Genomic DNA, 165,710 nt, shown 5'->3' on the forward strand with positions numbered 1-165,710 from the left:
CGAGAACGCCGAGATCACCCTCACCGACGTGCGCGTGCCGGAGGCGAACCGCCTGCAGGGCATCGACTCCTTCCGCGACGTCGCGGAGATCCTGCGCGCCACCCGCGGTGGCGTCGCGTGGCAGGCGCTGGGCGTGATGATCGGCGCCTACGAGCTCGCGCTGGACTACGCGAAGGAGCGCAAGCAGTTCGGCCGTCCGATCGCGCGGTTCCAGCTGGTGCAGGACCTGCTGGTGAAGAGCCTCGGCAACATCACCGCGTCGTGGGGCATGCTCGTGCAGCTGGCCCGCCTGCAGGACGCCGGGATCTTCAAGGACGAGCACTCCTCGCTCGCCAAGGCGTTCGTCACCTCGCGGATGCGTGAGGTCGTAGCCTGGGGCCGGGAGATCTTCGGCGGCAACGGCATCGTGCTCGACCACGACATCGCGCGGTTCTTCGCCGACGCGGAGGCCATCTACTCCTTCGAGGGCACCCGCGAGATGAACACGCTCATCGTGGGCAAGGCGATCACGGGGCAGAGCGCCTTTGTCTGATGGCGCAAGGTGATCTCCGGTCAGTTCACGCAGCCGGTGGCGTTCGTCGCCACCGGCTGTTGTGGCGTTCCGCCGGCAGGCGTGTCCGAAGGCGGGTTCACGGACTTCGTGACGGCGATCGGCTTCACCCCGCCGCCGTGCGTGCCAGGCGGTGAGCTGGTCTCGCCGGATCCGCCGGAGGCCGACACCGACGACGAGCTCAGCTGGTGCTGCACGAACGTCTTGACCTGCTGCGGGCTGACCTTCACCGCGTCACCGTCGGCCGGCGTGGCCAGTGACAGGCTCTGCACGGGGATCGTGACGAACGCGATGGCGCCGGAGCTGATGCCGTGCAGCTGCTGCGCGAAGCTCAGCACGTCCCAGCCCTTGTCGAGCACGACCGAACCCTGCAGTGCGTCGATGAGGGCCGACAGCTTGTCCGGGCTGGTCAGCGTGCCCGCGCCGAGCACGTTCTTCGCCATGCCGGCCAGGAACGCCTGCTGGCGCGCGATGCGGTCGAGGTCGCCGTTGGGCAGGCCGTGGCGCTGCCGCACGAACGCGAGTGCCTGAGCACCGGACAGTGTCTGCGGGCCGGCCGGGAAGTTCGCGCCGGAGTAGGAGTCGTGCACCGGGTTGTTCAGGCACACCTGCACGCCGCCGACGGCCTGGCTCAGCGCCGCGAACCCGGCGAGGTTCACCGCCGCGTAGTGGTTGATCGTGAGCCCGGTGAGCTCCTCGACGGTGGCGATCGCGGATTTCGCGCCCTCGGCGTCGGCGGTCACCTCGAGCTGCGGACCGCTGAGGCCCTGACTCGACAGGTGCGAACGCGCGGACGCCCGCGCCCGGCTGTAGGCCGAGTTGATCTTGTGTTTGCCGTACCCCGGGACGTCCACATAGGAGTCACGCGGGATGGAGATCGCCGTGGCGGCCGCGCCGCCCGCCGGCACGTGGACCACGATCATGGTGTCGGTGGTGCTGCCGCCGTCGTCGCCGCTGCCGGCGTGCAACGAGTCGAGCACGTTCTGTGGCAACGGGTTCCCGTTGGCGTCGGTGCGCGAGTCGAGTCCGACCAGGAGGATGTTCTGCGCCACCTGCAGCGGTTGTCCGGTCGGTGTCTCGGGAACCTGCGCGGCAGGCGGGATGACGTCGGCCGTGACGATCCCGGTGTCGAGCCGGTGCAGCTGCGACCACGCGTACCCGGTGGCACCCAGCACCAGCGTCGACACCACCCCCAGCACGAGACGGCCGCCGATCCGGCGGCCCCGGGACGTGAGCAGCACGACAGAATCCCCTTGCTTCCCCGAAAGAGCCCGAGCGGGCCTGTGTTCGAGGATCACCGCGTTAGCTGGGAATAGCCTGAGAATCCTGTCGCAAAGATGTGATGATGCCCGTTCGGCCGACCCGCGCTGGGCCGAAAGTGAGCCACGCCACGGGGTTCCGCGACACCGCGTGGCGCGACGGACACGAGGAGTCCGCTCAGCGCGGCATGCGCCGCCACAGCGCGCGCGGCAACAGGCGCATCACCGCGAAGACCGGACGGAGCACCCCCGGCACCCAGACGACCGCGCGCCTGCGCCGCAGCGCCGCGACGGTCGCGTCGGCCACCTGGTCGGGCGTGCTGGAGAACGGCGCCGGCGACATGCCCTCGGTCATCCGGCCGATCACGAAACCGGGCCGCACGAGAAGCAGGTGCACGCCGGTGCCGTGCAGCGCGTCGGCCAGCCCGCAGGCGAAGCCGTCGAGCCCGGCCTTGGCCGAGCCGTAGACGTAGTTGGCGCGCCGCACGCGGACGCCGGCGACGGAGGAGAACACCACGAGGCTGCCCGATCCTTGCGCGCGTAGCAGTTCCGCCGTGTGAGTGAGGACGGCGACCTGGGCGACGTAGTCGGTGTGCACGATCGCCGTGGCGTGCTCGGCGTCGGTTTCCGCGCGGGCCTGGTCGCCGAGGATGCCGAAGGCGAGCACAACAACGTCGAGTGGACCGTGCTCGGCGACGACGCGGTCGAGGAACGGGCGGTGCCCGGCCAGGTCGTCGGCGTCGAAGCCGGCGGTCTCGACCAACTCGGCGCCGGCCGCGCGCAGCGTCGTGACCTGCTCCGCCAGGTCGGCGCCCGGGCGCGCGGCCAGCACGAACCGCTTCGCCCCGCCCGCGGCCAGCCGCTGCGCGACCGCCGTCCCGATCTCGCTGCGTCCGCCCAGCACCAGCACTGTTCCGCTCACGCGCGGCAGTCTGCCAGCCCCGCTCAAGGCCCGCCCGAGGTGGCCTGTTTCACAAACTGCAACTTTGCAGATTGTGAAAGTTTCGCGCTACGCTCGTCGGCGTGTCCTCCCCCGGCCTGCGCGAGCGCAAGAAGCTCGAAACCCACCGCACGCTCTCGACCGTCGCCGTGCGGCTCGTCGGCGAACGCGGTCTGGACCACGTGACGGTGGAGGACATCGCGGCGGAAGCGGGGGTTTCCGCGCGTACCTTCTTCAACTACTTCGCGTCCAAAGAGGACGCCGTGGTGATCGCGCACGCCGACCGGGCCGAGCGCAGCCGGCGCCTCATCGACCGGCTCGCCGAGCTGCCGCCGGAGCTGAGCACTCTCGAGGCCGTGGTCGCCGCCGCGCGCGAAGACCTCGCGGAGATCGACGAGAACCGCGACGAGTGGCTCACGCGGATCCGGATCATCAAGGAGAACCCGGGCCTGACGCTACGGGCGCTGTCCCTGAGCACCGACGTCGTCGAGCCCGCGATCGCCGCGGTCGCCCGGCGCAGCGGCACGGACCCGGCGAAGGACCTCTTCCCGTCGCTGTTGTTCTCCGCCGTCGGCGCCGCGATCAACGCCTCGCTCATGCTCTGGCGCGACCTCGGGGGTTCGCGCCCGCTGCTCGACCTCGTCGACGAGGCGGTGGCCGCGCTGGCCGCCGGGCTCGCCGATCCGCGCTGAACCGCCACGACCGCGACCGGAAGCACCCGACACACCACTGCACTCCGCTCCTGGTGCACTGCACGGCATGCCACCACACGCCCGCACCACCACTTCCCACGCCACACCCGACACCGCGCACCGCGCCTCACGACCCCGCTACACCGCACGCCCCCACCGCGCCTCACCACCGCACACCACTCCGCCGCACCCGCGCGACCTGCCACCGCACGCCCCACCCGACACCGCACGCCCCACCCGACACCGCCGCCCGCGCTTCACCACCCGCACGCCCAGCGACCCAGCCTGCTGAACCCGGACCGACCCGACCCGCGCTGAACCGCACTCCGCCGTTTCCACCGAACCCGCGCGCGGATCGAACCGGGCCGAGCCGAAGTCCCACCCCGCCCACCCGAGCACTCTCCGAGGGGATCTCTCCATGACCGTGTCCGAAACCGAGGCGCCCGCCGCCTCGGGCGCGATGGGCCGGCAGCAGGTGCTGCAGGCGATGTCGGGGCTGATGATGGGCATCTTCGTCGCCATCCTCGCCTCCACCGTGGTGGCCAACGCGCTGCCGCGGATCGTGTCCGAGCTGGGCGGCCCTACACCTGGGTGGTGACCACGGAGCTGCTCGCGATGACGGCGACGGTTCCGCCGCTGTAGGGCAAGCTTTCCGACCTCTACAACAAGAAGCTGCTGATCCAGCTGTCGCTCGGGCTGTTCGTGGTCGGCTCGCTGGTGGCCGGCTTCGCGCCGAACATCGAGCTGCTCATCGTGAGCCGCGTGGCGCAGGGCATCGGCGGCGGTGGCCTCACGGCGCTGGCGCAGGTGATCATGGCGGCGATCGTGTCGCCGCGTGAGCTCGGCAAGTTCTCCGGCATCCTCGGCGCCGTCTTCGCCGTGGGCACCGTGGCCGGGCCGCTGATCAGCGGCGTGCTCGTGGACACCTCGTGGCTCGGCTGGCGCTGGTGCTTCTTCCTCGGCGTGCCGTTCGCTCTCGCCGCGATCCTGCTGCTGCAGCGCACGCTGAAGCTGCCGACGATCCGCCGCGAGGCGCATGTGGACTGGCTCGGGGCGTTTCTGATCATGCTCGGGGTGTCCACTTTGCTCGTGTGGTCGTCGCTCGCCGGCTCGTCGTTCGCTTGGGGCTCCTGGCAGACGGGCGTGCTCGTGCCGGTCGGCGTCGTGGTGCTGGCGGTCGCGGTGTTCGTGGAGACCAAGGTGCGCGAGCCGATCATACCGCTGCGGCTGTTCCGCAACCGGACGGTTTCGCTGACCACGATCGCGAGCTTCTTCGTGGGTGTCGCGATGTTCGGTGGCACGGTGTTCCTGTCGCAGTACTTCCAGCTCTCGCTCGGCAAGTCGCCGACGGTCGCCGGCCTGATGAGCCTGCCGATGATCTTCGGGCTGCTGGTGTCCTCGACCGTGTCGGGCCAGCTGATCAGCCGCGCCGGGCGGTGGAAGGGCCACCTGGTCCTGGGTGCCGTGCTGCTGACCGCGGGCCTCGGGCTGCTCGGGCTCATCGACGCGCACACCAGCGTGCTGGAACTGAGCCTGTTCATGCTCGTGCTGGGCGTCGGGGTCGGCATGCTGATGCAGAACCTCGTTCTGGTGACGAGAACGACGTGCCCGCCCACGACCTCGGCGCGGCGACCTCCACGCTGTCGTTCTTCCGCAGCCTCGGCGGCTCGATCGGGGTGAGCGCGCTGGGCGCGGTGCTGGCCAATCGGGTCACGACGCTGATCACCGAGGGCCTCGGCCCGATGCCGGGGATGAGCAGCGGCGGCAGCGAAAAGGTGCCGAACCTGGCCGACCTGCCCGCGCCGATCGCGAACATGATCCGCGAGGCCTACGGCACCGCGACGAGCGACCTGTTCCTCATCGCCGCGCCGATCGCGCTGCTCGTGGTGGTGGCGGTGGCGTTCCTCAAGCATCTGCCGCTGAAGACCCAGAGCGGTCTCGAGCGGCTCGCGGAGGAAGCCGCCTGAGCTACCGTTCTCCGCGTGGACGACGACTTCGGCACGCTCCTCGAACGGCACCGCCGGGAGATCCGGGTGCACTGCTACCGGATGAGCGGTTCGTTCGAGGAAGCCGAGGACCTCACGCAGGAGGCGTTCCTGCGGGCGTGGAAGGGCCGGGGCGGGTTCGAGGGCCGGGCGAGCGTGCGGACGTGGCTGTACCGCATCGCCACCAACGTGTGCCTCGACGCCCTGGCCCGCCGGCCCCGCCGCGTCCTGCCGGACGAACTGGGCGCGGCCGCCGACCCGGCCGGCACCCCGGCCGCGCTCGACGTGCCGTGGCTCGGCCCGATCCCCGACGCGGCTTTGATCGACACCGCTTCGATCGACACCGCGGCCCCGGACGACACCGGCGCCGCGGTGGTCGAGCGCGAGACGATCGAGCTCGCGTTCCTCGCCGCCGTCCAGCACCTGCCGCCTCGGCAGCGCGCGGCCCTGGTCCTGCGCGACGTCCTGGACTGGTCCGCCAAGGACACGGCGGCGGTGCTGGAGACGTCGGTGGCGTCGGCCAACAGCGCGTTGCAGCGCGCTCGCGAAACCCTGCGTACGCACTTGCCCGCGCGGCGTGCCGACTGGGCTTCCGCCGGGGCGACCACCGCGGAGGAGGCCGAGTTGCTGCGCCGGTTCATCGCCGCGTACGAAGCGGGCGATCCGAACGCGGTCGCGGAATTGCTGCGCGAGGACGCACGGGCCGTGATGCCGCCGTACTCGCTCTGGTTCGACAGCCGGGAGCGGATCATCGCCGCGCTGCGCACGAGTATGGACGCGGAGTCACCGTATTTCACGGGCTGGTTCCGGATGGTCGCGGTGCGTGCGAATCGGCAACCCGCTGTGGCCACCTGGGTGCGCCGACCCGGGGAGAGCGGCTTCCGCCGGTTCGGCATCAGCGTGCTCACGGTGGAGCACGGATTGGTCACGGCGATGGCAGCGTTCGAAACGGCGTCGTTCGCACCGTACGGATTACCGGAGACGCTCTCGGAATGAGCCACACCGGGCAATAAAGAGCCCGGGTGGGTGACCTTGATCAGGTCCCCCACCCGGGCAAGCCGGTCCCCGAGGGGATTTCCGGGAAAGTCTCGCCTTCGCCTCCGGGAATGGTCACCGGCACGCGGTCAGGCGGCTTGATGCCGTTCGGCGGCGGAGCGGGTGCGGACCAGCTTGCGGCGCTCCAGCTCGGTGGTTCCGCCGAAGATGCCGTTGTCCAGCCCGTTGTCCAGGGCGTAGGAAAGGCACGCTTCGCGAACCGGGCAGCGCGCGCAGACCGCCTTGGCCTCGCCGACCTGACGGGCTCCGGGGCCGACGTCCGAAATCGGGAAGAACAGTTCCGGATCCTCGTCCTGGCAGGCTGCGCGGGACAGCCAGCCGGTGCTCGTGAGTTCCATTGTTGCGTTTCACCTCCTGTCGAACATTGTCTTTTCTCGGTCAACCGACTTCTCCGGGCGCACGGCGCAGCACAACTCACAAGGAGCTGTACAGCTCGGTGACGCTCGGTGGGCTTTCGGCCGACCCCGCTAGACCACTGTGCCCCAGGTAAGGACAGCGGCCCGCGGACGACCGAAGTTCCAACTTACCACCGATGGCGGTTGTTCCTAAGAGTTACGGGCCCAGCTCACACTGATCTTCTGTTGTTCCAGGAGAGGTACCCGCGCGATCGCGTCGTCACACGTGGTGCCGAAATCGAATCGTTACACCTGGCGCCGCCGTCACCGCACCTGTTCCTACGGAAGAGCGGACAGGACGGGGGTGGGCGTGGACGGATTCGACGGGTTCTTCCGCGCCGAGTTCCCGCCCCTGGTGGCCTTCGGCTGCAAGCTGGGCCTGGACCCGGCGGCGGCGCGCGAGGCCGCCGCCGACGCGCTGCTGCAGGAGGCGCAGGTGTGGCCGCCGCCGGACGATCCGCGCGCGCGGGTGCGCCTGGGCGTGCGGGGGTTCGCCGGGGAGCACGTCCCGGCGGACGACGGTCTGAACGCGCTCGTCGAGCGGAACGCCCTGGGGGTCGAGCTGCTCGCGACGCTGCCGGACACGCAGCGCACTGTGCTGGCGTGGTCGCTCGACGGCTTCGCCCCGGCCGTCATCGGGACTGCCCTCGGGATGCCGGCCAGCACGGTGCGCTCGAACCTGCGCCACGCGCGGGAACGGCTCAACCGCCGGGTGTCGCCCTTGCCTGGCGTGCTGGATTTGCCTGTCTTGCCGGATGGGGAGGACGCCCTCGTGACCCTGCTGCTGGAAGCCGACGCGACGCTGACCGGAGCCCTTCGCCGGGGCCTCGATGTCGAAGCGACGCTCCGGCACGTGAAGTCCCGCACCGCACCGCGCTTCCCCGACCACTGGCACCACCTCGACGGCCCCGTCGCCGCCGCCACGGCCGGCGACCGCCTCGCGGCCGCGCAGCTGCTGGAAGCCGTCCGCCCCCTGGTCGTCCGCTACTGCCGCGGCCGCCTCGGCGGACCCGACCGCGCCTACGCCTCCGCCGACGACGTGGCCCAGGAGGTGTGCGTCGCGCTGCTCGCCGCCCTGCCGACCTACCGCGACCGGGGCCGCCCCTTCCTGGCCTTCGTGTACGGCATCGCGCAACACAAGGTCGCCGACGCCCACCGCGCGGCCGCCCGCAACCGCACCGACCCGGTCGCCGACCTTCCCGACCGCACCGACACCGCGGACGGCCCCGAGCAACTCGCCCTGCTCACCGAGCTCACCACCCGCTTGACGCGCCTGCTGGACGTCCTGCCGGACCGCCAGCGGGAGATCGTCCTGCTGCGCGTGGTGGTCGGCCTGACGGCGGAGGAGACGGCGGAAGCGGTGGGCTCCTCGCCGGGCGCGGTGCGGGTGTCACAGCACCGCGCCTTGCTGCGGTTGCGGAACCTGCTGAACGGCGGGCAGGAGTGACCTGCCCGCCGCAGCGGTGAACTACAGCGGTGAACTACTTGGGGACGACCTGGAACTCCCACGGGCCCAACCCGTACGGCGGCGCGACCACCGAGATCTCGCCGTATTCCGGTGCGATCCGCCAGGCACCGAGTGCGGAGACCCGGTACGTCCCGGCCGGCAGCGCGGCGAAGGTGACCTTGCCGGCGGTGTCGGTCGTCGCGAGGCGCAGCAGGGTCGTGCCCGGCTGGGTCAACGCGATCTGGACGTGCCCGACCTCTTCGCCGGTGTCGCGGTACCCGTTGTGGTTGCGATCGAAATAGGCGGTCCCCGGCCAGTCGGTGCTGCGGCCGGGCACCGAGCTCACGGCAAAGGCGGTCGGCGTCTGCCCGCCCTTGAGCGTGTAGAGGTAGCAGGACAGGCTGGTGGACCCGTAGTAGGAGGCCTCTTCCGGCACCGTTCCGGTGACCGTGATCGTCCTGGTCTCGCCGGGCGCGACGGTCGCGCCCGGGCCGCCGAACGCGAAATCACCCCACTGCGAATCCGGGATCGGCACGTCGTTGGCACCGCCGAACGGGTCGCAGTCGATCAGGAGACCGGTGGACGCGTACTGGCCGCGGTTGTGCACCGTCACGGTCGCCTTCGCCTGAGCACCGATCTGGTAGTCCGGCTTGTCGAAGGCGATCCGCAAGTCCAGCGATTCCTCGAGCGGACGGGCGCCGCCGAGCATCAGCGCGCCAGTCGCCCCGGTGCCGTCGACTCGCAGATCGCCCACCGGCAGCACCCAGCCGCCGGGCACGTTCGCGAACTCCAGCCGGTACAGGTGGGCCGGCACGGCAGGGATCCGGAACGTCCCGTCGGAACCGGTCGTCGCGCTGAAGACCGGGTCGAAGTGTTCCGAGTCGCGCAGCTCCACCACCACCCCGGAGAGCGCGTCGCCGGTACCGGGGTGCCCATCGCCATCAGGGTCCGCGAACACCTGGCCGCCGACCACATCGGTCACGTCCGGGGAGATCAGGTTCACCGCGGTCGTCACGGAGTTGTCGTCCTGGTTCGCGTCGGCGTCGTTGCGCACGCCGATCCGGTAGACCGGAGGACCGTTCCAGGTGAAGGTCGTCGCGTCGAACGTGAGATGGCGGCTTTCGCCGGGCGCGATCGTGGCGCCCTCGGGGCGCGTCGGGTCGAGGTCGCCCCATTGCGTCAGTGGCAGCGCGAGGTCAGTCCCGCTGACCCCACCCATGTCGCCGCGGGCTCCGACGGCGGGTGCGTCACCCACATTCGTGACCTCGACGGTGACTTTGAACTGCTCCCCGAGCACGAGGGGTCCCGCCGGGACCTGCACGCTCACGCGCAGATCCGAGCCGGTGGCGGCCGAGGCGGGCGTGGTGGCCGCCAGGCCGAGGAAAGCGAGCAGTGCGGTCAGCACGCAGGCAGCGCGAGCCGACCGGGCTCTGGAGCCCGTTGACATGGAAGTTCTCCCCTTGATCCGGTGCCCCGACGTGTGGTCGGCCCCCGACACCGCTCATCCGCCCGGCGGGCGTGAAAGTACAGCTCCCGAAATCTAGAGCGCGGCGGGATCGATCATCAGGCCCGTTCGGCCGAATCGATCACTCCTCCCCGAGCTTCGCCACCACGAAATCCGCCAGCGCCGCCGCGGGGCCTTCGGTCGCGTCGCGCAGCAGGAGCATGAACTCCACGTCGCCCGGGTCGGGGAGGCCGAGGTGGGCCGGGAGCTCGAGGAGGCCGTCCGGGACGAGGCTGCGGGCGTGGACCGTGATGCCGAGCCCGGCGGCTGCCGCGGCGCGCAGGCCGGTGAGGCTGGAGGTGAGGCACGCGGCGCGCCATTCGAGGCCCGCGCGTTCGAGCGCCTCGACGGCGAGCTGACGCGTGACCGACGGCATGGGGTACTGCACGAGCGGTACGGGCTGACCGGCCTCCAGCACGGTGGCCGTCGAGCCGATCCACACCAGGGGTTCGCGCCGCAGGACGCGGGCGGGGCCGGGGGCGCCGGGGCGGCGTTTGCCGAGCACCAGGTCGAGGCGACCCTCGGCGAGGCGGCGGGCGAGCACATCGGACAGTTCGACGTGGAGTTCCACGTCGACGAGCGGGTGGCTGCGCCGCAGCCGGCGCAGGATCTCGGGTACCTCTTCGAGCACGAAGTCCTCGGACACTCCGAAGCGGACGCGCCCCCGCACCTGGGTGCCGCGGAAGTGACGGGCGGCACGTTCTTCGGTGTCCACAATGGTCTGGGCGAAGCCCAGCATGGCCTGACCGCGCGCGGTGAGGTCGACCGCGTGGGTGTCGCGTTGGAACAGCAGCCCGCCGGCTTCCCTTTCGAGGCGCCGGATGTGCTGGCTGACTGTGGGCTGGCCCACACCCAGCCGCCGAGCCGCAGCCGTGAAGCTGCGGGTTTCGGCCACCGCGAGGAAGGAGCGGCACAGGCGGGAATCCAGCATGCGTCACATCTTATCGGCGGCCACAATGACAGTGAGTACGGTGATCGGGGTTCCGAATGACCGTGCCGCACCGGAGAATCGGGTGGGAAAGGAGTTCCATGACGACCGTGTTCGCCCCGCTGACCCGCCCCGTTTCCGCGCTGCTGGCCAAGCTGCGGATCGACCCCTTCATCGCCGCCATCCTGCTGACGGTGGGTGTCGCGTCGCTCCTGCCTGCCTCCGGCGGCACTGCCACCGGCTTCGGGATCGCGGCGAACATCGCGGTGGGACTGCTGTTCTTCCTCTACGGCGCAAGGCTTTCGAGCAAGGAAGCCGTCGACGGCCTGAAGCACTGGCGCCTGCACGTCACTGTGCTGTCGGCCACATTCGTGCTGTTCCCCTTGCTGGGCCTCGCCGCGTCGTTCCTCTCCCCCGGGCTGCTCACGTCGCCGCTCTACACCGGCGTGCTGTTCCTGTGCCTGCTGCCCTCCACGGTGCAGTCGTCGATCGCGTTCACGTCGATCGCCAAGGGCAACGTCGCGGCCGCCATCTGCAGCGCGTCGGTGTCGAACCTGCTCGGCATCGTGCTGACGCCGCTGCTCGTCGCGCTGCTGCTCTCGACCGACGGCCCGGGCGTGAGCGGTCAGGCGGTGCTGGACATCGTGCTGCAGCTGCTAGTGCCGTTCGTGGCCGGCCAGCTCGCGCGCCGCTGGATCGGCGGCTGGGTCAGCCGCCACTCGGCACCGCTGAAGCTCGTGGACCGCGGCTCGATCCTGCTCGTGGTCTACACCGCCTTCAGCGAGGGCATGACCGAAGGCATCTGGCACAAGCTCGACATCGGCCCGCTGTTCGTGCTGCTGGGCGTGTGCGTGGTGCTGCTCGCCGCCGTGCTCACCACCACGAGCATCGGCGCGCGGCTGCTCGGCTTCGACCGCGCCGACCGCATCACGATCGTGTTCTGCGGCTCCAAGAAGAGCTTGGCCAGCGGTCTGCCGATGGCCACCGTGCTCTTCGGCCACGGGCAGGTGGGCCTGATCGTGCTGCCGCTGATGCTGTTCCACCAGATCCAGCTGATCGTGTGCGCCGCGATGGCCCGCCGCTACGCCCGCGAGGCCCCGGCCGACGAGCCGGGTGAGCTGGTCCCGGCGAGCTGACCTTTCAGCCCGGAACGGTTCACCCGGCCGGGTCTTTTCGGACGATGTGCACGCTTGGTCCGGCCACACGGGACTATCAGGCAACGCCGCAGCTCGGGAGCACGAGGACGGCTCGCCGCTGCTAGCGTGCCAGGGTGAGCAATCCGTTGATCGCGCCGACGCAGGATTCGACGAAGGCCTACTCGGGTATTTCGCTGCTCGAATCCGCGAACGACCTGTCGACGGCCATCGAGTCGGGCGATTGGGCGTCGGTGGCGATGGGCGCGGTCGGGACGGCGCTGGACGCGTTGTCGATGGCGATGGATCCGTTCGGGGCGATCCTGGCGGCGGGCGTGTCGTGGTTGATGGAGCACGTCGGGCCGCTCAAGGACGCGCTCAACGGGTTGACCGGCAACGCGGATCAGATCAAGGCGCAGTCCGAGACCTGGGCGAACGTCGCCAAGGAACTCGGCAGCGTCTCCTCGGACCTGCCGACGCGATCAACGCGGACTTGCAGTCGTGGTCGGGTTCGGCCTCGGATGCCTACCGGCAGCGGGGGCAAGATCTGGCGACGTCGTTGCAGGCGGCGCAGAAGGGCTGCGAAGGCGCCTCCTCCGGCGTTAAGACCGCGGGTGAGGTCGTGGCCGCGGTCCGCACTTTGGTGCGCGACATCATCTCCGAGCTGATTGGTCACCTGATCAGCTGGGCGTTGCAGGTCGTGTTCACCCTGGGCATCGGGTTGGCCTGGGTGGTGCCGGAGGTCGTGAGCGCGGTGGCGAAGACGGCCTCGCAGATCACCGGTCTGGTGACCAAGCTCGTCAAGGCGCTCAAGGCCTTGGTGCCGTTGCTGAAGAAGGCCGGGACGCTGTTCGAGGACGCCGGGAAGGCGTTCAAGGGCCTCAAGGGCGGCAAGGTCACCCCGCCGCCGAAGACCAAGGACCTGAGCGGTACTCCGAAGGCGCCGCCGGTGAAGACCCCGGGTGGCGATGGCGGCGGGACTCCGAAGGGCGGCGGTTATGAGGGCACGCCCAAGGATTACACGCCGCCGCCGGGCAAGTCCGGTGCGGATGACTCCACGAAAAGCTCCGGTTACGAGGGCACCCCGAAGGACTACACCCCGCCGCCGGGTAAATCGAGCGGTGACGACAGCACCTCGGCCTCGGGCTACAGCGGCGACGCCAAGGACTACACCCCGCCGCCGGCGTCGAAGGGCGGCGACGATTCCACTCACGCGTCGAGTTCCGGCGGTGGTGGCTCCAGCGGTGGCGGTGGCACTCCGCCGCCGGTGAAGAGCGACCCGCCCCCGCTCAAGACCGACCCCGAACCGCCGCCGACCCAGACCCCGAAGGGGCTGGGGGACGACAAGACGGTCACTTCGAGCTCCGGTGGTTCCGGCAGCGGCGGCAAGAGTGTCAAGGACAGCAACGCGAATCCGCACGAGAACGGCACGCCGCCGCCGGATCGGTCGGTGTGTGGTGACCCGATCGACGTGGCGACCGGGTGGATGTTGCTGACGCAGACGGATCTCGAGATCCCTGGCGCGTTGCCGCTGGAGGTGTCGCGCACGCATATCTCGTCGTACCGTGCGGGCCGCTTCTTCGGCACGTCGTGGGCGTCCACTGTGGACCAGCGGCTGGAGGTCGAGGAGGACGGACTGCACGTCGCGCTGGCCGACGGCAGCCTGCAGAGCTACCCGGTGCCGGTGAGTTCGCCGGTGTTGCCGGTGGCGGGCCCGGCGCGGCCGCTGCGCCGCGTCGAAGACGGTTACCTGATCGAGGATCCCGAGCAGCAGCACACGCTGTTCTTCGAGGCGTCCGCCGACGGTGTGTACCCGCTGCGGACGATGATCGACGGCGACGGCAACCGCGTCGACGTGGTGTCCGGTGTGGACGGAGTACCGACGGAACTGGTCCACTCCTCGGGCGCTCGGGTGCTGTTCGACAGCGCGGACGGCCGGATCACCGCCCTGCGCGCTTCCGACGGCACCGTGGTCGCGAGCTACTCCTACGACGCTCGCGGCCGGCTCGCCGAGGTCGTCGACGCCGCCGGCACACCCACCCGCTTCACCTACGACGCCGACGGCCGGATCGTGCGCTGGGAGGACGTCAACGGCCGCTGGTACGGCTACGGCTTCGACGCGGCGGGCCGGGTCGTGCAGGCCCGCGGCACCGACGGTTACCTCGACTGCACGATCGACTACGACCGCGACAACCTCGTCACGAGCGTCACCGACTCACTCGGCGCGGTGCGCCGCTTCCACCTCGACGACCGGCTCAGGGTGATCGCCGAGACCGACGCTTTGGGCCACACCACCAGCCTCGCCTATGACGAGCACGGCCGGCTGCTCACGCGCACGGATCCGCTCGGCCGCCAGGTCCGCTACGAACGCGACGAAGCCGGCCGCGTCGTCGCGATCACCGCGCCCGACGGGACGCGGTCACTGACCGAGTACAACGAGCTGGGTCGCCCGGTCGCCGCGATCGGCCCGGACGGCGCGACGTGGCGTTACGAGTACGACGCGCGCGGCAAGGTCATCGGGGTCGTAGACCCGCTGGGCGCGCGGACGTCTTATGCCTACGACGAGCGCGGGAACGTCTCCGTGGTCACCGACGCTCTCGGTGGTACCACCCGGATCCAGTCGGACGCTGCGGGGCGGACGCTGACCGTCGAGGACGAGGACGGCGCCGTCACCCGCTACACCTACGACCAGCTCGGCCGCACCACGTCGATGACCGACGAACTGGGCGCGGTCACCCGCCTCACCTGGGCGGCGAGTGACCAGCTCGCCGAGCGGGTCGAACCGGACGGTGCGACGTGGCGGTGGCAGGACTCCGCCGTCGGCAACACCGACGAGAGCACCGACGCGCGCGGCAACACCACGCGCACCGAGTACGCGCAGTTCGACCTGCCGGTGGCCGAGATCGGCCCGGACGGCGACCGGCTGGTGTACGCGTACGACACCGAGCTGCGCCTGGTGGCGGTTACCAACGAGCAGGGCCTGGTCTGGCACTACCGCTACGACCCCGCCGGGAACCTGATCGGTGAGACCGACTTCAACGGCCGCGCGCTGCACTACCGCTACGACGCGGCGGGTCAGCTGGTCGGCCGCACCAACGGCGCCGGCGAGACAACGACGTTCGAGCGCGACGTGATGGGCCAGGTGGTCCGCCGCGTCACCGGCGAAGACGTTGCGACCTTCGCCTACGACGAGGCCGGCCGCATGGTGGCCGCGCGCAACGCAGACGCCGAAGTCACCTTCACCTATGACGCACTCGGCCGCGTCCTCGCCGAGACCGTGGACGGCCGCGTCGTGCGGTCGGAATACGACGAGCTCGGCCGGCGTCGCGTCCGCCACACGCCCTCGGGCGCCGCGTCCCAGTTCGACTACGGGCCGGCCGGCACGCTCGCCGCGCTGCACGTCGGGAACCGCTCGCTGCGCATCGAGCACGACTTGGCTGGCCACGAACGGGTCCGCCGCTTCGGCGCCGCCGAACTGCGCCAGAGCTGGGCCCCCGGCGACAGGCTGGTGGCCCAGACGGTCGTCGCCGGCACCCGAACCACCCAGCACCGCGAATACGGCTACCTCGCCGACGGTTACCTCGCGTCAGTGACCGACGCGATCACCGGCCCCCGCAGCCTCGACGTGGACCGCGCGGGCCGCGTCCGGGCCGTGGTCGGGCAGGGCTGGCAGGAGAGCTACGCCTACCATCAGACCGGCGTCATCGCCCAAGCCCAGACCCCCGGTGCGCCCACGGCGGGGTCGCGCGAGTACCGCGGCACCCTGCTCACCGCCGCGGGCGTGGTCCGCTACGCCCACGACCCCGAAGGCCGCACCACCCTGCGCGGTGGCGGCCCGGCGGGGCCGCAGTGGCAGTTCCGGTGGAACGCCGAAAGCCGCCTGACCTCGGTGCTCACTCCGAACGGCGAGCACTGGCGCTACCGCTACGACGCCCTGGGCCGCCGCGTCGCCAAGCAGCGGCTCACCCCGCACGGGCGCGTGGCCGAACAGGTCCAGTTCGCCTGGGACGGCGACACCCTCGCCGAACAGGTGCGCACCGGGCCGGGACAGCCACAGGTCGCCACCGTGTGGGAGTGGGAGCCGGGCACCGGCCGCGCCCTCACCCAGACCGAACACGTCCTCGGCACACCCGACGAACGGTTCCACACCATCGTCACCGACCTCGTCGGCACACCCAGCGAACTGCTGGACGAATCCGGCGACATCGCCTGGCACCGCCAGGCCACGCTGTGGGGCAAAGTCCTCGACGGACCGGGCCGCACGACCACACCATTGCGGTTCCCCGGCCAGTACCACGACGCCGAGACCGGGCTGCACTACAACCTCAACCGCTACTACGACCCCGAAATCGGCCGTTACCTCTCCCACGACCCACTGGGCCTCGACCCCGGCCCGGACTCCCAGGCCTACGTGCTCAACCCGACCGCCCTGGCCGACCCGCTCGGCCTCGCCCCCACCGTCACCCCGTGCGCGGCCAAGAAGAAGCAGCAAGCGGCGGCGGCCGGGTCGTCGAAGTCCAAGGTGAGCAAGGCGAAGCAGCAGCTGACCGGTAACACTGCCGGGCCGAGCAAGAAGGCGCCCAAGGTGAAGACCAAGCCGGACGGCAACGCGGCCAAGTCCGACGGCAGCTACGGCACCACGAACCACGAGCAAGCCCGCACCTGGGACAAGTTCCAGAACGAGATCAAGAACGACTCGACCTGGAAAGACCCCAACAAGCTCGTCAGCGGCAAAACGCACGAATCGGAGCACCCGATCGGGTACAAGGCGATCGGCGGGGACGAGTTCCAGCGCGCCAACGCCCACGAAACGGATATCCGGAACCGCGTCAAGGCCGACCCGACCCAGCCGAAGACGCAGGATGAAGCGGACAACATCAAGGTGGCCAGGCGAATGGAGGACGACGCGCCCGCCTACCAGGAGTCGGCGCAGGCGCACCGTGACAACATCGGCACCGGCGTGCGAGGTGAGAAGGACGGCTCGGGGTTCAACGCCGACACCTACCGCGAATCCCTCGGCAACACCTTGAAGGAGGGCCGGCCGAGCGACGGTGTCCAGCTCAACCAGCTCACCTACGCCCACCAGCACACGAAGCCGACGATGGTGGACAACCCCGACTTCGTCAGCAAGGGCATGACCCCGGACGAGCCGAAGAAGATCAACGCCTGGGAGCCCAACCCGCACTACAAGAACGACATCGAGACGCCGAACGAGCCGAAACAGACCCACGCGATCCAGGCGGCTCCCGAGCGGGACAGCTTCCGACCGACCGCGGGCACGGTCCAGGGCAAGGTCGCCGACGATTCCTACCACCACATGGTGGACAAGATGGAGGGCAAGTCGGTCGAGTACAGCGACGGCACCGGCGGTATCGGCAGGCCGGGCGGCACCGCGCACACCCCGCCGGTCTCGCACGACGACGTCATCGAGATGCACACGGCGCGCGACGTCGTGCGGGACGGCGCGGGTGTGTCCAAAGAGGACATGGAGATGTTCATCCACGACAAGGAGATGGGCCACCGCGTCAAGCCGCCGACCGACGAGCAGCTCAAGGAGGCGGCCGACTACGTCAAGGACGACCCCAAGGTCGACATGTCCGACCAGGCGATCAAGGACCGGATCCGGGAGCAGCAGGAACGCATGCAGCAGATGATCAACCGGCAGCGCGCCAACCGCGACTGGGCCGACGACCCGGACGCCATGGACGTGGACGGGTGACCGGCGTGCCGACGAGGGTGGTGTACTGAGCACTTGCTCGGACCGGGCCGCACGGCTCGGTCCGAGCGCGGCTCACAGCCGGCGCGAGATCACCAGCCGCATGATGTCGGACGTGCCTTCTTCGAGCTTCGCGTCGCGCATCCACTGCTCGACGGGGAACTCGCGGGAGTAGCCCAGCCGCCGAGGGTTTGCACGGCGGCCCAGGTGCAGAACATCGCGGTCTCCGGCGCCTGGAGCTTCGCCATGGCCGCACTCCAACACCGTGGGCGGCACGGCGACCACGACGCGGGCCGCACGCAGAACGGTGCGGCCGGTGGTCACTTCGACCCCGTCCGGGGTCTGCCGGATCGAGAGCACGGGTTCGCCGAGCCGGACGCGGTCACCGAGCGACCCGGCCATCGCTGCGTGCCGGTTTGGCGCCGTCGTAAACCGCCGCCCCGGCGACGCCGGTCACCACCACACCGACCGCTTTCGCGGCGAACCGGCTCAGCAACACCAAGCCTCCTCAGACATCCGGCCCGTCGCCACCCGCCCGAGCTGCGACGGCACCGCATCGGCGACGAGAAAGGCGCGAGCTTAACCCCGCCGACGATCACTGTCCTGCCCAGACATAGTATCCGATAACGATTTTCGTTGTCGCTAAGGTCGAAACGTTCTCACGGGAGAGACAAGGCGCCCGCGCAAGGGGCAGCGCTCGCCACAGCCTGAGCCTTGTGGCGAGGCTCCCAACGAAGTACCGTCGCCTCATTCGAGTTTAAGAAAGATCTTTCGGTATTTCGAATCGAAGGGACTCGGGGGTCAATGGCGACAACGATGAGGACCACCACGGCGATGGGCAGACGGCGGGTCGCCGTCGCGTGCATCATCGGGAACTTCCTGGAGTACTTCGACTTCGGCGTGTACGGGTTCCTCGCCGTGGCCATCGGGCACGAGTTCTTCCCCGGCGGGTCCAGCGCGGTGGGGCTGCTGAAGTCCCTGGCGGTGTTCGGGGTGGCGTTCGCGGTGCGGCCGCTGGGTGGCGTCGTGTTCGGGCTCATCGGGGACCGGGCCGGGCGGAAGGTGTCGTTGTCGGCGAGTGTGGCGCTGATGGGCGTCGCGACGACGTTGATCGGGGTGCTGCCGTCGTACGCGACGATCGGGATCGCGGCGCCGGTGCTGCTGGTGTTGCTGCGGTGCCTGCAGGGGCTGGCCGTGGGCGGCGAGTGGGGTGCGAGCTCGGCTTACCTGATCGAGACGGCGCCGGCCGACCGGCGCGGGATCCCGGGCAGCTTCCCGTCCATGGCGGCGGCGCTGGGGCTCATCTTCGGCGCCCTGCTGTCGCTCACCTTCCAGCTCTCTCTCAGCGCCGCTGCCCTCGACAGCTGGGGCTGGCGCGTGCCGTTCTTCGTCGCGGCGCCGCTGGCCGCCGTCGGCCTCTACGTCCGCCAGCGGCTGGAGGACACGCCGGTCTTCGAAGAGCTCGCGAAGAGCGACGCGCCGCGGGCCCGGCTGAAGGACGCGCTGCGCCGCGACCAGGCGAAGGCGATCTTCGTGACCTTCGGGTTCTCCTGGATCTGCGGGGTGGGCCTGTACTTCCTCGGCACCTACGTCGTGAACTACCTGACCGCGACCGCGCACGTCGGCAGCACCCGCGCGACCGTGCTGACCTCGATCGGACTCGCCGTCTACTGCGCGCTGTGCCCGCTCGCGGGCCGGCTGTCCGACCGGCTGGGCCGGCGCCGCACGCTGCTGTTCGGCTGCCTCGGCCACGTCGTGTTCGGCATCCCGGTGTTCATGGCGCTCGGGACCGGGTCGACACCGGTCGTGATCGTCGCGCTGATCGTGTTCGCGATCTTCCAGGCACCGATCAACGCCAACACCTCGCTGGTGCTCATCGAGATGTTCCCGGCCTCGACGCGGCTCACCAGCGGGGCGCTCGGCTTCAACCTCGGCGTCGGCGCGCCGTCGGGCTTCGCGCCGCTGGTCGCCGCGGCGCTGGTGGTGTCGACCGGGCTGAGCTACGCACCCGGCATCCTGCTGGTCGGCGTCGCGCTGATCTGCGGGCTGATCCTGCTGTTCTGGCTGCCGGAGACGGCCGGGCGCGACCTCACGCTCGACGTCGACGCGACCAAGTCCGGCCCCGCCCCGACGATCGCGGGCAAGGTGACCGAGGTCGTGTCGCCGTGATGCGAGCCGCGGTGCTGACGGCGCCGGACCGCTTCGAGGCGCACGACCGCCCGGTCCCCGAACCCACGGCCGACCAGCTGCTCGTGCGGGTGGCCGCGTGCGGGATCTGCGGCCACGACGTGCTGGCGCGCAAGGGTTTGCTGGCCGCCAAACCCGGCCAGGTGCTCGGGCACGAGATCGCCGGACGCGTCGAGGCCGTCGGTCCCGCCGGCGACACGTCGTGGCTGGGCCGCCGGGTCGCGCTCGTGCAGCGGTTCCCGTGCGGCACGTGCGCCGAGTGCGTGGCCGGGCACACCAACACCTGCCGCAGCGGCCCGGGCTTCTACGGGGAGGACCTTTCCGGCGGTTACGCCGAGTACGTCCTCGCCGGGCCGGTCAACGCGGTCGGCCTTCCCGACACCATCGACGACGTCTCAGGCGCGATCCTCTCCTGCGCGCTGGGCACCGGACTGCATGCGCTGCGCCGCACCCGGGCCGCGGCAGGCGACGTCGTGCTCGTGACCGGCGCGAGCGGCGGCGTCGGTGTCCACACGGTACGGATCGCCGCCGCACTCGGCGCCACCGTGATCGCCCTGACGAGCAGTGACAGCAAAAGGCAAGCGCTACTGGATTCCGGCGCCCAAGCCGTGGTGACCGTCGCGGAAGGCGCATCGGCCGTGCGCGCGGCCGCCGCGGACCTCGGCCGCCCGCGCGGAGCCGACGTCGCGATCGAGACCACCGGCACCCCGACCTTCGCGCTGTCGCTGAAATCCCTGGCGCCACACGGAAGGCTGGCCGTCGTCGGCAACACCGACCCCGGGGCCGTCGAAGTCCACTTGGGACTCATGATCCTCAAGGAGCTCGAGATCGTCGGCTCGGCCCACGCGAACCGCCGGGAGCTGCTCGACGTCGTCGACCTCGTCTCCAGCGGCAAGGTGGCCCCGGTGCCACCGCGGGTCTGGTCGCTCGGCGACATCGCCGCCGCTCACGCCGCCGTCGACTCCGGCGTGCTCGTCGGCCGGGCGGTGGTCCGGCCGTGACCGCCCCGCTGCACGGCATGACCGTGCTCGATCTGAGCCAGCAGCTGCCGGGACCGTACGCGACCTTTTTGCTGGCGTCACTCGGCGCTGACGTCCTCAAGGTCGAGCCGCCCGCCGGCGACCCGGCCCGCCGCTTCGATCCGCCGATGTTCGAGCGCGTCAACGCCGGCAAGCGCGGCGTTTTCCTCGATTTGAAGTCGCCGGCCGACCGCGAACGGCTGCTGGAGCTGGCAGCCGGCTGCGCGGTGTTCGTCGAGGGCTTCCGCCCCGGCGTCACCGCCCGCCTCGGCTGCGACGAGAAGGCCGTGCGCGAGGCGCGCCCGGACGTCGTCTATTGCTCGATCAGCGGAATGGGCCAGACCGGACCGCTGGCGGGCCATCCCACGCACGACCTGTCGCTGCAGGCCATGGCCGGAATCCTCGGCGACGCGGGAGAGTCCGACCGCATCGGCGTGCCGTGGGTCGACCTCGGCACCGCCACCACGGCCGCGCTCGCGATCACCGCGGCGTGGCACGCGGGCGGCGGCGCCTTCCTCGACCTGGCGATGCTCGACGTCGCGACGGCCTGGAACTCCGTCAAACCCCTCGCCGTCACCGAGCCGGAGGCGACCTACGGCGTCGTCGCGGCCAAGGACGGCTCCGTCGCCCTCGCGCTGCTCGAAGACCACATGTGGCTCCGCCTGTGTACGGCGCTGGCCTGGCCCGCCGACCCGGCCCTGGCCACCTACGCCGACCGGCGCGGCCACGCGGCGGAGATCCGCGCCCGGCTGGAAACCGCGTTCGCGCAGTACACCGTCGCGGAGCTGATCGCGCTGGCCCACGAGCACGACCTGCCGCTCGGGCCCACCGACGCCACGGGCGATCCGGACACCGTCGCCCAGCTGCGCGCCCGGGGCCGCGACGACAGCCCGGCCGCGCGCCACACCCCGTTGCCGCTCAACCTGATCGCCCCGCAGGAGTCCTGACATGTCCCTCTCGCGCTTCCGCGGACCGGACGCGACGCCGTGGCGCATCGGCGTGATCGACGGCCCGAACATGCCCAACCTCGGCCACCGCTCCGAAACCATCTACGGCCCGATCAAGTCCCTGGCCGACCTCCAAACGCTCGTGGCCGAGATGGCCGACGAGCTCGGCGTGTCCGTCGTCCCGTTCGCCTCCAACCACGAGGGCGAGATCCTCGACTTCATCCACCGCACCGCGCGCGAGGTCGACGGCTACGTCATCAACCCCGCCGGCCTCACCACCTACGGCGAAGCCACGCGCCACGCCCTCGACGACACGACCAAACCCGTCGTCGAATGCCATTTCGCCAACACCGCCCGGCACTTCGCCGAGGTGACGCCGCCACAGCTCGTGCAGCAGTCGCGGTTCACCTACACCGCGACCGGCCTGGTCATGGGCCTGCGCCAGTACAGCTACCTCGGCGCGCTGCTGGCCCTGACCCTGGCGCTGGACGACGCGGACTTCCTCGCCGGCGGGACCCGCCGGCACTGATCACCCTTGCCGTCTCGCCACCGGGGACGGCCGGGGATCGGCTAGGCTTTTTGGCGGATGACCAGCGACGAAAGGCAGGGGTGCGTGGCAGCCGACGCAGGAGCGGAACGGTTCTCGCGGGTGTTCGACACGCTCGAACTGCTCGTCGGGCACCCGGAGGGCATGACGCTCACCGAGATCGTGAAGCGGCTCGGGATGCCGGCGAGCAGCGCCCACAACCTGCTGCAGCGGATGGCCGCAACCGACGTCATCGTGGTCTCCGACGACCTGCGCTACTCGCTCGGCTCGCGCGCGGTGCGCCTGGGCATCCGCATCGTCGACGGGCTGGAGGTGCGCGACGTCGCCCGCCGCCCCCTGCAGGAGCTGACCCGCGCGACCGGCGAGGACGTCTACCTCGCGGTGCGCCTGGGCACGCGGGTGTCCTACATCGACCGGTTCCCCGGCACGCGCCCGATCGCGGTCGACATCCGGCTGGGCCAGTCGCTGTTCCTGCACGCCACGGCCGTCGGCAAGCTGTTCGCCGCGTTCCACCCGCCGCTGCACCGGCGGCTGATGGGCGAACCGCGGCCGCAGCTGACCGAGCACACGCTCACCGAAGACGCCGATCTCGAGCGCGAGCTCGAGACGATCCGGCGCGCCGGCTACTCCGTGAGCCGCGAGGAAGCCATCCCCGGCGTCGTCGGCTACGGGTTCCCGATCCGCGACGCGTACGGCGAGATCACGGCCGCCATCCACATCTCGGTACCGCTCGCGCAGATCGACGAGACGCACGAGAAGCTGTTGCTGGACAAGGCTTTCGAGGCGGCCGCCGCGATCGAAGCCGACCTGGGCCGCAGCGGTGCGGACCTGTCGCGGCGCGGGCGCCGGGCCTAGCACCGCCTCAGTCGAGGCAGAACTCGTTGCCTTCGACGTCCTGCATCACCAGGCACGACTCGTTCTCCTCGTCGGCGACGAGGAGCTGCTGGCGAACCGCGCCGAGCGCGACCAAGCGGGCGCACTCGGCTTCGAGGACGGCGACACGCTCCGCACCCACGAGCCCGGTGCCGACCCGCACGTCGAGGTGCACCCGGTTCTTGACGACCTTGCCCTCGGGCACGCGCTGGAAGTACATCCGCGGGCCGGCGCCGGTGGGGTCGCTGCAGACGAACCCCGCGTCCTGCTTCTCCGGCGGCAGAGAGCGGGTGAACTCGTCCCAGGTCGCGAACCCGTCCGGTGGCGGCGGGACGACGTAGCCGAGCACCTCGCACCAGAACCGCGCGACGCGCTCCGGCGACGCGCAGTCGAAGGTGATCTGGACCTGCCTGACTGACCCCATCGGCCCACCCTAGCCCGACGTCGTCTTCTCCCGCACGCGAAAACCGGTGGAGCGATGCCACGTGCGCCATTACCGTGCTGTCGAACCACGTTGCCCAGGAAAGGGCGTGCCGTTGTACACGCTGTGAGACCTCCCGAGAGCTGATTCGTCGCGCGTCGCGCCTGTGCGCCGCGCTGACTTTGCTGCGGACTTCTCACAGAAACCGGTGTACTTCTGTGCTCACCCATTGGGTGGTCGAACCCACCCGTTTTCCCGTCCTTTTCCGTCGCTGCACGGCCTGCGGTCACGACCGTTTCCGGGCCAGCGGCAAATTCCGCGTCAACGCCCATCACAAGCTCCTCGAAGCCTGGCTCCTCGTGCTCTGCACCTCGTGCGGGGACACGGTGAAGCTTTCGGTCCTGGAGCGGGTGAACGTGCGGTCCATTCGTCCCGATGTGCTGGAACGCTTGCACACCAACGACCTTGGCCTGGTCGCAGAGCTGCTCCAGGACCCTCTTGTGCTGCACCGCAACCGGGTCGCTCTCGGCTGGGACGGTGCGTGGCGGCTCGACACCGGCGGCTCGGATCATCTCGACCAGGAGGTGCTCGACGTTTCAGTGCACTTCGCCGCCCGCATTCCGGTGCGTCCGGTGCGCCTGATCGCCGAAGGCTGCGCACTTTCCCGCGCCGAAGTCGAAAGACTGCTCACCGAAGGAAAACTCGTTTCGGCGACCCGGCTGAGCACCAAGCTCTCCGGCGACTTCACCTTCACGCTCAAACGCTGAACACTGCGGCGGCCGGGGCCTGCCCCGGCCGCCGTCAGAGAAAGTCCCAGCCTGGGCGGCCGGACTTGCAGGTCTCGTAGGCCACGGGGTCGATGGTCTGGTAGATGCCGATCACCGTCTCGCCTTCGCAGGTGACGCGGCACAGGTGTTCGTCCAGACCACGCAGGCTGATGCGGGTGCGGGGGTTCGTCAGGTCGTAGGTCTCGCCCTCGGTCAGCTCCGGGCCGTCGTAGGAGCCCTGGTGGATGCTGCTTTCCGGGGTACCGCCGTACATGCCGCAGCGCAGGAAAGCCGTCTGCAGGCCGAGGTGCTCGTAGTGCAGCTGCTTGACCTCGCCGGTGCCGAGGCGGTAGTCGACGATGCCCTCGGCGAAGATGTCGGTGTCGGGGTCGAAGCGCAGCCGCCGCGTCGGCTTGGCCACGCGCGTCGCGCCAGGACGGCTGTCGCCGAACGGGTAGTACACGCGGTCGCCCCACAGCGTCCAGTCGGAGAACGGCACGAACGCGTTGCCCGACACGCCCACGTGGAGCCGTCCGCCGAGCGACATCGCGGGCCCGCCCACGCCGCGGCCCGTGCCCCAGTGCCGATCGCGGGTGCCCGCGGAGCCGGGGCCGAGTTCGACGCGGGTGCCGTCGGCCTCGACCCAGCCCTCGACCGTACCGAAGCCCTCGAACCCGGCGGTGACGTCGTTGCGCCGGCCCGGCGGCGTGCCGTGGGCCGAGTCGGACAGCGGCTCGCGGAACACCTGCCGGGTGGTGTCCCGGAACGTCAGGTCGTAGCTGATGCCCTGCTCGTTGGGCTCGAGCACGTAGCGCCATTCCCGCAGGCCGCGGATGATCTCCGGGGCGATCGGGCCGATGCGCAGATCGGCGCGGTCCACGCCGAGCGCGCGGAAGCTGCGCACGGAGGTGTGCCGGCCGCGGAAGTTGACGATGGCGTAGGCCTCGGCGCGGTCGAGGTTCGGGTAGAAGCTGCCGCCGGTCGCGACCATGACCTCGCCGGTCGGGTCGTGGCAGATCATCCAGTACCGCTCGTAGGCGCGCGGGTCGCCGGTCGCCATCACCCGGATCGGGTCCGGCGTCTGGTGGATGAGGTAATCGTCCAACGGGGACAGGGGGAACTGCTCGGCGAAGTGCTCGTCGCCGACGGTCAGGTCGCTCATCGCCACCTCCTCAGCTCGGGTCGGCTTCGATCCGACGGACCAGGTACTCGGTGATCTCCCGCCGGGCGGCGGTGCCGTCCGTGGTGGCGGGCAGGTTCGTGATGACGCGCGACAGCAGGGCTCGCAGCTCGGCGTTGCGCTGTGCGGCTTGAGCGACGTCGTAGCCGGCGGGTTCGGCCGCCGCCGGGATCCCGAGGTCGTGCGCGTGGCGGGTCAGCAACTGCGCCATGGTGGCGTTGTCGTTGATGTAGAAGGGAAGCAGCTCGGACCACGAACGGCCGATCTGCTTCAGCAGCCGCCGCACGTTGGCCAGGTTCTCGTGGGAGTCCCGGCTCAGCTCGGGGTCGCCTGCGACGTCGTCCAGCAGGCGCTGCGCACCGTGCAGCTGGTCTTCGATGGTCGGGCGCACGTCAGCTCCTTTCGGCGATCGCGGTCAGGAGGGTCCGCAGCACGCGTTGGGTCGGGCGGTACGGTTCGTCGCTGCGCTCGTCGAGGAAGGCCCGGAGCCCGCTGACCTGCATGACCACGGTTTTGAAGGTCGAGAAGACCACCCACCACTCCAGCGCCGTCTCGTCGACGTTGAGGCCGGTGGTCTCGCGGTAGTGGCGGACGAGATCGGCGCGTTCCCACACGCCCTCGATGAGGTGCTCGCGGCGACGCAGGGGCTGCACGACCCAGCCGAGATCTTCCAGCGGGTCGCCCAGGTGCGCGAGCTCCCAGTCGAGCAGCGCGGAAATGCTGTTGCCTTGCAGCAGGATGTTGCCGGGCTTGAAATCCGCGTGCACGAGCACGGTTCGCGACGACGCGGGAGCGTGCTCGCGCAGCCACGCGAGAGCAAGGTCCACTTCGGGCAGTGCTTCGAGCTGGTCCTGGCGCAGCACGGCCTCCCAGCGGTTCACCTCGGCCAGCGCCGCATGCTCGCCGGGATCTTCGAGCACGGCGCCGAGGCCGGTCGAGCGCCAGTCGACGGAGTGGACCTGGGCCAGCAGTTCGCAGAACCGTCGCGCCAGGTCGGTGCGTTCGGCGAGCGGGCGGTCACCGTTGACCACGCGGTAGTCGCAGTCGCCGGGCTCGCGGCGCATGATCAGCGACGGTTTGCCGAGCCACCGGCCGTCCGAGTCCAGCCAGCGGGCCCGCGGCGCCGGGAGCCCACTCGGTTCCAGGGCGCGCAGGACGGCGAACTCCGTGCTGCGGTCGGTGTCGACCAGGCCGCCTTCGGGGTCGCGGCGCAGGATCAGCGGCTCGCGTTCGTCCGTGGCGGGATCGACGAGGTCGAACACCCAGTTCTCCCGCGAGCGGCCGAGCCCGGCGCGGGTCAGGTCGACGATCTTCGGGGCCGAGCCGAGCTGCGCCGAGAGGAACTCGTGCAGCTGCTCGTCGAGCGTGCTGGTCATGGCGTCTCCCGCAGTGAGGAACGGTGGCCGGGGGCTGCGATGGCGATGAGGGCGTCGGCTCGCTCGGTGAGGCTTTTGCCGCGCAGATCGGCGATCCCGTGTTCGGTGACGACGACGTCGACATGGGACCGTGGTGTGGTGACGGCGCCGGCGTGCAAGCCACGCACGATGCGGGACCGGGTGCCGTCGCCCGTCGTGGCGGGGAGCATCACGACCGAACAGCCGTCCCGCGACTGCTGGGCCGCGCGCAGGTAGTCGGGCTGGCCGCCGATCCCGCCGACGTAGCCGGAGCCGAGCTCCTCCGCGTTGACCTGACCGGTGAGATCCACCTGCAGCGCGGAGTTCATCGCCACGAAGTGGTCGACGTCGGCGAACGCGCCCGGCCGTGACAGGTCCGAGACGGGTCGCACGAGCACCCCGGATTCGACCACCCACTCGTAGAGTTCCGCGGAGCCGGCGGCCTCGCAGATCGTCACGGTGCCCGGCTCGTCGCTCAGCGCGCCGGAGCGGGCGAGATCGAGCAGCCAGGAGCCGGCGAGCGTCGAGTGCACGCGCAGGTCGCGACGGGACTCCAGCGCCCGGCCGATCGCCGACGGCAGCGTGCCGACGCCGAGCTGGATCGTCGCGCCGTCGGGCACCAGGCCGGCGACGTGCCGCGCGATCGTTTCGTGCACCGGCCCGGTCGTGCCGGCTGTGATCGTCGGCATCGGCCGGGAGCTGGGCACGGTCGCCGTCAGCTGCGAGGAGTGCACGCGGGGCGCGCTCGTGTGCGGCAGGCGGTCGTTGACCTCGGCGACGACGGCGCGGGCGCGGCCGAGCAGGTCGTAGGTGTAGTCGACGGACAGACCGAGGCTGTGGTGCCCGGTTTCGTCGGCGCTCGACACCTGCAGCGCCACCACGATCTGCTCGGGGTTGCGGCTCGCGAGGGCGCGCGGGACGTCGCGGAAGTGACACGGGATCACGGAGACGGTGCCGTTCGCGGCGAGCCGGCCGAGCGGGCCCAGCGCGCCGAACGACACCAGCGGCAGCTCACGGGCGGCCGGGCCGGTGAGCGCGCTGCTGTGGCTGAGCCCGACGAACACCTCGACGTCGGGCGGGGCCGCCCGCACCAGCTGTTCGAGCAGGGGTGTCGGCTCGCCGGTGCCCTGCGCGACCACGACGAGATCGCCGGGTTTCAGGACGCCGGTGAGCCAGCTGTCGTCCGCGGTCACAGGACGACCACCGGCGTGACCGGGGTGGCCGTCGAGCCGACGAGCGGGATCGGGGCGAAGACGAACAGGAACGTCGACCGCGAATCGGCCGCCAGCGCGTCACCGAGCCCGGCCAGCTCGAGGTTTTCCAGCAGCGGCACGCCGTGCTGGTGCAGGAGCAGCAGGTGCGCGGGGAACCCGCTGGTCGCCGACTGCTGCTCCACGGCGTAGTTGTCCGCACCGACGAGCGCGACGTCGCGGTCGGCCAGCCAGCGCGCGGCTTCCTCGGTGATCCCAGGCTCGTCCGCGAAGTAGTCACCGCCGCGGTCCTGTGTTTCCAGCCAGCCGGTGCGGATCAGCACGGCGTCGCCGGTTTCGGGCGTGACACCGGTTTCCGCGATGCCCCGGCGCAGCTCGTCGACCCCGACGGGGGCGCTCGGCTCCAGCGGGCCGCCGGTCGCGGCCACCAGGTCCACGAGCACCCCGCGCGTCACGACCGGGAGCAGCTTTTCGGCACCGCAGCGCTGGGCGCCGCGCGTGGTCCGCGTCGAGGCCTGCGAGTGTCCATTGTAGATCTCCTCGCCCGTCCACGCGTGGGACAGCGAGTCGACGTGGGTGCCGCTGTGCGTCGGGAACTGCACGGTGTCCTCGGCGAACCGGAAGCCGCCCGGCGTGCGCGCACCCAGGGCGTAGTCGCCGGCGTCGCGGTTCATGAACCGCATCGGCCCCGGCCGGTGACGCGGCGACGCGGTGGCCGGGCCGAGCGGCTGAGCGAGGCCGATCGTGCGGCCCGACCGAACGAGCCCGGCCGCGCGGAGGGTGACGTCGGGGGTGACGAGGTTGAGCGCGCCGGCCTCGTCGCCGGTGCCCCAGCGGCCCCAGTTGCCCGTCATGGCGTGCCTGCTTTCAGCTTGTCCTGCACGAGTTTCTCCGCCTCATCGCGCAACGTCCGGCGGACGAGCTTGCCGGTGCCGGTCTTCGGCAGCCGGTCGACGATCGCCACCGCCCACGGCACCTTGTAGCCCGCGATGCGCTCCTTGCAGTGGGCGATCACCTCCTGCGCGGTGAGCTTTCCGCCGCGCGCCACGACGAACGCCACCACGACCTCGTCGCGGCTCGGGTGCGGCGCACCGAGCACCACGGCCTCGGCCACGTCCGGATGGCCCGACAGGAAGCTCTCGACCTCGGCCGGGGAGACGTTGATGCCCGAGGTCTTGATCATGTCGGTGATCCGGCCGATGAACGAGACCGTGCCCTCGGCGTTGACCACTCCGCGGTCGCCGGTGCGAAACCAGCCGTCGCCGGTGAAGGCGTCCGCGTTGGCCTCGTCGTCGTTGAGGTAGCCCGGCGTCAGGCGGCCGCGCACCTGAAGTTCCCCCGGCTGGCCCGCGGGCAGCAGCGCGCCGGTTTCCTGGTCGGCCACCCGGATCTCGACGCCGGTCAGCGGCTCGCCCTGCGTGCTCAGGCGCGTCCCGAGCGGCATGCGGTGGTCGGTGACGCAGCAGTTGCCGTAGGTCTCGGTCGAGCCGTAGACGTTGCACATCTCGCTGATGCCCAGCTGCGTGATCGCGCGCTCGACTTCTTCGGGGCGGCCGATGGTCAGCCCGGTGCGCAGCGACTCCACCGCCCGCACGTGCTCCGCCGGTCCGTTGGCGAGCGCGTCGACCATGGCGGGCAACAGGTACGCGGCCGTCACACGCTCCGCCGCCATCAGCTCGGCCGCGGTTCGGGGTTCGAACTGCTCCTGCAGCACGAAGCACGCCTGGTGCGTCATCGTGGCCATGAGCGCGTTGGCGCAGCCGAAACTCCAGAACAGCGGGGAGCCGAACCACACGCGGTCGTCGGCGGACAGACCCATGCGCTCGCCGATGTGGAAGCCGTTGAGGATCAGGTCGCGGTGGCACAGCGGGACGGCCTTGGGGTTCTTCGTCGAACCCGAGGTGTAGAGCACGAACGCGGGTTCACCGGGCTCGGGTTTCGCCGGGGTGGCCGGCGGCTTCGGCAGATCGGCCCACGCCAGCGCCCCGTCCGGCACGTCGTCGCCGAGCACGACGACGTGCCTCAGCTCCGGGAACACCTCCCCCGGCTTCCCCAGGTCCGGTACCAGTTTCCGCAGCTCGCCGACGAGGTCGTTGCCCCGTACCCGGTCCACCATCACCAGCACCGACGCTTTCGAGCTGGTCAGCAGGTACTCGATGTCGTAGGCCTTGACCCACGTGTTGAACGCGTCGACCCGTGCCCCGGCCGCCATCGCCCCGAACGCCACCGGCACCCACGCGGCATCGTTCGGCGCCAGCAGCGCGACGACGTCCCCTTCGCCGACGCCGATCCCCTGCAACGCCCTGCGCGCGTAGTCCATTCGCTCGTTCAGCTGCGCGTACGTCAGCCGCACGCCGCCGACCACGAACGCCTCCCGCCCCGGCACGGCCGCGGCACCCGCGCGCAGCAGGTCGGGCAGGGTCTCGGCAGCAGGCGTCGTGGTCATCGGCGACATCATCGTCACTTTCGTAATCTCGAATCGAAATTCGTATATCCGTAAGCTACCGGCCGCGCGCCGAGAGAGTCAAGACGATCGGCAGCTGCGGCGAGAGCCCGCTGCGGGCACGACAACGCCGGCCCCGGAACCACCGCTGGGTACCAACGGGTTCGCAGGGCCACGACGAAGTCCGGCGACAGCCGGTATCTCACGCCCGGGGCGGGCCTGCGATTCCGCGGGCGATGACGTCGTCGGCGTCCACACCGGACTCCGCGAGCAGGGCGCGCGTGTGCTGGCCCAGCGCGGGAACGTCGCCCATGCGGGCTTCGACGTCGGCGAAGGTCGCGGGTGGCAGCAGGGCGTCGATCTCGGCGAACTCGGTGCCGACCTTGCGCCAGCGGTCGCGGGCGCGCAGCTGGGGGTGGTCGACGACCTGGCCGACTTCCTTGAGCTGGGCGGCGGGAACGCCGGCCGCGGCGAGGCGCTCGTCGAGCTCGGCGTTGGTCCAGCGGGCGGTGTGAGCGGCGACTGCGGCGTCGCAGGCGGTGCGGTGGGCGACGCGGTCGACGTTGGTGGTGAACCGCGGGTCGTCGGCGAGTTCGGGCGCGTCGAGTACCGCGGTGACCAGGGTGCGCCAGCCGCTGTCGTTCTGGACGCCGATCAGCATCTGGCCGTCGCTGGTCGGGAAAGCGTCGTACGGGGCGATCGAGCTGTGGCTCAGCCCCATGCGGGCGGGCTGGGTGCCGGCGTACATCTGCGTGTACAGCGCGTAACCCATCCACTCGACGGTGGCCTCCAGCATCGAGACCTCGATGGTGGCGCCCTCGCCGGTGCGCCAGCGGCGCAGCAGCGCGGCCAGCACGGCCTGCGAGCAGTACATGCCCGACGCGATGTCGGCGGTCGGGATGCCGGTCTTCGCCGGCGTCTCGGGCGTGCCGGTGATGGCGATGAGCCCGGCCTCGGCCTGGATGAGCATGTCGTAGGCCTTGCGCTGCTCCATCGGCCCGCCGGCGCCGAAGCCGGACACGTTCACCACGACCAGTTCCGGGTGCTCGGCGCGCAGATCACCGAACCCGAGGCGGTCGGCGGCACCAGGAGCGAGGTTCTGCACGAACACGTCCGCGCCGGCGACGAGCCGGCGCGCGATGTCGCGGCCCTCCGGCACTTTCAGGTCGAGAGCGATCGACTCCTTGCCCCGGTTGAGCCACACGAAATGCGCCCCGGTGCCGTGGACGACGTGGTCGTAGCCGCGCGCGAAGTCGCCACCGTCGATGCGCTCGATCTTGATCACGCGGGCACCGAGGTCGGCGAGGTTGCGGGTGGCCAGAGGAGCGGCGACGGCCTGCTCGACGGCGACGACGGTGACCCCTTCGAGCGGGCGCGTCACGACTGCTTCTTCTTCTCGGCGCGCACGAGCCCGCCGCCGACGATGAGCCGCTGGATTTCGCTGGTCCCCTCGTAGAGCCGCATGAGCCGCACGTCGCGGTAGATGCGCTCGACCGGGATCTCGCGCAGGTAGCCGCTGCCGCCGTGGATCTGCACCGCCAGGTCGGCGGTCTTGCCGGCCATCTCGGTGCAGAACAGCTTCGCCGCCGACGGCGCGATCCGGCGGTCCTCCCCCGTCACGTACAGGCGCGCGGCCTCACGGGCCAGCGCCCGGCCGGCGAGCACGCCCGTCTGCTGGTCGGCGATCATCGCCTGCACCAGCTGGAAGTCCCCGATCACCGTGCCGCCCTGGGTCGCGGTGGCGGCATAGGAGACCGACTCGTCGAGCGCCCGTTGCGCGGCCCCGACGGCCAGCCCGGCCATGTGGACGCGGCCGCGGGCCAGCGACGTCATCGCGGCCTTGTACCCGACCTCGCCGTCTCCGCCGACCAGGGCCTCAGGGCCGACGCGGACCCCCGTGAAGGTGACTTCCGCGGTGCGCGAGCCCTCCTGCCCCATCTTGGCGTCCTTCGGGCCGACCGTGATTCCCGGCGCGTCGGCCGGCACGAGGAAGACGGCGATGCCCGTGCCGGACTCCGACGCCGGCCGCGTGCGGGCGAACACGACGAACAGGCCGGCCTCGGTGGCGTTGGTGATGAACTGCTTGCCGCCGTCGATGACCCACCCGTCGCCGTCCGGCTCGGCGGCGGTGCGCAGGCCCGCCGGGTTCGACCCGGCGCCGGGTTCGGTGAGCGCGAACGAGGCGACGATCTCGCCGGAGGCGATGCCCGGCAACCACCGCGCGCGCTGCTCCTCGGTGCCGAACCCGACCAGGACCTGGCCCGCGATGCCGTTGTTCGTGCCGAACATCGAGCGCAGGGACAGCGACGTGTACCCCAGCGCCATGGCGACCTCGACGTCCTGCACGAGATCGAGGCCGAGCCCGCCCCACTCCTGCGGGATCGCGTACCCGAACAACCCCATCTCGGCGGCTTGGGCCCGAAGATCGGCGGGAATGGCGTCCGTGGTCATGATCTCGGCCTCGCGGGGCATCACGCGGGTGCGCACGAAGTCGTTGATCTGACCGAGGACGGCCGCGAACACGTCGTCGGGGACGTCGGGGTTGCCCAGGTACATGGCGATCAGTATCCGCCGAGCGGCCGCACATCGCCCAGCCCCGCCCAGCCGCACGATTCCGTTTCACCGATCGTCCACATGACGAGAACGGCGTCCCGCTCACTGAGAAGCTGAGCTAAGCTCACGATGTGACGTCCTACACCCATGGTCACCAGGAATCCGTGCTCCGCTCACACCGTTGGCGGACCGCCGAAAACTCGTGCGCGTACCTCCTGCCCCGGCTCGCGCCCGGGCAGGCGCTGCTCGACATCGGCAGCGGACCCGGGACGATCACCGCCGACCTCGCCGCACTGGTCGCTCCGGGCCGGGTCACCGGCGTCGAGATCACCGAGGCGGCCCGCCGGCTCGGCGAAGCAGAGGCCACCCGGCGCGGCCTGGGCAACGTCGAGTTCGTGGTCGGCGACGTCCACGCGCTCGACTTCCCCGACGACAGCTTCGACGTCGTCCACGCCCACCAGGTGCTGCAGCACGTCGCCGACCCGGTGCGGGCCCTGCGCGAAATGCGCCGCGTGTGCCGCCCCGGCGGTCTCGTCGCCGCGCGCGACGCCGACTACCAGGCCTTCACCTGGCACCCCGCGGACGCGGCGCTCGACCGCTGGCTCGAGCTCTACCGCCGAGCCTTCCGCGCCAACGGCAGCGAGCCCGACGCCGGCCGGCGGCTGCTCACCTGGGCCCACGCCGCGGGCTTCACCGACGTTGTCCCGTCGTCCGCCACGTGGTGCTTCGCCACACCCGAAGACCGCGCCTACTGGGGCGGCATGTGGGCCGACCGCGTCCTGAACTCCGACACCACCACCCAGATCCTCCGCGACGGCCTCGCGCAGCCGGCCGAACTGGAGGAGATCTCCACGGCGTGGCGCCGCTGGGTCGACGACCCCGACGGCTGGTTTTCCGCGCTGCACGGCGAAATCGTGGCCGTCGCGTAAAGTCCGCGCGAGAAATCAGATTTCGTCGACCTGATACGCGACCACACTCGCGGGCACGAGCAGCGCGCCGTTGCATTCCGCGGTCGCCGGGCCGAATCCATACGGGACGAAATCACCCGCCGCTAACCAGAACGCGTTTCCGCTCGCACAGTGGGCGATCACGCGGTAACCGTGACCTTCACCGGGCAGGCACGAGACACTGATGCCCTGTCCGAAAAAAATGCTGTACCGCTCCCCGAAACAGCTCGCCGGCGCGAACTGGTCACCGCTCGCCGCCGCGGGAACGGCGGACAGACCGAGCAAAGAAAACAACACCGCGGCAAGAACAAGCAACTTCCGACGCACAATTCCTCCCAGGCACGAGGATCTCGACCTTTTCCAGCGTAGAAGCGCGGGAGAATTACCGGCAATTCATCGGGCGAGTGAGCGAAAGCCAGCGGAACGTCACAGCGCTGCTCCATTGGAGCCGGCCCGGGCACCCACCGGACACGTCCGCGCGACGGCCCGACACACCGCGCAGAACTCAGGACCGCTTCGCCGCCGGCGCCCGGGGAGGCTCAGGACGTGGCCCTGCTCCCGGCGTTCGCCGCCTTGACACTGACGACGGCGTCGAGGTAATCGGCGATCGCGTCCCGGTTGCGGGTCAGGAACTCGATGCGTTCGGTCAGCCGGTCCTGCTCGCGATGCAGGGTGGTGATCATCTCGGGGGTCACGTCGGGGACGTAGATGGTCTGCGGCTTGTCCAGGCACGGCAGGAGCTGTTCGATGATGCGGGTCGGCAGCCCCGCGTCGAGCAGCCCCTTGATCTGCCGGACGACGTCGACGTGCGACTCGGTGTACTCGCGGTACCCGTTGTCGCCGCGGCTGGGCGCGAGCAGGCCCTATTCCTCGTAGTAGCGCAGCAGCCGGGTGGAGACGCCCGTGCGCTCCGCGAGCTCACCGATCCTCATGTGTCCGAGACTACATTGACCTTCACACCGATGTGAATGTTCAGACTCGGTCCTGTCCGGACAATCACGACTCGCTCGGAGAACTGCCATGAAGCTCGGACTCCGCCTGCCCCAACGACTGGGTGTGGACCTGCGGCACGACGTGGTCGAAGCGGCCCGCACGGCGGAAGCGGCCGGTTACGCCGGCTTGTGGACCTACGAACGGCTGCTCTTCCCGGAGAAGCCCCTCGAACCGTACGCGGTGCCGAACACGCCGTGGCCCGCCGCGTCGCGGCAGGCCGCCGACCCCCTGGCCGTGCTCACCGCCGCCGCGGTGGTGACCAGCACGGTGCGCCTCGGCACGTCCGTCCTGGTCGCCCCGCTCCACCTGCCCATCCAGCTGGCGAAGGAGCTGGCCACGGTCGACCAGCTCAGCGGCGGCCGCGTGATCGCGGGCCTGAGCACCGGCTGGTCCACCGACGAGCTCCAGGCCGCCGGCACCACCCGCGCCGACCGCGGCCGCATCCTCGACGAGACCCTCGACGTCTTCGACGCCGCGTGGGGCCCCGACCCGGTGACTTTCCGCGGCGCTCGCACGGTCATCGACAACGCGGCGGTCCTGCCCAAGCCCGTGTCGAAGATCCCCGTCATGCTGGGCGGCGGTGGCGACTCCCGCGCCCTGCGGCGCATCGCCGAGCGCGCCGACGGCTGGCTGCCGCTGCTCACCACTCCCGGCCCGGCCGGCGCCGCCGAACTGCGCACCGGCTGGGACCGCATCCGGGAACTGGCCACCGACCACGGCCGCGACGCGAGCCGGATGGAGATGGTCGTGGTCGGCAACGTCACCTTCACCGACCGCCCGGCCGGCCCCGACCGCACCGCGTTCGTCGGCACCCTCGACCAGATCCTGGAAGACGTCCACACGGCCGCCGAGGCGGGCGCGGACGAGCTCATCGTGGACCTGAACCTGCAGGACTGGTTCACCAGCACCCGGCAGATGCTCGAGACCGCCGTGGAAATCCGCGACCGGGCCGACGTCTGACCGACGTCTGACCGGCGTCGCAACCGGTTCCGCCGCCAACGCCTGACCAGCGCCGGAGCCCTCAGTTCACGTTGTACAGCCGCGCGAGCGTCGCCATGTCCTCCTGTCCGAGTCCGGCCGACTGGGCCCGGTGCACGACCTCGACGGCGGTCCGCACCGTCGGGCTCTGCCGCGCCGGGTCGGGAACCGCGTCGAGGAACAGCTCGAGGTCCTTGCGCACCAGGTCCACCGCGAAGGCCACCGGGGGGTTGGTCTCGGACAGGAAGGCGTCGCGCTTGTAGCGCACGAACGGGGCGGCGATGGCGGACTCGCCGATCGTGTCGTAGGCCGTGCGCAGGTCGATGCCCGCGCGCGTCGCGGTGCCGAGGACCTCGCCGAGGGTGGCGTTGAAGGTGTGCAGCAGGGCGTTGACGCACAGCTTCAACGTCGAGGCGGTGCCGACCGGTCCGATGTGGATGGTCCGCCCGCCCAGGAACCGCAGCACCGGTGCGGCCGCGGACAAGTCCTCTGCCGCACCGCCGAACATGATCGTCAACGACCCGGCGCGGGCCGCGCCGACCGACCCGGAAACCGGGGCCTCGGCGAACCGGATCCCGTGTCCGGCCAGGGTTTCCGCCACTTCGCGCGCGATCGTCGGCCCGGAGGTGCCCATGTCCAGCACCAGCGCGTTCTCGGCGAGCGCGTCGACGACTCCGGTGAGCACGGCCCGCAAGGCCGGCCCGTCGGCGAGCATGGCGATCACCACGTCGGCCCCGGTCACGGCGTCGGCCGCGGAGGGCGCGACCCGGTCCGGCGCGATCCCGGCTCGCCGCGCGCGTTCCGGATGGCGGTTCCAGCCGACGACGTCGACGCCGCTGTCGACCAGCCGCAGGAGCAGCTGCGAGCCCATCGCGCCCAGGCCCAGCACCGCGACCTTCACGAGCGCCTCCCCGGGTCGATGAGGACCTTTCCGTCCACGCCCCCGGCGGCCAGCCGCTTGAGGCCGCGATCGGTGAGGTCGTCGAGCCCGATCACCGAGTCGAGCAGCTCGGCGCCGAGCACGCCGGCGGAAAGGATCTCCAACGCCGGCACCAGATCCGCTCCGCACACGTGCGCCACCGTCGACTCGACGGTGATCTCGCGCAGCACCAGGCCGAACAGGTCCACCGCGGGCGCCTGCTTGGGCAGGCCGACGGCGAGGATCCGCCCGCCGTCGGTGACCATCCGCAGCGCGTTCTCGAACTGCCCCGGCGCGCCGCTGGCCTCGATGACCACGTCGGCGCCACGCCCACCGGTCAGCTCCCGCACCGCCTCGACGACGTCGCCCGCCGCGTCCACGGTCCGGGTGGCGCCGAGCCGCGCGGCCCGCTCCAGCTTGTCGCCGGCGAAGTCGACGACGGTGACGTCGGCGTCGTCCAGGTGCCGCAGCCCGGCCAGGACGAAGGAGCCGATGGCACCGGCCCCGATGATCACCACGGAGTCACCCGGGCGGACGCCCGCCCGCCGCGCGGCGTGCAGGCCGACGGCCAGCGGCTGCGCCAGCCCGGCGTGGTCGAGGGGAACCCCGGCCGGGATCGGCCGGAGCATGCCGGCGGGAGCGGCGACGTACTCCGCGAGCCCGCCGGGGGCGTTGAGCCCGAGCGTGTAATACCGGCGGCACAGGTTGGTGCGGCCCTCACCGCAGCGATCGCACTGTCCACAAGAGACACCGGCGCCGGCGGCCACCAGATCGCCCGCGGCGAACCCCTCGCCGGCGTCCACGACCTCGCCGACGAACTCGTGGCCGATGATCATCGGACCGAGGTGCCCGCTGCCGGGGTGGCGCCGGGTGAGCGGCACCATCTTCGGGCCGGCCGCCCACTCCGTGGCGTCCGAACCGCAGATCCCGCTGCGCCGCACGGCGACGAGCACCTCGCCGTCGCGAAGCCGGGGCAACGGCACCTCTTCGATCCGGACGTCCTGGCGGCCGTGGTAGACGGCTGCCCGCATGGTCGGAGTCACCGCGCGGCCCTGAACTCGAGGTGCACCTTGATGTTCTTCGCCGTGTCGCGCGAGGCGGCGATCGCCGCCGCGGCCCGCTCCATGGGGAACCGGCCGGTCACCAGGTCGGACAGGTCGAGCCCGGCGCGGGCGAGGAACCGCAGCGTCTCCGGCCACACCCCCGGCGAACCGATGATGCCGCGGATGCTCAGCTCCTTCGACTGGATGAGACCCAGCGCGGCCGGCGCGCTGCCGCCCACGTCGATGCCGACGTACACGACCCGCGCGCCGTGCGCGGCGACCTCCAGCACGTCGGCCATCACCGACGGCCGCCCCGTCGCCTCGATCACCACGGTGCCACCGACGCCGCCGGTCGCCTCGGCCACCTGCTCCGCGATCGGCCCGGCCGTCGGGTCGAGCACGACCTCGGCGCCGAGCTTGCGCGCCGCCTCCGCGCGCCCGGGCGCGGGCTCGACGGTGATGGTGCGAGCGCCCAGCGCCGCGGCACCGGCGGTGACGCCGAGCCCGATCGGACCGGCGCCGAACACCACCACCGTGTCGCTGGCGTTGACATTGCCCGCCTTCATCAGCGCGTGGTAACCGCAGCTGAACGGCTCCACGAGCGCGCCGTCGGTGAACGACAGCGAATCCGGCAGCCGGTGCAGCCACGCGGGCTTGGCGACGAAGAACTCCGCCGCCGCGCCGCTGATCGAGAAGCCGAAGTGGTCGTCGCCGATCACGCACTCGCCCACCACGCGGTCACCGGGCGCGAACTCCGTGACGTCGGCGCCGGTTTCGACGATCTCGCCGGACCACTCGTGGCCCGGGATCACCGGGTAGGAGAACGGGATGATGTACCGGCCTTCGAGCAGCTCGATGTCGGAGTGGCAGATGCCGACCGAGCGGGCCGCGACGAGCACCTCGTCGGCGGCGATCCGCGGCACCTCCAACTCGTCGACGGACACCGTGTCCGCCGCGGTGAACCTCAGGGCTTTCATGATCTCGCTCCTTCTCAGGCGGTGGCTTCGCCGCGGCCGGCGGGGGTGTTGAGGTGCGACTGGGACTCGCGCGCGGTCGACAGCGGGCCGTTCACGGCGATGTACCGGGGTCCGGCGACCAGCAGATCCTCGGCCGGGAACTTGGTGATCACCTCGCAGCCCTCGGGCGTCACCACGAGTTCCTCCTCGATCCGGGCCGCACCGATGCCGTCGGCCGAGGGCCAGTAGGTCTCGAGCGCGAACACGTTGCCGACCTCCAGCACCTCGGGGTGATCGAGCGAGACCAGGCGCGAGAAGATCGGCTTCTCCCAGATGGACAGCCCGACGCCGTGCCCGTACTGCAGCGCGAACGCGGCTTCCTCGTCGGCGAACCCGAATTCCTGCGCGGTGGGCCACACCGACACGATGTCCGCCGTCGTGGCACCCGGGCGCACCAGCGCGATGGCGTGGTCCATGTACTCGCGGGCCCGCACGTAGGCGTCACGCTGCGCGCGGCTGGCCGAACCGACCGCGAACGTGCGGTAATAGCAGGTGCGGTACCCCTGGTGGCTGTGCAGGATGTCGAAGAACGCGGGGTCACCGGGCCGGATCAGCCGGTCGGAGAACACGTGCGGGTGCGGCGAGCAGCGCTCGCCGGAGATCGCGTTGACGCCCTCCACATACTCCGAACCGAGGTCGTAGAGCGACTTCGAGACTAGCCCCACGCACTCGTTCTCCCGCACGCCCGGGCGCAGGAACTGGTACAGGTCGTCGTAGGCCGCGTCGACCATCGAGGCCGCCTGGGTCAGCAACGAGATCTCGTCGGCGGTCTTCACGCGCCGGGCCTCCATGAAGACCTGCTGCCCGTCGGTGACCGTGACACCCGCTCGCTGCAGGGCGGCGAGGATCGGCAGCTCGATCACGTCGACGCCGAGCGGTTCGCCGAGCAGCCCGAACTTCTCCAGCTCGCGCTTGATCTTCGCGGCGACTTCGTCGGCGATGCCCGCGTCCGGGTGGAACGCGCCGCGCAGCGTGGAGATCCCGGCGCGGGCCCCGGACTCGGCGCGCGGCCGGACCGCGCCGTGGTGTGGCGCGTGCGGGTCGGCGTCGGCCTCGGCGGTCGTGGTGGCGAGCCACGGGTTGTAGAGCTCGTGATGCTTGGCCGCGGACCCGAAGTCCCACACGATCGGGTCAGTGGTGCGGGTCAGCAGGGAGAACCGGATGAGCTTGTCCATGGCCCAAGTGCCGATGTGGGTGGCGGACATGTAGCGGATGTTGGCGAAGTCGAACGCGAGGACGGCGCCGAGGCTCGACTTGTCCAGCTGCTCGCGCAGGCGCTGCAGGCGTTGCGTGCGCAGGCGTTCGTGGTCGATCCGGGTCTCCCAGTCGACGGCGTTGGGCCCGAACGTGGCGATCGGCATGAGTTTTCCTTTCCCCCGCGGCGGTGGACCGCCGGGAACGTGTGACGAGCGGAGCGGCCTCAGACGAGGACCATCCCGCCCTCGATCGGGATCACCTGCCCGGTGATGTAGTCGGAGTCGGGGCCGGCGAGGAACACGGCCGTGGGCACGAGGTCCTCGGGTTCGGCCGGGCGGCCGAGGAGGATGTCCCCGGCCATCGCGGCGAACCCCGAGTCGCCCTCCCCGATGCGCTCGAGGTCGCGGTCGAGCTTGTCCCACAACGGGGTCCGCACCACGCCGGGCGCGAACGCGTTGACGGTGATGCCGTGGCCGGCCAGCGCCCGCGCGCCGGACTGGGTCAGCGAGATCACGGCGGCCTTGCTCGCGCAGTAGGGCGCGAAGCTCGCGAAGCCCTGGCGCCCGGCGATCGAGGCGGTGTTCACGATCTTGCCGCCACCGCCCTGCCGGATGAACTGGCGGGCCGCCTCCTGGCTGCCGAGCACGACGCCGAACGCGTTGACGCGGAAGATGCGCTCCCACACGGCTTCGGTGATGTCGAGGAACTTCTCGGGCTCGTTGAACCCCGCGTTGTTGAAGTACGCGTCGAGCCGGCCGAACTCGCTCACGGCGAGGTCGATCGCGGCGCGGACGTCTTCGCGGTCGACGACGTCGACGCGCCGGTGCACGGCGCGCCCGCCACTGTCCCGAATGGACTGCGCCACCGCGGCGGCTTCGGGCTCGTCGCGGTCGGTGACGACCAGCGCCGCACCCTCGGCCGCCATCCCCCGGGCGAGGGCGGCTCCGATCCCCCGGCCCGCGCCGGTCACCACCACGGTCCTGTCGGTCAGCCGAGCCGGCATGGCCACGCTCCTCTCGTCGAGACGCTCGACGTTCGCTCCCGCTGAACGAAACGCCGCCGATCTGGGATGTTGCGCAGGTCGCACCCAGGCGTGTGTACAGCCACAACGCACGAACGTATGATCGAGTGAACAGTCGGCGATGGCGCCGTGAACGGAACGGGAGCGGCACCGTGGACGACCGGATCGGCCCTGCCCTGCGCGAAGCGCGGATCAGGCAGAAGCGCACCCTGCGCGGGGTGGCCCTGGCCACGGGGCTCTCGGCGAGCCTGCTGTCGCAGGTCGAGACCGGCAAGTCGCAACCGTCCGTGAGCACCCTTTACACGCTGGTCAGCCACCTGGGCCTGTCGCTGGACGAAGTGCTCGGCCTCGAGGTCGCCGGCCGCCGCACGACGACGGGGCCCGGTAGCCGCCCGGTCGTCCTCGAGCCCGGCGAGGCCGGCACCACCATCCAGCGCGCGGCCGACAACCCGGTGCTGGACATGGACAACGGCGTGCGCTGGGAACGCCTGGCGATCGACGGCTCGCGGTCGGTCGAACCGCTGCTGGTGGCTTACGAGCCCGGCGCGAGCAGCTCCGTCGACGGCGGGCTGATGCGCCACCCGGGCAGGGAGCACGCTTACCTCCTCGACGGCGAGCTCACGCTGCGGTTCGAGTCCGACGAGCACGTGCTGCGCGCCGGCGACTCGTTCTCCTTCCACTCCGAGCGCCCGCACCTCTACGTCAACCACACCGGCGCGCTCGCGCGGGGGCTGTGGTTCGTCGTCGGCCGCACCGGCTCCGGCCGCCCGCGTGACTGGCTCGCCGAGCCGTCGGCCGAACTGTTCGAGCTGCTCGGCCACCCGCTCCCGGCGACGAGCGACGAGCGCTGACCGAGCGCCCGGAGCGCGTGTCCCGCGCATTGCGTCCACTGTGGTCATTCCGCTGTGCTCATTCCGCGGCGTTTGATTCCGCTGTGCTTGATTCGACTGTGCTTGATTCGGGCGTGGCGGGCGGGATGATCCGCTCCGCGCGCAAGGTCTCGAAGAGCCGGGCGAAGGAGTCCAGTGTGCTGGTGTAGCCCGTGAACCCGGCCTTGCGGCTCTTGCTCATGTCGGTGAGGCATTCGATGGGCCGGCCCAGGTCGCTGTCGGTGTGCCACCACGAGGCGACGCGGGTGAGGTCCGCTTCGCGCAGCCCGTGGCGCTCGGCGATCCGGCGCCAGACTCCGGCGGCGTCGGCCATCTGCTCCTCCAGCGGAGCGGGCTTGCCGTCGAACCCGGCCGGCGTGACGCCGAGCAGCTTCGCGAGGCGCGGCCACATCCAGCGCCAGCGGAACACGTCGCCGTTGGCGATGTTGAACGCCTCGTCGCGCCCGTTCTCGTCGGTGGCCGCCCACACCATCTGGTCGGCCAGCAGCCCGGCGTCGGTCATGTCGGTGACGCCGTTCCACTGGACCTCCGAGCCGGGGAAGCGGAAGTCCCGCCCGGTCTCGCGGCAGACGGCCGCGTAGACCGCCAGCGTCATCCCCATGTTCATGGCGTTGCCGACGGCGTGGCCGATGACGGTGTGCGCCCGGTGCACGCTCCAGGTGAAGCCGTGGCGCTCGGCGGCCGCGAAGAGCTCGTCCTCTTGCGCGTAGTAGAAGTTCGGCACGTCGAGCCGAGCCTCGTCCTCGTGGAACGGCGTGTCGGGCGTGACCCCGGCGGCGTACGCCTCGAACGGCCCGAGATAGTGCTTCAGTCCCGTCATCAGGGCGACGTGGCGCACGGCGCCGCCCGCGCTGGCCGCCGCGAGCACGTTGCGCACGATGCCCGCGTTGACGTCGATGTTCTCCGCTTCGGTCGGCTGGCGCGACCACGCGGTGAGGAAGACGTGCGTCGGTTTCGTGTCCGCGAGCGCGGCGCTCAGCGCGGCCGCGTCCTCCAGGTCGGCACGGACCGAGCGGACTCCGGCGATGCCGCATTCGCTGCGGCGGGACACCCCGGTCACCGCCCAGCCGCGTTCGACCAGCCGGGTGGCCACCGCGGCCCCGGCGATGCCGGTGACCCCGACGACAAGTGCTGTTTCGGTCACTGTCTCCTCTTTCTGCTGAGGGTGGTGCGAGTTCAGACCAGGGCCGGGGTCCGGCGGCGCACCCGGGTGTAGATCGCCGCCGCGACGAGGATCAGGATTCCCTGGAAGAAGTACTGCCAGCTCTGGCTCAGGTTCAGGAACGTCGTCGCGTTGAGCACTTCCTGGATCAGCGCGGCACCCAGCAGGGTCCCGATGAACGACCCGCGCCCGCCGGCGAGGCTCGCGCCGCCCAGCACGACCGCGGTGATGCTGGAGAGCGTGTAGCTCACGCCCTGGGTCGGGTCGCCGACGCCGATCTGGGCCATCAGCAGCAGCGCGCCGAAGAACGTCAGGACGGCGCAGCCGATGTAGGCCAGCACGTGGACCCGGTTCACCTTCACACCCAGGCGCCGCGCGGACCCCTCGTTCGAGCCGGCCGCCCGCAGGCCGCGGCCCCAGGCGGTGAACCGCAGCGCCAGCTCCAGCCCGACGGCGACGAGGACCGCCACGAGAAACGCGATCGGCACGAACCCGACCGTCGCGGTGATCGCGTCGGTGACCGACGTGCTGATGAACCCGCCCTGGAACGGCCGCAGCAGCAGGGAGACGCCCTGCAGTCCGATGTAGAGGGTCAGGGTCGCGGCCACCGCGGTGAACCCGCCGAAGCGGATCAGCACCCCGTTGAGCACCCCGGACCCGACGGCCACCACGAGCATGATCACGAACGCGAGCGCCACGAGGAGTGGCGAGTGGCCGTCGGTGACGAAGAACGACGCGATCACCACGAGCAGCCCGGCGAGTGGACCGACCGACAGGTCGATCCCGCCGGTCATGATCACGATCGTCTGGCCCAGGCTGATGAACGCGAGCGCGGTGAGCAGGGTCAGCAGGGAGGTGACGTTGAACGGCGCGAGGAACCGCACGTTGTGGGCGAAGGTGTAGCCGCCGAGCGCGACGATGACCAGCGCGAGCACGAGGCTCGGTGCGTAGTCGCCCTTGGCCAGGTCGCGCAGGCGCTCGGCCATCGGGGTCCGCCCGGTCGACGGAGCCGGTTTGGCCGGCGCGGCCTTCTTCGCCGAGGGCTCGTCCCTGCGCAGCGTGGTGGCGTTGACGACCGAGCCGGTGATCTTCTCCTCGGTCACGTCCTCGCCGGTGAGCTCGGCGACCACGTGGCCACGGGAGAACACCACGACCCGGTCGCAGAGCCCTTCCAGCTCCTTGGCGTCGGACGACACCACGACCACCGGCACCCCGGACGCGGCGATGTCGCGCATGATCGTGTAGATCTCCGACCGGGCGCCGACGTCGACGCCCTGGGTCGGCTCGTCGGCCAGCAGCAGCCGCGGGGCGGCGAGCAGGGCGCGCGCCATCACCACCTTCTGCTGGTTGCCGCCCGAGAGCGCCATCACGTTCGTCTCGCGCGAGGCGGTCTTGACCGAGAGCTTGGCCAGCTCGGCGTCCACTCCTGCTCGTTCGCGCTCGCCGGAGACCACTCCCCCGCCCGCGAACGAGGGCAACGCGCTCACGGCCGCGTTCTCCCGCACCGACATCGCCGGCAGCAGGCTTTCCCGGTGGCGGTCGGCCGGCATGTACGCGGTCGAGCTCACGAGGGCCCGGCCCCGCAGAGGTACGCCGTCGAGCACGATCCGCCCAGTCGACGCGCGCAGCCCGGCCAGCGCGCGCAGGAACTCGCTCTGGCCGTTGCCGACGATGCCGGCGAGCCCGACGATCTCCCCGTGGTGCGCGACGAGCCGCGCGTCGTGGAAACCCTCGCCGGACAGGCCTTCGACCTCCAGCGCGATCTTCGCGCCGGCCAGATCCGTGCCCTTCTCCGGGAACGCCGAGGCGAGCTCGCGCCCGACGATCAACCGCAGCATCTCGTCGTCGGTGAGGTCGGCCACGGCCGAGTGCCCGCGCGCCCTGCCGTCGCGCAGCACCGTGACCTCGTCGGCGATCTCGCGCACCTCGGCGAGCCGGTGGGTGATGTAGACGACCGCCGTGCCTCGGGCGGTGGCCTGACGCACCTGGTCGAAGAGGATCTCGGTCTGCTCCGCGCCCAGCGGCGCGGTCGGCTCGTCGAGGATCAGCACCTTCGGCTCCAGCGCGATGGCCTTCGCCAGCTCCAGCAGCTGCTTCTGCGCGACGCCGAGGTCGGCCACCCGGTCCTGCAGCCGCAGGTCCGAACCGACCCGGCGCAGCAGTTCCACCATCCACACGCGCGGGGTACCGGCCGGCATCCGCTCGGCGGGCACGGCGAGGCGGATGTTCTCCGCGACCGTCATGTCGGCCAGCACCGCGGGGTGCTGGTGCACGATCGCGATACCGAGCCGGCTCGCCCGATCGGTGGTCAGGGCCGCGATCGGCTCGCCGGCCACCGTGATCGTGCCCTCGTCGGGCCGGGTCGAGCCCGACGCGACGCCCATCAGCGTGGACTTGCCCGCGCCGTTCTCACCCAGCAGCGCGTGCACCCGGCCGCCGAAGACGTCGAGCGATACCTCCGACAGTGCCCGCACGGGTCCGTAGCTCTTCGACACCCCGGAGAGGCTCAGTGCCGCAACTTCGGTCATGGTTCCTCTCCTACTTCAGGGCCGCGGTCTGGTCCGCTTTGGACAGCGAGCTGGACACGAACGCGTCGCTCGGGAGCTCCTTGTCGCACGTGACGGGGTGCGGCTGCCCGGAGATCGAGTCCTCGAACGCGGACTGCGGGTACACCAGGTCCTTCGGCACCACACCGCCGGTCGCCTTGGCCACCGCGACGTCGATCGCGAGGCGCGACATCGCGTTCTGCGAGGAGACGGTGAACAGCTTGAACGGGTTGCCGGCGTCCTTCTGCTGCTGCCAGTTGCAGGCGAGCTGGTTGGCGTCCTCGGTCGCGATCGCCGGGATCTTGCGCCCGGCCGAGGTGAACGCGGAGAACGAACTCGCCAGCGCGGCACCGAAGTCGGTGGTGATCGCGTCGATCTCCGGGTTCTTGGCCAGCGCCGCGGTGATCACGCGCTGGGTCTGCGCGGCGTCCCAGTTGGTCACCTCGTACGGCGTGGTGCCGACGAACTGGATCCCCGGGTGGTCCTTGAGCACGCTCTGCATGCCCTTGTACTCGTCGAGGCTCTGCGAGTTCGCGGCCGGGCCGCCGAGGTTGAGGACCTTGCCCTTGCCGTTGAGCGCTTTCACGAGCCACTGGCCCCACAGCACCCCGGCCTGCTCGAAGTTCGTGCTCACGAACGCGTCGTAGTCCTGGCCGGGCGTCCCGCCCGGGTTGACCCGGTAGGGCACGGTGACCACGCCCGCCTTGTACGCGCTGCGCAGGGCGGGCAGCACCGCCTGGCCCGCGTCCGGGAAGACCACGATCGCCTGCGTGCCCTTGGCGACGAGACCCTGGATGTCCGAAATGGCCTTCTGGGTGTTGCCTTGCCCGTCGGTGTAGGTGAACGACGTGACGCTGGGGCACTTCGCGACCTCGGCCTTGGCTTCCGCCGTGGTGACCTTGCGCCAGTTGTTGTCGCCGAAGCCGTCGGCCAGGCCGAGGGTGACCTGCTTCGAACCGCACCAGGCCGGCGCGTTCGCGTTGGCGGGTTTGCCGCCCTCGGCGCTGGTCGAACCGCCGTCGTCCACCGTGCAGGCGGTGGTGACGAGGGCGAGGGAGGCCAAGCCGGCGAGCAACGACCGGCGAAGGGGCTGGGGAGACATGGGAAACCCTTCCTACTGCTGGGTCCGGGGAGCGGGGACACGGCGGAACCAGCCGCGCACGGCGGCCCAGTTCACGGTGTAGACGGCGACACCCGCGGCGAGCGCGAGCGCCTGGACGATGTTGTTCGTCGCCGCGCTGACGCCGAGCGTCAGCACGAACTGGTCGAGCTGGGACAGGAACAAGGCGGCGATGGCACTGGCGACCGGGCTGCCCTTGCCGCCGAGCAGGGACGTGCCGCCCAGCACGACGGCCGCGACCGATGGCAGCAGCAGCGTGTCGCCCTGGAACGCGCCCGGCGTGGTGACGATGCCGGCCAGGAGGATGCCCGCGGTGCCGTAGAGCAGCGACGCCCAGACGTAGGCGGCGAGTTGGTGGCGTCGCACGCGCAGGCCCGCCAGCCCCGCTGCCTCCGGGTTGTCACCCACGGCCTCGAACCGGCGGCCCGGCACGGTGCGCTTCATCGCGAAGCCGGTCACCGCGACGAGGACGACGGCGATGTAGACCGCGTAGGGCAGGCCGAGGAAGCGGCCGGTGACGAGCGAGTGCAGCGTGTCCGTGGTCGTCACCGGCGAGCCGCCCGAGATCCCGAGCACCACCGCGTACAGCAACGCGTTGGTGCCCAGGGACGTGACGATCGCCGACATCCCCAGCCGGCTCACGACGAGGCCGTTGAGCAGCCCCGCCGCCAGCGCCGCGCCGTAGGCGAGCAGCACCGCGGGGAGCAGCTTCCCGTTGTCACCGGCGGGGTAGTGCGTCACGATGATCACACTCAAGGACACGGTGCCAGGCACCGACAGGTCGATTCCCGCCTGCTGCACGACCAGCGTCTGCCCGAGCGCGACCACGGCGAGCACCGCGGCGAAGGGCAGCATCCCCTGCAGCGAGCTGCGACCCAGGCTCTCGGGCTGCAGCAGCAGGCTCACGAGGAACAGCAGCGCGGTCGCGACGAGGATCGTCACGAGGCCACGCGAGGCACGCTGCGCCGTCGTCTGCCGCCAGAGGCTCGGCCGGCCGGGCGGGCGGTCGGTCCCCGAAGCCGGGGCGGGCGACGGGGCCGACTGTGTGACGACCACGGAACCCCTTGTCGTGTCGCTCATCGGATCGCTCCTCGGGTGCAGCGCACCGGGTCGCAGGGCAGGACGAAGTGTGTCCACAAAGGTCTTGCGGACAGTGGGAAACGGTTGTGGTGCACAGGTGGTCCGAGTCAGCCGACCTGGACGAGCAGCTTCTGCGCGTCGCCTTCGGGGTCGAGCAGGCGGTCGAACCCGCCGGCGACGACGTCGTCGACCGCGATCACCTCGGTGAGCACGCGCTCCACCGGGAAGCGGCCGGTCGCGACGAGCGAGATGATGCGCGGGAAGTCGAACACGGGGTAGCACCACGTGCCGACCAGGCTCAGATCGCGCTGCGACAGCGCCATCGGGTCGATCGTGGCGGGCCGGACGTGCAGGCCCACCTGCGTCGCGGTGCCGTGGGAGCGCAGGCTGCCCAGCGCCGTGGCGAGACCGGCCTCCGAGCCGGAGCACTCGGCGGCGACGTCGGCCCCGATCCCGCCGGTGAGCGCGCGGACCACCTCCGGCACGTCCTCGGCCAGCGGGTCGAGCACGGTCGCGACCCCGAGCGCTTCGAGCAGGGCCCGGCGGCGCGCGTTCGGCTCGCTCACGAAGATCTGTGCCGCTCCGGACGCGTGGGCGTACAGCGCGGCGAGTGCGCCGATCGGCCCGGCGCCGGTGATCAGGACGCTGTCGCCGGAGGTGAAGCCGGTGCGGTCGACGCCGTACGCGGCGACCGCGGCAGGCTCGACGAGCGCGCCCTGCACGTCCGACACCGATTCCGGTAGCACCGAGATCTGGTGCTCCGGAACCACCACCTGCTCGCTGATCCCGCCGCCGTCCCAGCTCAGTCCCGTGCAGGCCATCCTCGGGCACAGATGGTTGAGCCCGCGGCGGCAGTAGTAGCAGTGTCCACAGTAGATCAGCGGCATCACCGAAACCCGGTCGCCGACGCGGACGCCGGTGACCTCGGTACCGATTTCCAGCACCTGCCCGGAGAACTCGTGCCCGAGCACCTGCGGCGCCGCGGCGTGCGAGAGCGGGTGCGGGCTGGTCGGGATGACGATCGGCCCGGCGGCGTACTCGTGCAGGTCGGTGCCACAGATCCCGCACAGGTAGGGACGGACGCGCACTTGCCGCGCGCCGACCCCGGCCGGTTCCGGGATGTCCTCGACCCGGATGTCGTGCTTGTCGTGGAAGACCGCGGCGCGCATGCTGAACTCCTCGTAGGTTCTCCGGAAACCCGCGCAGCCGGGATCCGGGCGTGGACACGGCGTCGATACTCGCCGGGTTCACTCCCGTTCGACGACGCTGTACAGCGGTAGTGAACAATGAACCGGCCAGTGAGTCAAGAGTCAACTAACAACTTTGGCAGATACGCAGGTCAAAGGCAGCAGTCCTTGACAGCACTGGGTTTCGGACTGTTCACTTCGAGCAAACGTCTGCTGCAGCGCGTCACCGCAGCACTTCCGGCACTCCCTCTGCCGCCTTCCCCGGAGGAACCTCATGGACCTCGGCACGCGTCTGGGCCACCTGTCCTATTCGACCCTCGTGCACCCGGGTGACACCTGGGACGAGATGAGCGCCAGCCTCGAGACCTACGTCCCCGAAGTGAAGCGCCGGGTCTCCCCCGACGCGCCGTTCGGGGTGTCACTGCGGATCTCGGGCGCGTCGGCCGACCGACTCGCAGGTGACGGCCCCGAGCGTGACCGGCTGAAGAAGTACCTGGCCGACAACGATCTCTACGTCTACACCGTCAACGCGTTTCCGCACGGGCCGTTCAAGGGCCGTTCGGTGATGGAGAACGTGTACGAACCGGACTGGAGCACCGAAGAGCGCGTCGCCTACACCACGCGCGTGGCCGACGTGCTCGCCGACATCGCCGCGGCCGGGGTCGAGCCGACCATCCAGACCGTGCCGCTCGCCTACCGGCCCAAGGTCACCGGCGAGGCGTACGTGGAGCTGTTCACCCGCAACGTCCTGCGCGTCGTCGCCCACCTCGTTGCCCTCGAACGCCGTACCGGCCGGCGGGTGAAGCTCGCGATCGAGCCGGAACCGTTCTGCTACCTGGAAACCATCGAGGAGACCGTCCGCTACTTCAGTTCACGGCTGTACTCCCGGGCCGCGGCCGAAACCCTTTCGGGCCTCGCCGACCTGCCGCTCGCGGAAGCCTTCGGCGCCCTGCGCCGCCACGTCGGGATCGTGTTCGACATCGGGCACCAGGCCGTGGAGTTCGACGACATCCCCGCCTCGCTCGACCTGCTCGCCGGCGCCGGCGTGCCCGTGTTCAAGCTGCAGCAGGCCGCCGCGCTGTGGGTGCCCGAGGTGACCGACGAGGTGGTGCGCGAGCTGGAGCGGTTCACCCGCACCATCTACCTGAGCCAGACATCCGAGCTGCGCGAGGGCACCGTCACCCGCCACCTCAACCTCTCCGACGCGATCGCCGCCTGGCGCCGCGACCCCGGCGGCGCGCGCGAATGGCGCACCCACTTCCACGTGCCGGTCTTCCTCGACGACCTCGGCCCGTTCCGCACCACCCGGTTCGCCTTGGAACAGGCCCTGGACCGCCATCGCGCGCAGCCGCAGTCGTCGCACCTGGAGATCGAGACTTACACCTGGGACGTCCTGCCCGAGCACCTCAAGAGCGGCGACATCACCGACTACGTCGTGCGGGAGCTGGAGTTCGTGCGCGACCGGCTCACCGCTTGAGCCGCTCTCGCGGCGAGAGCGTCAAGCTATAGTGAACACTGACAAACGACGGCGCGAGGAGCGAGACGTGGCAGCGAAGCACGAGCCGGCGGCGGAGCACTCCGAGGCCGCGAACCTCGGCGAGCAGCTGCGGGCGCGCCGGCAGGCGTCCGGGCTGTCGCTGCGCCAGTTCGCGCGCGATCTCGGGTACTCGGCCGCGTTCGTGTCGCAGATCGAGAACAACAAGTCCCAGCCCTCGGTCGCGACCCTGTACGCGATCTGCAGCGCCCTCAACGTCTCCATCGACGAGTTGTTCAGCAGCGCCGCCGGTGCGGGGGCGGAGGAACCGCCCGCGCCCGCACCGGAGGCGGGCGTCGAGAAGCACAGCTTCCACGGCGCGCTGGCGAAGCTCAACGAAAGTCCCGAGGAGCAGCAGAGCCCCCTGCTCCGCCCCGGCGAACGGCGCCAGCTCGTCCTCGACTCCGGCGTCACGTGGGAGCAGCTGTCGTCCATCCACGACAGCACGGTGGACTTCCTGCACGTCCGCTACGAAGTCAACGGCAGCTCCGTCCCCGACGACAAGCTCACCCGCCACTCGGGCATCGAATACGGCTACATCATCAGCGGCACGCTGGAAGTCGCCCTGGCCTTCGACACCTACCAGCTCCACGCCGGCGACTCCATCGCCTTCGACTCGACGACCCCCCACCGCCTCACCAACCGCGGCGACGGCCCGGCCGAGGCGATCTGGTTCGTCCACGGCCGGAAACCGGCTCGCTGAACCCACCCGCAAGCGCCGGACCCGGCAGCGTCACGAAGCGCCGCCGCGGTCGTCGCTGCGGACGACACCCGGGGTCGCCGAGCCCTCGAGCCAGCCCAAGCCCTCGGCGTAGAGCACCTCGACCGCCGGTCCGCGCAGCCCGGGGAGGTCACGCATGACCCGGTAGCCGTTGTCCTCCTGCAGGTAGCCGAGGTGGCGGTAGCCGGCCGGGAAACTCGCCAGCGCGGCCGAGTCGAGGTCGAGAGTCGTGGCCGGGTCGACGACGTCCATCCGGTCGGACTCGTAGATCGGCTGTCGGCGAACGATTCCCCAGCGCCCGTCACGGCGTTCGAAGAAGTCGAAGAACCGCCCGGTGCACGTCACATCGACGAGCGTCTCGTGGACCCGCGCCCGCTGCTCGATCTTCATCTTCGTCTGGGCGATCGCCCGGTCACCGGCGACCTCGCACGTGAAGCCGCCGAGGAAGTGCAGGATCTGGCCGCCCCGGTCGAAGGCCGCTCGGCTCACCTCGATGAACTCGGTGAACGGGCCTTGGAACCACGTCGCGGTCATCCAGCCGTCGGTGTGCCAGACCGTCGCGAACTTGTCCCACTGCGCGGAGTCGCGGTACAGGGCCCAGTCCTCGACGACCTTCCGGATCTGTTCGTTCGCCGAACCGTCGGTGTCGTGCTCGTTGTGGAGAGGCATGCGCCCCACCATTTCCCGCCCTGCGCGGAATGTCGACGGCCGGTTTCCACCGACCGGAAACCGTGACGAAATCATCCCGCGGCGGGCACGGAATCGAGCACGACGCCGAAGTGCTCGCGATAGGCCGCGAGGACCGCGTCGTCGTCTTCGAGCACGCTCTCGGTGCGCGTCTCCCCCACGGTTTCGATCAGCCGGGCGCCCGCGATCGTCACCCGGCCGCCAGGCCGCACGAGCGAACACGTCGGCCCGTGCGCGAAGGGCGAAGCCGGCGAGTTCGCGTGCCACCAGGCCATCGCCTGGAAGTCTTCGAGCTCTCGTGGCCTCGCTTCGAGGCGGTAGACCACGTTTCCGTCGCACAGCACGTCGACATCCCCGTGCGGCGCGGGCAGCACGGCGAACCCGCCCGCGGGATCCGGCTGCTCCTCGGTGGTCGCGAGCCGCAGCGGCCGGATGCTGAACCGGCCGAACCCGACGTCGACCAGCCACGGCTCATCGAGGTCCACCCGCAGCGCCAGGTGGTCGAGCGGCGGGCCGAACCCGCCGCCCCGCCGCATCACGCGGCCGGCCAGCAGCCGCACGTCGAACCCGACGCCGCGCAGCAGCAAGCCGAACGCCCCGTTGAGCTCGTAGCAAAGGCCGCCACGACGCCGCCGCACCACTTTGTCGAGCAATGCGTTCTCGTCGAGGTCGACCTGCTCGCCCAGGTAGCGGCCGAGGTTCTCGAACGGCACCCGCTCCAAGTGCCGCCGTTGCAGCTCGCACAGTGCTTCGAGGCCGGGCACCCCGGGGTGAACCATTTCGAGTCTGCGCAGGTAGTCCTCGACGTCCACGATCGCGTTCCTCCGGTGGCGGCTAGTTACGTTACAGCTATAGTGTGTAACTTCGAGGTTAACAGAGGATCCGTACTGTGGATCGACTTTCCCAGCGAGGTGGAACCGTGGCGCGAGCACGCCGAGCGACGGCGATCGAACCCGCCGGCACCGAAGACGGTCCGCGTCCGGTCGGCCGGCCCCGCGATGCCGCGCTCGACGAGGCGATCATCCTCGCCACCCGGCGACGCCTCGTCCTGGACGGCTACTCCCGGATGACGATCCGCGACATCGCCGCCGACGCCGAGGTCGGCCGCCCGACGTTGTACCGGCGCTGGGCCACCAAGTTCGAGCTCGTCGTCGACGCCCTCGACTACGGCTTCCGCAAGCAGCACGACATGTTCGAGATGGACCTCGACGAACTCGCCCCGAGGGAAGCGCTCGTGGAGGTCGTCCGGCGCCTCGATCCCACGTACTTCAACCCGGACGCGATGGTCCTGATGGGCACGTTCGCCGGGGAGGCGGTCCACACCCCCGAATTGCTCGGAATTCTCCGTGAGCACGCGGTCGAACCCCGCGTGCGCCTGGTCGAAAGCGTGCTGACCCGGCTGCAGGACCGCGGGGCCGTGCGCGACGACATCGACAAGCACACGATCGCGACCATGTGCTTCGGCAGTTATCTGGCCGCCTTCTTCCGCGGCGAGTCCGACCTGGACATCGCCGAGGCGGTCGTCTCCGTACTGTGGCCCGCCATCGGGAAAAAGCCCGCCCGACGGCGGGCCACAGTGGACCGTCAGCACTGAACGGCGATCCCCGGCCACAGGACGGCGACGACCTGCTCGGCGAGCCCCTTGCGGTCGGGTTCCGCACGAAGGAATGCGGCGAAGTAGCTGCCGAAGCACAAGGTGGCGATCGTGTGCCGATCGATGTCCGGCCGCACCTCGCCGCGCTCCTGCAGTTCGGCCAGCACGCCTTCGAACTGCCGTAACCGGGGCTCGACGGCGTGCTCCAGGACGATCGCGAGCAGCTCCGGCGTCCGCATCGTCTCGCTCATGAAGTTGCCCATGAGCACCATCGCGTCCGGGTTGAAGTAACACGGATCCAGCCGCCGGACGGCCTCGGTCAGCGCCTCGAGAGCGGGAAGTTCCTCCAGCCTCAGATCGGGATAGGTGTCTCGTTGTGCCCGGAGCCCGTAGTCGATCGCCTCGATGGTGAGCTGGAGCTTGCCCGGCCAGCGCCGGTAGATCGTCGGCCGGGACACACCGGCGTCGGAGGCGATGTCCCCGATGGTCATCTTCGAATAGCCGTCGAGAACCAGCCTCCGGCGCGCGGCCGTGATGATCGCTTCGTCGCGCCCGGGATCCAGTGGCCGGCCACCGCGTGACACGGCCACCGCTTCGCCCGCAACCGAATCCGCCTTGCGTGAGTCCGTCATGGCCTGATTATCGGGTACACCGCGGGCGGCCTTCACCGACCTCGAACGTTACAGCTATTGACTGTAACGTTCGGAGTGTCTTACCTTCGTTGAGCGCGGGGCACCCCGCTCCGGCAACGACGCCAGGAGAAGACAGCGCATGAGCGCGACACCCGAAGATCTAATCGAGCGCAGCATCCCGTTCATCAACGAGATCAAGAACCGCACAGCCGGAGTCGAGCTGGAAACCTGGCTCAACGAGAACCGGGGGCCGGGCTCCGAACTGTGGGACGACCTCGCCCGGATGATCAAGGAAGGCGTGACCGAGGGCTGGGCCGCCAACATCGAGGTGGACGGCCCCCACTACCGCCGCAGCAGGATCATCGAGCCGTCCGAGCGGTTGAACTGGTTCAGCATCACCGCGGTCTACCTCAACAGCGTCCCGCTGTTCTGCGGTGAATACCACCAGCACCCCTACGGCGAGATCAACATGGTCATCCCCCTGGATCCCGGTGCCCTGCTGCGCGGGCCGCGCGGCTGGCAGGGACCGGGATGGACCTCGCCCGAGCCGGGCAGCCACCACTACCCCGAGGTCGTGGGCGGCGGCCTGATCGCCTTGTTCTACCTGCCCGCGGGGCGGATCTCCTACGACATCACGGTGCCCGACGACTACGAGGTCACCGTGCCCGAGGGTTACGAGATCTCCGCGTCCGACGGGCGCTGACCCGAGGCCGACCAGCTGATGAACGACACCACCACCACTAAACTCGCTGCGCCGGCCGGCCCGGCGAAGAGCGCGGCGACCGTCGTCGAGGCGCTGCTGACCCGGCGCAGCGTGCGTGCGTTCCTGCCCACCCCCGTCCCGAGAGCGGAAGTGGAGCGCCTGCTGGCGCTCGCCTCCCGCTCGGCCAGCAATTCCAACAGTCAGCCGTGGCACGTCCACGTCCTGACCGGCGAACCGAAGCTACGCCTGACCGAGGCGCTCTGGCAGGCGCTGGACGGCGAGGGCCGCGTCGCCGAGACCGAGTACCCGTTCCAGCCTCCGCCGGAGGAGTGGGAAGAACCGTTCCGGAGCCGGCGACAGACCTTCGGCGAAGGCCTCTACCGGGACACTCTCGGCATCGAGGCGCACGACGCCGAGGGACGGCTGGCTCATCACCGCCGCAACTACGACTTCTTCGGCGCCCCGGTCGGCCTGGTTCTCACGGTCAGCCGGAGTCCGCTCGCCGGCGCGCTCATCGACGCCGGGCTGTTCCTGCAAGCGTTGATGCTGCTGGCCCGGCAAGCGGGGCTCGACACCTGCCCGCAAGCCTCGTTCATCGACTTCTACCCGGTTCTGAGGCAGCACCTGAAGATTCCGGACGACCAGATCATCGTGTGCGGGCTCGCGCTCGGCCACGCCGATCCCGACCACCGCCTCAGCCGGCACCGGACAGCACGAGCACCGGTCGACACCTTCACGACCTTCCACAGCGGCGAAACCGTGTGATCGTGGACGGCACATTCGCTGCCGCTCGATGATTTTCCCCGATCCCCGGGCTTTCTCCCTCCCCTCGTATCGACACCGAATCTTCGGTGGATCGTGCCCCCACCCGAAAGGCGATATCGCCGTGCCTTCTCGAATATCGGAACCAGGCCGCACCGTGCACCTGGACGACCTGATCGACGGCCGACCAGTAGGCAGATTCCACTTCCTGGTCCTGGCTTTGACCGGCTTGGTCATGTTCCTCGACGGTCTCGACACGCAAGCGATCAGCTTCGTCGCCCCGGCGGTCGCCCGGGAATGGTCCCTGCCCGTCGCCGCACTGGGCCCGATCTTCTCGGCTTCGATCGTCGGGCTGATGATCGGTTACCTGGTGCTCTCGCCCTTGGCCCACCGGATCGGGCACCGGAAGCTCGTCATCGCCGCCACGGCCTTGTTCGGGGTGTTCACAGTGCTGTGCGCGGTCGCCGGGAACGAGACGCAGCTGATCGCGCTGCGGCTGTTGACCGGCGCGGGCCTCGGTGCGGCCATCCCGAGCGCCGTCGCGCTGGCCAGCGAGTTCGCGCCGGCCCGGCGCCGCTCGACGTTCGTCATGTTGATCTACTGCTGGCTGGCCCTCGGCTTCGTCGCGGCAAGCTTGATCTCCGGAGCGGTCATCCCGGCCTGGGGATGGCGGCCGCTGTTCGTGCTCGGCGGCATCCTGCCGTTGCTCCTCGCGCTGGTTCTGCTGAGATTGCTGCCCGATTCCCCGAGCTACCTCCTGCCCCGCGACGCCGTTCGAGCTCGCGCGACCCTGTGCCGCCTCGACCCGGACCTGGATCCGACGACGCTCGTGCTGCCCGCCGAGCGCGCCTCCGGAGCCGCCGGGGCATCGGTGCGACACCGTTCTCCGCTGATCGAGCTGTTCCGGCGGCACTGGCTGGTGAGCACCGCGTTGCTGTGGATCGCGTTCATGCTCAACCTGGGTGTGTTCTACGCCGTTCAGAGCTGGTTGCCCACGATCCTGGGCCGGCTCGGGCACTCCCCCTCGACGGCGGTCCTCGCGACGGCACTCACGACGATCGGCGGGATCGTCGCGGCGCTCGTGATCGGGCCCTCGATGGACCGGCGCGGGCCGTTCGGGACGCTCGGTGTCGTCTATCTTCTCGGCGCGGTGTTCGTGTCGATGCTCGCGTTCGCGGTCGCGGGGCAGAACTGGATGGTGCTCGGCGCGGCGTTCCTCGCCGGCACCTGCGTGACCGGTGGGCAGATGAGCGTCGTCGCGCTGGCCACGGTGCTCTACCCGCCTCGGATCCGGCCGACCGGCGTCGGCTGGGCCCTGGGCATCGGCCGGATCGGCGGCATCCTGGGGCCGCTGCTCGTCGGGTTCGCCCTGGGCGGCGGGACGGCTCCCCGAACCGTGTTCGTGGTGATGGGTGCGGTCCTCCTGGTGGCCAGCGGTGCGGTCATGGCGCTGGCCAGGGTTTCGCGCACCGTTCGGACCGACGCCCGGCGGGCTGACGCCGCCGGCTCGTCCGCGGCCGGCTCGGATGCGACGCGATCAGTGGCGGTCACCGGCGACTGACGACCCTCGGCCGCCGGGAACCGAGCGGGCCACACCACGGCCCGTGCGGTTCCCGGCGGCCGGGTTCAGGGCACGTCCGTCGCATGTGGACGGTTGCCGGCCGGACGGGAGGGCCGGCCCGCCGGCGCATCCGGCTGGACGTGGCGGGAGATCTCCCTTGCCACGTCACGGATCACGGATGCGTAGCGCGACACGTCGACGTGGGAATGCGCGACGATGCCCACAGCCGCCCGCACGTCTCCCCTGCCGTCGGTCACCGGCGCCGCGACCGAAGAGGTACCGAGCGTCATCTCCTGGTGCACGGTGCCGATTCCGGTGTCGCGCGTCGCGAAGATCGCGGCGGCGAGCCGACCGGGTTCAGTCAGGGTGTAGCGAGTGCAGCGTGCGAGACCTCGCTGCTGCACCTGGGAAACGACGTGGGCGGGAGCGGACGCGAGCAGCACCTTTCCGACGCCGGTCGCGTGCAACGGCAGCCGCCCGCCGACCTCCGTGACGGTGCGGACGGCCCGCGGTCCGGTGAGCCGCTCGATGACCAGCGCGTCGTGCCCGGTACGGAGGGCGAGCTGCACGTTCTCGTGCGTGGACTCGTAGAGGTTCTGCATGAGCGGCAGGGCCGTCTCGCGCAGACCCGACGGGATCGTCGCACGGGTTCCGAGCTCCCAAAGCCGCAGGCCCACGCGATACCGGCCGCTGGGCGCGCGTTCGATCCCGCCCCACCGCTCGAGTGCGCCCAGCATCCGATGGGTCGTGGACAGCGGCAGGCCGGATCGCCCGGCGATCTCGACGAGGGTCAGGTCGGCCCCGTCGAAGACGTCGAGCAGGGTCAGCAGCCGATCGACCGTGGACCGACCGGGCTCACGCGCGTTACCGGACACGACACGTATTCCTTCCCGCCGCTGCCGCGGCCGCACTCGACGGCACCCGCCGGCAACCGATCACCCGCAGGTTTTGACGCCGGTGGCGATCCGGGCGACACGCTCTCCCTGGTGCCGGGCCGCCGCCCGGGCGGTCTCGTCGACGGGCGCCTCGCCTCGCCGCCCGACATGGCTGCTGCCGTAGGGGTTTCCGTCGGCGAACTTGACGGGATCGGTGTATCCCGGCGCGACGACGATGCCGCCGAAGTGGTGGAACGTGGTGTACAGGGCGAGCAACGTCGATTCCTGGCCGCCGTGGTCGGTGTCGGTCGTCGTGAACCCGGAGTACACCTTGTCCGCGAGCTGCCCCTGCGCCCACTGGGGACCCAGCGTGTCGAGGAACTGCTTGAGCTGGCTGGCGATGTTGCCGAAGCGAGTGGGTGACCCCATCACGATGCCGTCCGCCCACAGCAGGTCGTCGGGAGTGGCGACCGGCAGGTCGCGGGTCGCGGCGACGTGCTCGGCCCACGCCAGCCGCGACGCGATCGCCGCCTCCGGCGCGAGTTCGGGGACCTTGCGCAGGCGAACCTCGGCGCCGGCCTTCTCGGCCCCGATCACGATCTCCCGGGCGAGTTCGTGCGTGGTGCCGGTGGACGAGTAGTAGACGACGGTCACCCTGGTCGGCTCGGGCATGGGATCCTCTCGGTTCACGGCGGTCGGCCGTTCGAACGTTACAGTGAGGATGTGTAACTTATCAGGAGCCGGCACCCGGCGGGTCACGATGTGGCCAACCCGACGTGCGGCTTCCGGCGCCGGCACGACAGGGACAGTTTCGGAAAACTCACCGGATCCACAGCGTGAATACCCGATGTGAACACGGAGAGAACACCCGCAATCGGGTCACTTTTTGTCGAGATCGACTCACCGCCACTGCCCGGAAACGCTGCCGCCGCATTCGAGTAGGGTGACTCGAGTTCAAACTGCGGGGTTTCGAGAAAGGCTGATCCGAGGGTGACCGGACCACTGGTGCCGCTGGATGAATCGTGGTCGACGGCGCTGGCGTTCGCCGCGCATCCGGACGACCTGGAGTACGGCACGGCCTCGGCCGTCGCCCGCTGGACCTCGCAGGGCAAGAAGGTCGTCTACTGCCTGGCCACGAGTGGCGAGGCCGGCATCGACGCCATCGACCCCGCGGTCGCCGGACCGCTGCGCGAGGCCGAGGAGCGCGCCGGTGCGGCGGCCGTCGGCGTCGGCCTCGTGGAGTTTTTCGGTTACCCGGACGGCGTTCTCGAATACGGGCTCCCGCTGCGGCGCGACATCGCCCGGGCCATCCGCCGGCACCGCCCCGACGTGGTCGTGACCGGCAACTACCACGACCGCTGGGGTCCGGGTGCGCCCAACCAGGCCGACCACATCGCGCTGGGCCGCGCCGTCCTGGACGGGGCCCGGGACGCGGGCAACCGCTGGATCTTCCGCGAGCTGCTCGACGAAGGTCTCGACCCGTGGCAGGTGCGGCGGATCATCGTCACCCACAGCCCCGAATCCACCCACGGCGTGGACACCACGGAGTTCCTCGACCAGGGCGTCGCCTCCCTCGAAGCCCACGCCGAGTACCTGCGCGGCATCGGCCCGGGCGACATGGCCTCGCCCCGGGAGTTCCTCGAATCCACCGGAGCCGAGACGGGCGCGCGGCTGGGTGTGCGGTTCGCCGTCCCCGCCGAGGTGATCGTGCTCTGACCCGGTCGCGCGCGATGGTCCGTTGGTCATGGATAGTGACCATCCGTTGATCGGAACCCGCCGGGTGCGACGCGATCAACGACACTTTCCGATAGGGCGAGAAATCAGAACCTTCGGTATTGATCCCCGTCCCGGAACCGTCCTGACCTGAGACGTCAGAAGGCCGGCACGTCGGGTTCGGCCCGCTGTGTCGTCACCTCGGCGGCCGGTCGTCGCGACGTCATCCGGGTCGGGTGGCCGTACCCGATCCGCAGCAGCGCGTGCACTTGGCCCAGCCCGCGGAACAGCTCCAGGAACTGTCCCCGGGTGCTGCGGACCTCCAGAGGCTGCGAGAGGAACGAGGTGGCGAGGCCCTCCGCCGTGGCGGTCAGGAGGACGCGCTGCATGGCCATGCCGGCCCGGACGTCGGCGGCCGCGCCGTGGTCGCGCGTCAGCACGACCGCCAGCAACGGATCCTGCTCGAACACCCGCGAGGGAACGGCCGGGTTCGTGTGCGAGGCGCGGTTGCACACGACACCGGGGATCTCGTGCGGCGGCCCGAAAGCGGCCGTCGGCACCCCGTCCGGGCTCTCCGCCGCGCGCGCGGTCCAGAACGCCGACTCCGCCCGGAAGGCCGGATCCTCGGACTGCAACGACTCCGCTCGCCGGACGAGCGCGGCGACCTTCGGGTAGCGCCCCGAGGCGTCCAGGAACTCGAGCTGCCCGCCTTCGGTCAGCGCCGCCGACTTCAGCCGGGCGCGGGCGACCGCCGGCACCGCGCGGTCGACGAACGGGCGGCGGTTCGTGTGCCTGCGGTGCACCGCCTCGGCGAGCCTGCGGTCCTGTTCCGTCGAACGCCGGGTGCCGTCGAGACCGATCACGGCGAGCAGGTCCGGCGACGCGGGGTCCGGCAGGATCCGCACCCGCGCGCCGAGCCCGTTGAGCCGCAGGGTGATCACGAGGTTCAGCACGGCGGCGCCACAGGACAGCCTCGCCTCGCGCGCCGCGGGATCCGCGACCGCGAGGACCCGCTCGCGGTCGAGCCACACCTCGACCGCGGCAGCGTCCACCACGAACCGCCACGGCTGGGTGTTGTGCGGAGACGGCGCTCGCACCGCCGCCGCGAGGGCCTGGTCGAACGCGGTGGGGAGCTGGTCGTTCATCGTGGTCTCCGGGGGACGACACCTTGGGGCACCGTCGAGCCTGGTCCGCGCGGCCGGCCCGGTGTACGGGCGGCGGTCACGAGGTCGAGGGACCTAAGACCCCCGGTGACCGGCTCAAGGCAGGGGCACAGTCCACTCGACCCGCGTGCCGCCGCCCGGGCGCGACTCGATCGTGAAGGTCCCCCCCGCCGATTCGGCCCGGTCGCGCAGGTTGCCCAGCCCGCTCGGCGAGACCTCGGCGGGCAGCCCCGCGCCGTCGTCCGCGACCGACACCCGGAGCACTTCGTCCTTGACCGACACCGCGATGGTCACCGACGTGGCGTCGGCGTGCCGGACGGCGTTGCTGACGGCCTCGCGGACCACGGCCTCCACGTGTTCCCCCAGCTGCGCGGGCACCGCGTCGACGGTTCCGGACATGCTCACCGTGGGATGCACGGGCGCTTCGTCGGTGAGCTCGGCGATCGCGTCGTAGAGGCGGTGCCGCAGGGTCAGCCCGGTCGCCCCCGCCGCGCCACCGTGCAGGTCGAAGATCGCGGTGCGGATCTCGTGGACGATCTCGTGCATCTGGTCGACGCTGTCCTGAAGCCGCCGCTTCAGCTCCGGCTCCTTCAACCGGCGGCGCGTGCCCTGCATCGCCAGCCCGACCGCGAAGAGCCGCTGGATCACGTGGTCGTGCAGGTCGCGGGCGATCCGGTCGCGGTCGGACAGCACGTCCAGCTCGCGGGCGGCGCGTTGCTGGGCCGCCAGCTGGAGGGCGAGCGCGGCCTGGTCGGCGAACGACGCGAGGACCGGCAGCTGCGTCGCCTCGAACGCGGCGGCGCCCGGCTCACGGACCGCGATCAGGACTCCCGACGTGCGGTCCCCCGTGCGCAGGGGCACCACGAGCGTCGGGCCGAACCGCCGGCCCCCGCCGAGATCCAGGCCCGGGATGCTGCGCGGGGTCCGGTCCCGGTAGACCGCGCCCGGAACGGTCGAGGCGGCGTCGATCCGCAGGCCGGTGAGCTCGACCGCGCTCACGCTCGCGCAGACGGTGATCGTCAGGTCGGTGGCCTCGTCGTCCCAGTCCTCGTCGACGTCCAGCCGACCGGAGTTGGGCAGCGCCAGCATCGTCACGTCCGAGCCGGTCAGCTCCAGGGCCCGTTCGGCGATCAGGTTCAGCGCGTCGGCCGGGTCCGTGCCGCCGAGCAGCTCGGTCGTGACCTCACTCGTCGCACCGAGCCACCGCTGTCGCACCTGCGCCTGCTCGTACAGGTGCGAGTTCTCGATCGCGATCCCGGCCGCGGCAGCGAGCGCTTGCACCATCACCTCGTCGTCGTCGGTGAAAGCGCCACCGCCCTGCTTCTCGGTGAGGTAGAGGTTGCCGAAGACTTCTTCACGCACCCGGACGGGAACGCCGAGGAAGGAGTGCATGGGCGGGTGGTGCGCCGGAAACCCGACGGAAGCGGGATGCTCCGAGATCTTTTCCAGCCGCAGTGGCTTCGCCTCGTCGATGACCAGGCCCAGCAGCCCGTGGCCCTCGGGCAGGTGACCGATGCGCTCCCGCGTCGCCGAATCGATGCCGAGGTACACGAACTCCGCGAGCGAACCGTCGTCGGCGAGCACCCCGAGCGCCCCGTACCGCGCCTCGCCGAGGTCGGTCGCGGCTTGGACGATGCGGCGCAGCGTCGTGTCCAGTTCCAGTCCCGACGCCACCGCGAGCACCGCGTCGAGCAGGCCGTCCATCTTGTCGCGCGTACCGATCAGCTGCTCGACGCGCTCTTGGAGATCTCGCAGCGTCTCCCGCAGGCGCAGCTGTCCCAGCGTGCCCGAAAGCCTGCGGGCGCTCTCCCCGGACCCGGTTGCCGGCATCGGTCCGCTCGCCTCCCTCATCCCACGGCGTCGCCGCCTGTGATGACTTTCGCCTCTGTCCGCCGCCGCTGCGGTCGACCAGCCTGGCAGGGCAAGGCTCGACTCCGACCAGCACTCGTCTTCCCACGGCCAGGAGACCGATGACACTACAAGTGGCTGCGACCGGGCGGCTCACCTCCGAACAGGTGAGATCGGCTCTGCGCGCCGCGACGCTCGCGCCGTCGACGCACAACACCCAGCCCTGGCTGTTCGCCAGCGGACCAGGAGGGATCGAGGTCCGCGCGGACCCCGACCGGATCCTGCCCGTCGCCGACCCGGACCGGCGTGAGCTCCTGCTGTCCTGCGGCGCGTCACTGTTCAACCTCCGCGCCGCGATCCACGCGTGCGGCGTGCACCCGGTCGTGTCCCTGTTCCCGCGCCGCCCGGAGCCGGACCTGCTGGCCGTGGTGCGGCCGGTGGGCGCCACCTCGATCGACGACCGCCTCGCCCGGCTCGCGCGGGAGATCCCGCGCCGCCACACGAACCGATCGCCGTTCAGCGCCGAGGTCGTGCCCCCGTCGGTCGTCGGCCTGCTGCGCCACGCCGCGGAGCTCGAACAGGCCTGGCTACCCCGCCTCGATCACGGCCAGGTGGCGGAGCTGAAGAAGCTGGTGCGGTCGAGCCACCGGATCCAGATGACCGATCCCGCGTTCCTCGCCGAGTGGCAGCGCTGGACCGCGCGCGAGGGGTCCGCCCGCGACGGCGTGCCGATGTCCGCCGGGGGGATCCTGCCGGCCGACGACGCCTGGGTCCTCCGAGATTCCGGAATCAGGACCACCGGCGTGCCCCGGCTGGGTACGGCGCCCGAACCGCTGGTCCTGGTGATCGGCTCGTTCGGCGACGACCCGGTCGACCGGCTGAGGACCGGCCAGGCCATGCAACGCGTGTTGCTGACCGCGACGGCGCTGGGGCTCGACGCGTCCTTCATCTCGCAACCGGTCGAAGTCGCGCGCGTCCGCGAACGGCTCCGCGTGCTGCTCGGCGGTGGCGTCTGGCCCCAGATCATCCTGCGCCTGGGCCACGGTTCGCCGGCCTCGCCGACGCCGAGACGGGAGCTGGAGGAGGTCGTGGTGGCTCCGACCCTCGTCACCGCCTGACGACCGCGCGGGCTCCCGTCCCAGGCACACCTAGCCCGCCGGCACCGTCCAGCGCACGGAGCCGGCCTCGGCACCGTGGCCGACCCCGCAGGTCCCGCCGCGCAGCCGCGCGGCTTCCGCCAGCTCCGCGAGGTCCGCGGCGGCCGATTCTTCGAGGTCGCCCGTGCCGTCGTGCCGGATCACCGCGGTGAGCCGGCGCGGCTCGGACCGGATCTCCACCTGGACCCAGGCCGCGGCCGCGTGGTGCGCGATCAGCCGCAGGCCCCGCTCGAGGAAAGGCACCAGATCGGCGGCCACCAGCGTGTCCAGCTTGCCGGAGAACTGGGTCGAGACGGCGAACCCGAGCACGGGGGTGGCCTCGGCGAGCACCCGCAGGATCTCGTCGCGCTCCGGTGACGGGCCGGTGTCGGCCGGGTCGTCAACAGAGAACACGGTGGCCTGGATCTGGTCGATGACGTCGTCGAGGTCGGCGATCGTCTTGCGGACCCGGCGCGCGACGATCGCCGACCGGGCGAGACCGGCCGTCGTCTGCAACGCCAGGCCGGCGGAGTACAGCCGCCGGACCACCTGGCTGTGCAGATCGGCGGCGATCCGCTCACGTTCGTCGTACAGGGCGTTGCGCTGCTGTTCGGCCCGCGCCTCGGCCAGCTCGATCGCGACGGACGCCTGGTTGGCGAACCCCGCCGCCATCTCCAGATCGTCCACGGTGAACGGCGGACGGCCCGCGGCGCGCGCCGCAGTGAGCACGCCGTTGACCTGCCCGCTGCCGGTGAGCGGCACGACGAGCACGGCGTCGACCTCCATTTCGATCGGCGGCCGGATCGGCAGCCGCTCCCGTTGTTCGAGCCACGAGCCCATCATCGGTTCACCGGTGACGAAGACCGAGCCGGAGACCGACGAGCCGAGGGGCAGCACCATGCCCTCCAGCTTCTCGGCGCCGGCCCCGACTGCCAGGTCCACGCGCAGGGTGCCCTCGGCACCGGCTGGTCGGACGACCGTCACCAGCTCGGCGTCGGCGAGCTCCCGGGTGTGGCGAGCGATGAGCGCGAGCGGGTTCTCCGACTCCGTCGAGAGGAGCTCGCGGGTGATCGCGGCGGACGCGCGCAGCCATTCCTGCTGGACCCTCGCCGTCTGGTACAGGCGCGCGTTGTCGATCGCACTACCCGCGGCGGCGGCCAGGGCCAGCGCAAGCTCCTCGTCCTCGGCGCTGAACCCGCCGCTGACGCTGTCGGTGAGGTAGAGGTTGCCGAACACGGCGTCACGCACCCGGATCGGGACGCCCAGGAAGCTCGCCATCGGCGGATGGCCGGCCGGGAATCCGGTGGAGCGCGGATCGTCCTGCAGGCGGGCGAGCCGGATGGGCCGGGGATCCTCGACCAGGGCACCGAGCAGGCCTTTGCCCTCGGGCAGGTGGCCCAGTTTCTCCAACGTCTCCGCGGGCATGCCCACGTGCACGAACTCGGCGAGCTGTCCGTCCGGGCCGATCACGCCCAGTGCCGCGTAGTGCGCCCCGACCAGCTCGCGAGCCGCCTCGACGATGCGCGTGAGCAGCGCGGGCAGGGCGAGGTCACTCGTGATCATCGTGGTCGCGCGCAGCAGGCCGCGCAGCCGGCCTTGGGTTCCCATGACCTCCTGGGCGCGTTCGACCAGCTGCGCGAGCAACTGGTCGAGCTCCAGCCGCGGCAGGTCGGGGAAGGTCAGCCTGCCCGGGTCTGGCCGGTCGTCCTGAGCACCGCTCACAGCCGTTCCTGTCTTCGCCGCGGTCCTCGCACACCGCGCAGGTCGCCGCTCCGGACACCCAGTCTCCCATCCTCGCGAGCACCGTCAAGCCGGTGAAAACCCGACCGGCGGTCCAGGGCCGCACGGGGTTCACCCACATGTCCACTGTGGACGAAAGGTCAACCGGCCCAGCGCAAGATCAGGACACCGGCGGAAGAGTTGTCGAGGCGGTACCGCAGCAACCGGGCGACCAGCTCGCCCCGGTCACCACCGGCCTCAGGCGGGACCGGTGCCGGGACCGTGTCGGCGCACCGGACGCCGGCCACGAAGCGGCGCACGGCAACCGGCTCGGGCACGACCTCGTCGCCGAAGTAGGCGAGCACCAGCAAATCCTCACCGGAATGCGTTTCCATGGCGAACGACCAGCCGTACCGCTCATCCCACACCAGGGCCGTGTCCCGCCCCGGCCGCCGGCGCAAGCGCACGTCCAGCGCCACGTACGCCGAGACGGGGTCGTCGAGGTCCACGGTGCACGATTCCACCCCCACGCCCACCGCGGCACTCACCGCGGACAGGTAGCCGCTCAGGCCGCACCGCAGGCGGTGGTCGTCGTCGATGACGGTCTGCAGCGGAATCACCCTCCAACGTGGTCGGCGCCCACCGGCCGCTCCCGGCCGTGGCCTCTCCGGCCGCGACGTTACGACGGCGCGGTGGCGGCCCGATGGCGGCGTTCGGCCTCTGCCGCAAGGACTTTCGTACCCGGCTCACGCCGGTGGCCGCCGCGCCTCCCGAAGCTCGGCGACGACGAGGCCCACAGTCCATTGAGGACGATCGCTCGAAGTGATGCGGCCCCGGCGATACTTGCGACATCACCACGAGGCAGCGCCACGCGCCGGTTCAGTGTTCCTGGCTGCGCAGCTCCGTGGCCAGGACAGCGGCTTGGGTCCGGCGCTCCAGGCCCAGCTTGGCCAGCAGCCGCGAGACGTAGTTCTTGACGGTCTTCTCGGCCAGGAACATCCGTTCCGCGATCTGCCGGTTGGTCAGGCCTTCGCCGATCAGCTCCAGCAGCTTGCGTTCCTGGTCCGACAGGTCGGACAACGGGCCTTTCTTGGTCTGGCTCTCGCGCAGCCTGGCCATCAAGGCCGCCGCCGCGTGCGCGTCGAGCAGGGACTTGCCCGCGCCGACCTCCCGGACCGCCGAAACCAGGTCCATGCCCTTGATGTCCTTGATCACGAACCCGGCGGCGCCGGCCATCACCGCGTCGAGCATCGCCTGCTCGTCGGTGTAGGAGGTGAGCATCAGGCACTTGAGCTCAGGCAGCTTCGAACGCAGCTCGCGCGCCAGCTCGATGCCGTTGCCGTCGGGCATCCGCACGTCCAGCACGGCGACATCGGGCCGGAGCGCAGGGATCCGGGCCAGCGCCTGCGATACGTTGCCGGCCTGCCCGACGACGGTGATCTCCTCGTCCTCGTCCAGCAGGTCGGCCACGCCACGGCGCACGACCTCGTGGTCGTCCACGAGAAAAACGCGGAGCATCGGCGACCTCCCCTGCCGAGAAGGGATGACGCGGATCAGCCTACGACCGCCCGGCCCCGGTGCCGGGATGACCAAAGTCCCGGGTCTCGAGCCGGAGGTCACGACCGGCCGAGCCGTCGAGACCGGAAACCCGGCCGAGCACGGTGGTGCCGCGCCCGGTCACGACCACGGACCCTCGCCGGACGAGACGGCGTCCGCGGCGACCACGCCCGGCACCGCGAGCGCGAGCAGCGTGACGACGTGGCGGTCGGTCTCGTCGTCGTCGCGGTCGGCGATCCGCACCACCCCCTCGCTGACCTCGACCTCCCACCGGCCGGTGCCACCGTAGATCTCGAGCCGGTGCCGCACGTCGGCGGCGATCGCCCTGTCCTCCCGCGCGAGCACGCGGACGACGTCGCCGCGGGTGACGATCCCGACCAGGCGGCTGCCGTCGGCGATCGGCATCGCCCGGATCCTCGCGTCGACCAGTGCCTGGCACAGGTCGGCCACGTCCGTACCCGGCGACATCGCCGTGACCGGCGTGGTCATCACGTCTTCCACCGTCCGGCCGGCCGCTGCCGCGGGGGCGCCCGGAAGCCGGTGCCCGGACCGGATGTCCGCGGGTATCCGGTGCCGGATCAAGTCGCCCTCGGTGACGATGCCGATCAGCCGTTCGTCGTCGTCGACCACCGGGAGCGCGGTGAACCCGTGCTCCGTGAGCACTTCCGCCGCCTGTTTGGCCGACGCCGACGGCGTCACCGCCACCACCGGCGCGGACATCAGGTCGCGTGCACGCATCGAGTTCTCCTCCTTGTCCTTCTGCGGCGTCAGCCCCGCATCGGCTCGAGCCCCCGGCGCAGGGTTTCCCACGCCGCGGGCAAGGCGGCGAGGCACTCCTGCGCGGCGAGCGCCTCGGTCGTGATCAGCAGTTCGTAGGTCGCCACCGGATCGCCGGCCTCCGTCGCCGCCGACGCGAGTGCGTGCAGCTCCCCGCGGGCGACCGTCGCGTCCCGGTGCTCCCCCAGCAAGTCCTGCACCGCACGGCAGTCCGCCAGCACGCGGTCCGGGACGAAGGGCAGGGCGTCCGCGGCCGCTTCGAGCGCGTACCGGAGCCGCTTCGCGCTCTTGCGCACCGCGTGGACGGCGTTCGGAGCCGAACCGGCGAACGCCGCTTCCAGCCGCTCGTCGGTCTCGGTCACGACCGTCCACACGAGACCCGGCAGGACGGCGCGAGCCGGTTTGAGCGCCGCCTTGCGCTGGTCGGCCCGAGGCTGCTCCCGCAGCACGACCCCGAGCACTTCGAACGCGTTGAGCAGCTGGAGGTAGCGGTGCGAATCGAGCGCCTCGGCGCATTCGACGGCGGATTCCTCGGCCGCCACGCCGAAGTGCCGCTGGGCGTCGGCCCGGACCGGCCCCAGGATCGCCTCGTCCGACAGCTCGCCGAGGCGGCGCAGGAACCTGCGCCGCTGCACCTCGGTGTCCCACGCGGGCCCGACGCTCGCGCCGAGCCGGAGCAGCGCTGCGCACAGGCCCCGCACCATCCGCCGTCCACCGAGGACGGGGGCGAACGTCCACAGTGCCGCCCTGAGGCGACGCGCCGCCGCTCTCAGGTCGTGCACCCCCTCGGGCTCGCCCAGCCGCACGGCCAGATCGGCACGGGCGAGCGCCTCGATCTGCGTCTCCAGGTAGCCGAGCACCGTGGCCCGGGCGGTGTCCCGCGGTAACGCGTCCCGGGTCAGGCGTCCGGTGCACGGGCCGGTGACCGGGGTGAGCTCGAGGTCCCGGCTGTAGGCGCGGACGAGCCGGCGCAGTTCGTGCGGCACCTGGTCCGACTCGGGCGCCTCCACCCGGCACCCTCTGCCGTCGCCGCGGTCCAGCTGCCAGCTCGTGCCGACCCGGCTGAGCGTCAGGCCGTGCCGCCGCAGCCGCAGGTCGGCGGTGTCGTAGTAGTGGATGCCGTAGTGCAGGAGCGTGTACTCGGGCGCGGGACGCGGGCTCGTCGCCGGTGTCGTCACGGTCATGGCCGGTTCCCCGGGCGGACCACCGCGACGGGGCACGGGGAGTGGACCAGCAGCGCGTGGCTCGTGGAGCCGAGCAGCATGCCGGTGAACCCGCCCCGGCCGCGGGTACCGACCACCACGAGCTGGGCGCCGGCACCGAGTTCCAGCAGGGTCCGGGCCGGCCGGCCGTGCGCGACGACCACGTCGACCGGCAGTTCGGGGAACTTCTCCCGCCAGGGCGCGAGCTGCTCGTCGATCAGCCGCCGTTCCCCGGCGGCCATGCCCTCGGGGCGGCAGTCCGCTTTCCGCGGCGAGCTCCCCGACGTGATCTCGTTCCAGGCGCGCACCGCGACGAGCCCGGTACTGCGAGCAGTGGCTTCTTCGCACGCGTAGCCGAGCGCGTCGTTGCTGTCCGGCGATCCGTCGAGCCCGACGAGGACCGGTCCGGTGGTGGGCGGCGCGTCGTCCGGCTTTCGCCCGCGCACGACCACGACCGGGCAAGGCGCGCGGCCGGCGAGCGCGGCCGCGGTCGAACCGAGCAGGAGCCCGGTGAACCCGCCGAGCCCGCGGGAGCCCAGCGCCACCACCTCGGCACCGGCGCTCTCCCGCAGGAGCACGCCCACGACACTGCCCTCGACGGCGCTGCGCTCGACCGGCAGCGACGGCCACCGCGCGAGCACGTCCCCCTCGGCCTCGGCGAGCCCCGTCTCGGCCACGGCCCGGAACCCCTCCCGGACGGCGGCGACCGCCATGCCGGACACGCCCCGCCCAGGAACCGTGTACGCCTGCACCAGCCTCAGCACCGCGCCCCGGCGGGCCGCCACCGCCGCGGCCCAGACCGCGGCGTGGCAGGAGGAAGGCGACCCGTCGACTCCGGCAAGCACCACCCGGTCATCACGCTCGGGCACTGCGCACACCCCCTCCGCTGCGCCGAAGGGGATGGGTCCGTTGCTGCTTCGCGCGACCCTGCTCGTCGCGGACGGTGATCTCCGCCTCGGTGCCGGCGATGGCATCCGGCCCGGGAAACACCGCGGACCCGCGATCGGCGGCGGGCCGGCGGCCTCCGGGTTGTGCGTGCATCGGTTCTCCTCGTTGTCGACTTCGCCGGTACCTCCCACCGTCGCGCGGCCGCGCCCCGTCCGGTCAGGGGACGAAGTCCCTTTTCCCGAGGACGAAAGCGCAGGTCCCTCCGGCGGAGCCGGGGCCGCGCCCGGAAGCGGGCGCCGACTCGTTGATTCGCTGTGGACGGATTTCGGCGGCATGGCGGATCCCCGGCCAGGGCACTTCGGGAATCAGGTCTTTCGGAAATCAGGTCTGCTGCTCGCCGCCGACCACCATCACGGGGCAGTCGGCGCGGTGGAGCAACGCGTGGGTCGTGGAACCGAGGACCATCCCCGTGAACCCGCCGCGGCCCCGGCTGCCCATGACCACGAGCGCCGCCTCGGCGCTGCGTTCGAGCAGGCTGTCGCGGGGAAGATCGCGCTCGACAACCGGTTCGACGTCGACGTCCGGGTACCGCTCGCGCCAGCCGGCCAGGCGCTGGGCGAGCAGCCGCCGCTCGACGTCGCCGATGTCGATCAGCGGGCTTCCGCGGATGTGCGCGAACGGCCCGCCGCTCTCGCTGTCGTTCCACGCGTGCACCGCGACCAGCCTCGTGCTCCGGCGCGACGCCTCCTCGAACGCCCACGCCACGGCGGCCTCGCTCAACGGGCTGCCGTCGACGCCGACGACGACCGGACCGCCCGCGCGCGTCGCACCGGTTCCGCGCACGATCACCACCGGGCAGTTCGCTCTCGCGATGAGGTCGGCGTCCGGGGACCCGGCCAGCAGCCCGGAAAGTGTCCCGGTCGGCGGGCCGAGCACCAGCACGAGCGCGCCGGCCGAGGCCTGCCGCAAGGCGGCTTCGGCGCCGGCCGCACTGGTCTTGGTCATCACCGGCACACCCGGCTCGGCTGCCACGAGTTCGTCACGCGTCGCCCGCGCCACCTCCTGCGCGAGCACGGCCTTGGTTTCGAGCCACGCCGACGCCATGGCGCCCGAAGCCGGGTCCTCCACCGCGCTCGCCGTGAGCACGGTCAGCGAGGTGTGCCACAGCGCCGCTTCGCGCACCGCCCACCGTGCGGCCGACGCCGCCTGCGGGCTCCCGTCCACACCCACGACGACCGGCCCGGACATCCCCTTCACGACTTGCTCCGGCCTGCTCCGACCAGGACCTCGCCCACCCCGCGACGCACGCTCGCGGGCGCGCTTCCGGCCGGCCGGCCGAGCCGCATCAACGCTTGCGGAAACCCTGCGAGACCCCGGTCCTCGCACAGGGCCGAGCGCACCTCCGGCACGTGCAGCGGCTGCGTCAGCACCGCAGCCGACAGCCCCAGCGTGACCGCTTCGAGCCAGCCGCGTTCGAGCGCATAGCCGGCGCGGACGTGGTCGGCACGGCTGTCGTCGGCGGTCAGGAACGTCTCGGCCGCCGGCCGGGACCGCAGCACCCGCGGCTCGGGAACCTCGGTGGCGCGCCGGACCAGCCCGGCCCCCGGCAGCTCACCCGGCGGCACCACGGTGCGCCCCAGCCCCGCGCCGTGGCGGCGCCCGACCTCGTCGCGGATCGTCCAGAGAGCGAGCTCGCGCTGGTAGGCATCGTCGTCACGGGCCGCGCGGGCGGCGTGGTCGAACAGCTCCGCGAGCTCGCCGGCATCGGTCAACGGCACAGCTTCGGCTCCGGTCGTCACCGCCGCCCGCACCACCCGCTCGACCTGCCGCCGGGCGACCGGTGGCCCGCCGAAGCGGCCGCGATGGCTGCGCCGCGCCGCGATCGCCGCGAACCGCGCCAAGTCCTGCGCCGACGGCGCGCACCACGTTGCCGCATCGACGCGCGCCACCACGTCCGGGCGGGCCGGATCGGGCAGGATTTCCACGTCGGCCCGCCGGCCGAGCACCCGCACCGCGAGCTCGAGGTTCGCCAGTGCCGTCCCGCACGACATCGCGAGGTCGCGCCGCCCGGGATCGTGCTGTGGCAACGCCACATCTGTCCGCTCCCGCAGCAGCACCGCACCGGCCTTCGGTTCGACGGCCCACGGCTGGGTGTTGTGCACCGACGGGGCCCTCAGCACCGCGCGCCCCAGAACCTCCACCTCGGCGCTCGTCCACCCACCGGCCCCCGGTGCCGGGGCGGGAACAGCTTCGTGGGACACGGCATCTCCTGGTGGCCTCGTCGGATCGGACCGGCTCAGCCAACCCCGAACCGCCGAGACCACGCGCCGGCCACAAGACACCGTCGCGAAGGACCAACGTCACCGGGTCCGGGTCGATGTCCACAACGGACCCGGATCCGCCGCTGCTCGCCTTTCCCCGCCGTGGCAACGGATCTCGGGCCGCGGGCCGGCACACGGTGACGTGGTGGCCGGGGTTCCCGCGGCCGCCGCAAGGAGGGCGGTCGCACTAGCCTCACTTCAGGTGCCGGGCGAAGAACCGGTTCCCGTCGTCCCCTTCGAACTGCGGGACGCCGGTGTGCCCGCCCATGTTGGCGTGCAGCGTCTTCTCCTTCGAGCCGAAGGCGTCGAACAGGTCCAGGGCCAGCTGCCGGTCGTTTCCTTCGTCATCCCACTGCAGCAGGACGTGCAGCGGGATGGTGACCTGCCGCGCCTCCTCGAACATGCTGCGGGGCACGAAACTCCCGGCGAACAGGAGGGCGGCCGCGATGCGGGGTTCGACCACCGCCAGCCGGACGCCGATGGCGATCACCCCTCCCGCGAGCCCGACCGGCCCGCCGATCTCGGGCAGCGCAAGAAGGGCGTCCAAGGCGGCCTGCCATTCCGGGACCGCCTTCTCGACCAGCGGCCGGATGAGCCGCTCGACGATCTCTTCGACCGGCTCCCCGGTCTGCAACGCCCGGCGCAGGTCGGCGCGGGCCTGCTCGGCGGCGGAGCGGGGCCGGTCACCGCTTCCGGGGAGCTCGATCGTGGCCGCGGCGTAGCCTTCCGCCGCGGAGTGCCGGGCCCGGGCCACCAGCCGGGGGTACATCTTGCGCAGTCCGCCGGGGTGACCGAGCAGGAGCAGCGGGGCCGGCTCGGATGCCGATCCTGGGGTCCACAGGATGCCGGGGATCTCGCCGAGGGTGAACTCGCGCTCGAGGACGCCGTCGTCGAGGCGCTGTTCGGCGGTGAATCGCATCGTCGTGCCTTTCGGGAGTGCTCGTGAACGGCGCTCCCGGACGACCTACCGCCCGACCGTGACCCCTGAGGAGAGCACCCATGTCATCGCGTTCACGGGTACCACCTCCTCGGTCTCTCGCACGGCCCCCGGGAAACTAACAGCGGCCTGCTCGGTCCGCCACCGGGTTTTCGCGGACATCGCTCAGGGTTTTCCCTCCGCGGGCCTGGTGGCCCGTTCGACGAGCTCCAGGACGTGTTCGTAGCGGTGCCCGGTCGCCCGGGTCATGCCGAGCTCGCACGTGCGGTTGCAGGAGACGTGGGCGTCGAAGGGACCGGCGGCGGAAAGCTCTCGGGCCTGGCGCGCGGTGGCCGACGCCGTCAGCTCGGGGTGCAACAGACCGCGGTCGCCGGCGAAGCCGCAGCATCCCCACTCGTCGGGCACGGTCACGGCGCCGGCCACGGCCGCGGTGACCTCGCGCAGCGCGCCTGAAAGCCCCATCCGCGTGGCCGAGCACGTCGGGTGCAGGGCCACGACCGCGACCGGGGCGCTGATCGTGAGGCGGCCGAGCACCTCGTCGCGCACGAACTCGACGGCGTCGACCACCCGGATCTCCCGGAACCGCTCCGGCCCCCGCTCGATCATGTGCCGCAGCCCCTCGGTGCACGAGGACGCGTCGCCGATCACCGGGATCCGGCCGCTCCCCGTGGCGGCCCACAGCGCGGGGAGCACGCGCCGCGACATCTCGTCGTGTCCCCGGTCCATGCCCTTGGACTTCCACGGGGTGCCGCAGCACAGCGAAGCCGGCCCGTCCGGGGTCGTGAGGCGGATCCCGGCGCGCTCGCACAGGGTGCGCAGCGCCGCCGCGGCTCCGGGCTTCTCGCCGCCGAACATGGTGCCCGTGCACGAGGCGAACAGCACCGCGTCGGCGTTGCCGGTCACGGACTCGGTGCGGCGCCGGCCGCCACTCGGGAGCTCGGGCGACCACAGCGGGACCGAGTCGGCGCCCCCGGCCTTGCGGGCCAACTCGTTCGCGCCGAGGACCAGGCGCTCCGGCAGCTTGGCGGCGGTGGTGAGCGCGGTCGCGGCCGCCCGCGTCGCGCCGTCCCAATGCCGCGCGGCGCCGGCCCAGATCGCCGACGTGGCCCGTCCGGCCTCTTCGGCCCGGAGCCGTTTCATCAGGTCCCCGGTGTTGATCGTCACCGGGCAGGCGGTCTGGCACATCCCGTCGACGGCGCAGGTCTGCACGGCGTCGTACTCGTACTCGGCCCGCAGCTGCGCGAGCGCGGCCGTGTCCCCGGCTTCGCGGGCGCGCTCGATCTCCCGGCGCAGCACGATGCGCTGGCGCGGCGTGGTGGTCAGGTCGCGGCTCGGGCAGACGGGTTCGCAGAAGCCGCATTCCACGCAGCGGTCGACTTCTTCCTCAACCTGCGGCGAAGCCTTGAGGTTACGCAGGTGCCCGGCGGGGTCCTCGGCGATGAGCACACCCGGGTTGAGCAGGCTCCGGGGGTCGCACAGGCGCTTGATCTCGCGCATGACCTCGTACAGCTCGTCGCCGTACTGGCGGCGCACGAACGGGGCCATCATCCGGCCGGTGCCGTGCTCGGCCTTCAGCGAGCCGCCGTGGCCCAGCACGAGGTCGACCATGTCGTCGGTGAAGGCCGCGAACCGATCGAGCGGCCGGCCGTCGCCGAGCCGTTCGGTGAGCATGAAGTGGATGTTGCCGTCCTTGGCGTGGCCGAAGATCACACTGTCGCGGTAGCCGTGGCGGTCGAACAGGCCCGTGAGCGACTCGCACGTCGGCAGCAGTTCGGGCACCGGCACGACGATGTCCTCCAGCAGCGCCGTGGTGCCGGCCGGCCGGGCGCCGGCGATCATGGCGTACAGGCCCTTGCGGACGTGCCAGTGGCCGGCCCGGGTCGCCGGGTCCGCGGACAGCACCACCGGCGCGGTGGTGGGCAGCGCCGACAGGACCGCACCGGCACCCGCGGCCAGCTCGTTCACCTCTTCGGCGGTGCCGGCCTGGTACTCGACGAGCAACGCCGCGTGCCGGTCGACCGCGAGGTCGCGCAGCACCGCGGTCGCCTGGGCGTCGCGCTGGCCCACGCGGATCGAAGTCGCGTCGAGGAGCTCGATCGTCGCCGGGCCGGTCGCGACCAGCGCCGGCAACGCTCCGGCGGCCCCGGCGAGGTCGTCGAAGACGAGCAGGCCGGTGCGCGCGTGCCCGTGCAACGGCACCGTGCGAAGCACCACCGAGGCGATGAACGCCAGCGTGCCCTCGCTGCCGACCGCCAAGTGGGCCAGGATGTCCGCCGGCTCGGTGTGGTCGAGCAGCGAATTGAGGCCGTAGCCCATGGTGTTCTTCATCGAAAACTGCTGCTCGACCCGCTTGCGCAGTGACGCATCGCCCCGCACCCGGTCCCGCAGCCGGCACAGGCCGGCGTGCAGCTCGGGTTCGGCGGCGCGCAGGCGGCGGTCCGCATCGGCTTCGCCGGTGTCGACGACCGTGCCGGACGGCAGGACGAGCACGATCGACTCGAGCGTCGCGTAGCTGTTGGCCCAGGTACCGCACGCCATGCCGCTGGAGTTGTTCGCGACCACGCCCCCGACGGTGCACGCGACCTCGCTCGCCGGGTCAGGCCCGAGCTTGCGGCCCGACCGCGCGAGGCGAGCGTTGACCTGCCGGATCGTGGCCCCGGGCCCGACTCGCACGCGCGCCCCGTCGTCGAGCACCTCGATGTCGCGGAAGTGGCGCCGGGTGTCGACGAGCACACCGTCCGTGCCGCCCTGCCCGGACAGGCTCGTCCCCCCGGACCGGAACCCCAGCGGCACTCCGGCCGACCCCGCGGCGGCGAACAACCTCCCGACCTCGTCCGCACTGCTCGCCCTCACCACCGCCCGCGGCGTCAACATGAAGTGCGACGCGTCGTGCGCGTGAGCCAGCCGATCGGTCAGCCGCCGCCCGACCCTCCCCGGGTCCCCGGTCGCGGCGGCCAGCAGGTCGAGCAGGTCGGCTTCGCCGCCCGCGGTGGCGGCGTGCTCGGTGACGGTCATCGGCTGATCCTCGTCGATCGTGGCGTATCGTGGCGCGTTCAGCGTGCCCGAGATCACTCGGCCCGCCACTCCAGGTTCACGGTTGGCGCCGGCTGGGGCAAGCGTCGGTTGCGGAGATGTCCGGCACCACCTGGGCTTCCGTGCCGACGCAAACGCGCCGATCCGGCGCCAGGGAGGCCGCTCGCGGGCCCTGGACGGGGAAGCATGCCGCGCGGATCGAAGTAGGCAAACACGGCAAGCCCGGACACTTCGTCCCGTACCGCCCAGCCTGGCGGAGAGGAGGCCACCCGAGAGAACGCCTCGACCTGTCCGAACTCGCCGAGGGCCGCGCGGGCGTCGGCACGGTTCGAACCGATCGACACCGACCCAACCGCTCCGGTGGCAGAAGATCGATCACCAGCATGCCGACTCGGCCTCCTCGTTTCTTTTCGGAGATACCGGAGAAACCTCCGTCGGCAACGTCCGTATCCCCCAGCGGAAACGGCCGAGCCGGGCACCGACACGATACGTTCGGTGTCCGGCCCGGCGAACGCCGTCCGCGCTCAGTTCTGCTCAGCGGCGGTGAGAATTTCCCGCGCCACCGCGTCCGGTGCCGTTTCCGGGACCCAGTGCGTGATCCCCTCGAGTTCGACGAACCGGTAGGGCCCGGTGACGTGCCGCCGGCAGCGTTCGGCGCCGGTGCGGCCCAGGGCCGTGTCGGCGGTGCTCCACAGGTATGTGGTCGGGACCGTCGACGGGCCCAGCGCCCGGAAGCTGCCCATCGCCCGGTACCAGTTGAGGGCGGGGGTGGCGGCCCCGCCGGACATGAGTGCCTGGTGCGGGGCGAACTGTTCGTCGGACAGCGGTGGCACCATGAGCGCGCGCAGCTTGCCGCCGGCCGCGATCACCTCGTCGATCTCGCCCTCACGCCTGAATTCGGCGAGGTAGCGCGAGCTGTGCTGCTGATCGGGATCGTTTTCCCGAGCCCACTCCCACGCGGCCGGGTGCGGCATCGACACGGCCACGAGTGATCGGGCGCGCTCGGGGTGCTGCACGGCGAGGTGCCAGGCCAGGATCCCGCCCCAGTCGTGTCCTGCGATGTGCGCTTGCGCCACACCGAGGGAATCGAGGATGCCGAGCGCGTCGGCCACGAGGGCCGGCACCCCGTAGTCGGACACCGACAGCGGACGCGCGCCCGCCGAGTAACCACGCTGGTTCGGTGCGATCGTGCGGTATCCCTGCGAGTTGAGCCGCTGGGCGACCCCGTCCCAGCAGTGAAAGCTCTGGGGGAAGCCGTGCAGCAGCAAAACGGCCGGGGCTTCTTCGGGTCCGGTGTCGGAGACGTCGAACGAGAGCCCGCCCAGGGTGATCTTTCTGAGTGCCATAGCCGAATTCCGTCCTTCCGCAGGCGTTCAGCGCGCCGGGTCAGCGGGCCAGAACCGCGGTGAGCGCCTCGTCGAGCTCGTGTTCCGGATCGCCGGCGGCCGTCTTGCTGCGCCACGCGATGACCCCGTCGGGCCGGACGAGCACCGCGCCGCCGGGGCTGATCCCGTACCGCGAGTGCCACGCGTCCTCGGTGTCGACCAGTTCGGCACCGATCGTGTACGAGGCGATGTCGAGGCCGAGGCTTTCCGACACCTTGTCCGCGGCGCCGAGCCAGCTCGTGCCGTGCGGATCCGTGAGCAGCACGAACCCCGGCCCGAACAGTTCCTGTGTGGACAGCTCGGGCTCCTCCCGCCGCAGCCGGACGTGCGGCGCGCGGGTGCCCGGGAACCCGGACGGGTTCATGGGATCTTCCTGCAGGCTGAGATCGTCGTCCGGTTCCGTGCGGACCGTGCTCGAGTGGTACCGGAAGCCGAGCATCTCCTTCGCCGTGGGAATCGGTTGCGACGGGTCACTCGTCGCGAGCACCCGACCCTCGGCGATCTTCAGCAGCTCGACCTCGCGTTCGAGGGTGATGTTGACGATCGGCCGTCGTTCGACCTCCCAGGCGTCCAGCAGTCCGGACCCGGCCTGGCCGCCGGTCACCAGGGCCAGCCGCCACGCGAGCTCGTACCCGTCCTGCAGGGCGAGGCTCCCGCCCTGGCCCCCGACCGGCGGGCAGGAGTGCGCGGCATCGCCCGCGAGGATGACCCGGCCGACCTTGAACTCCCGGGCGAGGTGGTGGTTGAGCGCGAAGGAACGGGTGTTGACGATCCGGCAGTCCAGATCGGGAATGCCCACCGCCCGGCGCACCCGCTCGACGCACCGGTCTTCGGTGAAGTCGGCGTCGCTCTCACCCTTCTCCGGGAAGTAGTCGACCCACAGCGTCAGAACGTTGCCGTCGAAGATGATGCTCATGCCCTGACCGCGCACCGTCACGACGAACGGCTGCTTGTCCTGCGTGTACTGCGGCAGATCGGCTTCGAAGGTGACCACGTAGATGTGGCCGACCTGCCCGCCCCCGTCGAGGGGGACGCCGAGCCGCTCGCGGATCGGGCTGGCGTGACCGTCCGCGGCGACGAGATATTCCGCGTGCACAGTGCCTTCCTGCCCCGAAGCCACGTCGCGAAGGGTGGCGGTGACGCCGTCCTCGGCCTGCGTCCACGAGACCAGCTCGGTTCCGTACCGCAGATCCGCGCCGAGCCGCTCCGCCTGCTCTCGCAGCGCCTTTTCGATGGTGGACTGCGGAAGCACCTGGGGCAACGTCGACGTCACGCGGCGCCGCAGGGCGAGGATCTGCTCGGTGTCCGACGCCACCACCTCCGACGCGACGAGGCTCGCGCCGACCCTGTGCTGGACCAGCTTGCCGGTGATCTCCGCGGCAGTGAGCGAAGCGTCGACCCCCGGGATGTTCCTCAGCAGCTCCGTCGTCCGCATGTTGAGACCCCACGCTTTCGGCAGCGTGGCGGTCGTGGGCCGGCGCTCTACCAGCAGCGATCGCACGCCGCGCCACGCCAGTCCCAGCGCGGTGCTGAGTCCGGTGTACGCGCCGCCGACGATGAGAACCCCGACCTTGTCGCCCGACACAGTGTTCATTTCGGTCATCTCCAACCCCTCAGGCCGTTGCGTTGACCCGCCAAGTGGCAGTCAGTGCCACATGGCTCATTGTGCCGCTCGGCCGTCACTGCCAAAAGGCAAACAAGGTGTGACCTGAACCTCACCGTGCGTCGAGCCAGTCGGCACTGACTGCCAAGTGGCAGGATGACGTCCGACGGTCTGCCGAGGAGGAGCAATGTCGCTGCGCGACATCAAGATGGAGCGAACCCGCGAGTCGATCGCCGACGTCGCCTTCACCCTGTTCGAGTCCAACGGCTTCACCGCGACGACGGTGGGCGAAATCGCCGCCGAGGCCGAGGTGGGCAGCCGCACCGTGTACCGCTACTTCCCCACGAAAGAAGAGCTGGTCCTCAGCGGTTTCAAGAAGGTCTTCGACACCGCCTTGGCCGACGTCCGCGAGTGCCCGGCCGAAACGCCGATCCCGGACGTCTTGCGCGTCGTCCTCGAAAGCGTCGTGCAGTCCAACCTCGAACTGCCGAAGCAGCTCCGAGGCGCGTACGAGATCATCACCACCACGCCGTCCGTCCGGGCGCATTTCGCCCAGTCCATCCGGGCCTGGGAAGCGGCTCTCCGGCGCGAGGTTGCCAATCGGCTCGGCGGCAAGTCGGCCGAGGTCATCGCAGGACTCGCCGTCGCGCAGACCGCCGCCGTGTTCATCCTGGCGTTCGAGGACTGGTACGCAAGCGGCGGCCGGGCCGATCTGCGCAAGCTCACGCGCACGGCGCTGGAGCTGCTGCGCGCGGAGAAGGTGCCCGTCCCCGCGCGAATGCCGTGAACGTCAGGAATCGCGCAGCGCGCGTCAACGTCTTTGCGCCCATCGAGGGCCGACGTTGCCGTGGAGTGGTCAGGTCACATTCGGTTCGCGCAGGCGATGCAGGTCCGCGTCGCCGGCAGAGCGGCGAGCCGGCCTTCGGAGATCGGGCCGCCGCAGTGTTCACAGACCTCGTAGACGCCGGCACGCACCCGCTCGGCGGCTTGTCCGAGCGCCGCGAGTTCGTCTTGGGCCTGACGCAGCAGTGCCTGGACCTGCGCTCGCTCGAAGGCGATGGTGGCGCCTTCCGGGTCGTGTTCGTCGTCGCCACTGGTGAACTCCGACGCCGCCACGATCTCGTCCCAGCGCCGCGCCAGTGCCGAGGCCCGTCGCGAGGTCTCGGCGTGCGCCCTCTCGATCAGCTCCATCGCGCCGCGCTCATCCATGACGCAGGACCATTCTCCCCGTCACCTCACCATCGATGAGTCGCCGATGAACCTTGGGGACGATTTGGCCAGGTACGTCCGGGACGATACCGCCCTCGCCCGGCCACGCGCAGCTTGTCGCCCGCCCCTCGGTGGGTGCCGATGTCAGGTTCATAGCGGGGTTCCGCCGGGTTGACGGAACTCCGCTGTTCGAAGAATCCGGGCAGACGGCCGGGCGGGATCACCGCTCGGCTGTCCAGCCGGACGATGTGTGCCTACTCCCCCGGTTCCTCCACCGGCCTGACCGTGCGGCCCAAGGTCGCCGCTGCGAGCAGGGCGGCGACGACGGCCGCGATACCGCTGATGAGGTAGCCGAGCGAGTAGCCGTGTCCGAGGGCGTCCACGGCGAGCGGAACGGCTCCGGCGTGGGGCGCCGTCGGCGGGGCCGAGTTCACTGCCAGCGGACCACCCGCTTTCGCCACGGCCGCCGCGGCTGCCTTGGCGTGCTCGGGCAGTGCGCTGGCCGCGAGCGAGGTGGTGAAGTCCCCCGCTGCCCGGCTCAGCGCCACCGCGCTGATCACGGCCGGGCCCAGGGTGAAGCCGAAGTCCCGCAGCAGGCTGGTCGCCCCGCTCGCCATGCCCGCGAGCCGCACCGGCACGGTGTTGACCGCGACCGCGCTGATCGACGTCACCGTCAGCGCGAACCCGAGCCCCACCGCCAGCAGCGGCCCCACCAGGGAGCCCAGGCTTCGGTCCGTGATGGACACCGTCGATGCCCAGAGGTCGCCGACTCCGGTGAGCAGCAAGCCGCCGCTGAGGATCCAGCATGGGCTGACGTGCTCGATCAGCCGGGAGGTCAGCGGGGCGACGACGAGCGTCACCCCGTTGAGGACCACGAACGCGGCCGCGGCGAGCAGCGGGCTCTGGTGCTGGACCGGACCGAGCCGGATGCTGGTGCTGTAGGCCGTGGCCACGAAGCTGAACATGCCGACCACGGTCACGAAAGCCGACACCGTGAACGCCCGGTTGCGGAAGACGTCGAGCCGGAGCAAGGGGGCCGGCGAACGCAGTTCGACGACCACGAACAGCGCGAGGAACACCGCCGCGATCACGAACGCCAGCACCACGGCCGTGCTGCCCCAGCCGTCCGTACCGCCCTGGATGACCGCGTACATCAGCGCGAACAACCCGATCGCGATCGTGATCTGGCCCGGCCAGTCGAGCGACCGGCCTTCGGGAGCACGCGAATCCGCCGCGAACAGGCGCACGACGCCGCTCAGCGCGGACAGCGCGATCACGACGACGAACGCCCATTTCCAGGATCCGTTGTCGGCGGAGATCCCCGAGATCACCGGGGCCAGTGCGGCGCCCGCGGCCAGCGATGCGGCCCACAGCGTGACACCGCGCGCGCGTTCATGGCCGGTGCGAGTCCCGATGGCGACAACCGCCAGGGAGGTGGGGAACAGAGCGGCCGCACCGAGTCCCGCGATCGCCCTGCCGGTCCACAGCTGGGCCGTTCCGGCGGCGGTGGCCGTGACGAGGTGCCCGGCGATCAGCGCCACGGCACCCAGCACCAGGAGCCGTTTGCGGCCGAACTTGTCGCCCAGCACACCGAATGTGAGGGCGAGCGCGGTGACCGGGAGCAGGGAGGCGTCGGTGATCCAGGCGATCTCGCTGCCGTCGGCGTGCAGCCGGCTCTGGAAGAGTCCGTTGAGGACGGTCGGCATCGCGATGGTGATCTCGGCGACGCATACCGCCAGGCACGCCGCGAACAACGTCGCGAAGCCCAGTTTCTGCTCAGGTCTTGACTTCGGAACGGCGACCACGCTGGCGCCGTCCTGTTCGTAGGTCGAGGAACTCATCTCCGCTGTCCTTTCAGCGTCGGTCCCAGGATCAGGAAGTGGGCAGCCGGTCGAGCAGCTCGGCGAACTTGGCCGCGACCCGGTCGCGCAGCTCGGGTGAAGCCTCCGCGACAGCGGGGAAATCGCGGCCGAACGGGCGGACCGCGGTGATCAGCGCGCGCGAGTTCGTGGTGGTCGCGCGATCGAGGCGCGGATCGAGCGGGCCGCTCCACGTCCCGCGGATCAGGTCGATGTCCTGGGCCGGATCGCAGCGCGTGGACATGGCCCACAGCACGTCGAAGGTGTTGGTGGGGTCGATGTCGTCATCGACGACGACCACGAAACGGCCCAGGTACGAGCTGGATTGACACGACGCGGCGAGCAGTGCGGCTTGCTTCGCGTGCCCCGCGTAGGCCTGCTTGATCGAGACGACGGTGAACATCCGGGCCGCGCCGGCCTCGTGACACCACACGCCTTGCACCCCGGACAGGCCCGCCCGCTCGATCTCGTCTCACACCATGCCGGCCTTCATCACGCACTTGCTGTAGGAGAAGTTCGACGGTGGACGGATCGGCGACGCGACGGTGAGGATCGGGTTGTCCCGGTGGTAGACGCGGCGAACGCGGACCACCGGCTGCTCGCTGCGGCCACCGGCGTAGTAGCCGGTGAACTCGCCGAACGGGCCTTCGGGCGCCGTCTCGCCGGGATGCAGCTCACCTTCGATCACGAACTCCGCGGCAGCCGGCATCGGCAGTCCGTACAGTTCGGAACGGACCACCTCGATCGGGGCGCCTCGATGCCCGCCCGCGTAGTCGTACTCGGACAGTCCCCAGCGCAGCTCGTTGCCGGAAGCGAGGAACAGCAACGGGTCGTGGCCGCAGGAGATCAGCACCGGGCAGGGCTTGCCCTGGGCGAAGTACTTCTCCCGGATCTGGCGGCCCTGCTTGCCCGGCGAGATCCACAGCCCGGTCCGATCCGGGCCCTGGACCATCGCCCGGTACGTGCCGATGTTGACCCAGCCGTCGTCGGGATCCTGCATGATGATCAGGTCGTCGGTGCCCAGGTAGCGCCCGCCGTCGAGCTCGTGCAGCCGAGGCGCCGGGATCGCGGTCAGATCGATCTCGCCCTCGCGCAGGATGTTCTGCAGCACCGGACCACTGTCTACTTCGGACGGCGGAATCGGCTGGTGGGTCTGCATCCGTTCGCGGTAGGAGTTCACCGCGGCCAACGGGTGGCCCGGCCGCGGGAAGCCCATCGTCAACGCCAGGCGCTGGGCGGAGTTGGTCGCGCCGGAGAGCACGCGAAAACCTTTGCTGTCGCCGGTGAGCTTCTCGAACAGCAGCGCGGGAGCGCCCTCGCCGCCGCGATGGGCGACCAGCTCGATCAACGTGCCCAGTTCCAGGTCCGGATCAGCCTCGGGGACCCGGACGAGCTGGCCGAGCTTGTCGATCCGGTCGACCAGCTCTCGCAAGTCCTCGTGGGGTTGGGGATAGTCGTTGTACACGCCTCACTCCTTTTGGACCCGACGGTAGGCTGAACCCGTCCGGTCCCGGAATCTTGCCGTCCCACAATTCTTCTGTGCGGGACGGCGTGATTCACTTCGGAGGTGGACCGCCTCGAAGAGGAAAAATTCCCACGAAGTCCACAGTAGACCGGCACGGAATCCGCGCCGGAGGCTTCCCGCGTTCCACGCAGAGGGTCAGAACCAGCGCGGAAGCTCCGGCAACTCGCCACTTTCCGCGACCACACCGACGGTTCCGCGGCCGGTCACCCAGCGCACGAGATCGGGCAGACCACCTGAAACGGTCGAACCGCCCTCGCCCAGGACGCTCGGCGCCCGACCCGTCGGGGCGAGCACCAGGTGTACCGCTTCCTGCCGCCGTCGCCACCCCCGCAGCACATCGGCGAGCAGCTCGTCGAGCAGATCGCCGGGGAACTCCCGGGTGGTCGCGCCGTTGTCCAGGTCGAGGGTGTGCACCCACACTTCGCGGGTGCGCATCCACGCCGTCTCCCGAACGGGCACCAATCGGCCCAACGCGGTGCGGACCTGCGCGTCCCAGGAGGTGTCCGGCAGGTCGCGCCACTCGGTGTCGAGGTGTGCGGCGGCGTGGGCGACCAGGCTCCGCAACGCGCGAGCCGGCAGCGTGGCCCCCGCGCGGATCTCCGCCTGCCGTTGCTCCGCTGAGGCGTACATCGGGGTCTCGCCACCGGTCCGCGCCCAGGTGAGCAACCGGGTCAGCGCCCGGGCGTTGTAGCCGACGTGGGCGAGCACGTGCCGACGGGACCAGCCCGGCAGCAGGCTTGGTTCGTCGAGCTCGGCGTCTGACAGTTCGCCGAGCTTCCGGGCGAAGTAGGCCGTGCCCCGCCGGGCCCAGAGCAGTTCGCGCGCCGGCGCGTGGGGCGAGTCGTAGCGGGCTCCAGGCCCTTGCCGTTCCCGCAGGGCCGCGCGCGCCGCGTCCTCGGAGGTGACGCTCATGCGCCGGCCGCGGCTCGTTCCGGCCCACCGCTCACCTTTTCCGCCACCGCGACGTTGACCAGCTCACCGATTCCGTCGATGCGTGTGGTCAGCGTCTGCCCTGGTGCGAGGTAGCGCGGGGGCTTGCGCGCGTGCCCCACGCCGCCGGGGGTTCCGGTGGCGATGACGTCACCCGGCTGCAAGGTGACGATCGTGGAGATGTAGCGCACCAGTTCCCCGGCGCCGAACACGAGGTCGTCGAGCGTGGTCCGCTGCAGCTCGTCGCCGTCGACGGACGTGACCAGCTGGGCGCCGGCGGGCAGCTCGTCCGGTGTCACGAGCACCGGCCCGAGTGGCGTGCTGTTCTCCCACGTCTTGCCCTGGAACCACTGAGCCGTGCGGTACTGGTAGTCGCGCATGGTGACGTCGTTGAGCACCGAGTACCCGGCGATGGCCGCCACCGCTTCCTCGGCCGAGGCCCGGCGCACACTCGTGCCGATGACGACGGCGAGCTCACCTTCCCAGTCGACCCGGTCGGATTCCGGCGGCAGCAGGATCTCGTCGCGCGGCCCGATCAGGGCTTCGGGGTACTTGGCGAACAAGGTGGGGAATTCGGGTAGCTCGCGACCCATTTCGAGGATGTGGTTGCGGTAGTTGAGCCCCACGCACACGATTTTGCCGGGCCACGGCACGACCGGCGCGAGGTCCGCGGTGGCGTAGTCGTGCCGCGCACCGTCCGCGGCTGCGGCCACGTCCAGGCCACCCGCCCGCAGGAGGGCGCCGACGTCGGTGAATCCGGTTTCGATCGCCGTGGTGCCGTCTACCCGCACGGCGGCGGTCGTCCCGCCGACCCGGATCGTCGCCAGTCTCATCGGTCTTCTCCTTCGACATGGGTGCGGTGGAAGTGCAGGTGCTCCATGATCGGAGCGTCCGAGAAGCGGAAGAGGTCGAACGCGCTCTCGGCGCGCAGGGACCAGGGCACCCAGGAAGGCACGACGAACAGGTCGCCCTTTTCCAGCCGGTGTTCGACGCCGTCCAGGACCACCTCACCGCGGCCCTCGAAAACCTGGAACACGCTGGAGCCGACCTCGCGCCGCGCCCGCGTCTCGACGCCCGCTCGCAACCGGTGGAACTCGGCCCGGATCGTCGGCATGACGTCGCCGCCGGTGGTGGGGTTGACGTAGCGCACCGCGGCGTGGCCCGGCCCGACGGTCGCGGGCTGGCCCTCGTCCTCGAGCAGGAGCTGCTCGGTCAGCGCCGCGTCGGTGTGTGCCCAGCGGTAGGCCGCGATCGGTGAGGACACCGTGTCCTGCAGCCCGGAGAGCGGACGCAGTCCCGGATGCCCCCACAACCGCTCGCTGCGGGAGAAGTTCGGCGTCGCGTCGTCGGTGACCCGATCCGCGCCGAACTCGAAGAAGCCGACGTCGGTGTAGTGCGTGAACGGGATGTCCAGGCCGTCGATCCAGGCCATCGGCTGGTCGGTTTCGTTGTGGTGGCCATGAAAACGCCAGCCGGGGGTGAGCAGGAAATCACCGCGGGACATGCGCACCGGATCTCCGTCCACGACCGTCCACACGCCCTCCCCCTCCACGACGAAGCGGAACGCGTTCTGGGAATGCCGGTGCTCCGGCGCCACCTCCTTCGGGCCGAGGTACTGGATCGCCGCCCACAGGGTCGGGCTCGCGTAGGCGAGACCGGGCAGGCCCGGATTGGCCAGCGCGATGGCGCGGCGCTCACCGCCACGCCCGACCGGCACCAGCTCACCGGCGCGCTGCGCCAGGGGGTAGAGCGTCGACCACCGCCACACGTGGGGCACGGCCTTCGGTTTCGGGTGCATCGGCATGAGGTCGTCGATCTGCGTCCACAGTGGAATGAGGTGCTCGGACTCGAAGTCCTGGTACAGCTCGGCCAGCTCCGGACTTTCCCCACTGGTCATCTCGTTCGCGGCCGGGCCACGGCCGATCACCTGCTCCGTCTCCGGGGACATGCGCGCTCCTCTGGTGTTCGGCGACGTACGACCGGTCTTCCCGGAGCGTAGGCAGAGTCTTCCGGACAACGCAAAGACGACGTATGGTTTTTCTGTGGAGCAGAATTCCGGACCGTATCGCATCGAAGCGGTCGACCGGGCGCTCACGCTGCTGACCCTGCTGTCCGAACACGGCCACGTCACCGTGACCGAGGCGAGCCGGGAACTGGGTGTGGCCCCCTCGAGTGCGCATCGGCTGTTGTCGACGCTGTGCCACCGCGGGTTCGCGGCGCGCGGGGACAAGCGGCAATACCGGCCAGGACCGGAGCTGCTCGCGCTGGCCACCTCCGGCTGGGCGCCGCCGCTGGCCGACCGGGTTCGGCCGTACCTCGAGCGCCTTCACGCGGACGTCGGCGAGACCGTGCACCTGATGGTCCGCGCCGCGGCCGACATCCGGTTCGTCGACGGCATCGAGAGTCACCATCCGCTGAGGGTGGGCCTGCGGACCGGCGCACGAATGCCGGCGTATTGCACGTCCGGCGGCAAAGCGATGCTGGCCGACCTCGACCCGGCGGAGGTCGCCGCGCTGCACGCCGCCGGGCTACCCCCTTGGCCCGGCGAGAAGATTCACGACGTCGCGGCGCTGCACGACGAGCTCGCTGCGGTGCGCCGCAACCACTTCGGGCTCAACCACGACGAAAGCGAACCCGGCGTCACGGCGATCGGCGCGTCCATCGGTGTCATCGACGGCCAGCCGGCCGCACTGGCGATCGCCGTGCCCACGGCGCGGTTCGCCTCGGCCGATCCGGAGGCGATGGCCGCGCACCTGCTCCGGACCTGCGGCGACGTGAGGGAAGCACTGACCGCACGAGCCCGGTGACTCGTCATAGATCGGCCGAGGCCCGCCGGCAGTGTTCCTCGATGGCCTTGGCCAGTTCCGGGATCCGGGACCGGGGGCACCGTGGGCTCGGCAACGCGACGGCGAACGCCGCCAGCGCCCGCCCACTGCCGTCCCGCACGCAGGCACCGATCGCGACGATGCCGCGGTCACTCTCGCCGTAGTTGGTCGCGTACCCGCGGCGGCGGATCCCGGTCAGCTGCTGCAACAGGGCCGCCCGGTTCACGGTGCCGCTGCCCGGCAGTGCGGGCAGGTCCCGCGGGTACAACGCGGTGAACTGCTCCTTGGACAGCTCGGCCAGCAACGCCTTGCCGCCCGAAGTGACGTGTGCGGGCAGCAGCATCCCGGTCCGCGCCCCGACCCGCAGTATCTGCGTGCTTTCCACGCAGTCGAGGAATCGGGCGCCGTTGCCCTCCAGCACCATCAGGTGACACGTCTCCCCCAGCCCCTGGCTCAGCTCCGCCAGGTGGATGTGCAGCGCCGCGCGCAGATCCAGCGGTGAGGGGCCGGGCCGCACCATCCGCTCGAACGCCGGCCCCGGCCGGTACACCTTGTGCGAGTCCTGCACCGCGAACCCGCGGTGCCGCAACGTGATCAGCAACCGGTGCGCGGTGGACCGGGCGACACCCAGCTCGTCGGACGCCTCGCTCACCCGAAGCCGCCCTCGTTGGGCCAGCAGTTCCAGCAGCCGAAGCACGTTGTCGGCCGACTCGACCAGGTACCCCGACTCGTCCCGCATAGCAGAATTCTACAACCTGCGGATTCCGATGGCTGGTCGCGCGAACTTAAGGTCCAGGCACAGCCCTCAAGGAGGAGGTCGCTTTGTCCGCTGACACCATCGACATCCGCACGGAACTGCGGACCGCTCCACTCCGGACCTTCCACTGGTTGCTGGTTCTGCTCGTCGCCCTGGCGACCCTGTTCGACGGTTACGACACCTTCATCCCGTCGTACATGATCCACTTCGTGGTGAAGCCCTGGCATCTGTCCGGTGGGGCAACCGGTTTCCTGGTGTCGTCCGCGTTGATCGGGTTCGCCGTCGGCTCGCTGGTCCACGGCGTCGTCGCCGACCGGATCGGCCGCCGTCCCACCCTGATCGCCGGCCTGCTGATCGCCGGGGTGTTCAGCGTGCTGACCGGCATCTTCGGCACCACGTTCCCGGCCTTCGTCACGCTGCGCGCGGTGACCGGGCTGGGCCTGGGCGTGCTGCTGCCGCTGGGCACGGCGTACGTGAACGAATACCTGCCCGAGCGGGTGCACAACCGGCTCACGGTGCTCGGTGGCACCGGCTTCGCACTCGGCGGCGTGCTGGCCGCGGTCCTCGGCGTCGCGCTCACGGAAGGCGGCCACTGGGAGTCGCTGTTCTACGTGGGCGGTGCCGCCGCGGTGCTGGGCGTGATCTACCTCGCCGTGTTCCCCGAATCGGTGGAATTCCTGGTGGCCGGCGGAAAGCAGGAGCAGGCGGTGCGCCTGCTGTCCCGGCTGCGGCCGGACCGCGCCCAGTCCTACCGCGAACACGGGCTGTCCGTCGACCGGCAACCCCGGGACTGGCGGCTTGTGCTCGCGCCCCGCTACCGGACGCGAACCGTGGCGCTGTGGGTGTCGTCGTTCTTGCTGCTCTTCGGCGTCTACGGGCTGTCCACCTGGACACCGCAGCTGATGATCGCGCGCGGCGAGACCTTCGCGACCGGCTACACCTTCGGCGCCGTACTGCAAGGGATGTCCATCGTCGGTGCCCTGCTCGGCGGCCTCGTCGCCGACCGCTATCTCGGCGCCCGGCGCAGCTTGATGCTCTGGTGCGGCCTGGGCGCGGTGGCCACGCTCGTCCTCGCCGTCGGCGGTTCGACGGCGGTGAACATCGTCGCGGTCGGGTTCGCGGGGTTGTTCATCATCGGTGGCCAGTTCCTGCTCAACAACATCTGCGCGGCCACCTACCCGGTTCAGGCCCGCGCGACGGGCGAAGGCGCGATGCTCGGCGTCGGCCGGGTCGGCGGCATCCTCGGCCCCTCGATCGGCGGCGCGTTGCTGAGCGCGTTCGGTGGCAGCGCCGTGCTGTTCGTCGCGGTCGCGGTGGCGGCCGTGCTCGCCGTGGTCAGTACGTCCTTTGTGCTCGTTCGCACTCACGCACCTCGCCGGGTCTCCCCGGCGGCACCCCGAGAAGAAATGGAGCACTGATGTCGGAAGTCGTCATCATCGGTGGAGGCATCGGCGGCCTGACCCTGGCCCTCGAACTGCACGCCGCCGGCGTCGACTGCACGGTCCACGAAGCGGTCGACGAGCTCTCGGCCGTCGGTGTCGGGATCAACCTGCTGCCGCACGCCACCCGGGAACTGACGCGGCTCGGCCTGGCGGACGAGCTGTCCGCCGTCGCGATCGAAACCGAGAGCTCGCTCTACTTCAACAGGTTCGGCCAGCGGATCTACACGGAGCAGACCGGCCGGACCGCGGGATACCCGTGGCCCCAGTTCTCCATCCACCGCGGCGACCTGCACGACATCCTGGTGCGCGCGGTCCGCGACCGGCTCGGTCCCGACCGGCTGGTCACCGGCCGACGCTGCGTGGCGGTCTCCCAGGACGCCACCGGGGCCACGGCGGAGTTCGAGCAGGGCAGCGTGCGCGGCGCCCTCGTCGTGGGCTGCGACGGCGTGAACTCCGTCGTCCGCCGGCAACTGCACCCGGACCAGAGCGGACCGGTGTACTCCGGCTACAACATGTGGCGCGGCGTCACCCCGTGGCCCGCCATCCTCGGCGGCGCCAGCATGATCCGCGCCGGCTGGCTCGCCACCGGCAAGCTCGTCGTCTACCCCATCCGCAACGACGTCGACCACGAGGGCCGCCAGCTCGTCAACTGGGTGGTGGAAATCGAGACGCCCCAGCACTCCGACCGTGACTGGAACCGCACCGGACGGCTCGAGGACTTCCTGCCCGCCTTCGCCGACTGGCAATTCGACTGGCTGGACGTCCCGGCGCTGCTGTCCTCGTCCACGACGATCCTGGAATACCCGATGGTCGACCAGGAACCACTGCCCTGGTGGGGCACCGGCCGCATCACCCTCCTCGGCGACGCCGCCCACCCCATGGTGCCGCGTGGTTCCAACGGCGCCGGACAGTCCATTTTGGACGCCCACACCCTGGCCGCCAAACTCACCGCGACGACCGACGTGGTCGCCGCCCTGGCCGCCTACGAGGCCGAACGCCTCCCTGCCACCGCCGCCGTGGTCCGTGCCAACCGCACCACCCCACCCGACGCGATCCTGCGCGAGGTCTACGAACGCACCGGCGACCGCCCCTTCGACCGGCTCGAGAACGTCGTCGACCCACGGGAACTGGAGGCGATCCTGACCAGTTACAAGGAGATCGCCGGGTACTCGCTGACAGTGCTGTCAGCCCAGCGCTAAAGGGGCCTGGCGCGGCGCTCTGGTCACGGGTCTCGGCCTGGATCCGGAGAGCAAGTCCGGCCGCCGCCCGGCGACGTCTCCCCGTCCCGGGCGAGCTTCGCGACCTCCAGCGCGCCGCGCGGGACTGCGCCACGGCCTCCTTGTTCTCGGGCAGTGGCGAGCAGCGACGCCCGCAGGCGCCTTCGGTCCGGCGGAGCCCGCCGATCACGCGGTCCCGATCCGCGACGGGGCAGACGACAATGAGGTCGTCCCCGTCGCCGAAGGACGCGGTGGTCGCGGTGGTCGCGAGCAGGGTGGCAGTCGAGCACGCCGACTGGGCTGCCGAGCTGAGCTACTCGCGTGAAACCTTTCAAGCGGCACCCTAACCAGGGTTCCCGGGGAATGTCAACGCCGGGCAATTCCGAGGTTGCCGGGAGACTCGCGGTGGCCAGCGATTCCGTTGTCCGTGGCGGGAACGCCAATTCCCGGATTCGTCTGGTGTCGCGGCTCTCGCAGCCAAGAATTCCGCGTTTCCCCTCGGCATCCTGAACCGATTCCGCCGTACGAAGGCGATGTTTGACGCTTGACAACGGCCGCGCAGGAGCTGGAAACTAGAGTGACTCGACTTGAAACGTTTTAATAAGTTCGATCCTCAACGGAGAGGCCACTGAGTGCGTACGGCACCATCGCGGGTGTACCGCACCGGCCGAAGGCGCGCCGGCCCGCTGTCGCGGACGCCTGGTCGCAAACGCCGCCGGGTAACGGCATCAGGTCCGCTGGACGACGCCTTCCCTCCCCACCCCTGTGTCGTCGATGGACGATCAATGTCCGAACAACGGTGCGGGCGTATTGCGCGGCAGGGCCGGCGACGCACTGCCGGCGCCGGATCCGCGCACGCCGGCGCTTGAGGGTTCGCCGCCCTCGCCTGCGACTGCTTCCGGCCGCACGGCATCGCAACGCTTCAAGATCCATTCATCACAGCAAGAACCGTTCCCTGCCTGCCCCAGGAGGACCGATGGAAGACAGCAAGCCCGGCTTCGACCGTAGAGATTTTCTCAAGATCAGCGGCGGTGTCGGCATGGCAGTGGCGCTCTCAGGCTTGGTCGGCGCCGGCTCCGCCGAGGCTTCGTCGACGAGTATCGCCGACAAGTTCATCAAGGCCCAGCACGCGCTCCTGGACAACCCGGAAGGCAAGTACCGGCCGGGCACAAGGTGGTGGCTGGCCGAAGGGCTGCACACCGACGCGACCATCAAGGCCGACATGAAAACCCTCCACGACATGGGCATCGGCTCGGTCGAGATCGTCTGCATGCCCGAGCCCAATGTGGACAGCGACCTGAGCGGCACGGTCTTCGTCAGCAACACCACGGGAAAGACCCCCCAGCAGATCTACAGCTGGGGATCGGATGAGTGGAAGAACGACACGAAGCTCATCATCCAAGAGGCCAACAAGTACGGCATGGGCTTCTCCATGACCAGCGGCACCCACTGGGCGAACGCGAACCTGCCGATCGCGAACCTGAAGTTCGATGACGACGGAGCCGGCAAGGCGCTGGGCTACGCCATCCAGACCACGACCGGCGGCACCGCGTTCACCGGCGCCCTGAAGCGCTCGGTGATGACCGTGGCCGGAACCGTGCGGCAGGACCTGATCGCCGTGGTCGCGGTCCGACGAGCAGCCGGCAACACCGGCTCGGTCACCGCCGACGGCAGCATCTCCGGCACCATGAGCTACACCGACACGTCGGTCGTGTTGACCGGCAAGGTCACCCTCAACGGCACCCCGGTGACTCCGAGCACGATGAAGGACCCCACGGGCAAGGCGGGTTATTCCCTGACCTGGACGCCGCCGGCGGGGACCGGAACCTGGGACATCTACGCGTTCTGGATGCAGGCGACCGGCCAGTCACCGACACCCTCGGCCACACAGAACGTGACCATCAACTACATCGACCCAGCCGGCATGCAGGACTTCATCGACTACTACAAGAATCACGTGTTCAACGACCGTGAGCTGAAATCGGCCATCATCGACAACGGCCGCGGCGAGATGTACATGGACTCGCTGGAGATCTCGACCAGCAACTCCAACGGCGGCGAATTCTGGGGCTCCACGCTCATGAGCGAGTTCCAGAAGCGCCGCGGGTACAGCCTCGAGCCATACCTGCCCTACGTCATCAGGAAGGACGGCCGGGCGGGCCTCACCTCATTCCTGGTCGCCGGAGCCGACCAGGTCGCGGTGAACAAGATTCGCAACGACTTCTTCGAGACGATCACCGACATGTACACCGACAATGTTCTCAAGCCGCTTCGGGCCTACCTGAACGATGAGATGAACATGAAGCTGCGGGCCGAGATTTCGTACAACGTGGGTTATGAGATCACCACGCCGGCCCAAGGTGTGGACTACGTGGAAACCGAATCGCTTGATTTCGGGAACCAGTTGGATTCGCAGCGGACGTTGTCGGGTGCGGCCCACACTCACGGGCTGCGGTACTCCAGTGAGACCGGCGCGATCAGTGGCGAGAACTACACCTGGCCGCAGGACCGGTTCATGCAGATCATCAACACCCAGTTCGCCTCCGGCGTCAGCCACACCGTATTCCACGGCTACTCGAGCATTTCCGGCGCTGACTCCAGCGACCCGTCGAACCCCTGGGACGGTACGTACTGGCCGGGCCACGAAGGCATGTACGCGCGATACTCGGAGCGGTGGGGTCCGCGCCAGCCGGAGTCCACGCAGTACGGCGACTACCTGCCGATGATCGCCCGCACCCAAGCCGTGCTGCAGCAGGGCAAGCCGCAAATGGACCTGGCGGTGCTGCGCACCGACTACGCCTTCAACAGCGACCACCCCCACCCCGACTTCATGCGGCACCGGAGGGCCAACTACTTCAAGGATCTCGAACTGCAGGACAACGGGTACACCTACGAATACTTCGCACCCGAGATCCTGGAGAACAAGCGCGTCAAATACAGCAAGACCGACGGTCTGATGCCCGAAAACGTGGGATACCAGGCGATCGTCATCTACCAGGACTCCATCCGGCTGAAAAGCGCCCAGGCAATCTACGCTCTTGCCCGGCAGGGCCTGCCCGTTGTCGTCGTCAACGGCCTGACCGAGACGTTGAGTGCGACCAGGAACTACCTGAACACCAAGGCGGCAATCCGCACCCTCGGCAACGAGGGCACCGACTCCGACTTGGCGAAGGTGATGGCACGGCTGAAGAAGCTCCCGAACGTCAACGAGGTCAACGCGAACGTCCCCCAGAGCGCGACCACCCCCGACCCCGCAGCCGAGGACTACGAAGAGAAGTACTACTACGGCAAGACCGGCGTGTACAGCGCGCTGAAGCGGCTCGGAGTGCGGCCCCGCGCCGAATACGCCGAACCGAATCAGACCGTCCTCACCGCCATGCGCAGGACCAAAGAGACCGTGTACCTGTGGGCCTACAACTACATGGAAAAGCGCGGCGACTACTTCAACAACCCGATCGACGCCGAAACCGTCACGACGACCATCAGCGTCGACGCGATCGGCAAGCCGTACCGCATCGACACCTGGTCAAGCGGCATCGAGGCGCTTGCCCTGTACAACTCTTCCGGTGGCCGCACCTCGTTCGAGGTGACTCTGGCGCCTGGACAGACCACGGTGATCGCCATCGACCTGAAAACCAAGACCGCCGCGCCCCTGCGAAGCACCAACGCGCCCCAGGGCAGAGTGACCGCCGACGGCGCGGCCATCCTCGCCACCGAGTCGGGCACCTATACCGCCAGGCTGGCCGATGGCTCCACTGTGACCAAGAAGATCTCCGTACCGGACAACGTCAACCTGACGAACGCGCCGTGGAACCTGGTCCTCACCAGCTGGACACCCGGCGAGAAGAAGATCTTGACCGAGGCACGCCAGGGCTACACCACCAAAGAGGTGTACTTCACCACGAAGAAGTCCGACATCAACGTGGGCACGACCAAGCTCATCCCCTGGAAGGACATGACCTTCACGGCGCAGAATCCGGCGTCGGTATCAGGTGTCGGCACATACAGCACCACATTCCGCCTGCCCGACACGTGGAATGACTCAAACGGTGCCTACCTCGACATCTCCTCCACCGGCGGCGCCCTGGCCCAAGTCTGGGTCAACGGCAAGAAGATCACCGGCTACGACTTCATCGCCGGACGCATCGACGTCAGCTCCGCGCTGAAAGCCGGCAGCAACACGATCAAGGTCGAAGTATCGAGCTCGCTGCGCAACCAAATGAGGGCGCTGGGCTACCCCAACCTGCCCGCCGCCGACACCGTCGCCGGCGCCGTCGCATCCTACGGCCTCCAAGGCAACATCTCACTGGACACCTTCACCGTCGCAGTGGTCGAACGCCCGGGCCACTCCAACCAGCCCGGGAAGTGATCTTCCCACCGCGCTGATCGCCGCAACCACGAAGATGGTCCCGCCGCTCATGAACGGCGGGACCATCTTTGCACCGGTGACATCTCGATCGTGGAGTCAGCGCGGTGGGCACGTCCGGTCGGTTCTGTGGTCAGTTGCGTCCGCCTCGTCGCCCATCGGATTGCCCGTGGTGAACAGTGAGGTGGTTGGCGACCAGGACGCCTGTCCGGGGTGTGGTGCGGCAGCCTGTCGGACACGCGTGCGGGCTCAGGCGTCGTGGCCATCGGTCTGCCGTCGCCAGACCAGCACGGTGACGGTGCCGGCGAGGATCGCCGCGGTGAGGGCGAAAGGGATCGGGATGAGGGGGTCGACGAGGACGAGGAGCCCGGCCAGAGGCAGGGCGGTGTTGACGACGCGGTCGGCGTGGGGCCTGATCGCGAGGGCCCAGATGCCGAGGACGAAGACGGCGAGCGGGATTGTGTAGGCGAAGGACGCGTAGGGCTGGTGCAGCGTGGTGTGCCCGGTGAGGACGTCGATCTCGACCTCGATGCCGGCGGAGAACGCGCCTGCGGCGGCGAAGATGAAGAAGTGCCCGTAGACGTAGGCCAGGGAGCTCACGACGTCTTTGATGGCGTGGTGGTGCGGGGGCCAGAAGTAGATCCACCACAAGGCCGCCGTGGCGATGAGCGTGAGCGCGGCGATACCGATGAGCCGGCCGGGCGACTCGGCGTCCCGCAGTGCCTCGATGATCGCGTTGGCGGAGGCGAGCAGGCTCTCGCCGAGGAGGATGAGGGTGAACAGGCCGTAGCGCTCGGTGATGTGGTGCGGGTGCCAGGGCGTGGTCCCGGTGCGCTCGGCGAGGATCGGCACGACGATTTCCGCGGTGACGAGCACGATCAGCGCGACGGTGAACATCCCGGTGGGAAGGAGCAGGGAGGCGAGCCACAGGGCTTGGACCAGTGAGATGCCGGCCGCGTACCTGAGCGTGGCCCGGCGGGTGGGGCCCGACGACCGGGACGCGCGGAGCCACTGGGCGACGAGTGCCGCGCGCATGACGACGTAGGCGATGATGAGCACCGAGTAGTCGTGTTCCTCGAAGGCGGGCCCGATGCCGGAGGCGAAGACGAGCACGCCACCCATCTGCACGATGGTGGTCACCCGGTACAGCCAGTCGTCGGTGTCGAAGGACGTGGCGAACCAGGTGAAGTTCATCCAGGCCCACCAGATCCCGAAGAACACGAAGCAGTAGTTGAAGATCCCGTCGAGTACGTGCCCCTCGGTGAGCCCGTGGTGCAGTTGCGCGGCGGCGATGCTCACGGCGACGACGAAGACGAGGTCGAAGAACAGCTCCAGCGTGGACGCGGCCCGTCCGGCCTCGTTCGGGTCGCGCGGCCTCATCGGGACGAGCCGGAATCGGGAATCGAGTGTCATGACGTGGGTCTCTCCGCGTGCGAGCGCCCCGGACGCCTGGGGGAGCGTCCGGGGCAGGTGGTCGGCAACTCGGTGCGTGGTGCGTCTGTCGACATCAGACGGAACCGGCTGCTTCGCACAATTCCACAGTGGATCGTGGGCGGCCACTTCGGCCGTTGATTCCGGGATTAACGATGACGGGCAGAATTGCCATTAATTCATCAGATTCGTCTTCGCAGTGGTGTTCAGCGACTTCGGCGAATGTGCTCCCGTTTCGGACTTCGACATGCCGGCGAAGAGAGAACCCGGCCCGACGGCGGAGAGTTCGTCGATGGCGGTGTCGTAGTGCCTGAAGTCCCCCTGCGTCCAGCGTCGACCAGGACTCCGGATCAGCACGAGCGATGATCCCCTTCTCGATCGATAAGCTATCCTTGACTTCATGTCCTGGCTGTTCGATCCGCGGCATCTGGTTACCCTCGAGGCGGTCGTGCGGCTCGGTTCGTTCGCCGCTGCCGCCGACGAACTGGGCTACACCCAGTCCGCGGTCTCGCAGCAGGTCGCGGAACTGGAACGACGGGTCGGCGCGCGGGTGGTGGTCCGGCGGCCCGTCCGTGCGACCGAAGCCGGGCAGGTACTGCTCGACACCGAGGCCGCGATCAGCACATCGATGAGTCGCGCTGCCACCGAGCTCGCGGCGCTCGCGGACGGAACCGGCGGCGAGGTGCGGCTCGGCGCGTTCATCTCGGCGGCAGCCTCCATCGTCCCTCCCGCGCTCGCACGCCTGCGGGCGACCCATCCGGGAGTCCACATCACGCTGCGCGAACTCGAGCAGCGCGAAACGCACGCGCTGCTGGTCCGGGGCGAGGTCGACCTGGCCATCACGTTCGACTACGAACACGCTCCCGAGCCGGCGCCGGCCGGGCTCAGGCAACAGCACCTCATGGACGATCCGATCATGGTCGTCCTTCCCGCCGGCCATCCCCTGGCGGGAGCCGACAGTGTCACCCCGGCCGACCTGCCGTCGGACGCGTGGATCAACACCGCGGTCGACGTCCGCGACTTGGCCGCGTCACCCGTCGGCGGCGACCGGGGAAGCGGACATCGGCTGGACTTCGACGGCATGGACTTCCGCACCGCGCTCAACCTCGTCGCGGCAGGACTCGGCGTCGCACTGCTGCCGCGGCTGTTGCTGCTGGACGCTCCCCCGAGCGTCGTGGTTCTGCCCATGCGGCAGCCCACGATCGTCCGTCGTCTCCACACCTGCCGGCTCGACACGAGAGGCGTGGCCGCGTCGATCAGGCGGCTGGAAATGTCCCTGCGGGAAGCGGTGGCGGAACTCTGAAACGACTCCGGATGGCCGACGAGACCGACTTCAGTCCACTCCGGCCACGGTGACCTCAGGATGTGCGGCCGTCCTCTTGCGCCGGACGGATTCAGTCACCAGCAACACCGAGCCGAACGACACGGCAGCCATCAGGGCCAGGTACAGAGCGATCGCGTTGGCCGTGTGGAACTCGGCGAACAGCGAGGTGGCGATGATCGGCGCGAGCGCACCGCCGGCGACGGCGCCGATCTGGTAGCCCACGGAAACGCCCGAATACCGCACGCCGGCGCCGAACATCTCGGAGAACAACGCCGGGCACGGGCCGTAGGTGAGGCTGAAGACGACCTGCGCCACCACGAGTGCCAGCGTGATCAGCACGGGCGAACCCGTGTTCACGAGCCAGAACATCGGAAAGCCCCACACTGCGAGCAGCACCGCGCCGGTGAGGAACACGCGCCGCCGGCCGATGCGATCGGACAGCGCGGCGGCCGCGGGGATCGTGAGTCCCGACGCGACAGCCGACACGAGCACCGCCACGAGGATCGTGCCGCGCGGTAGTGAAAGCGCTTGCGTGGCATAGGAGAGGATGTACACGGTCAGCAGGTAGTAGGCGCCGCCGTTGATCACGGTCGCGCCCGCGGCCAGCAGGATCTGCTTCGGGTGCGAGCGCAGGAGTTCCAGCAGCGGCGCGCGGCGCCGGGCCGGCTCTTCCGGTGCGGGGTGGGTTTCTTCGGCCCGCGACTGCGCGTAGAGCCCCACGCCGATCAGCACGATGCTCAGCAGGAATGGGATCCGCCAGCCCCAGGTGAGGAAGGCGGCCGGTGACACGGTGGCCGAGAGCACGAGGAACATCACGTTGGAGAAGATCAGCGCGATCGGCACCCCGAGCTGCGCGAAGCTGCCGTAGAAGCCGCGTTTGCCCTCCGGCGCGCACTCCGTGACGAGCAATACCGCACCGCCCCATTGACCGCCCAGTGCGAGGCCTTGGATCAACCGCAGCACCACGAGCAGGATCGGCGCGGCCACGCCGAGCGTGGCATACGACGGCAGCAAACCGATCGCGGTGGTCGCCGCGCCCATGATCATCATGGCGGTCACCAGCGCCGGCTTGCGGCCGAACTGGTCACCGAAGTGCCCGAACACGGCGGCCCCCACGGGCCGGATCAGGAAACCGACGGCGAACGTGCTGAACGCGAGCAGCGTGCCCGCGACCGAATCGACCGAGGGGAAGAAAAGCTTGTTCAGCACCAGCGCCGAAGCCGACGCGTAGATGAAGAAGTCGTACCACTCGATGGCCGAACCGGCGACGCTGACGAGGATGTTCTTTCTCATCTGCCGCGCCGTGCGGGCCGGTGGGGACAGCTGGCTCATGGGGTGAACTCCGTTGTTCGGTGGGGACTTGCGGACCTTCGCGATCAGCGGGCGACCGAGACGGCCGCGCGGCGGTGTTCGACCGTGGTCAACGCGCGGACCACTTCAGAACCCGCCTTCACTCCCCCGCGGGATGTTTTCACCCAGCTCGAAATACTTCGAATGGTGAAAGATCAACGGAGAAACATCGCCCACCTCCTTCGCCCCCAGGTCGACAACCTCGCCCACGAAGATCGAGTGGTCTCCTCCGTTGTAGACACCCCATTTACGGCACAGGAACCAGGCCAACGAGTCGCCGACCACCGGGCAGCCGTCACGCACGTCCATCTTTACCTCGGCCGAGACGGCCCACGGGCTGCGAGCGTAGAAGTCGGCGATCGCGCCTTGTCGATTCCCGAGCACGCTGAGCCCGTAGTAGCCGTCGGTCGCCTGCAGCAGCTCGTGCATGCGGCCGGGCTTGTTGACGCTGACCGCGCAGAGCCGGGGCTTCAGCGAAACCGGTGAGAACGAGCTGGCCGTCATCCCGTGCACGCCGTCGCCGTCAGGGATCGTGACCACGCTGACACCCGTCGGGAAATGCCGCAACGCGTGCCGGAAAGCCAAGGCATCACGTCCGTCGGGAACGAACGTGCTGGTGGGGACGGTCACTGCCGATCACTCCTCCTCGTGAGGCCGTCTGTCCGGCCGCCGGTAGGTCTGGCGAGCAGCATCCATCAGCGATCGCGGACCGCGCCAATGCGCGTTCTGCCGCCCGACATACCAGGAGTGGCATACCGCTACGACGCGACAAGCTCCCGGAGAATGCCGATCATCGCGCTGGCCGCGGGCGTGACTTCCCGGCCGGCGGCCAACGTGATCCCGACGCTGTGACTGGCCAGCTCGAACTCCGGCCCCAAACTCACCACACCCGCCAGTCCTTCGTGGATGGAGACGGACAGCGCGGCGATCGAGTCCGTGGCGAGGAGCAGATGCCTCACCGCGAGGTACGCCGTGGTCTCGACCCGGTTGACCGGCAGCGGAATACCACGAGCGCTGAAAAACTGGTCCAGCTCGCCGCGCAAACGAGCCTCCGCGTCGGGAAAGATCCACGGATAACCGGAAAGCTCCGACGCATCGATCCCTTCGCGGCCGGCCAGCGGATGCTCCGCGCGGACCACGAGCGACACGGCCTCCTCGTGCAGTGGGAGCCGGATGAAGTGTTCGTCCGTCGGCTGCGTCAGCCGGCCCACCACGAGGTCGAGGCGTCCCGACCCCAGTTCCGACAGCAGCCTGCGGGGCAAGGCCTCGGTCAGCTCGACGGTCAAGAGCGGGTGCCGGGCCTTCAAGACCTCCACCGCCCGCGGGACCAGAGCATTCGACCCCGTGAGGTGGATACCGATCGCGACCGTCCCGCGGTCGGCGTCCCGTAGCTGCGCCATGTGCTTCCCAGCCTGGCGAATCTGGGACACGACAGCCCGAGCATGCGCCGCGAACGCCTCACTGAACGGCGTCGGCAACAACCCCCTCGGGTTCCGGTCGTACAACGCCACCCCGAGGATTTCCTCGAGTTCGCGCAGCGTGCGGGTCGCGGCGGGCTGGGTGATGTTCAAATCATCGGCGGCCGCCACCAAGGTGCCGCGGCGCGCGATCGCGTCGACCAGCAGCAGATGCCGGATCTTCAACCGCCCGTCGAGAAGATTGGGCGTCATCACGGTGCTCGACATACCGATACACACAGAACTCCAGCCCACATTGGCATCGTGGCAACATACCGCAATCCGGCTCCGACGGAGCGCGTACGAGGCAGGAGCGCACGTTGCGCGCGAGCCTTCCCCGGCGGTCGCCACGACCGTCGGTAAGAACCGCCGGCCGCGCGCCACGAACGTCCTGTAGCCCGATCCGGGAATCACCCGGAGTCCGGATTTCGCGTGAAGGAGCAAACGGTCATGAACGAGAGTTTCGAGGGCCAGAAGGTCGTCGTGGTCGGCGGCAGCAGCGGTATGGGGCTGGCCACGGCCCACCAGGTGGTCGCCGCGGGTGGCACCGCCGTGATCACGGGCCGGAATCCCGAGCGAGTCCAGGCGGCAGTCGAAGCTTTGTCGCAGAAGGGAAAGGCCTGGGGCATCACGACGGAGCTGACCGACCGTGACCAGGTACCCGAGGTCCGCAAGCAGCTCGCTGCCGAACACGCCGATGCCAACCTGCTCGTCAACGCGGCGGGATTCTTCATCCCGAGGCCGTTCAGCGAATACGACGAAGCCTTCTACGACTCGTACAACGAACTGAACCGAGCGCTGTTCTTCATCACGCAGACGGTCGTCGCGGGCATGGTCGCGGGTGGCAAGGGCGGCGCCATCGTGAACGTCGGCTCGATGTGGGCGCACCAGGGCATCGCGGCGACCCCGCACACCGGTTACTCCGTGCAGAAGGGCGGTATCCACTCGTTCACCAAGGCACTCGCGATCGAGCTCGCCCCGCACGGGATCCGGGTCAACGCGGTCGCTCCCGCGGTCGTCAAAACGCCCCTGTACTTGGGCTTCGTGCCCGAGGACAAGCTCGACGAAACAGTCGACAGCTTCGCCGGCGTTCACCCGCTGGGGCGGGTGGGCACACCGGAGGACATCGCGAACGCCGTGTCGTTCCTGCTGTCGGACAAGTCGAGCTGGATGACCGGCGCCATCGTCGACGTCGACGGCGGCGTGATGGCCGGCCGCAACTGACCCGGGATCGGCAAAGCCTGGACAACCGAAGCCCGTCGGCGCTGAGCGCGAGCCAGCCCCGCCGGGCGTCCGGAACCGGTCACGGACCCACGGTTCCCGAATTCGTTGCGCCTCGGCGACCACGGCGGGTGGGCGCCGGTGCCGGCACCCGCCCGCCGGTCCGTCAGGAGGCGACGATCCCCTCACCGCCGACGGCGTCCGGCACCGCGATCGTGCCGACTGCCGTGAGGCTGCCGTCGCGCCCGATGCGGAAGGCGTCGACTTCGCCGTCCTTTCCGGCCTGGGCGTAGAGGAACTTGCCGTCACCGGACGCGGTGAGGTCGATCGTGCCGGCCGAAGCAGGCGTGTGGCCGATCAGCTCGAGCCGGCCGTGGCCCACGGAGTAGGTCGTGATGGTCCCGCTGCCGGCGTTGGCGGCGTAGGCGTAGTCGCCCGCGACCGTGATCCAGCAGGTCGCCGCCTGGCCGGTGGCCACGGTCTGGGCGACGGTCGCGCGTCCGGCCTTGTCGAGGTGGACCGAGGCGACCGCGTTCGGGCCCGCTTCCGTGAGCAGGACCCGGCCGCCGCGGTCGAAGGCGAAGCCGAAGGGAACCGAGCCGGCGCCGGTCGACGTGACCGTCGGCTGGGCGGACAGTCCGAGCAGAGTGTTGACCGAGTAGACCATCAGGCTGTCGCCGACGGCCTTGGTCGCCACGACGAGGTGCGATCCGTCGGGCGTGAACTCGACCTGGGCGGGGGTGTGCGTGAACTGAGGTTCGGCGTTGGGGTCGAGCCCCAGCGCCCGGTGCTGGCCCGGCAGCGGGATCAGGTGACCGCCGAGGTTCCAGTAGCCCTGGAGCGACCCGCCGTCCAGAGCGTTGAGGACGTAGACCCGGTCACCGTGGACGGCGACACTCACGGGGAATCGGCCGCCGGAGGCGAGAGTCTGGATGCGGACCAGCCGGCTGCCACGGACGGCGAACACGGTCACGGTGTTGCTGCCGGCGTTCGTCGCGATCAGCACTTGATGGCGTACGTCGTAGGCGAGCGAGCCCTGTGAAGCCTGGTGGTCGACGACCGACCCGTCCAGCACACCGCCGAGGCCACCGGTCTGGTACACAGCCGTTTGCGTCAGCGTCCCGTCGGTGGACCGGCGGTAGGCGACGACAGCGTTGCCCTTCGGGCTGTCGGTCTGCACGAACACCGCACCACTGTGGTCCTGTACCCCGGACGCCGAGGCCTCCGGAGCCGCGATCGTGATGGTCGCCAGAACAGCGGCAGCCCCGAGCGCGGCGCGGGTGATGATGTGTCTTGCCATTCTTTTGTCGGTTCCTTTTCTGTGGTCTCGCCGTTCGTTGTGAGACGGCGAGTCAGCGGCGCAGTTCAGTCGCGGCCGGGCACCGCGAAAGTGCGCGAGTAACGAGCACCGAAGCAGGCCGGCACACCTGGACCGAACGGCGCGCCACGCGACCCGTCGAGCGACAGGACGCGACCATCGGTTCCTCGTACGGGTGACTAGGTGTCGCTCGACCGCGCCGTCTTACCGACAGCGCCGCGATCATCCCTCGACGGACTTTCCCGGGGTACGAACGGGCAAATACGTGCGATCTCGCTCGACAAACGGGCCGGCGCCGGCGCGCTGTGGTGCGCGCCGGCGCCGGTAGCGAGGCAACGGGAGAGAACGGGCTCAGTTTCCGGCAGGCTCCGGTGCGACTCGAAGGACGACCGGACCACCGTTGGCGCCGGAAACAGCGCGCTGGAGGGCCGTCGCCGCCTCGGCCAGTGGCAGTGTGGCACCCACCGACAAGGTCAGCCTGCCATCACCCAGGAGCAGACAAAGCTCCTCGAGCTGGGCCGAATCCGGGCGCACGTAGACGTCAGCAACGCTGATGCCACGCTCGGCCGCCGGCGGGTCGCCGGTGATCGTCGCCATCCGACCGCCCGCTCGCAAAGCCAGGACGGCGTCGGCGCTGCCTCCGGAAACAGCGTTGACGGCGGCGTCGACGCCGACGCCGCCGGTCAGTTCACAGACGCGATCCGGCCAGCTGCTGTCGTGGTAGTCGACGACCTCGGTCGCCCCGGCCCGGACCACTCGAGCGGTGCTCGACGGTCCGGAAGTGGCGATCACCCGGACCCCACGCAGTGCGGCGAGCTGCACAGCCAACCCGCCGGTTGTCGTACCGGCACCGTGGACGAGCAGCGTCTCGTTCTCGGCGACTTTGAGCGCTTCGGAGAGCACCTGCTCCGCAGTGAGCGCAGGCACCGGGAACGCCGCCGCCGTGTCCCACGGCACGCCGAGAGGCTTCGGCACGAGCAGATCGGCGTCCACGACCAAGCGCTCGGCCCAGCAACCCTGGTGACGCAGCGGAACCGGATGGCCGAGAACTTCGTCGCCCGGCCGAAGGTTCGCGACCTTCGAACCGACCGCGACCACCGTGCCGGCGACTTCCACGCCGAGGGCCATCGGCGGTGTCAACCCGACGTTCCAGGCCCCGTCTCGGACAATGCCGTCCCAGTTGCCGACGCCGGCCGCCGCAACCTCGACCAACACTTCCCCGGGACCGGGACCAGCAGGCTCGGGGAGGTCGAGCACCTCGACTCGGCCACCGATCTCACGCACTCCAGCGGCACGCATCAATTCTCCCTTTCACTTTGATCGATTTGGTATTTTTTGACCGCTCGGCGATGGGGCCGACTTCATCCGCGCCGGCAAAGGTGCACGCGGGCGGCGCAATCGGTTGGCCGCGATCGACCTGCATCAAGACAGCCTCAGGTACGGGATGAACCGGCAACGAACGTGCCCCGATATCGGGTGCTTTTCGCCACCGAGTCGCGGCGGCTCCAGCCAGGTCGGCAGTGTCGGATCACATACGCGCCAACAGAGCTGCAACCTGATCGGCATCCGGGTGTTCGGGCTCACGGATCTCCAGCGCCGGGGTATCCGCGCGCCGTAATTCCTCCCACACAACCACACTAGTCACCCTTTGGACCCGTGATAGAGTCCAAATCCTCGAAAGAAATGGGTACCAATTCCGGGATGGAACTCTTACTGCCGATCGAACCGCCGACGCCCGGACAACCACGCCGGGTTCAGCTCGAAAGCGCCCTGCGCGAGGCGGTGCGGAGTGGCCGGCTAGCGGCCGGCGAGCGGTTGCCCGCCAGCCGCGTATTGGCCGAAGACCTGGGAATCTCCCGGCGCCTTGTGGTCGAGGTCTACACGCAGCTCACCGCCGAGGGCTATCTGGTCAGTCGGCCGGGCTCCGGTACCTGCGTCTCCGAGCTGTCCCTCCCGCCGGCGACCGAGGTGCCGGACGCTCTCCGGTCGGGAGAGGGCGTACCTCGATGGGACATGCGTCCTGGCATTCCGACGCTGTCGGCGTTCCCTCGCCGCCTCTGGCGGCGTGCGTGGACGGCCGCGCTGGCCGCCGCGGCGGATTCCGATCTGGGCTACCCCGACCCCGCGGGACATCCCCGGCTGCGCCGAGTGCTGGCCGCTTACCTCGGCCGGGTCCGCGGCGTGGACGCCGACCCCCAGCGGCTGTTGATCTGCGCGGGCTTTACTCAAGGTCTCCACTTGCTCGCACAAACGCTGCGTACCCGAGGTGCCATGACCGTCGCGCTCGAGGACCCCGGCTTGCCACACCGGGCGCCCATCCTGCGCCAGGCCGGCCTGACCGTCCTGCCCGTCCCGGTCGATGCCGACGGCATCCTCGTGGATCAACTACCCGAGCGGGGCGTCGACGCGGTGCTGACCACGCCGGCCCATCAGTTCCCCACCGGTGCGATCATGGCGCCCACCCGCCGGGAGGCGGTGCTGGCCTGGGCCGGGAGATGCGGCGCCATCGTCGTCGAGGACGACTACGACGGCGAGTTCCGTTTCGATCGACGTGCCGTCGGCTGTCTGCAAGGCCGTGCGCCCGACCGTGTCGTCTACGTTGGATCCACCAGCAAGACACTCGCCCCGGCGGTCCGGTTGGGCTGGCTGGTCAGCCCGGCCGAGCTGCACGCCGAGCTACTGCCGAACAAGTTCCTCGCCGATCACGGCAGCCCGACTCTCGATCAGCTCGCTCTGGCCCATCTCGTCGAAGCCGGCGATTACGACCGGCACATCCGCGCCGCCCGGACCCGCTACCGAACAGCCCGGCGAGCACTCGAACTGGCCATCACCCGCCATCGCGTGCCCCTGCGGCTCGTCGGGACGGCCGCCGGGGTCCAGACCCTCGCCACGCGACTCGACGACACCCACCCCGATCACTTGACCGCGCGCGCACGAGCCCACGGGATCGTTTTCGACTCCATCACCCGCTACCAGCTCAACCCTGACCCGAACCCTGACGGTGTGGTGATCGGCTACGGCAACATCGCATCACACGCCATCGACGAGGCCATGGCCCTGCTCGCCACCACCATCAGGGGACATCGCGGAGCAGTCTGCTGAGGAAGCACGCCGACCAGACCGCTTCGCCGGATGAGAACTGGTCCACCGAGTCCCGTCCGTGGGCCCGGACGATCGGAGCCGAAGTCAGGCCTCGAACGCCCTGATGCAGTCGATCGCCATGTCCAGCGCGACCTTCATGGGCGCGACGTCCTGTTTGGTCTGCGCGAGCAGGTACCCGCCTTGAAGGGCCCCGATCAGCCCGATCGCGAGCCGCTGAGCGTCGGCGTCGGGCCGCAGCTTGCCGGCGACTCGCATCCGCTCCAAACCCTCCGCGATCAGGCCTTCCCACCGCTCGAAGTGCGCGGCGAGCTCTGAACGTGCTCGTTCGTTCCGGTCGGACAGCTCACTCGCCATCGAGCCGAGGGGGCAACCGTACGCACCGTTGCGCAGGGCGTTGTGCTGGACGACCGCGTCTCGCCACCGCTCGAGACCCCGCATGGAGTTCAGCCGCCTCAGCTGCTCCTCGTGCCAACCGAGCAGGACCTGCGCCCGGCGGCCGATGACTTCCTGGACCAAGGCGTCCTTGTCATCGAAGTGGTGATAAAGTTGCGACTTGCTCGTGCCGCTGGCCGCGCGCACATCGTCCAGCGTCGTCGCGGCCACGCCCTTCACAGACATCAAATCGACCGCCGCTTGCAGGATTCGGGCGCGCGTCGCCTCACCCCGCGCCGTCAGCCGGGTAGCCCTCACCGTGCGCTCCGGTTCTGCCACGGTGACAGGTTACCGCACGCGCACCTGCGACGACGGACGCGACAGCCATCGGGGGTCGGTCATCCGCCGAGGTCAGCGAGGACCAACTGGGCCAGAACGCCGGCCCGGCCGTTCGCCACGAAGGAACACCCTCAGGACGGGCACAAACGCACTCCGGGCCGATCATCGGCCTCGCGCGGCGAGGACGTGGCGGAGCATGATGTCGAATGGCTCCAGCACGTCGCCCGATGTGCCCGCCTTCCGGTACCGGCCCATCGCACCGACGAGCGCACCCATGACCGCGGTCGCCAATTCGGCCGGCCTCGACCCGATCGCGAGCTCGCCGCGATCGCGCAGCCGCAGGAAGGCGCCTTCTAGCGCGGACTGCCACGGCCCGAGGCTCGTCGCCAGGGCCTGGCCGGCCCGGCCGTCGCGCCCAGTCAACTCGTGGACGACGATGCCCAGCGGGTATCCGGCCGAGATCCACGTGGCGCGATAACGGGCCACGACATCGTCACGCCACCGGTAGAGGTCGTCGGGGCTGACCGCCGCCATCAGCCGGCGGCCGGGACCCTCGAAGACGTCGCGAACCTGGATCCGCACCACCTCCGCGACGAGCGCCTCGACGTCCGCGAAGTACCCACGCAGCCACGATGCGCTCACGCCCGCCATGTCGGCCACCACGGTGAGTTCCGCGGCTCGCAGCCCGCGCCGGCACAACAGGTCCACCACCGCGGCCAATACCCGTTGCCTTGCAGCGCCATCGGCCACGGACTCGAAGCTCGCCCCCTCTCCGGCGGAATCACCGGTCATGACCCGACCCCCCGGCGCAACAGAACGATCACACTTGCCCGGACCTCATAAACTGGACTGATAGGTCCCTTATCTCGCTCTTCGACAACGTTCGACGTCCGGCCATTGCCCCCAGTCGCAGCGACCTCATTTGCTGAAGTTTCCCAGTGAAAAGCATCATTATTCGCAGACATTCGGGCACGGCGTCGAATCGGCGCCACCTCAAGGTCCAGCATGATGCCACCGTATACTGGACCCTGAGGTCCAAGCAAAGCATGTACCACCACCGCGTGGCGCGTCACAGCGCGACCTCACGCTCCCGTGAGAGCCGCGTTCCCGACCCGCTGCCTCGCCTCGACCGCCGTGGCGCGATCGCCATCCCGTGGCGCGATTCGCGGCGGACTGAAACCCGAAAGGAATCGGTAAGCTCGGCTCAGCGGCTGCGGCAGATCTCGGGGCTCGGCCTCGACGAACGCCGGACGGGACAGCGTGCCGGCCCCGCCGCCACGAACGATCCGCCCCGGGTTCGCCGCGCCTTCCCGTCGACCGAACGCACGGCGCCAATGCGGCTACCAGGGAGGATACCGTTGCTCGCGCGGGTACGCCGCCTTCCATCGTGGAGTCGATCGCCGGCTACGTCCCGCACACGACGCGCGACGAGGCCTCGGCCGAGCGCACCCAGCCTGCTCTCGACGGGGCCGGTTACTGCCTCCATGCGGACCGTGCGGTCCAGCTGGTCGTAGGTCGCCGGTCACACCGTGCGGTAACCTGACGGCCGTGGACGAACCGCAGGGCACGACGCAGACAACCCGGCTGACCGCCCGCGGCGCGGCGACCCGGTCCCGCATCGTGCAGGCGGCGGTCGACTTGATCCAGGTCAAAGGGGTGGCCGCGACCACGCTCGACGACGTCCGGGCAGCCAGCAGCACGAGCAAGTCGCAGCTCTACCACCACTTCCCCGACAAGAAGGCCCTCGTGCGCGAGGTCGTGGCAGCCCAGGGCGCGCAGCTCATCGCCCGCCAGGAGGACCAGCTCAGGCGGTTGAACTCGATCCGCGGCCTCGAACGCTGGCGCGACGCGCTCGTCCAGCGTGCCTCCCTCCGCGACGGAGCCTACGGCTGCGCGATCGGCTCGCTGGCCGCCGAACTGGCCGATCGGGACCAAGAAGCCCGCTCGATGCTCGCGAAGTACTTCGAGATCTGGGAGGAGCTGCTGGCCGAGGGGCTGACGCGGATGCGCGCCTCCGGCATCCTCCGGCGGGACGCGGATCCCGAAAAGCTCGCGACCTTTCTGGTCGCCGCGTTGCAGGGTGGTTACCTGCTCGCGCAGACAGCCCACTCCGCCGAGCCCATGAAGCTGACGCTCGACATGGCGATCGATCACGTTCGTACCTTCCTGGCCGCGTAGCCGCCCCGCACCGGAATCGAACAGTGGACCTGACCGTCCAGAACTCTTCCGGGCCGAGGTGTACTCCGGACCGCACGTCCGCTAGTGTTCGAGGCATGTCGGGTGACCAGACCGGGATGCACGCCGAGGATGCCCCGGAGCCGCACCGGCTGGTTGTGACAGCGGCGATCAACCTGCTGCGCGAGCGCCAGCTCGGGGAAATCACCTTCGCCGACGTCACGGCGGCCAGCGGTGTCCCCGAGACACGACTCCAGCAGGTGTTCGAGAACGAAGACGCGCTTTTCGAGGCGGTCGTCCAAGCCCAGGTGGCGGGCGTGCTGGCCGCTCAGAAGCCCCTGCTTGAGGGAGTGCGCTCGCTCTCCGACCTCCAAGCCTGGCGGGACAAGCTCGTCGAGGACAACCGCGTCAGCGGCGGCGCCGGCGGCTGCCCGATCGGGTCGCTCATCGGCGAGCTCGCCGGACGGTACGACCGTGGTCACCGCGCGCTGGTCAATGGGTTCGCGGCGTGGGAAAGCCTTCTCGCGGCGGCGTTCCGGCGCATCCAGGAAAACGGTGAGCTCGACTCCGGCGCCGACCCGGACACGATCGCCACCGCCATCATGGGTGCACTGCAGGGCGGATTCCTGCTCGCCCGGACCACGCGTGACCCCGACCAGCTGGCCACGGTTCTCGACGTGTCGCTCGATCACCTGAGGACGCATTCCTCTCGGTATCGTTCTGGACTGGGCAGGCCTCTCATGCCCCGGTCATCGAGCGAAGTCCGCAGCTGACCTGACCTCTCACAGGAGGGCACAGGCGCCGGCACCGAAGGACCGGATGGGACGCTGGTCAGCGCGGGTCGTCGCCGCCGAATTCGCGCAGCGCGCGCAACAGGGCCTCGTGATCTCCCGAGCAGGCGCAGCACGACTGCAAATGTGTCGCCAACCCCGGGTAATGCTCTTCGGGGTTGTCGCCGGCCGCCGCCATCTCCGCATAGGTGTGGAGCGCGTCGAGAGCGAGGTCGCAACCGACGTCCCGCGGATCGGTCCGGAGGAACTCGTCCAGTGCGTCGCAGTTGCTCATGCCTTGCCTCGAGACTTGTCATTTCGTGGGTGACCGCCACGAACCCTGGGTGCCTGGCGCCGGCTTGTCCATTGCAATCCTGGACCGTTAGCACCCGCTCTCCGGTGATTCTTACGAGTGAGAACCACCGACGCCGAGACACTGTCAGGCAGGGAGGGGGACGAGTACACGGACCTCGACATCCACGTGCGCATCTCTGACCGGCCTTCCACCTTGGACACTCCCTGCCCATAATGGCGAAATGATCGAGATCAGTCCGCTGCGGGCGGAAGACCGCGACCGCTGGGAAGAATTGGCGCGCGGTTACAAGGAGTTCTACCGGACCGAGGTGTCGGATCAGGATTACGAGCGGACCTGGCACCGGCTTCTGCGGGCCGAGGAAGTGTTCGGCTGCGCCGCCCGGCTCGACGACGGGCAGGTGGTCGGCATCGCCCATTACCTGTTCCACGCCAACCCGTGGTCGTCAGGTTCGTGCTACCTGCAGGACCTGTTCGTGGACAAGGCCGCGCGCGGCCACGGCGCAGGGCGCTTGCTGATCGAGCACGTCGCCCAGGTGGCCCGGGACCGCGGCGCAGCCCGGCTTTACTGGCACACCAAGCAAGACAACGACCGTGCGCGGCTGCTCTACGACAAGGTCGCCGACTTTCAGGGTTTCATCAGCTATGTCCACCAGCTCGATTGAGCACCGGCACCGTTTTCGACGTCCCCGAGGCGTCCTTCAGGCGCTTCGGGATTCATCCGGCCAGTGCCCCAACGCTCACGGCAGTATCAGATGAGGGGCCCGCCGACGTCATCCGCAACCGCCGGCGGGCCTGGCAGCGCTGCCCCGCCGCGACACGCCTCCGCTCCGGTGGACAGCGTGTCGCTGCTGCGGCCGGAAGACCAGGTCTCCCCTACGTGCTCTGTCGCCGTGGATCACGAACCTCCGCGGGCCGAATCGAAAACTTGCCACGGGTCGACAAGGCCGTAGCGTCGAACCAGTCTTGGTCTTCGAGTCGTCACGGGCGAACGCGGATGATCGTCTTGCCCTTTTTCCGCTGGGTCGGGTTGAAGGCGGCCACGGCGTCATCGAGGCTCGCCACGGTGCCGATGTTCGTGCGCACCCGGCCGTCTCGCACCCGCTGCACGATTTCACCCAGCTGAGCGCGATCGGCCTCGACGACGAAGTCGATCGCCAAGCCGTCGGCGGGCCGGGTCTCCGGCGGGCCGGCGATCGTCACCAGCATCCCTCCGGCCCGAACCAGACCCGCGGACCGCGACCCGATGTCACCACCGAACACATCGAACACCAGATCCACACCCCCGACCTCTTCCAGGGCGTCGTTCTCCAGGTCGACGAACTCGTTCGCACCGAAATCCCGCGCCGCCTCACCGTCGGCCTTGCGCCCGGTGCCCACGATGTAAGCACCCGCCTCACGCGCGAGCTGCGTCACCATCGACCCGACTCCCCCGGCCGCGCCGTGGACGAGGACGCTCTGCCCGGCCTCCAGCCGGCCGTGCACGAACAACCCCTGCCACGCGGTCAAACCCGAGATCGGGAGGCTCGCACCCACGGTGAAGTCCACATCACCGGGCAGCGGCGCGAGGTTGCGCGCCTCGACGACCGCGTACTCCGCCAGCGTGCCGTCGCGAGTCCAGTCGGTCAGCCCGAACACCCGTTGACCGACCGACAATCCCGCGGTGCCGTAGCCCAGGCTCGCGACCACGCCGGCCACCTCGTGCCCGGGAATCGACGGCGTCCGATCCCGGTCCAGGCGATCCGTCCAGGTCGAGGGCCACGACAGCTCACCCGGGGTGAACCCCGACGCGTGAACCTCGACGAGGACATCGTTCCCCGCCGCGGCCGGCTCGGACCGTTCCACGAGCTTCATCCCGGCCGTTCCCGCGGCCTCGTCCGTCACCACGATCGCCTTCATCGGGCACCTCTCTCTGCATCCGCTCTTCGCCTGAACAGTACTTTCAGTTCAGCGGTATTGGCGGCGTGAAATCTTGACGTCTTACGACGCTGATCAACAAAGAGCATCGGCGCACTCGGGCACCACTTACCGCACGACCATACTGTGAAAAATATTCAGGACAGTTTGACGCAGGTCGAGTCGAATGTCGGCGCCGAACGATCTCGTGCCAGCACACTGATCCAGTCAGTCGCCGTTCTCCGCCATTATTCTGTTGGCGATGGTGAATGCGGTGTTGGCCGCGGGTACCCCGCAGTAGATGGCCGATTGCAGCAGGACTTCCTGGATTTCCGCGGGAGTGATTCCGTCCCGCAGCGCGGCCCGGATGTGCATGGCGAATTCCTCCTGGTGGCCGTTGGCGATCATCGCGGTGAGGGTCATGCACCGGCGGGTCGCCCGGGAGAGGCCGGGACGAGTCCAGATCTCGCCCCAGGCGTAGCGGGTGATGAAGTCCTGGAACACGGAGGTGAACTCGGTGGTCGTGGCGATCGCCCGATCCACGTGGGCGTCGCCCAGGACGGTCCTGCGTACGGCGAGGCCGGCGGCATAGCGGGAGCCGTCGTCACCGGGGCTTGTCGTGTCACCTGTCTCGCCGAAGCCGTCGAGATGGCAGCGCAGCGCGGCCAGCACGGAAGCGGGACGTTCGACCGTGACGAGGTGCGCCGCGTGCGCGACCTCGGTGAGGCTCGCTCCCGGAATTCGATCTGCCAGGAGGCGGGCGTGGTCGACCGGTGTCACCCGGTCCTCACGACCGGCGATCACCAGCGTGGGTGCGGTGATCCGGGACAGCTCGGCACGGAGGTCGAACGAAGCCAGTGCTTCGCAGCTCGCGGCGTAGGCCGTGGCGTCGGTGGCCCGCAGGCCGGCGACCAGCGCCTGGGCGGCGGGATCGGCCACGAAGGCCGGGGTGAACCACCGGTCGGCGACGGTATCCGCGACGGGAGCGATGCCCTCGGTTCGGACGAGGCGCGCGCGTTCGTGCCAGCGGTCAGGCTCGCCGAAGTGAGCCGACGTGGAGACGAGCATGAGCGAGGCGACGCGGTCGGGATGGTGGACGGCGAGCCACGTGCCGATGGTCCGCCCAACGAGGTCCCCGCATAGGCGAAGCGGGCGATGCCGAGGTGGTCCGCGAGCGCGAGAACCAGGCCGGCGATGTCGCCGACGGTGGCCTCGACGGGCAGTAGCTCAGCCGGAGAGCCGCCGTGCCCCGGTAGGTCGTACCGGATCACCTGACGGCCACGAGCCAGGGCCGATGTCTGCGGCTCCCACGAGGACAGCGTGGTACCGAGTGACGGTCCGAGTATCAAAGGGTGCGCGCCGCCCGCACCGTCGGCGCGATGATGCAGGACGGTCATGGGATGTCTTTCGTGCTGGTTGTCATCACGATCGGTGACGGGTCGGACGCGTCCAGGTCATCGAGGACCGTTGCTGGACCCGCCCCTGTGCCGACCGGCGGTCGTCCAGACACCGGCCACTGGTGCCAGGCCCGGCGTCGACGAGACCGAGACCCGCGTTGGCGCGGTTCCGGATCTCGTCGACGCCCCGTCGGCGATTCCTCGCCGAGTTCTGTGCACTGCGGTAGCCGCGATGACGGGGAGGCTCAGATGAAGGTGAACAGCCGGTCTGCCTCGAAGCGCGAAATCGGGCCCTTGTACGCCTTGGCCCGGTCGGGGTAGCCGAGAGCCAGCAGCACGGTGGTGGTGTGACCGGTTTCGCGGATCTTGAACGCCTTGTCGACGCTGGTCGGGTCGAACCCTTCGAGCGGTGTGGCGTCGACGCCGAGCTCGACGGCCGCCATCATGGTCATCCCGAGCACCATGTAGGTCTGCTTTTCCATCCAGTGGTTCAGATCCTTGTAGGCGTAGTTGCGCAGGTTCAGGAAGTCCCGCGTCATGTACTGCCACATCGCGTTCTTTTCCGGGTCGGGAAACCGGCCGTCGGCGGTCTCCTTGGCGAACACGTCATCGAGGTGGCTGTCGGGCACATCCGCCCGCGTCGTGAGAATAATGGTGTGCGACGCGTTCAGGATCTTCGAGCCGTTGTCCTGGAATCGTTCGCCCAAGTTGTCCGCGAGCTGCTTCTTGGCTTCGGCCGAGGCGAGGACGTAGAAGTGGTTCGGCTGGATGTTCGTCGAGGTCGGCGCGGACCGCAGGAACCGCAGCAATTGGTGAAGGGTTTCGTCCGGGATGGTCTTGCTGCCGTCGAAAGCCCGGGTGAGGTGCTGACTCATGAGCTTTTCGAGATCCATGTTCATCTGCTTTCTTGTGGCAACCGATAGGTGAACAGCGGTGGTTCGGGGAGTCCTGGCTAGTTCTTGCCGCGGGCGATCAGTTCGCCGATCCGGTCGAAGCCCAGACCCGTGGTGGCGGCCGCGAGGTCCCCGGCGACGAGGGCCTTGGTGGCCTGTTCGAGTGCCGCCATCGCGTTGGCGTAGAGGAACGGCCCCAAACTGATGCGCTTGACGCCGGCCTTCTGCAGCTGGGCGACCGTCAGCACCTTGTCCGAAGGGGACACGAGGACGTTGACCGGCGTGGGCGCGACCGCGGTGACGATCGCCTCGAGTGCGTCGAGGTCGGGCGGGAACGGTGCGTAGACCACATCCGCGCCGACCTCGGCGAATGCCGTGAGGCGCCGGATCGTGTCGTCGAGATCGGGTCGCCCCTGGATGAAGTTGTCGGTGCGCCCGGTCACGACGATGCGTCCCCTGGCCGCGTCGACGGCGCCGCGCACGCGAAGGACCGCCTCGTCGAAGTCGCGGATCGGCTGGTCGGGATCACCCGAGGTGTCCTCGACGCCGATACCGGCCAGGCCGAACTCGACGGCGGCCTCGACGGTCGCCGCGACGTCTTCGGGCGTGTCGCCGTAACCGTCCTCGAAGTCGCCATTCACGGGCAGTCCGGTGAGCCGGGCGAGGAGCCCCGCATGCTCGAGGTGCTCGCTGCGGGTGACTTCGTGGCGGCCATCGGGCCGGCCGAGCATGGCCGCGAGCGCTGCCGACGACGTCGCGATCGCCTCGAAACCGGCATCGGCCAGCATCAGTGCCGAGAGGCCGTCCCAGGCGTTGGGCATGACGAGGCCACCGTCGCGGGTGTGCAGCGCCATGAATTTCTCATAGAGCTCGGAGCCCGGCATATCGCACCTTTCGTGGATGATCATGGGGCCGTGAGAGGGTTACCGGGCTGTGTGCGCCGCCTTGACCGCGGCTGCGGTGATCAGCCGGGTGTGCCGGCGGCGTCGACCGCGGGGATGTCGATGTCGGTCTGGTTGACGTTGTTGATGAAGTTCGTGAGCAGCGCTTGCACCGCGACGGTGACAATCGCCAAGATCTGTGCGTCGGTGTACCCGGCGTCTCGCACACCCGCGAGGTCCTCGTCACTGACCTGTCCGCGGCTGTCGACCACCCGCCGAGCGAAGTTGGCGGCCGCGGCGCGCTTGGGGTCGACCGAACTCCCGGCGCGGCCCAGAGCGATGTCGTCACTCGACATACCGCCGAACTCGGACGACACGTAGGTGTGCATTGCCAGGCAGTAATCGCAGCCGTTGGCTTCCGACACGGTCAGCGCGATGCTGTGCCGGGTCCTCGCGTCCAGGACCCGGCTCAAGGTGCCTTGCAGGGTCGTGACGACTTCGAGGACAGTCGGGTTCGACGCGATGACCTTGAACATGTCCGGGACGAAGCCGAGCTGCGCACCAACCCCCTCGAGTATCCGCCGCGAGCCGGCGGGGACGTCTTCTGGAGCGGGCGCGTTCAGTCGTGACACAGCGAATCAACCTCCGGTAGGTGTGTGAGTGGTCAGCGTCGCGCTCAAGTCGGCTCTTACTGCTCCCGAGTTCCGCCGCGACGGTGAGCCCGCGCTGCCTGCGGCTTGGCCGGTGGCGCCGGTTGCGTCGGACCTGGTGACATGTGCTGCGCGAAGAACTCTTAACTGGACTATACAGACCAGAAACTCGCGCGTGAACGCTCCCCGTTGAGTCAGGTTTACCGACACCAACGCTCGCTGGTTGACAGGCAATGGACTTTTACGTCCACTGGTGAGGACACCGCACGCCATCTGAAGGACCTTGCTCCTGCGCACCCGAGGGAGGCGACGATGGACCTGCCGCCGGACTGTTCTCTGCGCTGGCAGCCCGCCTTCCCCGTGGACGCGAAGCTGACGCTCAAGAGCCTGAGGCGCGGCCGCCACGATCCGACCCACCGTGAGGAAGCCGACGGGACCCTGTGGCGGACAGCCCTGGCCCCGTCCGGGCCGGTCACCTACCGGATCCGGCAACAGCGCCTGGACGATCTGGACGTCGACGCGTGGGGGCCCGGTGCCGCGGAGTTCGTCGACAACGTCCGTACCGAGCTCGGCGAACACGACCGTCCCGAGGACTTCCGACCGGCACACCCCGTTCTGGAGCGGGCCTGGAGCAGGTTGCCCGGCCTCCGCGTTCCGCACACGGGACGGCTGTTCGAAGCCCTCGTGCCGGCAATCCTCGAGCAGCGGGTGGTCGGCTTGGACGCGCAAGCCGCCTGGACCCGCCTCGTCGGCGCGCACGGCGGCCCGGCACCGGGTCCGGCGCCCGGCCCGATGCGGGTCATGCCTTCGCCCGAGGTGTGGGCGAACCTTCCGATCTGGGAATGGCGGCGTGCCGGCGTCGACCTGCACCGCTCGAAGACCGTCATCTTCGCCGCACGGCACGCGGCCAAGCTCGATCGCGCGGCCGGCGACCCCGCTCGCGCGTATCAACTGATGGCAGCGATGCGGGGCATCGGGGCGTGGACCTCAGCACAGGTCGGGCACCGCGCGCTCGGCGACGCCGACGCGCTGCCGCTCGGCGACTTCCACCTCGGCCGGATGACCGGCACGGCCCTGCTCGGCCGGCCACTGGCGCAGCACGAGATCGAGGCGTTCTACCTGCCGTGGCGGCCGCACCGCTACCGGGTGGTTCGCCTCCTCGAGCTCACTCCGCGCGCTGCGCCGCGGCGCAGCCACCGCGCACCACGCGCCCGGCCGTTCCGCTGACGATCGGCGATGAACAGCCTACGTCAAATGACGTAGGAACTGCGTTGAATGACTGAGTGACGCCCGGGAAAAACGACCGATTGCCGGGGTTTCCCCGCCCGCCCTAAGTTCGATCCAGTGGTTGACGGAAGGAACTCAATGACATCGATCGTCCATTTACTGGATGGTGCCTGTGTCGCGATCCTCAAGGGATACCGGGACGGGTGGACGAAGCCGTCGGAGTTGCGCGTCAGTCCCTCCGGGTACGAATCCGTTGCGCTGGTGAAGCGCTTCGAAGTGTCCCGCGGAAATCCATTGGTACTGCTCGATCTCGATGTTGTCGTCGATCGCTCACTCGAGGGCGACAAGACGGCCATCACGTGGGCGGGAACGCCGGAACAGGAGTCTCAATGCTGAGTGCTGAGGAGAACGCGTATCTCTGCCGGGTCGGGCCGGGCACGCCGATGGGTGCGCTGCTGCGCCGGTACTGGCTCCCGATCTGCCTCTCGAGTGACGTGGCCGAGCCGGACGGACCTCCCCGGAAGTTCCGCTTGGTCGGCGGGGATTTCGTGGTGTTCCGTGATTCCGCCGGAACCGTCGGCGTGCTGGACGAGAAATGCATGCACCGCGGCGCTTCGCTGGCGATCGGCCGCGTGGAGGACTGCGGTATCCGTTGCCTGTACCACGGGTGGAAGTTCGGGGCGGACGGGTCGATCCAGGAGACGCCCAATCTCCCGGACTCACGGTTCCGTAGCCGGCTGCGGGCACCGGCACACCCCGTGCACGAGGCCGGTCAGATTGTGTGGGTGTACCTGGGCCCGGCGGACAAGCAGCCCCCGCCGCCGAGCTACGTCTGGATGAACGTGCCGCCGGGACACCTGGCGACGACGAAGATGGTGCACAAGGGCAACTTCATCCAGGGGGTTGAAGGAGAGATCGACTCGTCCCATGTCGGCCTGCTCCATCAGACCGAGATCGCCCTCGCCCGGACGGGTGAATACGACCCGGAGGGTATTGGCCGGGACCGCTTCCCGACGACCGACGACGCTCCGGTACTCGAGGTCGAGGACACGAAGTTCGGCTTCCACTATGCGGCGATCCGGAAGCTCAAGGGTGAGCACGAAGGCCAGTCCTACGTTCGCGTGACGCCGTTCATCATGCCGTTCCAGGCGCTGATCCCCCCGATGAACCTGGGTTTCATGTACGTCCCGATCGACGACACGCACACCTGCACGTATGTGGTGACGGGCGACCCGGCCAAGCCGATCGACAAGGCGGAATGGCTCAAGTGGCGAAGCCTCGAGGATGTCCAAGCGCCGAACTACACCCTGAATCCTAAGCAGGATCGCGAGGCGATGGCAGCGGGCACCTCGTTCTCGGGAGTGGCCGGCCTCATTCCCCAGGACGCGCTCGTGACCGATTCGATGGAGCCCATCGTCGACCGGTCGAAAGAGCACCTCGTCGCGGCGGACGTCGCCGTGGTGCGCATGCGACGCCTGCTGATCGACGCGGCGCGCAGTGTCGAGGCGGGCGGCGATCCCGTGGGGCTCGACGGCTCCGTCGACTGGGCCAAGTTCACCGCCGGGTCGGGAGTCGTCCCCCAGGGGGTTGCGTGGCAGACGCTGGTCCCGACGAACGTCACTGATTGATCGAACCGCCCATCACGCCGGAGGCCGGCCGCCGACCGGCCTCCCGGCCCGCACGAAGCGACGACGAAGTGGAGTCGAACGGTGACCCAGACGGACATGACACGGAGAGAGGTCGACCTCGACCTCGTGGTGGTGCGACGAACCGTGATCGCCCAGGAGGTCGTCGAGCTGGTCCTTGCGAGCCGGTCGGGAGAGGGCCTTCCCGCGTGGGATGCCGGCAGCCACGTGGATCTTCTCCTCGACGACGGCCTCGTGCGGCAGTACTCACTCTGCGGTCGCCCGGCGCGCGCCGAGTGGCGCGTCGCGGTGCTGCGCGAACGCGATGGCCGCGGAGGGTCGGCCCACGTCCACGATCGGCTGGCCGAAGGCGCCACCGTGCGCGCTCGGGGGCCGAGGAACAACTTCCCGCTGCTGCCCTCGCCGCGCTACCTGTTCATCGCCGGCGGGATCGGCATCACCCCGATCCTGCCCATGGTCGCCGCGGCCGAGGAGGCCGGCGCCCAGTGGCAGCTGTTGTACGGAGGGCGCACCCGCGGGTCGATGGCCTACAGTGCGGAGCTCGCGTCGAGATACGGGAGCCGCGTCGTCCTCTGCCCGGAAGACGAGAACGGCCGGCTCGACCTGGACGAGTGGCTCGGGACTCCGGCCGACGACGTCCTCGTCTACTGCTGCGGACCGGAGTCCTTGCTGCTCGCGGTCGAGGAACGGTGTGCGGAGTGGCAAACCGGCTCGTTGCGGCTGGAGCGCTTCGTCCCGAAGGCAGTACCCGATTCGCCGGACCACTCGTCGTTCGAGGTCGAGCTGGCTCGTACCGGCGGCTCGCTGACGGTAGCGCCTGGCGAAACCATTCTCAGAGCAGTGGAACGCGCCGGGGTCCGGCCTCCCTATTCGTGCGAGCAGGGTACGTGCGGGACCTGTGAGACGAAAGTGCTTTCCGGAACGCCGGACCATCGCGACTCCCTGCTCACGGAAGAGGAACGGGAAGAAGGCAAGACCATGATGATCTGCGTGTCCCGGGCCGCGTGCTCGAAGCTCGTACTCGATTTATGATGTCGCGGAGCCCGGCCGGCACCGGATGCGACATTCCCGCCAGGCCACCATCGGGCGTGCTGTCCTCGGCGGCACGATCAGCCTCACCACCTCGGTCCACCGGGAGCAGCAATGGCCACTGATCGCGGCCTTCAGGCGATGTCGCGGGTCGCGGCGACCTTGGCCGGATCGGGTTCCCTGTCCGACACTCTCACCGCCCTCGCAGGTGAGGTCCGGCGGTCGGCCGGACTCGCGGCCGTCCACATTCAACTCAGCGAGGCAGGCTGGCGCACGCTGCCCATCGGAGCGTTGTCAGGTCTGCCCGGAACCGCGGACGAATTGCGCGACCGGCTCGTCCAGTGCCAGGCGCTCGGCGCCGAACTGGTCTCCCTCAACGCGATTGCCCAACGCCGGCCCGTTGTCGTATCCCAGCGCCGGGAGACCTTTCACACCAATCCCGCCTGGGCGCCGATCCTTTCGATACATCAGGCGATTTCCTGGGAGAGCTTCGTGGCCGCGCCGTTGATCTTGCCCGACGGTGTGCTCGGTTACCTGAGCGCCTTCTACCCGCCCGGCCAAGAACCGGATCCCGACGAGATCTACTTCCTGTCGGCCGTCGCGGACCAGGCCGCGGTGACGATCGACCACGCCGGGATGATCGTCGACAGCCGCGCCCGCGCGGTCATGGAGGAGCGTCGCAAGTTGGCCGCCGACCTGCATGACTCCATCGTGCAGGAGATGTTCTCGTTGTCGATGCACGCCAGGGCGATCGAACTGACCAGCGAGACGTCCGGGGCCGTTGCGGTCGCCAAGATTCGCGCCGACGCCGCTCGGGTGGTGGATCTGTCGCAGTCGGTGGTGAAGTCGTTCCGTTCGATGATCGCGGAACTGCGGGCACCGCAGCCTCCGGAAAGGTCCGTGGTGATGTCGATCCGCGAGTGGGTCGCCGAGGCGAGTCGCGACACCGATCTGACGGTGAAGGTCGTCGACGAGGTCGGCGACATGGACCTGCTTCCCGAGCATCGGGAAGAAGTGTGGTTCCTCGTTCGTGAAGCGTTCCACAACGTCGTCAAGCACGCCCGGGCGAAGCACGCGGTCATCCGATTCGCGCAACGACACGAGGAGTCCCGAACCCTCCTGGTCATCGAGACGTCCGACGACGGAGTGGGGTTCCAAGAGCGAAGCTCGCTTCCCGGCCACGTGGGTTTGATTTCGATGAGCGAACGCGCCGAGCGCCTCGGGGGGACGCTCACCATCGTGACCCGGCCCGGCAGCGGCACTCTCGTGCGCCTCGAGTTCTGTCCGGCCGAGCCGGGAAGCAGGTCGCTCCGTGCCGACAGCGCCGTCCGGATCGACTGGCAGGAACCGTCCGACGTGGCGAGCGAGAAGCAGTGAACGAGCCGGCAGCCGAGCAGATCCGACTGATGCTCGTGGACGACCACGCGGTGGTCAGGGCCGGGCTGCGTTCGTATGCCGACGCGGTTCCCGAGCTTTCGGTGGTGGGCGAGGCCGTTGACGGGGCAGACGCGCTGGGGCGCCTCGCGGAACTGGCCCAGGAGGGCCGGTTACCGGATGTGATCCTGATGGATCTGGTCCTTCCGGGTATCGACGGGATACAGGTCGGCAGTCTGATCACCGCGCGGTATCCCACCGTGAAGATCCTGATCATGACCAGCTTCAGTGAGACGGGGAACGTCCGGCGGGCCATCGACGCCGGCTTGTCCGGTTACCTCCTCAAAGACGCGGGTTCCGACGAGATCGTCGCGGCGGTGCGAGCCGCGGCTCGCGGTGAGCTTTATCTGGACTCCGCGATCACCCGCTGCCTGACCGGCCCGGCCGAACGAAGCGGCACAGGTCTTGACGGGCTGACACCGCGCGAGCGTGAGGTGCTGATCCACATCGCGACGGGGCTGTCCAACATCCAGATCGCGAACAAGCTGCAGATCAGCGAACGCACGGCTCGCACCCACGTCAGCAACCTGTTCGCCAAGTTGGGCGTCGGCTCACGGACACAGGCCGCACTGCTCGCCGTCCGCGCGGGTCTCACCTCGGAGTCGCCCTGACCTGACCGGCGCTGGGCCGGCCGCTCCGGCGAAACTGATTGTCGGTCACCGTGCCGGCTGTGCACCGGCCGTGCCGGCGTGGGGATCGCGGGCGGCGAGGACGGTGAACACCGTGGCGATGAGCGCCAGGCCGCCGTACCCGAGTGCGATCTGCGGTAGCGACAAGAACGCGGAGAGCCGGCCGGCGATGAGGGCTGGGATCGTCGCGCCGCAGTAGGACAGGATGTAGACGACCGTGAAGATCGGCGCCCGGTCGGCCACGTCGCTGCCCTCCAGCAGGCCGCGGGTGGCGGAACTGATGGCGATGCCTTGGCTGGCGCCGGCGACGATCGTCGCGGCGAAGAACAGCACCAGCGCACCGGTTGCGATCGCCGTGATGATGCCGATCATCCCCAGCAGGAACCCGATCATGCCGACGCGCTGGGCCACCGCCGGCGTGAACCGGCCACCGAGCGGAGCGCCGAGAACACTCGGACCCATGTACGCGGCGAACACCAGCCCCAGAATGAGGGGGCTCTGACTGCGGAGCTGGTCTTCGACCAAGGCCGGCACGAAGGCTTGGAAGAACGCCCCGGTCGCCCAGGTGGACAGGAGCACCGCCGCCGCGACGGGGAGCAGGTGCCTCACCCTGGCCGGAACGCGGACCCGGGGCCGCAGCGACCGCCAAGCGCCCGGCGTCGGAGTGACGGTTTCCGGGCTCACGATGATGAGCGCGGCAGAGACGAGAAGCAGGCCGATCACGACCAGGTAGATGAGATCGCGCGGCCACGGACCGAACTGGACCAGCGCGCCGGAACCGATGGCGCCGACGGCGAGGCCGAGCATCACTGTCTGACTGGAGGCGACGGAGGCCAACCAAGCGGGCCTGGCCGGTGCGGCGTCGACGATGTAGGACGTGAGGCTGCTGCTGGCCACGCCGGCACCGAAGCCCATCAGGAGCCGGCCGGCGATCAAGATGCCAATGTGGTGCACGTTCAACAACAGCACACAGCCCAGCAGGAGCAGACCGAGGCTGGCGATGGAGGTGGGCCGTCGCCCCAGGTGGTTGGACACCCGTCCCAGCGCCAGCAGTGTGCTGAGGGTGGCGACGGAGTAGGCGACGACGGTGATCGAGATGTCGGCGTTGGTGAACCCGTCCTCGGCCCGGTAGATGTTGAACAGCGGGATCGTCGAGCCCACCGCGGCGAACGACGCCACGAGCGCGACCACGGCGGACAAGAACGCCAGGGTGCGTGTTGTCCCCCGCCGCGCGACGCCGGTCTTCGCTGACACGTCGGACATCGAGCCATGCCTTTCTCTTCGTCTGATGTTCTGCAACCACGCCGCGGCTTCACCAGGCGTCTCACTGTGTCGCGATCCAGGAGGGGATCGCCCCGATCGGGGCCGGACCGGTCTTCGACCCGAACGTCCACCAGCCGTCCATCACCGCTTGGACTATACAGTCCTCTTGACTGAGGTGGATCGGGCCACGATGCACCTGTGCCGAGATTCAAGATCAATTACCGCCGATCCGGGGGGTTTCGGTTCCGGCCGCGCCCTGCCTAGCATCGAGATCGTTCGCAGAGCGTCCACAAAGGAGACTTGATGGTTTCACGAACCGAGGAACAGTCCAGGTCCCGGACCCTGCGGGGCGCCCTGTCCCCGAACTCCATCGCCCGGAGGGAACGGGTGTGGTCGGCCGCGACCGTGCTCGCACGCCTCGCATTGGCCGCCGGATTCCTCTCGGCCGTCGCCGATCGGTTCGGCGGATGGGGCCCGCCGCACACCGGGCAGGTCGGGTGGGGCGATTTCGCCGCGTACACCGCCTACACGCACAGCCTTTCACCGTACGTGCCCGACGGGCTCAGCGGCGCGGCCGCGTGGGGCGCGACCGCCGCGGAATCGGTACTGGGCCTGACGTTGCTGGCCGGCGTCCTCGTGCGCTGGTCCGCCTGGGCGGCAACGGCGCTGCTGGCGGTGTTCGGCGTGTCGATGGGGTTGTTCCTGGGTTGGGAAGCTCCGCTGAGCGCCTCGGTCTTCGCCGCCGCGGCCGCGACCCTGCTGCTGGCCCTCTCCCCCGTCGACACGTTCGCCGTCAGCTTCGACCGGCTTTTCCAGCGGAAGCGAACCGATTAGGGGACTATACAGTCCAGTCAGCCTGGGTAGGTTCGGATCGCGGCCGATTCACACAGTGAGGGTGGCACCCATGCCTGAGACCAAGACCAACATCTCCGTCGTAGACGACTTCTTCCGTGCAGTCGAACGTGGCGACATCGACACCGCGCGTGCCCTCTACGCGCAGGATGCCGTGATCTGGCACAACGACGGTGCCGGCGAACAGGACCGCGAAGCCAATCTCGCCGTCCTCCGGCTGTTCAGCACGGCCATCCGCGGCCTGCGCTTCGACGTGTCCCGCCGGGTCGACGTCGGAGACGGGGTCTTCCAACAGCACGTCCTGCGCGGGCAGCTGCCCAACGGCGAGGAGTCCGCTCTCGACATCGCGATGTACCTCGCCGTCAGCGGCGGCAAGATCACCCGAATCGAAGAGTACTTCGACGTCGCCGGCGTGACCCACATCATCGCTGCTGCCGGCGAATCCGGAGAGGCGTGAAACCGAGCTCCTTGGCAGCCACCCCGACCTGCGTTCAGGCCAGCAGCTCCCGTACCGCGCCGGCGATGTGCGACGCGGAGATCCCCACCGCGTCCAGCAGCTCGTGCGCAGCGCCCGAGCCGGGCAGTTCCCGCACTGCCAGGTGTTTCATCCGCAGCGGTGTCAGCCCGCTCGCCAAGAGCGCGTCGGCGACGGCGGACCCGAGCCCGCCCTCCGGGTGGTGGTCCTCGGAGACCACGATCCGTCCGCCGGTCACGTCGGCCGCGGCGATCAGCGTCTCGGTGTCCACCGGCTTGACCGAGTAGAGGTCGATCACCCGCGCGACGATGTTCTCCCGCGCCAGCTCGTCGGCCGCGGCCAGGCATTCGTGCAGCGTCACTCCGGCTCCGATCAGCGTCACCACGTCGTCGTCGGTGGAACGCAGCACTTTGGCGCCACCGATCGGAAACTCGTCTACCTCCGAGTACAGCGTCGGGTACCCGCCGCGCGTCGTGCGCAGGTAGGAGACGCCGGGCCGGTCGGCCATCTCCTTGGTCAGTGCCACGGTGCTCGGCCCGTCGCTGGGGTACAGGACCGTCGAGCCTTGAACCGCGCGCATCATCGCGAGGTCCTCGAGCCCCATCTGCGAGGGGCCATCGGCGCCGATCTCGACGCCGGCGTGCGAGCCGACCAGCCGGATGTTCGCCGCGGAGATCGCCGCCATGCGGATGAAGTCGTACGCCCTGGTGAAGAACGCGGCGAACGTCGACGCGAACGGCACGTAGTGGCGCACGCTCAGCCCGACAGCCGCTGCGATGAGCTGCTGCTCGGCGATGTACATCTCGAAGTAGCGCTCAGGGTAGGCGTGAGCGAACTCGTCGGTGTGCGTCGAGTTGCTGACCTCGCAGTCCATGGCGACGACGCGGGGATCGATGCCGCCCAGCCACTTCAGTGCGTCGCCGTAAGCCTTCCGGGTGGCCACCTTCTCGCCCAGTGCGTAAGCAGGTCTCGGCGTGGCAGCGCTCGCCGGCCGCAATTCGGGTCCACGGTCGAAGGCCGGCACCGGCCCGCGGACGAGCAGATTCCGCTCACCGCCCAGCTCGACGAGCGCGCGCTCGGCCATCTCGGCCGGCAGCGCCTTGCCGTGCCACCCCTCCTGGTCCTCGACTTCGGAGAAGCCCTTGCCCTTCACGGTCTTGGCAAGGATCACTGTCGGCCGGTCACCGCCCGCCCCCGCGGCATAGAGCGCCTGGTCGATCGCCGGCAAGTCGTGGCCGTCCACGGAGATCACCGTCGCGCCGAACGACTCGGCACGGCGGGCGTAGGCGTCGAGGTCCCAGCCGAGTTCCGTGGGCCCGCGCTGGCCCAGCCGGTTGACGTCGACCATCGCCACGAGGTTGCCGAGCCCGTAATGACTCGCCTTGTCCAGCGCTTCCCAGATCGACCCTTCCGCCATCTCGCTGTCGCCGCACAACACCCATACGCGATAAGGCAGCTTGTCCAGGTACTTGCCGGCCAGTGCCACGCCGACGGCGTCGGGCAGGCCCTGCCCGAGCGAGCCGGTGGCGACGTCGACCCACGGCAGGATCGGCGTGGGGTGGCCTTGCAGACGCGAGCCGAAGCGCCGGTAACCGGTCATCAGCTCGTCGTCGGAGATGGCCCCGACAGCCTTGTACACCGAGTACAGCAGCGGGGAAGCGTGCCCCTTCGAGAAGATCAGGTGGTCGTTGGTGTCCGCTTCGGGACGATCCCAGTCGTAGCGCAGATGCCGGCCCACGAGCACCGCGAGCAGATCCGCCGCGGACATGCTGGAAGTGGGATGGCCGGAGCCCGCGCTGGTGCTGCTGCGGATCGAGTCGACCCGCAGCTGCGCGGACAGCTCGGCGACCACGTTCAGGCTGAGGTCAGTGGCGGGTTGCCGGATATCGGTCACAATTCTCTCCCTTCTCCGGGCGGCGACGTCACCGACTGTACTGCCGGTCGCCGTCCCGTGCGGACACACGAAGTCCTCCGTTAGCCGCACGGAGTGGGCAGATCTTCCTGCCGCTGGTGGCTCGCGTCGGGCCGGCACCGACGGCTACTGAGGGGGATCGTTGGCCTGGAGCGGGTCCCCGGTGGTGGAAACGTAGACGACCAGCAGCTTGGCGGACTCGGTCGTGCTCGGGTTCGCCGCGACGACGTGGTGGGCGCCGGGTTTTTCGAACCAGCTCTGACCCTGGTGGTACGTGGTCACCGCCTGGTCGTCGACCTGGCTTCGCACATCGCCCTGCAGCACGTAGGCGTACACGAAAGCCTGACCGTGGCGATGAGACGGCGCGGCCGAGCCCGGCGAGAAGTCCACGATCTGCGACGTGAACGTCTTGCCCTCAGCGTTCGGAAGGGCCTGTTGCAGCAACACACTCACCTGGGGCGGCGAAACTGCCGTGCTTGTCACCGCGGTGGTGCCCGTCACCGCGGCCGGCGTGCTCTGGGCAGCAGAGCTGCAGGCTGTCGCGCCGGCCAGCGCGGCGACAAGCAAGAAACGACCTACGATCCGCGAGGGAACCATGAAAAACCTCCTGGCGCCGAATTTTCTGCTTCCGCGGTTCAGTTGCGCCCGGCCATGACACCGCCGTCGACGTCGACGATCGCGCCGGTCATCCAGCTCGCTTTTTCCGAGAGCAGAAATGACGCCATGTTCGCGACATCTTCCACGGTTCCGACCCGGCCCAGCGGATGCATGCTGGCGAAACTGCTCACGGGGTCCTCGAGGTGCGCCTCAGGAACCAGCCGGTAGTACGGCGGGGTCCGCACCGCCGCCGGTGACACCGCGTTGACCCGGATGTCGTGGGGTGCCAACTCGATCGCAAGCGCCTTCGTCAGGGAGTGCAGGCCGCCCTTCTGCACGGAGAAACCGGTGTGCGGCGTCGCCGCGATCCCCTGGTGCGCCCACATCGCGCCGATGTTGACGATCGACCCTGCGTTGCCCGCGGAGAGCATGCCGGCGACGACGGTCTGGGTGATGAAGAACATCGCACGGTTCAGTTCGTTGAATGAGTCGTAGAAGTCTTCGTCGTACTCGGTGAAGGGTTTGGGGACGAAGATTCCGGCCCCGTTGACCAGCAAGCTGGCGTCGGCGTGTTCACCCTCGATACGCTTTCGCACTTCGGGAATCCGGGCACGGTCGGTCAGCTCCGCGGCGATGCCCCATGCCTTACCGTGCTGCGCCAGCGCTTCCACCGCCGCCTGCAGCTTCTCCGGATTCCGACCGGTGATCACGGCGCTGCCGCCGCCGGCGATCACCTGCTCGGCCGTGGCGAAACCTATTCCACTACTACCGCCGACAACAACAAGCTTGCGACCTTCGAAGTCTTCGCTCACGAAATTTCTCCTTCATTGTCAAGACGCACCATCGCGCTTACAGAGAGTCCGAAGCAGACGGTTCACCTGAACCGGAACGAGACCGGCCGACGACTGGGCGGCAGACCCGCACCCGTCGAAATCGACGCCGACCGTCCACTCGAGACGGAGACGGTTTGAGCGCGGGCTCAACGCGGGCGGTCATCTCACGAGCCAGGCGGCAAGCACAGCTTCGCAGCCGCGGGCCGGCAGAGGCTGTTGATCACGCTTTGGACTATACAGTCCTCTCTGCCGCGTGTCATCGAGGTCGTTTTTTTCTCACCGGTTCGGATGGCCGGCAGGTCAACACGCATGTCGTGCGGCCGACGTCGACTACCCAGAGATCGTTCGCTCCCCCGGTATCCCGTTACCGGCGGCTCACACTTCGAGAGTGCGGATGTAGTCGATGGCCATGTCGAGCGCGATGCGCATGGACTTGATGTCCCCCTCGGTCTGCGCGAGCAAGTACCCGCCTTCGAGGGCGCCCATCAAGCCGATCGCGAGCCGTTCGGGATCGGCGTCGCGGCGCAGTTTGCCCGCGTCGCGCATCCGCCGCAGACCATCCGCGATCAGGCCGCGCCAGGTTTCGAAGTGGCCGGCCAGAGCGGATCGAGCCCGCTCGTTCTGATCGGAAAGCTCACACGCCAGCGAGCCGAGCTGGCATCCATATGCCCTGTTGCGCAGGGCATTCCGCTGGATGATCGCATCGCGCCACCGCTCGAGCCCACTGACCGAGTCGAGCCGGCGCAGCTGTTCCCCCTGCGCGGTCAGCAGGTCTTCGGCCTGATGTTCGATCACATCCTGGACCAGCGCGTCCTTGTCGGCATAGTGACGGTAGAGCTGCGACTTGCTGGTACTGCTCGCCGCGCGAACATCGTCGAGGGTGGTGGCGGCCACCCCCTTGACCGTCATCACGTCCACGGCAGCGCGGACGATCCGGGCCCGGGTTGCTTCACCGCGCGCCGTCAGCCGGACAGGCTTCATTGTGCTCTCCGGTTCCACCACCGCGACAGATTATCGCACCTGCCTGTGCCCGCGTGCCCCGCGATGCAATTCGGCCATCCGCGCCGAAGTCAATGCGCTTCCTCACGCCGTAACCGTTAACCGCCGGAAAACGGACGTGGCGGAGAAAGCCCGCATCCGTGACCGACTTACGACCATCAGAGCCCGGTCGGGAAGCGCCGCCTGACTGACTCGTCGAGTGAAGACATCGCCGCATTGTCATTTCCACGAGATCGGTCCGCCCCGCCACATCGGAGTCAATCACCGTTGTCGACGTCGTCGGAAAGTGCCTTGCGGAGGTGGTTGACGGCCTGTCGGGTCATCCCGGCACGACGGCCCAGTTCTGCGTCGTTGTCACTGTGGTACCGCGCATCGCCCCAGCTGATGATCTGTGCGAGAAGTGCGGCACGGGCCGCTTTGGCACGCTGCAGCCGTTCGACGGCCTCGCGGGCTTGGGTCAGTTCGTCGTCGATGAGGCGGGACCGCAGTTCGTCCCGGTAGGCGTGCGCGACAGCTTCGGCCCCGACCAGTTTGATCCCGTCCCGCAGGGCGGCGGTGCGCTCGCGCTCGGCGAACACCGAGACGGCTTCGTCGTCGTGGTCCGCGGTCATCCGGCCGATCAGGGTGTGCGCAGGCTCGGCGAACCACCTGGCCGCATCCAGAATCGGCCGGTTGTCGGCCTCGTGGGCGCGGTAGGCGTAGAGCCACGCCCGCGCTCCGTACACCTTCAGCCCGATGCCACTGCCTTCCTCGCACGGCCTTCCCAACTCCTCTCGAAGCTGCGAGTCGAGGTGGTACCGAGACCTACTCAGCACGTCGGCCGCGTCGTCGAGCTCGGTGTCTTGCATCTCGGCCCACTCACCTCGGACCAACCCCGGCACTGCCGCGACGGCATCAGCGCAATTGATCATGCCCTCCAGCGACGTCTCGACACCCCGCGGTCCCTGGTGGTATCGGCTGCACGCGGCATCGATCAACCGCACGGCCGCCACGGATTCAGCGGACCATTCGAGATCGTCGGTGCCGGGCACTCGGAACAGGTTGTCGACCAACTGCTGCGCCGGCGGCACGAGCGAAGCCACGAACGCGTCGCCTTGTTCGCGAGTCAGGTACACCCACGCGGGCGTCGACGGACGCCCCGCGGCGGGGAAATCCACGCGCGTCCAGGTGTCGATGAAGAACATCAGCAACTCCGGAATCGGCCGAGTGGCCGCGTTCATCGAGTTGATCGGACTCTCGCCGGGGTACTGCGACTTCCAGACCGACCGATCCCCATCTCCGAGAACAGGCACGTACATCCGCCAGTCAGCGCAGAAGAACGACATCTCGCCGGTGCGGACATTGAGCAGGACCCGCTGGTAATGCCCCACCCATGAATCAGCCTGGGTGGGCAGCGGAGGCAAATCCACATCTTCGGGAACCGGGATGTGCACAATTTCGACCGCACCGGCGTTGCGGGGCACGGCGAGTGCAGGGGCGACGGGCACAGTCGGCTTCCTCCTCCCTAAGCGGGTTGGGCAATGAGCTTGTCGTGGATCCGAAATGGTGCCGATCTGCTTGTCATCGCTCAGGCAGGACGTCAATCGGCTTGACATCCACTGCGTGGTGGAGACAATTCTTTTCGCGAACAGCGCTCACGGAAGAGCTTCGAGATCCCGGTCTCCGGCCGACGGCTCGGCGTCGCTCATTCCCTTACCCCTCCTGTGTGCGGCTCAGCGGTCGCAGCGGGTGCGTGCGGCGACCCGCGTCATCGGGCAAGTGGTTGGTGTCGGTCCGTCTCGAAGTCTTACCGGCAGCGTCGCGACCTCGTTCGTTCCCCGACGGTCGACCTCGCGCCCAGCGAAGCATTGCCGCTCGGTGGGCGTCGCTGCGCTCCCTGTGCACGACCGACCGCCGCGAGAGCGTCAGGACACCGAGCCGGCCACCTCGCGGCCGCGGACGAGGTCGGCGGCTTTTTCGCCGATCATGATCGTGGCCGCGTTGGTGTTGACGCAGACGATGCGCGGCATGACCGATGCGTCGGCGACCCGCAGGCCGCGCACACCGCGCAGACGCAGATCGGGGTCGACGACCGCGTCGGGGCCGGTGCCCATCGCGCAGGTGCCGACCGGGTGGAAGTACGTGCCGGTGGCACGGGTCACGAACTCGCGCAGGCTCTGCTGGTCGCGGGCCTCCGGGCCAGGGTGCAGTTCCTTCCCGCGCCACGCGTCGAACGGGTGCGCGGCGGCGATCTCGCGAGCCACGGCGACGGCGTCGACGAGGCGCAGCACGTCGCGCTCGGCCCCCAGGTAGTTCGGGTCGATCAGTGGCGGTGCGCTCGGATCAGGCCCCGCGATGCGGACGGCGCCGCGGGCCTGCGGGACGGTCGCCAGTCCGAAGGTGAAGCTGTTCGGCGGGGCGGGCAGGGCCGGCGGGCCGAAGGGGACGTGCATGAACATCAGCTGCATGTCGGGCCCGGTGAGGCTCGGGTCGCTGCGCGACACCATCGAGGTCTCGGCGTGGTTGGTCTTGCCGGGCGGAATCGGCCGTGCGGCCTCGTAGACGACGTTGCACAGCGGGTGGTCGTGGAGGTTGCGGCCGACGCCGGGCAGGTCGTGCACGACGTCGACACCGGCGCGTTCGAGGTCTGCGACGGTCCCGACACCGGAGAGCAGCAACAGTCGCGGTGAGTCGACCGTGCCGGCGCTGAGGATGACCTCGCGGTCGGCGTACACGATGTGGCCGGCGCCGTCCTGCCGGTATTCCACACCGGTGCACTGGCCGGCCGCGAACAGCAGCCGGTGTGCGCGGGCGCCGGTAGCCACCGGTGAGGTTGGGCCGACCGTCCCGGATCGGCCGCAGGTAGGCCGCGGCGGTGCTCTGTCGCACCCCGTCCGCGATCGAGAGGTCGTGCCAGCCGGCACCTTCACCGTCGGCACCGTTGAAGTCGCCGGTCGGCGGGTGTCCGGCGGCCACCGCGGCGTCGACGAACACCTGCGAGAGCGGGTTGGGTGCGGCCGAGGGTGCCGGGCGCAGCGGGCCGTCCGTGCCGCGAAGGCGGGCATCGCGGCCCGGCACGGATTCCATGCACCGGAAATACGGCAGGACCGAGTCGTAGTCCCAGCCCGTGCAGCCCATCCTGGCCCACTGGTCGAAGTCGTCGCGGTGCCCTCGCAGGTGCACCATCGCGTTGATGCTGTGCGACCCGCCGAGGGTGTGACCGCGCGGCCAGTCGTGTGCGGCCCCGCCGGTGCCGGCCTGCCCGACGGTGCGGTAGCCGTAGTCGACTTCGGTACCCCAGAGACTGGGCCACGCCGGTGGGTCGGAGATTGCGGCCTTGGTATCGGGGCCACCGGACTCGAGCAGGAGCACGCGACTGTCAGCGTCCTCCGACAGACGCGCCGCCACCACACACCCGGCCGTGCCCCCGCCGACGATCACGTAGTCGTAGAGCACTCATGAGCCGGCCTCGGCCGAGCGGCCGGCGGTCTGTTTCGCCTGTGCTTCAACGAAGATACTGTTCACGCCGGATCCTTCAGGTCGCCGTGCTGCTTCCACAGATAGCCCCACAGGTACGACGTCGCATACGACCGGTACGGCCGCCATGGCTCACTGCGCCGCTCCGCGGCCTTCGGCGTGATCCGCCTGTCCAGTCGATCGAATGTCGTGATCGCCGAGCGCACAGCGAGGTCGCCGGCCGGGAAGATGTCCGGTCGACGCAGGTACCGCAGCATGAACATCTGCGCTGTCGAAGGACCGATACCCGCCACGGCCACGAGCTTGGTTCGAATCTCGGCATCCGACATCGCCGCGAGCCCGCCCGGGTCCAGCAGGCCGTCATCGGCGTGTTCCGCAAGCCCACGGATCGCCGTGGCTTTCTGGTGGGACAGGCCGGCGCCGCGCAAAGTCCGTTCGTCGGCCGTGACGACCCGCTCGGCGGTGATGGCGCCGCCCAGCTGCGCGACAAGCCGGGTGTAGATCGCCGAAGCGGTCGCCCTGCTGAGCTGCCGCGAGGCGACCGTGAACGACAACCATTCGAGCGGACCGTGGACCTCGACCGGAAGGTGGGTCTCGTAGGCGTCGATCGGTCCTGTCGACCGCACCCACCGGGCGAGCGAGTCGCCGCGCGAGCCCAAGTGCTCGTACGCGGCGCGCTGTTCCTTGGTTGCGCGCTTCCCGGTGCGAGTCATGGTCACGACGCCAGGGTCCCAAATGTGGCCTACATAGTCCAGGACCAGGTCACGTCGATCCAGAAGGGCACCCTCGGGCCGCGCGCTGATCTCGCTCATTCCCCGGTGCGATTGAACCGAGTTGGCGACGGTAGCAGCCCAGGAACCCGCCGCGGGTCGGCCGCACGAGTGGACTATATAGTTCTCTTCGATGCATGATGGATCCGCGGGAAGCCGTCCTCCGGCACCGCGCGACACCGGCCGCACTCGGCGCCACGTCATCGAGCTGTCCGGTCAAGACACCAACTACTGTGGAGTGATCACCATGTCGGCACGTGCAGCCCTGATCACCGGCGGCACCAGCGGGATCGGGAAGGCGACCGCGCAGGTTTTGCACAGCCGTGGCTATCGCGTCGCGGTCACCGGACAACGTCCGGAAAGCGTCGCGCGGGCGCGCGAGGAGCTCCCCGAAGACGTCCTGGTCTTGCAGGCCGACGCGCGCTCGCTCGCTGACACCGACAAGGTGGTGTCCGAAGTCGGCGAACGATTCGGGAGTCTGACCACGCTGTTCCTGAACGCCGGCGTCAGCCGGCCCGTGACTCTGGACGTCTGCGACGAAGAAGCCTTCGACGAGGTGTTCGCCGTCAACACCAAAGGGCAGTTCTTCACCCTGGTCAAGGCGCTGCCGCTGCTGACCGACGGCGCTTCTGTCATCGTCACCGTGGGAATCGGAGCGACGCGAAGCCTGACCGGCAACAGCATCGCGGCCGGGTCGCACGGCGCGATGCTGGCCATGATCCCGACGCTGGCCCTGGAGCTCGCCCCGCGCCGCATCCGGGTCAACGCCGTGAGCCCGGGATTCACCGACACCCCCATGACGCGGACCGCGCTCGGCACGGGATCTGACGACGTCCCCGCGACGATGGCGACGATGGCCGAGAGGAACCCGTTCGGTCGCCTGGGCACGCCTGAGGACATCGCCGGGACCGTCGCGTTCCTGGCTTCGGACGAGGCCGCCTACGTCACCGGGCAGGAGATCGTGGTGTCCGGCGGCGCCGGGCTGGCCATCTGACCGAGCGCACGAGAAGACGAACCTTCGACGGCCGGCAGGATTCCGCATCCTGCCGGCCGTCTCATCACCGCAGCTGACTGACGAGTTTGTCGGCGGCGAGGGTGAGAGCTTCCGTGTAGCTGGGGAACTGGACGATGCCGTCGGCGAGATCGTCGATGGTGAGGTGGTGCCGGATGGCGAGGGCGGCGGTGTTGATCCACTCACCGGCGAGCGGAGCGACGGCCCAGGCACCGACGAGGGTGCGCTGCCGGCGATCCGCGATCAGCGTGAAGGTGCCGTAGGGGTCCGTCTCGTAGGTGTAGGGGCGCGCGATCTCGTCGGCCAACTGCAGGGTGCAGGCCACGACGTCGATCCCCTGGCCGCGGGCCAACGCGGGGGTGAGGCCCACGGCGGCGATCTCGGGCTGGGTGAACACCACGCGGGGGACGGCGGTGTAGTCGGCGACGCGCGGGCGGCCCAAGATATTGTCGGCCACCACGCGGCCCTGGTAGGTGGCCACGTGGGTGAACAGCGCGACTCCTGTGACGTCTCCGACGGCCCACAGCCCGTCGCCGGCCCGGCAGTTTTCGTCTACTTCGACGTGCCCCCGGGACCCGGGCCGCACGCCGACGGCCTCCAGGTTCAGGGAGGCGGTGTGGGGAGTGCGGCCGGTGGCGTTGACGAGCACATCCGTGTCCACAGTGGTGCCGTCCTCCAACTCGACGACGATCTCTTCGCCACGCCGGCCGCAAACGCGCCGGACGGTGTGCGCTCGGACGCCGGTCCGGACGTCGATTCCATCCGCAGTCAACAGCTCGGCGATCAAGTCGCCCAGTGCCGGATCTTCGCGGTCCAGCAAGCGCGAGCCGCGCTGCACGATGGTGACCTGGCTGCCCATCCGAGTCAGGAAATGGCCGAGTTCGATGCCGGTCGCGCCGCCGCCGAGGAAGGTCACCCGTTCCGGGATCCGGGTGAGGGTGGTCGTCTGGCGGTTGGTCCACACCGGCACCTCGGCCAGGCCGGCGATCGACAGGTGACTCGGAGCCGCGCCGGTGGCGATGACGACGTGGTCGGCGGTCAGCGTGCGACCCTGGACCTCGACCTTGCCGGGCCCGGCCAGGCGCGCGGTCGCCTTGATCACGGTGGCGCCGAGCTTGCGCAAACCGTCGACCTGGCCGGTGTCGTCGAGGTGGCGGACCATGAAGTCGCGGTAGTCACGCAACGTCGTCCACTCCAGACCCGGCCGCGTGAGCCCGGCGGTGCGCTCGGCTTCGGCGCGAGCTTCGGTGGAACGAAGCAGGGTCTTGGACGGGATGCAGGCCCTGTAGGCACACTCCCCGCCGATCAGCTCCTTCTCGATGACCGCGATCCGCTTTCCGCCGGCCAGGAGGCGGTAAGCGGCGGCTTCACCGCCGGTGCCCATGCCGATCACGATCGCGTCGAAGTGCTCGCTCATCAAGACCACCATCCGATGGGTCTGTCCTGCTTTCGGGTCGTGCGCTCAACGCGGCGAGGTTCGGTCCTGAGAAGTCCGGTTCGGCAGCGCCGCGGGTTCACCGCCGTCGAGGAAAGCGTCGCGAGGGTGCTGCACCGACGCCAGCGAGAGGATGTCCCGGCCGAACAACCCGGCGGTCAGCCAGATCACGAGCACGCGGACCTTGCGTTCCCAGCTGGGCACGGCCAGCACGTGATAACCACGGTGCATCAGCCAGGCGAGCGGCCCCTTGATCACGAGTCGCCGGTACTGGAAGATCCCGTGACCGATGCCGAGCTCCGCGATGGAGCCGAGGCTGTGGTGACGGTAGTTCTTCGGCTTTCCGCCGCGCAGGGTCGCGACGATGTTGCGGGCGAGCAGCTTGCCCTGGCGCACGGCGTGCTGGGCGTTGGGCACCGTGCGGGTGCCCGGGATCGGCGAGGTGAGGTCTTCGATCGCGGCGTCGTCGCCGGCGGCCCACGCGTCGGGCACCGGTTCGGCGTCGGTACCGACCCGCAGGTCCGGCCGGGCGACGACGAATCCACGTTCGTCCACCGGGAGGTCGGTGTGCTTGTCCACGACCGGGTTCGCCGCGTTGCCGGCCGTCCACACAATGAGCTCCGAATCGAACTCCTCGCCGGTGGAGAGCACCACGTGCCCACCGGTCATCGACTTGATCTGCGTGTCCAGGTGCACCTGCGCACCACGTCGTTGCAGGAAACGCACGACCCAGCGTCCTGGCGAGTCGGTGACCTCGGGCAAGATCCGGCCTGACGCCTCGACGAGGTGGAACCGAAGCTCGTCGCGATGCAGTTCGGGATAGCGCTTCAGCAGCGCGGCCGCCAGCGACAGCAGCTCGGCGAAGCCCTCGACGCCGGAGAACCCACCCCCGACGAAAGTGGCGGTGAGCAGCTTCTGCCGACACGGCCCGGGCGGCAGCACGGCCGCTCGGTCGAACGACGTCAGCAGCCGGTCGCGGATCGCGACCGCTTCCTCCACGTGCTTGAGGCCGATGGCCTGTTCGGCGATGCCCGGCACCGGGAACTTGCGGGTGACCGCGCCGGCGGTGACCACGACGACGTCGTAACCCTGTTCGAGCGGGTCCCCGCCGGCGCGCCGGATCGTCACCATCCGGCGTTTGTGGTCGATCGCGTCGACCATCCCGGTGATGATCCGAGTGCGGTGGAGGTGGCGGCGCAGCGACACCGCGGCGTGCCGCGCTTCGATCGACCCGGCCACCACCTCGGGCAAGAACGGCTGATAGGTCATGTACGGCCGTGGGTCGACCACCGTCACTTCGGCCTCGTCCCGGCGCAGCTTCTTTTCGAGTTTCCATGCGGCATAGAAGCCCGCGTATCCGCCGCCGACGATCAAGATCTTGCGCATGAGGCCTCTGTTTCTCAGGTCCGCGGCCGAAGATGCCCTGGTCGAACTCGCTGCCCGGCACGGAATCGAGCCATCGCACCCAGGCCGGGCATTCGTGCGCACACCGCTGCGTCCGGGCTCAGTTGTGTTTGCTCGATCCTCTGCGCCGTGCCCGCGACAGTTCTTACCTTGGATCTCGGACCTTCCAGGCCACCTGTGGCGGCACCGCCCGCGACACCTCCCACAGCAGAGCCGCGGCATAAGTGCGGAACGGCGCCCACTGTCGGCCGAATCCTTCGTCGGCGCTGCCACACGCCCAAATCCGCCGGACGACCCGGGCGAGCACCGGGTCGTCGACCGGCAGCACGTCCGGCCGGTGCAGGCGGCGGATCAGGAACAAGTCCGTCACATCACGGGGAATCCCGTACCGCGCAAGGATCTGCCGGACTTGGCGGTCGTTGCGCCCGACGAGGAGGTCCAGGTCGATTTCGCCGGCCAGCTGTGCGTGCGCGAGCCGCACCAGCCCGTCGGCGTCCGCCCGCGGCACACCCAGTGCGGTCAGCCGGCCGGCACCGAGGTCGGCGACCATTGCCGGAGACGGGTGCCCGCGCGACGCACGGCAGATCTGCGTGTACACCGTGGAAGTCGACGGTGCGCACAACTGCCGCGCACCGAAGTAGCGAACCAGCGCCGGGAAATGGCCGCCGAGACCGGCTTCCTGCCGGTGGCTGAACGGCTCCGGCCGGCCGAACCGGCGAACGAGACAGCGCATGACCGGGTCGCGCCCCACCAGGTGGTCATACGCGAGTTCCGACTCCGTGACAGCGGCACCGACCAAGACAGGAATATCCCGCGCGTGCAAACCGACCTTCATCGGACGCCTCCTGCTCACAGTTCAGTCCGTAGCCGGCGGGCGTGGCCTTGTCCCACGCCTCGGCATGCCGAGCTCCGCGTTCCAGTCAGCCGCACGAGCGCCCAGAACGGACCCGTACCGTCCGCGGGCCGCGCGGAACCCGTAAGTCACGCGAGGCGCGGAGGGCTCAGCGCGGTCCACATTGGACATCAGCGCGCCGGCATTGACACCGCGCGCCCGGATTCGCGCACGCCGGATCGCCTCGCTGATCAACCCGTCATCGCCGGGCTAGCTCCGAACGGTGTCCAGAAGCTCCAGCCACGCCCGGATGAACATCTCGAACCCGGCATCCTCGGCAGCGCAGTGCGCGGCGTCGGTCGCGGGCTCCTTCCCCGTGTCGCCGCAGCCGCCGATCGCGGCCGTTTCCCGGCCGGTGAACCTGTCGGTCATAGCTCTCCGTCGCATGCCGAGAGTCGATGCTCGTTGATCCCCAGGAGTTGACGGCAGCAGCTCAGGCGCGGCCGCCGTAGGTCTGGGGATCCACGGGCTGCTCGGACTTCGGAAGCCCGCCGACCACGAGACGGTAGGAATCGATCACGAGCTCCTTCACCAGCTTCGCGCCGATCGTGCCCCCGCCTTCCACCGTGATCCAGTGCTTCTTGTTCATGTGGTAGCCGGGCGTGATGTCCGCGTGCTGCTCACGCAGGGCGGTGGCGTTGTCCGGATCTGCTTTCACGACCACCACGGGGTGCCCCGGCAGATCGGTCATGAGCAGGAAGACCTTGCCACGCACCTTGTAGAGGTCCCAATCGGGGCCGAAACGATGCTCGAGGTCGGCGCCGGGCAGTGCCACACCGCAGTCGCCCGCGATCTTCTGCAGCTTGTCGCCGTCCAAGTGACCAACTCCTCTGTCGATTCGGCTTCGATCGCCACGTACTCAGCTATCGCGACAGCGGAGGTTCTTACTGCGGAGGCCGTCAACCCGGCCGCATCCGTCACCCGCAGTTCGCTGCGCTCCCCCAGCAGTAACAAGAGGCGGAGAGCCTTGTCGACCGACTCGATCGGGTACCGCGGCACGCGCGACCGAACCCCCCGACGTCTCCGGAGTCGACTTCTTCACGGCAGAGTCCCACGGGGCGTTGGGCGCTGAAAAACAGCAAGTTGAACCCTCATCACGTGGACTCTATAGTCCAGGTCGAGAGCGGCTTCCGCCGCCGAGGAGCGACTGGGCCACGGGCAGGACGGTGCTGCCTGAGCTCTCGGACTGCATCGTCTTTCACGTCGCGTGGAAGCGAACCTGGCCGAGGGCCATGTCGAGCGAGGCGCGCAATTGATCGGTGTCCTGGCTGGTGTGCGCCAGCAGATAACCTCCTTGCAGGGCGGCGATGACGCCGACGGCAAGGACTTCCGGCGCCACCTCGGAATCGAGTTCGCCGGCGGCCTGGATGCGCGACAAGGCCGAGGCGAGCAACCCCTGCCACCGGGAAAACGCTGTGGCGAGGGCGAGCCGGCCACGATCGTGGCGGTGAGCGAGGTGGTAGATGAGCGAGCCGAGAGGGCAACCGCCTTGCGCCGCGCACGAATCGAGCAGTCGCGACTGCCACTGTTCGAGGTCCGTGAGGCGTTCGACCGCGTCCAGGCTGGGACGCTGCGCCCGCAAGACGACCTCGAGCTGGGCCTCGACGATCGCCTCCACGATCCCGCCGGAGTCGGGAAACAGCTGGTTGAGCTCAGCCTGAGTCACGCGCGCGGCAGCATGAACACGCGCCGCGGTGAGCGAGCCGACGCCTTCGCGCAGCAGCAGCGTGGTCGCCGCCGCCACGACGCGCGCACGGGGTCCCGGCTCGGAAGCGTCGCGACCCGGGCAGGGCCTGTCATACCAGTCGGCCGTCATGGTGGCAACAGTAGCCGCACGGGATCCGGCCGGGGACTTCCCCCTGAGCAATCAAGGGCCCATATGGTCCACTTCTTATCCGCTGAGGGCAAGGCAGTAGATTCGAACTCAACCTCGGCGGCGCGGCCCGGGCCACCTGCCGAGTCCGGCTGAGTTCCCCATAATGGACTGCGAAGTCCACAAAGTGTGGACGTGATCACCGCACACACAGAGAAGAGGTTCCGGATGAAAGCGATTGTGGTGACGGACGAGGCCGCGGGAAGGGCCGGGATGACGCTGGCGGACCGGCCCGACCCCGACGTGGCGATGCTCGCCGACCTCGCGGGGGCGAACTACGGCGATGTCGTCGTCGAGGTTCACGCCTCGGGCTTCACCTGGGATGAGCTGTCGTGGCCCTCGACCTGGGTCGATCGCCGCGGCCGGGACCGGACGCCGACGATCCCCGGACACGAGGTGGCCGGCGTGGTCACCGCCCTCAGCTACGGCGCCGCAGGATTGTCCGTCGGTCAACGGGTGTTCGGTCTGACCGACTGGACTCGCGACGGCACGCTGGCGGAGTACGCGGTCGTCGAAGCCCGCAACCTCGCGCCGCTGCCGGGCGACGTCGACTTCACGACCGGCGCGGGCCTCGTCATGGCAGGCCTCACCGCGTGGCAAGGGTTGTTCGTGCACGGCCGGCTCGAGGCGGGACAGCGGATCCTCGTCCACGGCGCAGCCGGAGCGGTCGGCTCGATGGCGGCGCAGCTCGCGCGCGAGGCCGGTGCTTACGTCGTGGGCACCGGACGCGAGGCCGACCGCGCGACGGCCCACGATTTCGGGGTGCAGGAGTTCGTCGACCTGGAGAACGACGCGCTGGACGACGTCGGCAGTGTGGATCTGGTGTTCGATGTCTTCGGCGGTGACATCGGGTCGCGGTCCGCGGGTCTGGTTCGGGCCGGAGGGATGCTGGTGACGATCGCCGGCCCGCCGGAGACCCGGCCGACCGACGGCCTGGCGATCGACTTCGTCGTCGAGCCATCCCGTACCCAGCTGGGTGAAATCGTGCAGCGCGTGCGAGACGGCCGGGTGCGGACCAACATCGGCACCGTGGCGAGCCTCGACGACGCCGTGGCCGCCTTCAACCCCACCCAGCGGAAAAAGGGCAAGACGATCATCCGCGTTCGCCCGTAACGAGCGGACGAAACCGGTGCCGGCAACGTCAGCGACGCGACCTCGAAGGTGTGGCCCCCACCAGCGTTCCGCAGGACGGCCCGACGACGGCTCGTGGTGAGACTAGCGGATTCGCCGAGCCTCACCACGAGCCCTGGCGTTGCCCCGCTGCCCGCGAGCGAACCACTGAGTGCGGCCTTCAGCTTCCTTCTCGACGCGATGCCGCTTCCCGAAGATCTTGCCCCTGTGCCACTCGACCGTGCGTCCGCTGAGGAACAGCTGCGCGGCGATTTCGGAATCGGTGCACCCTTCGGCCGCCGGCCGCGCGATGGTGGCTTCCCGGCCGCTCAGCCGTTCCGACGGCGACGCCGCGCGCGCTTCCACGACGGCGCCGGCAGCGACGAGTTCGCGGCGCGCGCGTTCGGCGAACCCGTCGGCGCGCACGCGCCGGAAGGTCTCCGGTGGATATCGGTGCACAGCCGCGCCTCGTCAGTGATCGCCACGACACGACCCCTGGCACCGCGACGTGTCGGCAACGGCCGGTTCAGCTGGTCGGACCCCACCTGCTGACGCGGATTCGCCGCACGTCGACTCCGACCTCGAGAAGCAGGTTGGTGGCTCCGTCGCAAAAGCCCGCCGAGCCGCACACATAGACCTCGCGGTCGGACTCGATGAGAGGGCGAACGTCCTCGGCCGTGAGGCGCCCTACGGGACGGGAACTGCCCGCGGGCGCTTCGCGGGTGTAGACGACCGTGGTCTCCGGACCGGGGATCTCGTCCGCGTAGTACAGATCGGCGGGCGATCGGACGGACACCACAAGCCGCATCAGGTCGGGGCCGTTCGCGCGTCGCGCAAGCCGCAACATGGACATGAGCGGGACGACACCCGAGCCCCCGGCGAGGCCCAGGATCGGCGTGACACCGTCCCACGAGAAGAACCTGCCGACCGGACCGCGGACCTCCAGGACATCCCCGACTTCGACGACGTTGTGCAGAAACCCCGATACCTCACCGTCGGGCAGCATCTCGACCGTGATCTCGATGTCGTCCCCACCGGGGGAGCTCGCCACGGAGTAATCGCGCTGGGCGTGGTAGCCGTCCGGCGCGGTCAGCCGGACGACGTAGAACTGGCCGGGCCGGTGTGTCCGCGGTTCGGTCAGCCGCAGCCGGAAGGTCTTCGCGTGGGAAGCCTCTGGACCGATGGCGGCCACGACCGCGGTCTGCCAGGAGGAAGCGGAGGCCATCAGTCCCCCTGGTACCGCTGCTCGAGCCACGGGTCACCGTGGTCGTGGTAGCCGTTTCGTTCCCAGAAGCCCTGCTCGTCCTCGGCCATGAACTTCAGTCCGGACACCCATTTGGCGCTCTTCCAGAAGTACAGGTGCGGCACGAGGAGCCGGGCCGGGCCACCGTGGATGTCGTCCAGCGGTGCGCCGTTGACGTCCCACACCACCCAGGCCCGGCCGTCGACGACGTCCTCGATCGGCAGATTGGTGGTGTACCCAGTGTGCGAGCGCGCCATCACGTACGCCGCGTCGTCGCGCACCCCGGTGATGTCGAGCAGGGTGTCGATGGAGACCCCGTCGAAGGTCATCCCGAACTTGGACCACGTCGTGACGCAGTGGATGGCGCCTTCGTAGCGATCCGGTTCGAGTGCGTGGATCTCGTCCCAGGTCCAGCTGGTCGGTGTGTCGACGAGGCCGTCGATCGTGAAGGTCCAGTTCGCGGTGTCGATCGACGGAGTCGCTTCCGCGTGCAGCACCGGCCACTCGTCACCCGCGTCGTATTGACCGGGTGGCAGCCGCGGGTCTCGGTTGGAGCGTTGCCGCCCGACGAAACCTCTCGTCGTTACCATGTCTGTCCACCTTTCTCATGCGTTCAGCGCCGGAGGAGCTCCGGCACTCATTCCGGGACGATGTGAATGGCCGCTTCTTCGGCGGACGCGGCGGCGCCGTCCACACCCACGTCGGAGGCGAAGAGGTAGGGATACACCTCGTCGGCGTCCGGGTCTTCGACCAGCCGGCCCGCGCGCGCCTCTCCGACCTGGTCGTCGTAGAGCTCCCCGTCCGTGTCGGACGCGTCCCCGAGCCCGTCACCCTCATCCGCGACGGGAAAGACGTCCGGCACTTCACGCCGGAGCCGGTTACCGAGCTCCTCGTGGCCCGCGGCCTCCCGTGCCGTGAGCCCCCAGTCGAAGACCGCGGAGGGCCGTTCCGGCGGCGTGTACCCCTCGTCCAGGACGTCCGACACACCACGATCCACGAGGCTGTCCTCGGGATCCAGAACACCGTCGTCCAGGTCGACACCACCGTCGTACTCGTCGGTGTCGTCGCTCATGGAGTTCTCCCATCCAATCGGCCGCGCGGTCACGCGATTCTCATTGATGTGGACTATATAGTCCATATTGGCGAATTGGCCGTCTTGCCCGTGTGGAATACCCGACATCGAGTGGCCACGTCAAGCACGGTGGTCAGGAGATGAAGTCGTTGGCCACGAGGTAGGCGCGGATGTTGCGCCGGGCGTCGAACATCGCCTTGTAGATGGCGTTGCGGTTGGTTTCCAGTTTTGCGGCGAGGGCATCCATCGGGATGTTGTCGATGGCCAGGGCGACGAAGACGCGGCGCTGGCGTTCGGTCAGTGCGTCCTCGATGGCATGGGCGAGGGCGGCTCGGAGTTCGATGGCCTGCACCTGATGGGGCGGTTCGTCACCGACGGCGGCGCGAGCGCGCTCGGCCTCGTCGTGGTCGAGGGACACCCGGTGGTCCCGCCAGAAGTGCCGGCCGACTTTCGTCGAGACCTCAAGGATGACGAATTTGAAGGCCCAGGTCTTGAACTGCGCGTCGCCGCGGAACTCACCGATCTTGCGGGTGATCCGCATGAGGGCGTCGGCCGCGGCCTGGTGGGCCAGGTCTTCGAGTTCGGGGCCGGTGAGCCGGAGGACCGGCGACCTGCGCGCGGTCTCCCTCCTGGCGATCTTGATGAGCATCGCGTGCAGCCGGCGACAGGCGTCTTCGAATTCCGGGCTGCCAGGACTCAACTCCCGGACCCAGACGGCGGACGCGGGGTCGAAGCTCCGCCCATCGACCAGGACTCGCTCGTCGATCTCCGAGGTGGTCACGTGAACCGGGGTTTCAGTCCGGTGTCAGCGGGGTATGTCGTCTGCACACGGGATACGGCCGGCGTCATGCCGCCCCACCCCCTCTCTCATGACCGTTATCAGCATCTGAAATCCCCTGCCACGCCGTCACCGTTGCTTGTCCGACAGCACCGAAACCGACTCGCACACCACGCACGGAGAGTCAGCAGACCGAGCCATGGCCTCGGTGCCCGAACGGCTTGGCGCGATGCCGTCAAGCCGGGCCGACGCCATGAGCGTTCGGCCAACTCGTGTTTCGAGGCGCGGCAAGGGCCGCTCCACCTACCCGCGAGCTGTCGGGACTGCCGCTACCTTCATAGCAAAACAGGACCATTAAGTCCAGAAGGTCTCCACCCCCGTGCCGAATGTCCATAAAGAACTGCGCGTTGGGCCTCACGCCGTTCGAAGCGACGACTGGCTGTCGGTGTCCCACCGGCGCGGGACACCGCGGACACGGCGCCGTCGAGCCTCGCGCTTCGTGAGGATGCCGGCGGCGGCGAGCGCGCGGACCACCGACGAACGGCCGGCGTTGAGCCGGAACCGGTACCGGGTTTCCGGGGTACGAGCCGTGTCGAGATGTCCCCGAAGGAGTCGCGTCGCCGCGGTGCCGAGCCCGGTGCAGTCGGTCAGGTCGACGGTGACGATGCCACGGCACAACGCGGTCGCGACGTCGAGCTCCGCGCAGAGCACCTCGACGGCCGATCGCTCGATCAGGCCGCCGGTGACGAAGAGGGTTATCGAGCCGTCGGACACCACGGTCCTCAGAAGCTCCTTCGGATGACGAACCGCGATCGCGCTCCCCGTCATCAGTGAAGGCTTCTCCACTACCGTTCCCTCCGGAACGCTGTGCTGGCTTGCGAACACGAGGTCCCCTCCCCTGTGGGTGATCACCTGTTGGCGGCAACCCCTGATCTCCCCCTTACCGCGGCCCCGGGATCACGTCCGGTGGAATGCCCCGCAGAGGCGCCCGGTCCCCCAGGCGGTTGTGGTCTCATGGCGGCCGGGCCCCGTGGGATTCAGCCGCGAAACAGGTCCGGATCCCCGCGCGTAGTGGCAGCCACTCTTTTGGGTCCACCCGCGGGGGTAAGACGCGGCCGATCGCTGCCTCGAACACTGCATGAGCTCACTGACCACGCCGACCATGGGCACGGGCGTGCTTGCGAAGCGTCTCGGGCAGGCCGCGGACAACGCAGATCAGCGGTACAAGCTCGCCAAGGGCCTGCGGCACCAGATGAACAAGGTCTTCCCGACCCATTGGTCCTACCTGATCGGCGAGGTCTCGCTGTACAGCTTCATCGTCGTGATCGCGACGGGCGTGTACCTGACGCTGTTCTTCGATCCCTCGATGCAGGAAGTCACCTACCACGGCAGCTTCACGAACCTGCAGGGCGTCGAGATGTCGCAGGCCTTCAAGACGACCCTGGACCTCTCGTTCGACGTGCGCGGCGGGCTGTTCGTGCGCCAGCTGCACCACTGGGGCGCACTGGTCTTCATCGCCGCGACACTCCTGCACATGCTGCGGATCTTCTTTACCGGTGCGTTCCGCAAGCCGCGTGAGGCCAACTGGGTCATCGGCGTGATCCTGCTGCTGGTCAGCATGTTCGAGGGGTTCTTCGGTTACTCGCTGCCGGACGACCTGCTTTCGGGTACGGGCGTCCGCGCGACCCTCTCGGGCATCGTGCTGTCGGTGCCGGTCATCGGCACCTGGATCCACTGGGCGCTGTTCGGCGGCGAATTCCCGGGCGACCAGATCATCCCGCGCCTGTACACCCTGCACATTCTCGTGCTACCCGGAATCCTGTTCGCCTTGATCGGCGTACACCTGGTGCTGGTGTGGTTCCAGAAGCACACGCAGTTCCCCGGCGTGCGAGCGAAGGAAGACAACGTCGTCGGCATCAGGATCGTGCCCGAGTTCGCGCTCCACGGTGGGTCGCTCGCCGTGACCGTCACGGGTGTGCTCGCGTTGATGGCGGGTCTTTTCCAGATCAATCCGGTGTGGAACTTCGGGCCGTACAACCCGTCGATGGTGTCGGCCGGTTCGCAGCCGGACTGGTACATGGCCTGGGCCGACGGGATGCTGCGCATCTGGCCCGCGTGGGAGGTGTACCTCGGGAACTACACGATCCCAGCGGTGTTCTTCTCCGGCGCGATGGGCATGGGGCTGCTGATCACCATGCTGACCCTCTACCCCTGGATCGAGAGCAAGCTGACGAAGGACAAGGTGCAGCACCACAACCTGCTTCAGCGGCCGCGCGACGCACCGGTGCGCACCGCGCTGGGCATGATGGCACTCGGGTTCTTCCTGGTCATCGAGCTGTCGGGCTTCAACGACATCATCGCCGACCAGTTCGACATCTCGCTGAACGCCACCACGTGGGCCGGCCGCATCGGCGTGCTGATCGTGCCGCCGATCGCCTACTACATCACCTACCGGATCTGCCTGGGTCTGCAGCGGGCCGACCGCGAGGTGCTGGAGCACGGCGTGGAGACCGGCATCATCAAGCGCCTGCCGACCGGCGGGTTCATCGAGGTCCACCAGCCCCTGGCCGGGATGGACAGCCACGGCCATGCGGTGCCGCTCGAGTACCAGGGCGCGCCGGTGCCGAAGAAGATGAACAAGCTCGGCGCCGCGGGGCGCGCCGTCCCGGGCTCGCTCTGGACGCCGGACCCGCCCGAAGAGACCGCCGCCCTGGATCGAGCCACCGAACAGGGGGAAACGAGGTGACCGAAGACGAGGACAACGGCCGGCTTCGCGCCCTCACCGAGGCCGGCGTGTCGATCTGGCTGGACGAGCTCTCCCGCGACATCCTGGAGAACGGCGAATTCGAGCGCCTGGTGCGAAGCAGTTCAGTGGTGGGCGTCACCACGAACCCGACGATCTTCGCCCACGCCATCGCCCGGAGCAGTCGCTACGCCCCACAGCTGAAACGCCTGGCCGGCAACGGAATCGACGTAACGGAGGCCGTCCGGGCGGTGACGATCTGGGACGTTCAGCAAGCGGCGGACGTACTCCGTCCGATCTGGGAGAAGACCGACGGCGTTGACGGCAGGGCGTCACTCGAGGTGAGTCCCGAGCTCGCCGGCGACACCGACGCGACCGTCGCGGACGCGATCCAGCTGTGGGAGCTCGTCGACCGGCCCAACCTCATGGTGAAGATCCCCGCCACACGGGCGGGCGTGCGAGCTGTTTCCGGTGCGCTGGCGGCGGGCGTCAACGTGAATGTCACTCTGGTCTTCTCACCGCGGCGGTGTGCCGAGGTCGGTGAGGCGTTCGTCGACGGGCTCGAGCGAGCTCGTGACAACGGCCACGACCTCTCGACTATCCACTCGGTCTCTTCGCTGTTCGTGTCCAGGGTGGATACCGAAGTAGACAGACGGCTCGACGTCATGGGCGTCCCCGAAATGCGCGGCCGGGCCGCCCTGGCCAACGCGCGGCTCGCTCATGAAGCCGTGGCTGCGGTGTGGGAATCCCCGCGGTGGCAAAGCCTTGCCGCCGACGGAGCCCGCCCCCAGCGGTTGCTGTGGGCTTCGACCGGTGTCAAGGATCCGTCCTTTCCCGACACCAAGTACGTGACCGGCCTCGTCACGCACGGCACCGTGTCCACGATGCCGCCCTCGACCCTCTCGGCGTTCGCCGATCACGGCGAGCTTGCCGGGGACCGAGTCGTGGGGCTCGGCAAGGAAGCGACGGCCGACCTCGATGCCGTCGCCGCCGCCGGCATCGATCTCGATGACGTGTACGACACGCTCGAGCGAGAGGGCGTCGCCAAGTTCGCGGCCAGCTGGCGAGCCCTCCACGCGTCGGCAAGTGCGTTCCTCGGCTGAGGGCCCGCCGTCCTCGCTCACACCACGGTTGTCTCGAAGGGAATCTCATGCCTCGATCGCTGGAGTCGCTCAGCCCGGCCGATGGTGAGCAGGTGGCCGACAAGAACCTGGTGGCCGCACTGACTGCCGGACGGATCGTTTACGACGACGGCGCCGAACAGGTCTTCGACCACGATGGCGCGACCACGTACACCGACCGCGGCCACCCGACACGCGGAGAGTGGTACATCGACGCCGACGGCCGTTTCGCCTCGTTCTGGCCGCCCACCTACCGTGCCTCGTACGACCTTCGCTGGGTTGTCGAGGCCGGCTCGATCGTCGGCCTGAGCTTCACGCATCGCGGAGACGGTTCACAGTTCACCGGGCGATACGCCTGACCGGCCGACCCTCATGGTCTCAACCGCCGAGCACCAGCGCGCGGAAAGCAACCCAAGTTTGCCGTCTGCGCGCCGGTGTCCGTTGTGCTGCCCGTTGCCCCGCACACCACAACCTGCGGGTGTCGCCCACACGGGATTGCCACGGGTGCATTCCGGGTGGCGCATGTAGTTCGCTTCAGTCCTCGACAAAGAGAGGTGTGCGCAATGGTGAAAGCCGTCATCGGGGGAACCGTGATCGCCGAGGCCGAACGGAACGACCTGATCTCCCTCGAAGGAAACCTCTACTTCCCCCCTGCGGCGATCCGGCAGGGAAGCCTTCAACCGAGCGCGACTCACTACACGTGTCCGTGGAAGGGCGCGGCCCGCTACTACGACGTCATCACCGACGGATCGCAGACCCACGACGCGGCTTGGTGCTACCCCCACCCACACCCGTCCGCGATCGAGCGCGTCGGTACGGATTTCTCCGGCTACCTGGCGTTCGACCCGCGAGAGGCGGACATCCTTGACTGATCCGCTCCTCGCCGCGATCCGTCTTCGAAACACCTTGCTGCATCTGGACAACCTGACCGATTGGCAGGCCACCGCGACCTGCCGAGGGGAAGATCCCGACGTGTTCTTCCCCTCGCCCGCCGCTACGGCGCAAATCCGGCACGCCAAGGCCATCTGCGCAGCGTGCCCGGTCCGGATGGAATGCCTGTACCTCGCCCTCCGCAACGGGCTCGACCACGGCATCTTCGGCGGGTTCACCGAACAAGAACGCAAGAGTCTCCTCCGGCGCACTGCCGCCGACACAGCGAACATGTCCCTGGCGGCCCGAGCCACTTCCCCGTGCGTCGCCGGCCGTCGGAGGCGACCGCCCCGCCATCCCTGAACTCGAGTCACGGACCCGGTCAGCCGGCAGGGATGTTGCGGTTCAGCCGGCTCGGGTCCGCCGACTCCGAAGCCGAACACCGCGAACGGCACGCCCCTCGCGGAGACGGCGTCGGCAACGGCAGGCATGGGGGCCGGCAGGCGCTCGGCCTCCGGCGCGAGGCCGAGCCGGGCCGCCTCGTCGATGACCTCTTGCCAGACCACGCCGGCACCGACGCAGGCCCTGCGACCCCGCACGTCAAGGGAGATGCCCCTCATTCGTCGCGTGGTGACGAGGACGCCGCCGCGAGCGGAGGAGACCATCTGGTGGCCCGAGTTCTTCACCGCGACCGGCAAGCCACGGGACGCGGCAAACCGCACGGACTACTCTCGTATTCGGCCGATCGACAGAATCGACGTGCGGCGGCGGAACGCGAGTACGGCCAGCAGGACGGTGGCCGCGGCGGCAACCAAGTGCAGCGTCACGGAGGCTTCGAAGACTCGTGCCAAGACGGGTACGCCCGAACGCAGCGCGACCCGGATATTGCCTGGCCCACCGAGCACGAAATGCCACAGGACACCCAGGATGAGCGCGCCGGCGGCCGAGACCATCACGAGGCCCGCCCCGTCTCGCGCGGCAACCCGGAGGTGGCGCGCGATACCGATCGAGGTGCCGATGATGCCGAACAAGACCAGGAACAACGGCTCCACGAGAGGCACGCCTCTGGCGAGCAACCCCAGCAGTACGAAGTCCACCAGCACGAGCGCCGCCTGCACGGTGGCCGCGGCCACCATGGCCCGGTCGACTCTCGCGACCAGCCGTGGCAGGCGAAGCACCGCTTTGCCGTTGACTGCGTCAGTCACAGGTTCCTCCTCCAGGAGTCCGGACGGTGAGGGATCGATACGGTCGAAACAACCTTTGCCGCCCGCGGCTATCGGGACAGCGGGTGCGGCGAACGGGCGACCAGAGGGTGCCGGTCGCAGGGGGTGTGGTTGCGGAAAACCGCGGCGGCAATCGCGCCTGCGGCAAACAGCGCCGTCGCGCAGATCACGCAAGCCAGGCGATAGCCGGGCTGGAACGCCTCGGATTGCACGTACGAAGCGCCGGTGAGTCCGACGAGCGGCGGAAGTGCCGCGATCCACAGCAAGGCGCCACCGCGCGCGACAGCGTTGTTGACCGCGGACGCGACGCCGACGTGGCCACCTGGTAGCGACGACAGCGCGACAGACGTCAGAGGTGCCACCATCGCGGCGGTACCGAGCCCGAACACGCACTCGAGCGGGATCACCCAACTCCAGTAACCCGTGTCGGGCTTGATCTGCAAGGCCATCAGCGCCGCGACGCCGCACAACACGGGACCGACGGCCAGTTGCCAACCGGGCCCGACCCGCGCGGCGAGTCTGCCGCTGGAGGGAGACAGCGCGAGGCTGATGATCGTGATCGGCAGAAGAGTGCTGCCGGCTTCGGCCGGGCTGTATCCGGCGACAGTCTCCAGGGCGATCGTGAAGATCAGGGAGAACACGCCGAACGCGCCGTAGACGATGAACGTGATCACGTTGATCGAGACGAACGACCTGGACTTCCTCAGCAGCGCCGGCAGCATCGGTGAGGTCGTTCGCCGTTCGTAGCGCACGAACCCGATTCCCGCCGCGACAGCCACGAGCGCGCTCGCCAGTGCCCCCGGCCCGCCCGGGTTCGCCGGTATCGCGGTCAACGCGTAGGTCGCCGCGGCGAGGGTCACGAGGGCCAGCGCCGAGCCACCCCAGTCCATGCCGGACGACTCGTCGTCGCGCGTCTCCGGAATGTGGCGCACGGTCACCACCAGCACGATGACCGCCACGGGCACGTTGATCAGGAAGATCCACCGCCACGAACCCAGCGACAGCAGCCAGCCGCCGACGAACGGCGCGAGAACTCCCGCGATCCCGGCGAACCCGGACCAGGTTCCGATCGCTCGCGGCCGATCACCAGGTGCGATCGTCGACTGCAGGATGGCCATGCTCGCCGGTGCCATCAACGCTCCACCGATGCCTTGCAGGATTCGCACACCGATGAGCGTGCCCACGTCGGGGACGGCCGCGCACAGGACCGAGGCGAACGTGAACCCGGCCACGCCGACGAGGAAGATCCGCTTGCGGCCGTACCGGTCTCCGAGCCCACCCGCCAGCAGGATGAGCGAGGCGAGGCTGAGGGTGTATCCGGTCACGGTCCACTGAAGGGACGCGAAGCTCGCACCCAAGTCCCGGCCGATGTCGGGAAGAGCGACGGTCACCACGCTCGAGTCGATACCCGCGATGCTCGCGCCGAGGACCGTCGCGACCAGGATCCGTCGACCCTGCGCAGACCGAACCGGAAAACCCACCGGTGGCGGTAGAGCGACGTCCGAACCGCCCACGGTGAGTACCCTCCCTGTACTGACAGCCAGAATTTTCCGAACCCGTTCACCCGGCGCCTTTTCCGGAAGAGATCCCGCTTACGGCTTGGCCGCCAGTCGGTCGAGATCACCGACTTCGTGTGCCGTCAGGGCGATGTCGACCGCAGACACGTTCTCGTTCAGGTGCTGGATGCTCAGCGTGCCGGGAGTGGGGAGGATCGCGGGTGAGCGGTTCAACAGCCAGGCCAGAGCGAGCTGCGCCGGCGAGACATCACGCCGTCGCGCCATCTCCGCCAACGGACCGTCCTCACTGGCCAGCGTGCCGGTCGCCAGCGGAAGCCACGGGACGAACCCGATGTTCGCCGCTTCCGCGTAGTTCAGCAACGGTTCGGCCGCGCGATCGATGAGGTTGTACTCAGCTTGGACGGTGGCGATCTCCGCGAACTTCCTCGCTTCTTCCAGCTCGGCAAGCGTCACCTCCGCCAGCCCGATCTGTCCGATCTTTCCTTCACGCTGCATTTCCGTGAGAAGCCCGAGTTGATCGGCAATGGGAGCTTGCGGACTGAAGCCGTGCAGCTGGAACAACGGAACGCGATCGAGCTTCAGGTACCACAGTCGAGTCTCGATCTGCTTGCGAAGGAACGAGGGCCGCGGCACCGGTTCCCACTGCCCGCTCGGCGACCGAAGAAGTCCGCCTTTGATCATCAGCAGCAAGTCTTCGGGGAACGGGCTGAGTGCCCGCACAATGAGTTCTTCGTAGTCGAAGGGTCCCGACGATTCGGCGATGTCGATGAGATTCACCCCGAGATCGACCGCTTCTCGGAGCACCCGTGCTGCTTCAGTGGCGTCCTTCGGATGACTCCAGACACCGGACTCACTTATCTGAGCGGTCCCGAGACCGAGCCGGGTGATCGCGTGTCCTCCGATCGTGAAGGTGCCGCATCGATCAGGAAGGGTTCCAGGCATGATCTCGTCTCTTTCGCTGTCTTGTGGATTTGCGCCGGCATGAATCGGTCAGATGTCAGTGAGTTCACCCGGCTGCTCTCCTTCCGGCGATGCCACCCCCGCCGGCACGTCGAGGTCGTAACGGCGCAACCGGAACACGTCGAGCCTCGTGTCGTAGTACTTCTCGGTTTGGCCGACCCACTCCATCCCCATCCGCCGCGCGGCGGCCGCGGCGCGTTGGTTCGCCGGGCGCGACACAGCGAAGATCTCGTCCGTGCCGGCATCGAAGGCATAGTGAGCGATCGCGTCACCGACTTCACCGGCATAACCGTTCCCCCACCAGCCACGAGCGATCTGGACACCGATCTCGAAATCGATGTCGTCGGGCGGCAAGGGCAGCAACGAGACCGCCCCCACGACGCGTCCGCTCGCGAGATCGGTGACCTTCCAGCGACCGACCGGGGGCTCGGTTTCCAGGCCGTCGGCGACCCAACCGGCAACCAGCTCCTGCATGGCAGAGATGTCCGCAACTCGATCCATGGCCGGCGCCAGCCACCGGGCAACCTCTCCGTCGCCGAAGATGCCCAGAGCCGCTTCGACGTCGGGCATCGTCCACGGAGCAAGCTCCAGCCGCGTGGTCCGGATCAGTTCACCGTCGATGTCGATCGAATGCGACCCCGGAATCAACTCTGCACTCCTCTTCCTCAGCGATTTCCCCGATTCCGGGGCAGTTCGAGCTTCCGTTGATCAGCGTTCGCGCGGCGCGCGATCCGGCACGGTCGCCCGGCCGGGGAAGCGGTCGTCGACAAGCTCTTTGTATTCGGGGTGGTCGGCAATGTAGTCGGCCACGAAGGTGCAATAATTCGTGAGCTTCAGACCTCGGGCTCGCAGATCGTCCAAAGCGTGTTTCACCAGCCCCGTCGCGATACCTTGACCACGATGGCCAGGATCGACGATCGTGTGGCTGAACGTCACGCGCCGGTCACCGTGCGGGGCGTGGTAGACGATCATGCCGACAACCTGCCCGTCGACCACGGCCTCGTACGATCCGCCGTCGACGTTGCGCTGTACATCCATCTCGGAACTCACTTCATTTCTCTTGATGTTTTTCTCGAGCAGCACGGTCTGCGCCCTCAGCGCATGAAGACCGTTTCGGCAGCGTCAGACCGGGACGCCGCCGGTTGAGGTGCGACGCGCGGGGGTGTCACGACACGTGACGAGGGAGCGTGGACGGCGTCAAGGCGTGACTGAACGGCACGGTCAGGCGCCAGGTGGAGTCTGCGAGTGGCGAACGCGGAACGTCGAACGTCGTGCTCCACACACTCTCGGCAGTGCCCCCGTCGGAGAAGGTCAACGTCAGCTTGTACGACTGCGCGTCGGCTCCACTGTGGTGCGTGCCGCTACCGCGGCCCGCGAGGTGAAGGACGTCCGGCATCGAACTCAGCAGGATGGCGTTGATGCGGAGCTCGCGACCCTGTCCCGCCGGGTATTCCGCCGCACGGCCGGCAGCGCCCTCCCCAGGCCCGTGGGTCGTGGCGAGCATGACTTCGAGCTCGCCCAGCACGTGTGCACTGATCGAGAGCTCCAACCGCAACAGGCCGTCGGACTCGTGGTCGCGGGATGGGCTGCCGTCACCTGTGATGGTGGCGGAGGACAGCCTCAGCGGAAGGCCGGCAACCGGCGACCCCGACATGAAGCCCAGCTGCTCACTCACCGTAGCTGTACCTTTCGCATTCTTACGACGAAGTCCGCGCGTTCGGCAGCGTTGCGCACCCGACGCAGCTCCGTACTCCGGTGCGCTCATCATGCACCAAAGAGAACTATATAGTCCAGTCAGGGAGGGGGAGCAAGCTTCAGGCTCGCAGCCTTTGTCCAGGCCGGCGCGCGTCGGAACCCGTCCGGCGCGTGTCACCCGGAGGTCGAGATGCCGTAGGGAACTGCACAAATCGAAACCGGTTTCTCGCTGTTCACCCGACCGACATCTCAACGACGACAGTGATCGTGTTGTCGATCACGGGGGGCGATCAAGCCCAGCACGGAACCGGACAGTCCACTTCTGGCGAGGTGAACTTCACCGGACGCTCACGGCGCGAACCGCCGCGGCCGAGGCACCGGGTCAGGAGCTCGGCCGCACAGCCGATCGGAGCGCCTGGTAGCTGACTCGGCCTCGGTACGCACGTCCGTCGATGAACAACGTCGGCGTGCCTCGGACAGCCAACTCGGCACCGGAGGTGTAGTCGGCCACGACGGCGGGACGGAACCGCTGCGCGACCTCACCGGTGACGTCGCCGGCGCCGATGCGAGCCGCGTATGCCCGCAGGTGGACATCCGTCAGCTCGCTCTGGTGGGTCAGCAGCAAGTCGTGCATCTCCCAGAACAGCTCACCCGACGCTTCGGCGGCGAGAGCCGCAGTGAGTGCGTACGGGTGGAGCGTGAAGATCGGAAAATGACGGAACACCAGGCGGATCGTGCCGGCCGAGCTGTCGATCAACCTGCGCAGCTCGGGTGCCGCCGCAGCACAGTACGGGCACTCGAAGTCCCCGTATTCCACCACCGTCACCGAAGCCGATGGATCGCCGTACACGTGCCGGTCCAGATTGAACTCACTACGCGTCGCCACCCGCGATCCCTCCGTCACAGAACGGTCCACTCCGGACAGTGGCACCGCGAACCGTGGATGTCTCCAGGCCAACGCCCGATCTGATGGACGGTACACAACCGGATCGACCGCACGTCAGGCATACTCGGGCCGTGAAGGCCGACTCGAGCCGATTCAACGACGGGCTCCTCCCCCACCTGCCGTCGACGACCCGTCACGTGAGCATGCCACTGCCGTACGTGACCGCCGGCTTCCGAAGGTTCCTGTTCACCGAAGCCGGCAGCGCTGTCCTGCTCCTCGCCGCCACGGTGGCCGCGCTGGTGTGGGCGAACGTGGCGGGCGCGAACTACGACGCGTTCTGGGGACTTCACGCAGGCGTGGAAGCCGGCGGCGCGCACTTCTCATTGGACCTTCGTGACTGGGTGAACGACGTCGCCATGGTCGTGTTCTTCACCGTGGTGGGGCTGGAGATCAGCCGCGAGGTGTCCGTCGGCGAGCTGCACGACGTGCGCTCGATCGTCGTCCCCGCCTGCGGTGCGCTCGGCGGCCTGGCGCTGCCCGCGGTCCTCTACTTCGTGTTCAACAGTTCCGGCGCGGCCGCAGCCGGCTGGGGCATTCCGATGTCGAGTGACACCGCCTTCCTGATCGGCGTGCTGGCCTTGTTCGGTCCCCGCTGCCCTGATCAATTGCGGCTCTTCTTGCTCACCCTCGCGATCGGCGACGACATCGGCGCGATCACGGTGATGGCAGTGTTCTACACACACCACGTGTCCGTGGCGGCGCTCGTTGTCGCGGCGGTGCTGATCCTGGCGCTGCTCGGCCTGCGAGCGCTGGGAGTGTGGCGGTTGGCGCCTTACCTCGTCGTCGGCGCCGGGCTGTGGGCGGCCGTGGACGCGTCCGGGGTTCACCCGACCCTTGCCGGTGTGCTCATCGGCTTGATCGTGCCGGCCGGCGAGGTCGACAGTCACGCCCGCGAGCGACTCCGCCTCTATGGGCGCGCTGTGATCGAGCGCGCGGACACCGTGCGCGTGCGACTCGCCACCACCGCGATGAAGGCGACACTGTCGGCGAACGAGCGACTGCAGGCAATTCTGCACCCGATGAGCGCCTTCGTGATCATCCCCGCCTTCGGCCTGGCGAACGCCGGCGTGCGGCTCGACGGCAGCGCGCTGCGGGCCGCGTCGTCCTCCACGGTGACCCTCGGTGTCGCGGTCGGCCTGATCGCGGGCAACACCTTGGGCATCTCGCTCGCCGCCGGAATCGCGCTGCGGACCGGAATCGGCACTCTGCCCGGCCGCGTCCGCTACAGCCACCTCATCGGCGGAGCCATGCTGGCCGGCATCGGTTTCACCATCGCGTTGTTCATCACCGATCTCGCGTTCGCCGACCCCGGCCTCCAGCAGCAGGCCAAGGTGGGGGTTCTCGCAGGATCACTCTGTTCGGCCGTCCTCGGGTCCATTGTGTTGCGATTCCTCGGCGAACGGCTCCCCCTGTGCTCCTTCGACGAGCGGTTCTCACTCCCGGAGCTACCCGAAGGCCCGTGGCGGGACCCGAGCTTGGCCTGAAACGAAGGCACACTCCGGTGCCGTTGACCCCCAGCTTGTTGGACTGCATAGTCCATCTAGACTGTGTTCCCGAAAGCCGGCGGCCCGGCCTTCCCGGCAACGAACCTGGAGTGCGGTTGATCGACGACTTGTGTGCGGTCGTGGACGAGTTGACGTCCGACCCGTCGAACGCGTGGGCACGCGACCTCGGCTACCGTCCCGTGTGGGCCGGGTCGCCGGCCTCGCGGATCGCGATCATCGGCCAGGCGCCGGGCCGACGCGCCCAGGAGAGCGGTATCCCGTGGGACGACGCCAGCGGCGTCCGGCTGCGTTCGTGGCTCGGCGTCCGCGACGAGGAGTTCTACGACCCCTCGCTGTTCGCCATCGTGCCGATGGATTTCTACTTCCCGGGCAAGGGCAAGACGGGTGACTTGCCGCCGCGCAAAGAATTCGCGCCACGGTGGCATCCGCAGATCTTGTCGAGGATGCCGGACGTCACTCTCCGGGTGCTCATCGGCGCGCACGCCCAGCGGTACTACCTCAAGGGCCGATCCAAGATTAACCTCACCCAGACCGTGCAGTCCTACTGCGACTACCTCCCCGCCGAGTTCCCGCTGGTGCACCCGTCCCCATTGAACTACCGGTGGCATGTGAAAAACGCCTGGTTCACCGCCGAGGTCGTCCCCGAGCTGGCGCGCCGGGTGTCGATCGCGCTCGGACGCGGATAACGGTGACGCGGTGGCCGGCCTGGGCTCGCCCGGCCGAGTCGCATCGCGTGAGACCTCCGCGCACGCAGGTACGATAATCTGTCGCGGTGGTGGAACCGGAGAGCACAGGCAAGCCCGTCCGGCTGACGGCGCGCGGTGAAGCGACCCGGGCCCGGATCCTGCACGCTGCGGTGGACCTGATGACAGTCAAAGGGGTGGCCGCCACCACGCTCGACGATGTCCGCGCGGCGAGCGGCACCAGCAAGTCACAGCTCTACCACCACTACGCCGACAAGGACGCGCTCGTCCAGGACGTGATCGAATACCAGGCGGAAGACCTGCTGGCCTCGCAGGGGGAACAGCTGCGCCGGCTGAACTCGATCCGCGGGCTCGAGCGCTGGCGTGACGCGATCCTCCAGCGGAACGCTCTTCGCAACGGGGCTTACGGATGCCAGCTCGGCTCTCTCGCGAGCGAGCTTTCGGACCAGAACGAGCGGGCACGCTCCGCGCTGGCCGGCCACTTCGAAACCTGGCTCGGCCTGATCGCGGACGGTCTGCGGCGGATGCGCGACACAGGCAAACTGCGCCGCGACGCCGATCCCGAACGGCTCGCCATCGGCTTGATGGGCGCCCTCGAAGGCGGGTACCTGCTCGCGCAGACGGGGCACGACATCAAGCCGATGCGCATCGCGCTCGACATGGCCATCGACTACATCCGCACCTTCCAGGCGTGAGTCGCGGGTAGCGGAAGACCACAGTGGACCGCTTCACCGGGCGCGGCTATTGCTCGCCCGAGTTGTCCTTGTCGTGGCTGCCCCGCATTGTCGCGTCGACGAGTTTCTGCGACGGCGCGGCCTGGTGGCGCGACTTGCCGAAGAAGCCGATCTCACCTTCGGTGTGCATGCGCTCGATCATGTGCGGGTAGTGCAGCTCGAAGGCCGGGCGCTCGGACCGGATCCGGGGCAGTTCGGTGAAGTTGTGCCGCGGCGGCGGGCAGGACGTGGCCCATTCGAGGGAGTTGCCGTAGCCCCATGGGTCGTCGACGGTGACGATCTCGCCGTAGCGGTAGCTCTTGAACACGTTCCAGATGAACGGCAGCGTGGACGCACCGAGGATGTACGCGCCGATCGTGGAGATCGTGTTCAGCGTGGTGAACCCGTCGGAGCTCAGGTAGTCGGCGTAGCGGCGGGGCATGCCTTCGGCGCCGAGCCAGTGCTGGACCAGGAACGTGCCGTGGAAGCCGATGAACGTGGTCCAGAAGTGCCACTTGCCCAGCTTCTCGTCCATCATCCGGCCCGTGATCTTCGGGAACCAGAAGTAGATGCCGGCGAAGGTCGCGAAGGCGATCGTGCCGTAGAGCACGTAGTGGAAGTGCGCCACCACGAAGTAGCTGTCCGACACGTGGAAGTCGATGGCCGGCGCGGCCAGCAGGATGCCGGTCAGGCCGCCGAGGAGAAACGTGACGATGAAGCCCATCGAGAAGATCATCGGCGTCTCGAAGGACAGCTGGCCCTTCCACATCGTGCCGATCCAGTTGAAGAACTTCACCCCGGTCGGGACCGCGATCAGGAAGGTCATGAAGCTGAAGAACGGCAGCAGCACGGCGCCGGTGGCATAGAGGTGGTGCGCCCACACGGAGACACTGAGCGCCGCGATGGCCAGGGTCGCGAAGATCAGCCCCTTGTAACCGTAGAGAGGCTTGCGGCTGAAGACCGGGAAGATCTCCGACACGATCCCGAAGAACGGCAGCGCGATGATGTACACCTCGGGGTGACCGAAGAACCAGAACAGGTGTTGCCAGAGGATCACCCCCCCGTTGGCCGGGTCGAAGACGTGCGCGCCCAACCGACGATCTGCCTCCAGGCCGAAGAGCGCGGCCGTGAGGATCGGGAAGGCGATGAGGATCAGGATGCTGGTGACGAGGATATTCCAGGTGAAGATGGGCATCCGGTACATCGTCATGCCCGGCGCGCGCAGGCAGACCACGGTGGTGATCATGTTGACCGCACCGAGGATCGTGCCCAGACCGGACACGATCAGGCCGCAGATCCACATGTCCGTGCCGGGGCCTGGAGTGTGGACGGCCTCCGACAGCGGTGTATACGCGGTCCAGCCGAACTCGGCCGCACCTCCCGGCGTCAGGAAGCCGGAGACGACGATCAGGCTGCCGAAGAGGTAGAGCCAGTACGAGAACGCGTTGAGCCGCGGGAACGCGACGTCGGGCGAACCGATCTGCAGCGGCAGCACGAAGTTCGCGAACCCGAACAGCACGGGGGTCGCATACATCAGCAGCATGATCGTGCCGTGCATGGTGAAGAGCTGGTTGTACTGCTCCTGCGAGAGGAACTGGAGCCCGGGCCGGGCCAGCTCCGTGCGAATCAGCATGGCCATCGCACCGCCGGCCATGAAGAAGGCGAACGCCGTGACCAGGTACATCACGCCGATCTGCTTGTGGTCCGTCGTCCGCATCAGCCGAAGAAGCGCCGTGCCCTTCGGGGAAACGCGTGCGGGATACGGCCGCGTCGCGATCGACGTGGGCGCGATCGTCCTCATTGGTTTCCTCCGGCTGAATGCTGCACTGGCTGGTTTTTCGATCCCGGGCCGGGGCCGGGCACCGTTCGACGGCACCCGTCCCGCCGGATCTCCCCGGGAGAACTCACCTTTGACGAAATCCGGGCAGTCCGTGAGCCCCGGCTCCGCTCAGGCGGACCTGCTTCGTCTCCGGGGTCACCACGACCTCGGCGAGACCTTACGTGGACTATATAGTCCTAATCAAGTCTGCGAGGCGATTCTCGCAGCCCAGGTTTCTCAGCGGTTGGGCGCGGCCTCGATCAGAGGACGTCCTTCAGGTCGGACAGCAGAGCCGCCTTCGGCTTCGCGCCGACGATCTGCTTCACCGGCTTGCCACCCTGGAACAGGATCAGGGTCGGGATGGACATCACCTGGTAGTCACGCGCCGTGTTCGGGTTCTCGTCGATGTCGAGCTTCGCGACGGTCAGCTTCTCGCCGTTCTCGGCCGCGATCTCCTCGAGTACCGGGGCGACCATCTTACAAGGCCCGCACCAGGTCGCCCAGAAGTCGACGAGGACCGGCTTCTCGCTGGTCAGGACGTCGTCCACGAACGACTTGTCGGTCACCTTGACGGTGTTGTTGCCCATGGTTTCTCCTTCGGGTGGTCGGTATCGAAAAGTCAGTGGGTGCCGGCGCCGAGAGCGGTTCCGAGACGTTTCGTTGTCGCGGTCCCGTGCCGATCAGCCGATCAAGTTCGACGACTGCTTGTTGTTGAACCGTGCGACGCGCGCCCTGTTTCCACAACCCTGCGAGCACCACCTTCGCCGTCCGTGGCCGGACAGGTAGTAGTTCGCGCAGCCCGGTGCGAGGCAGGCCCGCAGGCGCTTCCGCTCTTCGCCGCCGAAAAGGCGTACGGCGTGGAGCGCCACGAGCGAACTCACCGCGATGCCGCCGGGCAGGTCGCCCTGGAGCGCGATCGTCGGTACGCCCGCACCGGGCCACACCAGGGCTGACGACGCAGCCGCATGGGCCGCGGTGTTGTTGAGCAGGTCCACCGCGGCCTGGTGGCCAGGCAAGTCGGACACCACCCCGGCCGGTCGCTCGTCCGCTGTTGCGTCGGAAGCGAGCCGTCTCAGCGCATCGCGGAGCCGGCGCAGGTCGAATGCCGTCTCCTTCACGCTCAACGGGCTTGCGCAAGGCAGCCAGTGGTCGAGCGACCTCGGACGTTGCTCAAGACGCGGAACGATCTCACGAATCCACTCGAGTGCACCGTCCGCGGTGGTGAGCACGTCGTCGGTACCCTTGCCGCTCCCCCACACGGTGTTCATCAGGTCGATCGGCGGTTCCTGGCCGGCGACCCGATCGCGGCGCGTCACAGCGCCCCGCGCAACGCTGTGGTCGGAGTGTTCGGAGTGTTCGAGAACAGCTGTGAGGTCTCCACGTTCCACCGCGACAGCAGTGGGATTTGCCGGAGACCCGCTGCACTCGCTGCGAGCAGAGCCTTGCCGGCGGAGTGCAGTCGCGTGTTCGATTCCGCCATACACCTCTCCTCTGCGCTGGTCTTCTTGTCGGCGTCAGCCGATGGCCGGCTCTTACCGCCGGCCGACGCCGACACACCGGGCAGCGAGTGTCAGGAACCGCGCCGCGTCCGCGGCGAGCACGGCGGAGGCAAGGACGATCAAACCCGCCGTGAGGAACACCGCCTGCAGGGTTGTCGATGAAACGAGGATCGCGTCGACACCGGATCCCACCGCCAGGGCTATCTGAAGGTTCGTCACATTCACCGCCGACGCGGCCTCCGGGGTTTCCGGGGCCGCGTCGAGTATCCAGACCAGCGTTCCCGGGTTCACAATTCCCCAGAACAAGCCCCACAGCCCGAACAACCGGCCGGCCAGGGCAAGGTGCCCGCGTTCGCCAGCGCGATGAGCAGTGCGGCCACGACCGTCGCCGCCCCGTTGAAGACCTGATAATGATCGGGTCCGGCTTCGTTTTTGGCCTGCTGGAGGCATTCCTCGATCCGCCATCGGGGGCCGGCGATCCAGGCCAGGTCCAGCAGCGTGACGCGGCGGGGTCCGTAGCAGACTTAGTAGGCGATCTCGGTCGAGTCGGTGACTTTGCGGCGGGCGAGCAGCCGGTGCCCGCCCAGGTTGCCAGCCGATCCGGATCGGCACTCGCGCCCAGGCGTACTCGCGGGGCCCGCGCGCACCGGCCCCGACCGACGACCGCCCGCCACGCCCGGGCGGGCAGACCCGCGATCAGCTCGTTGGCTCGGGCTTGGCGACCACCGGTGGTGGCCAAGATGTCGTTGACCTTGGTGGCCAGTACGTGCGCGGCATCGTGGGCTTTAGCTCCGACCGCAGGTACTTGACCTGCCCGGAGGCCTCATCGGCGGTGATCCAGGCGAACGGCACCTTCGCCTCGAAGGCCCGTGCCGGCATCGCCAGGGCTTGGCGCGGCTTGGTCTCGAACTCGGCGCCCTCCGGGATCCCGCGCGCCGGCATCGGTCCTGGTCAGCGATCCACGGCTCGGGCAGATTCAGCTCGCGGTCGATCAGCGCATGCCCGTCGGCACTGCCATAAGCCAGGAACGTCCCGATCTGACAGTTCTCGATCCGCCCGGCAGTCCTCGCACATCGTCGCGGACCCCGTCGACGTCCCAGTCCGCCCAGCGCAGCAGGCGCTGCATCCCGTCCGGCGACACCCCGCCGGCCTGCTCGGCCGGCGTCCAACCGTTCTTCCGCTCCAGGCCTGCCACCAGCCCGGACACATACTCCCGCACACGCGCACGCGGCTCCGACCGCCTGAACCGGCCCGCAATCCACGCATGCACCCGATCCAGCCACAACACCACCAGCTGCCGTTGCAGTACTAGCCTCGTTGTGGGGATTGACCATCGGGCACGGACTCCAGCGGCGCACCGGTGGTCTCGGGTCCGAACACCGCGACGATCGCGCCGGCGCCGACCCAGCACACTGCGACCGCGACGAACACTGCGGTGTAGCCCCAGGCGGTGTAGATGGCGGGGATGAGCATCGGCCCGACCACATTGGCCAGCCGGCCTGCGCCGTAGGACATCCCGCAGCCGAAAGCGCGCGCGTGCATCGGGAACACCTCGGGGGTGTAGGTGTAGATCAACGCCACGAAGGTCTGGCTGAGCAAGGACACCAGCAGGCCGAACACGATGATCCCGGCCGGGCCCGAGCTGAATCCGTAGGCGATTCCGAACGCCGCGATCACGGTCGAGGTGGCCGCCATCGTCCATTTTCGAGAGAACCGGTCGGAGATCGCGCGGGCCAGCAGCGCGCCGGGAACCGCGCCGATGGTGGTGATCGCGGAGAACGTCAACGAGGTGGTCAGCGACAAGCCGTGCTCGGCCAGCAGCGCCGGAACCCACGCGGCGAAGGCATAGAACCCCAGCATCGCCAAGATCCAGGTCGCGAGCATCACCGCTGTGCGGCGACGCAGCCGCCGCCCCGCCAGCGCGGCGAGGGCCTCGAGACTCGTGTCGCGACGCTTGGCGGTGTTCTCGGCCAGGGTGAGGTGCGGATCCCCCAGCTTCGTCATGACCTCGCGTGCTTCGGCGGTGCGACCGGTGTAGAGCAGCCAACGCGGCGATTCGGGCAGCCGTGCCAGCGCCGGCACCGCCAGCAGACCCAAACCGCCGACGACGAACACGATGCGCCAGCCGTCGGCACCGAGCGGAACCACGCCACGGGCCAGGAAAGCGATGGCCGGAATGCCGGCCAGGCCGACGGCCAGCGTCGTGGACTGGGCCCGGCCCCGGTGGGCCGCGGGCATCGTCTCGCTGAGGAAGCTGATCGCGCACACCGTCATCGCCGACAGCCCCACCCCGGTGCAGAAGCGCAGTCCGGCCATGACCCACACGCCCGTCCCCGCGGCGGTCAGGAGGGAGAACACCGAGAACAGAGCGGTAGCCCAGGTGAGCGTGCGGCGGCGGCCGATCCGGTCACTGACCCGGCCGGCGAGCACCGCGCCGCAGAACATTCCGAGAAACCCCGCCGAGGTCACCATGGCGACATCGTCCAGGCTGTACCCGGCGAATCTCTTCAACGCGGGAGCCGCGTAAGAGAACGTGTTCAAGTCCGCGAATTCGAAAAACAAGACGGCCGCGACCGTCCAAACGATTCTTTTGTGCACGCGGGTCATTGCGGGACGGGCGGCCACCGGCGATTCCGTTGGCGACTGCGGCAAAGGATCACGCATGAATTTCTCCGACGTCGTTGTCTTCGATGGGGAGGGTGGTTCGAGTCACATTGCCGGAATGGAGCACCGGAAACAAGTCCTGCACGGAAATCCACAAAGGAATACGCCGATGCGATTCCGTATCTCGCCGAGCGGCGGCTTCCCGCGGATGTGTTCTGCTCGTCGGAAAGCGTACGGCTGAGCCGCACCAGGGCTACCGGGGGAGGAATCGCCCGGTAGCGGGACGCAGCAGCGCCGCCAGTTCGTCGTCGATCGACACTCCCGGCGCGAGTTCTCGCACGGCGAAGTGATCACCGCGGACGTCGAGAACGCCGATGTCCGCGATGACCGTCGTGACGCAGCCGCGTGCGGTCAGCGGGAGGCCGCATCGGCGGACGAGTTTCAAGTTGCCGTCGCGGGTGCGGTGGGTCATCACCGCGAGCACCTTCCCGGCTCCACTGGCGAGATCCATCGCACCGCCGATGCCCTTGACGACCGAGCCGCCGTCGGTCCAGTTCGCCAGGTCGCCCGCCACCGAGACTTGCATGGCCCCGAGCACCGCGACGTCGATGTGCCCGCCACGGATCATGGCGAAGGAAGTGGCCGAGTCGAAGAACGAGGCACCGTTCACCGTGGTCACGGTTTCCTTCCCGGCGTTGATCAGATCGGGGTCTTCTCGCCCCGGGGCCGGGTGGCCGCCCAAGCCCAGGATTCCGTTCTCGGAGTGCAGCACGATCGGCCGGTCCCGGACGTGGTCGGCGATCAGCGTCGGGATGCCGATGCCCAGGTTGACGTGCTGGCCGTCGCGCAGCTCGGCAGCGGCGCGGGCGGCGATCTGCTCACGGGACCACGTCATGACGCGCGTTTCCCTTCCTCGGCGACTCGCGGATGCGCGACGCGCAGCCGTTCGATCGGTTTGTGCATCCGCGCGCCGACGGGCAGCACCCTGGAAACGAACACGCCGGGCAGATGAACGTCGTCGGCACCGATCGTGCCCGCGTCCACCACCCGCACCACCTCGACGACGGCGACCCGGGCGACGCCGGCGAAGCGCTTTTCCAGGAAGCACGCCTTGCCCTCGTGCACAGTGAGCGGGCGTTCGGGCGGGCTCACCGACACCGTCGTGGACGGGGTCACCGGCCGGCTCGTGCGCCCGCGCCGCGCGAACGAGCTCGCGTCGCGGCTGCGATTGCTCG

At 69.3% G+C, this 165,710-nt stretch carries 156 protein-coding genes and 6 pseudogenes (1 of these 162 only partly in view); 55 read left to right on the forward strand and 107 right to left on the reverse strand.

Translation table 11 applies throughout. The features are described 5' to 3' along the window. Positions 1–532, forward strand: partial view of an acyl-CoA dehydrogenase family protein gene (locus AB0M56_RS21895; RefSeq protein WP_364179001.1) — the 3' end only. It extends 659 nt beyond the left edge of the window; 532 of the gene's 1,191 nt are visible here — the last part of the coding sequence; its start codon lies off the left edge, out of view; its stop codon occupies positions 530–532. A 20-nt stretch (positions 533–552) separates the two neighbouring features. On the opposite strand, the gene AB0M56_RS21900 is transcribed toward AB0M56_RS21895, so the two are convergent. Together AB0M56_RS21900 and AB0M56_RS21905 are read right to left on the reverse strand one after the other, a co-directional pair. Then, positions 553–1,791 (reverse strand): LCP family protein, encoded by a 1,239-nt coding sequence (locus AB0M56_RS21900; RefSeq protein ID WP_364179003.1) that lies wholly within the window; start codon positions 1,789–1,791, stop codon positions 553–555. A gap of 196 nt (positions 1,792–1,987) precedes the next feature. After that, positions 1,988–2,731: an SDR family NAD(P)-dependent oxidoreductase gene (locus AB0M56_RS21905; protein ID WP_364179005.1), complete on the reverse strand. Its 744-nt coding sequence runs from the start codon at positions 2,729–2,731 to the stop codon at positions 1,988–1,990. Positions 2,732–2,832: 101 nt separating this feature from the next. Between AB0M56_RS21905 and AB0M56_RS21910 the strand changes: the two genes are divergently transcribed. The 3 genes and pseudogenes from AB0M56_RS21910 (at position 2,833) to AB0M56_RS21920 (ending at position 6,422) form a co-directional block, all read left to right on the forward strand. Beyond that, positions 2,833–3,441 carry a TetR/AcrR family transcriptional regulator gene (locus tag AB0M56_RS21910; protein WP_220242338.1) on the forward strand — a complete coding sequence of 203 codons (609 nt, stop codon included), beginning with the start codon at positions 2,833–2,835 and terminating at the stop codon, positions 3,439–3,441. A 418-nt stretch (positions 3,442–3,859) separates the two neighbouring features. Continuing rightward, positions 3,860–5,408: pseudogene (locus AB0M56_RS21915) on the forward strand (MDR family MFS transporter). Between the two features lie 15 nt (positions 5,409–5,423). Then, positions 5,424–6,422 (forward strand): RNA polymerase subunit sigma-70, encoded by a 999-nt coding sequence (locus tag AB0M56_RS21920; protein WP_364179007.1) that lies wholly within the window; start codon positions 5,424–5,426, stop codon positions 6,420–6,422. Between the two features lie 128 nt (positions 6,423–6,550). On the opposite strand, the gene AB0M56_RS21925 is transcribed toward AB0M56_RS21920, so the two are convergent. Then, on the reverse strand, positions 6,551–6,820 hold the full coding sequence (locus AB0M56_RS21925) for a WhiB family transcriptional regulator (RefSeq protein WP_285974314.1): 270 nt from the start codon (positions 6,818–6,820) through the stop codon (positions 6,551–6,553). Positions 6,821–7,358: 538 nt separating this feature from the next. Here AB0M56_RS21925 and AB0M56_RS21930 point away from each other — a divergent pair. Beyond that, positions 7,359–7,568: pseudogene (locus AB0M56_RS21930) on the forward strand (sigma factor-like helix-turn-helix DNA-binding protein); the annotation flags it as partial. Between the two features lie 162 nt (positions 7,569–7,730). Further along, positions 7,731–8,324 (forward strand): RNA polymerase sigma factor ShbA, encoded by a 594-nt coding sequence (gene shbA, locus AB0M56_RS21935; protein WP_364179282.1) that lies wholly within the window; start codon positions 7,731–7,733, stop codon positions 8,322–8,324. A 34-nt stretch (positions 8,325–8,358) separates the two neighbouring features. On the opposite strand, the gene AB0M56_RS21940 is transcribed toward shbA, so the two are convergent. Next, the gene (locus AB0M56_RS21940; RefSeq protein WP_364179009.1) at positions 8,359–9,729 is read right to left on the reverse strand and encodes an SdrD B-like domain-containing protein; all 1,371 of its coding nucleotides are present in this window, start codon (positions 9,727–9,729) and stop codon (positions 8,359–8,361) included. A gap of 181 nt (positions 9,730–9,910) precedes the next feature. Then, on the reverse strand, positions 9,911–10,759 hold the full coding sequence (locus AB0M56_RS21945; RefSeq protein WP_364179011.1) for a LysR substrate-binding domain-containing protein: 849 nt from the start codon (positions 10,757–10,759) through the stop codon (positions 9,911–9,913). A 98-nt stretch (positions 10,760–10,857) separates the two neighbouring features. On the opposite strand from AB0M56_RS21945, the gene AB0M56_RS21950 reads away from it, so the two are divergent. The 3 genes from AB0M56_RS21950 (at position 10,858) to AB0M56_RS21960 (ending at position 17,608) form a co-directional block, all read left to right on the forward strand. Continuing rightward, positions 10,858–11,892, forward strand: a complete 1,035-nt coding sequence (locus AB0M56_RS21950; protein WP_364179013.1) for a bile acid:sodium symporter family protein — start codon at positions 10,858–10,860, stop codon at positions 11,890–11,892. A 134-nt stretch (positions 11,893–12,026) separates the two neighbouring features. After that, entirely contained in the window at positions 12,027–12,557 is a 531-nt protein-coding gene (locus tag AB0M56_RS21955; protein ID WP_364179015.1) for a hypothetical protein, read from the forward strand. Further along, complete coding sequence (locus AB0M56_RS21960) at positions 12,512–17,608, forward strand: RHS repeat-associated core domain-containing protein (RefSeq protein ID WP_364179017.1); 5,097 nt, start codon at positions 12,512–12,514, stop codon at positions 17,606–17,608. The genes AB0M56_RS21955 and AB0M56_RS21960 overlap by 46 nt, the downstream gene beginning before the upstream one ends. 72 nt (positions 17,609–17,680) lie before the next feature. Here the strand turns inward: AB0M56_RS21960 and AB0M56_RS21965 are convergent, their stop codons facing one another. Beyond that, positions 17,681–18,007: an FAD-dependent oxidoreductase gene (locus AB0M56_RS21965; RefSeq protein WP_364179018.1), complete on the reverse strand. Its 327-nt coding sequence runs from the start codon at positions 18,005–18,007 to the stop codon at positions 17,681–17,683. A gap of 414 nt (positions 18,008–18,421) precedes the next feature. Between AB0M56_RS21965 and AB0M56_RS21970 the strand changes: the two genes are divergently transcribed. The 5 genes from AB0M56_RS21970 to AB0M56_RS21990 are packed head-to-tail and all read left to right on the forward strand — an operon-like array spanning position 18,422 to position 23,160. Further along, positions 18,422–19,774: an MFS transporter gene (locus AB0M56_RS21970; RefSeq protein ID WP_364179020.1), complete on the forward strand. Its 1,353-nt coding sequence runs from the start codon at positions 18,422–18,424 to the stop codon at positions 19,772–19,774. Beyond that, positions 19,774–20,793, forward strand: a complete 1,020-nt coding sequence (locus tag AB0M56_RS21975; RefSeq protein WP_364179284.1) for an alcohol dehydrogenase catalytic domain-containing protein — start codon at positions 19,774–19,776, stop codon at positions 20,791–20,793. The genes AB0M56_RS21970 and AB0M56_RS21975 overlap by 1 nt, the downstream gene beginning before the upstream one ends. Beyond that, positions 20,790–21,758, forward strand: coding sequence for a CoA transferase (locus AB0M56_RS21980; RefSeq protein ID WP_364179022.1), 969 nt, complete (start codon positions 20,790–20,792; stop codon positions 21,756–21,758). Before AB0M56_RS21975 ends, AB0M56_RS21980 begins: the two co-directional genes overlap by 4 nt. Position 21,759: 1 nt before the next feature. Further along, on the forward strand, positions 21,760–22,287 hold the full coding sequence (locus tag AB0M56_RS21985) for a type II 3-dehydroquinate dehydratase (RefSeq protein ID WP_364179024.1): 528 nt from the start codon (positions 21,760–21,762) through the stop codon (positions 22,285–22,287). Positions 22,288–22,344: 57 nt separating this feature from the next. Further along, positions 22,345–23,160 carry an IclR family transcriptional regulator gene (locus AB0M56_RS21990; protein ID WP_364179026.1) on the forward strand — a complete coding sequence of 272 codons (816 nt, stop codon included), beginning with the start codon at positions 22,345–22,347 and terminating at the stop codon, positions 23,158–23,160. Between the two features lie 7 nt (positions 23,161–23,167). On the opposite strand, the gene AB0M56_RS21995 is transcribed toward AB0M56_RS21990, so the two are convergent. Then, a complete protein-coding gene (locus AB0M56_RS21995; protein WP_364179028.1) occupies positions 23,168–23,602 on the reverse strand; it encodes a VOC family protein in 435 nt (144 codons plus the stop codon). 230 nt (positions 23,603–23,832) lie between these two features. On the opposite strand from AB0M56_RS21995, the gene AB0M56_RS22000 reads away from it, so the two are divergent. Next, complete coding sequence (locus tag AB0M56_RS22000; RefSeq protein ID WP_364179030.1) at positions 23,833–24,366, forward strand: DUF1062 domain-containing protein; 534 nt, start codon at positions 23,833–23,835, stop codon at positions 24,364–24,366. A gap of 34 nt (positions 24,367–24,400) precedes the next feature. On the opposite strand, the gene AB0M56_RS22005 is transcribed toward AB0M56_RS22000, so the two are convergent. The 8 genes from AB0M56_RS22005 to AB0M56_RS22040 all read right to left on the reverse strand — a co-directional run bounded on the left by AB0M56_RS22005 (position 24,401) and on the right by AB0M56_RS22040 (position 33,150). Next, positions 24,401–25,528: a hypothetical protein gene (locus tag AB0M56_RS22005; protein ID WP_364179031.1), complete on the reverse strand. Its 1,128-nt coding sequence runs from the start codon at positions 25,526–25,528 to the stop codon at positions 24,401–24,403. Positions 25,529–25,538: 10 nt separating this feature from the next. Next, the gene (locus AB0M56_RS22010; RefSeq protein ID WP_364179033.1) at positions 25,539–25,937 is read right to left on the reverse strand and encodes a hypothetical protein; all 399 of its coding nucleotides are present in this window, start codon (positions 25,935–25,937) and stop codon (positions 25,539–25,541) included. Between the two features lies 1 nt (position 25,938). Then, positions 25,939–26,922 (reverse strand): phosphotransferase family protein, encoded by a 984-nt coding sequence (locus AB0M56_RS22015; protein WP_364179035.1) that lies wholly within the window; start codon positions 26,920–26,922, stop codon positions 25,939–25,941. Further along, positions 26,919–28,133, reverse strand: coding sequence for an acetyl-CoA hydrolase/transferase C-terminal domain-containing protein (locus AB0M56_RS22020; RefSeq protein ID WP_364179036.1), 1,215 nt, complete (start codon positions 28,131–28,133; stop codon positions 26,919–26,921). Before AB0M56_RS22020 ends, AB0M56_RS22015 begins: the two co-directional genes overlap by 4 nt. After that, entirely contained in the window at positions 28,130–29,005 is an 876-nt protein-coding gene (locus AB0M56_RS22025) for a cyclase family protein (RefSeq protein ID WP_364179038.1), read from the reverse strand. The genes AB0M56_RS22020 and AB0M56_RS22025 overlap by 4 nt, the downstream gene beginning before the upstream one ends. Then, complete coding sequence (locus tag AB0M56_RS22030; protein WP_364179040.1) at positions 29,002–30,597, reverse strand: class I adenylate-forming enzyme family protein; 1,596 nt, start codon at positions 30,595–30,597, stop codon at positions 29,002–29,004. Before AB0M56_RS22030 ends, AB0M56_RS22025 begins: the two co-directional genes overlap by 4 nt. Positions 30,598–30,796: 199 nt before the next feature. Continuing rightward, complete coding sequence (locus AB0M56_RS22035; protein WP_364179042.1) at positions 30,797–31,975, reverse strand: CaiB/BaiF CoA-transferase family protein; 1,179 nt, start codon at positions 31,973–31,975, stop codon at positions 30,797–30,799. Beyond that, positions 31,972–33,150 carry an acyl-CoA dehydrogenase family protein gene (locus AB0M56_RS22040; protein ID WP_364179044.1) on the reverse strand — a complete coding sequence of 393 codons (1,179 nt, stop codon included), beginning with the start codon at positions 33,148–33,150 and terminating at the stop codon, positions 31,972–31,974. The genes AB0M56_RS22035 and AB0M56_RS22040 overlap by 4 nt, the downstream gene beginning before the upstream one ends. Positions 33,151–33,278: 128 nt before the next feature. On the opposite strand from AB0M56_RS22040, the gene AB0M56_RS22045 reads away from it, so the two are divergent. Next, positions 33,279–34,076: a methyltransferase domain-containing protein gene (locus AB0M56_RS22045; RefSeq protein WP_364179046.1), complete on the forward strand. Its 798-nt coding sequence runs from the start codon at positions 33,279–33,281 to the stop codon at positions 34,074–34,076. Positions 34,077–34,091: 15 nt separating this feature from the next. Here AB0M56_RS22045 and AB0M56_RS22050 read toward each other — a convergent pair whose 3' ends face one another. Beyond that, positions 34,092–34,421 carry a hypothetical protein gene (locus AB0M56_RS22050; protein WP_364179048.1) on the reverse strand — a complete coding sequence of 110 codons (330 nt, stop codon included), beginning with the start codon at positions 34,419–34,421 and terminating at the stop codon, positions 34,092–34,094. Between the two features lie 212 nt (positions 34,422–34,633). Beyond that, positions 34,634–35,026 (reverse strand): annotated as a pseudogene (locus AB0M56_RS22055) (MerR family transcriptional regulator). Positions 35,027–35,114: 88 nt separating this feature from the next. On the opposite strand from AB0M56_RS22055, the gene AB0M56_RS22060 reads away from it, so the two are divergent. Next, positions 35,115–36,047, forward strand: coding sequence for an LLM class F420-dependent oxidoreductase (locus AB0M56_RS22060; protein ID WP_364179050.1), 933 nt, complete (start codon positions 35,115–35,117; stop codon positions 36,045–36,047). Between the two features lie 61 nt (positions 36,048–36,108). On the opposite strand, the gene AB0M56_RS22065 is transcribed toward AB0M56_RS22060, so the two are convergent. Genes AB0M56_RS22065 through AB0M56_RS22085 form a run of 5 tightly spaced genes read right to left on the reverse strand, consistent with a single transcriptional unit; the run spans position 36,109 to position 41,243 of the window. Then, complete coding sequence (locus AB0M56_RS22065; protein WP_364179052.1) at positions 36,109–36,966, reverse strand: NAD(P)-dependent oxidoreductase; 858 nt, start codon at positions 36,964–36,966, stop codon at positions 36,109–36,111. Further along, on the reverse strand, positions 36,963–38,015 hold the full coding sequence (locus AB0M56_RS22070; protein ID WP_364179054.1) for an alcohol dehydrogenase catalytic domain-containing protein: 1,053 nt from the start codon (positions 38,013–38,015) through the stop codon (positions 36,963–36,965). The genes AB0M56_RS22065 and AB0M56_RS22070 overlap by 4 nt, the downstream gene beginning before the upstream one ends. 8 nt (positions 38,016–38,023) lie before the next feature. Beyond that, positions 38,024–39,004, reverse strand: a complete 981-nt coding sequence (locus AB0M56_RS22075; RefSeq protein WP_364179056.1) for a zinc-binding dehydrogenase — start codon at positions 39,002–39,004, stop codon at positions 38,024–38,026. A 14-nt stretch (positions 39,005–39,018) separates the two neighbouring features. Continuing rightward, positions 39,019–40,404 carry a Xaa-Pro peptidase family protein gene (locus AB0M56_RS22080; protein WP_364179058.1) on the reverse strand — a complete coding sequence of 462 codons (1,386 nt, stop codon included), beginning with the start codon at positions 40,402–40,404 and terminating at the stop codon, positions 39,019–39,021. A gap of 59 nt (positions 40,405–40,463) precedes the next feature. Continuing rightward, positions 40,464–41,243, reverse strand: coding sequence for a glucose 1-dehydrogenase (locus tag AB0M56_RS22085; RefSeq protein ID WP_364179060.1), 780 nt, complete (start codon positions 41,241–41,243; stop codon positions 40,464–40,466). 170 nt (positions 41,244–41,413) lie between these two features. Here AB0M56_RS22085 and AB0M56_RS22090 point away from each other — a divergent pair, with 170 nt between their 5' ends. Next, positions 41,414–42,112 (forward strand): cupin domain-containing protein, encoded by a 699-nt coding sequence (locus AB0M56_RS22090; RefSeq protein WP_364179062.1) that lies wholly within the window; start codon positions 41,414–41,416, stop codon positions 42,110–42,112. 58 nt (positions 42,113–42,170) lie between these two features. Here the strand turns inward: AB0M56_RS22090 and AB0M56_RS22095 are convergent, their stop codons facing one another. The 5 genes from AB0M56_RS22095 to AB0M56_RS22115 form a co-directional block, all read right to left on the reverse strand. After that, entirely contained in the window at positions 42,171–43,295 is a 1,125-nt protein-coding gene (locus AB0M56_RS22095; protein WP_364179064.1) for an SDR family oxidoreductase, read from the reverse strand. 32 nt (positions 43,296–43,327) lie between these two features. After that, a complete protein-coding gene (locus AB0M56_RS22100; RefSeq protein ID WP_364179066.1) occupies positions 43,328–45,841 on the reverse strand; it encodes an ATP-binding cassette domain-containing protein in 2,514 nt (837 codons plus the stop codon). A gap of 10 nt (positions 45,842–45,851) precedes the next feature. After that, on the reverse strand, positions 45,852–46,961 hold the full coding sequence (locus AB0M56_RS22105; RefSeq protein WP_364179068.1) for a substrate-binding domain-containing protein: 1,110 nt from the start codon (positions 46,959–46,961) through the stop codon (positions 45,852–45,854). 12 nt (positions 46,962–46,973) lie between these two features. Further along, the gene (locus AB0M56_RS22110; protein WP_364179070.1) at positions 46,974–48,059 is read right to left on the reverse strand and encodes an ABC transporter permease; all 1,086 of its coding nucleotides are present in this window, start codon (positions 48,057–48,059) and stop codon (positions 46,974–46,976) included. A 107-nt stretch (positions 48,060–48,166) separates the two neighbouring features. Further along, complete coding sequence (locus AB0M56_RS22115; protein ID WP_364179072.1) at positions 48,167–49,228, reverse strand: 2,3-butanediol dehydrogenase; 1,062 nt, start codon at positions 49,226–49,228, stop codon at positions 48,167–48,169. 292 nt (positions 49,229–49,520) lie between these two features. Here AB0M56_RS22115 and eboE point away from each other — a divergent pair, with 292 nt between their 5' ends. Both eboE and AB0M56_RS22125 read left to right on the forward strand, forming a co-directional pair. Then, on the forward strand, positions 49,521–50,723 hold the full coding sequence (gene eboE / locus AB0M56_RS22120; RefSeq protein ID WP_364179074.1) for a metabolite traffic protein EboE: 1,203 nt from the start codon (positions 49,521–49,523) through the stop codon (positions 50,721–50,723). Between the two features lie 67 nt (positions 50,724–50,790). Then, a complete protein-coding gene (locus tag AB0M56_RS22125; protein WP_364179076.1) occupies positions 50,791–51,483 on the forward strand; it encodes an XRE family transcriptional regulator in 693 nt (230 codons plus the stop codon). 30 nt (positions 51,484–51,513) lie between these two features. Here the strand turns inward: AB0M56_RS22125 and AB0M56_RS22130 are convergent, their stop codons facing one another. Together AB0M56_RS22130 and AB0M56_RS22135 are read right to left on the reverse strand one after the other, a co-directional pair. Next, positions 51,514–52,170: a nuclear transport factor 2 family protein gene (locus tag AB0M56_RS22130; protein ID WP_364179078.1), complete on the reverse strand. Its 657-nt coding sequence runs from the start codon at positions 52,168–52,170 to the stop codon at positions 51,514–51,516. Positions 52,171–52,241: 71 nt separating this feature from the next. Continuing rightward, the gene (locus tag AB0M56_RS22135) at positions 52,242–53,000 is read right to left on the reverse strand and encodes an arylamine N-acetyltransferase (protein ID WP_364179080.1); all 759 of its coding nucleotides are present in this window, start codon (positions 52,998–53,000) and stop codon (positions 52,242–52,244) included. 107 nt (positions 53,001–53,107) lie between these two features. On the opposite strand from AB0M56_RS22135, the gene AB0M56_RS22140 reads away from it, so the two are divergent. Continuing rightward, entirely contained in the window at positions 53,108–53,782 is a 675-nt protein-coding gene (locus AB0M56_RS22140) for a TetR/AcrR family transcriptional regulator (RefSeq protein ID WP_364179081.1), read from the forward strand. Here AB0M56_RS22140 and AB0M56_RS22145 read toward each other — a convergent pair. Continuing rightward, entirely contained in the window at positions 53,773–54,450 is a 678-nt protein-coding gene (locus AB0M56_RS22145) for a TetR/AcrR family transcriptional regulator (protein WP_364179083.1), read from the reverse strand. The two genes, AB0M56_RS22140 and AB0M56_RS22145, sit on opposite strands and share 10 nt — an antisense overlap. A gap of 103 nt (positions 54,451–54,553) precedes the next feature. Between AB0M56_RS22145 and AB0M56_RS22150 the strand changes: the two genes are divergently transcribed. Genes AB0M56_RS22150 through AB0M56_RS22160 form a run of 3 tightly spaced genes read left to right on the forward strand, consistent with a single transcriptional unit; the run spans position 54,554 to position 57,440 of the window. Continuing rightward, entirely contained in the window at positions 54,554–55,117 is a 564-nt protein-coding gene (locus AB0M56_RS22150; RefSeq protein WP_364179085.1) for a DUF4863 family protein, read from the forward strand. 18 nt (positions 55,118–55,135) lie between these two features. After that, positions 55,136–55,882: a nitroreductase gene (locus AB0M56_RS22155; protein WP_364179087.1), complete on the forward strand. Its 747-nt coding sequence runs from the start codon at positions 55,136–55,138 to the stop codon at positions 55,880–55,882. Positions 55,883–55,910: 28 nt separating this feature from the next. Next, the gene (locus AB0M56_RS22160) at positions 55,911–57,440 is read left to right on the forward strand and encodes an MFS transporter (protein ID WP_364179089.1); all 1,530 of its coding nucleotides are present in this window, start codon (positions 55,911–55,913) and stop codon (positions 57,438–57,440) included. 65 nt (positions 57,441–57,505) lie between these two features. Here AB0M56_RS22160 and AB0M56_RS22165 read toward each other — a convergent pair whose 3' ends face one another. Beyond that, positions 57,506–58,315, reverse strand: coding sequence for an IclR family transcriptional regulator (locus tag AB0M56_RS22165; RefSeq protein ID WP_364179091.1), 810 nt, complete (start codon positions 58,313–58,315; stop codon positions 57,506–57,508). A 60-nt stretch (positions 58,316–58,375) separates the two neighbouring features. Further along, complete coding sequence (gene wrbA / locus AB0M56_RS22170; RefSeq protein WP_364179093.1) at positions 58,376–58,987, reverse strand: NAD(P)H:quinone oxidoreductase; 612 nt, start codon at positions 58,985–58,987, stop codon at positions 58,376–58,378. Between the two features lie 318 nt (positions 58,988–59,305). On the opposite strand from wrbA, the gene AB0M56_RS22175 reads away from it, so the two are divergent. Further along, complete coding sequence (locus tag AB0M56_RS22175) at positions 59,306–60,031, forward strand: PIG-L deacetylase family protein (protein WP_364179094.1); 726 nt, start codon at positions 59,306–59,308, stop codon at positions 60,029–60,031. A 155-nt stretch (positions 60,032–60,186) separates the two neighbouring features. Here the strand turns inward: AB0M56_RS22175 and AB0M56_RS22180 are convergent, their stop codons facing one another. Both AB0M56_RS22180 and AB0M56_RS22185 read right to left on the reverse strand, forming a co-directional pair. Further along, the gene (locus AB0M56_RS22180) at positions 60,187–61,173 is read right to left on the reverse strand and encodes a hypothetical protein (protein WP_364179096.1); all 987 of its coding nucleotides are present in this window, start codon (positions 61,171–61,173) and stop codon (positions 60,187–60,189) included. Between the two features lie 114 nt (positions 61,174–61,287). Next, a complete protein-coding gene (locus tag AB0M56_RS22185) occupies positions 61,288–63,021 on the reverse strand; it encodes a GAF domain-containing protein (RefSeq protein WP_364179098.1) in 1,734 nt (577 codons plus the stop codon). Positions 63,022–63,161: 140 nt separating this feature from the next. Between AB0M56_RS22185 and AB0M56_RS22190 the strand changes: the two genes are divergently transcribed. After that, positions 63,162–64,157, forward strand: a complete 996-nt coding sequence (locus AB0M56_RS22190; RefSeq protein WP_364179100.1) for a nitroreductase family protein — start codon at positions 63,162–63,164, stop codon at positions 64,155–64,157. A 30-nt stretch (positions 64,158–64,187) separates the two neighbouring features. On the opposite strand, the gene AB0M56_RS22195 is transcribed toward AB0M56_RS22190, so the two are convergent. From AB0M56_RS22195 to AB0M56_RS22250, 12 genes are all read right to left on the reverse strand, one after another. Next, entirely contained in the window at positions 64,188–65,897 is a 1,710-nt protein-coding gene (locus AB0M56_RS22195; RefSeq protein WP_364179102.1) for a GAF domain-containing protein, read from the reverse strand. 158 nt (positions 65,898–66,055) lie between these two features. Further along, positions 66,056–66,514, reverse strand: a complete 459-nt coding sequence (locus AB0M56_RS22200) for a DUF6292 family protein (protein ID WP_364179104.1) — start codon at positions 66,512–66,514, stop codon at positions 66,056–66,058. A gap of 259 nt (positions 66,515–66,773) precedes the next feature. Further along, complete coding sequence (locus AB0M56_RS22205) at positions 66,774–67,412, reverse strand: response regulator transcription factor (RefSeq protein WP_364179106.1); 639 nt, start codon at positions 67,410–67,412, stop codon at positions 66,774–66,776. A 159-nt stretch (positions 67,413–67,571) separates the two neighbouring features. Further along, positions 67,572–68,189 (reverse strand): CBS domain-containing protein, encoded by a 618-nt coding sequence (locus tag AB0M56_RS22210; protein ID WP_364179108.1) that lies wholly within the window; start codon positions 68,187–68,189, stop codon positions 67,572–67,574. 29 nt (positions 68,190–68,218) lie between these two features. Then, the gene (locus AB0M56_RS22215) at positions 68,219–69,412 is read right to left on the reverse strand and encodes a CHAD domain-containing protein (RefSeq protein ID WP_364179110.1); all 1,194 of its coding nucleotides are present in this window, start codon (positions 69,410–69,412) and stop codon (positions 68,219–68,221) included. Beyond that, positions 69,409–70,299 carry a universal stress protein gene (locus AB0M56_RS22220; RefSeq protein WP_364179112.1) on the reverse strand — a complete coding sequence of 297 codons (891 nt, stop codon included), beginning with the start codon at positions 70,297–70,299 and terminating at the stop codon, positions 69,409–69,411. The genes AB0M56_RS22215 and AB0M56_RS22220 overlap by 4 nt, the downstream gene beginning before the upstream one ends. 400 nt (positions 70,300–70,699) lie before the next feature. Beyond that, positions 70,700–71,566 carry a universal stress protein gene (locus AB0M56_RS22225; RefSeq protein WP_364179286.1) on the reverse strand — a complete coding sequence of 289 codons (867 nt, stop codon included), beginning with the start codon at positions 71,564–71,566 and terminating at the stop codon, positions 70,700–70,702. A 5-nt stretch (positions 71,567–71,571) separates the two neighbouring features. Next, positions 71,572–72,579: a nitroreductase gene (locus AB0M56_RS22230; RefSeq protein WP_364179114.1), complete on the reverse strand. Its 1,008-nt coding sequence runs from the start codon at positions 72,577–72,579 to the stop codon at positions 71,572–71,574. Between the two features lie 253 nt (positions 72,580–72,832). Further along, positions 72,833–73,558 (reverse strand): alpha/beta hydrolase, encoded by a 726-nt coding sequence (locus tag AB0M56_RS22235; RefSeq protein WP_364179116.1) that lies wholly within the window; start codon positions 73,556–73,558, stop codon positions 72,833–72,835. Positions 73,559–73,741: 183 nt separating this feature from the next. Then, positions 73,742–76,591 carry an FAD-binding and (Fe-S)-binding domain-containing protein gene (locus AB0M56_RS22240; RefSeq protein ID WP_364179118.1) on the reverse strand — a complete coding sequence of 950 codons (2,850 nt, stop codon included), beginning with the start codon at positions 76,589–76,591 and terminating at the stop codon, positions 73,742–73,744. 542 nt (positions 76,592–77,133) lie between these two features. Then, positions 77,134–77,955: an alpha/beta hydrolase gene (locus AB0M56_RS22245; RefSeq protein ID WP_364179120.1), complete on the reverse strand. Its 822-nt coding sequence runs from the start codon at positions 77,953–77,955 to the stop codon at positions 77,134–77,136. Between the two features lie 40 nt (positions 77,956–77,995). Next, a complete protein-coding gene (locus AB0M56_RS22250; RefSeq protein WP_364179122.1) occupies positions 77,996–79,597 on the reverse strand; it encodes an FAD-dependent monooxygenase in 1,602 nt (533 codons plus the stop codon). A 187-nt stretch (positions 79,598–79,784) separates the two neighbouring features. Here AB0M56_RS22250 and AB0M56_RS22255 point away from each other — a divergent pair, with 187 nt between their 5' ends. Then, on the forward strand, positions 79,785–80,384 hold the full coding sequence (locus AB0M56_RS22255; protein WP_364179124.1) for a TetR/AcrR family transcriptional regulator: 600 nt from the start codon (positions 79,785–79,787) through the stop codon (positions 80,382–80,384). Positions 80,385–80,458: 74 nt separating this feature from the next. On the opposite strand, the gene AB0M56_RS22260 is transcribed toward AB0M56_RS22255, so the two are convergent. From AB0M56_RS22260 to AB0M56_RS22290, 7 genes are all read right to left on the reverse strand, one after another. Then, positions 80,459–80,806 carry a TraR/DksA C4-type zinc finger protein gene (locus AB0M56_RS22260; RefSeq protein ID WP_364179126.1) on the reverse strand — a complete coding sequence of 116 codons (348 nt, stop codon included), beginning with the start codon at positions 80,804–80,806 and terminating at the stop codon, positions 80,459–80,461. 254 nt (positions 80,807–81,060) lie between these two features. Next, complete coding sequence (locus tag AB0M56_RS22265) at positions 81,061–82,647, reverse strand: MFS transporter (RefSeq protein WP_364179128.1); 1,587 nt, start codon at positions 82,645–82,647, stop codon at positions 81,061–81,063. A 31-nt stretch (positions 82,648–82,678) separates the two neighbouring features. After that, a complete protein-coding gene (locus AB0M56_RS22270) occupies positions 82,679–83,131 on the reverse strand; it encodes a hypothetical protein (RefSeq protein WP_364179287.1) in 453 nt (150 codons plus the stop codon). Positions 83,132–83,137: 6 nt separating this feature from the next. Further along, positions 83,138–84,130 carry a UbiD family decarboxylase gene (locus AB0M56_RS22275; RefSeq protein ID WP_364179130.1) on the reverse strand — a complete coding sequence of 331 codons (993 nt, stop codon included), beginning with the start codon at positions 84,128–84,130 and terminating at the stop codon, positions 83,138–83,140. Positions 84,131–84,325: 195 nt separating this feature from the next. After that, positions 84,326–85,102 (reverse strand): maleylpyruvate isomerase family mycothiol-dependent enzyme, encoded by a 777-nt coding sequence (locus tag AB0M56_RS22280; protein WP_364179131.1) that lies wholly within the window; start codon positions 85,100–85,102, stop codon positions 84,326–84,328. Then, a complete protein-coding gene (locus AB0M56_RS22285) occupies positions 85,099–85,953 on the reverse strand; it encodes a fumarylacetoacetate hydrolase family protein (protein WP_364179133.1) in 855 nt (284 codons plus the stop codon). The genes AB0M56_RS22280 and AB0M56_RS22285 overlap by 4 nt, the downstream gene beginning before the upstream one ends. After that, complete coding sequence (locus tag AB0M56_RS22290) at positions 85,950–87,017, reverse strand: cupin domain-containing protein (protein WP_364179288.1); 1,068 nt, start codon at positions 87,015–87,017, stop codon at positions 85,950–85,952. The genes AB0M56_RS22285 and AB0M56_RS22290 overlap by 4 nt, the downstream gene beginning before the upstream one ends. Before the next feature lie 145 nt (positions 87,018–87,162). Here AB0M56_RS22290 and AB0M56_RS22295 point away from each other — a divergent pair, with 145 nt between their 5' ends. Continuing rightward, positions 87,163–87,927: an IclR family transcriptional regulator gene (locus AB0M56_RS22295; protein ID WP_364179135.1), complete on the forward strand. Its 765-nt coding sequence runs from the start codon at positions 87,163–87,165 to the stop codon at positions 87,925–87,927. 4 nt (positions 87,928–87,931) lie between these two features. Here the strand turns inward: AB0M56_RS22295 and AB0M56_RS22300 are convergent, their stop codons facing one another. Then, positions 87,932–88,684: an IclR family transcriptional regulator gene (locus tag AB0M56_RS22300; protein ID WP_364179137.1), complete on the reverse strand. Its 753-nt coding sequence runs from the start codon at positions 88,682–88,684 to the stop codon at positions 87,932–87,934. Between the two features lie 83 nt (positions 88,685–88,767). Here AB0M56_RS22300 and AB0M56_RS22305 point away from each other — a divergent pair, with 83 nt between their 5' ends. The 3 genes from AB0M56_RS22305 (at position 88,768) to AB0M56_RS22315 (ending at position 95,730) form a co-directional block, all read left to right on the forward strand. Next, positions 88,768–90,120, forward strand: a complete 1,353-nt coding sequence (locus AB0M56_RS22305) for an MFS transporter (protein ID WP_364179139.1) — start codon at positions 88,768–88,770, stop codon at positions 90,118–90,120. After that, the gene (locus AB0M56_RS22310; RefSeq protein ID WP_364179141.1) at positions 90,120–91,343 is read left to right on the forward strand and encodes a flavin-dependent oxidoreductase; all 1,224 of its coding nucleotides are present in this window, start codon (positions 90,120–90,122) and stop codon (positions 91,341–91,343) included. Before AB0M56_RS22305 ends, AB0M56_RS22310 begins: the two co-directional genes overlap by 1 nt. Before the next feature lie 883 nt (positions 91,344–92,226). Beyond that, entirely contained in the window at positions 92,227–95,730 is a 3,504-nt protein-coding gene (locus AB0M56_RS22315; RefSeq protein ID WP_364179143.1) for a glycosyl hydrolase, read from the forward strand. 246 nt (positions 95,731–95,976) lie between these two features. Here the strand turns inward: AB0M56_RS22315 and AB0M56_RS22320 are convergent, their stop codons facing one another. Then, on the reverse strand, positions 95,977–97,140 hold the full coding sequence (locus AB0M56_RS22320; protein WP_364179145.1) for a low temperature requirement protein A: 1,164 nt from the start codon (positions 97,138–97,140) through the stop codon (positions 95,977–95,979). 418 nt (positions 97,141–97,558) lie between these two features. Here AB0M56_RS22320 and AB0M56_RS22325 point away from each other — a divergent pair, with 418 nt between their 5' ends. After that, positions 97,559–98,461, forward strand: coding sequence for a LysR family transcriptional regulator (locus tag AB0M56_RS22325; RefSeq protein WP_364179147.1), 903 nt, complete (start codon positions 97,559–97,561; stop codon positions 98,459–98,461). 30 nt (positions 98,462–98,491) lie between these two features. Here the strand turns inward: AB0M56_RS22325 and AB0M56_RS22330 are convergent, their stop codons facing one another. The 3 genes from AB0M56_RS22330 to AB0M56_RS22340 form a co-directional block, all read right to left on the reverse strand. Beyond that, a complete protein-coding gene (locus AB0M56_RS22330; RefSeq protein ID WP_364179149.1) occupies positions 98,492–99,814 on the reverse strand; it encodes an MFS transporter in 1,323 nt (440 codons plus the stop codon). 105 nt (positions 99,815–99,919) lie between these two features. Beyond that, positions 99,920–100,462: a flavin reductase family protein gene (locus AB0M56_RS22335; RefSeq protein ID WP_364179151.1), complete on the reverse strand. Its 543-nt coding sequence runs from the start codon at positions 100,460–100,462 to the stop codon at positions 99,920–99,922. A 128-nt stretch (positions 100,463–100,590) separates the two neighbouring features. Then, complete coding sequence (locus AB0M56_RS22340) at positions 100,591–101,517, reverse strand: LysR substrate-binding domain-containing protein (RefSeq protein WP_364179153.1); 927 nt, start codon at positions 101,515–101,517, stop codon at positions 100,591–100,593. 222 nt (positions 101,518–101,739) lie between these two features. Here AB0M56_RS22340 and AB0M56_RS22345 point away from each other — a divergent pair, with 222 nt between their 5' ends. Next, entirely contained in the window at positions 101,740–102,513 is a 774-nt protein-coding gene (locus AB0M56_RS22345; RefSeq protein ID WP_364179155.1) for an SDR family oxidoreductase, read from the forward strand. Positions 102,514–102,676: 163 nt separating this feature from the next. Here the strand turns inward: AB0M56_RS22345 and AB0M56_RS22350 are convergent, their stop codons facing one another. The 3 genes from AB0M56_RS22350 to AB0M56_RS22360 form a co-directional block, all read right to left on the reverse strand. Then, positions 102,677–103,810, reverse strand: a complete 1,134-nt coding sequence (locus AB0M56_RS22350; RefSeq protein ID WP_364179157.1) for a beta-propeller fold lactonase family protein — start codon at positions 103,808–103,810, stop codon at positions 102,677–102,679. A 369-nt stretch (positions 103,811–104,179) separates the two neighbouring features. Beyond that, positions 104,180–105,127: an NADP-dependent oxidoreductase gene (locus AB0M56_RS22355; protein WP_364179159.1), complete on the reverse strand. Its 948-nt coding sequence runs from the start codon at positions 105,125–105,127 to the stop codon at positions 104,180–104,182. Then, positions 105,105–105,251, reverse strand: a complete 147-nt coding sequence (locus AB0M56_RS22360) for a hypothetical protein (protein ID WP_364179161.1) — start codon at positions 105,249–105,251, stop codon at positions 105,105–105,107. Before AB0M56_RS22360 ends, AB0M56_RS22355 begins: the two co-directional genes overlap by 23 nt. Positions 105,252–105,529: 278 nt before the next feature. On the opposite strand from AB0M56_RS22360, the gene AB0M56_RS22365 reads away from it, so the two are divergent. Further along, a complete protein-coding gene (locus tag AB0M56_RS22365; RefSeq protein ID WP_364179163.1) occupies positions 105,530–106,930 on the forward strand; it encodes a PLP-dependent aminotransferase family protein in 1,401 nt (466 codons plus the stop codon). Positions 106,931–107,014: 84 nt separating this feature from the next. On the opposite strand, the gene AB0M56_RS22370 is transcribed toward AB0M56_RS22365, so the two are convergent. Then, positions 107,015–107,641, reverse strand: a complete 627-nt coding sequence (locus tag AB0M56_RS22370; RefSeq protein ID WP_364179165.1) for a TetR/AcrR family transcriptional regulator — start codon at positions 107,639–107,641, stop codon at positions 107,015–107,017. Between the two features lie 162 nt (positions 107,642–107,803). Next, entirely contained in the window at positions 107,804–108,433 is a 630-nt protein-coding gene (locus tag AB0M56_RS22375; RefSeq protein WP_364179167.1) for a hypothetical protein, read from the reverse strand. A 756-nt stretch (positions 108,434–109,189) separates the two neighbouring features. On the opposite strand from AB0M56_RS22375, the gene AB0M56_RS22380 reads away from it, so the two are divergent. Both AB0M56_RS22380 and AB0M56_RS22385 read left to right on the forward strand, forming a co-directional pair. After that, on the forward strand, positions 109,190–109,819 hold the full coding sequence (locus AB0M56_RS22380) for a TetR family transcriptional regulator C-terminal domain-containing protein (protein ID WP_364179169.1): 630 nt from the start codon (positions 109,190–109,192) through the stop codon (positions 109,817–109,819). A 23-nt stretch (positions 109,820–109,842) separates the two neighbouring features. Next, complete coding sequence (locus tag AB0M56_RS22385; RefSeq protein ID WP_364179171.1) at positions 109,843–110,589, forward strand: TetR family transcriptional regulator C-terminal domain-containing protein; 747 nt, start codon at positions 109,843–109,845, stop codon at positions 110,587–110,589. Between the two features lie 58 nt (positions 110,590–110,647). On the opposite strand, the gene AB0M56_RS22390 is transcribed toward AB0M56_RS22385, so the two are convergent. Continuing rightward, positions 110,648–110,881, reverse strand: coding sequence for a hypothetical protein (locus tag AB0M56_RS22390; protein ID WP_364179173.1), 234 nt, complete (start codon positions 110,879–110,881; stop codon positions 110,648–110,650). Positions 110,882–111,122: 241 nt separating this feature from the next. Between AB0M56_RS22390 and AB0M56_RS22395 the strand changes: the two genes are divergently transcribed. Beyond that, complete coding sequence (locus tag AB0M56_RS22395) at positions 111,123–111,563, forward strand: GNAT family N-acetyltransferase (protein ID WP_364179175.1); 441 nt, start codon at positions 111,123–111,125, stop codon at positions 111,561–111,563. A 316-nt stretch (positions 111,564–111,879) separates the two neighbouring features. On the opposite strand, the gene AB0M56_RS22400 is transcribed toward AB0M56_RS22395, so the two are convergent. The 6 genes from AB0M56_RS22400 to AB0M56_RS22425 form a co-directional block, all read right to left on the reverse strand. Beyond that, entirely contained in the window at positions 111,880–112,797 is a 918-nt protein-coding gene (locus AB0M56_RS22400) for an NADP-dependent oxidoreductase (RefSeq protein ID WP_364179177.1), read from the reverse strand. 225 nt (positions 112,798–113,022) lie between these two features. Then, a complete protein-coding gene (pcaC, locus tag AB0M56_RS22405; protein ID WP_364179289.1) occupies positions 113,023–113,598 on the reverse strand; it encodes a 4-carboxymuconolactone decarboxylase in 576 nt (191 codons plus the stop codon). After that, positions 113,595–114,191 carry an alpha/beta fold hydrolase gene (locus AB0M56_RS22410; protein ID WP_364179179.1) on the reverse strand — a complete coding sequence of 199 codons (597 nt, stop codon included), beginning with the start codon at positions 114,189–114,191 and terminating at the stop codon, positions 113,595–113,597. The genes pcaC and AB0M56_RS22410 overlap by 4 nt, the downstream gene beginning before the upstream one ends. Positions 114,192–114,436: 245 nt before the next feature. Then, positions 114,437–115,084, reverse strand: coding sequence for a nitroreductase family protein (locus AB0M56_RS22415; protein WP_285974235.1), 648 nt, complete (start codon positions 115,082–115,084; stop codon positions 114,437–114,439). Positions 115,085–115,143: 59 nt separating this feature from the next. Then, a complete protein-coding gene (locus AB0M56_RS22420) occupies positions 115,144–115,968 on the reverse strand; it encodes an isocitrate lyase/phosphoenolpyruvate mutase family protein (protein WP_364179181.1) in 825 nt (274 codons plus the stop codon). Positions 115,969–116,048: 80 nt separating this feature from the next. Beyond that, positions 116,049–116,597, reverse strand: a complete 549-nt coding sequence (locus tag AB0M56_RS22425) for a carboxymuconolactone decarboxylase family protein (RefSeq protein WP_364179183.1) — start codon at positions 116,595–116,597, stop codon at positions 116,049–116,051. 330 nt (positions 116,598–116,927) lie between these two features. Here AB0M56_RS22425 and AB0M56_RS22430 point away from each other — a divergent pair, with 330 nt between their 5' ends. The 6 genes from AB0M56_RS22430 (at position 116,928) to AB0M56_RS22455 (ending at position 122,562) form a co-directional block, all read left to right on the forward strand. Beyond that, positions 116,928–117,842 carry a DNA-3-methyladenine glycosylase 2 family protein gene (locus AB0M56_RS22430; protein WP_364179185.1) on the forward strand — a complete coding sequence of 305 codons (915 nt, stop codon included), beginning with the start codon at positions 116,928–116,930 and terminating at the stop codon, positions 117,840–117,842. A 138-nt stretch (positions 117,843–117,980) separates the two neighbouring features. After that, on the forward strand, positions 117,981–118,238 hold the full coding sequence (locus AB0M56_RS22435; RefSeq protein WP_364179187.1) for a hypothetical protein: 258 nt from the start codon (positions 117,981–117,983) through the stop codon (positions 118,236–118,238). Next, a complete protein-coding gene (locus AB0M56_RS22440; protein ID WP_364179189.1) occupies positions 118,232–119,470 on the forward strand; it encodes a Rieske 2Fe-2S domain-containing protein in 1,239 nt (412 codons plus the stop codon). Before AB0M56_RS22435 ends, AB0M56_RS22440 begins: the two co-directional genes overlap by 7 nt. A 96-nt stretch (positions 119,471–119,566) precedes the next feature. Then, a complete protein-coding gene (locus AB0M56_RS22445; protein WP_364179191.1) occupies positions 119,567–120,520 on the forward strand; it encodes a PDR/VanB family oxidoreductase in 954 nt (317 codons plus the stop codon). 138 nt (positions 120,521–120,658) lie between these two features. Further along, positions 120,659–121,894, forward strand: coding sequence for a histidine kinase (locus AB0M56_RS22450; RefSeq protein WP_364179193.1), 1,236 nt, complete (start codon positions 120,659–120,661; stop codon positions 121,892–121,894). Between the two features lie 29 nt (positions 121,895–121,923). Beyond that, the gene (locus AB0M56_RS22455) at positions 121,924–122,562 is read left to right on the forward strand and encodes a response regulator transcription factor (protein WP_364179291.1); all 639 of its coding nucleotides are present in this window, start codon (positions 121,924–121,926) and stop codon (positions 122,560–122,562) included. 45 nt (positions 122,563–122,607) lie between these two features. On the opposite strand, the gene AB0M56_RS22460 is transcribed toward AB0M56_RS22455, so the two are convergent. Continuing rightward, on the reverse strand, positions 122,608–123,843 hold the full coding sequence (locus tag AB0M56_RS22460) for an MFS transporter (RefSeq protein ID WP_364179197.1): 1,236 nt from the start codon (positions 123,841–123,843) through the stop codon (positions 122,608–122,610). A gap of 303 nt (positions 123,844–124,146) precedes the next feature. Between AB0M56_RS22460 and AB0M56_RS22465 the strand changes: the two genes are divergently transcribed. Together AB0M56_RS22465 and AB0M56_RS22470 are read left to right on the forward strand one after the other, a co-directional pair. Next, positions 124,147–124,677, forward strand: a complete 531-nt coding sequence (locus tag AB0M56_RS22465; protein ID WP_364179198.1) for a hypothetical protein — start codon at positions 124,147–124,149, stop codon at positions 124,675–124,677. Positions 124,678–124,747: 70 nt separating this feature from the next. Next, positions 124,748–125,152 carry a nuclear transport factor 2 family protein gene (locus tag AB0M56_RS22470; RefSeq protein WP_364179200.1) on the forward strand — a complete coding sequence of 135 codons (405 nt, stop codon included), beginning with the start codon at positions 124,748–124,750 and terminating at the stop codon, positions 125,150–125,152. A gap of 34 nt (positions 125,153–125,186) precedes the next feature. Here the strand turns inward: AB0M56_RS22470 and AB0M56_RS22475 are convergent, their stop codons facing one another. From AB0M56_RS22475 to AB0M56_RS22510, 8 genes and pseudogenes are all read right to left on the reverse strand, one after another. Next, positions 125,187–127,064, reverse strand: a complete 1,878-nt coding sequence (locus AB0M56_RS22475) for a transketolase (protein ID WP_364179201.1) — start codon at positions 127,062–127,064, stop codon at positions 125,187–125,189. Between the two features lie 144 nt (positions 127,065–127,208). Continuing rightward, positions 127,209–127,526, reverse strand: coding sequence for a cupin domain-containing protein (locus AB0M56_RS22480; protein ID WP_364179203.1), 318 nt, complete (start codon positions 127,524–127,526; stop codon positions 127,209–127,211). A 191-nt stretch (positions 127,527–127,717) separates the two neighbouring features. Continuing rightward, positions 127,718–128,491, reverse strand: coding sequence for an SDR family oxidoreductase (locus AB0M56_RS22485; RefSeq protein ID WP_364179205.1), 774 nt, complete (start codon positions 128,489–128,491; stop codon positions 127,718–127,720). A 396-nt stretch (positions 128,492–128,887) separates the two neighbouring features. Next, positions 128,888–129,514, reverse strand: a complete 627-nt coding sequence (locus AB0M56_RS22490; protein ID WP_364179207.1) for a TetR family transcriptional regulator C-terminal domain-containing protein — start codon at positions 129,512–129,514, stop codon at positions 128,888–128,890. A gap of 254 nt (positions 129,515–129,768) precedes the next feature. Continuing rightward, positions 129,769–130,974 carry a hypothetical protein gene (locus tag AB0M56_RS22495; RefSeq protein ID WP_364179209.1) on the reverse strand — a complete coding sequence of 402 codons (1,206 nt, stop codon included), beginning with the start codon at positions 130,972–130,974 and terminating at the stop codon, positions 129,769–129,771. Between the two features lie 441 nt (positions 130,975–131,415). After that, on the reverse strand, positions 131,416–132,315 hold the full coding sequence (locus AB0M56_RS22500) for a GMC oxidoreductase (RefSeq protein WP_364179211.1): 900 nt from the start codon (positions 132,313–132,315) through the stop codon (positions 131,416–131,418). A gap of 37 nt (positions 132,316–132,352) precedes the next feature. Beyond that, positions 132,353–132,946 (reverse strand): annotated as a pseudogene (locus AB0M56_RS22505) (GMC family oxidoreductase N-terminal domain-containing protein); the annotation flags it as partial. A 65-nt stretch (positions 132,947–133,011) separates the two neighbouring features. After that, entirely contained in the window at positions 133,012–133,779 is a 768-nt protein-coding gene (locus AB0M56_RS22510; RefSeq protein WP_364179213.1) for a hypothetical protein, read from the reverse strand. A 205-nt stretch (positions 133,780–133,984) separates the two neighbouring features. On the opposite strand from AB0M56_RS22510, the gene AB0M56_RS22515 reads away from it, so the two are divergent. Next, on the forward strand, positions 133,985–134,731 hold the full coding sequence (locus AB0M56_RS22515; RefSeq protein ID WP_364179215.1) for an SDR family oxidoreductase: 747 nt from the start codon (positions 133,985–133,987) through the stop codon (positions 134,729–134,731). 64 nt (positions 134,732–134,795) lie between these two features. On the opposite strand, the gene AB0M56_RS22520 is transcribed toward AB0M56_RS22515, so the two are convergent. The 6 genes from AB0M56_RS22520 to AB0M56_RS22545 form a co-directional block, all read right to left on the reverse strand. Continuing rightward, a complete protein-coding gene (locus AB0M56_RS22520; protein ID WP_364179217.1) occupies positions 134,796–136,166 on the reverse strand; it encodes an NAD(P)/FAD-dependent oxidoreductase in 1,371 nt (456 codons plus the stop codon). A 45-nt stretch (positions 136,167–136,211) separates the two neighbouring features. Further along, the gene (locus tag AB0M56_RS22525; RefSeq protein WP_364179219.1) at positions 136,212–137,570 is read right to left on the reverse strand and encodes an FAD-dependent oxidoreductase; all 1,359 of its coding nucleotides are present in this window, start codon (positions 137,568–137,570) and stop codon (positions 136,212–136,214) included. 163 nt (positions 137,571–137,733) lie between these two features. Further along, positions 137,734–138,423 (reverse strand): hypothetical protein, encoded by a 690-nt coding sequence (locus AB0M56_RS22530; RefSeq protein WP_364179221.1) that lies wholly within the window; start codon positions 138,421–138,423, stop codon positions 137,734–137,736. 267 nt (positions 138,424–138,690) lie between these two features. After that, a complete protein-coding gene (locus tag AB0M56_RS22535) occupies positions 138,691–138,852 on the reverse strand; it encodes a hypothetical protein (RefSeq protein WP_364179223.1) in 162 nt (53 codons plus the stop codon). Between the two features lie 61 nt (positions 138,853–138,913). After that, the gene (locus AB0M56_RS22540) at positions 138,914–139,297 is read right to left on the reverse strand and encodes an MmcQ/YjbR family DNA-binding protein (RefSeq protein WP_364179225.1); all 384 of its coding nucleotides are present in this window, start codon (positions 139,295–139,297) and stop codon (positions 138,914–138,916) included. Between the two features lie 381 nt (positions 139,298–139,678). Further along, the gene (locus AB0M56_RS22545) at positions 139,679–140,296 is read right to left on the reverse strand and encodes a TetR family transcriptional regulator C-terminal domain-containing protein (protein ID WP_364179226.1); all 618 of its coding nucleotides are present in this window, start codon (positions 140,294–140,296) and stop codon (positions 139,679–139,681) included. A gap of 225 nt (positions 140,297–140,521) precedes the next feature. Here AB0M56_RS22545 and AB0M56_RS22550 point away from each other — a divergent pair, with 225 nt between their 5' ends. Further along, entirely contained in the window at positions 140,522–141,466 is a 945-nt protein-coding gene (locus tag AB0M56_RS22550) for an NADP-dependent oxidoreductase (RefSeq protein WP_364179228.1), read from the forward strand. Between the two features lie 102 nt (positions 141,467–141,568). Here the strand turns inward: AB0M56_RS22550 and AB0M56_RS22555 are convergent, their stop codons facing one another. The 6 genes from AB0M56_RS22555 to AB0M56_RS22580 form a co-directional block, all read right to left on the reverse strand. Beyond that, on the reverse strand, positions 141,569–141,889 hold the full coding sequence (locus AB0M56_RS22555) for a helix-turn-helix transcriptional regulator (protein WP_364179229.1): 321 nt from the start codon (positions 141,887–141,889) through the stop codon (positions 141,569–141,571). A gap of 100 nt (positions 141,890–141,989) precedes the next feature. After that, entirely contained in the window at positions 141,990–142,688 is a 699-nt protein-coding gene (locus tag AB0M56_RS22560) for an FAD-binding oxidoreductase (protein ID WP_364179230.1), read from the reverse strand. Next, on the reverse strand, positions 142,688–143,296 hold the full coding sequence (locus AB0M56_RS22565) for a sulfite oxidase-like oxidoreductase (RefSeq protein WP_364179231.1): 609 nt from the start codon (positions 143,294–143,296) through the stop codon (positions 142,688–142,690). The genes AB0M56_RS22560 and AB0M56_RS22565 overlap by 1 nt, the downstream gene beginning before the upstream one ends. 47 nt (positions 143,297–143,343) lie before the next feature. Beyond that, complete coding sequence (locus tag AB0M56_RS22570) at positions 143,344–143,778, reverse strand: DUF5709 domain-containing protein (protein ID WP_364179232.1); 435 nt, start codon at positions 143,776–143,778, stop codon at positions 143,344–143,346. A gap of 133 nt (positions 143,779–143,911) precedes the next feature. Beyond that, positions 143,912–144,559 (reverse strand): sigma-70 family RNA polymerase sigma factor, encoded by a 648-nt coding sequence (locus AB0M56_RS22575; protein WP_364179234.1) that lies wholly within the window; start codon positions 144,557–144,559, stop codon positions 143,912–143,914. Positions 144,560–144,970: 411 nt separating this feature from the next. Then, positions 144,971–145,384 carry a hypothetical protein gene (locus AB0M56_RS22580; RefSeq protein ID WP_364179236.1) on the reverse strand — a complete coding sequence of 138 codons (414 nt, stop codon included), beginning with the start codon at positions 145,382–145,384 and terminating at the stop codon, positions 144,971–144,973. Positions 145,385–145,694: 310 nt separating this feature from the next. Here AB0M56_RS22580 and AB0M56_RS22585 point away from each other — a divergent pair, with 310 nt between their 5' ends. The 5 genes from AB0M56_RS22585 (at position 145,695) to AB0M56_RS22605 (ending at position 149,653) form a co-directional block, all read left to right on the forward strand. Then, positions 145,695–147,302, forward strand: coding sequence for a cytochrome bc complex cytochrome b subunit (locus AB0M56_RS22585; RefSeq protein WP_364179237.1), 1,608 nt, complete (start codon positions 145,695–145,697; stop codon positions 147,300–147,302). Then, positions 147,299–148,402, forward strand: coding sequence for a transaldolase (tal, locus tag AB0M56_RS22590; protein WP_364179238.1), 1,104 nt, complete (start codon positions 147,299–147,301; stop codon positions 148,400–148,402). The genes AB0M56_RS22585 and tal overlap by 4 nt, the downstream gene beginning before the upstream one ends. Before the next feature lie 47 nt (positions 148,403–148,449). Next, complete coding sequence (locus AB0M56_RS22595; protein ID WP_364179240.1) at positions 148,450–148,779, forward strand: hypothetical protein; 330 nt, start codon at positions 148,450–148,452, stop codon at positions 148,777–148,779. A 204-nt stretch (positions 148,780–148,983) separates the two neighbouring features. Continuing rightward, entirely contained in the window at positions 148,984–149,292 is a 309-nt protein-coding gene (locus tag AB0M56_RS22600) for a DUF427 domain-containing protein (protein ID WP_364179242.1), read from the forward strand. Continuing rightward, positions 149,285–149,653, forward strand: coding sequence for a WhiB family transcriptional regulator (locus AB0M56_RS22605; protein WP_364179244.1), 369 nt, complete (start codon positions 149,285–149,287; stop codon positions 149,651–149,653). Before AB0M56_RS22600 ends, AB0M56_RS22605 begins: the two co-directional genes overlap by 8 nt. 164 nt (positions 149,654–149,817) lie before the next feature. Here AB0M56_RS22605 and AB0M56_RS22610 read toward each other — a convergent pair. From AB0M56_RS22610 to AB0M56_RS22645, 8 genes and pseudogenes are all read right to left on the reverse strand, one after another. Further along, positions 149,818–150,012 (reverse strand): annotated as a pseudogene (locus AB0M56_RS22610) (FAD-binding protein); the annotation flags it as partial. Positions 150,013–150,015: 3 nt separating this feature from the next. Further along, complete coding sequence (locus AB0M56_RS22615; protein WP_364179246.1) at positions 150,016–150,495, reverse strand: hypothetical protein; 480 nt, start codon at positions 150,493–150,495, stop codon at positions 150,016–150,018. A gap of 68 nt (positions 150,496–150,563) precedes the next feature. Further along, positions 150,564–151,994, reverse strand: a complete 1,431-nt coding sequence (locus AB0M56_RS22620) for an MFS transporter (protein WP_364179248.1) — start codon at positions 151,992–151,994, stop codon at positions 150,564–150,566. Between the two features lie 111 nt (positions 151,995–152,105). Beyond that, positions 152,106–152,972 (reverse strand): aldo/keto reductase, encoded by an 867-nt coding sequence (locus tag AB0M56_RS22625; RefSeq protein ID WP_364179250.1) that lies wholly within the window; start codon positions 152,970–152,972, stop codon positions 152,106–152,108. Positions 152,973–153,020: 48 nt separating this feature from the next. Then, positions 153,021–153,638, reverse strand: a complete 618-nt coding sequence (locus AB0M56_RS22630; RefSeq protein WP_364179251.1) for a GNAT family N-acetyltransferase — start codon at positions 153,636–153,638, stop codon at positions 153,021–153,023. Positions 153,639–153,698: 60 nt separating this feature from the next. Next, entirely contained in the window at positions 153,699–154,073 is a 375-nt protein-coding gene (locus AB0M56_RS22635; protein ID WP_364179253.1) for a GNAT family N-acetyltransferase, read from the reverse strand. 82 nt (positions 154,074–154,155) lie between these two features. Next, entirely contained in the window at positions 154,156–154,665 is a 510-nt protein-coding gene (locus tag AB0M56_RS22640; protein WP_364179254.1) for a hypothetical protein, read from the reverse strand. A 402-nt stretch (positions 154,666–155,067) separates the two neighbouring features. Next, the gene (locus tag AB0M56_RS22645) at positions 155,068–155,571 is read right to left on the reverse strand and encodes a thioredoxin domain-containing protein (protein ID WP_364179256.1); all 504 of its coding nucleotides are present in this window, start codon (positions 155,569–155,571) and stop codon (positions 155,068–155,070) included. Positions 155,572–155,702: 131 nt separating this feature from the next. Between AB0M56_RS22645 and nhaA the strand changes: the two genes are divergently transcribed. The 3 genes from nhaA to AB0M56_RS22660 all read left to right on the forward strand — a co-directional run bounded on the left by nhaA (position 155,703) and on the right by AB0M56_RS22660 (position 158,535). Continuing rightward, the gene (gene nhaA / locus AB0M56_RS22650; protein WP_364179258.1) at positions 155,703–157,115 is read left to right on the forward strand and encodes a Na+/H+ antiporter NhaA; all 1,413 of its coding nucleotides are present in this window, start codon (positions 155,703–155,705) and stop codon (positions 157,113–157,115) included. Between the two features lie 116 nt (positions 157,116–157,231). Further along, positions 157,232–157,822: a uracil-DNA glycosylase family protein gene (locus AB0M56_RS22655; protein WP_364179260.1), complete on the forward strand. Its 591-nt coding sequence runs from the start codon at positions 157,232–157,234 to the stop codon at positions 157,820–157,822. Positions 157,823–157,911: 89 nt separating this feature from the next. Beyond that, entirely contained in the window at positions 157,912–158,535 is a 624-nt protein-coding gene (locus tag AB0M56_RS22660) for a TetR/AcrR family transcriptional regulator (protein ID WP_364179292.1), read from the forward strand. Positions 158,536–158,581: 46 nt separating this feature from the next. On the opposite strand, the gene ctaD is transcribed toward AB0M56_RS22660, so the two are convergent. The 8 genes and pseudogenes from ctaD to AB0M56_RS22700 all read right to left on the reverse strand — a co-directional run bounded on the left by ctaD (position 158,582) and on the right by AB0M56_RS22700 (position 165,600). Beyond that, positions 158,582–160,354: a cytochrome c oxidase subunit I gene (gene ctaD / locus AB0M56_RS22665; RefSeq protein WP_364179261.1), complete on the reverse strand. Its 1,773-nt coding sequence runs from the start codon at positions 160,352–160,354 to the stop codon at positions 158,582–158,584. Between the two features lie 278 nt (positions 160,355–160,632). Beyond that, positions 160,633–160,959 carry a thioredoxin gene (trxA, locus tag AB0M56_RS22670; protein ID WP_220240252.1) on the reverse strand — a complete coding sequence of 109 codons (327 nt, stop codon included), beginning with the start codon at positions 160,957–160,959 and terminating at the stop codon, positions 160,633–160,635. Between the two features lie 93 nt (positions 160,960–161,052). Continuing rightward, positions 161,053–161,688 carry a CGNR zinc finger domain-containing protein gene (locus AB0M56_RS22675; protein WP_364179262.1) on the reverse strand — a complete coding sequence of 212 codons (636 nt, stop codon included), beginning with the start codon at positions 161,686–161,688 and terminating at the stop codon, positions 161,053–161,055. Positions 161,689–161,904: 216 nt separating this feature from the next. Next, positions 161,905–162,162, reverse strand: coding sequence for a hypothetical protein (locus AB0M56_RS22680; RefSeq protein ID WP_364179264.1), 258 nt, complete (start codon positions 162,160–162,162; stop codon positions 161,905–161,907). Positions 162,163–162,272: 110 nt separating this feature from the next. After that, positions 162,273–163,177, reverse strand: a pseudogene (locus AB0M56_RS22685) (transposase); the annotation flags it as partial. Between the two features lie 2 nt (positions 163,178–163,179). After that, the gene (locus AB0M56_RS22690) at positions 163,180–164,535 is read right to left on the reverse strand and encodes an MFS transporter (protein WP_364179266.1); all 1,356 of its coding nucleotides are present in this window, start codon (positions 164,533–164,535) and stop codon (positions 163,180–163,182) included. 193 nt (positions 164,536–164,728) lie between these two features. After that, complete coding sequence (locus AB0M56_RS22695; RefSeq protein WP_364179268.1) at positions 164,729–165,370, reverse strand: 3-oxoacid CoA-transferase subunit B; 642 nt, start codon at positions 165,368–165,370, stop codon at positions 164,729–164,731. Then, positions 165,367–165,600 (reverse strand): hypothetical protein, encoded by a 234-nt coding sequence (locus AB0M56_RS22700; protein WP_364179270.1) that lies wholly within the window; start codon positions 165,598–165,600, stop codon positions 165,367–165,369. The genes AB0M56_RS22695 and AB0M56_RS22700 overlap by 4 nt, the downstream gene beginning before the upstream one ends. Positions 165,601–165,710 lie beyond the last annotated feature (110 nt).

The sequence above is a fragment of the Amycolatopsis sp. NPDC051372 genome (genome assembly GCF_040682095.1).
Classification (GTDB): Bacteria; Actinomycetota; Actinomycetes; order Mycobacteriales; family Pseudonocardiaceae; genus Amycolatopsis.

Excerpts from the sequence above, each read along its gene's own strand:
- AB0M56_RS21925 (WP_285974314.1), bottom strand. The coding sequence starts at position 6,820 with ATGGAACTCACGAGCACCGGCTGGCTGTCCCGCGCAGCCTGCCAGGAC.
- AB0M56_RS21945 (WP_364179011.1), bottom strand. The coding sequence starts at position 10,759 with ATGCTGGATTCCCGCCTGTGCCGCTCCTTCCTCGCGGTGGCCGAAACC.
- AB0M56_RS21950 (WP_364179013.1), top strand. The coding sequence starts at position 10,858 with ATGACGACCGTGTTCGCCCCGCTGACCCGCCCCGTTTCCGCGCTGCTG.
- AB0M56_RS21965 (WP_364179018.1), bottom strand. The coding sequence starts at position 18,007 with ATGGCCGGGTCGCTCGGTGACCGCGTCCGGCTCGGCGAACCCGTGCTC.
- AB0M56_RS21970 (WP_364179020.1), top strand. The coding sequence starts at position 18,422 with ATGAGGACCACCACGGCGATGGGCAGACGGCGGGTCGCCGTCGCGTGC.
- AB0M56_RS21975 (WP_364179284.1), top strand. The coding sequence starts at position 19,774 with ATGCGAGCCGCGGTGCTGACGGCGCCGGACCGCTTCGAGGCGCACGAC.
- AB0M56_RS21985 (WP_364179024.1), top strand. The coding sequence starts at position 21,760 with ATGTCCCTCTCGCGCTTCCGCGGACCGGACGCGACGCCGTGGCGCATC.
- AB0M56_RS21990 (WP_364179026.1), top strand. The coding sequence starts at position 22,345 with ATGACCAGCGACGAAAGGCAGGGGTGCGTGGCAGCCGACGCAGGAGCG.
- AB0M56_RS21995 (WP_364179028.1), bottom strand. The coding sequence starts at position 23,602 with ATGGGGTCAGTCAGGCAGGTCCAGATCACCTTCGACTGCGCGTCGCCG.
- AB0M56_RS22005 (WP_364179031.1), bottom strand. The coding sequence starts at position 25,528 with ATGAGCGACCTGACCGTCGGCGACGAGCACTTCGCCGAGCAGTTCCCC.
- AB0M56_RS22015 (WP_364179035.1), bottom strand. The coding sequence starts at position 26,922 with ATGACCAGCACGCTCGACGAGCAGCTGCACGAGTTCCTCTCGGCGCAG.
- AB0M56_RS22025 (WP_364179038.1), bottom strand. The coding sequence starts at position 29,005 with ATGACGGGCAACTGGGGCCGCTGGGGCACCGGCGACGAGGCCGGCGCG.
- AB0M56_RS22030 (WP_364179040.1), bottom strand. The coding sequence starts at position 30,597 with ATGACCACGACGCCTGCTGCCGAGACCCTGCCCGACCTGCTGCGCGCG.
- AB0M56_RS22040 (WP_364179044.1), bottom strand. The coding sequence starts at position 33,150 with ATGTACCTGGGCAACCCCGACGTCCCCGACGACGTGTTCGCGGCCGTC.
- AB0M56_RS22060 (WP_364179050.1), top strand. The coding sequence starts at position 35,115 with ATGAAGCTCGGACTCCGCCTGCCCCAACGACTGGGTGTGGACCTGCGG.
- AB0M56_RS22070 (WP_364179054.1), bottom strand. The coding sequence starts at position 38,015 with ATGCGGGCAGCCGTCTACCACGGCCGCCAGGACGTCCGGATCGAAGAG.
- AB0M56_RS22075 (WP_364179056.1), bottom strand. The coding sequence starts at position 39,004 with ATGAAAGCCCTGAGGTTCACCGCGGCGGACACGGTGTCCGTCGACGAG.
- AB0M56_RS22080 (WP_364179058.1), bottom strand. The coding sequence starts at position 40,404 with ATGCCGATCGCCACGTTCGGGCCCAACGCCGTCGACTGGGAGACCCGG.
- AB0M56_RS22085 (WP_364179060.1), bottom strand. The coding sequence starts at position 41,243 with ATGCCGGCTCGGCTGACCGACAGGACCGTGGTGGTGACCGGCGCGGGC.
- AB0M56_RS22100 (WP_364179066.1), bottom strand. The coding sequence starts at position 45,841 with ATGACCGAAGTTGCGGCACTGAGCCTCTCCGGGGTGTCGAAGAGCTAC.
- AB0M56_RS22105 (WP_364179068.1), bottom strand. The coding sequence starts at position 46,961 with ATGTCTCCCCAGCCCCTTCGCCGGTCGTTGCTCGCCGGCTTGGCCTCC.
- AB0M56_RS22110 (WP_364179070.1), bottom strand. The coding sequence starts at position 48,059 with ATGAGCGACACGACAAGGGGTTCCGTGGTCGTCACACAGTCGGCCCCG.
- AB0M56_RS22115 (WP_364179072.1), bottom strand. The coding sequence starts at position 49,228 with ATGCGCGCCGCGGTCTTCCACGACAAGCACGACATCCGGGTCGAGGAC.
- eboE (WP_364179074.1), top strand. The coding sequence starts at position 49,521 with ATGGACCTCGGCACGCGTCTGGGCCACCTGTCCTATTCGACCCTCGTG.
- AB0M56_RS22130 (WP_364179078.1), bottom strand. The coding sequence starts at position 52,170 with ATGCCTCTCCACAACGAGCACGACACCGACGGTTCGGCGAACGAACAG.
- AB0M56_RS22150 (WP_364179085.1), top strand. The coding sequence starts at position 54,554 with ATGAGCGCGACACCCGAAGATCTAATCGAGCGCAGCATCCCGTTCATC.
- AB0M56_RS22155 (WP_364179087.1), top strand. The coding sequence starts at position 55,136 with ATGAACGACACCACCACCACTAAACTCGCTGCGCCGGCCGGCCCGGCG.
- AB0M56_RS22160 (WP_364179089.1), top strand. The coding sequence starts at position 55,911 with ATGATTTTCCCCGATCCCCGGGCTTTCTCCCTCCCCTCGTATCGACAC.
- wrbA (WP_364179093.1), bottom strand. The coding sequence starts at position 58,987 with ATGCCCGAGCCGACCAGGGTGACCGTCGTCTACTACTCGTCCACCGGC.
- AB0M56_RS22180 (WP_364179096.1), bottom strand. The coding sequence starts at position 61,173 with ATGAACGACCAGCTCCCCACCGCGTTCGACCAGGCCCTCGCGGCGGCG.
- AB0M56_RS22185 (WP_364179098.1), bottom strand. The coding sequence starts at position 63,021 with ATGCCGGCAACCGGGTCCGGGGAGAGCGCCCGCAGGCTTTCGGGCACG.
- AB0M56_RS22190 (WP_364179100.1), top strand. The coding sequence starts at position 63,162 with ATGACACTACAAGTGGCTGCGACCGGGCGGCTCACCTCCGAACAGGTG.
- AB0M56_RS22205 (WP_364179106.1), bottom strand. The coding sequence starts at position 67,412 with ATGCTCCGCGTTTTTCTCGTGGACGACCACGAGGTCGTGCGCCGTGGC.
- AB0M56_RS22210 (WP_364179108.1), bottom strand. The coding sequence starts at position 68,189 with ATGCGTGCACGCGACCTGATGTCCGCGCCGGTGGTGGCGGTGACGCCG.
- AB0M56_RS22215 (WP_364179110.1), bottom strand. The coding sequence starts at position 69,412 with ATGACCGTGACGACACCGGCGACGAGCCCGCGTCCCGCGCCCGAGTAC.
- AB0M56_RS22225 (WP_364179286.1), bottom strand. The coding sequence starts at position 71,566 with ATGTCCGGGCCGGTCGTCGTGGGTGTGGACGGGAGCCCGCAGGCGGCG.
- AB0M56_RS22235 (WP_364179116.1), bottom strand. The coding sequence starts at position 73,558 with ATGCGATTCACCGCCGAACAGCGCCTCGACGACGGCGTCCTCGAGCGC.
- AB0M56_RS22240 (WP_364179118.1), bottom strand. The coding sequence starts at position 76,591 with ATGACCGTCACCGAGCACGCCGCCACCGCGGGCGGCGAAGCCGACCTG.
- AB0M56_RS22245 (WP_364179120.1), bottom strand. The coding sequence starts at position 77,955 with ATGGCACTCAGAAAGATCACCCTGGGCGGGCTCTCGTTCGACGTCTCC.
- AB0M56_RS22250 (WP_364179122.1), bottom strand. The coding sequence starts at position 79,597 with ATGACCGAAATGAACACTGTGTCGGGCGACAAGGTCGGGGTTCTCATC.
- AB0M56_RS22255 (WP_364179124.1), top strand. The coding sequence starts at position 79,785 with ATGTCGCTGCGCGACATCAAGATGGAGCGAACCCGCGAGTCGATCGCC.
- AB0M56_RS22260 (WP_364179126.1), bottom strand. The coding sequence starts at position 80,806 with ATGGATGAGCGCGGCGCGATGGAGCTGATCGAGAGGGCGCACGCCGAG.
- AB0M56_RS22265 (WP_364179128.1), bottom strand. The coding sequence starts at position 82,647 with ATGAGTTCCTCGACCTACGAACAGGACGGCGCCAGCGTGGTCGCCGTT.
- AB0M56_RS22280 (WP_364179131.1), bottom strand. The coding sequence starts at position 85,102 with ATGAGCGTCACCTCCGAGGACGCGGCGCGCGCGGCCCTGCGGGAACGG.
- AB0M56_RS22285 (WP_364179133.1), bottom strand. The coding sequence starts at position 85,953 with ATGAGACTGGCGACGATCCGGGTCGGCGGGACGACCGCCGCCGTGCGG.
- AB0M56_RS22290 (WP_364179288.1), bottom strand. The coding sequence starts at position 87,017 with ATGACCAGTGGGGAAAGTCCGGAGCTGGCCGAGCTGTACCAGGACTTC.
- AB0M56_RS22300 (WP_364179137.1), bottom strand. The coding sequence starts at position 88,684 with ATGCGGGACGAGTCGGGGTACCTGGTCGAGTCGGCCGACAACGTGCTT.
- AB0M56_RS22310 (WP_364179141.1), top strand. The coding sequence starts at position 90,120 with ATGTCGGAAGTCGTCATCATCGGTGGAGGCATCGGCGGCCTGACCCTG.
- AB0M56_RS22320 (WP_364179145.1), bottom strand. The coding sequence starts at position 97,140 with ATGACACTCGATTCCCGATTCCGGCTCGTCCCGATGAGGCCGCGCGAC.
- AB0M56_RS22325 (WP_364179147.1), top strand. The coding sequence starts at position 97,559 with ATGTCCTGGCTGTTCGATCCGCGGCATCTGGTTACCCTCGAGGCGGTC.
- AB0M56_RS22330 (WP_364179149.1), bottom strand. The coding sequence starts at position 99,814 with ATGAGCCAGCTGTCCCCACCGGCCCGCACGGCGCGGCAGATGAGAAAG.
- AB0M56_RS22340 (WP_364179153.1), bottom strand. The coding sequence starts at position 101,517 with ATGTCGAGCACCGTGATGACGCCCAATCTTCTCGACGGGCGGTTGAAG.
- AB0M56_RS22345 (WP_364179155.1), top strand. The coding sequence starts at position 101,740 with ATGAACGAGAGTTTCGAGGGCCAGAAGGTCGTCGTGGTCGGCGGCAGC.
- AB0M56_RS22350 (WP_364179157.1), bottom strand. The coding sequence starts at position 103,810 with ATGGCAAGACACATCATCACCCGCGCCGCGCTCGGGGCTGCCGCTGTT.
- AB0M56_RS22355 (WP_364179159.1), bottom strand. The coding sequence starts at position 105,127 with ATGCGTGCCGCTGGAGTGCGTGAGATCGGTGGCCGAGTCGAGGTGCTC.
- AB0M56_RS22360 (WP_364179161.1), bottom strand. The coding sequence starts at position 105,251 with ATGCAGGTCGATCGCGGCCAACCGATTGCGCCGCCCGCGTGCACCTTT.
- AB0M56_RS22365 (WP_364179163.1), top strand. The coding sequence starts at position 105,530 with ATGGAACTCTTACTGCCGATCGAACCGCCGACGCCCGGACAACCACGC.
- AB0M56_RS22375 (WP_364179167.1), bottom strand. The coding sequence starts at position 108,433 with ATGACCGGTGATTCCGCCGGAGAGGGGGCGAGCTTCGAGTCCGTGGCC.
- AB0M56_RS22390 (WP_364179173.1), bottom strand. The coding sequence starts at position 110,881 with ATGAGCAACTGCGACGCACTGGACGAGTTCCTCCGGACCGATCCGCGG.
- AB0M56_RS22395 (WP_364179175.1), top strand. The coding sequence starts at position 111,123 with ATGATCGAGATCAGTCCGCTGCGGGCGGAAGACCGCGACCGCTGGGAA.
- AB0M56_RS22400 (WP_364179177.1), bottom strand. The coding sequence starts at position 112,797 with ATGAAGGCGATCGTGGTGACGGACGAGGCCGCGGGAACGGCCGGGATG.
- AB0M56_RS22410 (WP_364179179.1), bottom strand. The coding sequence starts at position 114,191 with ATGACCGTCCTGCATCATCGCGCCGACGGTGCGGGCGGCGCGCACCCT.
- AB0M56_RS22415 (WP_285974235.1), bottom strand. The coding sequence starts at position 115,084 with ATGGATCTCGAAAAGCTCATGAGTCAGCACCTCACCCGGGCTTTCGAC.
- AB0M56_RS22420 (WP_364179181.1), bottom strand. The coding sequence starts at position 115,968 with ATGCCGGGCTCCGAGCTCTATGAGAAATTCATGGCGCTGCACACCCGC.
- AB0M56_RS22430 (WP_364179185.1), top strand. The coding sequence starts at position 116,928 with ATGGACCTGCCGCCGGACTGTTCTCTGCGCTGGCAGCCCGCCTTCCCC.
- AB0M56_RS22435 (WP_364179187.1), top strand. The coding sequence starts at position 117,981 with ATGACATCGATCGTCCATTTACTGGATGGTGCCTGTGTCGCGATCCTC.
- AB0M56_RS22440 (WP_364179189.1), top strand. The coding sequence starts at position 118,232 with ATGCTGAGTGCTGAGGAGAACGCGTATCTCTGCCGGGTCGGGCCGGGC.
- AB0M56_RS22445 (WP_364179191.1), top strand. The coding sequence starts at position 119,567 with ATGACACGGAGAGAGGTCGACCTCGACCTCGTGGTGGTGCGACGAACC.
- AB0M56_RS22450 (WP_364179193.1), top strand. The coding sequence starts at position 120,659 with ATGTCGCGGGTCGCGGCGACCTTGGCCGGATCGGGTTCCCTGTCCGAC.
- AB0M56_RS22455 (WP_364179291.1), top strand. The coding sequence starts at position 121,924 with ATGCTCGTGGACGACCACGCGGTGGTCAGGGCCGGGCTGCGTTCGTAT.
- AB0M56_RS22460 (WP_364179197.1), bottom strand. The coding sequence starts at position 123,843 with ATGTCCGACGTGTCAGCGAAGACCGGCGTCGCGCGGCGGGGGACAACA.
- AB0M56_RS22465 (WP_364179198.1), top strand. The coding sequence starts at position 124,147 with ATGGTTTCACGAACCGAGGAACAGTCCAGGTCCCGGACCCTGCGGGGC.
- AB0M56_RS22470 (WP_364179200.1), top strand. The coding sequence starts at position 124,748 with ATGCCTGAGACCAAGACCAACATCTCCGTCGTAGACGACTTCTTCCGT.
- AB0M56_RS22510 (WP_364179213.1), bottom strand. The coding sequence starts at position 133,779 with ATGAGCGAGATCAGCGCGCGGCCCGAGGGTGCCCTTCTGGATCGACGT.
- AB0M56_RS22515 (WP_364179215.1), top strand. The coding sequence starts at position 133,985 with ATGTCGGCACGTGCAGCCCTGATCACCGGCGGCACCAGCGGGATCGGG.
- AB0M56_RS22520 (WP_364179217.1), bottom strand. The coding sequence starts at position 136,166 with ATGAGCGAGCACTTCGACGCGATCGTGATCGGCATGGGCACCGGCGGT.
- AB0M56_RS22525 (WP_364179219.1), bottom strand. The coding sequence starts at position 137,570 with ATGCGCAAGATCTTGATCGTCGGCGGCGGATACGCGGGCTTCTATGCC.
- AB0M56_RS22530 (WP_364179221.1), bottom strand. The coding sequence starts at position 138,423 with ATGAAGGTCGGTTTGCACGCGCGGGATATTCCTGTCTTGGTCGGTGCC.
- AB0M56_RS22535 (WP_364179223.1), bottom strand. The coding sequence starts at position 138,852 with ATGACCGACAGGTTCACCGGCCGGGAAACGGCCGCGATCGGCGGCTGC.
- AB0M56_RS22545 (WP_364179226.1), bottom strand. The coding sequence starts at position 140,296 with ATGACGGCCGACTGGTATGACAGGCCCTGCCCGGGTCGCGACGCTTCC.
- AB0M56_RS22550 (WP_364179228.1), top strand. The coding sequence starts at position 140,522 with ATGAAAGCGATTGTGGTGACGGACGAGGCCGCGGGAAGGGCCGGGATG.
- AB0M56_RS22560 (WP_364179230.1), bottom strand. The coding sequence starts at position 142,688 with ATGGCCTCCGCTTCCTCCTGGCAGACCGCGGTCGTGGCCGCCATCGGT.
- AB0M56_RS22565 (WP_364179231.1), bottom strand. The coding sequence starts at position 143,296 with ATGGTAACGACGAGAGGTTTCGTCGGGCGGCAACGCTCCAACCGAGAC.
- AB0M56_RS22570 (WP_364179232.1), bottom strand. The coding sequence starts at position 143,778 with ATGAGCGACGACACCGACGAGTACGACGGTGGTGTCGACCTGGACGAC.
- AB0M56_RS22580 (WP_364179236.1), bottom strand. The coding sequence starts at position 145,384 with ATGACGGGGAGCGCGATCGCGGTTCGTCATCCGAAGGAGCTTCTGAGG.
- AB0M56_RS22585 (WP_364179237.1), top strand. The coding sequence starts at position 145,695 with ATGAGCTCACTGACCACGCCGACCATGGGCACGGGCGTGCTTGCGAAG.
- AB0M56_RS22595 (WP_364179240.1), top strand. The coding sequence starts at position 148,450 with ATGCCTCGATCGCTGGAGTCGCTCAGCCCGGCCGATGGTGAGCAGGTG.
- AB0M56_RS22600 (WP_364179242.1), top strand. The coding sequence starts at position 148,984 with ATGGTGAAAGCCGTCATCGGGGGAACCGTGATCGCCGAGGCCGAACGG.
- AB0M56_RS22625 (WP_364179250.1), bottom strand. The coding sequence starts at position 152,972 with ATGCCTGGAACCCTTCCTGATCGATGCGGCACCTTCACGATCGGAGGA.
- ctaD (WP_364179261.1), bottom strand. The coding sequence starts at position 160,354 with ATGAGGACGATCGCGCCCACGTCGATCGCGACGCGGCCGTATCCCGCA.
- trxA (WP_220240252.1), bottom strand. The coding sequence starts at position 160,959 with ATGGGCAACAACACCGTCAAGGTGACCGACAAGTCGTTCGTGGACGAC.
- AB0M56_RS22690 (WP_364179266.1), bottom strand. The coding sequence starts at position 164,535 with ATGCGTGATCCTTTGCCGCAGTCGCCAACGGAATCGCCGGTGGCCGCC.
- AB0M56_RS22695 (WP_364179268.1), bottom strand. The coding sequence starts at position 165,370 with ATGACGTGGTCCCGTGAGCAGATCGCCGCCCGCGCCGCTGCCGAGCTG.